Source organism: Frondihabitans cladoniiphilus (assembly GCF_039544345.1).
GTDB lineage: Bacteria > Actinomycetota > Actinomycetes > Actinomycetales > Microbacteriaceae > Frondihabitans > Frondihabitans cladoniiphilus.
Genome location: NZ_BAABLM010000003.1, coordinates 56,750 through 284,497 on the forward strand (window position 1 = coordinate 56,750; position 227,748 = coordinate 284,497).

General features: G+C 69.0%; 215 protein-coding genes, 1 tRNA gene and 1 riboswitch (1 of these 217 running past the window's edge). Of the genes, 56 read left to right on the forward strand and 160 right to left on the reverse strand.

Going from position 1 to position 227,748, the window contains the following annotated elements; translation table 11 throughout:
- Positions 1–456: 456 nt before the first annotated feature.
- From ABEA39_RS08430 to ABEA39_RS08440, 3 genes are all read right to left on the reverse strand, one after another.
- Positions 457–1,308: an anti-sigma factor gene (locus ABEA39_RS08430; protein WP_345375400.1), complete on the reverse strand. Its 852-nt coding sequence runs from the start codon at positions 1,306–1,308 to the stop codon at positions 457–459.
- Positions 1,305–1,904 (reverse strand): sigma-70 family RNA polymerase sigma factor, encoded by a 600-nt coding sequence (locus tag ABEA39_RS08435; protein WP_345375401.1) that lies wholly within the window; start codon positions 1,902–1,904, stop codon positions 1,305–1,307. Before ABEA39_RS08435 ends, ABEA39_RS08430 begins: the two co-directional genes overlap by 4 nt.
- Before the next feature lie 576 nt (positions 1,905–2,480).
- Positions 2,481–3,110 carry a DNA-directed RNA polymerase subunit beta gene (locus ABEA39_RS08440; RefSeq protein ID WP_345375402.1) on the reverse strand — a complete coding sequence of 210 codons (630 nt, stop codon included), beginning with the start codon at positions 3,108–3,110 and terminating at the stop codon, positions 2,481–2,483.
- Positions 3,111–3,225: 115 nt separating this feature from the next.
- Between ABEA39_RS08440 and ABEA39_RS08445 the strand changes: the two genes are divergently transcribed.
- Positions 3,226–3,298, forward strand: a tRNA-Lys gene (locus ABEA39_RS08445).
- A gap of 272 nt (positions 3,299–3,570) precedes the next feature.
- On the opposite strand, the gene ABEA39_RS08450 is transcribed toward ABEA39_RS08445, so the two are convergent.
- Together ABEA39_RS08450 and ABEA39_RS08455 are read right to left on the reverse strand one after the other, a co-directional pair.
- Positions 3,571–4,506 (reverse strand): aldose 1-epimerase family protein, encoded by a 936-nt coding sequence (locus ABEA39_RS08450; protein ID WP_345375403.1) that lies wholly within the window; start codon positions 4,504–4,506, stop codon positions 3,571–3,573.
- Positions 4,503–5,309 (reverse strand): DeoR/GlpR family DNA-binding transcription regulator, encoded by an 807-nt coding sequence (locus ABEA39_RS08455; protein ID WP_345375404.1) that lies wholly within the window; start codon positions 5,307–5,309, stop codon positions 4,503–4,505. The genes ABEA39_RS08450 and ABEA39_RS08455 overlap by 4 nt, the downstream gene beginning before the upstream one ends.
- 82 nt (positions 5,310–5,391) lie before the next feature.
- Here ABEA39_RS08455 and galT point away from each other — a divergent pair, with 82 nt between their 5' ends.
- The 3 genes from galT to ABEA39_RS08470 all read left to right on the forward strand — a co-directional run bounded on the left by galT (position 5,392) and on the right by ABEA39_RS08470 (position 8,944).
- Positions 5,392–6,504, forward strand: coding sequence for a galactose-1-phosphate uridylyltransferase (galT, locus tag ABEA39_RS08460; protein WP_345375405.1), 1,113 nt, complete (start codon positions 5,392–5,394; stop codon positions 6,502–6,504).
- The gene (gene galK / locus ABEA39_RS08465; protein ID WP_345375406.1) at positions 6,501–7,697 is read left to right on the forward strand and encodes a galactokinase; all 1,197 of its coding nucleotides are present in this window, start codon (positions 6,501–6,503) and stop codon (positions 7,695–7,697) included. The genes galT and galK overlap by 4 nt, the downstream gene beginning before the upstream one ends.
- A 308-nt stretch (positions 7,698–8,005) precedes the next feature.
- Entirely contained in the window at positions 8,006–8,944 is a 939-nt protein-coding gene (locus ABEA39_RS08470) for a type IV toxin-antitoxin system AbiEi family antitoxin domain-containing protein (RefSeq protein WP_345375407.1), read from the forward strand.
- 430 nt (positions 8,945–9,374) lie between these two features.
- Here the strand turns inward: ABEA39_RS08470 and ABEA39_RS08475 are convergent, their stop codons facing one another.
- A complete protein-coding gene (locus tag ABEA39_RS08475) occupies positions 9,375–10,238 on the reverse strand; it encodes a bifunctional methylenetetrahydrofolate dehydrogenase/methenyltetrahydrofolate cyclohydrolase (protein WP_345375903.1) in 864 nt (287 codons plus the stop codon).
- Between the two features lie 104 nt (positions 10,239–10,342).
- Complete coding sequence (glyA, locus tag ABEA39_RS08480; RefSeq protein WP_345375408.1) at positions 10,343–11,623, reverse strand: serine hydroxymethyltransferase; 1,281 nt, start codon at positions 11,621–11,623, stop codon at positions 10,343–10,345.
- 59 nt (positions 11,624–11,682) lie between these two features.
- Positions 11,683–11,766, reverse strand: a riboswitch (ZMP/ZTP riboswitch).
- A 57-nt stretch (positions 11,767–11,823) separates the two neighbouring features.
- On the opposite strand from glyA, the gene clpS reads away from it, so the two are divergent.
- Together clpS and ABEA39_RS08490 are read left to right on the forward strand one after the other, a co-directional pair.
- Positions 11,824–12,102: an ATP-dependent Clp protease adapter ClpS gene (gene clpS, locus ABEA39_RS08485; protein WP_345375904.1), complete on the forward strand. Its 279-nt coding sequence runs from the start codon at positions 11,824–11,826 to the stop codon at positions 12,100–12,102.
- Positions 12,099–12,575: a DUF2017 domain-containing protein gene (locus ABEA39_RS08490; protein ID WP_345375409.1), complete on the forward strand. Its 477-nt coding sequence runs from the start codon at positions 12,099–12,101 to the stop codon at positions 12,573–12,575. The genes clpS and ABEA39_RS08490 overlap by 4 nt, the downstream gene beginning before the upstream one ends.
- A gap of 33 nt (positions 12,576–12,608) precedes the next feature.
- On the opposite strand, the gene ABEA39_RS08495 is transcribed toward ABEA39_RS08490, so the two are convergent.
- On the reverse strand, positions 12,609–13,928 hold the full coding sequence (locus ABEA39_RS08495; RefSeq protein WP_345375410.1) for an MFS transporter: 1,320 nt from the start codon (positions 13,926–13,928) through the stop codon (positions 12,609–12,611).
- A 94-nt stretch (positions 13,929–14,022) separates the two neighbouring features.
- Here ABEA39_RS08495 and ABEA39_RS08500 point away from each other — a divergent pair, with 94 nt between their 5' ends.
- Positions 14,023–14,409, forward strand: coding sequence for a DUF2256 and DUF3253 domain-containing protein (locus ABEA39_RS08500; protein ID WP_345375411.1), 387 nt, complete (start codon positions 14,023–14,025; stop codon positions 14,407–14,409).
- Between the two features lie 67 nt (positions 14,410–14,476).
- Entirely contained in the window at positions 14,477–15,649 is a 1,173-nt protein-coding gene (locus ABEA39_RS08505; RefSeq protein WP_345375412.1) for a hypothetical protein, read from the forward strand.
- A gap of 207 nt (positions 15,650–15,856) precedes the next feature.
- On the opposite strand, the gene ABEA39_RS08510 is transcribed toward ABEA39_RS08505, so the two are convergent.
- Positions 15,857–17,344, reverse strand: coding sequence for an MFS transporter (locus ABEA39_RS08510; protein ID WP_345375413.1), 1,488 nt, complete (start codon positions 17,342–17,344; stop codon positions 15,857–15,859).
- A complete protein-coding gene (locus ABEA39_RS08515) occupies positions 17,341–17,796 on the reverse strand; it encodes a MarR family winged helix-turn-helix transcriptional regulator (protein WP_345375414.1) in 456 nt (151 codons plus the stop codon). Before ABEA39_RS08515 ends, ABEA39_RS08510 begins: the two co-directional genes overlap by 4 nt.
- Before the next feature lie 69 nt (positions 17,797–17,865).
- On the opposite strand from ABEA39_RS08515, the gene purU reads away from it, so the two are divergent.
- From purU to ABEA39_RS08540, 5 genes are all read left to right on the forward strand, one after another.
- Positions 17,866–18,747: a formyltetrahydrofolate deformylase gene (gene purU / locus ABEA39_RS08520; protein WP_345375415.1), complete on the forward strand. Its 882-nt coding sequence runs from the start codon at positions 17,866–17,868 to the stop codon at positions 18,745–18,747.
- A gap of 25 nt (positions 18,748–18,772) precedes the next feature.
- Positions 18,773–19,159, forward strand: coding sequence for a YrdB family protein (locus tag ABEA39_RS08525; RefSeq protein WP_345375416.1), 387 nt, complete (start codon positions 18,773–18,775; stop codon positions 19,157–19,159).
- Positions 19,156–20,316, forward strand: coding sequence for an N-acetylglucosamine-6-phosphate deacetylase (nagA, locus tag ABEA39_RS08530; protein WP_345375417.1), 1,161 nt, complete (start codon positions 19,156–19,158; stop codon positions 20,314–20,316). The genes ABEA39_RS08525 and nagA overlap by 4 nt, the downstream gene beginning before the upstream one ends.
- Before the next feature lie 108 nt (positions 20,317–20,424).
- On the forward strand, positions 20,425–20,745 hold the full coding sequence (locus ABEA39_RS08535; protein WP_345375418.1) for a hypothetical protein: 321 nt from the start codon (positions 20,425–20,427) through the stop codon (positions 20,743–20,745).
- Positions 20,746–20,829: 84 nt separating this feature from the next.
- Entirely contained in the window at positions 20,830–21,807 is a 978-nt protein-coding gene (locus tag ABEA39_RS08540) for an NAD-dependent epimerase/dehydratase family protein (RefSeq protein ID WP_345375419.1), read from the forward strand.
- On the opposite strand, the gene ABEA39_RS08545 is transcribed toward ABEA39_RS08540, so the two are convergent.
- Positions 21,786–22,541: a gamma-glutamyl-gamma-aminobutyrate hydrolase family protein gene (locus ABEA39_RS08545; RefSeq protein WP_345375420.1), complete on the reverse strand. Its 756-nt coding sequence runs from the start codon at positions 22,539–22,541 to the stop codon at positions 21,786–21,788. The genes ABEA39_RS08540 and ABEA39_RS08545 overlap by 22 nt on opposite strands.
- 76 nt (positions 22,542–22,617) lie before the next feature.
- Between ABEA39_RS08545 and ABEA39_RS08550 the strand changes: the two genes are divergently transcribed.
- Both ABEA39_RS08550 and ABEA39_RS08555 read left to right on the forward strand, forming a co-directional pair.
- Positions 22,618–22,857, forward strand: a complete 240-nt coding sequence (locus ABEA39_RS08550; RefSeq protein ID WP_345375421.1) for a hypothetical protein — start codon at positions 22,618–22,620, stop codon at positions 22,855–22,857.
- Between the two features lie 159 nt (positions 22,858–23,016).
- A complete protein-coding gene (locus ABEA39_RS08555) occupies positions 23,017–24,627 on the forward strand; it encodes an Ig-like domain-containing protein (RefSeq protein ID WP_345375422.1) in 1,611 nt (536 codons plus the stop codon).
- A gap of 322 nt (positions 24,628–24,949) precedes the next feature.
- Here ABEA39_RS08555 and ABEA39_RS08560 read toward each other — a convergent pair whose 3' ends face one another.
- From ABEA39_RS08560 to ABEA39_RS08590, 7 genes are all read right to left on the reverse strand, one after another.
- Entirely contained in the window at positions 24,950–26,224 is a 1,275-nt protein-coding gene (locus ABEA39_RS08560) for an alanine racemase (protein ID WP_345375423.1), read from the reverse strand.
- Between the two features lie 85 nt (positions 26,225–26,309).
- Positions 26,310–27,095 (reverse strand): glucosamine-6-phosphate deaminase, encoded by a 786-nt coding sequence (gene nagB, locus ABEA39_RS08565; RefSeq protein ID WP_345375424.1) that lies wholly within the window; start codon positions 27,093–27,095, stop codon positions 26,310–26,312.
- Positions 27,095–28,714 carry a beta-N-acetylhexosaminidase gene (locus ABEA39_RS08570; RefSeq protein WP_345375425.1) on the reverse strand — a complete coding sequence of 540 codons (1,620 nt, stop codon included), beginning with the start codon at positions 28,712–28,714 and terminating at the stop codon, positions 27,095–27,097. The genes nagB and ABEA39_RS08570 overlap by 1 nt, the downstream gene beginning before the upstream one ends.
- A gap of 4 nt (positions 28,715–28,718) precedes the next feature.
- Positions 28,719–29,654, reverse strand: coding sequence for a carbohydrate ABC transporter permease (locus tag ABEA39_RS08575; RefSeq protein WP_345375426.1), 936 nt, complete (start codon positions 29,652–29,654; stop codon positions 28,719–28,721).
- The gene (locus ABEA39_RS08580; RefSeq protein WP_345375427.1) at positions 29,651–30,652 is read right to left on the reverse strand and encodes a carbohydrate ABC transporter permease; all 1,002 of its coding nucleotides are present in this window, start codon (positions 30,650–30,652) and stop codon (positions 29,651–29,653) included. The genes ABEA39_RS08575 and ABEA39_RS08580 overlap by 4 nt, the downstream gene beginning before the upstream one ends.
- A 26-nt stretch (positions 30,653–30,678) precedes the next feature.
- Positions 30,679–32,007 (reverse strand): extracellular solute-binding protein, encoded by a 1,329-nt coding sequence (locus ABEA39_RS08585; protein ID WP_345375429.1) that lies wholly within the window; start codon positions 32,005–32,007, stop codon positions 30,679–30,681.
- A gap of 108 nt (positions 32,008–32,115) precedes the next feature.
- A complete protein-coding gene (locus ABEA39_RS08590) occupies positions 32,116–33,288 on the reverse strand; it encodes an ROK family transcriptional regulator (protein ID WP_345375430.1) in 1,173 nt (390 codons plus the stop codon).
- Between the two features lie 268 nt (positions 33,289–33,556).
- Here ABEA39_RS08590 and ABEA39_RS08595 point away from each other — a divergent pair, with 268 nt between their 5' ends.
- Complete coding sequence (locus ABEA39_RS08595) at positions 33,557–34,462, forward strand: ROK family protein (protein WP_345375431.1); 906 nt, start codon at positions 33,557–33,559, stop codon at positions 34,460–34,462.
- Between the two features lie 153 nt (positions 34,463–34,615).
- Here ABEA39_RS08595 and ABEA39_RS08600 read toward each other — a convergent pair whose 3' ends face one another.
- Complete coding sequence (locus ABEA39_RS08600) at positions 34,616–37,654, reverse strand: alpha-mannosidase (protein ID WP_345375432.1); 3,039 nt, start codon at positions 37,652–37,654, stop codon at positions 34,616–34,618.
- 110 nt (positions 37,655–37,764) lie between these two features.
- Here ABEA39_RS08600 and ABEA39_RS08605 point away from each other — a divergent pair, with 110 nt between their 5' ends.
- Together ABEA39_RS08605 and ABEA39_RS08610 are read left to right on the forward strand one after the other, a co-directional pair.
- Positions 37,765–38,262: a GNAT family N-acetyltransferase gene (locus ABEA39_RS08605; protein ID WP_345375433.1), complete on the forward strand. Its 498-nt coding sequence runs from the start codon at positions 37,765–37,767 to the stop codon at positions 38,260–38,262.
- A 22-nt stretch (positions 38,263–38,284) separates the two neighbouring features.
- Complete coding sequence (locus ABEA39_RS08610) at positions 38,285–38,653, forward strand: MGMT family protein (protein ID WP_345375434.1); 369 nt, start codon at positions 38,285–38,287, stop codon at positions 38,651–38,653.
- A gap of 287 nt (positions 38,654–38,940) precedes the next feature.
- Here the strand turns inward: ABEA39_RS08610 and ABEA39_RS08615 are convergent, their stop codons facing one another.
- The 7 genes from ABEA39_RS08615 to sucC form a co-directional block, all read right to left on the reverse strand.
- On the reverse strand, positions 38,941–40,764 hold the full coding sequence (locus ABEA39_RS08615; RefSeq protein WP_345375435.1) for an ABC transporter ATP-binding protein: 1,824 nt from the start codon (positions 40,762–40,764) through the stop codon (positions 38,941–38,943).
- The gene (locus tag ABEA39_RS08620; RefSeq protein WP_425556942.1) at positions 40,761–42,593 is read right to left on the reverse strand and encodes an ABC transporter ATP-binding protein; all 1,833 of its coding nucleotides are present in this window, start codon (positions 42,591–42,593) and stop codon (positions 40,761–40,763) included. Before ABEA39_RS08620 ends, ABEA39_RS08615 begins: the two co-directional genes overlap by 4 nt.
- Before the next feature lie 530 nt (positions 42,594–43,123).
- Positions 43,124–44,767: a bifunctional phosphoribosylaminoimidazolecarboxamide formyltransferase/IMP cyclohydrolase gene (purH, locus tag ABEA39_RS08625; RefSeq protein ID WP_345375436.1), complete on the reverse strand. Its 1,644-nt coding sequence runs from the start codon at positions 44,765–44,767 to the stop codon at positions 43,124–43,126.
- A complete protein-coding gene (purN, locus tag ABEA39_RS08630) occupies positions 44,764–45,357 on the reverse strand; it encodes a phosphoribosylglycinamide formyltransferase (protein ID WP_345375438.1) in 594 nt (197 codons plus the stop codon). The genes purH and purN overlap by 4 nt, the downstream gene beginning before the upstream one ends.
- Before the next feature lie 22 nt (positions 45,358–45,379).
- Entirely contained in the window at positions 45,380–46,801 is a 1,422-nt protein-coding gene (locus tag ABEA39_RS08635; RefSeq protein WP_345375439.1) for a cell division protein PerM, read from the reverse strand.
- Between the two features lie 81 nt (positions 46,802–46,882).
- Complete coding sequence (gene sucD / locus ABEA39_RS08640) at positions 46,883–47,770, reverse strand: succinate--CoA ligase subunit alpha (protein ID WP_345375440.1); 888 nt, start codon at positions 47,768–47,770, stop codon at positions 46,883–46,885.
- Between the two features lie 12 nt (positions 47,771–47,782).
- On the reverse strand, positions 47,783–48,946 hold the full coding sequence (gene sucC / locus ABEA39_RS08645) for an ADP-forming succinate--CoA ligase subunit beta (RefSeq protein WP_345375441.1): 1,164 nt from the start codon (positions 48,944–48,946) through the stop codon (positions 47,783–47,785).
- A gap of 180 nt (positions 48,947–49,126) precedes the next feature.
- Here sucC and ABEA39_RS08650 point away from each other — a divergent pair, with 180 nt between their 5' ends.
- The 4 genes from ABEA39_RS08650 to ABEA39_RS08665 all read left to right on the forward strand — a co-directional run bounded on the left by ABEA39_RS08650 (position 49,127) and on the right by ABEA39_RS08665 (position 53,729).
- On the forward strand, positions 49,127–50,794 hold the full coding sequence (locus ABEA39_RS08650) for a RecQ family ATP-dependent DNA helicase (RefSeq protein WP_345375442.1): 1,668 nt from the start codon (positions 49,127–49,129) through the stop codon (positions 50,792–50,794).
- A gap of 107 nt (positions 50,795–50,901) precedes the next feature.
- On the forward strand, positions 50,902–51,312 hold the full coding sequence (locus ABEA39_RS08655) for an ester cyclase (RefSeq protein ID WP_345375443.1): 411 nt from the start codon (positions 50,902–50,904) through the stop codon (positions 51,310–51,312).
- A 2-nt stretch (positions 51,313–51,314) separates the two neighbouring features.
- Positions 51,315–51,545 (forward strand): hypothetical protein, encoded by a 231-nt coding sequence (locus ABEA39_RS08660; protein ID WP_345375444.1) that lies wholly within the window; start codon positions 51,315–51,317, stop codon positions 51,543–51,545.
- 165 nt (positions 51,546–51,710) lie between these two features.
- Positions 51,711–53,729 carry a hypothetical protein gene (locus ABEA39_RS08665; protein ID WP_345375445.1) on the forward strand — a complete coding sequence of 673 codons (2,019 nt, stop codon included), beginning with the start codon at positions 51,711–51,713 and terminating at the stop codon, positions 53,727–53,729.
- Between the two features lie 405 nt (positions 53,730–54,134).
- Here the strand turns inward: ABEA39_RS08665 and ABEA39_RS08670 are convergent, their stop codons facing one another.
- Entirely contained in the window at positions 54,135–56,654 is a 2,520-nt protein-coding gene (locus ABEA39_RS08670) for an ATP-dependent helicase (RefSeq protein ID WP_345375446.1), read from the reverse strand.
- A 36-nt stretch (positions 56,655–56,690) separates the two neighbouring features.
- Entirely contained in the window at positions 56,691–57,716 is a 1,026-nt protein-coding gene (locus ABEA39_RS08675) for a glycerophosphodiester phosphodiesterase family protein (protein WP_345375447.1), read from the reverse strand.
- A gap of 205 nt (positions 57,717–57,921) precedes the next feature.
- Between ABEA39_RS08675 and ABEA39_RS08680 the strand changes: the two genes are divergently transcribed.
- On the forward strand, positions 57,922–58,773 hold the full coding sequence (locus ABEA39_RS08680) for a Bax inhibitor-1/YccA family protein (protein WP_345375448.1): 852 nt from the start codon (positions 57,922–57,924) through the stop codon (positions 58,771–58,773).
- 66 nt (positions 58,774–58,839) lie between these two features.
- Here ABEA39_RS08680 and guaA read toward each other — a convergent pair whose 3' ends face one another.
- The 11 genes from guaA to ABEA39_RS08735 form a co-directional block, all read right to left on the reverse strand.
- Positions 58,840–60,423, reverse strand: a complete 1,584-nt coding sequence (guaA, locus tag ABEA39_RS08685) for a glutamine-hydrolyzing GMP synthase (RefSeq protein WP_345375449.1) — start codon at positions 60,421–60,423, stop codon at positions 58,840–58,842.
- Complete coding sequence (locus ABEA39_RS08690; RefSeq protein WP_345375450.1) at positions 60,420–60,869, reverse strand: DUF3817 domain-containing protein; 450 nt, start codon at positions 60,867–60,869, stop codon at positions 60,420–60,422. The genes guaA and ABEA39_RS08690 overlap by 4 nt, the downstream gene beginning before the upstream one ends.
- Before the next feature lie 9 nt (positions 60,870–60,878).
- Positions 60,879–61,739 carry an SURF1 family cytochrome oxidase biogenesis protein gene (locus ABEA39_RS08695; RefSeq protein ID WP_345375451.1) on the reverse strand — a complete coding sequence of 287 codons (861 nt, stop codon included), beginning with the start codon at positions 61,737–61,739 and terminating at the stop codon, positions 60,879–60,881.
- Positions 61,739–63,205, reverse strand: a complete 1,467-nt coding sequence (locus ABEA39_RS08700) for a cation:proton antiporter (RefSeq protein WP_345375452.1) — start codon at positions 63,203–63,205, stop codon at positions 61,739–61,741. The genes ABEA39_RS08695 and ABEA39_RS08700 overlap by 1 nt, the downstream gene beginning before the upstream one ends.
- 6 nt (positions 63,206–63,211) lie before the next feature.
- Positions 63,212–63,751: a cation:proton antiporter regulatory subunit gene (locus tag ABEA39_RS08705; protein WP_345375453.1), complete on the reverse strand. Its 540-nt coding sequence runs from the start codon at positions 63,749–63,751 to the stop codon at positions 63,212–63,214.
- 162 nt (positions 63,752–63,913) lie between these two features.
- Entirely contained in the window at positions 63,914–65,035 is a 1,122-nt protein-coding gene (locus tag ABEA39_RS08710; RefSeq protein ID WP_345375454.1) for a GuaB3 family IMP dehydrogenase-related protein, read from the reverse strand.
- A 9-nt stretch (positions 65,036–65,044) separates the two neighbouring features.
- On the reverse strand, positions 65,045–66,037 hold the full coding sequence (locus ABEA39_RS08715) for a type IV toxin-antitoxin system AbiEi family antitoxin domain-containing protein (protein ID WP_345375455.1): 993 nt from the start codon (positions 66,035–66,037) through the stop codon (positions 65,045–65,047).
- A gap of 163 nt (positions 66,038–66,200) precedes the next feature.
- Positions 66,201–66,923: an ABC transporter ATP-binding protein gene (locus ABEA39_RS08720; RefSeq protein ID WP_345375906.1), complete on the reverse strand. Its 723-nt coding sequence runs from the start codon at positions 66,921–66,923 to the stop codon at positions 66,201–66,203.
- A gap of 62 nt (positions 66,924–66,985) precedes the next feature.
- Entirely contained in the window at positions 66,986–67,951 is a 966-nt protein-coding gene (locus ABEA39_RS08725; protein ID WP_345375907.1) for an ABC transporter ATP-binding protein, read from the reverse strand.
- Between the two features lie 85 nt (positions 67,952–68,036).
- Complete coding sequence (locus ABEA39_RS08730; RefSeq protein WP_345375456.1) at positions 68,037–69,023, reverse strand: branched-chain amino acid ABC transporter permease; 987 nt, start codon at positions 69,021–69,023, stop codon at positions 68,037–68,039.
- 15 nt (positions 69,024–69,038) lie between these two features.
- The gene (locus ABEA39_RS08735; protein ID WP_345375457.1) at positions 69,039–70,472 is read right to left on the reverse strand and encodes a branched-chain amino acid ABC transporter permease; all 1,434 of its coding nucleotides are present in this window, start codon (positions 70,470–70,472) and stop codon (positions 69,039–69,041) included.
- Between the two features lie 247 nt (positions 70,473–70,719).
- On the opposite strand from ABEA39_RS08735, the gene guaB reads away from it, so the two are divergent.
- A complete protein-coding gene (gene guaB / locus ABEA39_RS08740) occupies positions 70,720–72,222 on the forward strand; it encodes an IMP dehydrogenase (RefSeq protein ID WP_345375459.1) in 1,503 nt (500 codons plus the stop codon).
- Between the two features lie 24 nt (positions 72,223–72,246).
- On the opposite strand, the gene ABEA39_RS08745 is transcribed toward guaB, so the two are convergent.
- The 4 genes from ABEA39_RS08745 to groES form a co-directional block, all read right to left on the reverse strand.
- Positions 72,247–72,999, reverse strand: coding sequence for an SGNH/GDSL hydrolase family protein (locus ABEA39_RS08745; RefSeq protein ID WP_345375460.1), 753 nt, complete (start codon positions 72,997–72,999; stop codon positions 72,247–72,249).
- 170 nt (positions 73,000–73,169) lie between these two features.
- Positions 73,170–74,510, reverse strand: coding sequence for an ABC transporter substrate-binding protein (locus ABEA39_RS08750; protein WP_345375461.1), 1,341 nt, complete (start codon positions 74,508–74,510; stop codon positions 73,170–73,172).
- A 494-nt stretch (positions 74,511–75,004) separates the two neighbouring features.
- On the reverse strand, positions 75,005–75,973 hold the full coding sequence (gene rarD, locus ABEA39_RS08755) for an EamA family transporter RarD (RefSeq protein ID WP_345375462.1): 969 nt from the start codon (positions 75,971–75,973) through the stop codon (positions 75,005–75,007).
- A 110-nt stretch (positions 75,974–76,083) separates the two neighbouring features.
- On the reverse strand, positions 76,084–76,380 hold the full coding sequence (gene groES, locus ABEA39_RS08760) for a co-chaperone GroES (protein ID WP_345375463.1): 297 nt from the start codon (positions 76,378–76,380) through the stop codon (positions 76,084–76,086).
- A 200-nt stretch (positions 76,381–76,580) separates the two neighbouring features.
- On the opposite strand from groES, the gene ABEA39_RS08765 reads away from it, so the two are divergent.
- Positions 76,581–77,768 (forward strand): class I SAM-dependent methyltransferase, encoded by a 1,188-nt coding sequence (locus tag ABEA39_RS08765; RefSeq protein WP_345375464.1) that lies wholly within the window; start codon positions 76,581–76,583, stop codon positions 77,766–77,768.
- Positions 77,769–78,067: 299 nt separating this feature from the next.
- On the opposite strand, the gene ABEA39_RS08770 is transcribed toward ABEA39_RS08765, so the two are convergent.
- The 5 genes from ABEA39_RS08770 to tsaB all read right to left on the reverse strand — a co-directional run bounded on the left by ABEA39_RS08770 (position 78,068) and on the right by tsaB (position 81,725).
- The gene (locus ABEA39_RS08770) at positions 78,068–78,334 is read right to left on the reverse strand and encodes a hypothetical protein (protein ID WP_345375465.1); all 267 of its coding nucleotides are present in this window, start codon (positions 78,332–78,334) and stop codon (positions 78,068–78,070) included.
- Between the two features lie 4 nt (positions 78,335–78,338).
- Entirely contained in the window at positions 78,339–79,133 is a 795-nt protein-coding gene (locus ABEA39_RS08775) for a DUF4190 domain-containing protein (protein ID WP_345375466.1), read from the reverse strand.
- A gap of 183 nt (positions 79,134–79,316) precedes the next feature.
- Positions 79,317–80,372 carry a tRNA (adenosine(37)-N6)-threonylcarbamoyltransferase complex transferase subunit TsaD gene (gene tsaD, locus ABEA39_RS08780; RefSeq protein ID WP_345375467.1) on the reverse strand — a complete coding sequence of 352 codons (1,056 nt, stop codon included), beginning with the start codon at positions 80,370–80,372 and terminating at the stop codon, positions 79,317–79,319.
- Positions 80,369–80,968, reverse strand: coding sequence for a ribosomal protein S18-alanine N-acetyltransferase (rimI, locus tag ABEA39_RS08785; RefSeq protein ID WP_345375468.1), 600 nt, complete (start codon positions 80,966–80,968; stop codon positions 80,369–80,371). Before rimI ends, tsaD begins: the two co-directional genes overlap by 4 nt.
- Positions 80,969–80,978: 10 nt before the next feature.
- Positions 80,979–81,725: a tRNA (adenosine(37)-N6)-threonylcarbamoyltransferase complex dimerization subunit type 1 TsaB gene (gene tsaB / locus ABEA39_RS08790; protein ID WP_345375469.1), complete on the reverse strand. Its 747-nt coding sequence runs from the start codon at positions 81,723–81,725 to the stop codon at positions 80,979–80,981.
- Between the two features lie 182 nt (positions 81,726–81,907).
- On the opposite strand from tsaB, the gene ABEA39_RS08795 reads away from it, so the two are divergent.
- The 6 genes from ABEA39_RS08795 to ABEA39_RS08820 all read left to right on the forward strand — a co-directional run bounded on the left by ABEA39_RS08795 (position 81,908) and on the right by ABEA39_RS08820 (position 85,954).
- Positions 81,908–82,051 carry a hypothetical protein gene (locus tag ABEA39_RS08795; RefSeq protein WP_345375470.1) on the forward strand — a complete coding sequence of 48 codons (144 nt, stop codon included), beginning with the start codon at positions 81,908–81,910 and terminating at the stop codon, positions 82,049–82,051.
- A 117-nt stretch (positions 82,052–82,168) separates the two neighbouring features.
- Positions 82,169–82,846, forward strand: a complete 678-nt coding sequence (locus tag ABEA39_RS08800) for an SAM-dependent methyltransferase (RefSeq protein ID WP_425556945.1) — start codon at positions 82,169–82,171, stop codon at positions 82,844–82,846.
- Complete coding sequence (locus ABEA39_RS08805) at positions 82,800–83,636, forward strand: hypothetical protein (protein WP_345375472.1); 837 nt, start codon at positions 82,800–82,802, stop codon at positions 83,634–83,636. The genes ABEA39_RS08800 and ABEA39_RS08805 overlap by 47 nt, the downstream gene beginning before the upstream one ends.
- A complete protein-coding gene (locus tag ABEA39_RS08810) occupies positions 83,633–84,490 on the forward strand; it encodes a hypothetical protein (protein ID WP_345375473.1) in 858 nt (285 codons plus the stop codon). The genes ABEA39_RS08805 and ABEA39_RS08810 overlap by 4 nt, the downstream gene beginning before the upstream one ends.
- Before the next feature lies 1 nt (position 84,491).
- Positions 84,492–85,214, forward strand: coding sequence for an ABC transporter ATP-binding protein (locus tag ABEA39_RS08815; RefSeq protein WP_345375474.1), 723 nt, complete (start codon positions 84,492–84,494; stop codon positions 85,212–85,214).
- The gene (locus tag ABEA39_RS08820) at positions 85,211–85,954 is read left to right on the forward strand and encodes an ABC transporter permease (protein ID WP_345375475.1); all 744 of its coding nucleotides are present in this window, start codon (positions 85,211–85,213) and stop codon (positions 85,952–85,954) included. Before ABEA39_RS08815 ends, ABEA39_RS08820 begins: the two co-directional genes overlap by 4 nt.
- 284 nt (positions 85,955–86,238) lie before the next feature.
- Here ABEA39_RS08820 and tsaE read toward each other — a convergent pair whose 3' ends face one another.
- From tsaE to glmS, 5 genes are all read right to left on the reverse strand, one after another.
- The gene (gene tsaE / locus ABEA39_RS18835; protein ID WP_425556946.1) at positions 86,239–86,817 is read right to left on the reverse strand and encodes a tRNA (adenosine(37)-N6)-threonylcarbamoyltransferase complex ATPase subunit type 1 TsaE; all 579 of its coding nucleotides are present in this window, start codon (positions 86,815–86,817) and stop codon (positions 86,239–86,241) included.
- Between the two features lie 104 nt (positions 86,818–86,921).
- Positions 86,922–88,121, reverse strand: a complete 1,200-nt coding sequence (gene alr / locus ABEA39_RS08830) for an alanine racemase (protein ID WP_345375476.1) — start codon at positions 88,119–88,121, stop codon at positions 86,922–86,924.
- Positions 88,118–89,284, reverse strand: coding sequence for an alanine racemase (alr, locus tag ABEA39_RS08835; RefSeq protein WP_345375477.1), 1,167 nt, complete (start codon positions 89,282–89,284; stop codon positions 88,118–88,120). The genes alr (ABEA39_RS08830) and alr (ABEA39_RS08835) overlap by 4 nt, the downstream gene beginning before the upstream one ends.
- Positions 89,281–89,694 carry a holo-ACP synthase gene (locus ABEA39_RS08840; protein WP_345375478.1) on the reverse strand — a complete coding sequence of 138 codons (414 nt, stop codon included), beginning with the start codon at positions 89,692–89,694 and terminating at the stop codon, positions 89,281–89,283. The genes alr (ABEA39_RS08835) and ABEA39_RS08840 overlap by 4 nt, the downstream gene beginning before the upstream one ends.
- 25 nt (positions 89,695–89,719) lie before the next feature.
- Positions 89,720–91,567 (reverse strand): glutamine--fructose-6-phosphate transaminase (isomerizing), encoded by a 1,848-nt coding sequence (glmS, locus tag ABEA39_RS08845; protein ID WP_345375479.1) that lies wholly within the window; start codon positions 91,565–91,567, stop codon positions 89,720–89,722.
- A 114-nt stretch (positions 91,568–91,681) separates the two neighbouring features.
- Between glmS and coaA the strand changes: the two genes are divergently transcribed.
- The gene (gene coaA / locus ABEA39_RS08850; protein WP_345375480.1) at positions 91,682–92,629 is read left to right on the forward strand and encodes a type I pantothenate kinase; all 948 of its coding nucleotides are present in this window, start codon (positions 91,682–91,684) and stop codon (positions 92,627–92,629) included.
- A gap of 53 nt (positions 92,630–92,682) precedes the next feature.
- Here coaA and ABEA39_RS08855 read toward each other — a convergent pair whose 3' ends face one another.
- From ABEA39_RS08855 to infA, 11 genes are all read right to left on the reverse strand, one after another.
- Positions 92,683–93,870 carry an MFS transporter gene (locus ABEA39_RS08855; protein ID WP_345375481.1) on the reverse strand — a complete coding sequence of 396 codons (1,188 nt, stop codon included), beginning with the start codon at positions 93,868–93,870 and terminating at the stop codon, positions 92,683–92,685.
- Between the two features lie 65 nt (positions 93,871–93,935).
- Positions 93,936–95,306: a phosphoglucosamine mutase gene (glmM, locus tag ABEA39_RS08860; protein ID WP_345375482.1), complete on the reverse strand. Its 1,371-nt coding sequence runs from the start codon at positions 95,304–95,306 to the stop codon at positions 93,936–93,938.
- Positions 95,307–95,325: 19 nt separating this feature from the next.
- On the reverse strand, positions 95,326–95,811 hold the full coding sequence (gene rpsI, locus ABEA39_RS08865) for a 30S ribosomal protein S9 (RefSeq protein ID WP_345375483.1): 486 nt from the start codon (positions 95,809–95,811) through the stop codon (positions 95,326–95,328).
- A 29-nt stretch (positions 95,812–95,840) separates the two neighbouring features.
- Positions 95,841–96,287: a 50S ribosomal protein L13 gene (gene rplM, locus ABEA39_RS08870; RefSeq protein WP_345375484.1), complete on the reverse strand. Its 447-nt coding sequence runs from the start codon at positions 96,285–96,287 to the stop codon at positions 95,841–95,843.
- A gap of 188 nt (positions 96,288–96,475) precedes the next feature.
- Positions 96,476–97,372 (reverse strand): tRNA pseudouridine synthase A, encoded by an 897-nt coding sequence (locus ABEA39_RS08875; RefSeq protein WP_345375485.1) that lies wholly within the window; start codon positions 97,370–97,372, stop codon positions 96,476–96,478.
- Positions 97,373–97,442: 70 nt separating this feature from the next.
- Positions 97,443–98,063 carry a 50S ribosomal protein L17 gene (gene rplQ, locus ABEA39_RS08880; RefSeq protein WP_345375486.1) on the reverse strand — a complete coding sequence of 207 codons (621 nt, stop codon included), beginning with the start codon at positions 98,061–98,063 and terminating at the stop codon, positions 97,443–97,445.
- Between the two features lie 47 nt (positions 98,064–98,110).
- Positions 98,111–99,103: a DNA-directed RNA polymerase subunit alpha gene (locus ABEA39_RS08885; protein WP_286345962.1), complete on the reverse strand. Its 993-nt coding sequence runs from the start codon at positions 99,101–99,103 to the stop codon at positions 98,111–98,113.
- 198 nt (positions 99,104–99,301) lie between these two features.
- A complete protein-coding gene (rpsK, locus tag ABEA39_RS08890; protein ID WP_055799944.1) occupies positions 99,302–99,700 on the reverse strand; it encodes a 30S ribosomal protein S11 in 399 nt (132 codons plus the stop codon).
- Positions 99,701–99,744: 44 nt separating this feature from the next.
- Complete coding sequence (gene rpsM / locus ABEA39_RS08895) at positions 99,745–100,119, reverse strand: 30S ribosomal protein S13 (RefSeq protein WP_345375488.1); 375 nt, start codon at positions 100,117–100,119, stop codon at positions 99,745–99,747.
- 160 nt (positions 100,120–100,279) lie between these two features.
- Positions 100,280–100,396, reverse strand: coding sequence for a 50S ribosomal protein L36 (gene rpmJ, locus ABEA39_RS08900; RefSeq protein WP_345375489.1), 117 nt, complete (start codon positions 100,394–100,396; stop codon positions 100,280–100,282).
- 72 nt (positions 100,397–100,468) lie between these two features.
- Positions 100,469–100,690: a translation initiation factor IF-1 gene (infA, locus tag ABEA39_RS08905; protein ID WP_055965022.1), complete on the reverse strand. Its 222-nt coding sequence runs from the start codon at positions 100,688–100,690 to the stop codon at positions 100,469–100,471.
- A gap of 198 nt (positions 100,691–100,888) precedes the next feature.
- Between infA and ABEA39_RS08910 the strand changes: the two genes are divergently transcribed.
- Positions 100,889–102,154, forward strand: coding sequence for an LCP family protein (locus tag ABEA39_RS08910; protein ID WP_345375490.1), 1,266 nt, complete (start codon positions 100,889–100,891; stop codon positions 102,152–102,154).
- A gap of 89 nt (positions 102,155–102,243) precedes the next feature.
- Here the strand turns inward: ABEA39_RS08910 and map are convergent, their stop codons facing one another.
- From map to ABEA39_RS09165, 51 genes are all read right to left on the reverse strand, one after another.
- Entirely contained in the window at positions 102,244–103,077 is an 834-nt protein-coding gene (gene map, locus ABEA39_RS08915) for a type I methionyl aminopeptidase (protein ID WP_345375491.1), read from the reverse strand.
- Positions 103,078–103,087: 10 nt separating this feature from the next.
- Entirely contained in the window at positions 103,088–103,726 is a 639-nt protein-coding gene (locus tag ABEA39_RS08920; RefSeq protein ID WP_345375492.1) for an adenylate kinase, read from the reverse strand.
- Positions 103,723–105,045 (reverse strand): preprotein translocase subunit SecY, encoded by a 1,323-nt coding sequence (gene secY, locus ABEA39_RS08925; RefSeq protein WP_345375493.1) that lies wholly within the window; start codon positions 105,043–105,045, stop codon positions 103,723–103,725. The genes ABEA39_RS08920 and secY overlap by 4 nt, the downstream gene beginning before the upstream one ends.
- Before the next feature lie 67 nt (positions 105,046–105,112).
- On the reverse strand, positions 105,113–105,727 hold the full coding sequence (gene rplO / locus ABEA39_RS08930; protein WP_345375494.1) for a 50S ribosomal protein L15: 615 nt from the start codon (positions 105,725–105,727) through the stop codon (positions 105,113–105,115).
- Positions 105,727–105,909 carry a 50S ribosomal protein L30 gene (gene rpmD, locus ABEA39_RS08935; protein WP_345375495.1) on the reverse strand — a complete coding sequence of 61 codons (183 nt, stop codon included), beginning with the start codon at positions 105,907–105,909 and terminating at the stop codon, positions 105,727–105,729. Before rpmD ends, rplO begins: the two co-directional genes overlap by 1 nt.
- Positions 105,909–106,643 (reverse strand): 30S ribosomal protein S5, encoded by a 735-nt coding sequence (rpsE, locus tag ABEA39_RS08940; RefSeq protein WP_345375496.1) that lies wholly within the window; start codon positions 106,641–106,643, stop codon positions 105,909–105,911. Before rpsE ends, rpmD begins: the two co-directional genes overlap by 1 nt.
- Entirely contained in the window at positions 106,640–107,011 is a 372-nt protein-coding gene (gene rplR / locus ABEA39_RS08945; RefSeq protein WP_345375497.1) for a 50S ribosomal protein L18, read from the reverse strand. The genes rpsE and rplR overlap by 4 nt, the downstream gene beginning before the upstream one ends.
- A 2-nt stretch (positions 107,012–107,013) precedes the next feature.
- A complete protein-coding gene (rplF, locus tag ABEA39_RS08950; RefSeq protein WP_345375498.1) occupies positions 107,014–107,550 on the reverse strand; it encodes a 50S ribosomal protein L6 in 537 nt (178 codons plus the stop codon).
- 6 nt (positions 107,551–107,556) lie between these two features.
- The gene (rpsH, locus tag ABEA39_RS08955; RefSeq protein WP_345375499.1) at positions 107,557–107,955 is read right to left on the reverse strand and encodes a 30S ribosomal protein S8; all 399 of its coding nucleotides are present in this window, start codon (positions 107,953–107,955) and stop codon (positions 107,557–107,559) included.
- A gap of 145 nt (positions 107,956–108,100) precedes the next feature.
- The gene (gene rplE / locus ABEA39_RS08960; RefSeq protein ID WP_345375500.1) at positions 108,101–108,691 is read right to left on the reverse strand and encodes a 50S ribosomal protein L5; all 591 of its coding nucleotides are present in this window, start codon (positions 108,689–108,691) and stop codon (positions 108,101–108,103) included.
- The gene (rplX, locus tag ABEA39_RS08965) at positions 108,691–109,050 is read right to left on the reverse strand and encodes a 50S ribosomal protein L24 (RefSeq protein ID WP_345375501.1); all 360 of its coding nucleotides are present in this window, start codon (positions 109,048–109,050) and stop codon (positions 108,691–108,693) included. Before rplX ends, rplE begins: the two co-directional genes overlap by 1 nt.
- Before the next feature lie 3 nt (positions 109,051–109,053).
- The gene (rplN, locus tag ABEA39_RS08970; RefSeq protein ID WP_345375502.1) at positions 109,054–109,422 is read right to left on the reverse strand and encodes a 50S ribosomal protein L14; all 369 of its coding nucleotides are present in this window, start codon (positions 109,420–109,422) and stop codon (positions 109,054–109,056) included.
- A 29-nt stretch (positions 109,423–109,451) separates the two neighbouring features.
- Positions 109,452–109,748, reverse strand: coding sequence for a 30S ribosomal protein S17 (gene rpsQ / locus ABEA39_RS08975; RefSeq protein WP_345375503.1), 297 nt, complete (start codon positions 109,746–109,748; stop codon positions 109,452–109,454).
- Positions 109,748–110,086 carry a 50S ribosomal protein L29 gene (rpmC, locus tag ABEA39_RS08980; RefSeq protein WP_345375504.1) on the reverse strand — a complete coding sequence of 113 codons (339 nt, stop codon included), beginning with the start codon at positions 110,084–110,086 and terminating at the stop codon, positions 109,748–109,750. Before rpmC ends, rpsQ begins: the two co-directional genes overlap by 1 nt.
- Positions 110,086–110,505: a 50S ribosomal protein L16 gene (gene rplP, locus ABEA39_RS08985; RefSeq protein ID WP_345375505.1), complete on the reverse strand. Its 420-nt coding sequence runs from the start codon at positions 110,503–110,505 to the stop codon at positions 110,086–110,088. Before rplP ends, rpmC begins: the two co-directional genes overlap by 1 nt.
- A 2-nt stretch (positions 110,506–110,507) precedes the next feature.
- On the reverse strand, positions 110,508–111,302 hold the full coding sequence (gene rpsC, locus ABEA39_RS08990; protein WP_345375506.1) for a 30S ribosomal protein S3: 795 nt from the start codon (positions 111,300–111,302) through the stop codon (positions 110,508–110,510).
- Entirely contained in the window at positions 111,302–111,694 is a 393-nt protein-coding gene (gene rplV / locus ABEA39_RS08995) for a 50S ribosomal protein L22 (protein ID WP_345375507.1), read from the reverse strand. The genes rpsC and rplV overlap by 1 nt, the downstream gene beginning before the upstream one ends.
- Positions 111,695–111,719: 25 nt before the next feature.
- Entirely contained in the window at positions 111,720–112,001 is a 282-nt protein-coding gene (gene rpsS, locus ABEA39_RS09000) for a 30S ribosomal protein S19 (RefSeq protein WP_055964978.1), read from the reverse strand.
- Positions 112,002–112,013: 12 nt separating this feature from the next.
- Complete coding sequence (gene rplB / locus ABEA39_RS09005; protein ID WP_345375508.1) at positions 112,014–112,853, reverse strand: 50S ribosomal protein L2; 840 nt, start codon at positions 112,851–112,853, stop codon at positions 112,014–112,016.
- 19 nt (positions 112,854–112,872) lie between these two features.
- On the reverse strand, positions 112,873–113,172 hold the full coding sequence (gene rplW, locus ABEA39_RS09010; RefSeq protein WP_345375509.1) for a 50S ribosomal protein L23: 300 nt from the start codon (positions 113,170–113,172) through the stop codon (positions 112,873–112,875).
- Positions 113,169–113,834, reverse strand: coding sequence for a 50S ribosomal protein L4 (gene rplD / locus ABEA39_RS09015; protein ID WP_345375510.1), 666 nt, complete (start codon positions 113,832–113,834; stop codon positions 113,169–113,171). The genes rplW and rplD overlap by 4 nt, the downstream gene beginning before the upstream one ends.
- A gap of 3 nt (positions 113,835–113,837) precedes the next feature.
- Positions 113,838–114,491: a 50S ribosomal protein L3 gene (gene rplC / locus ABEA39_RS09020; RefSeq protein WP_345375511.1), complete on the reverse strand. Its 654-nt coding sequence runs from the start codon at positions 114,489–114,491 to the stop codon at positions 113,838–113,840.
- A gap of 10 nt (positions 114,492–114,501) precedes the next feature.
- On the reverse strand, positions 114,502–114,810 hold the full coding sequence (gene rpsJ / locus ABEA39_RS09025) for a 30S ribosomal protein S10 (protein ID WP_009773132.1): 309 nt from the start codon (positions 114,808–114,810) through the stop codon (positions 114,502–114,504).
- A 460-nt stretch (positions 114,811–115,270) separates the two neighbouring features.
- On the reverse strand, positions 115,271–116,056 hold the full coding sequence (locus ABEA39_RS09030) for a DarT ssDNA thymidine ADP-ribosyltransferase family protein (RefSeq protein ID WP_345375512.1): 786 nt from the start codon (positions 116,054–116,056) through the stop codon (positions 115,271–115,273).
- Positions 116,057–116,143: 87 nt separating this feature from the next.
- Positions 116,144–117,121, reverse strand: a complete 978-nt coding sequence (locus tag ABEA39_RS09035; RefSeq protein WP_345375513.1) for a DNA topoisomerase IB — start codon at positions 117,119–117,121, stop codon at positions 116,144–116,146.
- 41 nt (positions 117,122–117,162) lie between these two features.
- Positions 117,163–117,402: an Rv0909 family putative TA system antitoxin gene (locus ABEA39_RS09040; protein WP_345375514.1), complete on the reverse strand. Its 240-nt coding sequence runs from the start codon at positions 117,400–117,402 to the stop codon at positions 117,163–117,165.
- Positions 117,403–117,559: 157 nt separating this feature from the next.
- Entirely contained in the window at positions 117,560–118,753 is a 1,194-nt protein-coding gene (tuf, locus tag ABEA39_RS09045) for an elongation factor Tu (RefSeq protein ID WP_345375515.1), read from the reverse strand.
- Between the two features lie 125 nt (positions 118,754–118,878).
- Entirely contained in the window at positions 118,879–120,993 is a 2,115-nt protein-coding gene (fusA, locus tag ABEA39_RS09050; protein WP_345375516.1) for an elongation factor G, read from the reverse strand.
- Between the two features lie 72 nt (positions 120,994–121,065).
- A complete protein-coding gene (gene rpsG, locus ABEA39_RS09055) occupies positions 121,066–121,536 on the reverse strand; it encodes a 30S ribosomal protein S7 (RefSeq protein WP_055964944.1) in 471 nt (156 codons plus the stop codon).
- Positions 121,536–121,910 (reverse strand): 30S ribosomal protein S12, encoded by a 375-nt coding sequence (gene rpsL, locus ABEA39_RS09060; protein ID WP_055964941.1) that lies wholly within the window; start codon positions 121,908–121,910, stop codon positions 121,536–121,538. The genes rpsG and rpsL overlap by 1 nt, the downstream gene beginning before the upstream one ends.
- Positions 121,911–122,298: 388 nt before the next feature.
- Complete coding sequence (locus tag ABEA39_RS09065; RefSeq protein WP_345375517.1) at positions 122,299–122,766, reverse strand: DUF6121 family protein; 468 nt, start codon at positions 122,764–122,766, stop codon at positions 122,299–122,301.
- A 196-nt stretch (positions 122,767–122,962) separates the two neighbouring features.
- Complete coding sequence (locus tag ABEA39_RS09070) at positions 122,963–123,823, reverse strand: hypothetical protein (RefSeq protein ID WP_345375518.1); 861 nt, start codon at positions 123,821–123,823, stop codon at positions 122,963–122,965.
- 2 nt (positions 123,824–123,825) lie between these two features.
- Positions 123,826–124,899, reverse strand: a complete 1,074-nt coding sequence (locus tag ABEA39_RS09075; RefSeq protein ID WP_345375519.1) for a hypothetical protein — start codon at positions 124,897–124,899, stop codon at positions 123,826–123,828.
- Entirely contained in the window at positions 124,896–125,945 is a 1,050-nt protein-coding gene (gene pilM, locus ABEA39_RS09080) for a type IV pilus assembly protein PilM (RefSeq protein WP_345375520.1), read from the reverse strand. Before pilM ends, ABEA39_RS09075 begins: the two co-directional genes overlap by 4 nt.
- A 35-nt stretch (positions 125,946–125,980) precedes the next feature.
- Positions 125,981–126,820, reverse strand: coding sequence for a prepilin peptidase (locus ABEA39_RS09085; RefSeq protein ID WP_345375521.1), 840 nt, complete (start codon positions 126,818–126,820; stop codon positions 125,981–125,983).
- Positions 126,817–128,763 (reverse strand): hypothetical protein, encoded by a 1,947-nt coding sequence (locus ABEA39_RS09090; RefSeq protein WP_345375522.1) that lies wholly within the window; start codon positions 128,761–128,763, stop codon positions 126,817–126,819. The genes ABEA39_RS09085 and ABEA39_RS09090 overlap by 4 nt, the downstream gene beginning before the upstream one ends.
- A complete protein-coding gene (locus tag ABEA39_RS09095; protein WP_345375908.1) occupies positions 128,760–129,476 on the reverse strand; it encodes a PulJ/GspJ family protein in 717 nt (238 codons plus the stop codon). Before ABEA39_RS09095 ends, ABEA39_RS09090 begins: the two co-directional genes overlap by 4 nt.
- A complete protein-coding gene (locus ABEA39_RS09100; protein WP_345375523.1) occupies positions 129,476–130,837 on the reverse strand; it encodes a prepilin-type N-terminal cleavage/methylation domain-containing protein in 1,362 nt (453 codons plus the stop codon). The genes ABEA39_RS09095 and ABEA39_RS09100 overlap by 1 nt, the downstream gene beginning before the upstream one ends.
- Positions 130,838–130,951: 114 nt before the next feature.
- Entirely contained in the window at positions 130,952–131,449 is a 498-nt protein-coding gene (locus tag ABEA39_RS09105) for a type II secretion system protein (RefSeq protein WP_345375524.1), read from the reverse strand.
- Between the two features lie 277 nt (positions 131,450–131,726).
- The gene (locus tag ABEA39_RS09110; protein ID WP_345375525.1) at positions 131,727–132,182 is read right to left on the reverse strand and encodes a type II secretion system protein; all 456 of its coding nucleotides are present in this window, start codon (positions 132,180–132,182) and stop codon (positions 131,727–131,729) included.
- Between the two features lie 237 nt (positions 132,183–132,419).
- Positions 132,420–132,899 (reverse strand): type II secretion system protein, encoded by a 480-nt coding sequence (locus ABEA39_RS09115; protein WP_345375526.1) that lies wholly within the window; start codon positions 132,897–132,899, stop codon positions 132,420–132,422.
- 75 nt (positions 132,900–132,974) lie between these two features.
- Complete coding sequence (locus ABEA39_RS09120) at positions 132,975–134,201, reverse strand: type II secretion system F family protein (RefSeq protein WP_345375527.1); 1,227 nt, start codon at positions 134,199–134,201, stop codon at positions 132,975–132,977.
- Positions 134,201–135,820 (reverse strand): type IV pilus twitching motility protein PilT, encoded by a 1,620-nt coding sequence (locus tag ABEA39_RS09125; protein ID WP_345375528.1) that lies wholly within the window; start codon positions 135,818–135,820, stop codon positions 134,201–134,203. Before ABEA39_RS09125 ends, ABEA39_RS09120 begins: the two co-directional genes overlap by 1 nt.
- Positions 135,821–135,867: 47 nt before the next feature.
- Positions 135,868–137,532, reverse strand: a complete 1,665-nt coding sequence (locus ABEA39_RS09130; protein WP_345375529.1) for a GspE/PulE family protein — start codon at positions 137,530–137,532, stop codon at positions 135,868–135,870.
- 245 nt (positions 137,533–137,777) lie between these two features.
- The gene (locus ABEA39_RS09135) at positions 137,778–138,977 is read right to left on the reverse strand and encodes a hypothetical protein (RefSeq protein ID WP_345375530.1); all 1,200 of its coding nucleotides are present in this window, start codon (positions 138,975–138,977) and stop codon (positions 137,778–137,780) included.
- An 85-nt stretch (positions 138,978–139,062) separates the two neighbouring features.
- Positions 139,063–140,094 carry a GNAT family N-acetyltransferase gene (locus ABEA39_RS09140; RefSeq protein WP_345375531.1) on the reverse strand — a complete coding sequence of 344 codons (1,032 nt, stop codon included), beginning with the start codon at positions 140,092–140,094 and terminating at the stop codon, positions 139,063–139,065.
- Positions 140,095–140,178: 84 nt separating this feature from the next.
- Positions 140,179–141,423 carry an Ig-like domain-containing protein gene (locus ABEA39_RS09145; RefSeq protein WP_345375533.1) on the reverse strand — a complete coding sequence of 415 codons (1,245 nt, stop codon included), beginning with the start codon at positions 141,421–141,423 and terminating at the stop codon, positions 140,179–140,181.
- A 32-nt stretch (positions 141,424–141,455) separates the two neighbouring features.
- Positions 141,456–142,694, reverse strand: coding sequence for a hypothetical protein (locus ABEA39_RS09150; protein ID WP_345375534.1), 1,239 nt, complete (start codon positions 142,692–142,694; stop codon positions 141,456–141,458).
- 155 nt (positions 142,695–142,849) lie between these two features.
- Positions 142,850–146,731 (reverse strand): DNA-directed RNA polymerase subunit beta', encoded by a 3,882-nt coding sequence (locus ABEA39_RS09155; protein ID WP_345375535.1) that lies wholly within the window; start codon positions 146,729–146,731, stop codon positions 142,850–142,852.
- A 49-nt stretch (positions 146,732–146,780) separates the two neighbouring features.
- Entirely contained in the window at positions 146,781–150,272 is a 3,492-nt protein-coding gene (gene rpoB / locus ABEA39_RS09160; protein WP_345375536.1) for a DNA-directed RNA polymerase subunit beta, read from the reverse strand.
- A gap of 307 nt (positions 150,273–150,579) precedes the next feature.
- Positions 150,580–151,203 carry a LysE/ArgO family amino acid transporter gene (locus ABEA39_RS09165; protein WP_345375537.1) on the reverse strand — a complete coding sequence of 208 codons (624 nt, stop codon included), beginning with the start codon at positions 151,201–151,203 and terminating at the stop codon, positions 150,580–150,582.
- Between the two features lie 69 nt (positions 151,204–151,272).
- Between ABEA39_RS09165 and ABEA39_RS09170 the strand changes: the two genes are divergently transcribed.
- Complete coding sequence (locus tag ABEA39_RS09170) at positions 151,273–152,181, forward strand: LysR family transcriptional regulator ArgP (RefSeq protein WP_345375538.1); 909 nt, start codon at positions 151,273–151,275, stop codon at positions 152,179–152,181.
- 335 nt (positions 152,182–152,516) lie between these two features.
- Here ABEA39_RS09170 and ABEA39_RS09175 read toward each other — a convergent pair whose 3' ends face one another.
- The 5 genes from ABEA39_RS09175 to ABEA39_RS09195 all read right to left on the reverse strand — a co-directional run bounded on the left by ABEA39_RS09175 (position 152,517) and on the right by ABEA39_RS09195 (position 164,491).
- On the reverse strand, positions 152,517–153,284 hold the full coding sequence (locus ABEA39_RS09175; protein WP_345375539.1) for an SDR family NAD(P)-dependent oxidoreductase: 768 nt from the start codon (positions 153,282–153,284) through the stop codon (positions 152,517–152,519).
- A gap of 31 nt (positions 153,285–153,315) precedes the next feature.
- Complete coding sequence (locus ABEA39_RS09180) at positions 153,316–161,751, reverse strand: Ig-like domain-containing protein (protein WP_345375540.1); 8,436 nt, start codon at positions 161,749–161,751, stop codon at positions 153,316–153,318.
- A gap of 192 nt (positions 161,752–161,943) precedes the next feature.
- Positions 161,944–162,657, reverse strand: coding sequence for a response regulator transcription factor (locus tag ABEA39_RS09185; protein ID WP_345375541.1), 714 nt, complete (start codon positions 162,655–162,657; stop codon positions 161,944–161,946).
- Positions 162,654–163,994 (reverse strand): sensor histidine kinase, encoded by a 1,341-nt coding sequence (locus ABEA39_RS09190; RefSeq protein ID WP_345375542.1) that lies wholly within the window; start codon positions 163,992–163,994, stop codon positions 162,654–162,656. Before ABEA39_RS09190 ends, ABEA39_RS09185 begins: the two co-directional genes overlap by 4 nt.
- On the reverse strand, positions 163,991–164,491 hold the full coding sequence (locus ABEA39_RS09195) for a hypothetical protein (RefSeq protein ID WP_345375543.1): 501 nt from the start codon (positions 164,489–164,491) through the stop codon (positions 163,991–163,993). The genes ABEA39_RS09190 and ABEA39_RS09195 overlap by 4 nt, the downstream gene beginning before the upstream one ends.
- Positions 164,492–164,802: 311 nt before the next feature.
- Between ABEA39_RS09195 and ABEA39_RS09200 the strand changes: the two genes are divergently transcribed.
- A complete protein-coding gene (locus tag ABEA39_RS09200; RefSeq protein WP_345375544.1) occupies positions 164,803–165,657 on the forward strand; it encodes a spermidine synthase in 855 nt (284 codons plus the stop codon).
- A 389-nt stretch (positions 165,658–166,046) separates the two neighbouring features.
- Here the strand turns inward: ABEA39_RS09200 and ABEA39_RS09205 are convergent, their stop codons facing one another.
- The 13 genes from ABEA39_RS09205 to ABEA39_RS09265 all read right to left on the reverse strand — a co-directional run bounded on the left by ABEA39_RS09205 (position 166,047) and on the right by ABEA39_RS09265 (position 177,600).
- Positions 166,047–166,520, reverse strand: a complete 474-nt coding sequence (locus tag ABEA39_RS09205) for a carbon storage regulator (RefSeq protein ID WP_345375545.1) — start codon at positions 166,518–166,520, stop codon at positions 166,047–166,049.
- A 47-nt stretch (positions 166,521–166,567) separates the two neighbouring features.
- Entirely contained in the window at positions 166,568–167,752 is a 1,185-nt protein-coding gene (locus ABEA39_RS09210) for a hypothetical protein (protein ID WP_345375546.1), read from the reverse strand.
- Between the two features lie 108 nt (positions 167,753–167,860).
- On the reverse strand, positions 167,861–169,906 hold the full coding sequence (locus ABEA39_RS09215) for a flagellar biosynthesis protein FlhA (protein ID WP_345375547.1): 2,046 nt from the start codon (positions 169,904–169,906) through the stop codon (positions 167,861–167,863).
- On the reverse strand, positions 169,903–171,066 hold the full coding sequence (locus ABEA39_RS09220) for an EscU/YscU/HrcU family type III secretion system export apparatus switch protein (protein WP_345375548.1): 1,164 nt from the start codon (positions 171,064–171,066) through the stop codon (positions 169,903–169,905). The genes ABEA39_RS09215 and ABEA39_RS09220 overlap by 4 nt, the downstream gene beginning before the upstream one ends.
- Positions 171,067–171,807, reverse strand: coding sequence for a flagellar biosynthetic protein FliR (locus tag ABEA39_RS09225; protein ID WP_345375549.1), 741 nt, complete (start codon positions 171,805–171,807; stop codon positions 171,067–171,069).
- A 26-nt stretch (positions 171,808–171,833) separates the two neighbouring features.
- Positions 171,834–172,109 (reverse strand): flagellar biosynthesis protein FliQ, encoded by a 276-nt coding sequence (fliQ, locus tag ABEA39_RS09230; protein WP_345375550.1) that lies wholly within the window; start codon positions 172,107–172,109, stop codon positions 171,834–171,836.
- Positions 172,109–173,155, reverse strand: coding sequence for a flagellar type III secretion system pore protein FliP (gene fliP, locus ABEA39_RS09235; RefSeq protein ID WP_345375552.1), 1,047 nt, complete (start codon positions 173,153–173,155; stop codon positions 172,109–172,111). Before fliP ends, fliQ begins: the two co-directional genes overlap by 1 nt.
- Positions 173,152–173,793 (reverse strand): FliO/MopB family protein, encoded by a 642-nt coding sequence (locus tag ABEA39_RS09240; protein WP_345375553.1) that lies wholly within the window; start codon positions 173,791–173,793, stop codon positions 173,152–173,154. Before ABEA39_RS09240 ends, fliP begins: the two co-directional genes overlap by 4 nt.
- Positions 173,794–173,795: 2 nt before the next feature.
- A complete protein-coding gene (fliN, locus tag ABEA39_RS09245) occupies positions 173,796–174,500 on the reverse strand; it encodes a flagellar motor switch protein FliN (protein WP_345375554.1) in 705 nt (234 codons plus the stop codon).
- Positions 174,497–175,405, reverse strand: a complete 909-nt coding sequence (locus tag ABEA39_RS09250; protein WP_345375555.1) for a flagellar motor switch protein FliM — start codon at positions 175,403–175,405, stop codon at positions 174,497–174,499. The genes fliN and ABEA39_RS09250 overlap by 4 nt, the downstream gene beginning before the upstream one ends.
- Positions 175,406–175,515: 110 nt before the next feature.
- Positions 175,516–176,517, reverse strand: coding sequence for a flagellar motor protein MotB (locus tag ABEA39_RS09255; RefSeq protein ID WP_345375556.1), 1,002 nt, complete (start codon positions 176,515–176,517; stop codon positions 175,516–175,518).
- Positions 176,514–177,326: a motility protein A gene (locus tag ABEA39_RS09260; RefSeq protein WP_345375557.1), complete on the reverse strand. Its 813-nt coding sequence runs from the start codon at positions 177,324–177,326 to the stop codon at positions 176,514–176,516. Before ABEA39_RS09260 ends, ABEA39_RS09255 begins: the two co-directional genes overlap by 4 nt.
- Position 177,327: 1 nt before the next feature.
- Entirely contained in the window at positions 177,328–177,600 is a 273-nt protein-coding gene (locus tag ABEA39_RS09265) for a flagellar FlbD family protein (RefSeq protein WP_345375558.1), read from the reverse strand.
- Positions 177,601–177,755: 155 nt separating this feature from the next.
- On the opposite strand from ABEA39_RS09265, the gene ABEA39_RS09270 reads away from it, so the two are divergent.
- On the forward strand, positions 177,756–178,670 hold the full coding sequence (locus ABEA39_RS09270; protein WP_345375559.1) for a hypothetical protein: 915 nt from the start codon (positions 177,756–177,758) through the stop codon (positions 178,668–178,670).
- A 139-nt stretch (positions 178,671–178,809) separates the two neighbouring features.
- On the opposite strand, the gene ABEA39_RS09275 is transcribed toward ABEA39_RS09270, so the two are convergent.
- From ABEA39_RS09275 to ABEA39_RS09355, 17 genes are all read right to left on the reverse strand, one after another.
- Complete coding sequence (locus ABEA39_RS09275) at positions 178,810–179,982, reverse strand: flagellar hook protein FlgE (RefSeq protein ID WP_345375560.1); 1,173 nt, start codon at positions 179,980–179,982, stop codon at positions 178,810–178,812.
- 50 nt (positions 179,983–180,032) lie between these two features.
- A complete protein-coding gene (locus tag ABEA39_RS09280; RefSeq protein ID WP_345375561.1) occupies positions 180,033–180,506 on the reverse strand; it encodes a flagellar hook assembly protein FlgD in 474 nt (157 codons plus the stop codon).
- Between the two features lie 13 nt (positions 180,507–180,519).
- Positions 180,520–182,478, reverse strand: a complete 1,959-nt coding sequence (locus tag ABEA39_RS09285; RefSeq protein WP_345375562.1) for a flagellar hook-length control protein FliK — start codon at positions 182,476–182,478, stop codon at positions 180,520–180,522.
- Complete coding sequence (locus tag ABEA39_RS09290; protein ID WP_345375563.1) at positions 182,475–183,239, reverse strand: C40 family peptidase; 765 nt, start codon at positions 183,237–183,239, stop codon at positions 182,475–182,477. The genes ABEA39_RS09285 and ABEA39_RS09290 overlap by 4 nt, the downstream gene beginning before the upstream one ends.
- On the reverse strand, positions 183,236–183,763 hold the full coding sequence (locus ABEA39_RS09295) for a flagellar export protein FliJ (protein WP_345375564.1): 528 nt from the start codon (positions 183,761–183,763) through the stop codon (positions 183,236–183,238). The genes ABEA39_RS09290 and ABEA39_RS09295 overlap by 4 nt, the downstream gene beginning before the upstream one ends.
- Positions 183,763–185,088 carry a FliI/YscN family ATPase gene (locus tag ABEA39_RS09300; protein ID WP_345375565.1) on the reverse strand — a complete coding sequence of 442 codons (1,326 nt, stop codon included), beginning with the start codon at positions 185,086–185,088 and terminating at the stop codon, positions 183,763–183,765. Before ABEA39_RS09300 ends, ABEA39_RS09295 begins: the two co-directional genes overlap by 1 nt.
- Positions 185,085–185,720: a FliH/SctL family protein gene (locus ABEA39_RS09305; protein ID WP_345375566.1), complete on the reverse strand. Its 636-nt coding sequence runs from the start codon at positions 185,718–185,720 to the stop codon at positions 185,085–185,087. Before ABEA39_RS09305 ends, ABEA39_RS09300 begins: the two co-directional genes overlap by 4 nt.
- On the reverse strand, positions 185,713–186,738 hold the full coding sequence (fliG, locus tag ABEA39_RS09310; protein ID WP_345375567.1) for a flagellar motor switch protein FliG: 1,026 nt from the start codon (positions 186,736–186,738) through the stop codon (positions 185,713–185,715). The genes ABEA39_RS09305 and fliG overlap by 8 nt, the downstream gene beginning before the upstream one ends.
- A complete protein-coding gene (gene fliF, locus ABEA39_RS09315) occupies positions 186,735–188,399 on the reverse strand; it encodes a flagellar basal-body MS-ring/collar protein FliF (RefSeq protein WP_345375568.1) in 1,665 nt (554 codons plus the stop codon). Before fliF ends, fliG begins: the two co-directional genes overlap by 4 nt.
- Positions 188,399–188,740 carry a flagellar hook-basal body complex protein FliE gene (locus ABEA39_RS09320; protein ID WP_345375569.1) on the reverse strand — a complete coding sequence of 114 codons (342 nt, stop codon included), beginning with the start codon at positions 188,738–188,740 and terminating at the stop codon, positions 188,399–188,401. The genes fliF and ABEA39_RS09320 overlap by 1 nt, the downstream gene beginning before the upstream one ends.
- A complete protein-coding gene (locus ABEA39_RS09325) occupies positions 188,740–189,135 on the reverse strand; it encodes a flagellar basal body rod protein FlgC (protein ID WP_345375570.1) in 396 nt (131 codons plus the stop codon). Before ABEA39_RS09325 ends, ABEA39_RS09320 begins: the two co-directional genes overlap by 1 nt.
- A gap of 2 nt (positions 189,136–189,137) precedes the next feature.
- Positions 189,138–189,479: a flagellar basal body rod protein FlgB gene (locus tag ABEA39_RS09330; RefSeq protein ID WP_345375571.1), complete on the reverse strand. Its 342-nt coding sequence runs from the start codon at positions 189,477–189,479 to the stop codon at positions 189,138–189,140.
- Between the two features lie 149 nt (positions 189,480–189,628).
- Positions 189,629–189,925: a hypothetical protein gene (locus ABEA39_RS09335; RefSeq protein ID WP_345375572.1), complete on the reverse strand. Its 297-nt coding sequence runs from the start codon at positions 189,923–189,925 to the stop codon at positions 189,629–189,631.
- Entirely contained in the window at positions 189,918–190,382 is a 465-nt protein-coding gene (fliS, locus tag ABEA39_RS09340) for a flagellar export chaperone FliS (RefSeq protein ID WP_345375573.1), read from the reverse strand. Before fliS ends, ABEA39_RS09335 begins: the two co-directional genes overlap by 8 nt.
- Before the next feature lie 8 nt (positions 190,383–190,390).
- The gene (fliD, locus tag ABEA39_RS09345) at positions 190,391–191,800 is read right to left on the reverse strand and encodes a flagellar filament capping protein FliD (protein ID WP_345375575.1); all 1,410 of its coding nucleotides are present in this window, start codon (positions 191,798–191,800) and stop codon (positions 190,391–190,393) included.
- A gap of 187 nt (positions 191,801–191,987) precedes the next feature.
- The gene (locus ABEA39_RS09350) at positions 191,988–193,178 is read right to left on the reverse strand and encodes a flagellin N-terminal helical domain-containing protein (protein WP_345375577.1); all 1,191 of its coding nucleotides are present in this window, start codon (positions 193,176–193,178) and stop codon (positions 191,988–191,990) included.
- A gap of 130 nt (positions 193,179–193,308) precedes the next feature.
- A complete protein-coding gene (locus ABEA39_RS09355; RefSeq protein ID WP_345375578.1) occupies positions 193,309–194,133 on the reverse strand; it encodes a sigma-70 family RNA polymerase sigma factor in 825 nt (274 codons plus the stop codon).
- A gap of 480 nt (positions 194,134–194,613) precedes the next feature.
- Between ABEA39_RS09355 and ABEA39_RS09360 the strand changes: the two genes are divergently transcribed.
- The 7 genes from ABEA39_RS09360 (at position 194,614) to ABEA39_RS09390 (ending at position 201,057) form a co-directional block, all read left to right on the forward strand.
- Complete coding sequence (locus ABEA39_RS09360) at positions 194,614–195,102, forward strand: flagellar protein FlgN (RefSeq protein ID WP_345375579.1); 489 nt, start codon at positions 194,614–194,616, stop codon at positions 195,100–195,102.
- Positions 195,103–195,104: 2 nt separating this feature from the next.
- Complete coding sequence (flgK, locus tag ABEA39_RS09365) at positions 195,105–196,538, forward strand: flagellar hook-associated protein FlgK (protein ID WP_345375580.1); 1,434 nt, start codon at positions 195,105–195,107, stop codon at positions 196,536–196,538.
- Positions 196,538–197,467 carry a flagellar hook-associated protein FlgL gene (gene flgL, locus ABEA39_RS09370; protein ID WP_345375581.1) on the forward strand — a complete coding sequence of 310 codons (930 nt, stop codon included), beginning with the start codon at positions 196,538–196,540 and terminating at the stop codon, positions 197,465–197,467. Before flgK ends, flgL begins: the two co-directional genes overlap by 1 nt.
- Positions 197,464–197,922, forward strand: coding sequence for a flagellar assembly protein FliW (fliW, locus tag ABEA39_RS09375; protein ID WP_345375582.1), 459 nt, complete (start codon positions 197,464–197,466; stop codon positions 197,920–197,922). The genes flgL and fliW overlap by 4 nt, the downstream gene beginning before the upstream one ends.
- 56 nt (positions 197,923–197,978) lie before the next feature.
- Positions 197,979–199,202: a tetratricopeptide repeat protein gene (locus ABEA39_RS09380; RefSeq protein WP_345375584.1), complete on the forward strand. Its 1,224-nt coding sequence runs from the start codon at positions 197,979–197,981 to the stop codon at positions 199,200–199,202.
- 3 nt (positions 199,203–199,205) lie between these two features.
- The gene (locus ABEA39_RS09385) at positions 199,206–199,661 is read left to right on the forward strand and encodes a SprT-like domain-containing protein (RefSeq protein ID WP_345375585.1); all 456 of its coding nucleotides are present in this window, start codon (positions 199,206–199,208) and stop codon (positions 199,659–199,661) included.
- A 649-nt stretch (positions 199,662–200,310) separates the two neighbouring features.
- On the forward strand, positions 200,311–201,057 hold the full coding sequence (locus ABEA39_RS09390; protein ID WP_345375586.1) for a CGNR zinc finger domain-containing protein: 747 nt from the start codon (positions 200,311–200,313) through the stop codon (positions 201,055–201,057).
- 41 nt (positions 201,058–201,098) lie between these two features.
- On the opposite strand, the gene ABEA39_RS09395 is transcribed toward ABEA39_RS09390, so the two are convergent.
- Both ABEA39_RS09395 and ABEA39_RS09400 read right to left on the reverse strand, forming a co-directional pair.
- Positions 201,099–201,392 (reverse strand): DUF427 domain-containing protein, encoded by a 294-nt coding sequence (locus ABEA39_RS09395; protein ID WP_345375587.1) that lies wholly within the window; start codon positions 201,390–201,392, stop codon positions 201,099–201,101.
- Positions 201,393–201,619: 227 nt separating this feature from the next.
- Entirely contained in the window at positions 201,620–202,204 is a 585-nt protein-coding gene (locus ABEA39_RS09400) for a hypothetical protein (protein ID WP_345375588.1), read from the reverse strand.
- 32 nt (positions 202,205–202,236) lie between these two features.
- On the opposite strand from ABEA39_RS09400, the gene ABEA39_RS09405 reads away from it, so the two are divergent.
- The 4 genes from ABEA39_RS09405 (at position 202,237) to ABEA39_RS09420 (ending at position 207,466) form a co-directional block, all read left to right on the forward strand.
- Positions 202,237–202,737, forward strand: coding sequence for a hypothetical protein (locus ABEA39_RS09405; protein WP_345375589.1), 501 nt, complete (start codon positions 202,237–202,239; stop codon positions 202,735–202,737).
- A gap of 257 nt (positions 202,738–202,994) precedes the next feature.
- Positions 202,995–203,642, forward strand: coding sequence for a DUF1684 domain-containing protein (locus ABEA39_RS09410; protein WP_345375590.1), 648 nt, complete (start codon positions 202,995–202,997; stop codon positions 203,640–203,642).
- Between the two features lie 311 nt (positions 203,643–203,953).
- A complete protein-coding gene (locus ABEA39_RS09415) occupies positions 203,954–205,801 on the forward strand; it encodes a DEAD/DEAH box helicase (protein WP_345375591.1) in 1,848 nt (615 codons plus the stop codon).
- Positions 205,802–205,984: 183 nt separating this feature from the next.
- A complete protein-coding gene (locus ABEA39_RS09420) occupies positions 205,985–207,466 on the forward strand; it encodes a lipopolysaccharide biosynthesis protein (RefSeq protein WP_345375592.1) in 1,482 nt (493 codons plus the stop codon).
- 45 nt (positions 207,467–207,511) lie between these two features.
- Here the strand turns inward: ABEA39_RS09420 and ABEA39_RS09425 are convergent, their stop codons facing one another.
- Entirely contained in the window at positions 207,512–208,429 is a 918-nt protein-coding gene (locus ABEA39_RS09425; protein ID WP_345375593.1) for a glycosyltransferase family 2 protein, read from the reverse strand.
- A gap of 70 nt (positions 208,430–208,499) precedes the next feature.
- On the opposite strand from ABEA39_RS09425, the gene ABEA39_RS09430 reads away from it, so the two are divergent.
- A complete protein-coding gene (locus ABEA39_RS09430) occupies positions 208,500–210,104 on the forward strand; it encodes a glycosyltransferase family 39 protein (RefSeq protein WP_345375594.1) in 1,605 nt (534 codons plus the stop codon).
- Positions 210,105–210,111: 7 nt separating this feature from the next.
- On the opposite strand, the gene ABEA39_RS09435 is transcribed toward ABEA39_RS09430, so the two are convergent.
- Genes ABEA39_RS09435 through ABEA39_RS09445 form a run of 3 tightly spaced genes read right to left on the reverse strand, consistent with a single transcriptional unit; the run spans position 210,112 to position 213,859 of the window.
- Positions 210,112–211,083, reverse strand: a complete 972-nt coding sequence (locus tag ABEA39_RS09435; protein ID WP_345375595.1) for a glycosyltransferase family 2 protein — start codon at positions 211,081–211,083, stop codon at positions 210,112–210,114.
- Entirely contained in the window at positions 211,080–212,405 is a 1,326-nt protein-coding gene (locus ABEA39_RS09440; protein WP_345375596.1) for an MATE family efflux transporter, read from the reverse strand. Before ABEA39_RS09440 ends, ABEA39_RS09435 begins: the two co-directional genes overlap by 4 nt.
- A gap of 5 nt (positions 212,406–212,410) precedes the next feature.
- Entirely contained in the window at positions 212,411–213,859 is a 1,449-nt protein-coding gene (locus ABEA39_RS09445; protein WP_345375597.1) for a sugar transferase, read from the reverse strand.
- A 434-nt stretch (positions 213,860–214,293) separates the two neighbouring features.
- Between ABEA39_RS09445 and ABEA39_RS09450 the strand changes: the two genes are divergently transcribed.
- From ABEA39_RS09450 to ABEA39_RS09475, 6 genes are all read left to right on the forward strand, one after another.
- On the forward strand, positions 214,294–215,103 hold the full coding sequence (locus ABEA39_RS09450; protein ID WP_345375598.1) for a GumC domain-containing protein: 810 nt from the start codon (positions 214,294–214,296) through the stop codon (positions 215,101–215,103).
- Positions 215,104–215,177: 74 nt separating this feature from the next.
- Positions 215,178–216,341 (forward strand): glycosyltransferase family 4 protein, encoded by a 1,164-nt coding sequence (locus ABEA39_RS09455; protein ID WP_345375599.1) that lies wholly within the window; start codon positions 215,178–215,180, stop codon positions 216,339–216,341.
- Positions 216,338–217,453 (forward strand): glycosyltransferase, encoded by a 1,116-nt coding sequence (locus tag ABEA39_RS09460; RefSeq protein ID WP_345375600.1) that lies wholly within the window; start codon positions 216,338–216,340, stop codon positions 217,451–217,453. Before ABEA39_RS09455 ends, ABEA39_RS09460 begins: the two co-directional genes overlap by 4 nt.
- Entirely contained in the window at positions 217,432–218,784 is a 1,353-nt protein-coding gene (locus ABEA39_RS09465; RefSeq protein ID WP_345375601.1) for a hypothetical protein, read from the forward strand. Before ABEA39_RS09460 ends, ABEA39_RS09465 begins: the two co-directional genes overlap by 22 nt.
- Before the next feature lie 22 nt (positions 218,785–218,806).
- Positions 218,807–219,991 carry a glycosyltransferase family 4 protein gene (locus ABEA39_RS09470; protein ID WP_345375602.1) on the forward strand — a complete coding sequence of 395 codons (1,185 nt, stop codon included), beginning with the start codon at positions 218,807–218,809 and terminating at the stop codon, positions 219,989–219,991.
- Positions 219,991–220,797, forward strand: a complete 807-nt coding sequence (locus ABEA39_RS09475) for a YveK family protein (RefSeq protein WP_345375603.1) — start codon at positions 219,991–219,993, stop codon at positions 220,795–220,797. Before ABEA39_RS09470 ends, ABEA39_RS09475 begins: the two co-directional genes overlap by 1 nt.
- Before the next feature lie 40 nt (positions 220,798–220,837).
- Here the strand turns inward: ABEA39_RS09475 and ABEA39_RS09480 are convergent, their stop codons facing one another.
- On the reverse strand, positions 220,838–221,854 hold the full coding sequence (locus ABEA39_RS09480; RefSeq protein WP_345375604.1) for a glycoside hydrolase family 26 protein: 1,017 nt from the start codon (positions 221,852–221,854) through the stop codon (positions 220,838–220,840).
- 188 nt (positions 221,855–222,042) lie between these two features.
- Between ABEA39_RS09480 and ABEA39_RS09485 the strand changes: the two genes are divergently transcribed.
- Positions 222,043–223,362: a hypothetical protein gene (locus ABEA39_RS09485; RefSeq protein WP_345375605.1), complete on the forward strand. Its 1,320-nt coding sequence runs from the start codon at positions 222,043–222,045 to the stop codon at positions 223,360–223,362.
- Positions 223,359–224,372 carry a glycosyltransferase family protein gene (locus tag ABEA39_RS09490; RefSeq protein ID WP_345375606.1) on the forward strand — a complete coding sequence of 338 codons (1,014 nt, stop codon included), beginning with the start codon at positions 223,359–223,361 and terminating at the stop codon, positions 224,370–224,372. Before ABEA39_RS09485 ends, ABEA39_RS09490 begins: the two co-directional genes overlap by 4 nt.
- 48 nt (positions 224,373–224,420) lie before the next feature.
- Here ABEA39_RS09490 and ABEA39_RS09495 read toward each other — a convergent pair whose 3' ends face one another.
- The 3 genes from ABEA39_RS09495 to ABEA39_RS09505 form a co-directional block, all read right to left on the reverse strand.
- Positions 224,421–225,434, reverse strand: a complete 1,014-nt coding sequence (locus ABEA39_RS09495; RefSeq protein ID WP_345375607.1) for a glycosyltransferase family 2 protein — start codon at positions 225,432–225,434, stop codon at positions 224,421–224,423.
- An 87-nt stretch (positions 225,435–225,521) separates the two neighbouring features.
- Positions 225,522–226,565 (reverse strand): glycosyltransferase family 2 protein, encoded by a 1,044-nt coding sequence (locus ABEA39_RS09500; protein ID WP_345375609.1) that lies wholly within the window; start codon positions 226,563–226,565, stop codon positions 225,522–225,524.
- A gap of 164 nt (positions 226,566–226,729) precedes the next feature.
- Positions 226,730–227,748: the 3' portion of a glycosyl hydrolase gene (locus ABEA39_RS09505; RefSeq protein ID WP_345375611.1), read on the reverse strand. It continues 430 nt past the right edge of the window; 1,019 of the gene's 1,449 nt are visible here — the last part of the coding sequence; its start codon lies off the right edge, out of view; its stop codon occupies positions 226,730–226,732.

Sequence of the window (227,748 nt, forward strand, 5' to 3'; positions counted from 1 at the left end):
GAGGCTCTGCGGCGGCCCGCTCCCTTCGGGGGGCGGGCCGTTCGTTCGTCGTTCGTAGGCGCCGGTGGCGATGCGACGCGGTTCGGCCAGGGTGCCGGCGCCGCGGACCCGGCGGTACGGCCGAACCGCGGCGGTTCGTTCGGCGCGACCGGGCCGGGCTTCGCCGAGAGCGGGGGATGCGCATCCCACGTTGCCCGGAGGCTTCGCCCTGTCGCCCGGCAGCCCCGACGTCGCTCGGCGAGGAACTCGGCGAAGGAAGTCCTCAGCTGAGTGCCGCTGCCGACCGAACCCCCTCACTTGCCTGCGCAAGAGCACTCATGTTCCTCAGGTGTGGTCAGGATCTCCTCGCGAAGCGACACCGGGCCGGGCTTCGCCGAGAGCGGGGGATGCACGGGCCGGGCACGCAGAACGGCCCGCCTCCTCGGGGAGACGGGCCGTCGGCCTGCGGGACGGGCGCTAGGTGGTCTGGATCGCCGCGACCGGAGTCGTGGTCGGCGCCTTGGAGCCACCCGCGGGCTCGACCGTGATCCCGATGGTGTCGCCCGCCTTCAGGTCGCCCTGGAGTTCGGTCGTGACGCTGTTGGACGTGGCGTCGACGGTTCCGGCCGAAGCGGCCTTCCCGTCGCGGATGTACCAGAGCTGGTAGGTCTTGCTGCTCGGCAGAGCCGTGACGCCGTCGAGGATGACGGCGCTGCGCTGCAGCTTGTTCGAGTAGTAGACCGTCGCCTTGCCGCCGCTCGAGAGCGTCGCCGAGGCCGTGTGCACGTCGGAGGCCGAGAGGATCTGCGGCACTCCGTCGGCGAGCTGGCTCTGCGAGTGCGACGGGGCGACCGTGTTCGCGATACCGACGCCGCCGAAGATCAGGCCGACGGCTGCAGCAGCACCCACGAGCAGGACCGCGGGACGCATGAACCAGCGCTGGCGGGCGAGGGGGATGGGCTCGAGGAGCTCGCCGCCCTTCGAGTCGTCGGCGACCGGGGCCTGTGCCTCGGGAGCCGTGTCGGCACGCCGGGCATCCCCCGCTCGCTCTTCTTCGAGCGGTGCGAGCTGAGGAGTGCTGGCGATGAGGTCCATCAGGCTCGACCGGAGGCCGGCCGAAGGCGTGACGGGCTCCACCGCGTGGGCCAGCAGCAGGACTGTGTCGTTCAATTCGGTTACCTCCGTTCTGATCTCGTCGGACTCGCTCATGCGAGTCTCGAATGCTTCTCGTTCTTCGTCGCTCAAGGCGTCGAGGACGTACGCCCCGGACATCGTGTCGATGTCGGGCAGGCCGGCGCCACGGCCGGATGTTCCGCCGTTGTCGCTCATGACGCCACTCCTAGTTCGTCGCGCAGCCGGATCATTCCGTCGCGCAGTCGGGTTTTCACGGTGCCGATCGGCACGTGCAGCATGGTCGAGACCTCGCTGTGGCTGTAACCACCGTAATAAGCGAGGGTCACCGCCTGCCGCTGAAGCTCTGTCAGCCTGCCCAGAGCTCGCTGAACACGCTCGTGTTCGATGCGGATCTCCACCGACTCGGACACCTGGTCGTAGCCAGCCTCGAAGTCGCGGATGCCGATCTTGGTGTCGCGGTCGCGGCTGGACTGACTCGCCCGGACCCGGTCGACCGCTCGACGGTGGGCCATGGTCAGCATCCAACTGGCCGCGCCCCCCTTCTTCGTGTCGAAGCGGGTCGCCGTCTGCCAGATCTCGAGGAACACCTCCTGGGTGACCTCCTCCGACTGCGAGTGGTCTTTGAGCAGCCGCTTGATCAGCCCCAGCACGCGCGGCGCCGTCTGGTCGTAGAGCGCAGCGAAGGCCTCACGGTCACCGGTGGCGACTCGTTGGAGCAACTGCTCGGGGGTATCGGCGACTCCGTCGTCGTACCCGGGTATTTCTGAATCTCGAGTCACGAGCTTAAGCATCTCAGGTAACACCTCCATCCGCACGGTCGGGGTCGGACGGCGGTTACCGCGGCGGTTCTCTCGTGGAGGCACCGTCTGGGATGGCAATCAAGCCCGGGACTCCGCGAGAGAACCACCGCGGTGAACCGGGTCGGGTACACGGTTCGGCCTTCGATGGAGATTTTGCGGTTGTTCTCTTGGCACTGGTTCGGCACCGGACGCGCATCGGATTGGGCGAGTTTTCCTCGTGGCCGAGGTGCCGGGTTCCGGGCTGCCCACCTCCGGGCTCGGAGCGATGCTTATCCGGACGGAGCGATGCTCGACGATCGACGGAGGAGTGAGCGCCGGGCCGCAGAACGCCTCTCGGCGCGAGGCCGCTCGGAGCGGCGAATTTTGGAGCCCGGGGTTACTGCGGCCCGACCTGATCGAGTGTAGCCGCGCGGGGGATGCTCGTGCTCACGGTCCGCACAGGGCGAACGCTTGCACGCTCGGGCGTTTCGCCTCCGGCCCGGCTCTCGAGCGTCGAACGGTCGGTTTCGGGGCTCCGGTCTGTGACCCGGGCCCCGGAACGGACCACTCGGCAGAGGTGGAGGAGCCTCAGGTGAGGCTGCCGTCGCGCCAGAGGCCGGCGCAGGCCGACAGGTCGGCGGCCAGCTCGGAGAGGCGGAGGGCGCGGCGGGTGTACTCCTGCGCCCGGGACTCCTCGATCACGTCGAGGTCGTCGGCGACGCTCGTGGCCCCGGCCGCGGCCAGCCGGCAGAACGCCGCGCCACGGTCGAGCGCCAGCCCGAAGTCGCCGTCGAAGACGCCGCGGAGGATCCGGTCGGCCAGCTCGAGGATCTCCTCCGGACTGGCCGGTGCCGGAGCTCCCGCGACGACGGCGTCGATCGTGTGCGAGATCCGGGTGCCGCGCTCGAAGAGGTACGTGATGTCGTCGGGTGTCGCGCGGATCACGGCGCGCATCAGGTAGATGCGCCAGAGAGCGCCGGGCAGGCTGTGCGGCGTGGCGCTCGCCCACAGCTCGGCGAGCGCGTCGATGCCGTTGGCGTCGGTGAACGCGACGAGGCGATCGAGGATCTCCGGTCGTGGATCGTTCTGCACCCGGGCGAGGAGAGCGCTGGCGGACTCGTGGGCGACGCGGTGCATCACTGCGGGGTCGTCGCCGCCCTGGAACGCTTCGAACTCGTGTCCGGCGAACTGCGCAGGGCGGTGGAAGTCGCGGGCCATCCTGCAAGGCTACGCGTGTCGGCGGGGGCCGCTGCCGATGTCCAGGGCGCTCGCTCGCGCTGTCCGCCCGAGGGCTCGCGGCTTGGTAGTCTGGACGTCCGCGCCTTCGGCGCGCGGGCCCCTAGCTCAGTTGGTAGAGCATCGGACTTTTAATCCGCGGGTCGTGGGTTCGAGCCCCACGGGGCCCACACACGATGAAAGACGGCCCCGGGCCGTCTTTCGTCGTTTGCGGGTGTCGCTTCGCGAGGAGATCCTCACCACAACTGAGGAACCCGAGTGCTCTCGCGCACGCAAGTGAGGGGATTCGGCCGGTAGCGGTACTCAGTCGAGGAGTTCCTTCGCCAGGTTCCTTGCCGAACGGCGTCAGGGCGGCCGGGCGATCGAGCCGAGCCTCCGAGTGAGGTGGGATGCGCATCCCCCGCTCTCGGCGAGGCCCGGCCCGACTCAGCGCCAGCTCGCGTCAGACGGTCGGACCCTCGTAGACGACACCCCAGGAGCCGGTCCAGGTCTCGCCCTCGACGAGCCAGCGCAGGCCCTCGCCGGACGCCAGCGCGTTGGCGGGCGCGGTCATCGGCTCGGCCGCGAACGCGAGGCCCTTGACCCCGTCGCGCGGGAAGTTGCGCGGGGTGAAGATCTGCACGTACTCGAACGAGGAGTCCTGCCACATCGTGGTCGAGGAGCCGTCGGGCGCAGTGAGGCGCACGCGGCGCACACCCTGGTCGTCGGCGGCGATGTCGCGGTAACCGGCGTCGATGTCGAGGTCGCCGAGGGTCGGCGAGTGCCGCAGGTCGAACGGGGTGCCCTCGACCGGGGCCGTGCCGACGGGGATGCTCCGGACGTTGGTCTCGAACCGAGTGGCCGCATCGAGGGTGACGGTGAGCGTGGCGAGGTCGTGGTCGCCGACACGGAAGAACGGGTGCGATCCGACGGCGAACGGGGCCGTGCCGGGGCCGCGGTTCGTGATGGAGTGGGTCACGGTGAGGCCGGTCGGCGTCAGCTCGTGCCGGACGGTGGTGTCGAGACGGAACGGGTACCCGTGCTGCGGATAGACGCTGGCGCTCTGCGTGACCGCGTGGGGCTCGACGGAGACCGGACGGTACGGCGAGTAGCGCAGCAGGCCGTGGCTCGCGTTGCCCTTCGACGGCTCGGTGAGGTCGAGCTGCTGCGTTTTGCCCTCGAGGGTCCAGGTGCCGCCGTCGACGCGGTTCGGCCACGGCACGAGCGTGATGCCGCAGGCCGACGGCGGGGTCTCGGTCTCGGCGAAGGTCTCGGCGACGGCCACGTCACCGACCCAGAGCCCTCGGAGCCCGGCGGCGACCTCCGTCACGAACGCCGACACGGTGCGCCCGTCGGCGTCGAGGGTGAGGTGGTACTGGTCTCCGGTGGGCTGGGTCACTCGTGCTCCAAGGTCGATTCGTCGGTGGCGGCATCGGCCTCGATCACCACCAGCCCGGCGCCACGGAGCGCCGCGACGTCGCGTGGTGCGGCCCCGGCGGTGACCAGCCCGTCGAACGAGGCGAGCGGACCGATGACGCCGAGATGCGCCTCCCCCATCTTGCCCCCGTCGGCGACGATGAACGAACGCCGGGCGCTGCGAGCCATGACCCGCTTGAGGTCGGTCTCGGGCAGGTTGACGTTCGTCACGCCGTGCTCGACGTCCACACCGGTGCACCCGATGAACGCGAGGTCGGCGGTGACCGACTCGAGGACGGTCGCCGCGAGCGGGTTGACCAGGGAGTGCTGCAGCGGACGGAGCGTGCCCCCGGTGACGATCACCGTGAATCGCGGCACGGCTCGCTCGAGGGCGAGAGCGATCGTCAGCCCGTTGGTGACGACGGTGACGTCGACGAGGTCGGTCCGGGCGAGCAGGGCCTCGGCGATCTGGGCCGACGTGGTGCCCACGTCGAGGACCACGCACTGGCCCGACGAGACCAGGCCGGCCGCGCAGATCCCGATGGCCCTCTTGTCGTCGGCCCGGACGACCGTCTCCTCTTCGAACGGCCGCTCCACCGGCGAACCGGCCCCGCTCGTCGCGCCGCCGTGGACCCGGACGACCCGCCCTGTCGACTCCAGCGCGTCGAGGTCGGTGCGGATCGTGACCTCGGAGGTGCCGAGGTCGCGCGCCAGGTCGAGAGTGCGTGCGAAGCCTCGTTCGTCGACGGCGGCGACGATCCTCTCCCGTCGCAGAGAGGCGGGCAACGGGGGATGTTCGGCCGGGCTTGGATTCACGGCTCCAGTTTCGTATGCTTTCACTTGCTTTCGCAATCCCAAGGAGTGGTCAATGGCGAGCATCACCAAGCGGTCCACCGTCTTAGCCGACGGCCGCGAACTCATCTACTTCGACGACGCCGACACGACGTTGCCGCCCGAGCGGAAGGCCGACGAGCGCCCGCTCGACCCGCGACCCGAGACCGCGACCATGCGGCAGGACGTCCTGACCGGCGAATGGGTCTCCATCGCTGCTTCTCGTCAGAACCGTGCGTTCCTCCCGCCGGCCGAGCTGGATCCGCTGGCTCCGGCGAGCGCCACCAATCCGTCCGAGATCCCCGACGTGTACGACGTCGCGGTCTTCGAGAACCGCTCGCCCTCCTTCGGCCCGCTCCTGGCCGGCCCCGACGCGCCGAACGCGCCGCAGGGCATCGACGACCTCACGACACTCGGGCTCGGACGCACCCGCACCTCCGTCGGTCGCTGCGAAGTGGTCTGCTTCAGCCCCGAGACCCACGGCTCCTTCTCCGGGCTGAGCACGTCCCGGGCCCGCACCGTGATCGAGGCCTGGGCCGACCGTACCGCCGCGCTCAGCGCGCTGCCGGGCATCGAGCAGGTGTTCCCGTTCGAGAACCGCGGCGAGGCCATCGGCGTCACGCTGCATCACCCGCACGGGCAGATCTACGCCTACCCCTACGTCACCCCGCGCACCTCGACGCTGCTGCGGAGCATCGAGAGCTACGGCCCGACCCTGTTCGCCGACCTGCTCGACGCCGAACGACAAGGGCCTCGCGTCATCCTCTCCGGCGAGCACTTCACGGCGTTCGTGCCGTTCGCCGCGCGCTGGCCGGTCGAGGTGCACCTCCTGCCCCACCGCCACGTGCCGGACTTCGCCGGGCTGACCGACGACGAACGCGACGAGCTCGCGGTTCTGTACCCGCGCATCCTGCGGGGCCTCGACGCCCTCTACGACGATCCGACTCCCTACATCGCCGCGTGGCACCAGGCCCCGGTGAACGTCGGGCGCGACACGGTGCGGCTGATGCTGCAGATCACGTCGCCTCGGCGGGCGGCGTCGAAGCTCAAGTTCCTGGCCGGATCGGAGGCGGCGATGGGCGCCTGGATCGGCGACCTCGTGCCCGAAGACACGGCGGCGTTCATCCGAGAGGCGGTGGAGCGCGCATGAGCGACCACGTCACGTCCGCATCTGCTCCCTCGGAGTCGACGCGTGCATCCTTCGCCGACGTGTTCGACACCGACGTGGCGGGCCGCTGGACCGCCCCAGGCCGCGTCAACCTGATCGGCGAGCACACCGACTACAACGACGGCTTCGTGCTGCCGTTCGCCATCGACCGGTCCACCATCGTGACCGTCGGTCGCCGTTCGGACCGCCTGCTGCGCGTCGCATCCACCTTCTCCGACGTCGTCGAGGAGGTCTCGCTCGACGCTCTCGATCCCTCCGCGATGCAGGGCTGGTCGGCGTACGTCTTCGGGATCGCCTGGGCGCTCGGGCAGCGGGGCGTCTCCCTGTCCGGCGGTGCCGACTCGCCGGTCACCGGCCTCGACCTCTTCGTCGAGTCCGACGTGCCGATCGGCGCCGGCCTGTCGTCGTCCGCCGCCATCGAGTGTGCGGTCGCCGTCGCCCTGACCGACCTGTGGGAGCTCGACGTGACGCGTCCGTTCCTGGCCTCGGTCGGCCAGCTCGCGGAGAACGACGCGGTCGGAGCGCCCACCGGCATCATGGACCAGTCGGCCTCGCTGCTCGGCCGGGCCGATTCCGCGGTCTTCCTCGACTGCCGCAGCCTCGACGCCGAGGTGGTCGACTTGGGCTTCACCGCCGCCGGGCTCGAGCTGCTGGTCATCGACACGCACGTCGCGCACGAACACGCGACCGGCGGGTACGCGGCGCGGCGGGCTTCCTGCGAGGAGGGCGCGCGTCTGCTGGGCGTCTCGTCGCTGCGAGACGTGACCGTCTCCGACCTTCCGCGCGCCGAGGAGGTGCTCGACGACGAGACGTTCCGCCGGGTGCGCCACGTCGTCACCGAAGACCAGCGGGTGCTCGACACGGTGCGGACACTGCGGCTCGACGGGCCGGGTGCGATCGGACCGCTGCTCGATGCATCCCACCTGTCGATGCGCGACGACTTCGAGATCTCGGTGCCCGAGCTCGACCTGGCCGTCTCGGTCTCGCGCGACGCGGGAGCGATCGGGGCGCGGATGACCGGGGGCGGCTTCGGTGGGTCCGCGATCGCCTTGGTGCCGCGGGATGCCCGGGACGCCGTCTCCGCGGCGGTGACGGCAGCGTTCGCCGCCGCCGGGTTCGCCGAGCCGACGCTGTTCGTGGTGCATGCCGCCGACGGGGCGCGCCGGCTGGGCTGACGTTCGGCTCTGCATGGCGGGGGCCCGTCGAAACGGCGGGGCCCCGTCGAAACGGCGGGGCCCCGTCGAAACGGCGGGCCCCTGTCGAAACGGCAGGCTCCCGTCGAAACGGCGAAAGCGGCCCGCGGAACCGGCACAGACCCGCCTCCTTTTTGTGGGGCGTCTGCCGCTTCGAAGGGGTCTTCGGGTGCGCCGGGCGGACTCCTGAGCTCGCTCACCTCTGCTCCACAGAGCGCGGAGGACGTCGAGTTCTGCACAGATCGGCATCGGACGTTCGGCACAGCCACCGAGCCTGAAACCGTAGGGGGATGAACGAGCCCCCGCCTGTCGTCCTCCGAACCGCCGACCTCTCCGCCGCCGACCTGCCCGAGCGGCGTCTCCGTCACGAACATGAGCGCCACAGCCTGGAACGCATCGCTCCCGGCGCCTACGTCGATGCGGATGCCTGGCGGCGACTCGCCGAACTCGAGCAGGCACGGCTTCGCGTCCGCGCCCGCATGGCGAGGCTGTCCGAGCACCTGGTCGCCTCCCACGACTCGGCGGCCGCGCTCTGGGGCATGCCCTTCCTCGACGCGCGCCCCACGGCCGTCCACGTCATCGACCCCGCTCGGGTGACGCCCGACTCCCGCGGTGGACTCATCCGGCACGTCGGAGAACTCGCCGACGACGATGTCGTCGTCGGCACCCACTTCCTCGCGACATCCCCGGCGCGTACGGCCGTCGACATGGCTCTCCGAGACGGCTTCCTCACCGCCTTGATGTTCTTCGACCACGGACTGCGCGAGAAGTTGTTCACCATGGAGCAGGTCGAAGTCATCCTGAGTCGCTTCCCGAGGGCCCGTCGCCGGCGGGAGGCGCTGACCGCGATGCGAATGGCCTCGCCGCTGCCCGAGAACGGCGGCGAATCCCTGAGTCGCGGGCAGTTCGTGCTCATCGGGCTCGAAGCCCCCGAACTGCAGCGCGAGTTCCGCGAGAACGGCCGCGTTTTCGCCCGCGCAGACTTCTTCTGGGAAGAGCCCGGCATCGTCGGAGAGCTCGACGGCGACGTCAAATACCTCGAGTCGCGGATGCGCAACGGCAGATCCGCCGAGCAGGTCCTCGTCGACGAGAAGTGGCGGTCCGAGCAGTTGCTGGACCACCCCGAGGTCAATCGCGTCGTGCGCTGGAACTACGCGACTGCGCGCTCGGTGACGAAGCTGGCCGATCGGCTCATCCGGGCAGGCGTGCCGCGGAGGCCCCTCCGATGAGCGGCCCGGCCGCCGGCGGTGGCGAACCTCGCGGCGCCGTCTCCTCCGCTTCGGGACATCTCCTCCGCCAAGGCACTCCCCCGCAGATTCGGCAGGCCCCCGCGGATTCGGCAGGGCGGCCCCCTTAGTTCCGGCAGGCCCCCGCGGATTCGGTAGGCCAGCCCCCTTCGTTTCAGCAGGCCCCCGCAAGTTCGGCAGGCCCCCGCGGATTCGGCAGGCTGGCCCCTTCGTTCCGGCACACACCCGTCGGAGCGCGAGCGGGGCTGTGCCGAAAAGAAGGGGGATCCCCTGCCTCAGACGCAGCAAGACGTCGAGAGCGGGCGAGCCGGGTGGCCTGAGCAGGCCGGGCGAGCCGGGCGGCCAGAGCGGGCCGGGCGAGCCGGGCGGCCAGAGCGGGCGGGGCGAGCCGGGCGGGCTGAGCAGGCAGGGGCTAGCGCCGCTCGGCGGCCTCGACCACGTTTGCGAGGAGCATCGCCCGGGTCATCGGCCCGACGCCACCCGGCACCGGCGACAGGAACCGGGCCACCGACGCGGCCGCGGGGTCGACGTCGCCGCGCAGCTTGTACTTGCCCGTCTCCTCGTTCAGCACCCGCGTGATGCCAACGTCGATGACGGCGGCTCCGGGCTTCACCCAGTCGGCCTTGACGAGCCCGGGCACGCCCGCCGCCGCGACGATGATGTCCGCGCGGCGGCACTCGGCGGCCACGTCGACCGTTCGCGAGTGCGTGAGCGTGGCGGTCGCCTCGAGCCGCGTCAGCAGCAGCCCGAGCGGGCGCCCGACGGTGAGCCCCTGGCCGATGATCGTCACGTGCTGCCCGGCGATCGGGATGTCGTACTCGCGCAGCATCGCCACGATCCCGCGCGGCGTGCACGGCAGCGGGGTGTCGATCGAGCCCTTGCCCCCGGGAACAGCGAGCACGAGCTCACCCAGGTTCAGGGGGTGGAGGCCGTCGGCGTCCTTTCGGGGATCCATGAGCTCGAGCATCCCCGTCGGGTCGATGCCTTCGGGCAGGGGCAGCTGGATGATGAACGCCGTGACCGCCGGGTTGTCGTTCATGTAGTGGATCGCGGCGCGGACCTCGTCTTCGGTGGCCGACTCGGGCAGGTCGAGACGGATCGACTCGATGCCGACCTCGGCGCAGTCGCGGTGCTTTCCGGCGATGTACGACAGCGACGCGGGGTTCGAGCCGACGAGGATCGTGCCCAGGCCGGGATGCACGCCCTTCGCTTTCAGGGCGGTGACCCGCTCGCGCAGATCGGCCTTCACCTTCGCGGCCAGGGCGGTGCCGTCGATGGTGACGGCACCGCCCCCAGCAGCACCGCCCGCAGCAGTACCGCCCGCAGCGACAGGGGCTTCGACGCCCGGACGGACAACGGCGTCGGAGGGGGAGACCGAGCTCACGCGTACAGCGGGAACGCGTCGGTCAGCACCTTGACCCGGGCGGCCAGCGCCGCCAGGTCGGGGTTCGGCAGCAGCGCGCTCGCGATGATGTCGGCGACCTCGGTGAACTCCTCGTCGTCGAAGCCGCGAGTGGCGAGCGCCGGGGTGCCGATGCGGACGCCGGAGGTGGTCATCGGGGGGCGAGGGTCCCATGGCACGGAGTTGCGGTTGACGGTGATGCCGACCTCGTGGAGGAGGTTCTCTGCCTGCTTGCCGTCGACCTCGCTGGCGCGGAGGTCGACGAGCACGAGGTGCACGTCCGTGCCGCCGGTGAGCACGTCGATGCCCGCCGCCTTGGCGTCGGCCTGCATGAGACGGTCGGCGAGGAGCTTCGCGCCGCGGATGGTGCGCTCCTGGCGGTCCTTGAACTCGGGGGTCGCGGCGAGCTTGAACGCGGTCGCCTTGGCGGCGATCACGTGCATGAGCGGGCCGCCCTGCTGACCCGGGAAGACGGCGGAGTTGAGCTTCTTGAACAGCGACTCGTCGTTGGAGAGGATCACGCCGGAACGAGGGCCCGCGAGGGTCTTGTGCACGGTGGAGGAGACGACGTGCGCGTGCGGCACGGGCGACGGGTGCAGGCCCGCGGCGACGAGTCCGGCGAAGTGCGCCATGTCGACCCAGAGGTACGCGCCGACCTCGTCGGCGATGGCGCGGAAGGCCGCGAAGTCGAGCTGACGCGGGTAGGCGGACCAGCCGGCGATGATGACCTTGGGCTTGTGCTCGAGCGCCTGGGCCCGCACGGTGTCCATGTCGATCAGGTAGGTCTCGGGGTCGACCTCATAGGCGACGGCGTTGTAGAGCTTGCCGGAGAAGTTGAGCTTCATGCCGTGGGTGAGGTGGCCGCCGTGCGAGAGCTCGAGACCCAAGATCGTGTCGCCCGGCGTGGCGATCGCGGCCAGGACGGCGGCGTTGGCCTGCGCGCCCGAGTGCGGCTGGACGTTGGCGAAGTCGGCCTGGAAGAGCGACTTGGCACGCTCGATGGCGAGGTTCTCGGCGATGTCGACGAACTCGCAGCCACCGTAGTAGCGGCGGCCCGGGTAGCCCTCGGCGTACTTGTTGGTGAGCACCGAGCCCTGCGACTCGAGGACGGCGCGCGGAACGAAGTTCTCGCTGGCGATCATCTCGAGGTAGTCGCGCTGGCGGCCGAGCTCCTGCTCGAGGACCGCCGCGATCTCCGGGTCGACCTCGGAGAGCGGGGAGTTGAAGGTGGAGGGCTGGCGATCTGTGGACGTAGTCATGGCGACACTTTCTCTACACGGTCGGTCTTCGAGGGCGGAACGAGACGCGCTGTTCCGTTAGTCGTGGCCCAGGCGTACGGCCACCAACCGTGCAAGTCGCTCCCCGGTGGTTGACCACCCGAACGCCAGTCGCGACCCCTGGAGCATAACAAGAGGGGGCGGCGGCTCTCAAGGAACCGTGACACCCTGGACACGTGAGCATGACCCTCGACGAGACCGACACGAGGCTGTCGGTCGCACCCGACGTCCCGTGGGTGACCCTGGTCTGGGACGACCCGGTCAACCTGATGTCGTACGTCTCCTACGTCTTCAAGACCTACTTCAACTACCCGGCCGACGAGGCCGAACGCCTGATGCTGCAGGTGCACACCAAGGGCCGTGCGGTCGTGGCGACCGGAGGCCGCGAGCGCATGGAGATGCACGTCGAGGCGCTCCACGGCTACGGCCTCTGGGCGACGGTGCAGAAGGCCGACGAATGATCAACCCGTTCAGCCCCTTCCCGAAGCGGAAGGACGGCATCCACGTCTCCCTCGGCGCACCGGAGCGGAGCATCCTCACCGATCTCCTCCAGCAGTTGATCACGCTGATCCAGGGCGGCGACACGTCCGACGCGGCCATGACCCGGCTCTTCCCGGCGGCGTACGCCGACGACGAGGAGGCGAGCGCGGAGTTCCGGCGGCTCACCGGCGACGACCTCGCCCAGGGCAAGGTCGAGAACGCCAAGGCGGTGCTGCGCACGCTCGGCAAAGACCGGAAGGTGCCGCTCGACACCTCCGAGGAGCAGGCCTGGCTGCGCACGCTGACCGATCTGCGGTTGACGCTGGCCTCACGGCTCGGGGTCACGCCCGACGGCACGATCCCGGCGAAGGACGCCGCCACCCGCGTGAGCGAGAACGTCTACGACTGGCTGGGGTTCCTGCAGGAGTCGCTGGTGCGGACGCTGGTCCGCTAGACGCTAGACGCTGGTCCGCTAGACGCTGGTCCGCTAGACGCCCGACGTCCGCCGCCGCAGCTGCGTCGCCCGATGCCGCCGCAGCAGCACCCGGTCGAGCACCACCGTCACGACGAGCATCACGACGGCGATGACGATGTACAGCACCGGCAACCGGTCGATGCCGACGCCCGAAAGCACGAGCCCACCGATCAGCGCGCCGAGACCGATGCCGCCGTTGAACGACGCCGTGTAGAACGAGCTCGCCAGGTCGCGGATCCGGGCCGGGGCGACCTCGAGAAGCCGCGTCTGCAGCAGGGGCGGAAGGGCCCCGAAGCTCACGCCGAGCGCCACGAAGACCACGAACGACGCCACCGCATGCCCCTCGAAGGCGAGCAGCAGCACGACCACGACCACGACGAAGGCCATGGCCAGGGGGATGCTCACCGCCGTCCTCTTGCCGAGCACCGTGCCGACGAGCAGCAGCCCCGCGGCTCCCGCCACCCCGTAGGCGAGCAGTGCGATGCTGAGCTGCCCCGTCGCGATGCCGCTGACCTGTGTGAGGAAGGGGGCGACGTAGGTGTAGAGCGAGTAGTGCCCGACCATGAAGACGCCGGTCACGACGCAGGTGAGGATCACCCCGAGGAGGCTGGGGTCGGGCAGTTCGCGCGGGCGCTTGCCGTTGCGGATCACGGGGATGGACCCGGTGGCCAGCGCTCCGGGGCCGACCGGGGTCGAGCCGCCGGCCGCGTCGCGAGCCTCCTGCTTGAGCGTCGCCGCGTCGGCGGCACCCGAGCCGACGTCGGGCAGCAGACGCCAGACGAGGACGGCGCCGCCCACCATCAGGATCGCGAGGATGCCGAAGGCGAGCCGCCAGCCGACCGCCTGGCCGAGCGCGGTGCCGAGCGGCACACCGAGCACGAACGCCAGGGTGCCGCCGCTGGAGGAGACGGCGAGCGCCTTGCCCACCTGCGAGCGCGGCACGAGGTGGGCCGCGTAGGCCCCGGTGATCGCCCAGAAGACGCCGTGGGCGAGGCCGCCAAGGATCCGCGCGGCGATCATCCAGCCGTAGGTCGGGGCCAGGGCCGTGCCGACGGCGCCGAGGGCGATCACGAGGATCAGCCCGACCAGGAGCCGATGGCGCGGGATGCGCGCGGTCGCCTGGGTGAGGAGCGTCGAGGTGAAGACGACGGTGAACGCGAACACGGTGACGAGCAGCCCGACGGACGATTCGCTGACATGAAGGTCGCGGCCCATCTCGGGCAGGAGGCCTGTCGGCAGCATCTCGCCGGAGATGGAGAAAAAGGAGGCGACGGCGAGGGCGAGCAGACCTCCCCAGGGGAAACGGGCGGTCGTGGGGAGGGAGGAGGTCATTCTCGAATCCGTGCATCTGATGCGCGCCTCGTGCACGCCCGGGGCCGGACCGATCCATCCCGCCGACTCAAGGCTAGCGGCGTAGAACGGTCGAATGAAGACGACACCTGCCGAGAAGACGTGTCGATCCTGCGGACGACGGATCGAGTATCGGGCGAAGTGGGCGAAGAACTGGGACGAGGTCGCCTACTGCAGCGACGCATGCCGCCGCCAGAAGGTGTCGCGGTCCGACGAGGCGTTGGAAGCGAGCATCCTCGCGCTGCTGGCCTCTCGTGCGGCGACGTCGACGATCTGCCCCTCCGATGCCGCCCGGGACGTCTACCAGGGCGACGACGAGGGCTGGCGCGACCTGATGGAGCCTGCCCGGCGGGCGGCCCGACGCTTGGTGGCACGGGGCGAGGTGGACATCACGCAGGGCGGCTCGGTGGTGGACCCGTCGACGGCGAAGGGGCCGATCCGGATCCGACGGCACCGGGCGTAGCGGCCGCGGCGTCGGTCACGGCGAGCGCGGCAGCGGACGATCGAGTCGTCACGACTAGGTTGGTCGGGTGCGACGAGCCCTGACCTCCCGGCCGTGGGTCGCGGTGCTCGCGATCTACGTCGGGTCGCGCATCCTCTCGTCCGCTCTTCTCGAGGGCCTGTTCGCTCTCGCGACCGCACGCCACTGGCCCTTCGCCAGCCATCGCTCCCACCCGTCGTTCTTCACCTTTTCGGGCTCGTGGGACGCCTCGTTCTACAAGACCATCGCCGAGCACGGGTATCCGACGACGCTGCCGACCGATGCGGCGGGGCACGTGGTGCCGAATCCGTGGGCGTTCCTGCCGGTGTTCCCCGGGATCGTGCGGTTCGTCACCGCCGTGACCGGGCTCGGGTTCTACCCGGCCGGCGTACTCGTGGCGACGGTGTTCGGGGCGGGCGCCGCGCTGATGCTGCATCGCCTGCTCGTGCTGCGCGTGCCCGAGCGGCAGTCGCTGTTCGCCGTCGTGCTGTTCTGCGTCGGGCCGATGGGGTTCGTACTCCAGGTCGCCTACGCCGAGAGCGCCTTCGTGTTCTTCCTGTTCTCCGCGCTCTGGTGCCTGCTGTCCCGGCGGTACTGGCTGCTGATCCCGTTCGCGGTGGCGGCCGCTTTCACGCGGCCGGGCATCCTGGCGCTCGCGCTGGCCCTGGGGGTCCACTTCGTCCTGCGCTTCGCCGCGTGGCGTCGCACCGGGTCCGTCTTCCCCTGGCGGGAGCGGGTGGCGATCGTCGTCGCCGCTCTCGTGACGGCCGCCGCCGGCCTGGCCTGGCCGCTCGTCGCCGCCGCCTTCACCGGCGAGGCGAACGCCTACCTCGACACCGAGCTGTCGTGGTGGGTCGGCTTCGTCGGCCGGCGCCACTTCGCCCCGCTCACCCCGTGGTTCGCGATGGCCGGCACGTATCTCGGCTGGGCCGGGATCGTTCTGGTCGTCGTCGTGCTGGCCGCGGGTGCGTGGTGGCTGACGAGAAGGTCGACGAGGATGCTCGGACCCGACCTCACCGCGTTCGTCGCGTCGTACTGGCTCTACCTCGTCGCGGTGTTCCTGCCGCAGCAGAGCCTGGTGCGGCTGATGCTGCCCGTCGCGCCCCTCCTCGGCTCGCCGGTGTTCTCGCGCACGCGGCGCCGTCGGGGGCTCCTCGTGGCGGCGGCGGTCGTGCTGCAGGGCGTCGCCGTCGTGTTCCTCTGGTTCCTCGGGTACCCGTAGCCCCGGCCCCGACCCGCCGCGGGGCGCCGCACGGGGCGCCGGGGCGGAGCGCCGCACCGGCGCCGCCAGTCCGTCGCCGCGCCTCGGAAGCGGCGAGGGCTCTAGTCCGCGGCGCGGTTCTGTGCCGCACGCGAGGGTCTGTGCCGCACGGAAGGGTCCGTGCCGCACGCCCGCAGCCCGAGTCACCAACCTGATGGCTCACTACACCTACGGGGTGGTCACGGCCTCGGGCTCGTCCAGCTGCTCGGCCTCGGACTCGGCCGACGCCGCGCCCGACGCCCCCGCCGAACGGCTCGCGCGCTTCAGCTTCCGGTCGAAGATCGTGAGCACCGACAGGACCACCGCGATACCGAGGATCACGAAGGCCAGCAGGTGCAGATCCGCGGTCGTCGGCGCCTTGCCGTAGACGACGCCGATCAGGCTGGTGGACGCGATGGCGCCGATGTAGATGCTCGTCCGAGAGAGGCCGGCGGCCGACCCCATGCCCGACGGAGGCACCTGCCGATAGAGCGCCGCCTGGTTCGACACCGAGGCGAGCCCCTGCGGGACCGTGAAGAAGATCGCGACGATGACGAACATCCAGACCGGCGACCCCGAGGTGAGCGCCAGCAGGATGGCCCCGCCACCCAGGGGGATGACCGCCGCCGCGATGAGCGGCAGCCGCACGCCGGCCTTCCGGGCGAACCAGAACGAGGCCACTCCGGCGAGGATCGCGCCGGGCAACTGCACGAGTCCGGCGGTCTGGCTGGAGAGGTGCGCGACCTCCTGGGTCCACTGCGAGAAGCCGTAGGTCATCGTGTACGCGATGCCGTAGAGGAGGAACAGCCGGAGGTAGGTGCGGGTCAGCGGACCGTTGGTGGCGAGCATCCGCACGTCGATGAACGGCGCGACCGCGCGGCGTTCCCAGACGATCAGGCCGACGAGCGCCAGGACCGTGACGATGAGGAGCGGCCAGAGGCCCTGCGACAGGTCGAGCAGGAAGACCAGCAGGCTTCCGATCGTGATCGCGAACAGCCCCAGGCCGAGCGGGTCGATGGCCTGCGACACCGGCAGCTTGGCCTCACGGACGGGTCGGATGCGGTCGGACGGCATCCAGAGGGCGGCGAGGATCAGACCGGCCCCGGCGAGCGGCACGTTCACCAGGAAGATCGAGTGCCAGCCGAAGGCGCCGATCAGCACGCCGGCGAGCGGCGGCCCGGCAGCCGCGGACACGAGGGACGAGATCGAGAGGCCGCCGAGCACGAGCGGCGGCGTCGGGGTGTTCAGACGGTCGGACTGGTTGCGGATCGCACTCATCGCCGCCGGATAGGCCGACGACGTGCCGATGCCGATTAGTACGCGGGAGAGGATCGCCGCCCCGAACGACGGGAACAGATCGGGCAGCAGCCCCGCGATGATCACGATGACCATGCCCATCAGGAAGATCTTCTTCGGACCGAACCGGTCGGCCAGCTTGCCCATCGTCGGCTGGGCGATGGCGCTCGCGAGATAGAGCGACGACACGAGCCACATGGCCTGGTCGCTGCCGATGCCCAGGTCTTTCTGGATGGGCGCGAGGGCGACCGCGATCATCGTCGTGTTGATCGGGTTGAGCAGTGGCCCGAACAGGATCGGGATGACGAACTTGGGGCCGAAGCCGCGCTCTCCCGAGGTCGCGGTCGGACGCGTGGTCGATCCCGTGGTGGCGGCGCTCACGAGCCCACCACCGTGTCGATCAGACGCAGGGCACGGTCGACGCAGGCGAGCTCGTCGGCGTCGAGACGCTGGTCGAGACGGGAGGCGAGGATGCTCGTGCGCCGCTCGTGCGCAAGGGCCCGGGTTCGGCGACCCGCCGCCGTCAGCGCGATCAGGCTCTTGCGGGCGTCGTCGGGGTCCGGTGTCTTCTCCACCAGCCCGAGCTCTTCGAGCCCACCGACCGTGAGGCGCATCGACTGGGGTCGGACCCCTTCGACCCGCGCCAGCTCGGCGGTGCTCTGTGCGCCGCCGCGCGTGAGGTGGCCCATGACGGCCTCTTGCGAGAGCGTCAGGTTGTGCGGCTCGTCGAAGGCGTCGGCGGAGTCGTCGGCCCGGCGCAGGGTCCGTCGGACCCGCCCGGTGAGCAGGATGAGGTGGTCGGCGAGCTCGCTGCTCGTCACGGTGGTCGGCATGGTTCGACAGTATGCCTGGCAAGTCAAACTTGCAAGTTTACCTGTCTATCTACGTCGCGCCGCGTGCCCATGACTCGACCCACTAGATTGAGGCGGGTGACCGCCGAGACCCACTGGACCCTGACGCTCGTCTGCGAAGACCGCCCCGGAATCGTCCACGCCATCAGCGGCGCCGTGGTCGACGCCGGCGGCAACATCACCGAGTCGGCGCAGTTCTCGAGTCATGACACGGGCACCTTCTTCATGCGGCTCCAGGTCGTCTCCGAGGCCGACCGCGGCGCGTTCGAAGCGGCGCTGGCCCCGGTCGTGGCCCGCTACGGCATGACCTGGAAGCTCGACGTGGTCGGTCGGCCGCTGCGCACGCTCGTCCTCGCCAGCAAGGCCGCGCACTGCGTGAACGACCTCCTGTTCCGACAGCGCGCCGGTCAGCTCCCGGTCGAGATCCCCCTGATCCTGGCGAATCACCCGGACCTCGAGGGGCTGGCCGAGTTCTACGGGGTCCCGTTCGAGCACCGGGCCGTCGTCGGCGCCGATCTGAAGGCCGCCTTCGAGCGGCGGATCCTGGAAGTGGTCGAGCAGGAGGACATCGAGCTGGTCGTCCTCGCCCGCTACATGCAGATCCTCTCCCCCGAACTCTGCGCGGCCCTCGGCGGGCGCGCCATCAACATCCACCACTCGTTCCTGCCCGGGTTCAAGGGGGCGAACCCCTACCGCCAGGCGCACGCTCGCGGGGTCAAGCTCATCGGCGCGACGGCGCACTTCGTCACGAGCGACCTCGACGAGGGGCCGATCATCGAGCAGAACGTCGTCCGGGTCGACCACACCCGCAGCGCGAACGACCTCGTGGCCATCGGCCAGGACGAGGAGTCGCGCACCCTCACGCAGGCGGTCCGCTGGTTCGCCGAAGACCGGGTGCTGCTCGACGGCGCCCGCACGATCGTGTTCCGTTGAGGCCCCGGGCGTAAGAGAGCGGACCATGTACGACACCCCGAAACGCCGCCCGGGTCGCCCCGGCCGCGGCGGCCGAGGCCCGCTCGGGGTGAACGCGGTGCTGCGGTTCGTGCTCGAGCTCTTCGCGTTCTTCAGCCTCGGCTGGTGGGGGTATTTCGCCTGGCCCTTCCCGTTCCCCGGCCTCTTCTTCTGCATCGGGCTGCCGGTCTTCGCCATCGTCGTCTGGGGCCTGTTCCGGGCACCGAAGGCCGTGATCCAGAACGACCCCGTGGGCAAGGCCATCGTCGAGATCGCGGTGATGGGGGCGGCGGTCTACACCTGGTTCAGCCTGGGCTACCCCCTCGTCAGCGCCGTCTTCGGCCTCCTCGCCCTGGGCAGCGGCATCCTCAACTTCCGGCGGGAGAACGCATGACCACGCTCATCACGGGTGCGACCAAGGTCGACGCCCGAGGCGTGACGAGCGACTTCTGGATGCTCGTCGACGGCCCCGTGATCACGGCCACCGGCACCGGGTCGGCCGGGGCGCCCACTTCCGCCGACGTCTCCGAGACGGTCGACGCCCAGGGCGCCTTCCTCACGCCGGGTCTGATCGACCTGCACGCGCACGGCGGCGGCGGCCATGCCTTCGACGACGGCACGGCCGAGATCGAAGCCGCTCTCCGCACCCACCGGGCGCACGGCACCACGCGCAGCCTGATCAGCCTCGTCGCCAACCCCCTCGCCCTCCTGCACCGCTCCCTCGACGGCATCGCCGACCTCGCCGAGTCCGACCCGCTCGTGCTCGGGGCGCACCTCGAGGGCCCGTTCCTCTCCCCCGACAACCGAGGCGCCCACCACCCCGACCACCTCGCCGTCCCGGACGCAGCCACGGTCGCAGGGCTGCTGACGGCGGCCCGCGGTCACCTGCGCGTCGTCACGATGGCCCCCGAGCTCCCCCACGCCCTCGACGCCGTCGGCACGTTCCGCGAGGCCGGGGTCGTGGTCGGGGTGGGACACACGCAGGCGGATCACGACCTCGCCCGAGCGGCCTTCGAGCGGGGGGCGACGCTGCTGACGCACGCGTTCAACGCGATGCCGGGCATCCACCATCGCGCCCCGGGGCCGGTCGTGGCTGCGATCGAGGACGAGCGCGTGGTGCTCGAGCTGATCCTCGACGGCGTGCACGTGCATCCCGCCGTCGTGGCGCTGGCCTTCTCGGGTGCGCCCGATCGCATCGCCCTGGTGACCGATGCCATGGCCGCTGCGGGGGCGCCGGACGGCGACTATCAACTCGGTGCGCTGGACGTCACCGTCGTCGGGGGTCGGGCGGTCCTGACCGGCACGGAGACGATCGCGGGCTCGACGCTGACGCAGGACGTCGCCCTTCGGCTCGCAGTGTCGGAGGCCCGACTGTCGCCGCGGGACGCCGTCACAGCGCTGACGCGGACTCCCGCCCGGGTGCTCGGTCTCGACGACCGGATGGGGACGGTCGCCCCGGGGCACGTCGCCGACCTGGTGCTCTGGGATTCCGACTGGCGGGTGCAGCGGGTGTGGGCGGACGGCGCCGTGCTGAGCACGCTGACCCCTTAATCGGCCGACTCGCGCATTCCGTTAGGGACCCTTCTTCGAGGGTTCCCCCTTGGGGGGCGACCCGGACTGGGTGTGGCACGGGTCCGCACCCCGGGCGAGCATTGACCCATGCCTCACGACCCCGCACTCCACCTCCCCCTGGGGCCGACGACGACCATCGCCCGATTCCTCGGCGAGGCACACGACGACGAACCCGGCTGGAACACCAAGACGGGTCGCGTCCGTGGCACCGTCATCTCTCTGGAACCCGCCGACGGCGCGATCCTGTTCGGCGTCGACGACGGCACCGGTCTGCTCACCGTGACCTCCCGGCACGCCCACGAGATCGTCGCCCCGAAGATCGACGCCCTCATCGAGGCCGACGTCGTCCTGACCCCGGACGGCCACATCGACGCCACCGTGCTCCGCCGCTCGCCCGACTGGGACTGACGCCACCCGGTCCGACGAGCCCGACCCCACTGGCTCCGTTCGTGAAGGTGCCCCGAGCGGCATGCGTCGTGCCATGATCGGGGGATGACAGCGAAGTCACTCCTGGTGGTCGGCGGCACCGGCCAGATCAGTGCGGCCTGCGTGCGCGAGGCGGTCCGCCAGGGCATCGCCGTCACGGTCGTCAACCGCGGCAGCACCCACCTCCGCAGTCTCCCCGACGGGGTCGAGCAGCTCCGCGCGGACGTCCTCGACGAGACGGCCATGACGAGCCTCCTCGACGGCCGTCGCTTCGACAGCGTGGCCGACTTCCTGACCTTCACCCCCGACCAGGCCGCGGTCGCCATCCGCCTCTATGGGCGCCGCACCGACCAGTACGTCTTCATCAGTTCGGCGTCGGCCTACCAGAAGCCGCCGTCGCGACTCCCGATCTCGGAGGCGTCGGCCCTCTTCAACCCGTTCTCGCAGTACGCGCGCGACAAGATCGCCTGCGAGCGACTCCTGCGCGACGAGCACGCGCGCGGGCGGATCCGGGTGAGCGTCGTCCGCCCGTCGCACACCTACGACCGCACCCACGTGCCGTTGCTCGGCGGCTGGACGGTCATCGACCGGATCCGGCGCGGCCGGCCGATCGTGCTCCACGGCGACGGCACCTCCCCCTGGGCCATGACGCACTCCGACGACTTCGCCCGCGCCTTCGTGCCCCTCCTCGGCTGCGAGGCGGCGATCGGCGAGGCGTTCAACATCATGTCTCCCGAGCTCCTGACCTGGAACACGATCGCCATCGACCTCGCCGACGCGGCCGGGGTCGAGCCGCACATCGTGCACCGCACCACGCACGAGATCGTCGAGCTCGTCCCCGAGTGGGACGCCGACCTCCGCGGCGACCGGAGCAACGCGGCCGTGTTCGACACGACGAAGATCCGCACGCTCGTGCCGAGCTGGGAACCGTGCATCCCCTTCGCCGAGGGGGCCCGACAGATCGTCCACTGGTTCGACGCCGACGCGTCGAGACGAGTCGTGGACCACCAGGTGGATGCACGTTACGAGTTGCTGACCGCCTGATCGACTCGGGACGCCCGGCGTCCGACCTCGCCGGCGAGCGCCCGGAACGGCCCGTTCGCCACGGCGTCGCTGCTGCCGGGGGCCTCGGGATGCCACTGCACGGCGACGACCCACCGCTCGGGGTCCTCGAAGGCCTCGACCAGTCCGTCGTCGGCGATCGCCGTGGCGACGAGGCCGGCACCGAGCGTTCTCACGGCCTGGTGGTGGGCCGACGCGACCCGGAGCGCCGGGGTCGGGACTGCGCCCGTTTCGTCGTGGCAGGCGGCCACCCGCGACCCGGGGGTCACCGCGACCTCGTGCCAGACGAAGTCCTCCGTGGCCGACGTGTGCGGGACGTGCGACGCCGCGAGATCCTCGTGCAGAGTGCCGCCGTAGACCACGTTGAGCACCTGTGCGCCGCGGCAGATCGCGAGGACCGGCACACCGGCGTCGACCGCTCGCCGCCCCAGAGAGAGGTCGAGGGCGTCCTGCTCGGCGTTCACGTCGTAGACCGGGGCGCTCGGGTCACCGCCGTAGAGGGTCGGGTCGACGTCGCCGCCGCCCGGGAGCACGACTGCGGAGAAGCGAGACAGGTCGAGGTCTGCGTCGGTGACGATCTCGGGTGTGAGCCCGGCGGACCGCACGAGGGCCACGACGTCGTCGAAGATCCGGTTCGCGACGCCGATGCGAGGGTCGGTTCCGTCGTCGAGGGAGAGTCGCGCCGGAACGGCGACCGGAAGGATGCTCGGGGTCACGCGAGGATCGTAGCAAGAGGGGTGTCCCCCCAAGGTCCGACTGTGCATCCCCCGCTCAGCACGTAGCGTCGGTCGTATGAACGATTCCAGGCGCCGTATCGGCGAACGCGTGGCCATCACCTCCGGCCTCGTCGGCGGCGCTCTGCTCGTGATCGCCTTCACCCTGATGCTGACCCCGGCACCCATCCTGCTGTCGGCGGTGGCCTTGCCGATCGGATTCGTCGGTCTGGTCTTCGGGATCGTGTTGGCCCTGTACCTGCGCCGCGGCGTGGCGGCCGACTCCTGGCCCCGGTCGGGGCGGAAGGCACAGCGCTAGCGGGGTACGCGCACGGGGTACGTACCCGGGGGACGCCTCGGGGGACGACAGGTTCGTCGCAGGCCGGAGACGGATGTGCCCCGGAGGGGGGACAAATCGATCTCCTTTTGGATAACCTGTGTCGACCCTTCCCCCGCTCGACACCCGAAAGTCGTCTCCTTGCGCCTGATCACACGCTCCAAGAAGTCCCTCGCCCTCCTCGCTCTAACCCCGCTCGTCGCAGCCGCAGCTCTGACGCTCGGCGTCGCTCTGCCGTCTCAGGCGGCTCCGGCCGACCTGACGATCACTGGCGTCTCCGTCAATCCGGGCGATCCGGTGCAGGGGTCGCAGGTGACCACCGACGTCACCCTCCAGGTGCCGTCGACGGCGAAGTCGGGCGACACCGCCACGCTCACGTTGAGCAGCCACCTGCGGAACATCCCGGGCGACTTCACGGTCTACGACAACGCCACCCCGACGCCCAACGCGATCGCGACCGTCCACATCGACAAGAGCCAGACGCCCGCGCTCGTCACATTCACGCTGCTGCCCTACGTCGACACCCACACCGATGTGCACGGCGACGCCTTCATCAAGTCCGACTTCGACTACACGACGACCCCGACCGGCGTCGGGACCCCGTTCACCTCCGTCACCGGCGACGGTCGCTCGTTCACGACGATCGTGACCCCGACCGGCGGCCCGCTCGCCCCGGGCGACTCCGACGCCTACGGCACGTTCGCCGACGCCGACAACGGCCGGACGAACCCGGCCGGGTTCCTCGTCTACACCGCCGACACCGCGCTGAACCCCGCCGACGGCTCGACGACGCAGGTGACCCTGAACCAGAACACGACCGGGGCCCTCAGCCCGACCGACGTCGGGACCAGCGCGTGCCCCGCCTCGACCGCCGGCTTCACCTTCGAGAGCGGCTCGCTCGACTCGAACGACAACCTCGCCTCGTTCCAGCCGGTCACCCCCCTGTCGGCCAGCTGCCTCAACGGCGTGCTGACAGTCGCCTGGCCGAACGTGCCCGCCGGGACCACGCCGCCGATCAAGTACCGCGTCGTCGCACCCGTCGACCGCGTGGTCGTGCCCGGCGACACGGCCACCCCGCTCTCGTTCTTCGCGACCAGCGTCTTCACGAACGGCACCGGCGGCCCCACCGCCTCGAGCCCCATCGTCAACACCCAGTCGAGCGCCGGCGGCCAGCTGCTGGGCACCATCCCGACCTCGCTGTCCATCGCCAAGGGCGACACCGCGGGCAACGCGGCCGACACCGACGCCACCGCGGCCGCCATCCCGAGCAGCGGTTCGATCGGCCTCGTCTACACGGTGACCAACACGGGCCTGCAGCCCGTCACCGGTGTCTCGGTCTCCGACCAGGTCGTGGCCAACGGAACCGTCTCGGGCCTCGCCTGCGACTTCTCCGCCTTCACCGGCACCGCGACGGCCACGACCTTCGCGGGATCGATCCCGGTCGGTGCCTCCTTCACCTGCACGGCGCAGCTCACCGGCGTCTCCGCGACCGGTGCCCACCACCACGACGTCGCCACCGTCACGGCTACCGGTGTGACCGAGGCGGACGCTGCCACGGCCAGCAACGACTACTACGCTGTCGCCGCCGTTGCGGCCCCGGTCCCGGCCGCCGCGGCCCCGGCCGCTCCGGCTGCCGCCGAGCTGGCTTTCACTGGCTCGAACCCGACGGTGCCGCTCGGCATCGCAGCACTCCTGCTGGCGTTCGGGGCGGGCATCCTCGTCATCGGTCGCCGTCGGCACGTCGAGCGCTGATCCGGGCGCGGCCGGCGGGCCGGCCGCGCCCGGGCACGGCTGATGGCACGGCGCCGCGGGGTCGGGCTCCGGGCTTCGTCTCGGCGGGGCCGTACCCGCCCGTGAGGTGGATGCTTCGGGGCACCTGCTGCGGGCGAGGGTTTGTGCCGCACGCTCCGCATCAGCGCCACTCATTCGCCGCCAGACCCTCCCAAGCGGCGAAAACTCTAGTCCGCGGCGCGGATCCTGCGCCGCACGCGAGGGTCTGCGCCGCCGCACGCCAGCGTCCGTACCGCCCCGCGCCGCCCGAATCTCACCAACCCGACGTCACGGCCGAGTACAGCTAGAACCTCGTGGCCACCACGCCGTCCACGACGGGAAGTCCCGACACCAGGTCGGACTCGCTGAAGGCTGCGATCTCCGACCAGCGGTCGAGGGTCGTGCAGGGGTGCGAGATGCCGAGCCGGACGAGATCGCCGACCTCGAGCGGGCTCGGCTCCGGGACACGGACGAACGCGTGCTGGTCGTTGAGCCCCGTGAACACGGCGCCCTCCGTCGCTCCGTCGACGCGGTGGAAGCCGCCGTCGATCCGCCGGTGGACCTCGAGCAGCACCGGGAAGCCCTCGTCGTCGGAGGTGTCGCGTCGACCGATGTTGAGGAGTGCGAGCCCCGGCTCGGGGCGGGACAGGACGCTCGCCCAGAGAGTCAGGGCGGGCTCGAACCGCACCCCCTCGGGCACCCGGGCCGACTCGGCGCCGAACGGCGTCACCCGGTCGTAGTGACCGTGGTCATGTGTCACGTACGAGCCGGAGCGGAGGACGACACGCGTGCGGACTCCGCGGACCCCCTCGGGATCGTGACGGAACGAAAGGGCCTCGACGACCCGGTCGAAGTAGGTGCTGCCGCCCGCGGTGATGACGACGTCGCCGCCGAGGGCCAGCCACTCGGCGAACGAGTCGCCGTCGAGCAGGTCGCGGAACTCGATCAGCGTGGCGAGGTAGTCGTCGACCCTCTGCAGACTCGCGCCGTCGATGTCGTGGCTGAGAGCGGCCTCGTAGCCGGCGACCCCCGCGAGGACGAGATGATCCGCGTCGCGCACCGCCCGGGCGACGTCGAGTCCGGCCTCGATGGTGCGGACACCCGTCCGCGCTCCGGTCGCACCGACCTCGACCAGGACCGGCAGCTTGCGGCTCGCGCCGGCGACCCCGAGCGCCCCGTCCACGATCCGGACCGCCTCGACCGAGTCGACCCACATCACCACGTCGCAGCCCGGCTCGACGAGACCGCGCAGCGCGTCGGGGGCGAACGTCGTCCCGGCGAGGATGACCCGCTCGATGCCGGCCTCGCGCGCGATGGCCGCTTGGTAGGGAGTGGCCACCGTGATGCCCCAGGCTCCTGCGGCGATCTGCTGTCTCCAGATCTCGGGCGCCATCGTCGTCTTCCCGTGCGGAGCCAGGTCGACGCCCGCCCGCCGACACCAGGCGGCCATCGCCTCGACGTTGTGGTCGAGCGCCCGGCGATCGACGGCGAGAAGCGGCGTCGGCAGATCGCCGAGGGGCACGGGCCAGGGACGGCCGATGAAGGCGACCTTGGAGAACACGGTGGTCGTGGGACTCATGACGGGGCACTCCTGCCTTCGGGGGCCGGCGGTGGTCCTTCACAGGATGGACCCCGACGGCCCCGGCGGCAAGAGCCTGCTCCCGTCAGTCGAAGCGCTGCCACTCGGGCTTGTGGGCGTAGGTGTAGCGGTAGTACTCGGCCAGCGCGAGCTCGGCCGCGGCCTCCTCGTCGACGACGATCGTGGCGTGCTCGTGCAGTTGCAGAGCCGACCCGGGGCACATCGCCGAGAGGGGGCCCTCGACCGCCGCCGCGATCGCGTGCGCCTTCGCGGCACCCTGGGCGACGAGGACGACTCGTTTCGCCTCGAGGATCGTGCCGAGGCCTTGCGTGAGACAGTGCGTCGGCACCTGCGCCGGGTCGTCGAAGAATCGAGCGTTCGCCTCGCGGGTCGACGGTGCCAGGGTCTTGATCCGGGTGCGCGAGGCGAACGAGGAGGTGGGCTCGTTGAAGCCGATGTGCCCGTTTGCACCGATGCCCAGGATCTGGATGTCGACGCCTCCCGCCGTCCGGATCGCCCCGTCGTACTCGACGGCCGCCGCCTCGAGGTCGTCCGCGCGACCGTCCGGCACCCGGACCCGCGCCGGGTCGAGCCCGAGGGGCTCGATCACGTCGCGTGCGATGACGGCCGCATAGCTCTCGGGGTGGGTCAGGGGGATGCCGACGTACTCGTCGAGCGCGAATCCGCTCGCTCTCGAGAAGTCGAGTTCCCCCTCGGCCACCCGGGCGGCCAGCGAGCGGTAGATGCCGAGCGGCGAGGAGCCGGTGGCCAGCCCCAGCACCGCATCGGGGCGGTCGGTCACGACCTTGCCGACGAGCGCTGCCGCGACCCGTCCGACCTCGGCGGGCGACTCCAGGATGACGATCTCCATCAGACGGTGATTCCTTCCACGAGGGAGTCGATGTAGGCGGCACGCTCTTCGCGGGTCGCCGGGCGGCCGGGCACCCCCGGCCGTTCCTGCCAGGGCCTCGGACCGGAGGCGTGCCGGTACTCGACGCCGAGGGCGTCCAACCTCTCGAGGTGCCCCGCGAGGCGGGCCTCGAAGTCGTCGAACGAGCGCTCCTTGCCGCTCCACAGGGCTTCCGCTACCGCAGCAAGGCGGGGGAAGACGAGGTAGTCGAGCGTGCGCGGGGAGTCGATGTGCTCGCTCCACACGTTCGCCTGACCGCCGAGCACATGGGCGGCCTCGGCGTCGGTCAAGGATGCGGGCACAGGTTCGAAGGCGTAGACGTCGGCCAGCGTGAGGGGGATCGAGACGGGGATGGGCTCGCGCGGATCCTCCGACTGCCGGTAGTCGAGGTAGACCTGGTCGTCGGGGCAGGCGACGACGTCATGGCCCCGTTTCGCGGCCGTGACGGCACCGGTCATGCCCCGCCAGGAGGCCACGGTCGCGCCCGGAGCGAGCTCGCCCTCGAGGATCTCGTCCCACCCGAAGAGCCGACGGCCCCTGGCCGTGATGTGGTCGTCGAGCCCGCGGATGAACCAGGTCTGCAACTCGGCCTCGTCGGTCATCCCCCGCTCGCGCATCAGCTCCTGCGTGCGCGCGTCGTCCCGCCACTGGTCGCGGGGGCACTCGTCGCCGCCGACGCCGATCCAGGTGCCCGGGAAGAGGTCCATGACCTCGTCGAAAACGTTCCGGTAGAAGTCGAGGGTCGATTCCTCCATGTTCAGGACGTCGTCGATGATCCCCCAGACCGTGCCGACCTCGAGCGGCCGCCCCGTCACGCCCAGCTCGGGGTAGGCGGCGATGGCCGCCTGGGAGTGCCCGGGGACGTCGATCTCAGGCACGACGGCGATGTGGCGCGCGGCCGCGTACGCGACGACCTCGCGGATGTCGTCCTGGCTGAAGAAGCCCCCGTGCGGCCGGCCGTCCCACGTGGCGTCCGGGCCGGATCCGACCTGCGACTCTCGGCGCCAGGACCCGACCTCGGTCAGACGCGGGTACCGCTGGATCTGGATCCGCCAGCCCTGGTCGTCGGCCAGGTGCCAGTGCAACACGTTCAGCTTGTGCAGCGCCATCAGGTCGAGGAACCGCAGCACCTCGCGCTTCGGCAGGAAGTGTCGCGAGACGTCGAGCATGGCTCCGCGCCAGCCGAAGCGCGGCCTGTCGACGATCGTGATCGCCGGCACGCTCCACTCGATCCCGTCGACCCGGGCCTCGCGGAAGATCGCCGGTGGGAGGAGCTGGAGCAGCGTCTGCACGCCGTGGAAGACCCCTGCCGCGTCGCCGCCCTGGAGCACGATCGCGTCGCCGGTCACCTCCAGCCGGTAGGCCTCGGCCGCGAGCGCGGGGTCGAGGCCCAGCACGATCGCCCGGTCCGCTCCGTCGCTCTCGCGGAAGGGGAGGCCGGTGGCCGGGCGCAGGGCGTTCTGCAGCTGCACGGCGACGCCGCCGAGCGACTCGGGAGCGACGATGCGCGTCTCGCCGTCGAGCGCGAAGGCTCCACGGGTCTGGGCCGCCGAGGTGGGACGAGGAACCAGAGAGGTCATGCGGTCAGCCTTTCACGGCGCCGGCGGACATGCCGGTCACCAGGTTGCGTTGGATGATCATGAAGAACACGACCACGGGAAGCGAGAACAGCACCGAGGCCGCCATCTGCCCGCCGAAGTCGGTTCCGGTGGTCGGAGTCGAGAACGAGGCCAGCCAGAGCGGCAGCGTGTAATGCGACTGGTCTTTCATGAACACGTAGGCGACGAGGTAGTCGTTCCAGGCGGCGATGAACGCGAACACGCTCGTCGCGATGATCCCTGGCATCACGAGCGGGAAGAGCACCTTCGTCAGCACCTGCCACGTACTAGCCCCGTCGAGTTTGGCGGCCTCCTCGACCTCCAGCGGGATCGCGATGAAGAAGCCCCGCATCACCCAGATCGAGAACGGCAGAACCGACCCGACGTAAGCCAGGATCAGCCCGCCGTAGCTGTCCAGGAGACCTGCCGTGTTGAAGAGCAGGAAGAGCGGGATGAGCAGCGCCGTCGACGGCAGCATCTGCACCACCAGCACGAAGACGAGGATCAGCCGCCGCCCCCGGAACTGGAACCGCGACAGCGCCGCCGACGCGAACAGCCCGAGCGCGATCGACAGGACCACCGCCCCCACGACCACGACGGCGCTGTTGACCAGGTTCGTCAGGAAGGACGACTGCGTGATCGCCACCACGAAGTTCTGGATCGTGGGATGCGCGGGCACGAACATCGGCGTGGTCGTCATGACTTCCGGCCGAGGCTTGAAGGCCGTGTTGACCATCCAGTAGACCGGGAAGATCCAGATCACGCTGAAGACGACGGCGAGGGTGTTGGGGATCCAGCGAGAGCGGCGCCTGCGCTTCGGGCGAGCCAGGGCATCCCGCGTCTCCGCTTCGACGACGGCCCGCTTCTCGGCCGGCCCCTCGGGAGCTGTGGGGCCGAGGCCGGTGGGGGCGGTGGTGGTCACAGGTCTTCTCCTGACCGGACGAGGTTGCGGATGTAGAACGCGGTGATCACGAGCAGGAGGAGCGTGGTGACCACCGAGATGGCCGCGCCCTTGCCGATCTCGAAGCCCACGAAGGCGGTCGTGAACGAGTAGACGCCGAGCGTCGAGGTGGCATCGTCGGGGCCGCCCTGGGAGATGAGCCAGATCTGGTTGAAGACGTTGAAGTCCCAGATGACGGAGAGGATCGTGACGAGCAGCAGGGTCGGCTTGAGGAACGTCAGCGTGATGACGCGATAGACGTACCACTCGCCGGCGCCGTCGAGCCGCGCCGCCTCTTTCAGCTCGGTCGGCACCTGCGTCTCGGCCGCGTACAGCGTGAGGGCGATGAACGGCACCGCCTGCCACACGATCAGCAGCCAGATCTCGAGGTAGGCGAGGAACGGGCTGTTGGCCCACGACGTGTTGGTCATGTCGCCGAACAGGTGGGTCTGCGTGAGCAGCCAGTTCACGACGCCGTAGCCGGGCTGGAACAGCCACTTCCAGACCTCGGAGGAGGCCACGTTCGGCATCGCCCAGGCGAAGACCAGGACGACCGTGACCACCGTGCGGAGCGGGCCGCCCAGTCTCGTCAGCAGGTGCGAGACCCCGGTGCCGACGAGGATGCTCCCGCCGACCATCGCCGCGGTGAAGAGCACCGTGCGGATCAGCGACCACCAGAACGCGGGATCAGTGACCAGGGCGATGTACTGCGCCAGTCCGACCGAGTCGTACGCACCGGTGTAGAGCGACCGCTGCCCGTAGTCGGTGAACGACGTGAAGACCAGGTAGACGATCGGGGCGACGGTGACCGCGAGGATGACGATGCCCGCCGGGCTGAGCATCCACAGCGGAGCCAGGCTGCGCCGTCCGCGCCCCTTCGGGCCGCGCCCCCTCGGGCCGCTCCCGCCCGGGCCGCGCCCGCCCGTGGTGGACGGACGCGGACCTTTCCGGGTGAGCGGAGGGGTTGTCGAGAGGGCCATGGCTCCTGCTTCGGGGTCGGGTGCTGCTAGTTGGCGGCGTTGAGGGCCGTGTTGGCGGCCGAGTCGAAGGTGGCTGCGGCTTCTTTCGGCGTCTTCGATCCGGAGGCGACGGCCGAGAAGAGCTGGTTGATGCTCTTGTCGCCCTCGAGCGAGGCCCAGTCACCGGTGGCCGGGGTGGCCTTGGAGTTCAGGGCCGCCTGGAAGAAGCCCTTCTGGAAGGAGTCGACCGTGGCGTCGGCCGCCTTGATGCCCTCGGTGCTGTTCGGGATCCAGCCGTCGGTGCCGTAGACCCATTTGGCCTGGATGGACGGGCTGCCGGCGATCTTCGCCCACTCGAGGGCGAGGTCGGTGTTCTTCGACTTGGCGGCGATGCCCCAGTCCGAGCCCCCGAGCATGGTCGGCTGGGTCGACCCGGACTTGCCCGGCATCGGGAAGCTGCCGATGTCGTCGGTGGCCAGGTTCGGGTTGGCCTTCTGGATCAGACCGAGGCCCCAGTTGTTGTCGAGGATCGCGCTCGTCTTGCCGTCGGCGAAGATCTGCTCCTGCTGCGGGGCGTCGGTGTCGAGCGTCTGCGAGGCGGCCGTCGAGTACGTGTTCTGGAAGTCCTTGAAGTCGGCGAGGCCCTGCTGCGCCTTCGCCGAGCCGAAGCCGGCCGACCACTTGGTGCCGTCGGCGGTGGCGATCTGCCCACCGGCGTCCCACACGAACTGCATGCCCGCGTACCAGAACTGGCCCGGCATGTAGAAGGGCGAGAAGTCGGAGGCGGTGTTCGCCGCCTTGACCTTGTCGAGATCGGCGGTGAGCTCGTCGAAGGTGGTCGGAGCGGCGGTGATGCCGGCCTTGGCCCACATGGCCTTGTTGTAGATGACGGCACGAGCGCCCGCGAAGCCGGGGAGTGCGTAGAGCTTCTTGTCGATCGTCGCAGGCTGCTCGAGCCCGCCCAGCCAGGTCTGCCCCTGGGCCAGGTCCTTCTTGTAGGGCGTCAGGTCGAGGAGGGCGCCGTTGGCCGCATAGCTGGCGACCTGCGTGTTGCCCAGGTCGAGTACGTCGGGCGGGGTGCTGGTGGCGAGGGCGGTGGAGATCTTCGTGGTGATGTTCGCCCACTGCTGGGTCTGGACGTTCACCTTCGCACCGGTCTTCGCCGTGAACTCCTTGTTGATGGCCGCGATGGTCTTGTCGGTGTAGTCCCCCGTCATGACCCACACGGTCAGGGTCTTGCCGTCGCCCTTGGTGGTGGGGACCGTCTGCACTCCACCGGAGGCAGCCGCGGTGGTGCCGCCGGACGAACAGGCGCTGAGAGCGATGACGGCGGCGAGGCCGAGAGCCCCGACGCTTGCGATCTTCGTGTAACGCAATTGGATCTCCTCGAGTGGTGGTGGGTTGAGTGATGAGGGAGGGTTCGGTGGAAGGCGATGGTCGGGTGGGATGCACGGGCCGGGCTGCACTAGGCGGCCGGCCCTCGGCTACGAGACGCCCAACTCGGCCTGGAGGACGAGCGAGGCGCCGCCCAGCAGCACCAGGTCGGTGTCGCCCTGCGTGGTGCGCATGGAGAGGCCGTTGCTCACCGCCGACAGGGTGCGCGCGCGGACGGTGGCGAGCGCCGCCTCGACGAACGGGCCGTCGAGCAGGGACGCGGGGCCGGACAGGACGACCTCGTTGAGGTTGAGCGCACTGATCACCGGTGCCGTGACCACGCCGAGGGCTCGTCCGGCGGCCGACAGCACGGCCTCGCGAGCGTCGGGGGCCGTGGCCGCGAGTCGGTCGCTGAGGTAGCGGGCACCGATGACGACCTCGAGACAGCCGCGGCGTCCACAGGTGCAGAGGTCGCCGTCGTCGTCGACCGTGACGTGCCCGATCTCGCCGGCGGAGAACTGCTCCCCCTCGACGAGCTCGCCGCCGATGATGAGACCGACGCCGACGCCGTGCTCGATCGTGATCACCATGAGGCTGAGCCCGGGCACGTCGCGGAAGGTGTGCACACCGAGAGCGGCCGTGTTGGCGTCGTTGCCGACCTGGACCGGAACCTGGAAGTGGGCGGTCAGCCGTTCGGCCAGAGGGAGGTCGAACCACTCGAGATGAAGTGCCTCACGGACGACGCCGTGGTCGTCGACGATGCCCGGCGAGCCCACCCCGATGCCGAGGATGCGGCGGGTGGTCAGTGCGGAGAGCCTCTCTCCGAGACGGATGGCCCGCACGATCGCGTCCTCGCCGACCGCGCCGTCGATCTCGAGCTCGGCCCGCTCCACGATCCGACCGCGGAGGTCGACCACCGCCCCGACGAATCGATCGGCGCTCGAGAGGTCGAGAACTATCAGGTGGAAGGCGTCGGCGTTGATCTCGACGAGCGTCGCCGGCTTGCCGACCCGGGCGTCCTCCCGCTGGCCGATCTCCGCGACGATCCCGTCGGCCTCGAGCTCGGCGACGAGGACGGAGACGGTCGGGCGGGTCAAGCCGGATTCGCGGGCGAGGTCGGCACGGCTCATCGCGCCCTGGTGGAACAGCGCCTGCAGCACGACCGAGCGGTTGTGCACCCGATTGTGCTGCGGGAGCGACTTCGTCGACACGCGGCGACGGCGGGGGCGCGTGGCCTCTCCCGCAGGGATCCCCTGCCGGGTGGGAATCACGTCTTCGGACATCGCGTCTCGCTCTCGTCGGTGGGTCGGTGGTGCGGTGGTGCGGTGATGCAGCGGTGCTGGTGTTCGGTGGTGTTAGTAAATTGCCCTTACAAACAAATGTCAAGCGTCTCCTTTCGGCCTTAACGCCTCGGAAACATCATCGAAATTTGAAGGCAGGGCTTGTCTTATTTCGTCAAGGATGCTTGCTCCACCCCGATTCGTAAGCTTTACTAACAAACATGTCGCCCAGGCCCGCGTTGTCACCAGCCCCCTCGCCAGAGGTCGGCGCATGAGGGTGGGTCTCGACATCGGCGGCACGAAGATCGATGCCGTCGCACTCGACGACGCCGGCACGCCCGTGCAGCACGCGCGGCTGGCGACCGGCTTCGGCAGCGAGGCCGTCCTGTCGAACGCCGCTCGCGCCGTCGACATCCTGCGCGACCTGACAGGGGCTGCGTTCACGTCCATCGGGGTGGGGATCCCCGGGCTCGTCGACCCGCGTCTCGGGCGGGTCCGCCACGCCGTCAACCTCGGCCTCGACGACGTCGACTTCGGCACGGCCCTGTCCGTCCGCACCCAAGCGCCGGTCGCCGTCGAGAACGATGTCAACGCGGCCGCCCTCGGCGCCTACCATCTGCTCGACCTCTCCGGGCCGGTGGCCTACCTGAACCTCGGTACGGGTCTCGCTGCCGGCCTCGTCGTCGACGGCGAGCTGTGGCGCGGCGCCCGGGGGGTGTCCGGCGAGATCGGCCACATCCCCGTCGATCCGCGCGGAGCCCTCTGCCCCTGTGGCCAGACCGGCTGTCTCGAGACCATCGCGTCGGGTTCCGCCATCGCCCGGCAGTGGCCGAGCGAGCACGCCTATCCCGCCCAGGCCCTGTTCGCGGCAGCCGATGCCGGAGACCTCGAGGCCACGCGGATCCGTGCGGCTCTGGCCGAGGGCGTGGCTGCCGCCGTCCGGATCCTGGTCCTCACCGTCGACGTCGAGTCCGTGGTCATCGGCGGCGGTCTCAGCCACGTCGGCCGGCCTCTTCTCGAGGGGGTCCGTCAGGTGCTGCGCGACTGGGCGGCTTCGTCGACCTTCCTCGCCTCCCTTGACCTCGCCGAGCGCATCCGCCTCCTCCCGGAGGGGCTCTCCGTCGCCGCGGTCGGGGCGGGCATGCTCGTCCGACCGGCTCGCGAGACCGTGGCCTGAAGCCCTGACCGGCTCCGCCGAGCCTTACGGACGGCCGGGCTCGCCGGACGGCCGGGCTAGCCGGACGGCCGGGCGAGCCGGACGGCCGGGCGAGCCGGACGGCCGGGCGAGCCGGACGGCCGGGCTAGCCGGACGCTCTGCCGAGCCCGACGATCAGCCGAGCCGGACGCGCAGGGTCACGATCTCGAAGGGTCGCAGGGTCGTCTCGATCGGCCCGGCCTCCCAGCTCGCGATCTCGAGATCACGCTCGAGGAGGTCGGTCCGCCAGGCCTGCGACCACGGTGCTCCGACATCGATCGTCGTCGTGGCGCGACCGCCCTGCGCCTCGTAGAGCCGCACCACGAGATCGCCGGAACGGTCATCGGCGAGCTTGACGGCCTCGACGAAGACCGCGGGCGACGAGACGCGCACGAGCGGCTCCACGTCATGGCCCGCCGCGTCGTCGATCGTGCGCACCGGCACGTTCAGCCGGTAACCCGCTCCCGCCGCGTCGAGCACCCCTGCCGCCGGACCGATCGACGTGCGCAGCACGTGTCGACCCTGATCGGCATGGGGATCGGGGAAGAGCGGAGCCCGCAGGAGCGACTCGCGCACCAGAGTCGTCGTCCCGCCGTCCTCCCGGGTGGTGCGAGTCACGTCGTGCCCGTAGGTCGAGCCGTTCGCGACGACGACACCGAACCCCGGCTCGCCGACGTGCAGCCATCGGTGGGCGACCGTCTCGAACCGGGCGGAGTCCCACGAGGTGTTGACGGCGATGGGGCGGTCGAGATGCCCGAACTGGATCTCGGAACTGGCTACGTCGGCGCGGACGTCGAGCGGGAACGCCAGTTTGAGCAGCTTCTGCTGCTCGTGCCAGTCCACGACCGTCTCGATCTGGAGGTCGGCTCCGTCTCGGGCCAGCCAGTACCGCTGCACGAAGAGGGACCCTCCGTTCTCGTGGTGCACCTCCAACACGTCGTCTCGCACGACGACGGAGACGGGCGAGCGGAGCTCGCTGCGGTTGTGCGTGTAGTGCTCGTCGATGTCCCACGCGTCCCACGACGTGGGCGTATCGCGGAAGATCTGCAGCACCGACGCCGCCTCGCCGGGCGCCACGACCTCTCGGCCGGAAGCGACGTCGACGAGCGAGACCAGAAGACCCGACTCGTCGAACCGGGCTCGGACGAGCGCGTTTTCGATCCCCCAGCCTTCATCGTCATGCAGCGGCTGGACGAAAGGCGCCGCGGCGCCACGGGCGTCGGCCGCGGCCTGCGAACTGGCCCCCAGCGCAGGCACGCCCTCGGCCTCGACGGGTGCCGCATTGAAGACGACGCGGGTCTCGCCCCGCCCGGCGAGCGCCCTCTGAGCCGCGTCGATCAGCCCGCCGAGCTCGCCCGCGATCCGTTCGTAGTTCCGCTCCGCCTCCTGGTGCACCCAAGCGATCGACGACCCGGGAAGGATGTCGTGGAACTGCTGCAGCAGAACCGTGCGCCAGATCGTGTCCAACGCGTCGTACGGATAGTCGAGCATCCCCCGCGCCGCGGCCGTCGCGCTCCACAGCTCTGCCTCGCGGAGCAGGTGCTCGCTGCGGCGGTTGCCCTGCTTGGTCTTCGCCTGGGTCGTGTAGGTGCCGCGGTGCAACTCGAGGTACATCTCACCGGACCAGATCGCGGGATGCTCGAGCTCGGCCTTGGCCCGCTCGAAGAACTGCGCGGGCGACCCCAGCTCGACCTTCGGCGACCCCTCCAGATCGTGGGTGCGCGCCGCCGCCGCGAGCATCTCGCGCGTGGGACCACCACCGCCGTCGCCCCAGCCGAAGGGCGTCATCGAGACGTTCGAGAATCCCTTCTCGGCGTACTGCCGCTCGGCCCGCGCGAGGTCGGCGGCGGAGAGGTCGGAGTTGTACGTGTCGGTCGGCGGGAAGTGGGTAAAGACGCGGGTGCCGTCGATGCCCTCCCAGAGGAACGAGTGGTGCGGGAACCGGTTCGTCTCGTTCCAGGAGATCTTCTGGGTGAGGAACGAGTCGGAGCCGACGGCCCGGGTGATCTGCGGCAGAGCCGCGCTGTAACCGAAGGAGTCGGGCAGCCACACCTCGGTCGGCTCGAGACCGAACTCGCGGAGGAAGAATCCTTTGCCCTGCACGAACTGCCGGACCAGGGCCTCGCCGCCCGGCATGTTCGTGTCGCTCTCGACCCACATGCCGCCGACCGGGACGAAGCGCCCCTCGGCCACGCGAGCCCGGATGCGCTCGAAGAGCTCGGGATAGGACTCGGCGATCCAGGCGAACTGCTGCGCACTCGAACAGGCGAAGACGAAGTCGGGATGCTCGTCCATCAGCTGGAGGACGTTCGAGAAGGTGCGGGCGCACTTGCGGACGGTCTCGCGTGTCGGCCAGAGCCAGGCCGAGTCGATGTGGGCGTGACCCACGGCGGTGATGCGATGGGCGCTGGCGTAGGCGGGTGAGGCGAGGACCCCGGCGAGCGCCTGCCTGCCTCGCCCGGCCGTTCCGGCCACGTCGTCCACATCGACGACGTCGCACATGCGCTCGAGGGCGCGGAGGATCTCTGCGCGACGCGGAAGGCTCGCGGGCAACTCGCGCATCAGCCCGACGAGGCTCCAGGTGTCGCGTTCGAGCTCCCACACGGCGACGTCGCGTTCGACGACGTCGATGCGCCCCAGGACGTAGAGCGGCGCCTCGCCCGCGGTCGCCGGGTCGCCCACGGCCGTGGGCGCGAAGTGCCAGTCGCTGCCCACGTCGGGGTTCGAGGCCGCCTCGACATAGAGGTCGAGGAAGTCGCCCGGACCGATGTCGAGCAGCCCGACGTCGAGGGGGACCGCGTCGTTCCTGGGCTCGATCGCCTTGACGACGACGCCGTCCGGTCTCCAGACCAGCCCCTCGGCCTGGAACCCGGGCTGCCCCGAGGAGAAACCCAGATCGACGAGGAGCTCGAGACGCGTGCCGGCAGTGCCGAAGTCCGGGGGAACGGTGCCGGTCACGTGGAACCAGGTGGTGCCCCAGGGTTTGCTCCAAGCCGTACCGGGAGCGACGGGGACGAACTCGTGCGTGACGGCCTCGGCGAAGGCCACGGGCTCGCCGGGAGCCTCCCACGCCTCGACGACGAGGGGGTGGGACCGACGGTGCAGGGCAGGGACGAGTCGATCGCGGACGAAGCGGTCGATGCGGCCCTCGACCAGGGAGCTGTTGTCGTGCATGGTCCCCGACCGTACGCCAGAGGGGTGCCGCCGCGCGGCATCCGTCCACAGGCCCAGGCGGTTCTCCACAGCCCTATTGCGACTCGGAGGCCCGCTGTACCCTGAACGACATGAGTGAACTCCGCCTCGAAGAACTGTCGGCGACCACCATCGTCGCGGCCAACAGCCTGACCCTCAAGCCGGGGCAGGAGCAGTACGTGGCGCCGGTATCGCATTCCATCGCGGGCGCCTACGTCAACCCGGCGACCGCCTGGCCGCGAGTCGTGCTCGACGGCGACGAGGTCGTCGGCTTCATCATGGGCAACTTCGATCCCGGCAACGAGCAGGAGGAGTTCCGCAGCTGCATCTGGCGCATCAACGTCTCCGCCGATGCGCAGGGCCGAGGCATCGGCCGGTTCGCCGTCCACGCCCTCGCCTCCGAGGCGCGCAACCGCGGATTCCACACGCTGACCGTCATGTACGAGCCCGGCGAGGACGGCCCCGAGGCGTTCTTCCAGCACATCGGCTTCGAGGTGCTCCGAGAGACCGCGTACGGCGAGCACCTCGCCGCCCTGACGATCACCCCGTCGCCCCACAGCGAGGCCGAGCTGGCCGGTGCCGGCGCCTGAGTCCGAGTCGGCACCTGAGTTCGTGCCGGCGCCTGAGTTCGAGTCGGCACCTGAGTTCGAGTCGGCGCCTCTGCTCGATCCGGCGCCGGACCCCGACGACTTCACCTCCGCAGTCATCGGCGTCGTCGAGTCGATCCCGAGCGGCCGCGTCATGACCTACGGATCGGTGGCGGCGGTGCTCGGCTCACGGTCGTCCCGAGGCGTCGGCAAGATCATGGCCCATGGGGGGCACGATCTTCCGTGGTGGCGCGTGATCCGTGCGTCCGGGCATCCCCCTGTCGGTCACGAGCAGCATGCCCTCGAGATGTATCGCGTCGAGAACACGCCGCTCGCGTGGAGCCGGACGGGCACGTGGCGGGTCGACCTCACCCGTGCCGCCTGGACCGGCTGACGACGCATCCGGCTGACGCTGCACGCACCTGATGACGCACCCGGCTGACGCTGCACCCACCTGACGCTGCACCCACCTGACGACGCGACTAGGTGCCGCCACGATTCAGGCGATGAGCGGGCCCCGTCCTGCAGAGTCACCAGCGCAGGCGCGGTTTCCTGCAGACCGGAACCGCCGGCCACGAACTCCTGAGAAGTGTCGAGGGCCGACGGCTCCGTCCTGAGAACCGGCTCCGTCCTGAAAACCGGCTCCGTCCGGGAAACCGGCCCCGCCGGAAAGCAGGGCGGCTAGACCAACGAGTCCTTCCACGCCGCGTGGAGCTGCGCGAAGCGGCCCGTCCCGGCGATGAGGTCGTCGGGCGTGCCGTCTTCGACGATCCGGCCGTACTCCATCACCAGCACGCGGTCGGCGATGGCCACGGTCGACAGCCGGTGCGCGATGATGAGCGCGGTCCGGTCGGCGAGCAGGGTCTGCAGCGCCTCCTGCACGAGCCGCTCCGACGGGATGTCGAGCGATGCGGTGGCCTCGTCGAGGATCAGCACGGCGGGGTCGGCGATGAACGCCCGCGCGAACGAGAGCAGCTGCCTCTGGCCGGCCGAGACCCGCCCGCCGCGCTTGTTCACGTCGGTGTCGTAGCCGTCCGGCAGCGCCATGATGAAGTCGTGCGCGCCGACGGCTCGGGCGGCTCTCTCGATCTCCTCGGACGTGGCGTCCGGCTTGCCGAGCGCGATGTTGTCGGCGACCGAGCCCGAGAAGAGGTACGCCTCCTGCGTGACCATGACGATCGCTCGCCGCAGGTCTTTCGGATGGAGGTCGCGCAGGTCGATGCCGTCGAGCTTCACGGAGCCCCGCGTCGGGTCGTAGAACCGGGCGATCAGCTTCGCGAGAGTGGACTTGCCGGCACCCGTCGAGCCGACCAGGGCGATGGTCTGCCCGGCCGGAACGTGCAGGTCGAAGCCGGGAAGCACGATCGTGTCGGCGTTGTAGGCGAACTCGACGCCGTCGAAGTCGATGGCCCCGCGCGCGTGACGCAGTTCGGTCGCATGGACCGGATCGGGCACGCTCGGCTCCTCTTCGAGGACTCCGGAGATCTTCTCCAGTGCCGCCGACGCCGATTGGTAGCCGTTGTAGAACATGGCCAGTTCTTCGGCGGGGTCGAAGAAGCGCTTGGCGTAGAGGGCCACGGCCAGCAGGGCGCCGATCTCGAGCGAACCGTCGATGACCCGGAATCCGCCCCAGAGCACCACGACGGCCAGCGTCGCGTTCCCGATCATGACCAGACCGGGGTCGAACGTTCCGAAGAGCTGGAAGACCTTCGAGTTGGCCTGCCGGTACTCCTCGACGTAGCCCGCGTACTCCTTCTCGTTCCGCTTCTCTTTGCGGAACGCCTGCACCGCCCGGATGCCCGTCATCGTCTCGACGAACTGGACGATCACTCGGGCGCTCGTGACCCGGGTCGCCCGGAAGAGCTTCTGCGAACGGAGCTGGAACCAGCGGGTGAGCATGACCAGGGGGATCAGCGCGACGCCGAGCACCAGACCGCTGGGGGCGTCCAGGCTCACGAGCGCGATCGCCGTGAAGACCATGTAGAGGATGCCCTGCACCAGTTGGTTGATGCCCGAGTCGAACAGCTCGCGGATCGAGTCGAGGTCGCTCGTCTGGCGCGAGATGATGCGCCCCGACGTGTAGCTCTCGTGGAATTCGAGGCTCAGTCGTTGCGTGTGCAGGAAGAGCCGCTTGCGCAGGTCGAACAGCAGGGTCTGACTGACGCGGGCGAAGAGCACCGTGTACTGGGCCATCAGGACGGCGCCGACGATCCCCGCGAGGAGATAGGTGCCGACCACGACGAACGCGGGCATCCAGTCCTGACGCTTCATCAGGGCCGGCAGGGCGTTGTCGATGCCGTACGCGATGAGGGTCGGTCCGGCGACCTGGGCGGCCGTCGAGACGACCACGATCAGGCCCGTGACGATCAGCCGGACGCGCAGCGGTCGGAGCAGCGAGCCGAGCAGCGTCAACGAGCGGTCACGGAGACGGCGGCTCTCCTCGCGCGTGAAGTTCTCGCGCTCCTCGCCGCGGACGCCCTGGGTGGTGGCGGTGGTGTCGCTCATGCGTGGACCTCCTCTCGGCTGTGCAGATCGTTGTCGTCGTCGTCGAGCGACGAGATGACGTAGCGGTAGTGCTCGTTGGTGGCGATGAGATCGGAATGGGTTCCGACCGCGGTCACGCGACCGTCTTCGAGCAGGGCGACCCGGTCGGCCAGGTTCACCGTCGACGGTCGGTGCGCCACGATCAGCGACGTGGTGGACGCGAGCACGCGGCGGAGGCCCGCCTCGACTCGCGCCTCGGTGTCGACGTCGAGCGCCGACAGCGGGTCGTCGAGCACGAGGATCGACGGGCGAGCGGCGATCGCCCGCGCGAGCGCGAGACGCTGCCGCTGACCGCCGGAGAGGCTGAGCCCTTCCTCGCCGACCTTCGTGTCGACCCCCTCGGGCAGGTCGTCGACGAACGACGCCTGCGCGATGTCGAGCGCCTCGCGGAGCACGGCCTCGGCCTCGTCGCCCTCGAGACCGGGGCGGCCGAGCAGGACGTTCTCCCGCACCGACGAGCTGAACAGGGTGGCGTCCTCGAAGGCCATGCCGACGTGTCGACGCAGCTCCTCTCGCGAGAGGTCGCGGACGTCGACGCCGTCGAGCAGGACCTCGCCACCCGTCACGTCGTACAGGCGCGGGACGAGCGCCAGGAGTGTCGTCTTGCCCGAACCCGTGAGCCCGACGAGGGCCATGGTCTCGCCCGGTTCGAGGACGAGATCGACTCCGTCGACCAGGTCGCGGACCCGGTCGGGAGAGTCCTGGTACCGGAAATGGGTGGCACGGAACTCGAGCCGGCCCCGGGCATCCTCGATCGTCTTGGGGTTCTCGGGCTCGGTGATCGTGTTGACGCTGTCGAGCACCTCGAAGTAGCGGTCGACTGCGGTGCGCGTGTCGAAGGTCATCGAGAGCAGGAAGCCGATCGACTCGACCGGGAAGCGCAGCACGGTCGCCGTCGCGAAGAAGGCGAAGAGCTGGCCGACGGAGAGCTGGTGATTCGCCGCCAGCCCGATGCCTGCGAGGAGGCAGAGCGCGAAGGCCACGTCGGGGACGAGGAGCAACCACAGCCAGAGCTGCGCGATCGCCTTCGACTTCTCGATCTCGGTGCCGCGCAGGTCTTCGGCTCGCTTGGCGAAGTCGCGCAGCGAGTGCTTGCCCCGACCGAAGGCCTTGAGCACGCGGATGCCGTGCACCGACTCTTCGACGCTGGTCGCGAGGTCGCCCACTTGGTCTTGGCTGCGGCGGGCGATCGTCGAGTAGCGCTTCTCGAAGCGCAGGCTCACGATCCAGATCGGCACCGACGCGCAGAGGAAGATCAGGCCGAGCACCCAGCTGTAGAAGAACAGCACGACGAACCCGACGGCGATGGTCAGGAAGTTGACGACGAGCAGGACGATGCCGAATGCGAGCCAGCGACGGATCAGGCTGAGGTCGCTGACGGATCGGCTGAGCAACTGCCCGCTCTGCCAGCGGTCGTGGAACGCCACCGGCAGGTCTTGCAGCTTCTTGTACAGGGTGTTGCGGAGGTCGGCCTCGACGAACGTGCTGGGCTTCAACACGAGCCAGCGCCGCGCCATGATCATGACGGCCTCGGCCACGCCGAGTCCGATCACGACGAAGAACGCGGGCCAGATCTGACGCGAGTCGCCGCTCGAGAGCGGACCGTCGACCAGGCGCTGAAGGACCAGGGGGATGATCAGGGCGACCACCGAGGCGAGCAGGGCCGCGACCATGCCGAACACGATGCGCGAAAGCGCAGGGCGGACGAACGGGAGCAGGCGGAGCAGCGTGCGGAAGGTCGAGGCGCGAGGCGCCTGTGGGGTGGCGGATGACGGGGGATGCGAAGACAAAGCGGTATCCAATTCGTGGAGCAGGGTCGATCGACGACCAATTCTTTTGTGCGGGGCAGAGGTCTCATCGCGATGAGACGTGCGGCGACCGGGCCCTCAGGGGCACGGACGCGGGGAGTTCTGCGAGGCGGGGGCCCGACGGATCCACCTCAGGAGGCGAACCGCGGCGTACCGCGGCGACCTCGAGCTGCGACCCTCGAGCGGCAGACCTCAGGCGGCGAAGAGGGCCGTCCGGCCGGACCGGGAGAACTCGCGAAGGCGCGGGGCGATGTCAAAGACGCCGCCGGCTGTGATCGATTCGTCGATCGTGATCAGGGCTGTCGTGGACATGGGTTCCTCCCGGGGTTCGCCTCGTGGGCATTCAGTTGCAGTGGGCCGGATCTGTGATCGATCCGAGGGCACCCGCGGGCGGGTGGCTGCGCTGAGCCTTTCAGAATAGGGGCGGCGGGGCCTCGTCCGCAAGACGACCGGGAGAACTCGTTCGGTCGCGCCGACGGTGTGTCGTCGACGGGTCGCCGGTCACCGGTCCATCAGTGGAAGAAGTGACGCTCGCCCGTGAAGTACATCGTGACGCCGGCCGCCTGAGCCGCCGCGACGACCTCGTCGTCGCGGATGGACCCGCCGGGCTGGACGACGGCGCGGACTCCGGCGTCGAGCAGCACCTGGAGGCCGTCGGCGAACGGGAAGAACGCATCCGACGCGGCCACGGAGCCGGCGGCGCGGGCACCGGCCCGCTGCACCGCGAGGTGGCAGGAGTCGACCCGGTTGACCTGCCCCATGCCGACGCCGACCGAGGCCCCCTGGTGCGCGAGGAGGATGCCGTTGGACTTCACGGCGCGCGAGGCGACCCAGGCGAATTCGAGGTCGGCGCGCGTCTCGGCATCCGCCTCGTCGCCCGACACCAGTCTCCAGCCCCCGGACGAGAAGCCGGTGAAGCGGTCGCTGTCTTGAAGGAGCAGCCCGCCGGAGATCTGTTTGATCTCCTGGTCGGCGAGCGAGAAGCCCTCGGGCAGCGTCAGCAGACGGATGTTCTTCTTGGCAGTGAGGATCTCGAGCGCTTCGGGCTCGAAGGCCGGGGCGACGACGACCTCGGTGAAGATGTCCTTCACCGTCTCGGCCATGGCCTTCGTCACCGTGCGGTTGGCGGCGATGACGCCGCCGAAGGCGGAGACCGGGTCGCAGGCGTGGGCCCGGGCGTGGGCGTCGGCGATCGGGTCGGCTTCGAGCAGCCCGCCCACGGCGATGCCGCAGGGGTTGGCGTGCTTGATGATCGCGACCGCGGGGTCGCTGAAGTCGAACGCGGCACGCACGGCGGCGTCGGCGTCGACGTAGTTGTTGTACGACATCTCCTTGCCGTGGAGCTGCGTCGCCTGCGCGATGCCCGCAGCGCCGGGGGTGGCGTAGATGGCGGCCCGCTGGTGCGAGTTCTCGCCGTAGCGCAGGGTGTGCTGGAGGTCGGCCGAGACGGTGAGGGTGGCGTCGAAGTCGGGCTGGGCATCCCCCGTCTCGGAGCTCTCGGCGGTGTCGGCGGCGGGGGCCTTGATGCCGACGTTCGCGGCGAAGTACGCGGCGACGGCGGTGTCGTAGGCGGCCGTGTGGGCGAAGGCCTCGCCGGCGAGACGCTGCCGTTGGGCCAGGGTGGTGCCTCCGAGCGTGATCGCCTTGAGGATCTGCGGGTACGACGCCGGCGAGACGGCGATGGCGACGTTCGCGTGGTTCTTCGCGGCGGCGCGGACCAGGGCCGGACCCCCGATGTCGATGTTCTCGATGACGGTCGGCGTGGCCGCGCCCGAGGCCACGGTCTCGACGAAGGGGTAGAGGTTGACGACCACGAGCTGGAACGGCTCGATGCCGAGGTCGCGGAGCTGGTCTTCGTGCGACTCGAGGCGCAGGTCGGCCAGGATGCCCGCGTGCACGGCCGGGTGCAGCGTCTTGACCCTGCCGTCGAGCGACTCGGGGAACTGGGTGACGGCGCTCACGTCGGTCACGGCGAAGCCGGCCTCGCGGATGGTCGAGGCGGTGGAGCCGGTGGAGACCATCTCGACCCCGGCGCCGGCGAGGGCCTCGGCGAGGACGAGCAGGTCGGTCTTGTCGCTGACCGACAGGAGGGCGCGGCGGATCTCGACGGCGTCGCGATCGCGGTACAAACTGGGGTCGATGTCGTGGCCGCTCATGCGAGTGTCTTCTCCGTCAGGTCGAGTGTTCCGTTGGCGATGTCGAGGACGGTCTGCACCAGCAGACGCCGTTCGACGAGTTTGACGCGATCGTGCAGCACCGACTCGGTGTCGGTGGGATGCACGGGGATCCGCTCTCGGGCGAGGATCGGCCCCGAGTCGACCCCGTTGTCGACGACGATGACGCTGGCCCCGGTCTGCGTCACGCCGGCTGCGAGGGCGTCGCGCACCCCGTGGGCTCCGGGGAACTCGGGGAGGTAGGCGGGGTGCGTGTTGATCATGTTCGGGCTGAGAGCTGCCACCACGCGCGGCGGGAACAGGCGCATGAACCCGCTGAGGACGACGAGGTCGGCACCCCACCGGGTGATCTGGCGCAGCATCTCGTCGCCCCACGACTCGCGGTCGGGGAAGCTCGAGAAGGGCACGGTGAAGGTGGGGATGCCGAAGGCTTCGGCGTGCTCGAACCCCTCGGCGTCGCGGTCGGCGCCGATCGCGACGACCCGGGCGGGGTACTCGGCGTCGCTGGCGGCCTCGAGGAGGGCGCGGAGATTCGACCCTCCGCCGGAGATGAGCACGACGAGCTTCAGCACCCGGCAAGCCTACCGGGAGGCCTCAGCGCGTGATGTCGTCGAGGCGCTCGGTGACGATGGCGTCCTGACTCGTCGTCGTCTTGCCGGGAGAGCTCGCCGGCTCGCGGGCAGGGGCGGACCGGTGTGCCGCGAGCGGTTCGATGACGTCCGTCTCTTGATCGTCGGGGCTGATGTGCCCGCGGCCCCTCACGCCGCGCCCCACCAGGTCGCCGAGGCTCCGGTCGCGCAGGGCCCAGGCCGGCTGCCGCAGCACCAGCGCCAGGACGGCGGGCAACGCCACCTCGAGAGCGGCGAGCGCACCCGTTTCGAGAGGCCGGGGACCCACGTCGACGAGGCGGCCGGGGCCTGCGGCACCCCCCGAGACGGCGGCGAGGAAGCCGATCACGATGCCCGCCACGACACCCGACCCGACACCGGCGAGCACCCGGACGAGCAGGGTGTCGTCGGGGCCGAGCAGGCGCTCGAGGCGAGGACGGAGCAGCGTCGCGATGACGAAGGCGGCACCCACGGGGGCGAGGATGCCGATGAAACCGAAGGCCATCTGACCGGTCGGCAGCGCACCGAGGAACGGGATCGCCGGCATCGGCCCGACAGAGGTGCCGAGCGGGGAGACGGACGACCCCGTGCCGAGGGCGAAGCCGGAGCCGACGAGCCAGGACGCGGCCCAGACCACGAGGTTCGGGATGAGCGAGATCTGGCCGATCGTGAGCGCGAGGCCGCCGAGAAGACCCGCGTGGGCGCCCTCGTAGAGGGAGATGATCTGCGCGTAGTGCGTGAGCAGGAGGAGCGCGATGACGACGCCCGCGAAGGCCAGGACCGCCGCCACGGCGCTCGTACCGACGCGGATCGCACTGCCCGCGACGGTGAGGACGGTGGGCGGCACTCGGTCGAGGAGACCGCCGACGACCGCCACGACGGGGTCGGGAGGGAGGCCGCGCCGGCGACGGGCCACCTCGGCGGCGGCCACCAACGGGACGGCGAAGACGAGCGTGGGGAAGAGGATGCCCTGCCACAGCGAGGGCTGGGCCAGCGGGTTGCGAGCGGTCAGGGTGACGAAAGCCGACAGGACCGCGAACACGCCGATCGCGACACCGGTCCCGATCGCCCGATGCTGCGTCTCGGCGACCCGCCGACCTGCTCGGGCCCCGAGCAGGGCCGTGAGGACGGCGAACCCGAGGGCCGCGATCGAGACGAGGATAGGAGCGTTCGCACCCGCGATGCCGGTGGCCTTGGCCGTCGCCGCGGAGAGGGTGAGCGTGACGTCGGCCCCGTGGCCGATGAGCCAGACGTCGACACCGGCGCGCCAGAAGACCGACCAGTCGACCTGCAGCCCGTACTGGAACGCCCACAGGAAGGTGAGGGCGACGACGGGGATGCCCACGCCGATGCCCACGACGAGCACGGACTCGAGCGCGGCGAAGACGGCGACGGCGGGGCGATTCATACGGCCACGACTGTACCCGGGGCCACCGACGACGAAGGGCCGCCCCGCCGAGACGGGACAGCCCTTCAGGATCGCGTGGCGTCAGAGCGCCGCGTACACCTCGCGCAGCAGAGCGGCGGTCTCGGAAGGCGTCTTGCCGACCTTGACCCCGGCGGCCTCGAGGGCCTCCTTCTTGGCCTGAGCCGTGCCCGCGGAGCCGGACACGATCGCGCCCGCGTGGCCCATCGTCTTGCCCTCGGGAGCCGTGAAGCCGGCGACGTAGCCGACGACCGGCTTCGTGACGTTGGCCTTGATGAAGTCGGCCGCGCGCTCTTCGGCGTCGCCGCCGATCTCGCCGATCATGACGATGGCCTTCGTCTCCGGGTCGGCCTCGAACGCGGCGAGCGCGTCGATGTGAGTCGTGCCGATGACCGGGTCGCCGCCGATTCCGATGGCGGTGGAGAAGCCGAGGTCGCGGAGCTCGAACATCATCTGATAGGTCAGCGTGCCCGACTTCGAGACGAGGCCGATCGGCCCCTTGCCCGAGATGTTGTTGGGGGTGATGCCGACGAGCGACTCGCCCGGCGTGATGATGCCGGGGCAGTTCGGGCCGATGATGCGGGTGGCGCCGCCCTTCGACTTGGCCAGGGCCCAGAATTCCGCGGCGTCCTGAGCCGGGATGCCCTCGGTGATGACGACGACCAGGGGGATGCCCGCCTCGATCGCTTCGACGACGGCGTCTTTCGCGAACGCCGGCGGCACGAAGACGATCGACACGTCGGCGCCGGTCTCGGCGATCGCCTCGGTCACCGTGCCGAACACCGGCAGGGTCACGTCGCCGTGCGTCACGGTCGTCCCGGCCTTGCGGGCGTTGACGCCGCCGACGACCTGCGTGCCGGCCTTCAGCATGAGCGCGGTGTGCTTGGAGCCCTCGCCACCCGTGATGCCCTGGACGATGACCTTGTTGTCTTTGTTCAGAAAAATCGACATTGCGCAGTCTCTCTACTTCGAAGCCAGCTCGGCGGCCTTGTCGGCCGCTTCGTCCATGGTCGCGACGACGGTCACGAGGGGGTGGTTCGCCTCGGCGAGGATCCGTCGACCCTCGTCGACGTTGTTGCCGTCCAGGCGGACGACGAGCGGCTTGGTGGCCGCGTCGCCCAGGATTCCGAGGGCCGCCACGATGCCGTTCGCCACGGCGTCGCACGCGGTGATCCCGCCGAAGACGTTGACGAAGACGCTCTTGACCTGCTCGTCGCCGAGGATGACGTCGAGGCCGTTGGCCATGACCTCGGCCGAGGCTCCGCCGCCGATGTCGAGGAAGTTGGCGGGCTTGACGCCGTGGTACTTCTCGCCGGCATACGCGACGACGTCGAGGGTCGACATGACGAGCCCGGCGCCGTTGCCGATGATCCCGACCTCGCCGTCGAGCTTCACGTAGTTGAGCCCTGCCGCTTTGGCCTTCGCCTCGAGGGGATCGGCCGCGGCGGCGTCCTCCAGCTCGGCGTGGTTCGGGTGGCGGAAGTCGGCGTTCTCGTCGATCGTGACCTTTCCGTCGAGGGCGACGATGTCGCCCTGTTCGGTCAGCACGAGCGGGTTGACCTCGACGAGCGAGGCGTCCTCGCCCTTGTAGACGTCGTAGAGCTTCACGAGCACGGGCGCGACCTTCTCGACGAGGTCGTCGGGGAAGCCGCCGGCCTTCGCGATCTCGGTGGCCTTCGCCAGATCGATGCCGGCGAGGGGGTCGACCTCGACGCGTGCCAGGGCGTCGGGACGCTCGACGGCGAGCTCCTCGATCTCCATGCCTCCCTCGACGCTGCACAGCGAGAGGTAGGAGCGGTTCGCCCGGTCGAGCAGCACCGAGAAGTAGAACTCCTGCTTGATCTGGGCGCCACCGGCGACCATGACCCGCTTGACCGTGTGCCCCTTGATGTCGAGGCCCAGGATCGACTGCGCGGCGGTGAACGCGTCATCCGGGGTCTTCGCGACCTTCACGCCGCCGGCCTTGCCGCGGCCTCCCACCTTCACCTGGGCCTTGACCACGGTCACGCCGCCCAGCTTCTCGGCGGCCGCCCTCACGTCCTCGGGGGTGTCGGCGATGATGCCGGGTAGGACCGGTACGCCGTAGGCCTCGAAGAGGTCTCTGGCCTGGTACTCGAAAAGATCCACGCTGTTCTTCCAATCCGCATCGCTGCGTCTCACGGGTCTCGACTCGAGCACCATCCGCACTCCGCGAATGAGTTCTCTCGACATCGAGACATCGGGCCTCGATCAGCCTAGCGCTGTCGCCCTGGCCGCTGCCGTGTCAAGCCCGTGCCCGAGGGGGATGCACGTGGTTCAGTCGATCGAGTGACCACCCGCACTGCCATCGACACCACCGCCGCCGACGTCTACGGCTGGCGGGAACTCCGCCCCGGCCAGCCCGAGGCGATCTCCGCCCTCCTCGACGGGAGGGACGTGCTCGCCCTGATGCCCACCGGCTTCGGCAAGTCCGCGATCTACCAGGTGGCCGGCGCCCTCCTCGACGGGCCGACCCTCGTCGTCTCGCCCCTCATCGCCCTCCAGACCGACCAGGTCGACGGCCTCGAGCGTCACGCTCGCGCGCCCCGGGCCGCCGCGATCAACTCCGCCCGGGGCGCCTCGGCCAACGAGGAGACCTGGCGCGCCTTCGGGGCCGGCGAGATCGAGTTCCTCTTCCTCTCGCCGGAGCAGCTCGCCTCCGACGAGGTCGTCGATCGGCTGCGAACGTCCGGGGTATCGCTCGTCGTGGTCGACGAAGCGCACTGCGTCTCGGCGTGGGGACACGACTTCCGGCCCGATTATCTGCATCTCGGGTCCGTGATCGAGAGGCTCGGGCATCCCCCGGTGCTGGCCTTGACCGCGACGGGAGCCGGTCCGGTCCGCGACGAGATCGTCGAACGCCTCGGGATGCGCGATCCGCTCGTGGTGGGGCACGGGTTCGATCGGCCGAACATCGACCTGCAGGTCGTGCGACACGAAGAAGAGAAGGAGAAGGAGGGCGCGGTCGTCGCCGAGATCGTGGGCCAGGCTCGTCCGGGCCTGCTCTACGTCGCCACTCGGGCGGCGACCACGCGGTACGCCGACGCGCTGCGAGCGGAGGGCGTACAGGCGGCGGCCTATCACGCCGGTCTGCCGGCCGCCGAGCGGGATCGCGTGCACGAGCGGTTCCTCTCGGGTGAGATCGCGGTCGTCGTCGCGACAAGCGCCTTCGGGATGGGGATCGACAAGTCCGACGTCCGGTTCGTCGTGCACGCGGACGTCCCCGACTCCCTCGACGCCTACTACCAGGAGATCGGACGTGCCGGCCGTGACGGAGAGCCGGCCGTCGCAACGCTGCACTACCGGACGGAGGACCTCGGCCTGCGGACGTTCTTCGCCTCGGGGCTGCCTTCGAAGACCGAGCTGGGGCGCGTCTTCACCGTGGTCGCGTCCGCCGAGACGCCGATCAGGCGCTCCGTCCTCGCGAAACACGTGGACCTCAAGCCGCGCCACCTCGGTCGCCTCGTCGATCTGCTGATCGAGGCGTCGGCGCTCACCGAGGGTCGAAGCGGAGTGCATGCCGCCGATGGCATGAAAGCGCGGGATGCAGCGGCTCGCGCCCTCGAGGTGGCCGCGAGTCGCGAGCGGGTCGAGAAGTCCCGACTGGCGATGATGCAGGCCTACGCGGAGACGTCGGGCTGCCGTCGGCAGCACCTGCTGGCCTACTTCGGCGAGGAGCTGGCGGAACCGTGCGGGCACTGCGACACCTGCCTGTCCGGATCGGCGTTCGCCGTCGACGACGACGCCGGGTCGGCGGATGCCGGGGCGACGGACGCCGACTCGACGGCAGACTCGGCTTTCCGCGCCGATGAGAGCGTCCGGCATCGAGAGTGGGGCCACGGCACGGTGATGAGCGTCGAGTCCGACCGGGTGACCGTGTTCTTCGAGAGCGAGGGATACAAGGTCCTCTCGCTCGAGGCGGTTCGCGACGGGAAGCTGCTCCTCGCGTCATCCTGAGTGTCCGGGGGACGTCACATGGAGGGGCCGAGCGTAGACACGGAGACGTGCCGCTCGCGGTACACCTCGCGTCGAGACCGGCGCGACCTACGACAATTGGAGACCACATGTCCAAGGACAAGAACGTAGCCACCCAGGAACGAATCGGCGAGATCCTCACGGCGAAGGACGTCTCGCGCCTCGGCGAAGGCTTCCACCAGAACGTCGTCGACCACGATCCCGTCCCCGGTGCGCCCGCGGGCCTGGCCGGCATCCAGGAGTTCTGGACGTCGTTCTTCACCGGCTTCCCCGACGGAGCCCTCCAGGTCGAGACGATCGTCGCCGACGACGACCAGGTCGCCGCGGTCTTCACGATCACCGGCACGAACACGGGCCCCTTCCAGGGCAACGACCCCACGGGCAAGTCGTTCTCGGTGCGCGGGATCCAGATCGGCAAGTTCGACGAGGACGGCCTCATCGTCGAACGCTGGGGATCGACCGACCAGGCGACCATGCTCGAGCAGCTCGGGCTGGCCTGATCATGAGCGACACCTCGTCCACCACTCCGCCCTACGACGACTCCCGCGAGGCCGCGCGTTTCGAAGAGTCCGAAGAGATCGTCACGAACGACGCCGTCGCCGGCGAGACCGTCGAGCCCGGCATCGGTGAGGGCAACGACGGGCCCACCGGTGGATCGCCCCGCGAGGGCGCTCCGTACGAGGCCGCCAACGACCTCGACGGGGCCGACGTCGACCTCGACGAAGAGCCCTGATCACCTGTTCTCCCCCGTTCGTCCACGAAGCGGGCCGTCCCCTCGGGGCGGCCCGCTTCGGCGTGTGATCGACCTGTTCTCCCCAGGCCGACCCGCAGTCGCACCTGTCCCCGGATCGCCGGCAGGCGAGCCCGTGGGATGCACGTCCCCGCCAGCCTCGAGGGCATGAACGAATCCCCCTTCCGATTGCCCTCACCCCGTTCCCCGCTCTCCTCACCGATCCGGTCCTCTCGCTCCCGCGTGGTCCTCGCGGCCCTCCTGATCCTCGGCGTCCTCGCCTCACTCGTGCCCGCCACCCCGGCGGCCGCGCTCCGTGGCGCGGCCCACGGCGTCGGCTACCTCCACACCGACGGCGTCTCCTGGATCGGCACTTACCGGCTCGACGACGGCGGGCTCGCCTTCTGCCTCGAGGCGGGAAGGGCGTCGCCGATCGGCAGCTCCTACGAGTCGCAGCTCACCGACGCCGCTCTGGGGCACTCCCGAGAGGAGACGGCCCAGGTCGCCTACATCCTGCGCAAGTGGGTCGCGACGCCCGACCCCGACGCGGCCGCCGCCGCCGCTCTCGCCGTGTGGACGATCATGGGCCTCAACGGTCACAGTCAGGCCTGGTATGCCTCGCGAGCCGGTGACCGCGCCCGCCAGGTCTTGACCCTGACGGGCGAGGTGCTGCGCGAGGCGGCCTCGAACGCCAACGTCGATCAGAAGGTCGACGTCCGGTTCGACATCGACGCCGACGGCCGGCTCGGCGTGACGACCGACCTCGTCCTCACGCACATCGGCGGCCGGACCTCGACGGCGCCGGACAGCGCCGCAGTCGGTCGGATCACCGCGACGGGTGCCACGATCCCCGACGGCAGCTCCTCGGGCCTGGTCGTCAACGGCGAGCGACGCGTCCTCACGCCGACGGGCGAGGGCGCGGTCACGGCGATCTCGGTCTCCGCCGACTATGCCGACCTGCCGTTCGGGGCCGCCGTCGCCGTCGGTACCAGTGTCGGAGGCGCCCAGGCCCTGCTCCTCCCCGTCACCACCACCGGCCTGGCCAGAGGAGCCAGCGCGTACGACCTGATCTCACCGCTGCCCTTCCAGCCTCGAGTGCTCACGAAGACGAGCGCCGCCACGGCGGAGAGCGGCACCCTCCTCCGCGACGAACTCAGCCTCGACGTCGAGCCGGGAGACGGCCTCCTCCGAGAGTGGGGCGTGTTCCGCTCCGGCGACGGCTTCGCTCCGATTCCCGTCACCATTCGCAGCCGGCTCCTCGGCCCGTTCGCAAGCGCTCCCACGGTCGAGCCGGACTGGCCGAGCGACGCACCCGAGGTCTGCACCGTCGAGACCGTCATGGCCTCGGGGCCCGGAACGACGACGACCGCAGGATGCACGATCCCCACGGCCGGGTACTACGTCTGGGTCGAGTCCATCGATCCCGCCGACACCCCCGTCGATCAAGGGCGCGACCGTCTCCGCCCCTGGCGCTCCCCGTTCGGTGTCGCCACCGAGGTCACCCTGACTCCCGCCCTGCCGTCGATCGTCACGCGCGCCGACGCCTCGACCGCGGCACCCGGCAGCTGTGTCAGCGATCATCTCGAGGCGACGGGCATCCCGTCCGGGGTCTCCCTCGAGGTCGAGAGTCTGCTCGTGGGCCCCCTCGCCGAGCGCATCGAGGACGGCCACGACTTCACCGACGACCTCGGGCCCGGCCTCGACGGGCTACCCGTCGCGGGACGGACGACCACGACCGTCGTGGGCGGTTTCGGTTCTGACGCCGACGCCGAGGCCGAGGCCGGTGCCGGTGCCGGTGCCGACCTCGTCTCCGCGACGACCGATTGCGTCGACGTGCCGGCACCCGGCCACTACGCCTTCGTCCTCCGGTCGCCCGGCACGGAGGCGGACGCCGACGGGCGCCAACTCGTCCCCGCGTTCGCCGACCTCGTGGCCCACCGAGCCGAGATGATCGACGTGCCCGAGCCCGAGGTGCCCACCGTGCCGCCGACTCCCCCGGCCCCGCCGTCGCCTCCAGCCGCTCCGGCGAAGCCGGCCGCGCTCGCCTTCACGGGCGACGAGGTCCTCCCCAAGCTGCTCGCCGGCGCGGGAGCGCTCTCGGTCGGCGTGTTCGCGGTGCTGGGCACCCTGGTGGCGCGCCGCCTCCGAGCCCGGAGCACGGTCGCCGCCTCCGACGCCGAGGCCTGAGCGGCGCCGGCCGAGCAGTGCTGTCCGAGCAGTGCCGCGGCAGCGCACCCCGCCGCAGCTCCCCCGCCGCAGTTGCCCCTCCGAATCGGCAGGATCCCCCCGTCTCGACTGCGGGCTCCCGCCGATTCGGCGGGTGTCGGCCGCCGCTCGCGCGGGGCCTCGCCGGTTCGGGGTGGGGGTGCCGATTCGACGGGGCGACGCAGGCAGGGGCGGCAGCGGCCGAGCCCCGCCAGCCGCATTCACGCGTCCACGGCCCCTGCCGCGAGGTGTTCGGCCACTCGGCGATGGGCGCCGCAGCAAGACGCGACCTGCAGCAACCGCACCCGCCGCCGCCGCAAGACGCCCCAGCCGCACCAGCACCCGCCACCGCAGGCGCCGCACCCGCAGCCGCAGCAGCCGCAGCCGCTAGATCTTCTCGATCGGCGCGACCTTGATCAGCAGCTTCTTGCGCCCGGCCGTGTCGAACTGGACCTCGGCGATGCGGCGGGCACCGAGACCGGTCACGGCCACCACCCGCCCCTCGCCGAAGTCGACGTGGGAGATGCGATCGCCGGCGTCGAGCTCGAGATCGCCGTTGTCGCGGACGGTACCCGTGACGCGGTTCGCCCACTCGGTCTTCGGGCGAGTCTTGGCAGCGGCGGTCGCTCGGTCGTAGCTGCCGCTGCCGTAGCCGCCGGCTGCCCGGGCGCGGCCTCCGAAACCGCCGTCACCAGAACCAGAACCGATGCCGCGCCGACCACCTTCGTCGAACCCGTCGCGACGTGCGTTCAGCGCACGGGGCTGCGTGCCTCCCCGGCTGTTCGCCATGCCGGGCGACTGCTTCCAGTCGATCAACTCGACGGGGATCTCCTGCAGGAACCGCGAGGGCATGGCCACGTTCACTTCGCCGAACTGCGCCCGGGTCATGGCGAGGGACAGGAACAGCTTCTGGCGCGCGCGCGTGATGCCGACGTAGAACAGACGGCGCTCTTCGGCCGGGCCGCCGGGTTCGGAGGCCGACATGCGATGCGGCAGCAGGTCTTCTTCGACGCCCGTGAGGAAGACGGCCTCGTACTCCAGCCCCTTCGCCGTGTGCAGGGTCATCAGCGACACCGTCCCGCTGGTGTCGTCGAGGTCGTCGGCAGCCGCGACCAGCGTGACCTCGGTGAGGAAGTCGAGGAGGGTGCCTTCGGGGTTGTTCTTCTGGAACTCCTTCGTCACGGCCAGGAGTTCGTCGATGTTCTCGGCACGAGCTTCGTCTTGCGGGTCGCGGGAGGCACGCAGGGCGTCCACCAGTCCGCTGCCCTGGATCAGCGCCAGCAGGATGTCGCTCACCGGTGCGGTCGCCGCCGTCTTCGAGACGTCGTCGAGGAGCGTCGCGAGACCCGTGATGGCTCCGGTCACCTTCGGACCGAGGCCCAGTTCGGAGGCGTTGCGGAGCGCGTCGCGAAGCCCGACCTCGTGCTGGTCGGCGTAGCGCTGCAGGGCGGTCTCGGTGGCGGGACCGATGCCGCGTTTCGGCACGTTCATGATCCGGCGGAGAGCCATCGGATCGGCCGGGTTGGCGACCGAGATGAGGTACGCCATGGCGTCTTTGATCTCGGCCCGCTCGTAGAACTTGGTGCCGCCGAGAACGCGATAGGGAATGGCCGAGCGGATGAAGATCTCTTCGAGGGCACGCGTCTGCGAGTTCGTGCGGTAGAAGACGGCGATGTCTTTGTAGGCCGTGCCGCCGTCGTGGAGCGTCGCGATCTCGTCGGCGACGAACTGCGCCTCGTCGTGCCCGGTGTAGCCCGTGAAACCGATGATCTTGTCGCCGGCGCCGACCGTGGTGAACAGGCTCTTCGCCTGACGATCGAAGTTGTTCGCGATCACCGCGTTGGCGGCGTCGAGGATGTTCTGCGTCGACCGGTAGTTCTGCTCGAGCAGGATCACCTTCGAGTTCGGGAAGTCGTGCTCGAACTCGGTGATGTTGCGGATGTCCGCCCCGCGGAAGGCGTAGATCGACTGGTCGGAGTCGCCGACCACGGTCAGGGAGGCACCGGGGATGCGCCCGCTCCCGTCTCGGAGCGTCGCCACGTACTGGCCGCCCTGCTCGAGCAGCTCCACCTCGTCGGGGTCGACCGGTCGGGTGAGCTCGCGGATCAGGGCGTACTGGGCGTGGTTGGTGTCCTGGTACTCGTCGACCAGGATGTGGCGGAACCGCCGCTGGTAGAGCGCCGCCACGTGCGGAAACGCCCGGAACAGGTAGACCGTCTGCGCGATGAGGTCGTCGAAGTCGAAGGCGTTGGCGCGCTGCAGTTCGCGGGTGTACTGGCGGAAGATCTCGAGGAACAGCACCTCCTGCGGGTCGCCGGTGTTGATCTGCCGGGAGTAGGTCTCGGCATCGCTCAGTTCGTTCTTGAGCTTGGAGATCTTGCCGCTGGCCTGGCTCACCGTGAAGCCCATGGTGTCGGCGTCGAGCTCTTTCAGGATCCGCTTGAGCAGCGCCCGCGAGTCGGCCGAGTCGTAGATGGTGAAGCTCTTCGTGAATCCGAACTGCTCGGCCTCGCGTCGGAGGATGCGCACGCAGGCGGAGTGGAACGTCGAGATCCACATGCCGTCGGCCGATTGCCCGATGAGCTGATGGACGCGCTCGCGCATCTCGGCCGCGGCCTTGTTGGTGAACGTGATGGCGAGGATCTGACTCGGCCAGGCTTCGCGCGAATCGATCAGCCCGGCGATGCGGCGCGTGAGCACGCTGGTCTTGCCCGAGCCCGCGCCCGCGACGATGAGCAGCGACTGGCCGCGGTACTCCACCGCCTCTTTCTGCTGCGGGTTGAGCCCTTCGGTCAAGCGCGCACCGGCACCCCCGAAGGCACCCGGACCGGCGGATGCACCGGGCGCACCGGAACGACCGGAGGCGCCGTTGTAGGCAGGATCGGAGGGCTCGAGGACGATCGTCATGGTGGGTTCAAGTGTAGGCACCGCCCCCGACATCGGTCAGTCGACGGCGACCCTGTCCCGGAGCAGCTCCCCGAGCATCCCCGGGAAGTCGGTGAACACCCCGTCGACGCCGGTGTCGACGATGCGGGAGAACTCCTGTCTCCAGTCGCCGAGCGCCGCCGGGTCCGACCCCGAACGCCAGGCTTTGGCGAGGAACAGGTTCTCGGGCCGAAGGGTCCAGGTGAGGATCTCGAGACCGGCGGCGTGCGCTCGATCGACGAGCCGGGCATCCCCGGATCCGTCCTTGTTCAAGAGGAGCTTCTTCGGGACGCTGATCCCGGACAGACCCGATGCCGCCAGTCCGTCGAGCGACTCCGGTTCGAGTTGCGCGGCATACGTCTCGGCGCTCGACCCGTCCCGAGCGACGAGGTCGAACGGCGCGCCTTTCTTCTCGAGCAGGTACACGTGCCGACCGCCCACGCCCCGCTCGCGCAGGCGGCCGAGCACCGTCGCCTCGAAGCTCTCCACGGTCAGCCGCGGATCGTCGGCCCAGCCCCGCGAGGCCAGCTCGGCCGCGACGAGTTCGTCGAGGGGAAGACCGATCGAGGCGAAGTAGGTCGCGTGCTTGATCTCGGCGACGAGCCCGACCGGGGCCGTCCCCTCGGCGGCGGCCGTCCGGGCGGCGTCTCCGTCGAGCAGGTCGAGCAGATCGCCGAGCCTCTGGATCCGCCCTTCCCCGTCGTGGGCTGCGCTCTCGGGCCGGAGCTCGGGCAGCCGCTCACGGATCCGCACCTGCGACAGTTCCGCCCAGGTGAAGTCCTCGGTGAACCAGCCGGTCACGGACTCGCCGTCGATCTCCTTCGTCGTCCGACGGTCGGCGAACGCGGGATGCTCGGCCACGTCGGTCGTCCCCGAGATCTCGTTCTCGTGGCGCAGCACCAGCACGCCGTCCTTCGTGGCGACGATGTCGGGCTCGATCGCGTCGGCCCCGGCCTCGACGGCGAGCCGATAGGCGTCGGCTCCGTGCTCGGGGCGGAGCCCGCTGGCGCCGCGGTGGGCGATGACTCGGGTTCTGCGTTCCACCCTGGAACGCTAATCGAGGGATGCCCGTCCCGACGCATCCGCCAGGTGAACGTTTGCCGTGCACACCCTGCAAGCCTGCACGGTCCGCAGTTAAGCCCCGGGCGAATGCCCCTCTGACCAGGCAAATCCCCAGGTGGATCCCCAGCGGCGTCCAGTATTCTCGACGGAACGTTCCACCCGATCAGTCCCCCTCTGGAGGCACCCCTTGGCTCACTCGAATCCCGGCTTCAACCAGTCGCCGGCCTTCTCGAACGACGGCCGCGCCCTCGACAAGTGGCGCGCCGACCAGGCCGCAGCCGCCGGCAAGCCCGTCGTCAACGGCGGTATGACGGCCGAACAGCTCCAGGCGCTCTACGAGAAGCCGAGCGCCTCCCCCGTCGACACCGACCGCATGACCTACGAAGACACCATCGCCAAGACGGTCGGTGCGTTCGCGGTCCTCCTCGTCGGTGCCGTCGCCGGCTGGTTCATCCCCGGCATCTGGATCGTCGGCGGCATCGTCGGATTCGTCCTCGCGCTGGTCAACATCTTCAAGAAGCGCCCGTCCGGCGCGCTCGTCCTGGCCTACGCCGGGTTCGAGGGCCTTTTCGTCGGCGGCATCTCGGCCTTCTTCGACGCTCGCTGGCCCGGCATCGTGCCACAGGCGGTCTTCGGCACGCTCGGTGTCTTCGCCGTCACATTGGCCCTGTTCGCCTCGGGCAAGGTCCGCGCCTCGAAGCGCGCCACGCAGATCTTCCTCGTCGCCATGGTCGGCTACGCGGCCTACGCACTGGTCAACTTCCTGCTGCAGGTCTTCCACGTCGGCGCCGCCTCGAACGACTTCGGGCTCAGCAGCATCCGCGTCTTCGGAATCCCGATCGGCGCCGTCATCGGCATCGTCGTCGTTCTGCTCGCGGCCTACTCGCTGGTGCTCGACTTCACGCAGATCAAGGTCGGCGTCGAGCGAGGCGCCCCGCGCGTCTTCGGCTGGCAGGCCGCTTTCGGCCTCGTCGTCACCATCGTCTGGCTGTACACCGAGATCCTCCGGTTCCTGGCCATCCTCCGCGGCAACAACTAGCCCGGGGAGCCAGCACGACGAAGCCCCCGACCTGATGGTCGGGGGCTTCTTCGTGCTTCGGGAGGGCTATTCCCATTCGATGGTGCCCGGTGGCTTGCTCGTGACGTCGAGGACGACGCGGTTCACGCCCTCCACCTCGTTCGTGATGCGGTTCGAGATGCGCGCCAGCACGTCGTACGGCAGGCGGGTCCAGTCGGCGGTCATGGCGTCTTCGCTCGACACGGGGCGCAGCACGATCGGGTGACCGTAAGTGCGCCCGTCGCCCTGCACACCGACCGACCGCACGTCGGCCAGCAGCACGACCGGGCACTGCCAGATCTCGCCGTCGAGCCCGGCCGCAGTGAGCTCGGTGCGCGCTATCTTGTCGGCCTTGCGGAGGAGCTCGAGACGCTCGTAGGTCACCTCGCCGACGATGCGGATCCCGAGGCCGGGGCCGGGGAACGGCTGTCGGCCCACGATGACCTCGGGAAGCCCCAGCTCGCGGCCGATGGCCCGCACCTCGTCTTTGAACAGGGTGCGGAGGGGCTCGACGAGGGCGAACTGCAGGTCTTCGGGGAGGCCGCCGACGTTGTGGTGGCTCTTGATGTTGGCCGTGCCGGTACCGCCGCCGGACTCGACGACGTCGGGGTAGAGCGTGCCCTGCACGAGGAACTCGACCGGCTCGCCGTCGTTCGACTCGGAGGCCTCCAGCACCAGGTCGGCGGCGGCGGCCTCGAAGCTGCGGATGAACTCGCGCCCGATGATCTTGCGCTTCTGCTCGGGGTCGGTCACACCGGCCAGGGCGTCGAGGAACTGCTTCTCGGCGTCGATGGTGACGAGGCGGATGCCCGTTGCGGCCACGTAGTCCTTCTCGACCTGGGCTCGCTCGTCGGCGCGGAGGAGACCGTGGTCGACGAAGATGCAGGTGAGCTGGTCTCCGACGGCCTTGTGCACGATCGCCGCGGCGACCGCGGAGTCGACACCACCGGACAGACCGCAGATGACGCGGCCGGAGCCGACCTGCTCCTGAATGCGGGCGACCTGCTCGGCGATGACACTGCCGCTGTTCCAGTCGGCCGGGATGCCGGCGGCCCGGTGCAGGAAGTTCTCGAGCACGGCCTGGCCGAACGACGAGTGCTTGACCTCGGGGTGCCACTGCACCCCGTAGAGACGGCGAGCGTCGGAGGCGAACGCGGCGACGGGAGTGGAGGCGCTCGACGCGAGCACTTCGAAGCCTTCAGGAGCCTTCGAGACGCTGTCGCCGTGGCTCATCCAGGTCGTCTGGTCGGCGGGCTGGCCGTCGAGCAACGTGGACGTCGTCCCCGTGATGTGGACGTCGGTGGCGCCGTACTCGCGCTGACCCGTCTGGGCGACCTCGCCGCCGAGCGCCACCGCCATGGCCTGGAAGCCGTAGCAGATGCCGAGGACGGGTACGTCGAGCTCGAGGATCGCCGGGTCGAGCGCCGGGGCGCCCGTCTCGTAGACACTCGACGGGCCACCGCTCAGGACGATGCCGACGGGGTTCTTCGCGGCGATCTCGGCAGCGGTGATCGTGTGAGGGACGATCTCGGAGTAGACGTTGGCCTCGCGGACGCGACGGGCGATCAGCTGGGCGTACTGCGCCCCGAAGTCGACGACGAGGACGGGCTGCTGAGAGGTCTCTTCACTCACGCGGTCGCCACTCCCGCCCGGCTCACGGCACGCTCGGCCTGGAGGGTCTCGTACTGCTCGAGGGCGAGCTTGGCCATGTGGCGCTCCATGAAGAAGGAAAGGAAGGGGATGACCCCGCCGAGGGCGATGAGGACGAAGCGGGTGAAGGGCCAGCGCATGATGCTCCAGAGCCGGAAGTCGGCGATCAGGTAGAGCACGTAGAGCCAGCCGTGAGCGATGAGGATGAACAGCGACAGGTCGAGGGCCGGGCTGCGGATCGTGTCGGCTCGGACGAAGAAGCCACGCGGATCGTTCAACGCCAGCTCGGTGTGGAGCGGCGTGTACTTGAGGATCATCTCCATGCACAGGAGGAGGAGCATCACACCGGTGACGTAGGCGCAGACCTTGTAGAACCGCACGGCCCCGGGGATCTTGGGGATGTCGCGCGGGCGGGGCTTCAGAGGCATGGAGCAATTCTAGTCGTGACGGTTCGAGGGGCCGACGGTCGTGGACGACGCCAAGAGGGCGTCGTCGAAGTCGTCCTCGTCGAGTTCGGTCTCGCGTTCGAACGCATCGCGCACGAGGCGGTACCAGAGGAAGATCGCGAAGCCCGCGAAGACGACCCACTCGACGGCGTAGAACACGTTCAGCCAGTTGAGGGTGGCCTTGTCGATGGGAGCGGGCGAGTAGATCGGGCTGAGGGGGCCGTAGGCACGGGAGTCCACCACGTAACCGTCGTAGACGGAACCGCTGAAGTTCGCGTACTCGTTGATCAGCTGCGGGACGGCGACGACCGTCAGCTCGCCCTGCTGGAACTTGCCGTCGTCGGCGGACTCGGTCGGGAGGTAGCGGCCGTCGAGCGTGGTGACCGTCGGAGCCAGCGGGACGTCGACGATGGCCTGACGTGCATCCGCCTCGGTCCGCCCCCAGCCCACGGCGACGACGACGGACGCACCGTTGGCTTGGTCGACGAAGCGCCCCGTCAGCCAGTAGCCGGTGCCGTGCTGCCCCTGCTGCAGGCGCTCGGACACGACCCGGAAGTCGTCGGGCGCGAAGGAGCCCTTGACGGACACCTTCTGACCGGTGAGCCGGTCGAGGAACTCGGCAGTCGGGCGGGTCACGTCGGAGAGGACCTTGCGGGTCTCCGAACCGGTGTTGACGGGCTTCAGGCTCTCGACGCTCCGATCGAGCTGCCAGTGGCCGAGGAATGCGAAGAGCGCCGCGACGGCGAGGGCGAACACGAGCGCACCGATCCACCGGGGGCGCCGCGCCACGACCCAGAGGGTCTCGGGGAGGTCGTCGCGCTCGGGGTGCCTGGGGGTGGGTGCCTGGCTCATCAGTATTCGGGGTCTCTCTGCCTGGTCGCACGCTGGTCGGACTGCTGCCCGGCCTGCTCTGCCGCTCGGTCGACCAGTGCGTCTCCGTCGGGGCCGACGGGGTCGAGGTCGTCGACGTCGTCGGTGTTCGCCTCGGTGAAGTCGCTGTCCGCTTCTTCGTCGAGGTCGTCGGCGAACTCGTCGGTGACGACGCTCCGCCTTTCGGGGGTGTCGCCGGCCAGAGCCGCCTCCATCAGGGCGATCTCCTCGCTTCCGCGGGGAGGACCGTCACGGTGCCCGTCGGCGGTGTCGCCGGTTTTCTTCCGCGCACGCAAGAGTACGCCTCCGATCTTCTCGGAATTGGACGCGAGCAGGGGGCCTACGATCGCCATGATCAAGACGTAGAGACCGGCGAACGGCTGGATGCGGTCGTCGAGGCCCGCGCCGAGCGAGAGGGTGGCCAGGATCAGCGCGAATTCTCCTCGGTTGTGGAGGATGAACGCCGTGTTGAGACCCGCCTGCGGCCCGAGCTTGTTGATCCAGGCGACGAGCTGGCCTGCCCCCAGGTTGAGCAGGATCGTCATGGCGCAGGCGGCCAGAACGGTCCAGAAGACGGTCGGGAAGAGAGCCGGGTCGAGCCCGATGCCGAAGTTGAGGAAGAAGAAGGCCGCGAAGATGTCGCGCATCGGGAGCGCGAAGGTCTCGATGCGATTGCGGAATCGGGTCGCACCGCAGACGAGGCCGATGAGGAAAGCCCCGATGGCGTCGGTCACGCCGAGGATCTCGCCGATGCCGGCGAACATCACGGCGAGGCCGAAGAACAGCACGGTGAACAGTTCGTCGTCGCGGGTGCGCATGAGTCTCGACACGAGCGCCCCGCCCTTTCGGGCGAGCGTGAACATGACGATCAGGAACAGGAAGGCGACGACGAGTTTGCCGATCACCGGGATCGGGTCGGTCTCGCCGCTGAGGACGACGGACACGATCGCGAGATAGATCGCGATGAAGATGTCCTCGACGACGGTGACGCCGAGGATCATCGGGGTCTCGCGATTCGCCAATCGCCCCAGTTCGATCAACAGCTTGGTGACGATCGCGCTCGACGAGGTCGCGGTGATGCCCGCGATCACGAGCGCTTCTCGGGTGCCCCAGCCGACCCAGAACCCGAAGGCCAGCCCGGCCACCATGTTGACCGCGATGTAGCTGCCGCCCGAGAGCACGAGCCGTCGGATGTTGCCGAAGAACTCGTCCTGGTCGAACTCGAGGCCCAGGTTGAACAGCAGCAGGATCAGGCCGAAGATCGCGATGAGCTCGATCTTGTCGGACCCGAAACTCAGGGGGAACCAGCCCACGTGCGGGCTCGCGAGAAGCCCGACGACCATGTAGACGGGAATGGTCGGGAGACCGATGAGCTTGGCCAGACGCCCGAGGACGTAGGCGATCAGCAGCAGGACGCCGAGGACGAGGAGTTCTTGGCCCAGGTGCATCGGCGGCTAGCTTCCGGGCGGGGCTTCGACCGACACGGAGCCCGCGGGCGCCTTGACCTTGCCGTTGCGGTAGAACGAAAACGCCTTGGCGACTTTTTCAGGAGAGCCGGCGACGACGAGCGTGTCGCCCGGGAAGACGCGGAAGTCGCCCGACGGGGCCGGATTCGCCGACTCGCCGCGCACCACGGCCACGACCGTGAGACCGACGACGCCCATGGCCGCGAGGTCGCCGAGGGGCTGACCGGCGATGTGGTCGTCGTAGTCGACGGGGAACCAATCGATGCTGAGGCCTGGCATCGCCTCGAGAGCCGAGAGCGACTCGGTGATGCGGGTGCCGCCGAGCAGCTCGGCGAGCGTGTGCGCCTCGTCCTCGCTCAGACGCAGCGACACCTTGGTGGCGTCTTTGCCGTCGCTTTCGTCGCTGAACGCGATCAGGTCGGAATGGCCCGAACGGTGCGTGATGACACCGCACTTGCCACCGTCGTCGGTGATGAAGGTGTGCAGGACTCCCACGCCGGGGAGTTTCACACGACGCACGTCAACCATGGGCTGATCTCCAGAAGCTTGTGGGGTCGGTCGTCTCAGCCTAGCGGTGCCGGGATGCACGGGAGCCGGGCCGATCCTCACCTGTGGACAACGTGCATCCCCGTCGCGCTCTTCCCTCAGGGGGCAGGAGGATGCACGCCTCCAGCGAACAGGCCGACGCGCCTAGTGCGGGTGGTACGGCGCGACGACGACCTCGACGCGCTGGAACTCTTTCAGGTCGCTGTAGCCGGTCGTCGCCATCGATCGACGGAGCGCGCCGATCAGGTTCGCGGTGCCGTCGGCCGTCTCGGCAGGCCCGTAGAAGATCTTCTCGAGGGTGCCGACCGACCCGACGTGGACGCGACGACCGCGGGGCAGCTCGAGGTGGTGCGCCTCGGGGCCCCAGTGGTAGCCGCCGCCGGGCACGTCGGTCGCGCGAGCGAGGGCCGCGCCGAGCATGACCGCGTCGGCGCCGGTCGCGATGGCCTTGACGATGTCGCCCGAGGTGCCGAGACCGCCGTCGGCGATGACGTGCACGTAGCGTCCGCCCGACTCGTCGAGGTAGTCGCGGCGGGCGCCGGCGACGTCGGCCACGGCCGTGGCCATGGGGGCGTGGATTCCGAGGGATGCACGGGTCGTCGAGGCAGCGCCGCCCCCGAACCCGACGAGCACGCCTGCCGCACCCGTCCGCATCAGGTGGAGAGCCGCGGTGTAGGTGGATGCCCCGCCCACGATCACCGGGACGTCGAGCTCGTAGATGAACTTCTTCAGGTTGAGCGGCTCGGTGCTCTTGGAGACGTGTTCGGCCGACACGGTGGTGCCCCGGATGACGAACACGTCGACACCGGCGTCGACCACCGTCTGGTATAGGTCTTGGGTGCGCTGCGGGCTGAGGGCGCCGGCGACGACGACCCCTGCGGCCCGGATCTCGGCAAGGCGCGCGGTGACGAGCTCCGGGCGGATCGGAGCCGAGTAGATCTCCTGCATGCGGCGGGTGGCGACCTCGTCGGGCAGCTCGCGGATCTCGGCGAGCACGGTCTCGGGGTCGTCGTAGCGGGTCCACACGCCCTCGAGGTCGAGGACGCCGAGGCCCCCGAGCTGCCCGATGCGGATCGCGGTGGCCGGGCTCACGACGGAGTCCATCGGCGCGGCGATGATCGGCGACTCGAACTGGAACGCGTCGATCGACCAGCCGACGTGGACGTCTTTCGGATCGCGAGTACGGCGGGACGGGACGATGGCGATGTCGTCGAACGCGTAAGCCCTGCTGGCGCGCTTGGCAACGCCGATCTCTACCTCAGTCACCCGCCTACCCTACCGGTTGGCCTCCCCCGCGGTTCGGGCCGCGGCCGTGCGACGTTCCTCAGACTGCCCCGCCCGCCGCGGCACCCTCGCTTCGGAGAGCAGGGCGAACAAGCGGGGCGGGTTCATGAGGTCGCTCCACACCCATCGCGCCACTCGAGAGACTTCGGGGTGAGCCTCGAGTCGACGCTCTCGGGCCTTTTCCCGCACGACCACTTGAGAGGGGCTGAGCGCGCCGAGGTACTCGGGTTTCGAATACTTCGCGAACCCGTCGAACTCGCCGACGATGCCGGCCTCCTCCCACCAGAAATCCGTGAAGCCTATTCGCCCACGACGGTCGCGGAACTCCTTCTGGAGGATCGTCGGCGCTTGGAACCCCAGTTCGTGGATGACGACTCGGGAGAGGCTCTCTCCAGGATTCGCCGCCCTCTCGTCGGCGAAGGCGAGAGCTCGGAGGACCGCGCCCTCCCCGTAGCGCATCCCGCTGCTCTCGACCTCGTGCCGGACGGAGTCTCGCTCGAGGAGGCCCGTGCGGAGGGCGGAGTCGAGAGCCGCCACACCGTCGCGGAAGGGGAGCGAACGAGCGACATCGACGAGCGTCCTCCTCGGGGTCGTCACGAGGAACGGTGGCCGCGCGAGACGATCGGACTCCGTCAGCGACCCCGCATGCAGGACGAGTCCGTTCCTCCGGCGAGTGGATCGCGCGCTCGGGTCGAGCACGTGCACCTCCTCCGGTTCGCGCAGGAGGGAGACACCGTGGAGGACGGCTGCCGAATCGTGCGAGACGATGTCGGCGAAACCGCGGCTTCCGATCACGGCATGAATACGGAGGATGCTCCTCTCGCGCCTCGAGGCCGCGTTCCACATCGCGGCGTCGACGTAGGCGCCACGACGGAGTCGTCGGATTCGACCGGATTCGTGAAGGGTTCGCAAGGCGCGTTCGTCGGTGGCGCCTCGGGACACGAAGACGCCCTCGATCGGACTCGCGGGAGGATCGGTGTGCATCGACCGAGGATGCCCGAACCCGTGCATCCCCCGCTGGAGTTGTCCACAGCCCTACGTCGCGACACCGGAAACGGCTCGAAACACCAGTCGTTACAGGTGTTTCGGGCCGTTTGTGGTGTCGGGAGCGATGCGGGCGCGGCGCGGGCGCCGCGCCGGCGCGCAGCTACGCGCCGTCGACGTCCTTCGCCAGCGTGCCGAGGTACAGCTCGATCACCTTGGGGTCGTCGGCGAGCTCGCGCCCGGTGCCCGAGTAGGCGTTCCGCCCCTGGTCGAGCACGTAGCCGCGGTCGCAGATCTGGAGGCAGCGGCGCGCGTTCTGCTCGACCATGATCACCGAGACGCCGGCCTTGTTGATGCGTCGGGTGCGGATGAACGTCTCGTCCTGGCGCACCGGCGACAGACCCGCGGAGGGCTCGTCGAGCAGCAGCACCTTCGGGTCCATCATCAGCGCCCGCGCCATGGCGACGGACTGCCGCTCGCCGCCGGAGAGCGAGCCCGCGCGCTGAGCACGGCGGTCGGAGAGCACCGGGAACAGGTCGAAGATGAAGTCGAGGCGCTCGGCGAACTGCTTGGGGCGGAGGAACATGCCCATCTGCAGGTTCTCCTCGATCGACAGCGACGGGAACACGTTGTTCGTCTGCGGCACGAACCCGATGCCGGCCTGGACCAGCTTGTTGGCCTTGAGGTTCGTGATGTCGCGTCCGGCCAGCGTCACGCTGCCCGAGTGGATCTTGACGAGACCGAACAGGGCCTTGAGAAGCGTCGACTTGCCGGCGCCGTTCGGGCCGATGATGCCGATCAGCTCGCCCGAGTAGCAGACCAGGTCGCAGTTGTTGAGGATGTTCACCCCGGGCAGGTAGCCGGCGACGAGGTCGTTCGCCCGCATGATCGGCTCCTGGCCGGCGAACTTGTCGGTGCCCTTGTGGACGTCCGTGTCGATGACGTTGCTCATGCTGTGCCTTCTTCTTTGCGTGCGTCGGCCTCTTTGCGTGCGTCGGCCTCGTGCGCGACCTCGGCCTCGATCTCGTCGAACGACTCGTCGGTCAGCAGCGAGTCGTCGCCCAGGTCGGTGTCGTGGTGGGCGCCGAGATAGGCGTCGACCACGGCGGGATTGTCCATCACGGTGTCGGCCGGGCCCTCGGCGACGATCCGGCCCTCGGCCATGACGATGACCCAGTCGGAGATGTGCCGCACCATGTGCATGTCGTGCTCGACGAACAGCACGGTGGTGCCCTCGTCGCGCAACGACTGGATGTGCCCGAGGAGCGACTGCGTCAGCGCCGGGTTCACCCCGGCCATCGGCTCGTCGAGCATGATCATCGACGGGTCGCTCATCAGGGCGCGCGCCATCTCGAGGAGCTTCCGCTGGCCGCCGGAGAGGCTGCCCGCGTAGTCGTCCTTCTTCTCGTAGAGCTTGAAGCGCTCGAGCAAATCGGCGGCCTTCGCCTCGATTTCCGCCTCCCGCTTCCGCCAGAGCGGCTTCACGATGGCGACGAAGAAGTTCTCGCCCGGCTGGTCGCGCGCCCCGAGGAGCATGTTCTCCATCACGGTCAGACGCGAGAGCGCCTTCGTGAGCTGGAAGGTGCGGACCATGCCCTGACGCGACACCTTGGCGGCGCCGACGGCCCCCATGTCGCGGCCGTTGAAGATCCACTTCGCCGTGTCGGCGCCGCGCTTCAGCATCGACGGCGCCGAGTTCGGCTTGTCGAATCCGGTGAGCAGGTTGAAGAACGTCGTCTTGCCGGCACCGTTCGGTCCGATCAGCGCCGTGATGGCGCCGCGCTGGACCTCGACGTGGCCGACGTCGACCGCGGTCATGCCGCCGAATCGACGCACCACGTTGTCGACGACGAGGATCGGGTCGGGCTTCGACGAGCCCGGCTCCTCCGGCACGAGGGCGAGCTTCCGCCGCAGTTCGACGCGGTCGTAGTCGTAGCCCGGCTGGTCGCGCCGAGAGGGGGATGCACTGGCCGATGCCAGGGGCGTGGGTGCGTTGGTCTCAGACACTGAACGACAGCTCCCTCTTGTTTCCCAGGATCCCCTGGGGTCTGAAGATGATCAGGCACATGAGCGCGACTCCGACCAGGACGTACGAGAACTGGGTGGCCTGCTGTCCGTTCATGATGCTCGTCGGGATGAAGTCCTGTGCCAGGGTCTGGACGAGGAGGCGCATCACGAAGAACAGGACGGCGCCGAGCACGGGCCCGAAGACCGAGGCCGCGCCGCCCAGGAGGAGGGCGGTGTAGATGAAGAAGGTCGTCGAGCGGCCGAGGCCGTCCGGCTGCACCGACGAGGGCAGGACGTAGATGATGCCCGCGATCGCGCCGATCAGACCGCCGAGGATGAGAGCCTGCAACTTGTAGGAGTATACGTTCTTGCCCAGGCTGCGCACCGCATCCTCGTCCTCGCGGATGCCCTTGAGCACGCGGCCCCAGGGGCTGCGGCTGAGAGCGAAGACCAGCAGCGTGAACACGCCCACCAGAGCCCAGCCGACGATGCGGATCCACCAGCCGTTGACGCCGTTGTTGTCGTACGTGAACCAGAGGATCGTGGTCGCGTGGTCCGGCAGCGGCGAGAGGGCGAAGAACGGGCCGTTGAACGACTGGCCCGTGATTCCGTTGGAACCGCCGGTGAGGGAGGTGAGGATGCTCGACCTGCCCACCATGCGGATGATCTCCGCCGCCGAGATGGTCACGATCGCCAGGTAGTCGCCCCTCAACTTCAAGGTGGGCAATCCGAGCACGAACGCGAAGATCAGGGCGCACAGCAGGGCGACCAGGACGGCGATGCCCAGGGGCAGGCCGCGCTCGATGGAGATGGCGAAGCCGTAGCCGCCGAGGAGGAGGAACGCCGCCTGGCCGATGTTGAGCAGACCGGCGAAGCCGAAGTGGATATTCAGGCCGATCGCGGCGATGGCGAACGCCGCCGTGGTCGGCGCTATGGCCTGCACGGTGAGCGACTGGAAGAGGGTGACGATGTAGTCCATGGTGTGTTTTCTCCCTTAACCGATGCGCTCGCGGCGGCCGAAGATGCCCTGCGGTCGGAACATCAGGATGACGATGAGGATGAAGAGGGCCGTGGCGTACTTGAAGTCGCCCGGCAGCACGAGGTTCGTCAGCTCGACGATGACGCCGACGATGAGCGAGCCGATCAACGCACCGAACGCGGTGCCGATGCCTCCGAGGGTCACTGCCGCGAAGATCAGCAGCAGGATCTGGAGTCCCGTCTGCCAGTTGACCCCGTTGAGCACCAGGCCGAGCATGACGCCGGAGAGGCCGGCGAGACCGGCCGCGATGGTCCAGACGAGGCGGATGATGCGGTCCACGTCGATGCCCGACGCCGCGGCCAGAGCCGGGTTGTCGGAGACCGCGCGCGTGGCACGACCGGTGCGGGTCTTCAGCAGGAACAGCCCGGCGAGGATGAGCACAACGACCGAGATGCCCATGGCCACGTACGACTGCACGGTGAGGACCACGCCGCCGAGGTCGATGGTCTTCGGGTTGTTCGTGTCGATGCGCACCGTCGCCGCGCCGTAGAAGTACTGGAACGCGTACTGCAGCGCGATCGAGAGGCCGATCGTGACGATCATCAGCTGGGTCAGGCTGAGGCCCCTCTTCCGCAGCGGCTTCCAGATCAGCATGTCCTGGAAGTAGCCGGTCGCCGCCGAGATCACCACCGAGATCGTCGCCGCGAGGATGAGGTTGAACCCGAACGTGTTGGCGAACGTGTAGGCGAGGAGTCCGCCGAGGGTCACCTGCTCGCCGTGCGCGAAGCTCTGGAGGCCGGTCGTGCCGGTCACGAGCGAGAGGCCGATGGCGGCGAGGGCCAGCAGCAGGCCGAGTCGGATGCCCGAGGCGCTCTGTTGAGCGAGCCGCTGCCAGGAGAAGTCGCTGCCCGTGTTGTTGTTGTCGATGACCGCACCCTTGGTGGTCGACAGCTGGAAGATCGTTCCCGCGACGGCACCGAGCGTGATGGACACCTGACGGTCGTTCGTCTTCGCGTTCGCGAGGTACTGGCCCGAGGGCAGGGTCTTCTCGTTCAGGGTGACCGTGTAAGTGCCGGCCGCCTTGACGGGGATGGCCCAGCGCCCGGTGTCGTCGGTCTTCGACGGGAGGGAGGTGCCGCCCAGCTTGGCCGTGATGGTGACTCCGGCGGCGGGCTTCCCGTCACTGCGGAGCAGGGTGCCCTGGATGCAGCCGGTCGTGGTGTCGACGACGCAGGGCGTGGTCGTGGCGGCGTGAGCCGCGCTCGGGCCGAAGGCGAGCGACGTCGCACTGGCGAGGAGTGCCAGCAGCATCATCGCTGCCACGAGGACGAGGGAGTGGCGCCGTCTCGAGGGGCTTCCTTGCCGCAACGAGTGGCTCCGCCATGACGGCTGGCTCCGTCGTGACGAGTGGCTCCGGGCCGGTCGGGCGATGGTCGGGTTGAGAGTCACAGAACCTCCTGGACGGCCCAGTCAGGACATTTCCCCGAGGGTCTGGCTCGCCGTCGTCGTTGACAGTACTTTCCCTATGTGTCTGCTGTGTTTCACGCAGAACACAGTCGGGACACAGGTCAGTATGGCTTTCCGATGGACTCCCGGGGAATGGAAACGCGGCACTCGGGTTAATATGTATCACCGGTCCTCGAAGGCGACGCCGGGCATCCCCCCTTCCCCGTTCTCCTCACTCAAAAGGTGGCTCATGGACCAGCCGGATCCCTTCGGTTTCATCGGACTCACGTACGACGACGTCATGCTCCTGCCCGGGCAGACCGACGTCATCCCCTCCGAGGCCGACACCTCGTCGCGGCTGACCAAGCGCATCCGGGTCGCGGTCCCGCTCCTCTCCGCCGCGATGGACACCGTCACCGAGTCCCGCATGGCGATCGCCATGGCACGCCAGGGCGGCCTCGGCATCATCCACCGCAACCTCTCGATCGAAGACCAGGCCGCGCACGTCGACAAGGTCAAGCGCAGCGAGTCCGGCATGATCACCAACCCGGTCACCACGACCCCCGACGCGACCGTCGCCGACGTCGACGCGCTCTGCGGCCAGTTCCGCGTCTCCGGCCTCCCGGTCGTCGAGCGCGACGGCACGCTGGTCGGCATCATCACCAACCGCGACATGCGCTTCGTCTCGAAGTTCGAGATGGCCACGACCCTCGTCCGAGACGTCATGACCACCTCGCCGCTCATCACGGCCGCCGAGGGCATCGACCCCGACTCGGCCGTCGCGATCTTCGCGCAGCACAAGATCGAGAAGCTGCCCCTCGTCGACGAGGCGGGCAAGCTGCGCGGCCTCATCACGGTGAAGGACTTCGACAAGAGCGAGAAGTACCCCGACGCCACCAAGGACGACGAGGGTCGGCTCCGCGTCGGCGCCGCCATCGGCTTCTTCGGCGACGCCTGGCAGCGCGCACAGGCTCTCCGCGACGCGGGCGTCGACGTGCTCGTGGTCGACACGGCCAACGGCGAGAGCACCGGCGAGCTCGACATGATCAAGCGCATCAAGGCCGACCCGAGCTTCGATCACATCGACGTGATCGGCGGCAACGTCGCCACGCGCAGCGGCGCCCAGGCGCTCATCGACGCCGGTGCCGACGCGATCAAGGTCGGCGTGGGCCCGGGCTCGATCTGCACGACCCGCGTCGTCTCCGGCGTCGGCGTGCCCCAGGTCACGGCCGTGTACGAGGCCTGGCTGGCCGCTCGTGAGGCCGGCGTCCCGGTCATCGCCGACGGAGGCCTGCAGTACTCCGGCGACATCGCCAAGGCCCTCGTCGCGGGTGCCGACACCGTCATGCTCGGCTCGCTCCTCGCCGGCTGCGACGAGAGCCCCGGCGACATGGTCTTCTTGAACGGCAAGCAGTTCAAGGCGTACCGCGGCATGGGCTCGCTCGGGGCCATGCAGACCCGCGGCAAGAACACTTCGTACTCCAAAGACCGCTACTTCCAGGCCGACGTCCCCTCCGACGACAAGCTCATCCCCGAGGGCGTCGAGGGCCAGGTGCCCTACCGCGGCGCTCTGGGCAACGTCGTCTACCAGCTCGTCGGCGGCCTGCGTCAGTCGATGTTCTACGTCGGCGGGCGCACGATCCCCGAGCTCAAGGCGCGTGGCAAGTTCGTCCGCATCACGGCGGCGGGCCTGAAAGAGAGCCACCCGCACGACCTGCAGATGGTCGTCGAGGCGCCCAACTACCGGCGCTAGCCTCCGCGGCGCGGCGGGGTGCGGCTACGGAAGCCGCGCCACCACCGCGTCGGCGAGCGACCGCGCCCAGAGCGCGTGCATCGTCCGCCACGAGAACTGCTGCTGGATGTACATCTCGCTGACCCGCTCGATCGGGAACGGCAGGTACACGACGCTGTCGTCGCTCTCCGCGACGGCTCGGCTCGCCTCGTTCAAGCGGTGCACCTGCTTGTCGATGAGGCCGCGCAGGGGCGAGGGGATGGGGCGGAAGTCGGACATGGGCGGGATCCCTGCGACGACGACCCGTGCATCCTCGCCCGCCTCTCGTTTGACGGCGGCCACGACGCAGCGCAGGTCGCGCGCCCACTGCTCGGACCGGGTGATGAGGAGGACGTCGGGGATGCCCATCAGCAGCAGCACGACGTCGACGCCCTGGGCGTCCAACGTGCTGCGCCCGGCCACCTGAGCCATCGTGAGGTCGGCGGCCGACACGACGTCCCAGTGCACTCCTCGGTCGGTGGCCGCGGCGACGAAATCGCTCGTTCGCGCCTCGACGGTGAGGCCGTAGCTGAGCACGCCGTGGCCGGAGACGGTGATGTCGCCGAAGAAGAGGAGCGTGAGCGTCCTGCTGCCGGCGAGGGTGCGGACCGGGAGGTCGCGCGGGTAGACGCCGTCCCGGACCTCGCGCAGATAGAGGAACAGGCTGATGCGGAGCAGAGGTCGCCCGAGCGTCAGGAGGAGGTCGGAGAACGAGCGCTTCGGGGCGGGCGCGCGGGTCTTCTCGGGCAACGTGGTCATCATGACAATCGTCACACGCGCACCACGCGAATGGTCGGATCGCGTGTCCCCAAAAGGGAGGACAAACGGGTGAAAAGGGGGGATGCCCGAACCCGCCGACACAAAAGGGCCCGACGGAATCGCTCCCGTCGGGCCCTTCGGCTGCCGTGACGTGCACGGCGTGGATGTCGTTACTTCACGGCACCCTGGATGCTGCTCTGGTACACGTCGACGTTGTTGGCGTCGTACTTGTAGATGCCGATGTACGCGCTCGACGGGTCGTTGTTCTTGTTGAACGGTCCGATTCCCGAGGGGCCCTGGTACTGGATGCTCGTACCGGCGTCGATCAGCTTCTTGCAGTCGGCGAAGGTGGTGCACTTCGTGCCGCCGCTCGCGCCGCTCACCTTGGCCATGTTGGCCTGGATGGTCGGTGCGTCGGTGCCCTTGCCGGCCTCGGCGGCCAGAGCGGTCAGCGTGATCGCGTCGTACGACTCAGCGGCGTACGAGTAGTCGGTCAGCGCCTTGCCCTGGTTCGTCTGGTACCAGTCGTTGAGACGGGTCTTCAGGTCGGTCGAGGCCTGAGCGCCGGGGATCGTTCCCTGGCCGCCGGCGAGGGTGCCCGGCTTGAAGGTCGTCGAGTAGTCGGCCGTGTTACCGTCCGACATGTACGTCTTCGACATGTCCCAGCCCTGCGAGACGAGCTCGGGGACGATGGACTTCGTCTCGTCGAACGCCAGGATGACGATCGCGTCGGGCTTGGAGGCCAGAGCCGCCGTCACCTCGGACGAGAAGGTCGTCTGGCCGGGAGGGAACTCCTGGCCCTTGCCCGAGCCGCCGTAGACGACGGAGCCGCCTGCGGCCTCGATCGCCTTCTCGGTCGAGTCGCGGAGGCCGGTGCCGTAGGCGTCGTTGAAGACGAGGAAGGCGACCTTCGCGTTGCCGTCGCCGACGATCTTCTGACCGAGGGCGGAACCCTGGACCGAGTCCGGCGGAGCGGTGCGGTAGTAGTACGACGAGTAGCCGGAGAGCGAGGACGCCGTGTTGGCGGGCGAGATCTCGATCGTGCAGCTCGAGGTGATCTGGTCGATGACGTTCAGCGTGACGCTGGAGGACTCGGCGCCGAGGACGACCGAGACCTTGGCGGCCTTGAGCTTCGCCGCGGACGAGGACGAGACCGTCAGGTCGGTCGAGTCGCCGGAGTCGGTGGCGGACGCGATGGTGGCGTCCTTGCCCAGGACGCCGCCGGCGGCGTTGATGTCGGAGAGGGCGAGGCCCGCTCCGGCGACGGCCGGAGGGCCGAGGTAGGCGAGCGAGCCCGTGAGCGGCAGGAGGGTGCCGATCTTCAGAGCATCGGTGCTCGGTGTCGACGGCGCCTTGCAGCTGGCTGCAGGATCGGTCTTCTTCGACGCGGACGGAGTCGACGAGCTCGAGGACTTGCTCGTGCTGGAACCCCCAGAGGAACACCCGGCGAGGAGCACAGTGGCTGCGCCCGCGACCGCGAGGACCTTGAGGGCGGTGATGGATCTGATCATCCGTGAACCCTTTCATGACGGTGGTGATTCGGCTGCGCGATGGCGCGCGGCCCTACCGTTGATTGGGTCGAACCTAGGGCGCGATTGTTTCGACCGTGTGTTCCGATCGAGAAGGCGGCGTTTCGTTAGCGATTCGTGACCTAGGTGTACTGGGCCATCAGGATGGTGACTCTCGGGCTGCGGGCGTGCGGCACAGACCCTTCCGTGCCGCACAGACCCCCGCGTGCGGCACAGAACCGCGCCGCGGACTAGAGCCCTCGCCGCTTCCGAGGCGCGGCAGTGGATTGGCGGCGCCGATGCGGCACGGGGCTTCCGGGACGGCGGTCGAAGACGACGCGGCGGACGATCAGCAGCCGTCCCTGCAGATGGGTTCGGGACTCAGCGTGGGACACGAGACCTCCTGGCTGACGGCAGAACTCGACAGCTCCAACAAGCCAGGGGGTCCTCCTGTGTCACAGGCCCAGAAGTGCCACCACCATCACGGCCGAGTACGCCTAGCCGCCCAGTCTCGGAGACTCCTCTGACGGACGCACGAGCGTGCTGAGAGTCGCGTCGCTACGAGACCCCCGCGCGGTGCGGATCGCGTCGACGCTCAGGACGACGAGAGCCACCCAGATCAGGGCGAATCCGACCCAGCGGGCACTCGTCATCGGCTCGTGCAGGATCGCGACGCCGACGATCAGCTGCAGGATCGGGGTCAGGTACTGCGTCAGGCCCAGGGTCGAGAGCGGAAGCCGCCGGGCCGCCGCGGCGAACAGGAGGAGCGGGACGGCGGTGATGACCCCGGAGGCGACCGTGGCGCCGGCCTGGAGCCCGCCGGCCGTGCCGAACACCACGCCCGACCCCACGCCCTGAGAGCCCAGCACCGCCAGGATGATGACGGTGACGGCAGCGAGCGGCGCGAGGGCGAGGGTCTCGATCGTGAGGCCGGAGAGGGCGTCGATGCGGCCGCCCACCTGCTTCTTGATCAGCCCGTACGACCCGAACGAGAAGGCGAGGAGCAGAGAGATCCAGGGGAGCTGCCCGTAGCCCACCGCGATGATGACCACGGCCACGATGCTGATGCCGACCGCCGCCCACTGCGCAGAGCGGAGTCGTTCGCGCAGGACCACCACGCCCAGCAGCACGGTCACGATGGGGTTCATGAAGTAGCCGAGAGCCGCCTCGACGACGTGCCCGGTGACGGTGGCGAAGATGAAGGTCGTCCAGTTGACGACGATCACGACGCCGGCGAGGGCGAGGGTCGACACGAGACGGCGGTCGCGCAGGATCTCACGGAAGCGCGGGAAGCCGCGGGTGGCTGCGAGGAGAACGAGGCAGAAGACGAGGGAGAAGAGGATGCGCCAGGCGACGATCTCGGGAGCACCGGCCGGGTGCAGCAGCAGGAAGAAGACGGGCAGCACGCCCCAGAGCCCGTAGGCGGCGACTGCCGTAAGGAGGCCTGTACGCGTCTCGTTCTTCACAGGCAGACCATAGCAACAGCCGCCGACGCCGCCGGCTCCGAGACGGCGAAAGACCCCGCCTCTTGGGAGACGGGGTCTTTCGGGTGACCGCTGAGCGGTCGAGTCCGTACTTAGCGGACGACGACTGCGAGCACGTCGCGAGCCGAGAGCACGAGCAGGTCTTCTCCGCCGTACTTCACCTCGGTTCCGCCGTACTTCGAGTAGATGACCTTGTCGCCCACGGCGACATCGAGAGGAACGCGGTTGCCGTTGTCGTCGATACGACCCGGTCCGACTGCCACGACCTCGCCCTCCTGGGGCTTCTCCTTGGCGGTGTCGGGGATCACGAGACCGGAAGCAGTGGTCTGCTCGGCCTCGACCTGACGGATGACGATGCGATCTTCGAGCGGCTTGATGCTGACCGACACGGTTGACCTCTTCTTTCTCACTGCGGGCGAAAACTTGAGTTGGCACTTCACACGTGCGAGTGCCAGCACAACTCTAGGGCTCGGTTGGCACTCGGTCAATCCGAGTGCCAACACTGCGACGCGGTGTGACCGACGCCAAGGCGTCGTGCGAGCGGCGGTGCGCCGTCGTGCGCCCTGCGCCGGTGCGCGAGGATGGTCGGATGGACACCGCCGAGCTCCGCCAGCTCCTCACCGCCGAGGGGCTTCGACTGCTCGACTCCCTGCCGCCGTTCGACTCGAAGGCGGACATGGTCTCGCAGGTCTCGGCCCTTCGCAAGCAGGGCCACTCCCCCGAACTCGTCTCGGCCGTGCTGACCCAGGCACGCCTTCGAGCCAAGGGGGTCTCGAAATTCGGCGACTTCGCATCCCGCATGCTCTTCACCGAGGCCGGGCTGGAGCAGGCGACGCGCCTCCCGGTCGCTTCGTCCCACGCCGGGCGCTTCCGGCGGGCCGGGGTGTCGCGGGTGGCCGACCTCGGCTGCGGGATCGGCGGCGACGCCCTGGCCTTCGCCGCACTCGAACTCGATGTCGTCGCCGTCGACCGCGACGAGGTCACGGCAGCAATCGCGTCGTACAACCTGGCACCGTGGGAGGGCGCGGAGGTCCGTCTGGGTACCGCCGAAGAAGCCGACCTGGACGGGATCGACGCGGTCTTCCTCGATCCCGCACGCCGCACATCCGGCCATTCCTCGACCTCTCGCCTGTCCGACCCCGCCGACTGGTCTCCCTCGCTCGACACCGCCTTCGGCTTCGCCGCGAAGCTTCCGACGGGCGTCAAGCTCGGCCCCGGCATCGACCGCGACCTGCTGCCGGACGACGCCGAGTGCCAGTGGATCTCCGTCGACCGCTCCGTCGTCGAGGTCGGGGTGTGGTTCGGGGCGCTGGCCCGTCCGGGCATCCGACGGGCCGCCCTCGTGCTCGGTGCCGACGGGCCCGCCGAATTGACCGCGGCCGGCGACTCGGACGACGTCGACGTGAACGACCTCGACGAGTACGTCTACGAACCCGACGGCGGAGTGATTCGCGCGCGTCTCATCGGCGACCTGGCCCGCCTCCTCGACGCCTCGATGATCAGCCGGGACATCGCCTACCTCACCTCCGCGACCGCGGTCGAGACGCCGTTCGCCCAGTGCTTCCGGGTGCTCGAGACCTTCCCCCTCGACGAGAAACGCCTCCGGCAGGAGCTCAAGAAGCGCGGCATCGGACGCGTGGAGATCAAGAAGCGCGGCGTCGACGTCGACCCCGCGGCCTTCCGCAAGAAGCTGCAGCTCTCCGGCGCGAACGAGGCCACGCTCATCCTGACGCGGGTCGCGGGCCGGCACACGGCGCTGCTCTGCGAGCGCGTCTAGCGTCGGCGCTCGGCCTGCGCGACCTCGCTTCGCCGCGGGCCCGACTCTCACTCGCGGTGCGGCTCCCCATGCCCGACTCTCACGCGCGGAGCGACCCCACAACACGCCGCTCACCTTCGCCCCAGCCCGCACCTTCTAGAGTCACCGCCGGCGACCCCACCGCCCCTCGGGCGCACGACTCCAGAACACGCCGCTCACCTTCGCCCCAGCCCGCACCTTCTGGAGTCACCCCACCGACGCCCGACGCCGATGCAGAGAGCGGGGCCTCCGCAGCCCGACTCCCGCGGGCGACACGCCGGCTAGTGCCCGAGCGGCAACACCACGACCACCAGCAGCAGCGCGACGCAGAGTCCGACGACGAGCACCGCCAGCGCCACCGCCGCCACCCACACGGCCGCCACCACGATCGCGGCCCGCTTGAGCTGCTGCCCTCGAACGCTGTCCGCGCCCACGGAGGCCCGCCCGGTCAGGAGCGCCACGACCACCAGGGGCAACGACCGTCGCCTTACGGCGTAGGCGAGCACGAGAGCGTGGGATGCACGGGCCACCGTCGCGGGAGCTGCCACCTGCTCAGTTCCCGTCGAACGCGTGCGGGTCGGCAGTGATCCCGATGATGAAGAACACCAGGAACACAGCGATGAAGAAGATCGCCACGAAGCCGAGGATGATCCCGGCGAGGGCCATCCCCGCGCCGGCCTGACGCGTGCGCTTGATCTGCGATCGTGACACGAACCCGAGGATGACGGCGGCGATGCCCGGCAGCCCCGCGAAGAAGACGAGCACGATGCCCGCGATGCCGAGGACCAGCGACGCGATCGCCAAGCCGTTGGTGCGCGACGAGGGGCCGCCGTAGTGCGGCGGGGCATAGGGCGACTGGCCGTAGGGCTGACCCGGATAGCCCGGCTGCTGGCCGTACGCGGGCTGACCCTGCTGTCCGTAGGAAGGCTGGCCGTACGCCTGCTGCCCGGAGGCGGGCTGGCCCTGCTGGCCGTAGGTCGGCTGGCCCTGCTGTCCGTAACCCGGCTGGCCCGACTGCTGGCCGTAGGCCGGCTGGCCCTGCTGTCCGTAGGCAGGCTGTCCCGGCTGGCCGTAGGCAGGCTGCTGCCCGTACTGCTGCTCACCGGGCGCCGGCTGGCCGTACTGGTGGGGCGTGTAGCCGGATTGGCCGAAGGGGGCCTGGTGGGACGGGGGATCCGAGGCGGGCCGCGAGTCGGCGGGAGGTGCATCCCCCGCTGTGCCGCCCTCGGCGGGGTGATCGAGTTCGACCGGCGCCCAGGCCTCCGCGGGCGAGGCCGAGTCGGTGGGAGCGTCCGAGCCGTGGTCTGATCCGGGCTCGGGAGTGGACGAAGGGGTGTGATCGGTCATGCTCGATGATCTCCGCTCGCACCCCGGCGGGGCAAGGCCCCACGCAGGGGACGCCGCGACCGGCGCGACGCAGCAACAGCAACGGCCCCGCGCGGCGACAACTCAGGACGGATGGCGCACTCGCCCCTCCAGGGCGGCCGAGCGCGCCATCCGTCCTGAATAGCCAGTGCAGAGCCGCCGCCGCTAGACCGCCTGCGCGCTCGTCACCGGCAGCGTCGAGTCCGCTCCGAACCCGAGCGGCGAGGCCTCGCGCCCCCGAGCGACGAGCTCCGCCCCGAGTGCCGCGATCATCGCGCCGTTGTCGGTGCAGAGGGAGAGCGGCGGGATCCGAAGCTCGATGCCCGCCGCAGCACAGCGGGCCGCCGCGACCTCGCGCACCCGCGCGTTCGCCACGACACCGCCGCCGAGCAGCAGGCGCGGCACGCCCAGGTCGGCGCACGCGGCCAACGCCTTGGTGAGCAGCACGTCGACGACGGCCTCGCGGAAGCTGGCGGCGACGTCGGCGACCGGCACCGTGCCTCCCCCGGCCTCGGTCTTCTCGACCCAGCGCGCGACCGCGGTCTTCAGCCCGGAGAACGAGAAGTCGTAGCGGTGTGCCGCCAGGTCTTTCGGCAGGGTGAGCCCCCGCGGGAACCGGATGGCCTTCGGGTCGCCGGCGACCGCGACCCGGTCGATCTGAGGCCCGCCCGGGTAGGGCAGGCCGAGCAGGCGCGCGACCTTGTCGAACGCCTCGCCCGCGGCGTCGTCGATGGTCTCGCCGAGCAGTTCGACGTCGTCGAGGAGGTCTCGCACGTGCAGCAGCGACGTGTGGCCGCCGGAGACGAGCAGGGCGATGGTCGGCAGCGCGATCTCGGTGCCGTCGTCTCGCAGGACATCGGCGCCGACGTGTCCTACGAGGTGGTTGACCGCGTAGAGCGGCTTGCCGGCCCCGAGTGCCAGGGCCTTCGCCGCGCCGACGCCGACCATCAGCGCCCCCGCCAGGCCCGGCCCGCTCGTGACGGCGATGGCGTCGAGCTCGTCGAGCGTCACCCCGGCCTCGGCGAGCGCGGCCTCGAGGGTGGGCTGCAGGGCCTCGAGGTGGGCGCGAGCGGCGATCTCGGGCACGACGCCGCCGTAGCGCGCGTGCTCGTCCATCGAGGAGGCGATGACGTTGGCGAGCAGGGTGCGTCCGCGGACGATCCCGATGCCGGTCTCGTCGCAGCTGGTCTCGATGCCGAGGACGAGGGGTTCGCGGGTCATGGGGTCACTCCGGTCTCGGTGGCGGTCGGGGGCTGCGGGTCGGCCGGCGACGACGCCGGGTCGGGCGGCGCGGGCGACAGCACGGACGGTGCCGGGTCGTCCGGCGCGGAGGGTGCAGCCGAAGGCGACGGCGCGGGCAACCTGGCCCGCATCACGAGCGCGTCCACCCCGTCGGGCATGTAGTAGCGCGGCCGCACGGCGATGCCCTCGAACCCGAACGACTCGTACAGCGCCTGGGCGCCGGGGTTGTCGACCCGCACCTCGAGGAACGTCTCGCGGGCCCCACGGGAATATGCCTCGTCGAGCATGCGTCGCATGAGATCGCGGGCGACGCCCTGCCGACGGGCGACGGGGGCGACGGCGATGGTCTGGATGTCGGAATCGGGCGAACCGACCGGCGCGCGGAGCCCCGAGTAGGCGACCACGGCATCCCCCGCCTCGCCGCCGGCGGTCACCACCAGGTAGAAGTTGGAGCTGTCGCGGAGCTCGTGCCGCATGCTCTTCGGCGACCAGGCGTCGGTCACGAAGACGCTCGTCTCGATGGCCATGATCGCGTCGAGGTCGTCCGGTGTTGCGCGGCGCGTGACGAAGGTCATGCGGGCCCTGTCACGAGACCCGCTTGGGCGCGCCCGGAACGGTGACGTCAGGCGACCGCAGGTAGAGCGGCTCGTCGCGCGCGAACGAGCGCTTGTGCGAGAAGAGCGTCTCGGCGAGCATTCCGAGCGCGGCGGCGGACACGACCGTGTCGGTCGGATCGGTGCGCTCGGCGGCGTCGAGGTCGAGCGGGGCGGCGGCGTTCGCGTCTGTATTCGTGTTCGTGTTCGCGTTCGGAGCGAGGGCGAGAGCGTGGGATGCACGGAGCCGCTCCTCGAGGTCGCCCGGCTTGCACAGCCCGGGCTCTCCGACTCGCACGGGCAGCCCCTCGGCGTCGATGCCCGAGTAGACACTGAAGTAGACCTCGCGGCGGCGTGCGTCGGTCACCACGACGAGCGGTGCCTCCTGCCGGCTCTCGGGTTCTTGCCCCAGGGCGCGCTCGAGTCCGCCGAGCCTCTCGAACGCGATGGCGTCGTGGCTGACCAGCGGAAGGCACGGCTTGCCCGCACCGAACGCGAAGGCGCGAGCGGCGGCGATGCCCACGCGGAGTCCCGTGAACGGCCCCGGCCCCATGCCCGCGACGACGGCGCTCAGCCGGGCCGGCTCAATGCCGGCGTCGGTGAGGCACTCCTGGATCAGCAGGCCGATGACCTCGGCGTGCCGGCGGGTGTCGAGCTCGGTGCGTTCGGCGAGCACGCCCCCTTCGCGGTCGACCACCGCGACGGACGTGCCCGAGGAGGTGTCGATCGCCAGGAGCATGCCTCAATCGTAGGCTGCTGGCGCTGCGCTCTCCGCTCGTGCTGCCGTCCCCCTGATCCCAGCGTCCAAAGCCGGTCTAGTGAAATACATTTGATGTTGCATATTCATATGTGCGAAGCCAGAAGCGGGCATCGCCCGACCGAGGATCGATGGTTCTCGGCTCTCGCTGAAAGGAAATAGCAATGACGAAGGTTCACGACCAGCAGACGACCTCGGCGCACGAAGTCATCGCCGCACCGGACGACGTGCTGTTCATTCCCACGTACATCCCGACCATCGAGGAGACGGTCAAGGCAAGCGGGGCTCACCGCCAGGTGATGTGCTGACTTAGAAACGTTCTCGGAGTGCGAACCTCACGCGAAGATCTCCGGGTCCCCGACGCCCAGGCCGATCTATATTTGGTCGGCCTGGGCATCGGCGGGTTCGATTCCCGCACGATCGAAGTGGACGACATCCTGCGATCGACCTCGGCGATCTTCCATCTCACGGCATTCGATGACGAGCTCCGGAATCGGTACTCCGGGTTGGTCATTGACCTCAAGCCCCTCTATGAATCGGGGGACGATCCACAAGTGATCTACGCCGCGATGGCGGAAGCCGTCTTGGACACCCTGGCTCATCTGCCGGAAGGACATACGGCCGCGTTCCTCACGTATGGGCATACGCTTTTTCTCGTGGACTCGAACTGGGAACTCCTCAGGCGCGTCGGAGAGATCGGTCGGCGAGCAAAAGCGATTGCCGCGACGTCGTTCCTCGACCAAGTCCTGGTCGACTTGCGGAGCCGGTTCGACGGTGGGTTCCAGAGTTACGAGTCCAATTTGTTCTACCGGGAGAGGATCCGGCTCGACGAACGGATGCCTCTCCTGCTGAGCCAGGTCGGTGACTTCGGGAGCTCCTCACTTCGCCCCACGAGCAAGCTTCTCGAACGAGTGCATCCTCTCTTCGATCGCCTCTCGCAGGTATATCCAGCAGAGAGAGAATGCGCGCTCATTTTTTCAGCTTGGCGATCCGACGTGGCTCCTCAATGCACCTGGACATCGATAGGAGAGCTCTCGACCTTGGTCTCGTCAGTGCATGTCGGGTGTTCTCTCTTCGTGGCGGGAGAGCGCCTTGGGGGTTGAAACAACGGCTTCTTTTCACCGCCTCTCGTTCACCTTCTGGGGAGAACGGGTCGATGTCCTTCTTCGCGACGGCGACGACGCCAGGCACATCACCTATTTTTTCCAGGACTACCTCGTGATGGCCGATGACCAGGCTTCTGTGACCCTTCGACTCGAATCCACAAGTGGCTCGTTCGTAAGATCCGAGTCGGTTCTGGGCACTGTCTCCGTGCGACGAGGCGTGAAGGACGGGTGGCATTCGCTTCCTCTCGAGGGCCCGACACCGCTGCCTCCGTTCGCCGCGCCGGAGTTCTCACGCCGATTTCGGACGTTCCACGGAAGTAGCGCGAGTCGTCCCGGGAGGCCCGGGCAGGCAGTGGTTCTTCACGGCCCCTCGACCTCGGGAAAATCTGTCCTGCTCCTGTCGCTGCTCGAACGTGGTTGGAATTTCGTCACCGATGACACGTGCGTCCTCGAGGGAGACCTGTTGCAGCCCTACACCCGGCCCATCGGAATCCGCAGCCAGACACTCACGCAGCTTCCGGGCCTGTCTTCACGAGTTCACGATGGCGTGCAATTCGAAACGGCCACGGGGACGACGTTTTCCGTGCACGCGAAGGACCTCGGATTCGCCCTCCTGTCCGAGGCGGCCCGTTGGAGCTGGACAGTGGATCTGATCCCTTCTTCACGCTTCCGTGTCGAAAGACTGTCGCCTCACACCCTCAGACTCCACCTCGACATCGCAAACCATCGAAAGCAGGCCCTCGACGCAATAGAGCAGCTCTGCCACACCGAGGAGGCGCATAGATGAGCCACCGTTCAACCATCGGACTCGAGTTCTTCGGAGTACGTCTGAAGGTCTCTTGTGCCCCAACAGACGTTCTGGACATTCGGTACTTGTACTCCGAGTTCGTGGCAGACGTGCTTGAAGCCGACTTGCTTGTGGACTTGACTTGCGTCGACTGGCCGAGCCGCGGATTTTTCTCCAGTCTTTTGGCCAAGGATGGCCTGGCCAAACGTCTCGTGATCAAGCCCACTCGAGCTGGCTCGGGCATGGCGGGGGACTCCACATTTAGCGACTGGTCCGACATTCCGTCGCCGTTTCCGCCTCTCTTCCATTCGAATCTGTGGCTTCGATTCGCAACCACGCCAGGTGCAGTGGTCCGGCTCGCAAGCGGTGCCCTCTTGCTTCTCGTCGGAGCGAATTACGTGGGTAAAACCTCCACGGCCATCGCGCTCTGCGGCCTTGGGGCCGAACTCGTAACCGACAACCTGGCCATTTTCGATATCGAGACGACGAACGTGCAGACATACGAGACGCCGCTTGGGTTCCGACGCGACTCACTTCGTGATCGCATCCCGTTATTCGACTCGCGCGAGCACCGCACCACCGTCTCGCCTGACACCGGACTCGTGGGTCTCCTCGCACCCATCGACGTATTAGGTGGCCACAACGCGGCCGGGGGGCCTGTCGACCACGTCGTCGTCCTGCGACGCGGAGATGGGATGGGATCGTCGAGACGGCCCTCACCTGACCTCCCCTGGTTCACAGGTAAGAACGGCTTCTCGCAGTCGCAGGTCCTTCCGAAAACCTCACTAATCATTACGACGACGAATGGAACGAGCCCCGATGCCACAGCGAAGTTCATCCTCGACCACCTCTGAAGTGCCCCGCCTGCTCCGCGCCGTCGACATCACCAAGATCTATCCCAAGAAGGTCGATCCCGCGCTGACTCGAAGCTGCCTGTCCATCGGCCCAGGAGAGATCGTCGCGCTCGTCGGTCACAACGGCGCAGGTAAATCCACTCTCCTCGACATCTTGGGAGGCCTGTCCAGGCCGAGCTCCGGGCGAGTGGACATCTCGGTGCCGAGCCGCGAAATCGGCTGGTGCCCTCAACGTGAAATCGTCGACTGGTCGCTGACCGTCGAACAGAACATCGCACTGGGATTGGAGTTGCGACAGAAGACCCGCAGGGCGGAACGATCTCAGCTTCTGGCCTCGATCGCCGAGACGATGGGCCTCATACCGTTCCTTCGACGAACGGCCGAGACCCTGTCCGGAGGTGAACTGCGACGGACACAGATCGCGCGGGCCATTGCGGGTGAGCCGACTCTCCTCCTGCTCGACGAGCCGACGACGGGTCTCGACCCCGCCGGAATCGATGTCGTCTTCGACCATCTCGAGCGCAGGCGGCAGGGCGGGGCATCCGCGGTCATCAGCACTCACGAGACGTCCCGTTTTGCGGCGTACTGCACACGCGTCATCGCCATGGACACCGGTGTCATCGTGGCCGACGAACCCGCAGGCGCGTTTGCGAAGCGGGGCGACGATCCCGACGATCTGTGGAGCGCCTACGACGCGATTCGGCGAGGGGGAGCCGCCGCGTGAAGGCCCTGACGCTGCTCAAGTACCACGGTCACTCGCTGTGGAATTGGCGTTCTTCCTATCTCGGCCGATTCCTCGAGCCGGTCGCCTACCTGGTCTTCCTCACCGCGGGTCTCAGCGGGACGGTCGGTGGGTCGCCCGGGGCGTGCCTCGCCTACGCGATGACAGGACTCGTCTGTTTCGTCGCTTTCCGTTCTGCCACGAGCACGGTGGGCGACGTGGCCAATGACCGCAAGTGGGGGATCCTCGCCATCTACACGATGCAGGGTGGATCGATCGCGGGGTACCTCCTGAGCATCGTCCTGTTCGCGACCGCCGTCTTCGTCGGTCAGCTCGCGGTGCTGGTCGGTATCGGATCTGCGCTCTTCGGGTTCCCTGCTCTCGGGGGAACACCCCTGCTGCTCGCCTGCCTGACAGGACTCCTGGTCCTCATCGGCTGGGTGGGCATCGGCGCCGCGGTCGGTGCGCAGGTGCAGTCGTATTCGGTGCGCGATCTTGTCGTCACCGTGACGGCTCTGCCGATCGTGCTCTCCGCACCGCTGTTCTATTCGCTCGAGGCGGCTCCCCGCTACCTGCAGACGATCGCGCATTTCAACCCTCTGACCTATCAGGCGGCCTGGCTGAGAACACCCTCCGGTGAACTCGGCCTCGTACTTCTGGCGGCCGGCGTGTGGGCTCTGGCAGGCCTCGCCGTTGCCTACATTTTGCTCCGCCGAGCCGATCGCGTGTCGCGGGAGCGCTGACGATTCCGGCACGCCGGACCCGCACACACCGCTGGCGCCTCGTGCGGCGACCCGCGAGCCGGTCTCCCATCCCGGGGGCGACCTCGGCGAGCAGGTCCCACCAGTGCCGCCGAGCAGCCGCACCCCGCTTTCCGCGGGAGACCCCCGGTCGACCAGGGGTCAGTGCGGCGCGTGGGGTGCGGGTCCGCGGGAGCCGGGTGCGGGTCCGCGGGCGCAGGGTGCGCGTCCGCGGGACGAGGGTGCGGGGCCGGGTCCGCGTGGCGGCTCAGACGGGGCGAACCCGCTCAGGCAGGCAGCACCACGCCCGACCACCGCGGGCCGTGCGCCATGATCGTGACCACGCGGGGCTCCTCGACGGACTCGTCCGCCGCCTCGTCGACCGTGGCCGCTCCGAGGGAGAGCTCCGGCGCCAGATCGGCCGCGAGCGCAGAGACGCCCGCGGCAACAGCAGCAGCGCCAGCAACACCAGCATCAGCAGCACCAGCACCAGCACCAGCCGCATCAGCACCCTCACCCGCGCCAGCCCCCACCGGCCGCTCGATCCCGACCTCGAGCCACGACTCCGCGACCCCGTCCAGAAGCCCGGCGCCCCACTCCACGACCACGACCGAGCCGGCGAAGTCGAGGTCGAGGTCGTCCAGTTCGGCGGCCGAACCGAGGCGGTACGCGTCGACGTGCACCAGCGGCACCCCCTCGGCCGAGAGGGCCGGGTGCGTGCGCGCGAGGACGAACGTGGGTGACGCCACCTGGCCGCGCACGTGCATCCCACGCCCGATGCCTCGCGTCAGCGTGGTCTTGCCGGCGCCGAGCGGACCGGTCATCACGAGAAGGTCGCCCGCCGCGAGCACCGAGGCAAGTCGCACCCCGAGCGCCTCCATGTCGGCGGACGAAGCAAGGCTGCCCTCGAAGAACGCAGAAGACCGAGACGCACCAGAAGACCGAGACGCACCAGAAGACGATGACTCGCTCACACGTACACCCGCTTCACGCGCGCCCCGATGCCGCAGGTGACCTCTTCGCCGATCGTCTCGATCAGGTCGGCCCATTCGCCGACCGTCAGTTCGCCCCGCGATCCCGTGCCGAACAGAGTGACCTCGTCGCCCACCGCGACCGGGTCGTCGCCCACGTCGATCAGGAACTGGTCCATGGCCACGCGGCCGACGATCGGATACCGCTTGCCATGCAGCGCGATGGTCACGCCGTGCTGGGCCCGGCGCGAGACCCCGTCGGCGTAGCCCACCGGCACGAGCGCCACGGTCGTGTCGCGCGGGGCCCGGAACGTGTAGTCATACGAGACACCGGTGCCGGCCGCGATGCGCTTGACCCGCGCGACCGAGGCGCTGAGGGTCATGACGGGGAGCAGCCCGCGATCGGCCGCCGACACCCCGTCGGTCACGGGGATCCCGTACGTGTTCGACCCCATCCGCACCATGTCGAGCCGCAGCTCGGGCCGCTCCATGCCGGCACTCGACGCCGTCAGGTGCCGCCGCTCGAACGTCGCCCCGAGCCTCGCCGCCCGCTCGATGCACGACGCCAGCAGTTCGGCCGACCCGGTGTCCTCCTCGTCGGAGGCCTCGGCCAAGTGCGAATAGACCCCGCGCAGACGGAGGATGCCCGCCTCGCGCAACCGGACGGCCCGCGTCACGAGCGCGTCCCACTCGTCGGCGAGCGCTCCGTCTCGATGCAGGCCGGTGTCGACGTTGAGGTGGACCAGAGCGGGCACCGGTGCGGCCGCCGCAGCGTCGGGAGCCAGGGCCCGCGAGACCGCCTCGACCGCGGAGGCGACGGCCTCGAGCTGACGGAGCGACGAGATGCCGAGGTCGATGCGCTCGGAGATCGCCCGCTCGAAGGTCTCGCGGGGCCCGAACTGCCAGGCGAACAGCGCGACGCCGTCGCCGACCCCCGCCGCCCGGAGTTCGTGGGCGTTGGCGAGGTCGAGGGTGCCGAACCAGCGCACCCCGGCCTCGAGAGCCGCCGCGACGAGCGTGGTGGCTCCGTGCCCGTAGGCGTCCGCCTTGACGACGGCCATGAGCTCGGCCGGCGCCACCAGCTCTTGCAGGTGCCGGAGGTTGGCGCGGTAGGCGGCGAGATCGACCGTCGCCCAGCGCAAGGCGGGATGCACGGCCCGACCTCCCGGCTCGGCGAGAGGATCGGCTGCGGCGCTCATCGGTAGCTCCTCGGGATGCGGGGCGAGAGGCGTGTCACGACCTCGTAGTTGATCGTTCCGGTCGCAGCCGCCCAGTCGTCGACGCTGGGGTGGCCTGCGGCCGCGTCGCCGAACAGGACGACCGGATCGCCGAGGGCCACTGTCGCCGCGAAGCCGCCCGGGGCCGACTCGCCCACCTCGAACGCGGACACCGTGGTCGTCGAGGGCCGGGCGCCGACGGCTGCCCCGAGATCGACCGTGAGCGAGTTCATCGCGATGCGCCCCACCACCGGACAGAGTCGGCCGCCCACCAGCACCCGCGCCCGGTTGCCGGCGTGGCGCTCGATGCCGTCGGCGTAGCCGAGGCCCACGAGGGCGATCGTGGTGTCGTGGGTCGCTCGCCAGGTGAAGCCGTAGGAGGTGCCCTCGCCCGCCTTCACCCGCTTGATGCCGATGACGGGGGCGGACAGGGTGAGCGCGGGGCGCAGCCCGAGGTCGGCGCTCGTGCGGTCGGGGAACGGGCTGAGACCGTAGGCCGCGAGACCGAACCGGACCATCGAGATCCGGGCACCGTCGTACACCAGCGCCCCGGCCGACGCCGCGAGATGCTGCAGCGGCGGTGTGATGCCGCGTTCGATGAGCATCCCCACCGCTTTCACGAACTCCGCCATCTGGCGGCCGTCCTCTTGGGGCGACGTGTTCGAGAGGTGGCTCATGACGCCCTCGATCACGAGCCCGTCGGCCGCGAGCTCGGTGGCCCGATCGAAGAGCGCCTCCCACTCGGACTCGACGGCGCCGTTGCGGCTCAGCCCGGTGTCGAGGCAGAGGTGCACGGCCGGCGCACCGGCGGCGGCGACGGCCTCGAGCTGCGCGAGATCGGAGACCGCCGGCGTGATGCCGAACTCCACCGCCCGCTCGAAGGTCTCGCCGGGGGCGTGGAGCCAGCTCAGCACGGGCAGGCGCACGCCCGCTTCGCGAAGCGCGATCGCCTCGTCGAGGTCGACGACGCCCAGCCAGTCGACTCCGGCCTCTTCGAACGCCTTGGCGCACTCCACGCTGCCGTGGCCGTAGGCGTTCGCCTTGACGACCGCCATCAGCTTGACGCGACCGACGGCCTGACGCAGCACCCGCACGTTGTGTCGCAGCGCCTCCGTGTCGACGCGGATCACGGCCTCCTGCGTCATGACGCTCCTCCCCCGGCGCTGATCGCCGCACCGGCGCTGCCGTCGGTCTCGGCGATGACGAACGCCGTCGCGATGCCCGCGTCGTGACTGAGGGACAGGTGGATGCGCGTGGCCCCGCGCGAGGAGGCGAGCGCCGCCGCACCCCCGCTCAGCACGAGGGACGGCGCGCGTTGATCGTCGGCTCGGACCACCATGTCGTGCCAGAAGACGCCGGTCGAACCTCCCACCGCCTTGATGAACGCCTCTTTCGCCGCGAAGCGGGCGGCCAGCGACTCGAGGGCGCGCTCCTCGCCGTCGCGGAGGAGCTCGGCGTCGGTGAACAGGCGCCAGCGCAGTTTGGGGGTGCGGACCAGCGCCTTGCCGAACCGTGCGACGTCGACCACGTCGACGCCGATTCCGACGATGCTCATGCGACCCTCCTGTGGTGCCTGCCGGCTACTCGACCGTGACCGACTTGGCGAGGTTGCGCGGCTGGTCGACGTCGAGGCCCTTCGCGGCCGCGAGCTCCATGCCGAAGATGTGCAGCGGCACGACGGCGAGCAGCGGCTCGAAGAGCGGAGCGGCCAGGGGGATGTGCAGCACCTCGTCGGCGTAGGGGAGCACGGCGGCGTCCCCTTCTTCGGCGATCGCGATGACCCGGGCCCCGCGGGCGCGGATCTCCTGGATGTTCGACACGACCTTGGGGTGCAGCGACCGCGGGTCGCGCGGCGACGGCACGATCACGAAGACGATCTGGCCGGGTTCGATGAGCGCGATCGGACCGTGCTTGAGCTCGCCCGCCGCGAAGCCCTCGGCGTGGATGTAGGCGAGCTCCTTGAGCTTGAGCGCCCCCTCGAGGGCGATCGGGTAGCCGACGTGACGGCCGAGGAACAGGACCGAGCGGGTGTCGGCCATCCAGCCGGCGAGCGTCTTGATCCGGTCGCCGGTCTCGAGCACGCGGCGGATCTTGTCGGGGATCGCCTTGAGGTCGTCGACCTGCTCGGCGATCTCGGCCGCCGTCAGCGTGCCGCGGATCGTGGCGAGGTGGAGGCCGAGCAGGAACAGCGCGGTGCCCTGCGCCACGAAGGCCTTGGTGGACGCGACGGCGACCTCGGGGCCGGCGTGCGTGTAGATCACGGCGTCGCTCTCGCGGGGGATGGTGGCCCCCTGGGTGTTGCAGATGGAGAGCACCTGGGCGCCCTCGCCTCGCGCGTACTTGACGGCCATCAGGGTGTCCATCGTCTCGCCCGACTGGCTGATCGACACCACGAGGGTGCGCTCGTTCAGCACCGGGTCGCGATAGCGGAACTCGTGGGCCAGCTCGACCTCGACGGGGAGGCGCGACCACTGCTCGATGGCGTACTTGCCGAGGATGCCGGCGTAGGCGGCGGTGCCGCAGGCGATGATGATGATGCGGTCGACCGTGAGGAGGCGCTCACGGATCGGCTCGAGGTCGTCGAGGTGGACGGCACCGTCGACGGCGCGACCCAGCAGGGTGTTCATGACGGCGTCGGGCTCTTCGCTGATCTCCTTCGCCATGAAGCTGGACCAGCCGCCCTTCTCGGCCGCGGAGGCATCCCACGTGACCTCGAATTCGGTCGCCTCGACCGGCGTGCCGTGGAAGTCGATCACCGTGACGGCGTCGGCCGTGATGGTGACGATCTCGTCCTGGCCGATGGCCATGGCGCGCTGGGTGAAGGCGACGAACGCCGCGACGTCGCTGCCGAGGAAGTTCTCGCCGTCGCCCAGGCCGATCACGAGCGGGGAGTTGCGGCGGGCTCCGACGACGACGCCCGGCTGGTCGGCGTGGACGACGAGCAGCGTGAACGCGCCCTCGAGACGGTTGACGACGAGGCGCAGCGCCTCGGTCAGGTCGCCGACGGCCCGGTATTCGCGAGCGACGAGATGAGCCGCGACTTCGGAGTCGGTCTCACTCGAGAACTCGACGCCCTCGGCCACGAGTTCGGCCTTGAGCTCGGAGAAGTTCTCGATGATGCCGTTGTGGATCAGCGCGAGCTTGCCCCCGTCGGAGAGGTGGGGATGCGCGTTCTCATCGGTCGGACCGCCGTGCGTGGCCCAACGGGTGTGCCCGATCCCGGTGCTTCCGTCGACCAGCGGCCGCGCCTCGAGGTCGTCCACGAGCATCTGCAGCTTGCCGGCCTTCTTGCGCATCTCGAGCGCCCCGTCGGGGCCGATGACGGCGATGCCTGCGGAGTCGTAGCCGCGGTACTCCAGTCGTTTCAGCCCGCCCAGGAGCACCTCGACGCTCTTGTCGGACCCGACGTAACCCACGATTCCACACATGCTCGACAGCCTATGCGAGACGGCTGACGACCTTCGTCAGCCGCCCGGGCCACGCGGGATCCTCCTCCCGGAGGATCACCCCGATCCTTCCTGCGACGTATAACGTTGGGCCTCATGGCCGAGTCGACCACCACCTCCCCCACGCACCTCACCCCGTTCGTCGAGGTCGACCGCGACGCATGGGCGGCCCTGGCGCCCGCCACGAAGAACCCGCTGACCGAGGTCGAGCTCGTGCAGCTGCGCGGGCTCGGCGACCGGCTCGATCTGCAGGAGGTCAGCGACGTCTACCTGCCGCTCAGCCGCCTCATCAACCTCTATGCGGCCGGAGCGCGCAACCTGCATCGGGCCACCAGCGACTTCCTCGGCGAGCGCGCCCAGCGCACGCCGTTCGTCATCGGCGTCGCCGGCTCCGTCGCGGTCGGCAAGTCGACCGTCGCCCGCCTCCTCCGCGAGCTCCTCTCCCGCTGGAGCGACACCCCTCGCGTCGAGCTGATCACCACCGACGGCTTCCTCTACCCGAACGCCGAGCTCGAGCGGCGCGGCATCATGGACCGCAAGGGCTTCCCCGAGTCGTACGACCGTCGCCACCTGCTCAAGTTCGTCTCGCAGGTCAAGAGCGGGGCCGAAGAGGTGCGGGCCCCGTTCTACTCGCACGTCGAGTACGACATCGTGGCCGACGCCGAGGTGGTCATCCGCCGCCCGGACATCTTGATCGTCGAGGGCCTCAACGTGCTCCAGCCCCCGCTCGGCGGCCGGCTCGCCCTGAGCGACCTCTTCGACTTCACGATCTACGTGGATGCCCGGACCCACGACATCGAGAACTGGTTCGTCGAGCGCTTCCGCAAGCTCCGCGCCTCCGCCTTCACCGAGGACGACTCGTTCTTCCACCAGTTCGCGTCGATGGACGAAGACGCCGCGCTCGCCTTCGCCCGCGAGGTGTGGCGCACGATCAACGAGCCCAACCTGAAGCAGAACGTGCAGCCCACCCGCTCACGCGCCACGCTGGTCCTCCGCAAGGGCGCCGACCACAAGGTGTCGTCGGTGCTCCTCCGCAAGATCTAGCTGCCGCCGCGCCACTGCCGGCGCCGCACCACTCCCGCCGTGATCCGCGACCGCTACCCCCGAACCGCGAAGCGCCCCCGCGTCGCGAACGCGACCACGCACAGCACCGCCATCACACCGGCGAACACGATTCCGGTCGGCGTCAGCCCCACCGTCGTCGTGAAGACGCCCGCCACGATCGACGGGATCGAGATCGCGAGGTACGCGACGATGAAGTACGCCGTCGTCGCCTGCGCCCGCTGATCCTCCGGCGTCGCGCCCGTGATCGCCCGTAGCCCGTAGGTAAACAGCAGCCCCTGCCCGGCGCCCGATACGACGGCCGAGACGATGAGGAGCGCGAGCGAGGCCAGCGGCAGGGCGAGGGCCAGCACGGCCATGCCCACGAACAGCGCGACGCTGCCGATCAGCACACCCCGCACGGCCGACACGCTCCCGAGCGCGATCTGCGCGACCGCACTCGCGACGAACAGCACCCCGGTGGCCAGCCCGACGACCACCGCGGAGTGGATCTGGAGGATGCTCCCGACGAAGTTGGGCGCCACCGACGAGAACAGCCCGCAGACGGCGAACCCGGCGATCGCCCCGATCGACGCCACCCCGAACACGCCTCTCGCCGCCGCCGGCACGGTCGGCACGTGCAGCCGGAACGGCACCCGGTCGGCCTTCGCGACCGTCTCCGGAACGACCAGCAGGGCCAGCCCCGCGATCACGACCAGGGCGCCCTGAACGACGAACGGACCCCTCAGGTGGAACGGCGTCAGACCGGCGACGAGACCCGACACGATCATCCCGAATCCGAGCCCGCCGATGTTCGCGGCCGTGGCGAGCGATCCCGCGATCTTCTTCCGCGCGTCCGGCGCCGCGTCGAGCACGGCCACCGTGCCGGTGCTCGTCAGCACTCCCGCCGAGAGCCCGGAGAACACGCGCCCGACGAAGAGCAGCCCCTCGCTCGTGCCGATCGTGAAGAGGATCGCGCTGACGAGCGACAGCGCCGCTCCGATCAGTAACACGGGCCGCCGGCCGAGCGACTGCGACAGCCTCCCGGCGACGAGCAGCGAGACGATCACGCCCGCCGCGTAGATGGCGAAGAGCACGGTCGTCGTCTGACTGCCGAAGCCGAAGACGCTCTCATAGGTCGGGTAGAGCGGCGTCGGCAGCGTCGTGCCGATCATGACGGCGGCGAAGACGTAGATGGTGGCCGTGAGGCCGAGTCCGGTACGGGAATCCGTCGATGTGCTCACTCGTCGACGGTACTAGGACACCGACTGTGTTTGTTACAAAATCGAGAGCGTGGGATACACGGGCCTCAGCCCACGGAGACCGCGAGCTGCTCCCGCACCACCTCGGCCAGAGTGTGGGCGATCCGATCCGCCACGGGCTGCGACGCCGCCTCCACCATGACCCGCACGAGCTGCTCGGTGCCGGAGGGGCGCAGCAGCACCCGACCGGAGTCGCCCAGCTCGTCCTCGGCGGCGCGCACGGCGGTGGCGACCACCTCGTCGCCCTTCAGGGCTTCGCGGTCGACGTCGCGCACGTTGATGAGCACCTGCGGGAACACCGTCATGACCGACGCGAGCTCGGCGAGGGACTTGCCCGTCCGGGCCATCTCGGCCACGAGGGTCAATCCGGTCAGGATTCCGTCGCCCGTCGTGGCGTACTTCTGGAAGATGATGTGACCCGACTGCTCGCCGCCCAGGCTGTAGCCGTGGGCGTTCATCTCTTCGAGCACGTACCGGTCACCGACACCCGTCTCGAGCATCGTGATGCCGTGGTCGCGCATGGCGCGCTTCAGTCCGAGGTTGCTCATCACCGTCGCGACGAGGGTGTCGTCCTTCAGGTCGCCGCGCTCGTGGAGCGACAGGGCGAGGATCGCCATGATCATGTCGCCGTCGACGACGTTGCCCTCGGCGTCGACCGCGAGGCACCGGTCGGCGTCGCCGTCGTGCGCGATGCCCACGTCGGCTCCGTGCTCGAGGACGGCCGCGGCGAGCTGGTCGAGGTGGGTCGAGCCGACGCCGTCGTTGATGTTGACGCCGTCGGGGTCGGCCCCGATCAGCGTGACGCGCGCGCCGGCGAGGGCGAACGCCTCGGGCGAGACCGCGGCGGCCGCGCCGTGAGCGCAGTCGAGCACCACGTGGAGGCCGTCGAGGCGGTGCGGCAGCGCACCCATCAGGTGGACGACGTACCGGTCCTCGGCATCGGCGAAGCGGCGGATGCGACCGACGTCGCCGCCCACGGGCATGAGGCGCGGGGCGTCCATGGTCGCCTCGATGCGGTCTTCCACCTCGTCGGGCAGCTTGGTGCCGCCGAACGCGAAGAACTTGATCCCGTTGTCGGGAGCGGGGTTGTGCGAGGCGCTGATCATGACGCCGAAGTCGGCGCCGGAGTTCTGCACCAGGAACGCCGCAGCAGGCGTGGGGATGACCCCGGCATCGAGGACGTCGACGCCCGAGGAGGCCAGACCGGCGGCCACCGCGGCGGAGAGGAACTCACCCGAGATACGGGGATCGCGCGCGAGGACGGCGACCGGGCGCCGGCCCTCCGCTTTGCGGGCATCGGCATGATGCCCCTTCGTGAGGACGACCGCACTCGCCTGGGCAAGACCCAGGGCGAGAGCGGCCGTCAACTCACGGTTGGCAAGGCCCCGAACTCCGTCGGTTCCGAAAAGGCGCGTCATCGCGAAGCCTCGCCAGGTGTTAGCGCTTGGAGAACTGAGGAGCCTTACGGGCCTTCTTGAGACCGGCCTTCTTGCGCTCCTTGACGCGAGCGTCGCGGCTGAGGAAGCCCGCCTTCTTCAGCTCGGCGCGGTTGTTCTCTTCGTCGATCTCGTTCAGCGTGCGGCTGATGCCGAGGCGGAGCGCGCCGGCCTGACCCGAGGGGCCACCGCCGGAGATCTTCGCGACGACGTCGTACGAGCCGAGCAGGTCGAGGACCTTGAACGGGTCGTTGATGAGCTGCTGGTGCAGCTTGTTGGGGAAGTACTCGTCCAGCGCACGGCCGTTGACGGTGATGACACCGGTGCCGGGCGTGAGGCGCACGCGGGCGATGGCCTGCTTGCGACGACCGACGGCGCCGCCGCCGACGGTGAGGACGGGACGGGGCGTGGAGGCCGCGACCGGAGCGGCGCTCTCGGTCGTGAAGCTCTCGGGGGTGGATTCGATGGAATCGGCGATGCTTGCCACTGTAGGGATCCTTAAGTCTTCAGCGGTCGCTACTGGGCGACCTGGTCGAGGGTGTACACCGTGGGCTTCTGCGCGGCGTGAGGGTGCTCAGGACCCGCGTACACCTTCAGCTTCTGGATCTGGGCCCGGCCCAGCGAGTTCTTCGGGAGCATGCCACGGATGGCCTTCTCGACGGCGCGCGTCGGGTGCTTCTCGAGCATCTCGGAGTAGGTCTGGACCGACAGCCCGCCCGGGTAACCCGAGTGGCGGTAGGCCAGCTTGTTGGCGAGCTTGGAGCCGGTGAGGGCGACCTTCTCGGCGTTGATGACGATGACGAAGTCACCCATGTCCATGTGAGGAGCGAAGGTGGCCTTGTGCTTGCCGCGGAGGAGCGCGGCGACGTGGCTGGCGAGACGGCCGAGGACGATGTCGTTGGCGTCGATGATCAGCCACTCCGGCTGGACATCAGCCGGCTTGGGAGAGAAAGTGCGCGTCACAGTAGTGCTGCTTTCTGGTCGAGGTGAGAGGTTCGTGAATCCCGCTCCGTTGCCGTTCTGCGCGGATCGCGCCGAACGAGTCAGGTGGAGGGCTCAACTTCGGGTGCAGCGCGCAGTTGCGCAAACACCAAGGAGCAATGTTACAGGATGCTCGTCCCGACGGCAAACGGTCGTGTGCATCCCCCGCTCTACAGCGCCGCTCGCCTCGCCCGGGTCAGCTCCGCCCGCGACTCGAAGTGCTCTTCGCCCGGGTACGCGACCTCGCGCAGGGTGAGCCCGTGCGCGTTCGCGACCTTGAACTCGCCGCTGCGGACGCCGGCCTCGCGGATCCGCACGACGTCGTCGATCGAGAGCCGCCCCTCCCCCACGGCCAGGGTCGCGCCGACGAGCCCCCGGACCATGCTGTGGCAGAACGCGTCGGCCTTCACCCGGGCGACGAGGATGCCGTCGCTCTCGCGGCGCCAGTGGAACTCCTGCAGCGTGCGGATCGTGGTGGCTCCTTCGCGCGGGCGGCAGTAGGCGGCCCAGTCGTGGAGGCCGAGGAGCGCGATCGCGGCGGCGTTCATCAGGTCGAGGTCGACCGTGGCCGGGAACCAGAGGGTGTCGTAACGGCGGATCGGATGGCGCGGGCCGGTGAGGTCGGAGACGCGGTACTCGTACTCGCGCCAGAGCGCCGAATAGCGCGCGTCGAACGAGTCGGGCACGACCGTTGCGTTCGTCACGAACAGGTCGTCCTCAGCGCCGGCCAGGCCGTTGAGCCGCCTGGCGAGGCGCATGGCGGGCGGGAACGGCGGGTACTTCGTCTTGTTGCGATGTGGGGTCGCGAGGAACTCGAACTGGGCGGCCGTCAGGTCGAGGTGGACCACCTGGCCCGTCGCGTGGACGCCGGTGTCGGTGCGGCCGGCGACGACCAGTCGCGGGGCCGGCAGATAGCGCTGGAGCGACATGGCGAGGGCCTTGTCGAGTTCGCCCTCGATGGTGCGGAGGCCCGGCTGCGTGCTCCAGCCGTTGAACCGGGTGCCGTCGTACGAGATGTCGAGACGGATGCGCGTGGTGGGGCTGGCGTCGCCGGTCTCGCTACTCACGAGACGAGTCTACAAAAGACGGACGGCCCGCCTCCCCGGAGGGAGACGGGCCGTCGCGGCGCAGCGAGTGCTACTTGGACTCCTCGTCGGCCGGAGCCTCGGTGGTCGCCTCGATGATCGTCTCGTCGGAGGCCGTGAGGTCGTCGGACGACTCGGACTCGAGCTCGGCGGTCGTCTCGGGGGTCTCGTCGGAGTCGACGGGAGCCTCGGTCGTGGCCTCGATGATCGTCTCGTCGGAGGCGGTCAGCTCGTCGCTGTCCTCCTCGAGCAGGGCGGTCGTCGTCGCGGGGACGGCGGCCTTGCTGCTCTTCGAACCCTTGACCTTGGGGCTCACGGGCTCGAGGACGAGCTCGATCTGCACCATGGAGGCGTTGTCGCCCTTGCGGAAGCCGAGCTTCGTGATGCGGGTGTAGCCGCCCTCACGGAGTTCGAGCAGCGGCGCGACCTCGGAGAACAGGATGTGCGTCGCCTCCTTGTTGCGGAGGACGGCGAGGGCACGACGGCGGGCGTGCAGGTCGCCGCGCTTGCCGAAGGTGACGAGCCGCTCGGCGACGGGACGGAGGCGCTTGGCCTTCGTCTCGGTCGTCTTGATGCTCTTGTGCGTGAACAGCTGGCCGGCCAGGTTGGCCAGCATGAGGCGCTCGTGCGCCGGGCCGCCTCCGAGGCGGGGACCCTTGGTGGGCTTGGGCATTGTCGTTTCCTAAATGATTGAGGTGAAGGGCGTCGGGGCGGGGAGACCTAGTTGGTCTCCTCCTCGTCGTAGCCGCTGTAGAAGTGGGCTCCGTCGAACCCGGGGACGGTGTCCTTCAGCGAGAGGCCGAGCTCGACGAGCTTGTCCTTCACCTCGTCGACGGACTTCTGACCGAAGTTGCGGATGTTCATGAGCTGCGTCTCCGAGAGGGCGACGAGCTCGGACACCGTGTTGATGCCCTCGCGCTTGAGGCAGTTGTAGCTGCGCACGGAGAGATCGAGGTCTTCGATCGGGGTCTGGAGCTCGCTCGAGAGGACGGCGTCGACCGGCGCGGGGCCGATCTCGATGCCCTCGGCGGCGTTGTTCAGCTCGCGGGCGAGACCGAACAGCTCCGTCAGCGTGCGACCCGCCGAAGCGATGGCGTCGCGGGGGCTGATCGCCGGCTTGGTCTCGACGTCGACCACGAGGCGGTCGAAGTCGGTGCGCTCACCGGCACGAGTCGCCTCGACGCGGTAGGTGACCTTGAGGACGGGCGAGTAGATCGAGTCGATCGGGATCTGGCCGGCCTCGGAGAACTCCGAGCGGTTCTGGACCGCGGAGACGTAGCCACGGCCACGCTCGATGGTCAGTTCGAGCTCGAACTTCGCCTTGTCGTTGAGCGTCGCGATGACGAGCTCCGGGTTGTGGACCTCGACACCGGCCGGGACGGAGATGTCGGCGGCCGTGACCTGGCCCGCACCCTGCTTGCGCAGGTAAGCGGTGATGGGCTCGTCGTGCTCGCTCGAGACCACGAGGCTCTTGATGTTCAGGATGACCTCGGTGACGTCTTCCTTGACACCGGGAACGGTGGTGAACTCGTGGAGGACGCCGTCGATGCGGATGCTGGTGACAGCTGCTCCGGGAATCGAGGAGAGCAGGGTGCGACGCATCGAGTTGCCGAGCGTGTAGCCGAAGCCAGGCTCGAGGGGCTCGATCACGAAGCGGGAGCGGAACTCCGAGATGTTCTCCTCGGTGAGAGTGGGGCGCTGTGCAATGAGCACTGTGGATTCCTTTCGGCGAAGAGTCCGCTATATGACTCTTGGCGGTACGACTGCTGGCTGTCAGTCGGTCTGTTGAGTTGTGAGTACTGAAGGATCCTGCGGCGACTGGCGCCGACGGGGGACGTTCGAAAACGTGGTGAACGCCACGGCCCCCAAGCCTCGAAGAACGAGCTCGGGGGTCGCGGCGATCAGGTCAACTCAGACGCGACGACGCTTGGGCGGACGGCATCCGTTGTGCGCCTGCGGGGTGACGTCGTTGATCGAACCGACCTCGAGGCCGGCGGCCTGGAGCGAACGGATCGCGGTCTCGCGGCCGGAGCCCGGTCCCTTGACGAAGACGTCGACCTTCTTGACGCCGTGCTCCTGCGCCTGACGAGCAGCCGACTCGGCCGCGAGCTGCGCGGCGAACGGCGTCGACTTGCGCGAGCCCTTGAAGCCGACGGCGCCGGACGAAGCCCAGCTCAGAACGGCCCCGGACGGGTCGGTGATCGAAACGATGGTGTTGTTGAACGTCGACTTGATGTGGGCCTGGCCCACGGCGACGTTCTTCTTCTCTTTACGGCGGGGCTTACGCGCGGCCGACTTCGGTGCTGCCAATTTTTTCTCCTACAACCTAAGAATGGCTACGGCGGGCGCCGGGCCTATCGTGCCTTCTTCTTGCCGGCGACCGTGCGCTTCGGGCCCTTGCGGGTACGAGCGTTGGTCTTCGTGCGCTGTCCGCGCACGGGCAGGCCGCGGCGGTGGCGGATGCCCTCGTAGCTGCCGATCTCGACCTTGCGGCGGATGTCGGCGGCGACCTCACGGCGGAGGTCGCCCTCGACCTTGTAGTTGCCCTCGACGTAGTCGCGGAGCAGGACGAGCTGGTCGTCGGTCAGATCCTTGACGCGGATGTTGCCGTCGATCTGGGTGTCCGCGAGAGTCTTGAGGGCGCGCGTGCGGCCGACTCCGAAGATGTAGGTCAGTGCGACTTCGACGCGCTTGTCGCGCGGGATGTCAACGCCTGCTAGACGTGCCATTGTGGCTTCTCCTTGAGAGATGGTGGAGGTGTGTCACAGCACCGGTGCCCGGGCCTCCGCCCGGGGTGTCCCCGCTCTCCGACAGACGTCGCGAAGCGGTTCTGGTGCTGCTTGGGGTGGTGCTGGCCCCGCTCTCGCGGGGCCGTTCGGATCGCGTCGATTAACCCTGGCGCTGCTTGTGGCGCGGGTTGCTCTTGCAGATCACCATGACGTTGCCGTTGCGGCGAATCACCTTGCAGTGCTCGCAGATGGGCTTGACGCTGGGCTTGACCTTCATTGCTTCATTCCTCTTTGATCGCTGGCCTCGTACCCGACGGATGCGCCGGGCCGTTCCTTGTCCAGCAGCCGCTTATTTGTAGCGGTAGACGATCCGGCCACGGGTCAGGTCGTAGGGCGAGAGTTCTACGATCACACGGTCTTCGGGGAGGATGCGGATGTAGTGCTGACGCATCTTGCCGGAGATGTGGGCGAGTACTTTGTGTCCGTTGCTCAGCTCAACGCGAAACATCGCATTGGGCAGCGCTTCGACCACTGCGCCTTCGATTTCGATGACACCGTCTTTTTTGGCCATAGCCTCACTGTCGCTAAAAATAGGTACTGCTGGTCTTGCGGGGATTTGTGGAGCCGATCGCAGGCAAAAAGGCAGGCGTCGGACACCAAAGATCAAGCTTATGCGATTCGGCTATAGTTTGCCAACCCGGCCCGTCAACTCGACACGCCGTAGCCGTCGCGGTGTCGCCCAACCCGCCCTGTCATCCCGAGGAGCCCCGTGCCCGGAGAACGCTCGAGCCATCGCCGTGAGGCCACGTCCGGGATCGCCCGGCACGGCCGCCTCCCCCGGAAAGGCCCGGTCCGCTTCGTGGCGGTCCTCGTCGCGATCGTCTTGGCGGTCTCCGGGGCGAGCGTCACGAGCGTGGCCGCGATCGCCGCGATCAGCTTGAAATCGCAGATCAAGACGGTGGCGCTCGGCACGAAGGAGCAGAAGGCCGCGGCGAAGACCTCCATCGACGCCATCTCCGGCGGGGCCAACATCCTGCTCGTCGGCAGCGACACCCGGGTGGGTCAGACGGAGGTCCAGGCGGGCGTCGCCGACGGCAGCCGGAACGACGTCACGATCCTCATCCACCTGTCGGCCGACCACACCCAGATGACGGCCGTCAGCTTCCCGCGCGACATGATGGTCGACGTCCCGTCGTGCACCGGAACCGGCGGTGCGACATTCCCTGCAGCGGATTACCAGCAGTTCAATACGACTCTCGGAGAAGGGCTCGGCTGCACGGTCGCCACCGTCGAGTCGATAACCGGCCTGACCATCCCCTACGCGGCCGAGATCACGTTCGACGGGGTCATCTCCATGTCCAACGCGATCGGCGGCGTCGACGTCTGCGTCGCCAAACCGATCGACGACGCCTACTCCGGCCTCCAGCTCTCGGCGGGCACGCACACCCTCCTCGGCCTGCAGGCCCTCGAGTTCCTCCGCACCCGGCACGGGGTCGGCGACGGCAGCGACCTCGCCCGGATCAGCTCGCAGCAGGTGTTCCTCTCGGCGATGATGCGCAAGATCGTCAGCGCCGGCACCCTGTCGAGCCCGCTCAAGCTCTACGGCATCGCCTCCGCCGCGGTGAAGAGCATGACCCTGTCGACCAGCCTCTCCTCCACCACGACGCTGGTGCAGCTCGGTCTCGCCCTCAAGGACGTCGGACTGTCGAACGCCCTCTTCGTCCAGTACCCGACCGCGGTCGATCCGCGGAACTCGAACCGCGTCGTCGCGGCGTCGGCCGACGCGAGCGTCTTGAACCAGGACCTCCAGACCGACACCAAGTTCACCCTCAACGCGGACAGCACGGGGCGTGCTTCCGTCACCGAGGGGTCGACCGCGACGGGCACCGCGAGCGGCACCTCGTCGGCTTCGGCCTCGGCTGGGTCCGGGGCGAGCTCGAGCGCGACGACGCCGACCAGCACGGCGACGGCCCTGCCGACGGGCATCACAGGGCAGTCCGCCTCCGAGGAGACCTGCTCGGTGGGCAACGGCTGACTCGGGCCGTCGCCGGGCGATGAGTGAGGGCATCCCCCGCTCTCGCCTGGCCTTGGCCCTGCTCCTTGGGGCTGGGGCCGGGTCTGGGGCTACGGGATCGGAACGGGGCGCACCCCGAACGGTGCCAGACCCTCGGCCCCGCCGTCGGAAGCCGTGAGAACCCAGATGCCCGCGGGATGCACGGCCACCGAGTGCTCCCAGTGCGCGGCGTCCGAGCCGTCCGCCGTCGTGACCGTCCAGTCGTCGTCTTGAGTGATCGTGTCGATGGTGCCGAGCGTGACCATCGGCTCGATCGCGACCACGAGACCCGGCTTCACGGCAGGACCGTTGCCGCGCACGCGGTAGTTGAAGACCGGAGGCTCTTCGTGCATCGAACGGCCGATGCCGTGACCGACGTAGTCCTCGAGGATCCCGAACTCGCCGTGCTTTTCGATGTAGCCCTCGACCGCCTCGCCCACCTCGTTGAGATGGCGCGCCGAGGCCAGCGCCGCGATCCCGGCCCAGAGGGAGCCCCGAGTCACGTCGTTGAGACGCGTGCGCGAGGCGAAGCGGGCGGGATGCTCGGGGTCGGCCAGCACGAAGGTGCGGGCGCTGTCGCCGTTCCACCCCTCGAACTCGGCGCCGGAGTCGATCGACACGATGTCGCCGGCCTCGAGCACGCGTCCTCCCGGGATGCCGTGGACGACGTCGGAGTTCACCGACGCGCAGACCGTGTGCCGATAGCCCGGGACGAGCTGGAAGTTGGGGATGCCGCCGCCGTCACGGATCGTCTTCTCGGCGATCGCGTCGAGCTCGCCCGTCGTCACGCCGGGACGCAGGGCTGCCTCGACGGCATCGAGCGACGCCTCCGTCAGGCGCCCGGGACGGAGCATGCGCCGCAGTTCGTCCGGCGTCTTGTAGATGCCCGGCTTGCGGAAAGCCACCGGATCGGGCCTAGGCCGAGGCGGTCGGACGGATGCCGCGGGACGCGAGCGCCTCGTCGATCCGTGCGGCGACCTCGTCGATGGAGCCGAGCCCGTCGACCGGGAGCACCAGGCCCCGTTCGGCGTAGGTGTCGATGAGGGGGCCGGTCTCGCGCAGGTAGACGTCCTGGCGGTGACGGATGGCCTCCTCGGTGTCGTCGCTGCGACCCTGGTCGACGGCGCGCTTGCGAAGGCGCTCCACGATCTCGTCACGATCGGCGACCAGCTGCACGACTGCGGTCAAAGCCTCACCCCGAGCCGCGAGCAGCTCGTCGAGAAAGACCACCTGGTCGGCGGTGCGCGGGTAGCCGTCGAGCAGGAACCCGCCCGCCGCGTCGGGCTGCGCGAGCCGGTCGGAGACCAGTTCGTTGGTCAGGGAGTCGGGCACGTAGTCGCCGGCGTCCATGATCGCCTTGACCTTGAGACCCAGAGGCGTCTCGTTCTTCACGTTCGCCCGGAAGATGTCGCCCGTGGAGATAGCCGGGATTCCATAGGACTCGGCGATCTGCACCGCCTGAGTGCCCTTGCCCGCACCGGGCGGACCGACGATGAGCAGGCGCGTACCGGCGCTGTTCGAGGCTGCCGCGGTGGCCGTGTCGCCGTCGGTCATTTGAGGAGCCCCTCGTAGTGACGCTGCTGGAGCTGGGAATCGACCTGCTTCACGGTCTCGAGACCGACGCCCACGATGATCAGGATGCTCGCACCGCCGAAGGGGAAGTTCTGGTTCGCCCCCACCGTCGCCAACGCGATCAGCGGGATCAGAGCGACCAGGCCCAGATACAGCGACCCGGGCAGGGTGACTCGAGTCAGGACGTAGTCGAGGTAGTCGGCGGTGGGTCGGCCGGCACGGATGCCGGGGATGAACCCGCCGTACTTCTTCATGTTGTCTGCGACCTCTTCGGGGTTGAAGGTGATCGCGACGTAGAAGTAGGTGAAGCCGATGATGAGCAGGAAGTACAGGACCATGTAGAACGGCTTGTCGCCCGAGGTCAGATTGGTCTGGACCCACGAGACCCACGCGGCGGGAGCGGTGCCGTTCGACGGGGTGTTGAACTGCGCGACCAGAGCGGGCAGGTACAGCAGCGACGACGCGAAGATGACGGGCACGACGCCGGCCATGTTCACCTTGATCGGGATGTACGTGTTGTTGCCGCCGTACGTTCGCCTGCCGACCATTCGTTTGGCGTACTGGACGGGGATTCGTCTCTGCGATTGCTCGACGAAGACCACGAGCCCCATGATCACGATTCCCACGATGATGACCATGAGGAAGATCTCGAAGTTCTTCGCCTGCTCGATGGCCCAGAGGGCGGTCGGGAACTTGGCGGCGATCGACGTGAAGATGAGGAGCGACATGCCGTTGCCGATGCCGCGCTCGGTGATGAGCTCGCCCATCCACATGATGAGGCCGGTACCGGCGGTCATGGTGATGACCATGAGGAGGATCGCGTACCAGGCGTTGTTCGTGATGAGCTGGCTGCACTCGGAGACGCTCGACGAGCCGAAGAGAGCACCGGAACGGGCCACGGTGATCAGGGTCGTCGACTGGAGGATGCCCAGCGCGATGGTGAGGTAACGCGTGTACTGCGTCAGCTTGGCCTGGCCCTGCTGGCCCTCTTTGTAGAGAGCGTCGAAGTGCGGGATGACCACGCGAAGCAGCTGCACGATGATCGACGACGTGATGTAGGGCATGATGCCCAGCGCGAAGATCGAGAGTTGGAGGAGGGCGCCACCCGAGAACAGGTTGACGAGCTCGTACAGGCCGGAAGTGGACTGCTGACCGGCCAGACAGGTCTGCACGTTCGAGTAGTCGACGAACGGCGAGGGAATGAACGACCCGAGACGGAAGAGCGCGATGATTCCGAGCGTGAACCCGATCTTTCGGCGAAGGTCGGGTGTGCGGAAAATCCGCGATACGGCTCTGAACAAGGTGGCCTCCCGGTAATGAGGATAGACGACTGAGAGGGACGGCTCTTCCGAGCCGCCCCTCCAGGTACTACTTGGTGACGGTACCGCCGGCGGCGACGATCTTCTCTTCGGCGGAGCCGGAGACCTTGTCGACGACGACGTTCAACTTGACGGCGAGGTCGCCGTTGCCGAGGACCTTCACCTTCTCGTTCTTGCGGACGGCACCCTTGGCGACGAGGTCGCCCACGGTGACGTCGCCACCGGCGGGGTAGAGGTCCGCCAGCTTCTCGAGGTTGACGACCTGGTACTCGACGCGGAACGGGTTCTTGAACCCGCGCAGCTTCGGGGTGCGCATGTGCAGAGGCATCTGCCCACCCTCGAAGCCGACCTTGACCGAGTAACGGGCCTTCGTGCCCTTGGTTCCACGACCTGCGGTCTTACCCTTCGAACCCTCACCGCGGCCCACACGAATCCTCGACTTCTTGGCACCGGGAGCCGGTCGAAGGTGGTGGACCTTGAGGACCTGGGGGCGAGCGACGTCGGCCGAAGCCGACTCCGACTTCGCAGCCTTGGTCGTCGTGCTGGACGAAGCGGCAGCCTTGCTGGCGGCCGGCTTCTTGGCGGCTGCGGCCTTGGGGGCAGCAGCCTTGGCGGGAGCGGCCTTGGCGGTCGTCTCCTCCTTGGGGGCTTTCTCGTCAGCCATTAGTCAATCTCCTCGACTTTGACGAGGTGAGCGACCGTCGAGACGTAACCACGGTTCTGCTTGTCGTCGGGGCGAACGACCGTCTGGCCGATGCGCTTGAGACCCAAGCTCCGCAGCGTGTCGCGCTGGTTCTGCTTCTCGCTGATTTTGGACTTGATCTGAGTCACCTTGAGCTGGGCCATCAGGCACCTGCCTTCTCGGTAGCTGCAGCGCGGGCGTCGGCCTCCATGCGGAGCAGACGGGCGGGCACGACCTGGTCGATGTCCAGCCCACGACGAGCTGCGACGGCGCGCGGCTCCTCGAGCTGCTTCAGTGCGGCGACGGTGGCGTGCACGATGTTGATGGTGTTCGACGAACCGAGCGACTTGCTCAGCACGTCGTGGATACCGGCGCACTCGAGGACGGCGCGGACGGGACCACCGGCGATGACACCGGTACCGGCAGCAGCGGGGCGGAGCAGGACGACGCCTGCAGCAGCCTCACCCTGGACAGGGTGCGGGATCGTCTTGGCGATACGGGGGACGCGGAAGAAGTTCTTCTTCGCCTCCTCGACACCCTTCGAGATCGCGGTGGGCACCTCGCGGGCCTTGCCGTAGCCGACGCCGACCAGACCGTTGCCGTCACCGACGACGACGAGAGCGGTGAAGCTGAAGCGACGACCACCCTTGACGACCTTGGAGACGCGGTTGATGGTGACGACGCGCTCGAGGAACTGGCTCTTGTCACGGTCGTCACGACCGCCACGACCCTGGTTGCGGTCGCCGCGTCCGTTGCCGCCGCGACGGTCGGTACGACCAGCGGTCGCGCCTTCGCGGTTGTTCGACTCCGAGCCGGCAGCCGTCTCGACGGGGCGCTCGACGACGGCCTCGACCGGGGTCTCCGGCGTCGTAGGCGTCTTGTTCGTTTCGTCGCTCACAGGTCCAACCCACCTTCCCGGGCGCCCTCGGCGATAGCCGCGACGCGTCCGGCGTACTTGTTTCCACCACGGTCGAAGACGACCGCTTCGACTCCGGCGGCCTTGGCGCGCTCGGCGACGAGTTCGCCGACCTTCTTCGCCTTGGCCGTCTTGTCACCGTCGAACGTGCGCAGGTCGGCCTCGAGGGTCGATGCACTGGCGACGGTGTGGCCCTTGCTGTCGTCGACGACCTGCACGAACACGTGACGGGCCGAACGGTTGACGACGAGACGGGGGCGCAGTTCGGTGCCCACGATCTTCTTGCGCAGGCGAGTGTGACGGCGCGCAGTGGCGGCCGACTTGCTCTTTCCTCGGGTTCCGAGTCCCATGATTACTTACCTGACTTTCCGGCCTTGCGGCGAACGACCTCGCCGGCGTAGCGGACACCCTTGCCCTTGTAGGGCTCGGGCTTGCGCAGCTTGCGGATGTTGGCAGCGACCTCGCCGACCGCCTGCTTGTCGATACCGACGACGGTGAGCTTGTTGTTGCCTTCGACCGTGAAGCTGATGCCCGCGGGCGGCTCGACGGTGATGGGGTGGGAGTAGCCGAGGGCGAACTCGATGTTCGAGCCCTTGGCCTGCACGCGGTAACCGGTACCGACGATCTCGAGCCCCTTGGTGTAACCCTGGGTGACTCCGATGATCTGGTTCGCGATGAGCGTGCGAGTGAGGCCGTGGAGCGAACGCGAGGAGCGCTCGTCGTCGGGACGGGTCACCAGGACGGTGCCCTCCTCGAGCTTGGCTTCGATGGGGCTGGCGACGACGAGCGAGAGCTCACCCTTCGGGCCCTTGACGGAGACGGCCTGGCCGTCGATCTTCACATCGACCCCGGCAGGGATCGGAATGGGGAGGCGTCCGATTCGTGACATGGCGGGTTACCACACGTAGGCGAGGACTTCCCCACCCACGCCCTTCTGCTCGGCCTCGCGGTCGGTCAGCAGACCGGAGGAAGTCGAAAGGATGGCCACACCGAGTCCGCCGAGGACCTGAGGGATCTCGGTCGACTTCGCGTAGACGCGGAGGCCAGGCTTGGAGACGCGCTTGATGCCCACGATGGAGCGTTCGCGGTTGGGGCCGTACTTCAGGTCGATGGTGAGGGTCTGACCGACGCGTGCGTCGGCGACCTTCCAGCCGTCGATGAAGCCCTCTTTTTTGAGGATGTCGGCGATGTGGGACTTGAGCTTGCTGCTCGGCAGGGACACGGTGTCGTGGAATGCCGAGTTCGCGTTGCGCAGTCTGGTCAGCAGGTCTGCGACCGGATCTGTCATCGTCATGCGATTGGATCACTTTCTCGCTCGGTTTCGACTTCCGGTACACCGGGAGCCGACCTGAACGATCGGGGTGGCTCGGAGCGGTTCTCCGGGCACGGGAGTGCGGCCGGGCATCCCGCCTTTCGGCAGAATGCCCGACCGAACGATCTTAGACGGCTGCGTCGGCCGAACGGAACGGGAAACCGAGCGCCTTGAGCAGCGCACGACCCTCGTCGTCGTTCTTGGCCGTGGTCACGACGGTGATGTCGAAGCCACGGACGCGGTCGATGCGGTCCTGGTCGATCTCGTGGAACATGCTCTGCTCGTTGAGACCGAAGGTGTAGTTGCCGTTTCCGTCGAACTGGCGGTCGCTGAGACCACGGAAGTCGCGGATACGGGGAAGAGCGAGCGACAGCAGCCGGTCGAGGAACTCCCAGGCGCGGTCGCCACGGAGCGTGACGTGAGCGCCGATGGGCTGTCCTTCGCGGAGCTTGAACTGCGCGATCGACTTGCGGGCCTTGGTGACCTGCGGCTTCTGACCGGTGATGGCGGTGAGGTCCTTGACCGCACCATCCATGACCTTGCTGTCTCGAGCCGCTTCACCCACACCCGTGTTGACCACGATCTTCACGAGACCGGGCACCTGGTGCACGTTCGTGAAGCCGAAGTCGCTCTTCAGCTGCGGAAGGATCTCCGCCTGGTACTTGGCCTTGAGGCGCGGCTGGATTGGGCCAGCCGGCGCAACGGTGGTGTCAGTCATTACAGGTCCTCACCCGACTTCTTGGCGAAACGGACACGGACGGTCTTGGTGACGCCGTCCTTCGTGACCGTCTCTTCGCGGAAACCGACGCGCGTCGGCTTCTTGCTCTTGGGGTCGACCAGGGCGACGTTCGACACGTGGATGGGTGCCTCGTGCGTCTCGATGCCGCCGGTCTTGGTGCCACGCTGGGTCTGACCCACACGGACGTGCTTGGTGACGAAGTTGACACCCTCCACGACCACGCGGTTCTTCTCCACGAGGACCTCGATGACCTTGCCCTGCTTGCCGCGGTCTCCGCCGCGGGCCTGCGAGGCTCCGGAGATGACCTGAACCAGGTCACCCTTCTTGATGTTCGCCATGATTTAGATGACCTCCGGTGCCAGCGAGATGATCTTCATGAACTTCTTGTCGCGGAGTTCGCGACCGACCGGTCCGAAGATGCGGGTGCCACGAGGGTCCCCGTCAGCCTTCAGGATCACTGCGGCGTTCTCGTCGAACTTGATGTAGGAGCCGTCGTTGCGACGGACTTCTTTTTTGGTGCGAACGATGACGGCCTTGACGACGTCACCCTTCTTCACGTTGCCGCCGGGGATGGCGTCCTTCACCGTGGCGACGATGACGTCGCCCAGGCCGGCGTAACGACGGCCGGAGCCACCGAGAACGCGGATGGTGAGGATCTCCTTCGCACCGGTGTTGTCGGCGACCTTGAGGCGGGATTCCTGCTGAATCACTTCTGTCTCCTTCTAAAGCAGGCCGAGGCCTACTTCGCCTTCTCGAGGATCTCGACCAGGCGCCAGCGCTTGGAGGCGCTGAGCGGTCGGGTCTCGCTGATGACGACGAGGTCGCCGATTCCGGCCGAGTTGGCCTCGTCGTGGACCTTGACCTTGGAGGTACGGCGGATGACCTTGCCGTACAGGGGGTGCTTCACGCGGTCCTCGACCTCGACGACGATGGTCTTCTCCATCTTGTCGCTCGTGACGTAGCCACGACGGGTCTTGCGGTAACCGCGGACGAGAACCTCGGTGGAGGCGTCCGCAGTCTTCTTCTCGGTAGCCATTACTTGGTCTCCTCGACAGTCTCGGCGGCGTCGGAGGCAGGAGCCTCCTCGGCCGGCGTGGCCTTCTTGGTCGACTTCTTGGTGGCTGCCTTGGGGGCGGCCGCGACCGGGGCGGGGGTGGCACGGATGCCGAGCTCGCGCTCGCGCAGGACCGTGTAGATACGCGCGATGTCGCGCTTGACGGCACGCACGCGGCCGTGGTTCTCGAGCTGGCCCGTGGCCGACTGGAAGCGCAGGTTGAACAGCTCTTCCTTCGACTTCTTCAGTTCGTCGACGAGCTTCTCGTCTTCGAACGTGTCGAGCTCGGTGGGGCGGAGCTCCTTGGATCCGATCGCCATTATGCGTCGCCCTCCTCGCGCTTGATGATGCGTGCCTTCAGGGGCAGCTTGTGGATTGCGCGAGTCAGTGCCTCTTTGGCGACTTCCTCGCTGACGCCGCTGAGCTCGAAGAGCACGCGACCCGGCTTGACGTTGGCGACCCACCACTCGGGCGAACCCTTACCGGAACCCATGCGGGTTTCGGCCGGCTTCTTGGTCAGCGGGCGGTCGGGGTAGATGTTGATCCACACCTTTCCACCACGCTTGATGTGACGGGTCATGGCGATACGAGCGGACTCGATCTGACGGTTGGTGACGTAGGCAGGCGTGAGCGCCTGGATGCCGTACTCACCGAAGCTCACGCGAGTTCCACCAGTAGCCTGGCCGGTACGGCCGGGGTGGTGCTGCTTGCGGTGCTTGACGCGACGGGGAATCAACATGGTTATGCCTCAGCTCCTGCGGTAGCGGGCGCTTCGGTGGCCTGCGGGGCGCGGGTGTTGCCACCACGCGGTCCGCGGTCACGGTCGCCGCCACGGTCGTTACGACGCTCGGGGCGAGACGACTTCTGGTTCGCCTGCTCGCGCGCGAGCTCCTTGTTGGTGATGTCGCCCTTGTAGATCCAGACCTTCACACCGATGCGGCCGAACGTCGTCTTGGCCTCGTAGAAGCCGTAGTCGATGTTGGCGCGGAGGGTGTGCAGCGGAACGCGACCCTCGCGGTAGAACTCCGACCGGCTCATCTCGGCGCCGCCGAGGCGGCCCGAGACCTGGATGCGGACACCCTTGACGGTCGGGGTGCGCTGAGCGCCCTGCAGGCCCTTGCGCATCGCGCGGCGGAACGCCACACGAGCGGTGAGCTGCTCGGCGATACCCTGCGCGACCAGCTGAGCCTCGGCCTCGGGGTTCTTCACCTCGAGGATGTTGAGCTGGATCTGCTTGCCCGTGAGCTTCTCGAGGTCGGAGCGGATGCGCTCGGCCTCGGCGCCACGACGACCGATCACGATGCCCGGACGGGCGGTGTGGATGTCGACGCGGACGCGGTCACGGGTGCGCTCGATCTCGATCTTGGCCACGCCGGCGCGGTCGAGCGAGGTCTTGAGCAGGTTGCGGATCTTGACGTCTTCAGCGACGTAGTCGCTGTAACGCTGTCCCGGCTTCGTGCTGTCGGAGAACCAACGCGACACGTGGTCGGTGGTGATCCCGAGACGGAAGCCGTACGGGTTTACTTTCTGGCCCATTACTTGCTCGCCTTCTTCGACGTTGCGGCCGATTCGGCCTCTTCGGGCGTCGCGAGGACGACCGTGATGTGGCTCGTGCGCTTCAGGATCTGGAACGCACGGCCCTGGGCGCGCGGCTGGAACCGCTTCAGGGTGGCACCCTCGTCGACGTAGACGCTCGAGATGTAGAGGTCGTCGTCGTTGAGGTAGCTGTTCTGGGCGTCCGCCTTGACTCGTGCGTTGGCCATGGCCGACGCGACGAGCTTGTAGACGGGCTCGCTCGCACCCTGAGGGGCGAACTTCAGAATGGCCAGGGCCTCGAGGGCCTGCTTGCCGCGGATCAGGTTGACGACGCGACGGGCCTTCTGAGGCGTAACGCGGATGTGTCGCACGCGTGCGATCGACTCCACCATTTCTTCTCCTCCTTGCGTCACCGCGTTAGCGGCGACGCCCCTTCTTGTCGTCCTTCACGTGGCCGCGGAAGGTGCGGGTGGGCGCGAATTCGCCGAGCTTGTGGCCGATCATGCTCTCGGTCACGAACACGGGGATGTGCTTACGACCGTCGTGGACGGCGATCGTGTGACCGAGCATGTTCGGGATGATCATCGAGCGACGCGACCAGGTGCGGATCACGTTCTTCGTGTTGGCTTCGTTCTGTACAACGACCTTGCGAAGCAGGTGGTCGTCGACGAAGGGGCCCTTCTTCAGACTGCGTGGCATCTTCTACAACTCCTACTTACGCTTGTTTCCAGCGTTGCGACGGCGGACGATGAGCTTGTCGCTCTCCTTGTTGGGGTGGCGGGTGCGGCCCTCTTTCTGACCCCAGGGGCTGACCGGGTGGCGTCCACCGGAGGTCTTGCCCTCACCACCACCGTGCGGGTGGTCGACCGGGTTCATGGCGACACCACGAACCGTGGGACGAACGCCTTTCCAGCGCATGCGTCCGGCCTTGCCCCAGTTGATGTTCGACTGCTCGGCGTTGCCGACCTCGCCGATGGTGGCGCGGCAGCGTGCGTCGACGTTGCGGACCTCACCGGAGGGGAGACGGAGCTGGGCGTAGGGGCCGTCCTTCGCCACGAGGCGGACCGACGAGCCGGCGGAGCGGGCCATCTTGGCACCGCCGCCGGGACGCAGCTCGATCGCGTGGATGACGGTACCGACGGGGATGTTCTTCAGCGGGAGGTTGTTGCCCGGCTTGATGTCGGCGCCGGGACCGGACTCGACGATGTCGCCCTGGTTCAGCTTGTTCGGCGCGATGATGTAGCGCTTCGTGCCGTCGAGGAAGTGGAGCAGAGCGATACGGGCGGTGCGGTTGGGGTCGTACTCGATGTGAGCGACCTTGGCGTTGACGCCGTCCTTGTCGTTGCGCTTGAAGTCGATCACGCGGTACTGGCGCTTGTGGCCACCACCGATGTGACGCGTCGTGATGCGGCCGGCGTTGTTACGGCCACCGGTCTTGGACAGCGGACGGAGCAGCGACTTCTCGGGCGTCGAACGCGTGATCTCCGCGAAGTCGGCGACCGACGAACCGCGGCGACCGGGCGTCGTGGGCTTGTATTTACGAATAGCCATTTTGTTTTCCCTCCGCGCCCTAGCCGACAGCCGTGAAGATGTCGATGGAGCCGGACTTGAGTGTCACGATGGCGCGCTTGGTGTCTTTGCGCTTTCCGAGACCGAACTTGGTGCGACGGGTCTTGCCCGTACGGTTCAGCGTGTTGATGCTGGCGACCTTGACGTCGAAGATCTTCTCGATGGCGAGCTTGATCTCGGTCTTGTTCGAGCGGGGGTCGACCAGGAAGGTGTACTTGCCCTGGTCGATCAGGGAGTAGCTCTTCTCGGAGACGACCGGCGAGATGACGACGTCGCGGGGGTCCTTGTAGATGCCGCTCATGCGGTGGCCTCCTTCTTGGTCTTGTGGGCGATGAAGGCCTCGAGAGCGCTCTTCGTGAAGACGATGTCGTCGGAGATGAGGACGTCGTACGCGTTGAGCTGGTCCCACGTGATGACGTGGACCTCTTCGACGTTGCGGACGCTCTTCTGCGTCAGCTCGTCGCCGCGCTCGATGACGACCAGGACGTGCTTCGACGTCGAGATCGACGCGAGCAGGTCGAGGGCGACCTTCGTCGAGACGACGTCGGCGACGAAGCTCTCGACGACGTGGACGCGAGCACCGCGGGCGCGGTCCGAGAGAGAGCCGAGCAGAGCCGCGGCGATCATCTTCTTGGGGGTGCGCTGCGAGTAGTTGCGAGGCGTGGGGCCGTGGACGATGCCACCGCCGGTCATCTGAGGAGCGCGGATCGAACCCTGACGGGCGCGGCCGGTGCCCTTCTGCTTGAACGGCTTGCGGCCGGCGCCGGAGACCTCGCCGCGGCCCTTGACCTTGTGCGTGCCCTGACGAGCGGCGGCCAGCTGGGCGACGACGACCTGGTGGATGAGCGGGACGTTGGTGACGACGTCGAAGATCTGCGAAGGCAGTTCGACGGAACCGGCCTTGGCGCCCTTGGCGTCGAGCACGTCGACGGCCAGGTTGGCGGATGCAGTGGTGGTGGCCATGCGCTAGTTCCCCTTCACGGCGGTGCGGACGAAGACGATGCGGCCGCGAGCACCGGGGACGGCGCCCTTGACGAGCAGCAGACCCTTCTCGGCGTCGACGGCGTGCACCGTGAGGTTGAGGACGGTCACGCGGTCGCCACCCATACGACCGGCCATGCGCATGCCCTTGAAGACACGGCTGGGGGTCGAGGAAGCGCCGATCGAACCGGGCTTGCGGTGGTTACGGTGCGAACCGTGCGAGGAGGAGACACCGGCGAAGTTGTGACGCTTCATGACACCGGCGAAGCCCTTACCCTTGGAGGTGCCGACGACGTCGACCTTCTGGCCGGCCTCGAAGGTGTCGACCGTGAGCTCCTGGCCGAGCGAGTACGAGCTCGCGTCGGCGGTGCGGACCTCGGTGAGGTGGCGGCGAGGCGTGACGCCGGCCTTGTCGAAGTGACCCGTGGCGGGCTTGTTCGACTTGCGCGGGTCGATGGCGCCGGCAGCGATCTGAACGGCGACGTAGCCGTCGTTCTCCTCGGTGCGGAGCTGGGTCACGACGTTGGGAGCGATCTCCACGACGGTGACGGGGATCAGCTTGTTGTCGGCGTCCCAGACCTGGGTCATGCCGAGCTTCTTGCCAAGGAGGCCCTTGACGTTTTTCGTTGAATTGGCCATGGTCGCCCCCTTACAGCTTGATCTCGATGTTGACGTCGGCGGGGAGGTCGAGACGCATGAGCGAGTCGACGGCCTTCGGCGTCGGGTCGATGATGTCGATGAGGCGCTTGTGCGTGCGCTTCTCGAAGTGCTCGCGGCTGTCCTTGTACTTGTGCGGCGAACGGATGACTGCGATCACGTTCTTCTCCGTGGGGAGCGGCACGGGGCCGACCACGGTCGCACCGGCACGGGTCACCGTGTCGACGATCTTGCGAGCTGACGAGTCGATGACCTCGTGGTCGTACGACTTCAGTCGGATGCGGATCTTTTGTCCCGCCATGTGTGACTCTCTCTCGATGTGTACGTCGCGCACCTTCACGGGGCCGCCTGACGCGCCCGCCCGAGCTGGTGTGCTCAGGAGGACTGTGTCGATGGGCTGGGCGAGAATGCCGCCTGCCGCACCACTGTTTTGGTATCAATGCCACCCAGGACAGCGATCTTCTGCTGGTGCCCGGTGACTCGATCGAACCCGCGCAGACGGACACTCGCGAGGAGGTCCATCTCTCGGCCCGAGACCGTCACCGTGAGGGCGACGCTCCTGGATCCGGCCCTGACGGAAGTCACGGCCTTCGGATTCGATATAAGAGGTGTCCTGCTACCCGCGGCCCTGACGCTTGCGCAAATCAGTGCACTGCCTGGCAGTGATCCGTACCACTGGGGCCGGAATGTTGAACCAGATAATCTTGCCACAGGTCGGCATTTGCTGCAACCCGGGCGTGTCGCGGTCGGACGGGACCGATTCAGTCCTCGGCAGGGCGGAACCAGGGCGGGTAGATCGCCACCCGAGGCGAAGCCCCCTTGGCCGCTTTGATCAGCTCTTTCACTCGATCGCGGGCCTTGTCGTTGGCCACGCCGATGAGGGTCGCGGAGGCCAGGTCGACGGAGTCGGGCACCAGCAGCTCGACCTCGACGAGATCGGGGTCGGTGAGGGATGCACGGCGCACGAGAGAGCCGCCCGCCTCGATTCCGGCGCCCGAGCGCGTCGTCGCGCCGGTGGCATCCCCGTCGGTGACCACGAACTCGGTTCCGAGAGCCGCGACCGGGAACACCAGGACGACGTAGTCGGTGGCGCGGGTCTCGCGCGCGGCGTCGGACCAGCGGTCTTCCTCGGCGCCGGCGCGGACCTCTGCCCACGCGGCGGAGGAGGGGGTCAGCGCCAGCGGCACGAAGGAGGCGACGCTGGTCGGTTCGCCGCCGAAGTCACCGTGTTCGGCGCCGGCGACGGTGGCCTGCGCCCGGCTCTCGCGCAGCGCCGGCGTGCTCACGTCGAGCTCGGGGGTGGCCCCGGCCTGCAGAGCCCCCGAGGCGAGGATGCTCGGGAGGTTCGACACGTGGGTCCAGTGATGAGCCCGCAGACTGATGAGATCGGGGCCGGACGCGGCGGACGTCGCCGGCCCGGAGTCACGCAGCCGCGGCGCCTGCGCCTTGCGCGGAGACGTGCGGGGGATGCGCGGGGCTCGGGAGACGGCGGCGGGCTGCGGTTCGCGGACGCGCGGGTTGCAGATGTCGCAATGCTCGATGTCCAAGCCGTGAATGCATTCGGTCACTGGGAGGGGTCCTCTCGTGTGCCGGATCAGACGGGCACGACTCCCCAGGTTACGCGACCCGGCGGGTCAGGCGAACAACAGGGCTCGAAGCTCGCTCTCGGCCGAGGCCGGGCGACCGGGGTCGATGGTCCGGCCCTCGAGATAGGCGTCCACCAGTCGCGGGTCGACATAGCTCTTGCGCGCGATCGCGGGCGTGTTCCCGAGGACTTCCGCGGCGTCGCGCATGGCCTGCGCCAGGGCGCGCTGGCGCTTGCCGATGCCGGTCTGAGGACCGCTTCGCGCCAGGCTGGACGCCGCGGCCAGAGTGCCGTGCAGGGTCCGGAAGTCCTTGGCGGTGAACTCGTCGCCGGCTCGCTCCTTGACGTAGGCGTTGATGTCGGCGGCGTGGAGGGGATGCCACGGGGCGCCGGGCTCCGTCCGGTAGGCGAGGAGGCGCGAACGACCGCCGCGGTGCTTCAGGGAGCGGATGACCGAGGCGAGCTGTGCATCCCGGATCTCGGAGCCCCACTCCTGCCCGCTCTTGCCCGGGAAGTCGAGATGCACGGTGTCGCCTGTCACCGTCGCATGGGAACAGAGGAGGGTGGCGAGACCGTGGCTGCCGTGCTCCTCGGCGTAGCGCTCCGACCCGATACGGAGCGACCCGGTGTCGAGCATGCGGAAGGCCGTGGCCAGGGCGCGCTCGCGGTCGGGCTCCTCGCGACGGAGGTCCTGCGTCACGAAGCGACGCGCCACCGGCAGGGACTCGGCCAATGCAAGGGCCCGGTCGAACTTGATGCGGTCCTTCTGCTCACGCCAAGTCGGGTGGTAGATGTACTGCCGCCGCCCGGCGCCGTCGACGCCGGTGGCCTGGATGTGACCGTTCGGGTAGGGAGCGATCCAGACGTCGGACCAGGCGGGTGGAATGGCGAGGTGCTCGATCCTCCCCCGAAGTTCGGGGTCGGTGACGGCGTGGCCCGTCTTCTGGTCGCGGTACGAGAAACCACGGCCCGACCTCACACGGGTGAGGCCGGGCCGGGTGGCGTCGGTGTGACGGAGGCGGGGCATGCGAACCATGCAACTCCGCCCCGGAGAGCTGTGCTCAGGGGCTACTCGTTGCCGATCTTCTTGTCGGCCTGCGCCTTGGCCTCTTCGATCTTGTCGTGGAACTTGCCACCGGTGAGCTTGTCGGCAGCCCCTGCGACGGAGTCGAGGATGCTGTCGCTGATCTCCTCCGCCTTGTCGCTCTTGACCGCGTCTTTCACCTGGTCGCTCTTGAGGGCGGCCTGGACCTTGCCGTCTTTCAGGAACTCCTGGGCCTTCTTGGTGATGTCGTCGAAACCAGCCATGATCGATCCTCCCCAGCGAACCGGCGTCTCCGGCGTCGCGTGTCGCCCATCCTTCTCCGGCCGCCCTGAGATCTCAAGGGGAGCCCCGACATCGGAAGCGGATACGCGAAACGGGCCGGACCCGAAGGCCCGACCCGTTTCTCGTTGTGGAGCGGTGTTACTTGACGATCTTCACGACCGTGCCGGCGCCGACGGTGCGGCCACCCTCGCGGATTGCGAAGCGGAGGCCCTCCTCCATGGCGATCGGCTGGATCAGCTGAACGGTGATCTCCGTCGTGTCGCCGGGCATGACCATCTCGGTGCCCTCGGGCAGCGTGATGACGCCGGTGACGTCAGTCGTACGGAAGTAGAACTGAGGACGGTAGTTCGCGTAGAACGGGTTGTGACGGCCGCCCTCATCCTTCGAGAGGATGTAGACGTTCGCCTCGAACTCGGTGTGCGGGGTGATCGAACCGGGCTTGACGACGACCTGGCCGCGCTCGACCTCTTCGCGCTTGGTACCGCGGAGGAGGAGGCCGACGTTCTCGCCGGCGCGAGCGTCTTCGAGGGTCTTGCGGAACATCTCGATGGCCGTGACGGTCGTCTTGATGCTCTTCTCCTTGATACCGACGATCTCGACCTCGTCGTTCGGCTTCAGGATGCCGCGCTCGACACGACCGGTGATGACGGTTCCACGACCGGTGATCGTGAAGACGTCCTCGACGGGCATGAGGAAGGGCTGGTCGGTGGCACGCACGGGCTCGGGGACGTTCTCGTCGACCGCGTCCATGAGAGCGGCGACCGTCTCGGCCCACTTCTCGTCGCCCTCGAGGGCCTTGAGAGCGGAGACCTGGATGACCGGGGCGTTGTCGCCGTCGAACTCCTGGCTGGAGAGCAGCTCGCGAACCTCGATCTCGACGAGCTCGAGGATCTCCTCGTCGTCGACCATGTCGGCCTTGTTCAGCGCGACGACGATGTAAGGAACGCCCACCTGGCGAGCCAGGAGGACGTGCTCACGCGTCTGGGGCATGGGGCCGTCGGTGGCGGCCACGACCAGGATCGCGCCGTCCATCTGAGCGGCACCGGTGATCATGTTCTTGATGTAGTCGGCGTGGCCCGGAGCGTCGACGTGAGCGTAGTGACGCTTCTCCGTCTGGTACTCGACGTGCGAGATGTTGATCGTGATACCACGAGCCTTCTCTTCGGGCGCGTTGTCGATCTGGTCGAACGCGGACGCCTCGTTGAGGGTCGGGTACTTGTCGTGCAGAACCTTGGTGATCGCCGCGGTGAGCGTCGTCTTGCCGTGGTCGACGTGACCGATGGTTCCGATGTTTACGTGCGGCTTAGTCCGCTCGAACTTGGCCTTCGCCACTGTGGGTCCTCCTCAGGACTCGAGTGCAGTTCTCCCGGCCGGCCGGATTCCTCCGGCCGACCAGGGCCCTGCGCATTGGTGTGTTCATATGCTACGCGACCGAGGCTCGGTCGCGCAGTTCGGGACTATTCGCCCTTGTTCTTCGCGACGATCTCCTCGGCGACTGCCTTCGGGACCTCCGCGTACGACTCGAACGTCATCGAGTAGACGGCACGACCCGAGGTCTTCGACCGCAGGTCACCGACGTACCCGAACATCTCCGACAGCGGGACGCTGGCCTTGACGACCTTGACACCGCTGGCGTCGTCCATCGACGCGATCATGCCACGGCGAGAGTTGAGGTCGCCGATGACGTCGCCCATGTACTCCTCGGGCGTGCGAACCTCGACGGCCATGATCGGCTCGAGCAGCACGGGGCTGGCCTTGCGAGCAGCCTCCTTGTACGCGATCGATCCGGCGATCTTGAACGCCATCTCGGACGAGTCGACGTCGTGCGCCGCTCCGTCGAGAAGAAGGGCGCGGACACCCACGGTCGGGTAACCGGCGAGGACACCGACCTGCATGGCGTCCTGGATTCCGGCGTCGACCGACGGGATGTACTCGCGGGGGATGCGCCCACCCGTGACCTTGTTGACGAATTCGTACGTCGACTCGGCGGTCACCTCGAAGGGCTCGAGAGCGATCTGGACCTTCGCGAACTGGCCCGAACCACCCGTCTGCTTCTTGTGGGTGTAGTCGTAACGCTCGATGCCCTTCTTGAGCGTCTCGCGGTAGGCCACCTGGGGCTTGCCCACGTTGGCCTCGACGTTGAATTCGCGCTTCATGCGGTCGACGAGGATGTCGAGGTGGAGCTCACCCATGCCCTTGATGACCGTCTGGCCCGTCTCGACGTTGAGCTCGACGCGGAACGTCGGGTCTTCTTCGGCGAGCTTCTGGATGGCGAGGGAGAGCTTCTCCTGGTCCTGCTTCGTCTTCGGCTCGATCGCGACCTCGATGACGGGCTCCGGGAAGGTCATCGACTCGAGGACGATCTGGTCCGTCGGGTCGCACAGCGTGTCACCCGTGGTCGTGAACTTCAGACCGATGACCGCGTAGATGTGACCGGCGGTGACGCCGTCGACCGGGTTCTCCTTGTTGGAGTGCATCTGGAAGATCTTGCCGATGCGCTCCTTCTTGTCCTTGGTCGAGTTGATGACCTGGGCGCCGGACTCGATGGAACCCGAGTAGACGCGGACGTAGGTGAGACGACCGAAGAAGGGGTGCACCGCGACCTTGAAGGCGAGAGCCGAGAACGGCTCGTCGGAAGCAGGCTTGCGGATGATGATCTTCTCGGCGTCGCGGACGTCGTGGCCCTCCATGGGAGGCACGTCGAGCGGCGAGGGCAGGTAGTCGATGACCGCGTCGAGCATCGGCTGGACGCCGCGGTTCTTGAACGCGGAACCGCAGAACACCGGGTAGAGCTCGGAGTTGACGGTCATCTTGCGGACCGCGCCCTTGATCTCGGCGACGGTCAGCTCTTCACCGGAGAAGTACTTCTCGAGGAGGGCGTCGTCGGACTCGGCGACGGTCTCGAGCAGCTTCGCGCGGTACTCCTCGGCCTGGGCCTGGAGCTCTTCGGGGATGGGCTCGATCTCGTACTTGGCACCGAGCTCGACGTCACCCTTCGAGTCGCCGCGCCACGTGAGCGCGCGCATCTCGACCAGGTCGACGACACCCTCGAAGTTCGACTCGGAGCCGATCGGGAGCTGCATGACGAGGGGCTTCGCGCCGAGGCGCTTGATGATCGTGTCGACCGTGTAGTAGAAGTCGGCGCCGAGCTTGTCCATCTTGTTGACGAAGCAGATGCGCGGGACGTCGTACTTGTCGGCCTGACGCCAGACGGTCTCGGACTGGGGCTCGACGCCCTCTTTTCCGTCGAAGACGGCGACGGCACCGTCGAGGACGCGGAGCGAACGCTCCACCTCGACCGTGAAGTCGACGTGACCGGGCGTGTCGATGATGTTGATCTGGTTCTTGTTCCAGAAGCACGTCGTGGCAGCGGACGTGATCGTGATGCCACGCTCCTGCTCCTGCGCCATCCAGTCCATCGTCGCGGCGCCGTCGTGCACCTCGCCGATCTTGTGGGTGATTCCCGTGTAGTACAGGATGCGCTCGGTGGTCGTCGTCTTGCCGGCATCGATGTGAGCCATGATGCCGATGTTGCGGACCTTGTTCAGGTCGGTGAGCACGTCCTGTGCCACGGGTTCCTCCGAAGGGGTAGGTAGAGAGAGTGGTGCCGAGGCCGGCACGGTGGTGCCGGCCTCGAGCAGGTGTTACCAGCGGTAGTGCGCGAAGGCCTTGTTCGACTCGGCCATCTTGTGAGTGTCTTCACGACGCTTCACAGCGGCACCGAGACCGTTCGACGCGTCGAGGATCTCGTTCATGAGACGCTCGGTCATCGTCTTCTCGCGACGGGCCTTGGCGTAGCTGGTGAGCCAGCGGAGAGCCAGGGTGTTCGCACGGTGGGGCTTGACCTCGACGGGCACCTGGTAGGTGGAACCGCCGACGCGACGCGAACGGACCTCGAGGGTCGGACGGACGTTGTCGAGAGCCTTCTTCAGCGTGGCGACGGCGTCCTGGCCGTTCTTCGCGCTGACGCCGGCGAGGGCGCCGTAGACGATGCGCTCGGCGAGACCCTTCTTGCCGTCGAGGAGGATCTTGTTGACGAGCTGGCTGACGATCGGTGCGCCGTAGACGGGGTCTGCGACGACAGGGCGCTTGGGAGCGGGACCTTTACGAGGCATTACTTCTTCTCCATCTTCGCGCCGTAGCGGCTGCGAGCCTGCTTGCGGTTCTTGACGGCCTGGGTGTCGAGGGCGCCGCGAACGATCTTGTACCGAACGCCGGGGAGGTCCTTCACACGACCGCCGCGGACGAGCACCATCGAGTGCTCCTGGAGGTTGTGGCCTTCACCGGGGATGTACGCGGTGACCTCGGTGCCGTTGCTCAGCTTGACGCGAGCGACTTTGCGAAGGGCCGAGTTCGGCTTCTTGGGGGTGGTGGTGTACACACGGGTGCACACGCCACGCTGCTGAGGGTTGGCCTTGAGGGCGGGAGCCTTGGTCTTGACGACCTTCGGCGTGCGGCCCTTTCGGACCAGCTGCTGAATAGTTGGCACTGGTTCTCCTGGTTACGTACTTCTCGGTGCACGACTCGCTGCGTTCGCAGCACTCGTGCGGCTCTGGCCGGCCCGTTCGGACGGCTTCCTCATCTCCGGGCACGACGGCACCATTTCGACTTGTCGAGTGGTTGGCATCGTGCGTCTCCCCCGCGGAAGGCCGACTGCTGTGAAGCAGGGGGCCACCACCGCGGGCCTGATCGATCAGCGAGAAGTTCGCTTCACCGAAGAGACGGTTTCGCTCCAGCTGTGATGCACTGGAATCCGGGCGCGCGATAAAGCGCACACCCGAGCAAGAGTAGCCTGCGGTCAGGGGTTGGTCAAACGAGGCCGGTGCGCTCCGAGCGAACGTCGAGGGGTGCATCCCACGCTCTCGACCCTTCGGGGTTCAGAGGTCGTCGTGTCGCGGCGGACGGTGCTGCCGGGCGGACTCGACGCGGGCCAGGACGAGGAACGCGGCCACGACCACGCCGGCCCAGACGGCCGTCGTCACGACGAAGACGGACAGGGCGTAGCGGGCGGCGAAGAGCACGAGCCACACGGGCTCGTCGCGGATCAGCGCGTAGCCGAGGCTGCCGATCACGAGCATCGCGAGGTACGTGAACACTGCGGCGGCGAAGGCGGGGCCGGGGATGCGCGGGGCCCGTCGATCTCGGGCGGCGACTCCGAACGCTCGCGCCAGCGTGAAGAACACCGCCGCCATCGAGCCGAGCACCATGCCGGGGCCGAGGAGGGTGCCGGCGTCCGGCTCGACGATGACGTCGTGATCGGTGATGTAGAAGACGAGGCCGGCCGTCAGGACGACGAGGCCGAGGTGCGTGATCGTGGCCATGATGACGTACAGGCCGCGGGACATGGGGTCAACGGTACGCGTCGGGGATGCGGGCTCCGCGCCGGAGACGGAAGAGGCCCGCCGAGGGATGCGGTGTGCATCCCCCGACGGGTTCCCCGTTCCCGCCATCCCGGCGGGTCCGTCCCGCCCGAGGGCGGGAGTCGGCGCTACGGGTCGGTCGATCGGGACCGCCGACCGGCCCGCAGCGGCTCGGTACCTCTTATTTGCCGGCGGCGGTGTCGGTGGAGGTGGTCGTGGTGCCGGTCGACGCGCCGCTGGTGGCGGTGGGCGTCGTCGTGGTGGTGGAGGCGTTGCCGGAGAGGGCGTAGATGAGGCCGGTGATGGTCCAGACCGGACGGGTGTCGGTCGCTGCGGTGGCGGTGGCACTGGCGTCGGTGGAGGCATCCGTCGTCGGGGTGCTGCTGGCCGCCGCTCCCCCTGACGAGGAGGCGCTGCCGGCGGTGCTGGTGATACCGGTGACCAGGTAGAGGCGCTGGCCGGTGCGGAGCTCCTTGAGGAAGGTGAGCGCCTGCTCGTTGGTCGCCGAGATCGTGATCGAGACCGGGATGGTGGAGAAGTTGGCGGCGGTGATCGTCGGGTCCGTCGTGACGACGGGGGCGACCGGGGTCGCGGCCGAAGCAGCGGGAGCCGGAGCCGCGGTCGCCGAGGCGGACGGGCTGGCCGAGCTCGTCGCCGTGCTGGTCGCCGCCGGGGCCGTCGACGTCACCACGGGCGCCAGGTAGGCGAGGGGGGTTCCCGTCGTGATGGTGGTGACGGATGCGGCGGTGGACTGGGCGATGCCGTTGATCTCGGTGATGAACGAGCCCGCGTCGACGTCCGCCGGTACCGACGCCGTGAGGAGCCCGAGCTGCGTGTTCAGCGAGTCCATGGCGGCGTAACGGCTCTTGAGCGTGACGATCTCGCCGGCCAGGGTGGCGTTCTGCGTGCTCACGGTGACGGCCGCGTCCTTGGCCTGTGAGGCCGTCTGGAGCTGCGGCTGGACGCCGAGGAGAAAGCCGACGACCACGACGACGACCGTCGCGAGACCGGCCCCGAACATCATCAATCTGTTGCGGTCCATGGTCACTTGGCTTTCTTCGCGTAGGCGTGGGAGAACGCCTTCTTGTTGATGTGGAGGGTCACGGACGAGGTGTACGTGGTTCCCGAGAGGGTGACCGTGCCGGGCGCGGCGTCGGCGAAGCCGGGCAGCGTCGACAGGTTGGTGAGCCAGGTCGGGACCGAGGGGAGCGTCGAGCTCGTGGCGGTGAACTGGAGAGTGGCGACGCGCTGACCCTGCAGCGGCCCGGTCGCCTGGGCGTACGAGGCGATCGGCGAGGCGGAGTCGATGGTGACGGCGCTCAGGGCCATCCCCGCGGGGAGGGTGGCCTCGACCTTGGCCAGGTAGGTCGGCCAGTCGATGTCGGTCGAGCCGCCGACGGTGCGAGCCGCCGTGGCCAGGTCGACCTTGCTCTGCAACGTCTTGACGGGCGTGTACTTTGCGGCCTCGGTGGAGAGCGTCGAGGTCTGCCCCTGGACGGCGGTGAGCGCGTCGGTCGCCTTCTGCGAGTAGAGCGTGGCGGCACCGGTCGCGATGCCGGCCAGGACGACGACCGCGACGACACCGAGCCAGGCGCGACGGACCTTGACCCCGGCATGACGCTCGGCGCGGACCTCGGCGGGAAGGAGGTCGACCCGGGCCTCTCCGCCGATGGCCAGGACCTTGGAGTGGGGCTTCGGCGGGGCCTTGACCTTGGGGGCACGGTCGGCCTTGGGCTCGCGGGCGACGCGGGCGACCTTGACGGTGCCGAACTTCTCCTCGGCAGGAGCCGAGGCCGATTTCGCGACCTTTGCTGCGCGGGGGGCCTTCTCCGCTCGCGGGGCCTTTGGCGCTTTCTCCACGCGAGGTGCTGCTGCGACGGCGGCGGCCTGCGGTGCCTGCGGACGGTCGAAGAGCACCGGGGTGCCGGGGCGGGGGGCGGTGTCGGCCTTGACCGGCTTGTCGAGCTTCGCCGGCTTGGCGGGTCTGCTCGGCTTGGCCTCCCGCGCGATCGAGGGCATCGCCGCGGCCTTGGGCGCCTTGGCGACTCGCTCCTTCTTCTCGACCGGCTGGCCGCTCTCGGCGGCGCGCTGCGCGGCCTTGGTCAGATAGAACTTCATGCGGCACTTCCGAGGGCGAGTCCGAGCGCCACCGTGAGGGAGGACGCGTTCTGACGGAGGAGGGGCTCGGGCGCGGTGCGCGCGAGGGCCAGACCCTTGAGGGGGTCGGCCGCGACGACGGGGAGCCCGGTGACTTCAGCGAGGGCCTCCGGGAGGCCGGGCAGGTGCGCGCCGCCACCGGTGAGGATGATCTTGTCGACCGTCTCGGTGGGGCGGGTGTTGACGTAGTAGCTGACCGTGTTGCGGAGGCTGCCGAGGAGTTCGTTCACGGTCTCGAAGATGACGCGCGAGGCGCTCTGGTCTTCGGGGCTGGTGGGGGCGGAGCTGAGGCCGAGGGAGCGCTTGGCGCCTTCGGCGAGCTCGAGCGGGATCTCGAGGCGTGCGGCGAGCGCTTGGGTGACGTCGTCGCCGCCGGTCGGGATGATGCGGACGAACTGCGGCACTCCCCCGGCCAGCAGGACGACCGAGGTGGTCGAGGCACCGATGTCGACGAGGGCGATCGTGCCCTGCTCGCGGTCGCGCTTGACGAGCAGGCGGGAGACGGCGAAGGGGATGAGGTCGACGCCGACGGTGGTGAGGCCCGCGAGTTTCGAGGCGCGCACGTTGCCGAGCACCGCATCCTTCACTGCGGCGATCAGCAGGCCGTGGATGACGGGACCGTGCTCGCCGATGCCCTCGGAGACCGGATAGAAGTCGAGCAGCGCGTCGGCGACGGGAACGGGGAGCATGTCCTGGACCTGGAAGGGCAGCGACTCCTTGATGCGCGCCTTGGAGGCCTTCGCGACGGTGAGGTCACGGGCGAGGACGCGCTGGTTGCCCATGCCGAGGACGACCTGCTTGCTCTTGAAGCCGCCTTCGGCCCAGAGGGTCTTGAGGGCGGTGGCGACGGTCTGCGGCTCGAGCACCTCGCCGCGGCTGACGGCACCGGCCGGCAGGGGGATCTCGGTGAAGCGCACGATGGTGGGGCGGCTGGTCGCTGCTCCGGACACCTCGACCGCGCGCAGGGAGGTCGAGCCGATGTCGACGCCCACGATGTTCTTCGTCATTTCGTTCTCGCTTTCAGTGCTGTCGGGTGCCGGGCTCAGGCCAGGCCGAAGAGGGTGAGGTAGCCGGTCCAGAGGGACGGGCCGAAGAAGATTCCGATCCAGGCGCCGGCGAGCATCCACGGACCGAAGGGGATTCCGCCCTTGCGGCCGATGCGCTTCGTTGCCAGGAGGGCGACGGAGTAGAGGCCGCCGACGAGGAAGGCGGCGAACGCCCCGACGAGGAGCGGGCCCCAGCCGAGGGATCCGAGGTAGAGACCCAGGACGCCGGCGAGCTTGATGTCGCCGAAGGCCATGCCCGCGGGGTGGACGAAGGCCACCGCGAAGTAGAAGACGAAGAGCGCGGCTCCGCCGATGAGGGAGTGCACGACGCTCGTCCAGTCGCCGACGAGCAGCGACGAGGTGGTGAGCAGAGCGAAGCCGACGGCGTAGGAGGGCAGGACGATCCGGTCGGGGAGGCGCTGGTGCTCGGCGTCGATGATCGCGAGGGCGACCGAGACCGCGGCCAGGTACAGGAAGGCGACGAGTCCGATCGCGTCCGACACCAGTCGGGTCGCCTCGATCGGCACCGTGAGACGCGGCCAGAACTGCAGGGCGACCACGAGGAAGAATACTCCTGTGAGCAGCTCGACGATAGGGTAGCGGGCCGAGATGGGCGTGCGGCAGTCGCGGCACTTGCCCCGGAGCACGAGCCAGCTGAGCACCGGGACGTTGTCGTAGGAGCGGATCTCGGAGTGGCAGGTGGGACAGGCGCTCGGCGGCGTCGCGACCGACATGCCGTTCGGCACGCGGTAGACGACCACGTTGAGGAACGAGCCGATCAGCAGGCCGAAGCCGGCCGCCAGGACCGTGGCGAACAGGAGGGACGTCTCGATCATGGGAGGGGATCTCCTGTCGCGCTCATCGCCGTCTTGGATTCGGTCATGGAGGTGATGCCGTAGGTGGTCGACACCGGGGAGAGGAACTTCGGCGGGGCCTCGAACGCGAGGCGCTGGTCGTAGGAGTAGTTCTTCGTGTAGCCGGAGACGATGGTGTAGTTGCTGCCCGACGAAGTCGCGACGGTTCCGCGGTACTTCTGGACGATCGAGCCGACGACGTTGAGCGTGCCCTTCGGGTAGCCGGAGTCGGCGCTGTAGTTCTGGACCGTGAAGGAGTGCAGCACCGACATCACGGCGGCATCGATGGTGCGGTTCGACTTGGTCTCGTCGAGGAGAGCCGTCCGGGTCGTCGTGCAGGTGTTGGACGGAGGGTTGTAGCAGGTGTAGGTGGACGCCCGAGGCCCGACGGGGTTGTAGACCACGACGTTGTTCTCGCCGATCAGGCCGAGGAGGTCGGTCGTGGGCGTGTCGTAGGTGACGTCGCCCGTGACGTAGAGGTAGTTGTTGGCCGCGATGGTCATGTTGCCTCCGAAGCCTCCGCTGTCGATACCGTTGCTGTCGTAGCTATCGGTCACGAAGGCGTCGCCGTTAGTGCAGCTGTACGACGACGTCGAGGGCGCGGTCTCGCCGACGCCGGGGAAACCGACCCCGTTGCCGGCGGTCGTACCGTCGGCGCCCTTGCAGGAGTAGTTCTTCGGGATCCCCGCGGAGAGGAAACTCGAGGCCGTGCCGGCCGAGACCGAGTTGGGGCCGGACGACGGGACGTTCTGGACGTAGACCAGGTTGTTGGGGATGGTGGGGATCGTCTGACCCGCGGGCTTGTTTCCCTTCGCCGGACTCCCGAGCGTGTTGCCGTTCGCGGACGAGCCTGCGGTCCCGCACATGGCGGCCTGCGAGTTGTCGCCCGTCGTGGCCGGGTCGCCGGTGTAGTTGGTGAACTGGGTCCAGGGCGAGTACACGGTCATGGTGCCGTCGCCGTTGAAGGTGAACGTCGTCGGACCGGTGTAGAGGCAACCCGGGCGAGGCACGGTCGACCCGGTGAGGTCGGTCCGCGTCTCCTGGACCAGCTTGCCGATGGTGGTCGGCATCTGGATGACGGGCACCTTGACGGGATTCTTGAGCGAACTGCTCGGCTGGGCCGTGAAATTCGGCGCAGAGCATCCGGACGGCAGGATGTACTGACCCGAGTGCGTGCTGGCCGTCGACACGACGCCGTTGAAGGTCGCACCGCAGATCTGCATTGTGTCGTTGCTGAAGGCCGGCCCCTTGATCGTGTCGACCGGAGCGAAGTTGATGGTGGTGCAGTTCGAGCTGCGGCCGCCCTGCCATTCATAGGGGACGGCGGTTCCGTTGGACGGGGCGCAGCCTGTGGTCAGTGCGGGGTCGGCGATCTCGTAGTCGGTGAAATAGAGGTAGTCGAGGAAGCCGGACTGCTTGAGGTTGGCCACCACGGTGCGGGTGGTGTTTCCCGCACGACCGGTCGACTGGAGCTGCAGGATGCCGTGCGACGAGTACTGCGAGTTGTTGACGGCGTAGCGGTACGTGGCGCCGCCGGTGATCGTGGGGTCGACCTGCGCCCAGGTGTTGGTCGCACCCTTCGAGCCGTATCCGAAGGCCGGGTTGTTGTTCGACGAGATGAAGCTGCTGCCCGCGCTGAACGCCGGTCCGGTGGAGCCGTACTGGCTGTAGGCGTTGTCATTGGCGAGCTTGGACTGGTAGTCCTCGACCCCCGCGTAGGCGGCCTGACCGGCGGCTACCCAGTTGGCGTCGGACGACGTCTTGGTGCTGCCGGAGGCGGACACGCTGACGACGGTGGCGCTCATCAGGAGGAGGACCGCCCCGAAGATGATGACGGTGGCCAGGGCAACGCCGCGGTCGTCGTCGCGCGCCCCGACGACGCGAGCGAGCCGGCGCGCGAAGCGGGCGTGCAGGAGCTTCATCATGACGGATTCCTCGCGACGTTGATGTTGGGGAGGCCGACGGAGTTGGTCAGGAGCGTCGACTGGCTGGTGCCGCTTGACGCGCCGATCTGCAGGGAGATCTGGACCGCCGCGATCGTGCCGATGTTCGCTGCGGGAACACTGCCGGAGGTCAGGGCGATGGTCGCCCCCGTCCCGTCCAGATAGGTGAAGAGCTGGGGGCCGCCCGCGGCGGGCAGCACGACGGGAGAGGCCAGAATCCGTGTGGAGGTCGCGGCCGTGGCGTAGGTGAAGTAGCCGTCGGAGGAGACGATGGGCTGCCAGGTGCTCTCGACGAGGTTGGTGCCGACGAAGGAGAACTGCACCTTGACGAACTGAGCCGCGGTGGAGCTGAGGTTGATCGCCGAATAGAGGGTCATGCCGTTGGCGCCGGCCGTGCTGGCCGTCCCCGAGGCGATGAACTCCGGGTCGTTGACCAGCTGGCCCTTCACGGGGTTCGTCGTGGCCGAGCGGATCACGCGCGTCAGTTCGTCCATCCCGTTGGTCGCGATGCGGTTCGTGCTGTCGACCGTCCGGTTGGTCGACGACGCCCGGCTGGCACTCACGAAGAATCCGACCGTCATGGCGAGGAGGAAGCCGAAGATCGTCATGGCGATGAGGAGTTCGACGAGGCTGACGCCCCGATCGCGGGGACCCGAGAGGGTGATCCGGTCAATCCGGGACCGAAGGGCGCGCATCACTGCGTCACCCCGCGGGGGTCGAGGGTCACGGTGCCGTCGGAGTTGATGGTGCCGCCGGTGGGGATGGAGGTCGCATTGAGCGTCAAGATGCTGGCCACTGCCGCCAGGCGCCAGGTGCCGAAGGGCAGTGCGAGGGTGGGGCTGCCGGAGACGGCGTTGAACGTGTACGTGGTCGTGGCCGCGCATCCCGGGTCGCCAGCGGGTTTGGTGTTCACGCTCGTGGCGGTGATTCCGAGTGTCCCGGTGAGCGCCGAGAGGTTGACGACGCCCATCGGGACGTTGACGGTCTTGGCCGTCCCCGGCGTGCTTCCGGCCGTGAAACTCGTCCCCACGGCTTTCGCCGCGTTGGCGGTCGTCCACTGACCGGGGTCCACGTTGAGACAGGACGCGTCGGCGCCCGTGCTGGTCGTGGTGCCGGCGGGGACGTACGCACCCGTCTCGATCACGTATGGCGATGTGAACGGGAAGAGGGAGACCGGGTTGGTCGTGCCGGGCTTGAACGAGTACTGGCCGGCGGTCGTGCTCGTCACGGTGACGTCGAGGTTGTTGGGCAACTGAGCCGTCGGGCCCGACGTGTAGTTCGAGGCGTACTTCAGCGTGAAGGGGGCAGCGGCGTCGTAGGTGAAACTGACCGACGTGGCGGTACCCGCCGTCACGGCGCGCGATGTCGAGACGGTCGCGTTCTGCTTGATGTCCAGGCTGCCGGCGCGGCTGATCGCGATGGTGTAGGTCCCGGGGGTCACCTTGAGGGCGTACGTGCAGCCGTTCGCGTCGGTGAGGGCCGGGGTCGTGACGGCGGCGCCGCCCGAGGTGGGCGTGATCGTGGCGGTCACTCCCGAGACACCCGCACCCGATGCGCCGGTGACCGCGACGACGATGGTGCCGAGCGTCGGGTCGTTGATCCGACCGTTGGGGGCGAGGACGGTCGAGGTCGCCACGCCGGTCGCGTTACCCGGCCAGGTGACAGTGTCGCGGACCGTCTTGAACTGGAGTGTTCCGGTGCCGGTTCCGCAGGCGCTGGTGGCCGTGCTGGACGAGACCCAGTTGACCTGGCGGTTGATCGTGTAGTTGGTGCCCTGCACAGGAGTGACCCAGGTCTTCGTCTGGACGGCGAAGACGTCGGCGACGGCGCGCTGGAGGTCGAGATCCTGGGACGCGAGGTTGACCGCGACGGTGCGGGCCCGCGAGTTCTTGGAGATGACGAGGGAGTTGCCGAGCGACATGGCGACGGCGACGGAGATGATCGTGAAGACGAGCATCGCGACCATGACCTCGACGAGAGTCAGGCCCTGGTCGGAGGTGCGACGGCGGCCGGAGGTGCTCGTGTCGAGACCGAGGACGAGTCGGATGCGGTTCATGGAGGCACCTCCTTCTGCTGCGGTGGGATGGATTTGCGGGGTGATGCGGTGGTGCAGGTGGCTCAGACCTCCGGGCCGGGACGGGGATCCCGGCCCGGAGGCGTGCAGAGCGTGTTAGTTCGTGGTTCCGACGGTCGCGGAGGGAACGGTGCAACCGCTGGGGTTGGTGCTCGGGACAGCCGTCACGCCGAGGGTGTCGGTCGTGTAGAACTTGTTGCCCGTCGAGCTGGTCGCCTCGAGGCAGAAGGTCGTGACGTTGTTGGCCGTCGTCTGCGTGTACGTGATGGCGTACTTGAGGTTGCCCGACTGGGTGTAGCCCGCGCTGGTGATTCCGGTGAAGGAGCCCGCGTCGGTGACGGAGCCGGTGATGGCGGTCGGGTTGCTGGTCTGCAGCGAGACGATGGCGGTCTTGGCGTTGCCGAGGTCCGACTTCACCGACGAGTCCTTGGCGTTGTTCTGCACGCCCAGGTACACCGGGATGGCGATCGCGGCCAGGATGCCGATGATGATGACGACGACCAGGAGCTCGATCAGGGTGAAGCCCTTCTCGGCGTCCTGCGTGGTGATCTGCTTGCGGCGAGCGTTGAGCTTGCCCATGAGTGCGAAGTACATGAGTCGGTCCGTTCTGGGATGAGGAGGGGAGGTGTTCCGGCGGCAAGCTCTGCCTGCCGAGATAGACGTTATGGCGGGGCGGGTGGGGTACAGAATCCCTTGTCCGGGGGGTTTTCCGAGAAACTCTGACCCCAGTACGGGGAGCCCCGATCGCCGTTAGTCCGGGCGAAACCCCAGTTAGGGGGTCAAGACACTCGATGATCGAGACACCCGGACGGGGGACGAAAAACGGACCAGGCGCCGAGGCGCCTGGTCCGCTGAGTGGAGCGAGTGTCGACTAGCTGATGGTGCAGGCGGTCGTGGAAACGCCCGAAGTCGATGTCGCGTAGAAGATCGCATTCGTGGAGCTGACGGCGATGATGCAGAAGTCACCGTTCGAACCCGTCGGGCCGTAGTTTATCGATTTGGTGTTGGCTCCCATCGTCGCGCCGGCGCCTGCCCAATCGACCGTCGTCGGCAACGAGGTGGCGGCGGCGGCGAACTTCGTAGGAAGCGACCCTCCGCTGGTCTGGAGACTGACGACGGCCGTCTTGAAGTTCGTCACGTCCGACTGGACGGCCGAGTTCTTGGCGTTGTTCTGCACGCCCAGGTACACCGGGATGGCGATCGCGGCCAGGATGCCGATGATGATGACGACGACCAGGAGCTCGATCAGGGTGAAGCCCTTCTCGGCGTCCTGCGTGGTGATCTGCTTGCGGCGAGCGTTGAGCTTGCCCATGAGTGCGAAGTACATGTGGGTGTCCGATCAGGAGGGATGGCGAAGGAGGTGGGGGGGGGAGGCAAGCCCTGCCTGCCACGACTGACGTTAGGGGGCGGGCACGGGGGTACAGAATCCCTTGTCCGGGGGGTTTCGGTGCTTTTCGTGGCCCCAGTCCGGGGATCCCCCGAACCGGGAGAACCCCAGATCAGGGGTGGGATGCAGACGGCCCGCCCCCGATCGGAGACGGGCCGTGTCGCACGACTGGTCGGGTTACGGCGCAGCCGTCACGACCGTCGTCGAGAAAGCGCCGGCCGTCGTGCACGACCCCTTGGCGACACCGAGGGAGTCGGTGGCCGCGAAGCTGTTGCCCCCCTTGGAGATGCCGAGGATGCAGAAGCCGGTGGCGGTCGGGTAGTACGTCAAGCTGGTCGTCGTGGCGCCGAACGTGGCGCCGGCCTGCGTCACGGCGGATGGCAGGTCCGCCACGGAGGCGGCCGTCGTCTTGGTGGTGGCCAGCGGCGCGTTGGTCGAGGCCTGAATGCTGATCGCCGCGGTCTTGAGGTTTCCGAGGTCGGACCGCACCCCCGCGTCCTTCGCGTTGTTCTGCACCCCGAGGTACACCGGAATGGCGATCGCCGCGAGGATGCCGATGATGATCACGACGACGAGAAGCTCGATCAGGGTGAAGCCGGAGTCGCCGTCGGCGAGGTGTTTTCGGCGTCGGTCGAGCGCGAGCAGGAGGGAGCGCATGGGAAGTCCGTTCGGGTGTGGGCGGAGGGGGCGACGAGCGTGGGTGACGGTCGGCGTCCCGCGGGGCGTCAGGAGTCAGTGGATCAGCGACGTGATCTTGAAGATCGGCAGGTAGAGGGCGACGATCATGCCACCGACGACCACGCCGAGGAACGCGATCAGCAGCGGCTCGATGAGCGACGTCAGGGCCTCGGTCGTGGCCTGCACCTCGGCGTCGTAGAACATGGCGATCTTCTCGAGCATGGTCTCGAGCGAACCGGAGTCCTCGCCGACGGAGATCATCTGCGTGACCATCGCGGGGAACACGGCGGCCTCGGAGAGGGGGGCGGCGATCGACTCGCCCTGACGCACCGACTCGGCGACCTTGACGAGCGCCCTCTCGAGCACGTAGTTGCCCGACACCTCGCCCACGATGCGGAGCGCGGTGAGGATGGGAACGCCGGCGCCGATCATGTTGGAGAAGTTGCGGCTGAACCGGGCGATGGCGATCTTGGTCATGAGCGGGCCGAAGACCGGCAGCTTGAGCTTCAGCGGGTCGACGAAGCTGCGCACCTTGACGGTGTTCTTGTTGGTCCGCCACCAGGCGCTGAAGACGATGATCGCCACGAAGAGCGCCGGCCCGACGAAGACCATCGCGTGGGATGCGTAGACGAGCAGCATCGTCGGCAACGGCAACTGTCCGCCGAGGCTGGAGAACATCTTCTGGAAGATCGGCACGATGAAGACGAGCATCACGACGACCGCGACGAGCGACATCACGAGCACGACGACGGGGTAGGTCATGGCCGACTTGATGGTGCCGGTCAGCTTGACCTCCTTCTCGAAGTTCGTCGCCAGCGAGTCGAGGGCGCCCTCCAAGAAGCCCCCGGTCTCACCGGCCCGCACCATGTTGATCATGATGGGCGGGAGGTCCTGCGAGTGCTTGCCTACGGCGTCGGAGAAGCTGACGCCGGTCTCGACGTCCTCGCGCACCTCGTTGAGGATCTTCGCGAGCTTGGGGTTCTCGGTCTGGTCGGCGAGGATGCTCAGCGCGCGCAGCAGGGAGAGCCCGGACCCGATCATGGTCGCCAGCTGCCGGCTCGCGATCGCGAGGTCCTTCAGCTTGACCGCCTTGTTGAAGCCGGGGATGGAGATCTCGCGCTGCAGACCCGTCGACGACGACTCGGAGATGGCGATCGGCGAGACCCCCATCGTGCGGAGGCGGGTGACGACGGCGCCCTCGCTGGAGGCCTCGACCTTTCCTTTGACGAGCTTGCCGGCGGAGTCGCGACCCCGGTAGGCGAAGGTCAGTGCAGCGGCCATCAGTACTCACTCCTCGAGAACGCGTCTCCGAAATCGATGCCGCCGGCCGCGAGGCCGTTGGCGGCCAGGCCGTTGGACGCCCCGGTGTCGGTGCGGGTGACGAGGCGGTGGAAGCCCTCCTCGTCGTGGACCTTCTCCATCGCGGCCTTCGACGTGATCGTGCCGGTGTTGACGAGGTCGGCCAGGCTCTGGTCCATGGTGTGCATGCCCAGATCGCGGCCCGCCTGCATGGAGGAGGCGATCTGGTACGTCTTGCCCTCGCGGATCAGGTTGCCGACCGCGGGGGTCATCATCATGATCTCGGTGGCGACGACGCGCCCCTTGCCGGAGGCCCGGGGCACGAGGGTCTGGCAGACGACGCCCTGCAGGGTCGAGGCGAGCTGCGTGCGCACCTGGTCCTGCTGGTGCGGCGGGAAGACGTCGATCACGCGGTCGATGGTCTGGGCGGCGTCCTGCGTGTGCAGCGTCGCGAAGACGAGGTGGCCGGTCTCGGCGGCGGTCAGCGCGACCGAGATCGTCTCGAGGTCGCGGAGCTCGCCGATGAGGATCACGTCGGGGTCCTGCCGCAGCACGTGCTTGAGGGCGTTCGCGAAGCTGTGCGTGTCCGCACCGACCTCACGCTGGTTGACCAGCGCCTTCTTGTGCTGGTGCATGAACTCGATCGGGTCCTCGACCGTGACGATGTGGTCGGCCCGGGTGGAGTTGACGAGGTCGATGAGGGCGGCGAGGGTCGTCGACTTCCCCGAACCGGTGGGCCCGGTGACGAGGACCAGGCCGCGGGGAAGGCCGGCGAACTTCGAGATCGCCCCGTCCATCCCCAGCTCTTCGAGGGTCTTGATCTCGGTGGGGATGAGACGGAAGACGGCGCCGAGGACACCGCGCTGCTGGTAGAAGTTCACGCGGAAACGAGACTCGGCCGAGAGGGAGTAGGCGAAGTCGAGCTCGAGGTGCTCGTCGAACTCGGCGTTGCGGTCGCGGGTGAGGAGGCTGCGGAGGGCCGTCGAGACGCGCTCGCGGTCCCACGGCTCGGGCGAGAGCACCGGCTGCAGGTGACCGTCGATGCGGATCGTCGGGGCGGCGTCCACGGTGACGTGGAGGTCGGAGCCGCCCTGGAGCACGACCTGGCAGAGCGCCTCGATGAGGTGCGGCTCGGCCTCGGTCGCCGCGTGGACGCTGAGCTCGATGGTCGACGCGGCGCTTCCGGCGGGGAAGCGCGAGGAGAGCGCGAACTCCGAACGGGCGTGGCCGGCGGGGGCCGGAGCCGCGAGAGGGGCCTGGCCGGACGGGGCAGGTGCTGCGGCGAGAGGCGAGGCCGAGGGAGCGGGGGGCTGTGCATCCCACGCTGTCGGGGTCTGAAGGTCGAAGACGGCGGATGCGGCCGGGCGGACCGGGTCGCCGAACGGGGCGGCGAATCCGGAGCCGGTCGGCGGGACGGCCGAGGCGAGGATCTCGTCGATGCCCGGAGTACGAGGCGACGTGGGGAGCTCGGAATAGCGGTGCGAGGCGGGAGCGGGCGTCCAGCCGCCGGCCGCCTCTCCCCCACTGGTGTCGTCCAGCGAGTACACCGGTCGCGGGCGGGCCGACGGGTCGCCGGGCAGGTCGTAGATCGGATCACTCATGAGTGGTCCCTTTCAGGAGGAGGCGGAGCGGGAGAGGGGAGAAGGAATCAGGCGACGACACGGAAGATCTCCTCGAGGCTGGTGAGGCCCAACTTGGCCTTCTCCCAGCCGTCGTCGCGGAGGGTGAGCATGCCCTCGGCCTGGGCGAGGCGGCCGATCTCGGCACTGGAGGCCCGCTTGACGGCGAGACGCTCGATGTCCTCCGAGACGCTCATGACCTCGTGCAGCGCGAGGCGTCCGCGGTAGCCGGTGTTCGAGCAGGACTGGCAGCCGACGGGCTCGTAGATCGTCGGCGGGGCCTGGTCGGGGTCGACCTTGAACTTCATCGCGGCGAGCGCCATCGGGTGCAGGTCGGCGGGGCGCTTGCAGCGGTCGCAGAGGCGGCGGGCGAGACGCTGGGCGACCACGCAGTCGAGGGCGCTCCCGACGAGGAACGGCTCGATGTCCATCTCGGTGAGACGCACGATCGCGCTCGGGGCGTCGTTGGTGTGCAGGGTCGACAGCACGAGGTGGCCGGTGAGCGACGCCTCGATGGCGATCTGGGCCGTCTCGTGGTCGCGGATCTCACCGAGGAGGACCACGTCGGGGTCGGATCGGAGGATGCTCCGCAGCGCACTCGCGAAGGTGAGGCCCGCTTTCGGATTCACCTGCACCTGGTTGATGCCGGCCATCCGGTACTCGACCGGGTCCTCGACCGTGATCACGTTGATCTCCGGGCGGGCCACGGCGTTGAGCGTCGTGTACAGCGTGGTCGACTTGCCGGAACCGGTCGGGCCGGTGACGAGGATCATGCCGTAGGGCTTCGAATACGACTCGGCGTAGACGTCGAAGTTGCGCTCGAGGAGGTTGAGGTCGCGCAGGCTCATGGCCGTGTTCGAGTTGTCGAGGATTCGCATGACGACCTTCTCTCCCCACACCGTGGGGAGGGTCGCGACGCGCAGGTCGATCTGCCGGTTGCCGTGGCGGACCGACATCCGGCCGTCCTGCGGCTTGCGGCGCTCGGCGATGTCGATCTCGCTCATGATCTTGAGGCGGGAGATCACGCCGTTCTGGATGCTCTTCGGAGCCGGCTGCATCTCGTGCAGCACGCCGTCGATGCGGTAGCGGACCCGTACCTCGTGCTCGGCCGGCTCGATGTGGATGTCGGAGGCGTGATCGGTGATGGCCTGGCTGACGAGGAGGTTGACGAAGCGGACGATGGGGACCTCGTCGTCGGCCGAGCCGATGTCCTTCGCGGACTGGTCGCTGCCGGTGCTCTCCTCCTCGAGGGCGCTGGTGAGGTCGTTGAGCTCGTCGTCGGCGCGGAGGTACCGGTCGATGGCGATCTTGAGGTCGCCCTTCTCGGCGAGCACCCACTCGATCGGCATCCGGGAGGCGGCGCGGACGTCGTCCATGGCGAACACGTTGCCGGCGTCGCCGATGGCGACGAAGAGGAGACCGTCCTTGATGGCGATGGGCAGAGCGGAGTGGCGACGACAGACGGCGGCCGACACCATCGTGACGGCGTTGCGATCGACCGGGTAGTCGACCAGTTCGACGAAGTCCATGTTGGCGGCGGTGGCGCGAGCCTTGGCGATCTGCAGTTCGGAGACGACACCGCGGTCGAGGAGATCGCGCACGCTGGCTTCTTCGTCCGACGGATTCGCCATCAGGTCGAGCTGCTCGATCGGCAGGAGACCGTGCAAGATCAGGATCTCGGTCATCGACGCCATGCGTACCTCCTAGGACAGGGCCAGGCGAGGCGAGTGACGCTCGTCGGGCGCCGGGGCAGTGTTCTCCGGCTCCGCAAGTCAAACGCGGTACACGTCGGGGTACACGTCCCAATGGGAGTGCCACCCTTTGGGGGCGCATGCGCGCTGCGAGAGCGGGGGATGCACGATCCGGGGGTACACGGACGGCGAGAGCCCCGCCACACACCCGTGCGGCGGAGCCCTCGTCCCGATCGGTCTCGGCGGCCTCAGGCCGTCGGCACCGCGACGGGGTCCGACTCGATGACGCCTGTCGCCTGCGTGACGAAGTACTCGCCTGCGGCTCGGCCTGTCACCGGAACCGCGAGCTGAACCCGGCCGGTCGCGCCGGCCAGCCGCAGAGCGACGACCTTGTCATCGGCATCGCGGACGATGACCTTGGCCCCCGGAGTGGCCGTGACGTCGGCGACGAGACGTCCGGAGGTCTCCGTGGCAGCGTTCAGCGTCGGCGCGGCCGGCACGAGGGTTCCGAGGCCGGCGTTGGTGACGACGGGGACCTCGGGTGACAGGACCCGATCCTCACCCGTTCCGGCGACGAGGCGGACACGATAGCTGGCTTCGGTCGGAGGGACGGTGAAGTTCAGATTGCCGTAGCCGTTCGTGAAGCCGTTGGAGGCGACGACCCTGCCGTAGAAGTCGACCGCCTCGATGGCCGTCGCCTTCGACGTGACGTCACTGGTCACGATGACCTGCGCCCAATCGCCGAGCACTCCGACTTCACTGATGGTGGGCGCTTCGAGCTCCGTCGGCAGGGGTTCCGGCACGCCGATGCGGAACGGGACGGAGGGAGACTCGAGGCCGTCGTACTTCTGCAGGATGGTGAACCGGCGGTCGGCCGGATCCACCCGGGGATCCCACGTCGCGACGAGAGAGCTCGTGCCCGTGGCGCCGGGCCCCGTGCCGACCACCTCGCCGCGGGCGTTCTTGACGATGAGAAGAGCACCCGGCTGGGCGCCCTCGGCGAGCACGACGGCCTTCCCTCGGTCGGCGCTCGGCGCCGTCGAGACGGAAGTCGGCGCTGCGAGCGAGGTGAGCGTGCGGTCGACGACGATCGTCGCGGGCTCACCCGCCTCTCCTCCCAGGGTCAGGACCCCGGTGAGTGTCGGCGCGGTGCCCTTGGCCACGGGCACGTCGACCTCGAGGATGTTGCCCGTGGGAATCGTGCCGGTGACCGGATCACCGCCCAGGGACGACGTCACGGTCAGCTCGGCGCCGACGGCGCCGCGAACACGAATACGGGCCGAGTCGCCCGTGAGACCGGTGAACGAGAAGAGGCTCAGGTTCGGACCGGCGGCCGTCTCCGCTGCGGCGACACCGGCCGGACTCGCGAGAGCCTGTCCGTCGGAGAGCGCAAGAGGAGCGAGCAGGCTGAGGCCAACGCAGGCCACGATCAGGGGAAGGGGTTTCATTTCGGCCTTCGGACGGCCGACTCGGGGAAGGTCGCTCGACCCGTCAGCACAAGCTGAAATACTACATGATGGTCACCTTCGAGCTTCAGAACTCCTTGACGATGGAGACCGAGCGGTTCACCGGAACGAACCCGAGACCCGCGTAGAGCCCGGTCGCTCCTGTCGGGCTCTCGGAGTCGACGTCGAGCACCGCCCGCTCGAACCCCTGCTCGCGGTACGCCTGCAGCGTGTGCGACAGCAGCGCCTGCGCGATCTTCCGGCCGCGGTACTCGCGCAGCACCCCGACGTAGGCGACGTAGCCGAACGAGTGGCCGAGCTGCGCCCACTCCTCCTCGTTGACGTCGGTCAGCACGAACCCGACGACCTGCTCGGTGGCTGGGTCGACCGCCACGACGGACAGGTCGGGGCGGGCGATGGGGAGGCGGCCGTGGGCATCCCACGTCGCCTGCGGCATCGGCTGCGACCCCCAGTGGTCGCGGAACGACTCGTTGCGCGCCTCCCGCGTGCGCTCGGACCACTCCGGCCCGTAGACCTCGAGGCGGAGGGCCGGGTCGAGGGGGAGGCTGGGGATCGGCTCCGACAGGTCGCGCGACAGCTCCAGCCACCAGCGCACCAGGCCGTAGCCGTGGCGCTGGAACAGCTCGATCGCCGGTGTCGCCCCCTCGTCGGCGAACGAGGTCAGCCAGCCGGGCAGCCGTTTGTCGGACGAGGCGAGCTGCTGGCGACCCCGCGCCTCCTGCCACTCGACGATCTGCGTGCCGATGCCGAGCCCCCGGAGCGCGGGATGCACGGCCCCGTCGAGCAGGGACTTCACGAGCGTCGCCTGGCCGGCTTGGAGCGTCGCCGTGCCGTACGCGACCACGTCACCCCGCGCATCCTCGCCCAGGATCGTGTCGCGCTCGAGGTCGATCTCGGCGCTCGTGAGCTCGTGCTCGATCTCGCCCAGCGTGACCACGTAGTGCGGGTGGTCGATCAAGCCGGTGACGCGGCGAAGCGCATGGACGGCTGCGGCGTCGTCGGTCGTGATCGGCCGCCACGTGACGCCCTGTCGGCTCTCGGGCAGCTCGACGGCCGCGGGGGCGGTCACTCGGTCGTGGAGGGGCGGCAGCGTCGACATGGCAACCATCCTGCCGTGACGCACGGAGGCCCCGCCACCCGGGTCGGATGGCAGGGCCTCGGTCGGGCACGGAGGTGGCGAGGTCTACCTCGCCGGAATGTCTTCCGTCGGGATCTCGAAGTCGTCGTGCTCCGAGACCTGGCCGCCCTTCGACTGCTCGATGAAGAACTGCGAACCGGCCTTCGTTCCGGCCGGAGCCGGAAGGGCCAGTTGCAGAGCGCCGGATGCACCAGCCACCCGAGTGCCGATCACGGCACCCTTGTCGTCCCTCACCGTCACCACCGCACCCGGCTCGGCCTGAGCCGTGGCGACGACGCGGCTCCCCGCCAGCACCACGTCGCTCACCTCGGGCGCGGCCTCCAGCTTTGTTCCCACGCCCGCTTTCACCGTGAAGACGTCCTCGGCGGAGCGGTACTCGGCCCCCTGTGCCCCCAGGGTGATCGCGCCCACGAAGAGCTCGGTCTCGACCGTCGGCGCTCGGAACGAAACCCGCGTGACGGAACCCGTCCGGGCCGCGGACGCCACGACCTTGCCGGACAAATCACGGACCGAGACTCTGTCGCCCTCGTCGGAGGCGATGTCGACGATCACTTGCGAGCCCTCGATCGTGTGAGTCGCTGAGGGCTTCAGCGGGGCGTTCTTGGAGAAGTACGACCCGCCACCCCACTCGGTGCGGCCGGAGAGGTAGATGGAGTTGAAGCCCATGTCGGCGACGTCCTCCAGGCTCACGGTGAACGTGCCGTCGTCCTCGACCGGGACCGTCTCGTGCACGCCGGCGAAACCGGCGTCGCGGTAGTCCTGACCGACGGCGATCGTCGTGCCGGGCACGCCCGTGCCGCGCAGCGTGGCCGAGTTCGTGTCACGGTCGTACCCGACGACGTCGAGTTCGAAACGTTGCGGCACGACGTGGATGCTCACGGGTTTGGAGGAGAACGTCGTCTGGAGACCGTCTCGCGAGACGAACACCGCCTCGACGTGGGTCGTGCCGACCTCGAGCCGGTCGACCGAGCAGCCGGCGCCGAAGAACGGCTCCTTGTCGGTGACGGGCTTCTCCCCGGTGCACAGGATCTCTTTCGAGGCCGCGTCGCGGACGATCAGCTCGGCCCCGGCGTGGCCGGCTTCTTCCGAGTCGACGAAGACGCGAGGTGTGCGGTCATCGGTGGCGATGTCGCCGCCGATCGCGTTCTGGCCGTCGACGAGATAGATCTCGGGAGGGAGGTTCGACCACTCGGCGGTGGGGGTGGCGGCCATCGCCGGGGCGAGGGGGACGAGCGTGGCGGCTACGACGAGAGCTGCTGCTCCGACGGTCAGGGCGGGCGTGCGCGACATGATGTGAACTCTTTCGTTGGGGTGCGAGGGCGTCAGACCGTGGGGATCTCGAACGCTTCGCGGTCGGAAGTCTGGCCGTTCTTCGACTGCTCCACGAAGAGTTCCGATCCGGCCCGGACGGTGGCGGGCACGGTCACACTCAGCTGCACGACCCCCGTGGCGCCGGCGATGCGTGAACCGAGGATGGCACCGGTGTCGTCCTTGGCGGTCACCAGAGCGCCCGGCGTGGCCGTGACCGCAGCGGTGACTCGGCTCGCCGCGCGGGTGACGTTGCCGACGACCGGGGCCGTCTCGAGGCGGGGACCGACGCCCTGCTTGACTGTGATCTTCTCGGCCGGGGAGAGGATGTCACCTGTCTCCAAGGTCGTGGTGACGGCGTGCACGAAGAAGTCCGCCTCGGCCGTGGGAGCACGGAACGACAGGATCGTCGACGGACCCGTGCGCGGAGCTGAAGCGATGTCTCGACCCGAGCGGTCTCGGATCACGATGCGGTCGCCTTGGGTGGCGATCGCCTCGACGAGGATCTGGTCGCCGTGGTCCGTGGCGACGACCTTGGGCGTCGTCGGAGCGCCCTTTGCGAATTCGGCGTGGGCCTGGAGAGTCGCCCCCTTCACGAGGAGGCTGTCGAAGGCCGCGTCGGCCGGGCTCGCGAAGGTCGTCTGCCAGGTGCCGTCATCGGCCACGTCGACGGTCTTATGGATACCGGAGAAAGTCTCGCCCTCGAGGCCCTGCCCCACCTCGATCGCCTCGTCGGGCATGCCGGTGCCCTGCAAGCGGACGGTGTCGGTATCGGCGTCGTAACCGACGACGTCGAGCTCGATGCGCTGGGGCAGCTCCTGGATGTGGAGAACATCGGACACGTCGGTCTCCTCGTCGCCATCGGCCGAGACGTAGAACGCCTCCACGTCTGTGGTGCCGATGGGAAGAGCGGAGAGCGAACAGTACGTCCCGTAATAGGCGGCGGAGATCAGGCGAACCGGCAAGTCGCCGGTGCAGAGTTCGGCTTTAGTGACGGCGTCCCGAACGACGAGTGATGCGCCGACGTGACTCGCCTCGTAGGTGGAGACCCTGACGCGGGGAGTGCGGTCTTGTGACGCAGGTGAGTCTCCGAGGAACTGGTGGCCGTCGATCAGGTCGAAGACCGGAGCACTGGCAGACCAGGCCTGGGGACTCGAGCCGCCAGGCGCGGCAGCATTGGCCGCGGAGGGGACGAGGGCGGCGGCGGCCACGAGGGCGGCCGCGCCGAGAGACAGAGCAGGAGTGCGCGACATGGTGACTTTCGAGTCGCCGACTCGGGGGAGGCCGTTCGGCCCGTCGACTCGTGAAATGTTACATCTCTTTTATGGATGCGCGCTGACACGGGAAAAGCCCCGCCACTCCGGGGAGTGACGGGGCCTTCTCGTGGTGCTGGGTGCAGGGCTGCTGCTTAGTTGTACGTGCCCGGGGTGAAGTCGTCGCTCGAGAACGAATCGAAGTCGACGAAGCTGAGGTCAGCCTCGTTGAACGACGCGTCGTCGGTGAAGACACGGTTCGGGTAACGCTCGGCCTTCGCCTCTTCGGTCGCCTCCACGGCGACGTCACGGTAGCGGCTGAGACCGGTACCGGCCGGGATCAGCTTTCCGATGATGACGTTCTCCTTGAGGCCCATCAGCGGGTCGCTCTTGCCTTCCATGGCGGCCTGCGTGAGAACACGCGTGGTCTCCTGGAACGAAGCGGCCGACAGCCACGACTCGGTCGCGAGCGACGCCTTGGTGATTCCGAGGACTTCCTGACGAGCCGAAGCCGTCTTCTTGCCCTCGGTCAGGGCGGCGCGGTTGATCTCGTTGTAGCGCATCCGGTCGACGAGCTCACCGGGGAGCAGATCGGTGTCGGCGTGGTCGACGACGGTGACCTTGCGGAGCATCTGACGGACGATGACCTCGATGTGCTTGTCGTGGATCGGCACGCCCTGCGAGCGATACACGTCCTGCACGCCACCGACGAGGTGCTGCTGGACCGCACGGACGCCCTTGACTCGCAGGACCTCCTTGGGGTCGACGGCACCAGCGATGATCTGCTGCCCGAGCTCGACGTGCTGGCCGTCCTCGATGAGGAGGGTCGAACGCTTGAGCACCGGGTAGATGACCGGCTCGTCGCCGTTGTCGGGCGTGAGGATGACGCGACGGGCACGATCGGTGTCCTCGATCACGACACGGCCGGCGGCATCGGCGATCGGGGACGCACCCTTGGGGGTACGAGCCTCGAACAGCTCGGTGACGCGAGGCAGGCCCTGCGTGATGTCGTCGGCCGAGGCCGAACCACCGGTGTGGAAGGTACGCATGGTCAGCTGCGTGCCGGGCTCGCCGATCGACTGGGCCGCGATGATGCCGACGGCCTCTCCGATGTCGACGAGGTTTCCGGTCGCCAGCGAACGGCCGTAGCACTTCGCGCACACACCGACAGCGGACTCGCAGGTGAGGACCGAGCGCACCTTGATGCTCTCGACACCCGCGGCGACCAGCTGGTCGATGAGCACGTCGCCCACGTCGGCACCGGCCTCGGCGACGACGACACCCTTGGGGTCGACGGCCTCCGAGGAGAGCGTGCGGGCGTAGACCGTGTTCTCGACGGTGGCATCGCGAACCAGCTTGCCGGTCGAGTCGGGAGCGGCGATGGGCAGCTCGAGACCGCGCGAGGTACCGCAGTCGTCTTCACGGATGATGACGTCCTGCGACACGTCGACGAGTCGACGGGTGAGGTACCCCGAGTCGGCCGTACGGAGAGCCGTGTCGGCCAGACCCTTACGGGCACCGTGCGTCGCGATGAAGTACTCGGCGACCGACAGACCCTCGCGGTACGAGGAGATGATCGGACGAGGGATGATGTCACCCTTCGGGTTGTTCACCAGACCACGCATACCCGCGATGTTGCGGACCTGCAGCCAGTTACCACGAGCACCGGACGTGACCATGCGGTTGATCGTGTTGCTCTTCGGGAAGTTCTCCCGCATCGCGACGGCGACCTCGTTGGTGGCTTCGGTCCAGATCTTGATCAGGTCGGCGCGGCGCTCCGCGTCGGAGATAAGACCCTTGTCGAACTCGCCCTGGACGGCCGCGGCCTGCTTCTCGTAGCCCGCCACGATCTCCGGCTTGCGCGGAGGCGTGAGGATGTCGGAGAGAGCGACGGTGACGCCCGAACGCGAGGCCCAGTAGAAGCCGGCGTCCTTGATGTTGTCGAGAGCGGCGGCGACGGCGACCTTGGGGTAGCGCTCGGCCAGGTCGTTGACGATCTGCGAGAGCACACCCTTGTCGGTCACCTCTTCGACGAAGGGGTAGTCGTCCGGAAGCGCCTCGTTGAACAGCGCGCGGCCCAGCGTGGTCTCGACCAGAGTGGTCTCGCCCTCGTTGTAACCGGCGGGAGCCTTGCCCTCGGCGAAGGTCAGACCCGGGATGCGGATCTTCACGACGGCGTTGAGGTCGAGGCTGCCCTGGTCTTTGGCGAGGATCGCCTCGGAGACCGACGAGAACGCACGACCCTCACCGGTGGCGCCCTCGTTGACCGTGGTCAGGTAGTGCAGACCGATGATCATGTCCTGGGCGGGCAGGGTGACGGGGCGTCCGTCGGACGGCTTGAGGATGTTGTTCGAGGCGAGCATCAGGATGCGCGCCTCGGCCTGGGCCTCGACCGACAGGGGCAGGTGGACGGCCATCTGGTCACCGTCGAAGTCGGCGTTGAACGCAGCGCAGACGAGGGGGTGCAGCTGGATGGCCTTGCCCTCGACGAGAAGCGGCTCGAACGCCTGGATGCCCAGACGGTGCAGGGTGGGTGCGCGGTTCAGCAGAACCGGGCGCTCACGGATGATCTCTTCGAGGACGTCCCAGACCTGCGGACGCGAACGCTCGACCATGCGCTTGGCGCTCTTGATGTTCTGAGCGTGGCTCAGATCGATCAGACGCTTGATCACGAACGGCTTGAAGAGCTCGAGAGCCATCTGCTTGGGCAGACCGCACTGGTGCAGCTTCAGCGTCGGTCCGACGATGATGACGGAACGACCCGAGTAGTCGACGCGCTTGCCGAGCAGGTTCTGGCGGAAACGACCCTGCTTGCCCTTGAGCATGTCGCTCAGGGACTTCAGGGCGCGGTTGCCGGTACCCGTGACGGGGCGACCACGACGACCGTTGTCGAACAGGGCGTCGACGGCCTCCTGCAGCATGCGCTTCTCGTTGTTCACGATGATCTCGGGAGCACCGAGGTCGAGCAGGCGACGGAGACGGTTGTTGCGGTTGATCACACGACGGTAGAGGTCGTTGAGGTCGGAGGTCGCGAAGCGGCCACCGTCGAGCTGCACCATCGGGCGGAGCTCCGGCGGGATGACCGGGACGACCTCGAGCACCATGGCGGCCGGCGAGTTGCCGGTCGACAGGAAGGAGCTCACGACGCGGAGACGCTTGATGGCGCGGATCTTCTTCTGACCCTTGCCGTTGGCGATCTGGTCGTGGAGGATCTCGGCCTCGGCCTCGAGGTCGAACGCCTGGAGACGCTTCTGGATCGCCTCGGCACCCATGTGGGCCTCGAAGTAGATGCCGAAGCGGTCCTGGAGCTCGTGGAAGACGGCGTCCTCCGGCTTGAGGTCGCCGACCTTGAGCGAACGGAAGTCCTCCCAGACGCGCTCGAGGCGGTTGATGTCCTCGTCGAACGCCTTGCGGGTCTGCGACATCTCCTTCTCGGCGCCGTCCTTCGCACGACGCTTCTGGTCGCTCTTGGCGCCTTCCGCCTCGAGGGCGGCGAGGTCGTCTTCGAGCTTCTTCAGACGGTCGGCGATACGAGTGTCGCGCTGCGACTCGAGCTGCTTGATCTCGAGGCGGAGCTCGTTCTCGAGTCCGGGCATGTCGGCGTGACGGCCCTCCTCGTCGATCGAGATGACCATGTAGGCCGCGAAGTAGATGACCTTCTCAAGGTCTTTCGGAGCCATGTCGAGCAGGTAGCCGAGGCGCGACGGAACACCCTTGAAGTACCAGATGTGCGTGACGGGCGCGGCGAGCTCGATGTGTCCCATGCGCTCACGGCGGACCGAGGACTTGGTGACCTCGACGCCGCAGCGCTCGCAGACGATGCCTTTGAAGCGGACTCGCTTGTACTTGCCGCAAGCGCACTCCCAGTCGCGGCTGGGTCCGAAGATCTGCTCTCCGAAGAGGCCGTCCTTCTCGGGCTTCAGCGTGCGGTAGTTGATGGTCTCGGGCTTCTTGACCTCGCCGTGCGACCAGGCGCGGATGTTCTCGGAGGTCGCCAGGCCGATCTTCAGCTCATCGAAAGTTGTTGCTTCGATCAATGTTTATCCCTTTGTGGAAAGTGACGAAAGTAGTCGGAGGGTGAGTGCTTTAGATCTCGTCGACCGACGAGGACTCGAAGCGGGAGGAGATGTTGATGCCGAGCTCTTCCGCGGCGCGGAACACCTCGTCGTCGTTGTCTCGCAGGCTGACGGTCTGACCGTCGGCGGAGAGGACTTCGACGTTGAGGCAGAGCGACTGCATCTCCTTGATGAGGACCTTGAAGCTCTCGGGGATACCGGGCTCCTGGATGTTCTCACCCTTGACGATCGCCTCGTACACCTTGACGCGGCCGAGGATGTCGTCGGACTTGATGGTCAGGAGCTCCTGGAGCGCGTACGCGGCTCCATAGGCCTCGAGGGCCCAGACCTCCATCTCACCGAAGCGCTGGCCACCGAACTGCGCCTTACCACCCAGCGGCTGCTGCGTGATCATCGAGTACGGACCGGTCGAACGGGCGTGGATCTTGTCGTCGACCAGGTGGTGCAGCTTCAGGATGTACATGTAACCGACCGAGACCGGGTCCGGGAACGGCTCGCCCGAGCGGCCGTCGAACAGCTGGGCCTTACCGGACGAACCGATGAGACGCTCGCCGTCGCGGGTCACGAGGGTGGAGTCGAGGAGGCCGGCGATCTCGTCTTCCGACGCACCGTCGAACACCGGGGTGGCGACCTTCGTGCCGGGGGCGGCCGAGAAGGCCTCCTTCGGCAGGTTCTCGGCCCACTCCTGGATGCCCTCGACGTTCCAGCCCTGCTTGGCGATCCACCCGAGGTGGATCTCGAGCACCTGGCCGAAGTTCATTCGACCGGGCACGCCCAGCGGGTTCAGGATGATGTCGACGGGGGTTCCGTCGGCGAGGAACGGCATGTCCTCGACCGGGAGGATGGTCGAGATGACGCCCTTGTTGCCGTGACGACCGGCGAGCTTGTCGCCTGCGGTGATCTTGCGCTTCTGGGCGATGAACACGACCACGCGCTGGTTGACGCCCGAGCCGAGCTCGTCGTCGCCGTCCTGCGAGTCGAACACCTTGACGCCGATGATCGTGCCCTGCTCGCCGTGAGGCACCTTCAGGGACGTGTCGCGGACCTCGCGGCTCTTCTCGTTGAAGATCGCGCGGAGCAGGCGCTCCTCGGCGCTGAGCTCGGTCTCGCCCTTCGGCGTGACCTTGCCGACGAGGATGTCGCCGGGGCGGACCTCGGCTCCGATGCGGATGATGCCGCGCTCGTCGAGGTCGGCCAGCAGGTCGGGGCTGACGTTGGGGAGGTCACGGGTGATCTCCTCCTTGCCGAGCTTCGTGTCGCGGGCGTCGACCTCGTACTCCTCGATGTGGATCGAGGAGAGCGTGTCGTCCTTCACCAGGTTCTGGCTCAGGATCATGGCGTCTTCGTAGTTGTAGCCCTCCCACGGCATGAACGCCACGAGGAGGTTCTTGCCGAGCGCGAGCTCGCCGTTCTCGGTCGCGGGACCGTCGGCCAGCACCTCGCCGACCTCGACGCGCTGTCCGGCGTCGACGATCACACGGTGGTTGTAGCTGGCGCCCTGGTTCGAGCGGTCGAACTTGCGGAGGTAGTACTCCTGCGTGCCGCCCTCGTCGAGCTGCACGGTGACGACGTCGGCGGAGACCTCGAGGACCACGCCGGCCTTCTCGGCGGTGACGACGTCACCCGCGTCGATGGCGGTGTAGCCCTCCATGCCGGTGCCGACGAGAGGCGACTCGCTGCGGACCAGCGGGACGGCCTGACGCTGCATGTTCGCACCCATGAGGGCGCGGTTCGCGTCGTCGTGCTCGAGGAACGGGATGAGCGAGGTCGCGACCGACACCATCTGGCGCGGCGAGACGTCCATGTAGTCGACCTCGTCCTTGCCGACGAGCTCGACCTCTCCGCCCTTCTTGCGGACCAGGACCTTGTCGTCGGCGAAGTCGAACTTGTCAGTCAGCGGGGCGTTGGCCTGCGCGACGACGAAGTCGTCCTCTTCGGAGGCGGTCAGGTAGTCGATGTCGGTGGACACGTGGCCCTTGACGACGCGACGGTACGGGGTCTCGATGAAGCCGAACGAGTTGATGCGCGCGAAGGACGCGAGCGACCCGATCAGACCGATGTTCGGGCCTTCCGGGGTCTCGATCGGGCACATGCGGCCGTAGTGCGACGGGTGGACGTCGCGGACCTCGACGCCGGCGCGCTCACGCGACAGACCGCCGGGCCCGAGGGCCGACAGACGACGCTTGTGGGTCAGACCCGAGAGCGGGTTGTTCTGGTCCATGAACTGCGACAGCTGCGAGGTGCCGAAGAACTCCTTGATCGCGGCGACGACGGGGCGCACGTTGATCAGGGTCTGCGGGGTGATCGCCTCGATGTCCTGCGTGGTCATGCGCTCGCGGACGACGCGCTCCATGCGCGAGAGACCGGTGCGGACCTGGTTCTGGATCAGCTCGCCGACCGCGCGGATGCGACGGTTGCCGAAGTGGTCGATGTCGTCCACGTCGAGGCGGAGCTCGACGGGGGCGCCGTCGCGGACACCGGAGATGGTCTTCTGCTCGGCGTGCAGCGACACCAGGTACTTGATCGTCGCGACGATGTCTTCGACGGTCAGGACCGAGTCGGTCAGCGGAGCATCCATGCCCAGCTTGCGGTTGATCTTGTAACGACCCACCTTCGCCAGGTCGTAGCGCTTCGGGTTGAAGTAGAAGTTGTCGAGGAGCGCACGCGCGGCCTCGGCGGCGACCTGCTCGCCCGGACGGAGCTTGCGGTAGATGTCTTTCAGCGCCTCCTCCTTGGTGAGGATGGCGTCCTTCTCGAGGGTGGCCTCGATCGAGGCGAAGCCCTTGAACTGCTCGAGGATCTCTTCGCTGGTGAGGCCGAGGGCCTTCAGGAAGACGGTGACGCTCTGCTTGCGCTTGCGGTCGATGCGGACGCCGACCTGGTCGCGCTTGTCGATCTCGAACTCGAGCCAGGCACCGCGGCTCGGGATCACGCGAGCCGAATAGACGTCCTTGTCGGAGGTCTTCTCGGGGGTGCGGTCGAAGTAGACGCCGGGAGAACGGACGAGCTGCGACACGACGACGCGCTCGGTGCCGTTGATGATGAACGTGCCCCGCTCGGTCATCAGCGGGAAGTCGCCCATGAAGACGGTCTGGGTCTTGATCTCACCGGTGAGGTGGTTCATGAACTCGGCGTTGACGTAGAGAGGAGCGGCGTAGGTCTTGCCGCGCTCCTTGCACTCGTCGATCGAGTACTTGGGGTCTTCGAGCTCGGGCGCGGTGAACGACAGCTGCATCGTCTCGCCGAGGTCTTCGATCGGGGAGATCTCCTCGAAGATCTCCTCGAGCCCGGAGTGGACGGCGAGGTCGGTACGACCCTGAGCCTGTCCTTCGGCGAGACGTGCCTTCCACACGTCGTTGCCGACCAGCCAGTCGAAGCTCTCCGTCTGAAGCGCCAGCAGGTCGGGGACCGTCAGCGTGTCGGTGATCTTCGCGAACGAGAGCCGCGAGGCGGCGCGGCCGTTCTTGGGTGAGTTGGTTTGTGCGTTGGGCGCAGCAGCCAAGGAAACTACCTCCGTGGGTCAGAAGACCCTGTGTCGTCTGTCGAACAGTACGTTGTGGTTGTGTGGAGACGAGCCACCCTGGGTGCCGGGGAACCGAGGTTCCAGACGAGACACCCTCCCCCGCCGCTATACTCGGGGGGCTTCAGTTGACCGCAATATGACGACCGATTGCATGGGTAGCGCAAAGGTCAACTATATGTCTCCCGACATGCCCTGTCTAGTGGGTCGTTGACCTGCGTCAGAATCTTCGGTATAAGCGCCGTCGCACACCGAGGCGCTCCACGCAGAGCCGCTACGCGCAGAGCCGCTACGCACCGAGCGCGAGACGCACGCCGAGGGCGATCATGACCACGGCGATGACCGCGTCGAGCACCCGCCAGGCCGCGGGTCGGGCGAAGACCGGCCGGAGGAGACGCGCTCCGAAGCCGAGGCCGGCGAACCAGAGGCAGCTCGCGAGGACCGCTCCTCCGGCCCACCACCAGCGCTCGGTCGGTCCGTGCTGGTTGGCGACGGACCCCAGGAACAGGACCGTGTCGAGGTACACGTGCGGGTTGAGCCAGGTCAGGGCGACGGCGGTGGCGACGGCGGAGCGCAGGGCGGTGGCGGTTGCCGGATCGGCGGGGACGAGGATCCCGGGCTTGACGGCTCTGCGGGCCGCGAAGAGCCCGTAGACGATCAGGAAGGCTGCTCCGATCACCCGGATCACGATCAACGCGACGGGGGCGGCCTGCACGATCGCGCCGATGCCGAGGACGCCCGCGACGATGAGGACGGCGTCGGATGCCGCGCAGATCACGACGACGGCGGCCACTACCCGGTTGCGCCCCTCGATGCCGATGCGGAGGACGAACGCGTTCTGCGCGCCGATGGCCACGATGAGCGAGAGTCCGGTCGCGAGGCCGAGGAGGGCGGGGAGGAGGGTCGTGGTCACGGCTCAACGGTAGGGTCGGGCATCCCCCGTAGTACAGCTAATGATTCTTACGATGCCTAAGCTCGGCTTATGCAGAATTTCGGCGCGGACCAGCTCGGCACGCTCCTGGCGCTGGTCGAGGAGGGCACCTTCGAGCGGGCCGCCGCCCGACTCCATGTCACCGGGTCGGCGGTGTCGCAACGCGTGAAGGCGATGGAGCACGCCGCGGGCCGGGTGCTGGTGGTGCGGACCACGCCGGTGGGCCTGACCGAGGCGGGGGATGTGCTGCTCCGGCATGCGAGGCAGGTGGCGCTCCTGGAGGCGGACACGGCCCGGGCCCTCGGCGGTGCCGACGGGGCGGGCGCCGTCCCGATGGCCCTGGCGGTGAACGCGGACAGCCTCGCCACCTGGTTCCTGCCGGCTCTGGCGCCGGTCGCCGCCGACCACGACGTCGTGTTCGAGCTGCACCGGGAGGATCAGGAGAACACGACGTCGCTGCTGCGCTCCGGGACGGTGCTGGCTGCGGTGACCTCGACGCGGGAGGCCGTGCAGGGGTGTCTGACGACGCCGCTGGGAGCGATGCGGTACCGGGCGGTGTGCTCGCCGGCTTTCGCGGCTCGATGGCGGGGCGTGCATCCCACGGGCTCGGGGGTGTCGTGGCTCCAGGCGGCTCCGGTGGTCGCGTTCGATCGGACGGACGACCTGCAGGACGCGTTCCTGAGGCGGCACGTGGCCGGGTCGGCGGGTGGGCCCCGCCACCACATCCCGACGTCGGACGACTTCGCGCGGGCGATCGCGCTGGGCTTCGGCTGGGGGATGCTGCCGGAGTTGCAGTGCACGGACGCGATCGCCTCGGGCGCCCTCGTAGACGTCGCGCCGCGGTCGCCGGTGGACGTGGAGCTGCACTGGCAGCGGTGGAACCTGGCGTCGCCGCTGCTCGACGCGGTGACGGCGGCGGTGCGCGCCGCCGCGCGGACGGGGCTGCGGCGGCCACGGTAGGCGGACGAGGTCGGGTGGCGCGGCTGGTCGCGGGCGGCGACTCCAGAAACTGCGGACTCGGCGGAAAGTGAGCGGCGTGTTCTGGAGTCGGCGGATAGGGCCCGGAGAGGCGGGGAGGCGGCGACTCCAGGAACTGCGGGATCCGCGGAAGATGAGCGGCGTGTTCTGGAGTCGGCGGATGGGACAGGAGAGGCGGGGTGGGGCCACTCCAGGAACTGCAGGATCCGCGGAAAGTGAGCGGCGTGTTCTGGAGTTGACGGATGGGCCGGGAGAGGCGGCGAGAGAATAGCGGGACGCCGAAGCAGGGCAGGGCAGGGCAGGGCAGGCCAGCAGGACTAGCGCGGGGTGACGACCTTCTCGGCAGCGAGCAGGAGGAGGCGCTTCGGCAGCAGACGGGTGCCGAGCCGGGCCAGCGCCGCGTTGCCGAGGCCGTCGACGACGCTCGGCTGGTTGCGAGCGAGAGCGCGCTTGGCGGTGGCGATGAGCTGGTCGGTGGTGCGCTTGTTGGCACCCGCGAAGTCCTCGCCCGCGATCTCGAAGAACGGGGTGTCGGTGGGGCCGGGGCAGAGTGCCAGCACCCGGACGCCGGTGCCCTTCGCCTCGTGCCAGAGCGCCTCGGTGAACGACAGGACGAAGGCCTTCGTCGCCCCGTAGACCGCCATCTGCGGCAAGGGCTGGAAGGCGGCGTTGCTCGCGACGTTGACGATCGTGCCGCGGCCCCGTGCGGTCATGGCCGGGAGGAAGCGGGCCGTCAGCTCGGTCAGCGTGGCGCAGTTGAGGCGCACCTCGTCGGCGAGGTGCGCCGGGTCGGCGTCGGCCACGAGACCGTGCGTGCCGAAGCCGGCGTTGTTGAGGAGGAAGTCGACGTCGAGGCCGAGACGCTCGCACTCGGCTGCGAGCTCGGCCGGGGCATCCCGCGCGCCCAGGTCCTTCGGGAGGACCGTGACCGAGACCCCGGTGGATGCCCGGACCTCACTGGCGAGGAGTTCGAGCTTGTCGGCACTGCGGGCCACGAGGACCAGGTCGAGACCGTCTTCGGCCAGGCGGCGGGCGAACGCGGCTCCGATTCCCGTGGAGGCACCGGTGATGAGGGCTGTGGTCATCCCTCGATCCTGCCCGATGCCTCCTGGGATGTCAGGAGTGGCGTCCCCGGCGGCTGCGGAGACGGAGCCCGACGCCGAGTCCGATGGCGAGCAGTGCCAGCAGAGCCGCTGCTCCGAACGGCGCGCTGCCGGTGAAGGCCAGGACGCCTGCGACCGGGGTTCCGGAGGTGCCCGCGGGCCCGGCCGGGATCGTCGGCGCCGGGGTCGGGTAGGCGACCGCGATGGTCGCCGTCACCGTGACGCCGTCGGAGTCGGTCACCTGGTACTGCACCGTGGCGTTGCCGGTGAACCCGGCCACCGGGGTGAAGACGACGCGGCCTCCGACGATCGCGAACGTGCCCTTGCCGGCCAGCGTGACCGTGCGGACGTGGGCGCCCGTGACCGGGTCGATGAGCGTCAGCGAGGCCGGGTCGAGAGTGGCTCCCGAGGTCGGGCTGTCGTTCGACAGGGGGTCGATCGTGACCGGCTGGCCCGGGGTGCCGGACGCCGTGTCGTTGACCGCGTCGGCCAGCGGCGGAACGGTGAGGGTCACCGTGGCCGTCGTCGCCTGCCCGCTCGAGTCGGTGGCCGTGTAGGTGAACGTGTCCGTGCCCGAGAATCCGGCGGCCGGCGTGTAGACGTACGACCCGTCGGGAGCGATCGTCACGGTGCCGTGGGAGGGCCCCGTGGCGAGCGTGGCGGTGAGTCCGGTGCCGGTGTCGTTCGAGAGGAGGCCGGTCGCCACGGGGACGGTCAGGGCGGCTCCGCCGGGCGGCGTGGTCGCGCTGTCGTCGACCGCGACGGGCGTCACGTGCACTGTGATGGTGCCCGTGCCGGTCCGGCCGTCCTGGTCCGTCACCGTGTAGCCGAAGGTGTCGGTTCCGGAGTAGCCCGAGGTCGGCTTGAACGTGATCGCGCCGTCACCGCTCACCGTGGCGGTGCCGTGCTGCGGCGTACCGACCGCCGTCACGTGGAGTCCCGTGCCGGAGTCGTTGCCGAGCACGCCCGGGGTGGGGATGTCGATCGGCGTGCCGGCCGGAGCCGTCAGCGTGTCGTCGTTCGCGACCGGGGTCACGGTGACGGTCGCGGTGCCGGTGCTGACCTGACCCGAGCCGTCGGTGATGCGGTAGGTGAACGAGTCGGTACCCGAGAAGCCGGTCGCGGGCGTGTAGACGAACGCCCCGGTGGGATCCACCGTCACCGTGCCGTGGGTGGGAGCGGAGTCGAGGGCTGCCGTGAGCCCCGTGCCTGTGGCTCCCGCCAGGAGACCGGGTGCGGTGACCGTCAGCTTCTGCGACGAGGGCGTCGTGTAGGCGTGGTCGGCCGCAAGGTCGCCGACGAGGATGCGAGCCGTCGCGGTGGCAGTCTGGCCGGAGGCGTCGCGCACCGTGTAGGTGAACGAGTCGGTGCCCGAGAACCCGGCTTCCGGCGTGTAGGTGTAGGTCGCGCCGTTCGCGACCAGGGTGCCGTGCGCCGGAGTCGTCGTGGAGACGACACCGAGGCTCGATCCGAGGTCATTGCCGGTCAGCTGCGTGCTGGTGATGGCGAGGGCAGTGGCCGAGGGCGTCGTGAACGAGTCGTCGACGGCCCGCGGGGCGACCGCGAAGGTGATCGTCGCCGTGCCGGTGTTGCCCGAGGTGTCCGTCACCGTGTACGTCACGGTGTCGTTGCCCGAGAAGCCCGCCTTCGGCGTGTAGTCGAGCGTGCCGTCGGCCTTGATGACGACCGTGCCTCCGGCCGTCGTGGTGACGGTCGCGCCGGGTGCTCCGGTGCCGACCGCGGTCACGGCCAGGCCGGAACCGTCGTCGTTGGCCAGGACGCCGCGGGTGTCCTCGTGCGCCGGGGTGCCGGCGAGGACGGACACCGTGTCAGGCGTGACGAGCGGGTCGACGACCAGGGTGGCCGTCGCCGTCGCCGTGTTCCCGGAGGCGTCGGTCGCCGTGTAGACGAAGGAGTCGTTGCCCGAGAAGCCGGTGTTCGGGGTGTACGTGTACGAACCGTCGGCGTTCAGCGTGAGCGTGCCGTGCGTCGGTCCGCTGACGAGGGAGGCCTTGAGCGCCGAGCCCGAGTCGTTGGCCAGCACGCCGGTGGCCGCGGTCGTGGTCAGGGTCCGATCGGCCGTGGTCGTGCCCGAGTCCGGTCGCGCCACGTCGCCGACGCCGATGGTGACGGTCGCCGTGCTGGTCCCGCCCGCCGTGTCGGTGATCGTGTAGGTGTACGAGTCGGGCCCGGAGGTGCCGTCGGCCGGCGTGTAGGTGACCGAGCCGTCGGCGTTCAGGACGGTGGTGCCATGGGTCGGCTGCGTGACCGAGGTGACGCGGATGCCCGTGCCGTGGTCGTTGGCGAGCAGCGACGATCCCGGCGTCACGATCGGCGTGCCGGTCGGACCGGAGATCGAGTCGGCGTTCGCCTTCGGAAGGACCGTCACCGTGACGGTGCCGTTCGCGGTGCCGCCGGACGGGTCCGTGACGGAGTACCCGAAGGTGTCCGTGCCCGAGAAGTCCGTGGCCGGGGTGTAGTCGAAGGCTCCTGCGGTGCCCACGAGCGCGGCCGTGCCGTGCTGCGGCTGGGTCGTGATCGCCGGGACGAGGCCGGTGCCCGTCGAGGCGGACAGCAGACCGTTCGCGGCCGGGACGTGGTCGACGACTCCGGCCACCGTGCTCGTGCTCAGGCCGGCGGCGGTCGGGGTGACGCTCACCGAGGCGGTGGCCGTGGCGGTCTGACCGGACGCGTCGGTCACGGTGTAGGTGAAGGAGTCCGTGCCGGAGAAGGCGGCGGTCGGCTTGTAGGTCACGGTGCCGTTCGCGTTCAGGGTCGCGGTGCCATGAGCCGGGGTGCCGACTGCCGTGACGGTCAGCTCGGTGCCGCTGTCGTTGCCGAGGAACGTCGAGGCGGGGACCGTCTCGGTGCCGCCCGCGACGATCGACGGAAGGGTGTCGTCCACCGCGACGGGCTTCACCGTGAAGGTGATCGTGCCGGGGGCGGCCGAGACCACTCCGGACGCGTCGGTGATCGTGTAGGTCACGGTGTCGGTGCCGGAGAAGCCCGCCTTCGGCGTGTAGGAGACGGCTCCGTTCGCCGAGATCGTGACCGATCCGCCGGCCGTCGTCGCGACGGCCGTGCCCGGAGCTCCGGCGGTGCCGACCCGGGTGACGGTCGGTGCCCCGCCGAGGTCGTTGGCGAGCACGCCGGGTGCCGCGACGGTCGTCGTCGTGCCGGCCAGGGCGGTGATCGAGTCCGGCGTGGCGACCGGAGTGACGGTGATCGTCACGACGCCGGGTGCCGCGCTGCCGTTGGTGTCGGTGGCCGCGTAGGTGAACGTGTCCGTCCCCGAGAAGCCTGAAGTCGGCGTGTACACGTACGAGCCGTTCGACGCCAACTGGACGGTGCCGTGGGCGGGCGCCTGGGTGAGCGTCGCCGTCAGGCCCGTGCCGGTGTCGTTGCCCAGCACGCCGGGTGCGGCGACGGTGAGGGGCGTCCCCGCCGGCGTGGTGCCCGTGTCCGGCTTCGCAGCGACGCCGATCGTGAGGGAGGCCTTGGCCGTCGACGTGCGACCGGCCGAATCGGTGATCGTGTAGGTGAAGGAGGCGTCACCGCTGGCCGTCGCGTTCGCCGTGACCGTGACGGTGCCGTCGGCGTTCAGGACGGCCGAGCCGGTGGCCGGCTGGGTGATGGCCGTGATCGTCAGACCCGCTCCGGCGTCGTTCGTGAGGAAGGAGGAAGCCGGGAAGGTCGTCGTGGTGCCCGGCGCGACGGTGCCGAGGGCGTCGTCGTTCGCCTTGGGGAGCACCGTGGCGCTCACCGTGCCGGTGCTGGTCTGTCCGGTCGAGTCGGTCACCGTGAAGGTGAAGGTGTCCGTGCCGGAGAAGTCGGACGAGGGGGTGTATGTGTAGGCGCCGCCGGTGCCGAGGGTGACGGTGCCGTGCTGCGGGTTCGTGGCGATCGCGACCGTCAGGTCGGAGCCGGTGGCCTGCGAGAGCAGACCCTGGGCCGCGGGGACGGCGTCCGGGGCACCCGACGTCGCCGTGGTCGTCAGGTTGCCGGCGGTCGGCGTGACCTTGATGGTCGCCGTCGCAGTCGACTTCTGGCCGGAGGCGTCGGTGATCGTGTAGGTGAACGAGTCGGCGCCCGAGTAGTTCGAGGCGGGCTTGTAGGTGACGGTGCTGCCGTTCGCCGCGAGGGTCGCGGTACCGTGCGCCGGCACTCCGACCGCCGTGATGGTCGGCGTCGTCGCCTGGTCGTTGCCGGTCAGGGTCGCGGCCGGGATCGTCACCGTGGTGTTCACCGGAGTCGGCGCGAGCGTGTCGTCGACCGCCGTCGGAGTGACCGTGATGGTCAGAGTCCCCGGGGTGGCCGAGGCGATGCCGTTCCCGTCGGTGATCGTGTAGGTCACGGTGTCCGTGCCGGAGAAGCCCGCGGGCGGTGTGTAGCTCACGGCCCCGTTCGTCGAGATCGTCACCGAGCCTCCGGCCGTCGTGGCGACCGCCGTGCCCGGGTTGCCGGCCGTGCCGACCTTCGTGACGGTGACCGCGGTGCCCAGATCGTTGGAGAGGACCCCGGAAGCGGCGAGGGCGGTGGTCGTTCCGGCCGGAGCGGTGAGTGCGTCGGCGACGGCGGTCGGCGTGATCGTGATCGTCACGAGACCGGTGGCGGTGTCGCCGTTCGTGTCGGTCGCCGTGTACGTGAAGCGGTCGATGCCCGAGAAGCCCGCGGTGGGCTTGTAGACGTAGGAACCGTCGGTGGCGAGCTGCACGGTGCCGTGCAGGGGTGCATCCCCGAGCGTGGCCTTGAGGTTCGTGCCGGTGTCGTTGCCGAGGACGCCCGGGGCGGCGACGGTCAGGGTCGAGCCTGCCGGCGTGGTGGCCGAGTCGGGGGTCGCGACGTCGCTGATCGTCACGTCGGCGGGCGCGGCGCTCGTGCGGCCGGCGGCGTCGGTGATCGTGTAGGTGAAGGTCGCGTCGCCGCTGGCCGTCGGCCCTGCCGTGAAGGTGACGGTGCCGTCGGCGTTCAGGACGACGGTGCCGATGGCCGGCTGGGTCACGGCCGTGATGCGGAGGCCGGCGCCGCCGTCGTTCGCGGTGAACGCCGTGGCCGGGAAGATCGTCGAGGTGCCGGGGGCGATGGCGCCGAGCATGTCCTCGTTGGCCTTCGGCAGGACCGTGACGGTCACGGTGCCGGTGGCGGTCTGGCCGTTCGCGTCGGTGACCGTGTAGCCGAAGGTGTCGGTGCCGGAGAAGTTCGCGGCGGGCGTGTAGGTGTAGGCACCCGCGGTGCCGAGGGTCACGGATCCGTGCTGCGGGTTCGTCGTCACGGCGACCGTGAGGTTGGAGCCGGTCGACTGCGAGAGGAGACCCTGAGCGGCGGGCACCGGGTCGGCGATGCCGGCCGTGGCGGTGGTCGTCAGAGTGCCCGCGGTCGGCGTGACGTTGATCGTCGCGGTGGCGGTGGACGTCTGCCCGGTGGCGTCGGCGATCGTGTACGTGAACGAGTCGGTGCCGGAGAAGTTCGCAGCCGGCGTGTACGTCACCGAGCTCTTGTCGCCGGCGAGGGTGGCCGTGCCGTGGGAGGGGGTGCCGACCGAGGCGATCGTCGGAGTCGTCGCGCGGTCGTTGCCGGTGAAGGCGGCGGCCGGGATCGTCTTGGCCGTGTTCACGGGCGTCGACGGGAGGGTGTCGTTGACAGCGACGGGCGTGGTCGTGATGGTGTCGGTCGCCGTGCTGGAGTTCGTGCCGTCGCTGATCGTGTAGCTGAAGGAGTCGGGGCCGGACCAGTTGGTCGCCGGCGTGTAGGTCACGCTGCCGTTGGCGTTCAGGACCGCAGTGCCGTGGGCAGGAGTGCCGACGGACGTGATGGTGAGGGTCGAGCCGTTGTCGTTCGCGAGGAGCGTCGAGCCGGCGAGGGTCCGGGCGGTGCCGGCGGACGTGTTGGGCAGCGCGTCGCTGACCGCCAGGGGAAGGACGGTGATGGTGTCGGTCGCGGTGGTGCTGCGACCGGCCGAGTCGGTCGCCTTGTACGTGAAGGTGTCGGTGCCGGAGAAGGTCGAGGCCGGCGTGTACACGTACGAGCCGTTGGTGTTGAGCGTCAGGGTGCCGTGGGTCGGGCCGGTGACGACCGTCGCCGAGAGGCCGGTTCCGTTGTCGTTGGCGAGGACTCCGGGGGTGGCGACGGTGAGCGCCTGGCCGGAGGTGGCGGTCGCGGTGTCGTTCACGGCGCCGGGGTTGACGGGGACGGTGGCCGTGGCCGACGCGGGCTGTCCCGAGGAGTCGGTGACCGTGTAGACGAACGTGGCGTTGCCGGAGAAGCCCGCCGCGGGGGTGAACGTGATGGTCGTGCCCGACAGGGTCACGGTGCCGGTCGAGGCGGAGCTCACGCCCGTGACGGTGAGACCCGTCCCCTTGTCGTTGGAGAGGAGGGTGGCCGACGAGATCGTGTCGGGCGTGGCCGCCGGTGTGGCCACCAGGGTGTCGTCGACGGCGACCGGCTTCACGCCGATCGTCTCGGTGGCGGTGCTCGTCTTGCCGCTCGAGTCGGTCACCGTGTAGGTGAAGGTGTCGGGGCCGGAGTAGGTGCCGTTCGCGACGTAGACGAAGGAGGTCTTGGCCGCGTTCAGGGTCACCGAGCCGTGCGCCGCGGTGCCGACGGCGGTGACGGACAGACCCGTCCCCAGGTCGTTGGTGAGCGACGGGGCGACCGGGATCGTGACCGTCGTGCCGAGCGTCGTCGAGGTGAGGGTGTCGTCGACCGCCTTCGGCAGCACGGTGAGGTTCACGGTGCCGGTGTCGGTGTGCCCGGCGGAGTCGGTCACCCGGTAGGTGAACGAGTCGGCGCCCGAGTACGGCGTGGTCGGCGTGTACGTGTAGTTGCCGTTGGCGCTCAGCGTGACGGTGCCGTGGGCGGGAACGCTGGCGTTCGAGGCGGTGAGGCCGACGCCCTGGTCGTTGTCGAGCACGTTGCCGTTGCCGGGGGTGGTCGTGAGCGTGGCGCCGTCGACGACCGTGCCGGTGTCGGTGGCCGCGATCGGGCCGACGACGATGCTGACCGTGGCCGTCGACGTCGCACCGGCCGAGTCGGTGATCGTGTACGTGTAGGTGTCGGTGCCGGCGAAGCCCGTGGTCGGCGTGTAGGTGAAGCCTCCGTTCGCGTTCACGACGACGGTGCCGTGTGCGGGCTGCGTGTTGCTGGTGAAGGTGGCACCCGTGCCGGTGTCGTTGGCGAGGATGCCCGGGGCCGCGATCGTCAGCGCCGTGTTCTTGGGCGTCGAGTACGCGTCGTTCACCGCCGTCGCGTGGACGGCGATCAGCTTGTTCGTGAAGACGCAGTTGATGTCGATGCCGTCGACGGTGGGAGTCGGGAGGGTGACGCTCGCCACGTTCCCGGTGCCGCTCGCGCCGGGGATGGCCGTGCCGGTGTTGGTGTTCGTGCAGACGTACGTCGTGGTGTAGTTCGCGAGCGAAGTCGTTCCCGCCGCCGTCTGCGTGACGGTGTAGGTGCTGCCGGGGACGGTGAGGTTGGCGCCCGACTTCGCGGTCTGAAGGCCGGTGGCGGTGCCGGTGCTCGTGGCCGTGTTCGCGAGGGCGATGCCGTTGCCGGTCACGGTGGTGGTGAACTGGTCGCCCGCCTGCCAGCGGGTGTCGACGCTGGACTGGCCGGAGAGGGAGTTGGGGTAGTTGCAGGAGGCGAGGTCGACGGGGGTGAAGCCGTTCGCCATGGTCGTGGTCGCCACGAGGGCGCCGGACGACGGGTTGATCTTGTAGAGGCTCGGGCTGGCCGTCACGTAGAGGTACCCGTCGGCCGAGAACGCGACGCCCGGGGTGTTGGTACCGGCCGGCAGGTTGGCGATCACGGTGGACGACAGGGCGGCGGTGCCGCCGACGGTCGGGACCGTCTGGTCGAGGCGGAGCAGCTCGGCGCCCGAGGCGATGTAGAGCTGCCCGCTGGTGGAGAAGGCCATGTCGCCGTTGGAGGCGGTCAGGCCGCTGATCGTGCCGACCAGGCCGAGCCTCGCCCCGGTGACGGTGTTGTAGCCGTAGATCTGGGCGTCGGTGGTGTTGCCCTGGGCGTAGTAGTAGATCTTCGTCAGCGGGTTGATCGCGCCGCGATAGGTGTTGGCCGGGATCGTGACGCCGGTGATCTGTGTCGGCTGGGGCGTGGACGCCGTCATGTCGTACTCGTAGATCGTGCCGGTCGTGGTCGCCGTGCCGGAGTTGATCAGGGCGTACGCCTGCAGGCCGTTCGGGGTGATGCCGAGCGCGTTGGTCGCGGCGCCGAAGCTCGGCAGGGCCGCGGTGGCCCCGGTCGTGACGTCGATCGAGTCGACGACGCCGGCATTGGCGCCCGACTCGATGCCGTAGATCGTGTTCTGGTCGCAGAGCAGGGCGGTCGCGGCGCGAGCCGGTGAGAGGCCGAGGCCCTGCGTGACCGCGAGGGAGAGCAGAAGGATCGCGGCCCCCAGAGCGCCCGCTCGGAAGAAGCGACGGTTCGGCGACACGGCTTTGTGGTTCGGCAAAAGGGATCCCCTGATCGGATGCGTGATCGCTCCGGCTGGTGAGTCCGGAGTGCCCTCGACTGGCGAAGCCGAGAGACCCGTCGCTGGTGAGACGGACGGGTGTAAGTCGATTCTGCGGAACCGCCAGGACTTCCGCACCCCGTATTCCGGAGGACACGATCCGTACCCCGGACCTCAGCGCAGCGCGAGAGCCATCGCCTGCGAGCGCGTGCTCACTCCGAGTTTCGCGAAGATCGTGTTCACGTAGGTCTTGACGGTGGCCACGCTGACGAAGAGCCGGAGAGCGATCTCCGGATTGGCCAGACCGTCGGCGATGAGGGAGAGGACCTCCGCCTCGCGCGGGGTGAGGTCGGGGTGCCGGAGACGGAGGGCCTCGGGGGCGTGGCCGGGCGCGGGCGGGGCGGGGCGTGCATCCCCCGTTTCTGCCCTCGGGGTGTCGACGCCTGCCGGAGCGGAGACGCCTGCCCCTCCGGTCAGGCTCGAGACCAGCAGGGCACCGACCGAGGCGTCGAACGTCGACTGCCCGGCGGCCACGGCCCTGATGGCGCTGGTGAGTTCGACGCGGCCGGCGTCCTTCGTGAGGTAGCCGCGAGCCCCCGCACGGAGGGCGCCGACGATCGACTCGTCGTCGGCGTAGGTCGTGAGCACCAACACAGCCACGGCGGGATGCGCCGCCAGCACGCGGGCGGCCGCCTCGGCCCCGTTCAGCTCGGGCATCCGGAGGTCCATGAGCACCACGTCGGGCACCGTCTCGTCGGCCAGGCGCACGGCCTCGGCCCCGTCGGAAGCCTCGCCCACGACCTCGAAGTCGTCGACCAGCGAGAGAAGCGTGACCAGGCCGTCGCGCACGATGGCCTGGTCGTCGGCGACGAGGATCCGGATGGTCATGCGGCGTCCTCGGTCGTCTGCATCGCTCCTGGCGGGATCGGCACCGTCGCGGTCACGACCCAGCGCCCGCCCCGTTCGCCCGCGTCGAGGGTCGACTCGTCGTGCAGCTCGGCGAATCGCTCGCGCATGCCGAGGAGGCCGTGTCCGGCGACCTCCGGCGAGGGGGATGCACCGCCCGCCGGGGATTCGGCCAGGGCATTCGAGACGGTGAGACGGAGGATGCCCGGCGAGACCTCCGAGACGGCGAGCGCCACCGTCTCCCCCGGCGCGTGGCGACGGGCATTGCTCAACGCCTCGCGGAGCACGGCCGCGACGGCACGCCGGTGGGCCGCGTCCGGGCGGGCGAGGGCGCCCGTGCCCTCGGCCACCACCGCGCCGCCCAGGGATTCATGCGCTGACAGCAGGCGGTCGATCGCGTCCGCACCCGAGAGCACGTCGTTCCGCTCCTCGACTCCGGGCTCGTGCCGCCCGGGGTCGCGGAGGGTCGCCACCGCCCGCCGCGCCTCGCCGAGCCCCTCCGCCGCCAGGGTGCGCGCCGCCGCCACTCGGGAGGCGGCGTCGTCGATCCGCCCCGCCTCGAGCAGCGCCTCGACCGCGTCGAGCTGGATCACGAGCCCGCCGAGGCTGTGCGCGAGGACGTCGTGGATGTCGCGGGCGACGGACGCCCGGTCGGCGAGGAGCGCGCTGCGCTGCTGCTCGCGCTCGATCTCCAGGGTGCGGGTGAGGAGCTCGCGCTCGCGGACCTCGGCCGCGGCGACCTGCCGCCGGGTGATGCCCACCACCACACCGAGGGCGAGGCCGGCCATGGTGCCGAGGAGGAGGGACGAGTCGTGGCCTTGGAGCAGAGCCGTGACCACCACGATCGCGGCCGCGACCAGTGCGGCGACGATGCCCACGCCGATCCGATGGCGGAGCTCGGCGGTCAGGCCGGCGACGGCGATGATGACGGGGGTGATCATCAGGGCGATGGTCGGGACGACCAGGAACGCGCCGCCGAGGATCATGACGGCGGCGGCGACGTCGCGGACGATCCCGTTCCGGAGGTAGGCCCGGACCACCCAGCCGGCGAGAGCGAGGCCCGCGACCGTCGCCAGCAGGACGGGGCTGCTCGTGGCCCCGATCACGTACTCGGTGGCGACCCAGTAGCCGACGACGACGGCCCCGGCCAGGTTCAGCACGGGGCTGAGACCGGGGCGGGGCGAAGCGGGAGGCGTGGTCGTCACATCCGCCATCATGCCGTGCGTCGTGTCGTACGCGTCGTGCGGGCGGGCGGCGCCGTCGTGCGGGCGGGCGGCGCCGTCGTGCGGGCGGGCGGCGCCGTCGTGCGGGCGGCTCACGCCATCGAGTGGATGGTCTTGGGCAGGCGGCCGTCGATCATCAGCGCGGAGGCGGCGCGGTTGATGCCGATCGACAGGATGATGAGGCCGGTGGCGGTGATGAGCTGCGAGCCGAGCATCGAGCCGGCGACGTCCGTGCCGACGCGGAGGGCGATCATGACGATCCAGAGCGCCGCGCCCTGACCGCCGGTACGGGACTCGATGGTGCGGCCCTTCTCGTCCGGGGCGGACGCGACGCGGAAGTGCGTGATGCGCCCCATGATCAGGCCGATGACGATCGAGCTCACGAGGCTGAAGGCGACGAGCGCGATGTCGACGGCGGTGATGCTGAGCTTGGACGCCTCCGAGCCCAGCATCGCGATGCCGACGATGCCGAGGATCGCGGGGGTCTTCCAGACGGAGGTGCGGTCGGTGCGGGTCCAGCGCATCTGCCGGTACGCGAGGTAGCCGACGACGACGAGACCGAGGACGACGTTGGTGAAGAGCTGGGCGGACATGGGGTGCCTTTCGTCGAAGTGGAGGGGCCTCGGGCCCCGGCGGCGGTGGGCGCCGGACGGGTTTCGAGGTGCTTCCAGCCTCGCCGCGGGGCAGCGGGCGGCCCACCACCCCAGGGTGGAGACCGAGGGGGATCCGGGTGGAGATCGGGGCGGGCATCCCCCGCTCTCGGTTTCGGGGTTCGGGCTCGGTCGGGGCGCTCGGCTCGGGGCGCTCGGTCGGAGCGCCCGGTCGGAGCGCCCGGCTCGGTCGGGGCACTCGGCTCGGTCGGGGCGCCCGGCTCGGTCGGGGCGGGGCGTGGGAGGCTTGTCGCATGGCAGACAACGGTTCGGGCGACTCGTCGATCACGATCGGGGCGGGGCAGGCTCGGATCGAGCCCGACCGCTACAACCCCGGCTCGTTCGCGCTGATCGTCGACGGCACGCCCCAGTCGCACGTCGACCTCGACGACCCGACGCACCTCGCGTTCGAGTACGTGCGCCGGATCGGGCACGCGATCGACCTGCTGCCCGACGGTCCCGTGACCGCTCTGCACCTCGGGGCCGGTGCGCTGACGCTCCCCCGCTACGTCGAGGCGACCCGCCCCGGATCTCGCCAGCAGGTCATCGAGCTGGAGAAGGACCTCGTCGACCTGGTGCGCTCCGAGCTGCCGCTGCCTCGCGGAGCGTCGCTGCGCATCCGCTACGGCGACGCCCGCGAGGTGATGAACAAGCTGCCGGCCGGGCTGCACGCGACCGTCGACCTGCTGGTGGTGGACGTGTTCGGCGGGTCGCGGATCCCCGCTCACGTGACCTCGCTGGAGTTCTACACGGAGGCGTCGCGCTTCCTGGCGCCGGGCGGGTTCCTGATCGTCAACTCGGCCGATGGCGCAGGGCTCGCGTTCGCGCGGGGGCAGGCGTCGACCCTCTCGACGGTGTTCGACCACGTCGCCGCGGTGGCCGACCCCGCAACGATGAAGGGCCGGCGATTCGGCAACGTGGTGCTGATCGCGTCATCGTCGCCGCTGCCGACGGACGTCATGCCGCGGATCTACTCGTCCGACCCGCTGCCGGCGAAGGTCGTCGCCGGGCGCGAGCTGCGCGACTTCATCGCCGGGGCGCCCGTCGTCACCGATGCCACCGCCGTGCCGTCGCCGGAGCCGTCGCGGAGCGTGTTCGGGGCGCGGTAGTGCGTCTGCTGCCGCGCCGGTTCGGTGGGTGCGGTGCCGGCTGTTCCCGCGTCGGTGCGTGCGCAAATGTCGAGCGATCCGCGCCCCGACGCCCGAGAACTCGGGGCCGTCCGGCGGACGCGCGGCGAATCGCTCGCGATTTGCGACGGAGCAGCGGGTTCCAGCCCTGCGACGCCGAAAAAGGCGGATTCGGTGCGAGCGGAGTGTCCACGCCGGGCGCGGGCGGCCGCCGCTGGACGGATCTCCGTCGAACTCGTCGGCGGGCGGCAGGCGGGACGCAAATGTCGAGCGATCCGCGGCGGCGGGCCGGAAAGTCGGGGCCGCGGCGCCGAGATGCGGCGGATCGCTCGCGATTTGCGACACGAAGGGCTGCGGGGAGGCGGGGAGGCCTAGGCCTGGGAGGGAGGGGACTTCGGCCTGGGGGCAGGAGCAGGGGCAGGAGCGGGGGATGCGGGCTCCTCGGCGGAAGCGTCAGCGGCAGGAGCCGCCGCATCGGCATCGGCACCAGCAACAGCGTCGGCACCGGCAAGGGCACCAGAGGCAGCATCGGCAGGGGCAGCAGCCGCGCCAGCAGCAGCAGCAGCAGCAGCAGCAGCACCAGAAACCACAGCACCAGCACCACCAGAAGCCGCACCACCACCGGCCAGCAGATCGCGGATGCGCGCCTCGGCACCGGGGTCGGCGGCAGCGGCCTCCACGTTGGCCTCGGTCACGGCACGCACGACCTCTTCGCGCTGCACCTTGATGCCGCGCGGAGCGTCGATGCCGACCCGGATGCCATCGCCCCGGGAATCGAGGATGGTGAGGACGATGTCGTCACCGATGAGGATCCTCTCCCCGACCTTGCGTGTCAGCACCAGCATCCCTGAAGACTACCGGGAACGGCGGCGGAGATTCGCGAAGACGGGCGTCAGGCTCCCGACCAGCCGATGGGCAGTCCGAGCTGCTCGACGGTCTCGGGGGTGGACGTGTCGTCGAGGCCGATCACGGCGAGGCCGTCCGCCGCGACGAGGGCGGTGACCCGGGCGACCCAGCGTTCGGAGTCGGCGTGCTTGCGGCCGGCGTCGACGGCGATCCAGATCTGGTCGGGCGCGATGGCGGCAGCGAGGGATGCACCGCTCGCGTCCCAGCCGACGGCGACGATGGTCGCGCGGTCCAGTTCGACTCCCGATGCCCGCGCTTCGAGGGCGCTGCGGCGATCCCCCACCGCCACGAACCGACCGGTCGCGGCGGTGCCGGCCACTCGGACCGCGGCCCGCGGACCGGTACCGCTGTCGGCCATGGCCTGCGCGATGGCGACGACGTCCTCGCGGCGGCCGAGCACGCAGATCAGGTCGCCGGGGCCGTCGAGGAGGGCCGGGGCGAGCGAGGAGGGCGACACGGACGACGGGGTGGCGGTGGCCACGGCGGGAGACCCCGGGCGGCGCACCAGCGGGGCGGCACGCGACGGCGCGTCCGGCTCGGTGGCGGCGGCGCGGCGGCCCGTGGGCACGGCGGCGGCGGCGGCACCCGGGACGCCGAGGACGGCAGCGTCGACGGGCAAGGCATCGGAGGCCGCAGCATCGGCGGCCACGGCGTCGGCGGGAGCAGCGTCGGCCGTGTACGGCGCGGCAGCGAACTCGACCGGGGCGGCGGAGGGGGTGGCGGGTGCATCCCCCGGGGCCACGCCGTTGAAGGCCAGGTCGTCCATGAGTTCGGCGAACGCGGGGGAACGGGTCGACACCGCCGGTTCGGGCGGGGTCTCGTCGATCTCGGCGAAGGCGTCCTCGGCCTCTTCGGCATCGGCGAGCAGCGCCGCCAGACCGACGCGCTGGGCGGGCGACGGCGCGAAGACCTGCTGAGCGGCGGCCGAGTCGGGGTCGAGGGATGCACCCGAGACGTCACCGCGGGAGGAGCGGCGCCCCCGCGGCGGCAGCTCGACGGTGGCCTCGACGTACTTCTTGGCGAACAGGCCGCCGATGCCGCCGGACGTGACGCGGGAGGCCTCGACGATGCGGGCCCTCGGGCCGTGCTCGAGGCGCACCTGCTCGGCGACGTCGTCGAGCGTCTTGCCGGTGACGACGACGCGCTCGGGGAGGGCGCGCTCGGGACTCATGCTCGCCTCCTCTGCGCTGGCTGGCCGCTGCCGTGATACGTGTGGTGGACACTACTACGCGCCGCGGCACGTCTCGTTGTCCGTGATACGTCGCGCGGCAGCCGGGTGTCAGGCAGCGAGCGCGCTCTCACCGCGCACCACCCCGACGGTCTCGATGGTGGAGCCGGCCGCGGTGGCCTCCTGGTAGCTGAGCACGGGCAGGCCGTTGTTCTGGGTGGAGACGAGGCGGTGGATCGCGGGACGCAGCTGCGGGGCGCAGACCAGGACGGCCGACTTGCCGGCCTCTTCGACCATGGCCACCGAGGACTTGAGCGACGACAGGATCGCCTCGAGCCGGGCGCCGTCGAGCATGATCTGCGTGCCCTGCTCGGACGGGCGGAGCCCCTCGAGCATCGACTGCTCGAGCAGGGGGTCGATCATGATGACGCGGAGGACGGTGCCGTCGAGGTACTGGGCGGCGAGCGCGGGGCCGAGGGCGGCACGGGCGGCTTCGATGAGTCCCTCGGGGTCGGTGGAGACCTTGGCCCGGAGGGTGAGGCCCTCGCAGATGCGCCCGAGGTCGTTGATCGGGATCTGCTCCTGCAGCAGACCCTGGAGCACCCGCTGCAGTTCGGCGAGGCTGAGCATCCCCGGCACCAGGTCGTCGACGGCGGACGGGTTGATCGTCTTGACCCCGTCGACGAGGACGCGGACGTCCTCCCGGCTGAGCAGTCGGTCGGCGTTGTTGGAGATGATCGACGACAGGTGCGTGACGAGCACGGAGACGCGGTCGATCACGGTGGCGCCGGTCATCTCGGCGGAGTGGCGCATCTCGGCGGGCACCCACTTGCCGGAGAGGCCGAAGACGGGCTCGACGGTGGAGGTGCCGGGGAGCGCGTCGAGCAGGTCGCCGAGCGCGAGCACCTTGCCCGCGGGGGCGATGCCCCGTCCGGCCTCGACGCCGGCGATGCGGATCGAGTAGGTCGACGGCGGGAGTTCGACGTTGTCGCGGGTGCGGACCGGCGGCACGACGACGCCGAGTTCCATGGCGACCTTGCGGCGCAGGGCGCGGACGCGGCCGAGCAGGTCGTCGGAGGCGCCGGAGACCATGTCGACGAGGTCGGGGGCGAGCAGGATCTCGAGGGCGTGGACGCGCATCTGCTCGAGCAGGTCGTCGGTGGTCTCGGTCGGGGCGACGACGGCGTTCACCGCGGCGAGCTCGGCGGCCACGGCCTCGGCCTTCTTCTTCGTCTTGATGCGCTGGCCGATGAAGAGCAGGAGGCCGCCGATGACGATGAACGGGACGATGGGCATGCCGGGGATGAACGCCATGCCGATGGCCGCGACTCCCGCGATCGTGATGGCGGTGCGCGACTGCGTGAGCTGGTTGGACGCGGTGGATCCGAGGTCGGACTCGGCGTTCGAGCGGGTCACGATCATGCCGGTGGAGACGGCCATGAGCAGGGCGGGGATCTGGGTGACGAGACCATCGCCGATGGTGAGGATGCCGTACTTGCTGAGGGCGTCGGTGATGGACAGACCGCCCGACATCATGCCCGTGGCGATCCCGCCGATCAGGTTGATGATGATGATCAGGATTCCCGCGATCGCGTCGCCCTTGACGAACTTCGACGCACCGTCCATGGCGCCGTAGAAGTCGGCCTCGCCGGCGACCTCGGCCCGGCGCTGCTTGGCGATGACGTCGGTGATGAGGCCGGCGTTGAGGTCGGCGTCGATGGCCATCTGCTTGCCGGGCATGGCGTCGAGGGTGAAGCGGGCGCCCACCTCGGCCACGCGCTCGGCACCCTTCGTGACGACGACGAACTGGATGACCACGAGGATCAGGAAGATCACGGCGCCGATGATGACGCTGCCTGCGACGGCCACGTGCCCGAAGGCCTGGATCACGTCGCCGGCGAAGCCCTGGCTGAGCACGAGACGCGTCGAGGCGACGTTGAGGCCGAGGCGGAAGAGCGTCGCGACGAGCAGCAGCGACGGGAAGACCGAGAAGTCCATCGGCTTCCGCACGAACATCGTCGTCAGCAGGATCACCAGCGCCAGCATGATGTTGCAGATGATGAGGCTGTCGAGGAGGAACGACGGCACGGGCACGACCAGCAGCAGCACGATGCCGACGACACCGATCGGGACTACCAGCTTGGGCAGATTCTTCATGCGAGGCCTCCGGCGACGACGGGGTGGGACGAGACGGGCGATGAGTCGGGGGATGCGGGTTCCGGCTGGGCGGGGATGGTGCCGCCGGGCATCGTATGCACGCCCTGGGCGCTGCGACTGCCGCGCGCCTTCAGGGCCATGACGAAGGTGAGCACTCGCGCCACGGGCGAGTAGTACTCGACGGGGATCTCGTCGCCGAGTTCGCAGGCGGCGTGGAGGGCGCGGGTCAGGGGGATGTCCTTGACCATCGGGACGCCGAGCTCCTCGGCCTTCTCGCGGATGCCGCGAGCGACCTCGCCGGCGCCCTTGGCGACGACGCGGGGGGCGGAGCGGCCGGGCTCGTACTTGAGGGCGACGGCGACGTGGGTGGGGTTGACCATGACGACGTCCGCATCGGCGATGTTCGACATCATCCGGTTGCGGCTCATGGCCAGGGCGCGCTGGCGGCGCTGGTGGCGGATCAGGGGGTCGCCGTCGGACGACTTGTGCTCGTCCTTGACCTCCTTCTTCGTCATGCGGGTCTTCTTGCGGTTGCGGCGCATGACGACCATGACGTCGAGGCCGGCGAGCACGAGGCCCGCGGCGACCGCGGCGGCGACGAGCGACGAGACGCCGCCCTTCGCGGCCTGCAGCAGCACGTCGAGGGGAAGGGACGTGCCGCTCTCGAAGACCGGCAGCACGTTGCGGATCGCGACCCAGAGCACGAGTCCGACGACGGCGGTCTTGAGCAGCGTCTTCACGCCGTTCCAGAGGGCCTGCGTGCCGAAGGTGTGCTTGATGCCGTTCAGCAGGTTGAACTGGTCGAACTTGCCGCTGAACTTCTTGATGTGCACGCCGCCCTGCACGATCGCGGTCACGAGCACCGCGACGCCGACGACGATCAGCATGGGCAGGACGATGCCGCCGATCGCGCCGAGGTCGGAGTACAGCGCCTGCTTGGCGCGGTCGACGGTGGGGTCGGCGATGACGTCCTTGACGGTGGCCATCTGGGCCAAGCCGGCGGCGGCACCGCGGGAGATGGCGGCGGGCATCGCGACGATGGCCGCGCCGACGCCGATCCACGCGCTGAGGTCCTGGGATTTGGAGAGCTGGCCCTTGGAGTGGACCTCCTTCATCCGCTTCTCGGTGGCCTGTTCGGTCTTCTCGCCGCTGTCGGACATCTAGCTCACCCCCACGAGGGCCTGGAACGCCTGGCCGGAGAGGTTGGAGACGAGCGACGGCAGGCCGATGAAGACCATTCCGCCGAGGCCGAGCGAGATCATGACCTTGAGCGGGAAGCCCATCTGGAAGGCGTTGAGCGCGGGGGCGACCCGTGTGAGCAGGCCGAGGCCGACGTCGGCGAGGAACAGCACGACGATGAGGGGTCCGGCGATCTGGAGGGTCGCGAGGAACATCTGCACGGTGACGTTCGTGAGCATCTCGATCGGGTGGGCGAGCGAGATGGCGCCGCCGATCGGGATCGCATCGAAGGTGCGGAGGAGACCGCCGATGACCAGGAGGTATCCCCCGGTGGTGAACATCAGAACGAGCGACGTCATCTGGAACAGGCGGGTGAACTGGGCGCCGTTGACGTTCTGCTGCGGATCGTAGGCCTGAGCGAGCTGGAAGCCTCCGAAGAGGTCGATGGCACTGCCGGCGGACTGGATCGCGGCGAAGATCACCCAGACGAGGAAACCGAGGATCCCCCCGGTCACCAGCTCCAGGACCAGCGCGACGAGGAAGTGTCCGGTGTCGAGCGAGTGGTAACCGGGCACCACGTGCGCGGAGACGGCGAGCGCGAGACCGAGACCGATCAGCGCCTTCACCTGCGCGGGGATGCCCTTGAAGTTGAACGGCGGCGCGATGACCATGAAGACCACGATGCGGACCCCGGCGAGCATGACGGCCTCGATGGAGTCCATCGAGAAGCTCGCACCGAGACCTCCCATCACGAACCGCCGAGGAGCGAGGGGATGCGGTCGAAGAGCGTGGTCGTGAACTGCACCATCGTCGAGATCATCCAGCTGCCGCACACCACGAGGGCGATGGCGACCGCGATGGCCTTGGGCACGAACGCGAGCGTCGGCTCCTGGATCTGCGTGATCGACTGCAGCAGCGAGATCGCGAACCCGACCACGAGGGACGTGATCAGGACGGGCGCTGCCAGCTTGCCGGCGACCAGGAGGGCCTGGATACCGATGTCGAGGACTCCAGCACTGTTCATCAGTTGTAACTCTCGATCAGGCTCTTGATGATGAGACCCCAGCCGTCCACGAGCACGAACAGCAGGATCTTGAAGGGGAGGGAGATCATGACCGGCGGCAGCATCATCATGCCCATCGACATCAGCGCGGCCGAGACGACCAGGTCGATGACGAGGAACGGCACGAAGATGACGAAGCCGATGATGAAGGCGCTGCGGAGTTCGGAGATCATGAACGCCGGGATCAGCGTGAGCATCGGGGTCTTGTCGATGCTGGCGGGGTTGGCTTTGTGCGCCGCGCGGGTCATCAGGGCGATGTCCTGCTCGCGGGTGTGCGGGGCCATGAAGCCCCGGATCGGCCCTTCGGCGAGCGAGATGGCGTGCTGGAAGTCGATCTTCCCGGCGAGGTAGGGCTGGAGCGAGAGGTCGTTCACGTGCATCAGGACGGGACCCATGATGAACAGCGACAGGAACAGCGCGAGTCCGGCGAGCACCTGGTTCGGCGGGATCGACTGGAGGCTGAGGGCGTTCCGGGTCATGGCCAGCACGACGAAGATCTTCGTGAAGCTGGTCATCATCAGGAGCAGGGCCGGCGCGACGCTGAGCAGCGTGATGCCGAGCAGCGTGACGATCGCGGTCGACGGGGTGCCGTCGGGTCCGTTGATGTTCACCGAGACGCCGTTGCTGCCCGCGGTCGGGACCGGGGTCGGAGTCGCGGGAGCCGTGGGGTCGACGGGTGCGACCGGTGCGGCGTGAGCCCCGGTGGAGGCGAGCAGCACGAAGCCGGCGACGAGGGCCAGCACGGCCACCACGATCAGGGTGAGGCGGAGGATGCGCGCCGTGCGCTCCTGGCGGGACACCGGCAGCTTCACCGAGGTCGTCAGCTTCGCGGGCCGAGGGGCGCCGTAGCCGAGGAGGCGGAACGCGAACGAGTACTGCGCGGCCGAGCGGAACAGGTGGGATGCACGGCCGACGAGGCTGGGCGACTGCGACCCGAAGAGGACCACCGTGGGCGCGGCGAACGGTGCCGCCGACCAGGTGGTGCGACGGGTGGGCGTGCGGGTCATGCGCGCTTCTGCGATCTCATGGCGGCGGCGGCCTGCTTCCAGGTGCTCGCCGAGAGGATGGAGCCGGCGAGGGGAGCGGCCGGAGTCGCACGCGGCGCGGCGGTGGAGGCCGCGGCGACGCCCCGGCGGTAGGGCGGCGTCGGGACGCGGGTGGCTCGGGCCGCCCGGCGGGAGCCGAGGGCCGGGACAGCGACGTGGGAGGCGGGGCCGACGTGGGCGCGGCCGGCGAGCGGGAGGTCGAAGGCGGGGGCGTCCGCGACGACGACGGCGGGGGCATCCTGCCGTCTCTGCTCGAGGTCGAGCGCCTCTTCGAAGGAGGGGGCCGCCGGAGCGACGACGGTCTCGAGGGGTGCGGCGACCGGGGCCAGGGCGGTGACCCGGGCGTCGGCAGGAGCCTGACCGGTGCTCAGGACGTTGACGGCGTGCTCGGTGACTCCGAGCACGTAGCGGACACCCTCGACGTCGACGACCGCGACGCTCGCCTTGCCCGAGATGCCCTGACGGGCCACCACGGTGACGTGCTTCGCGGACTTCGAGACGCGCCCCGACTTCGACACCTTGCGGTGGATCACCCAGAGGAGACCCAGCACGGCGCCGAGGGAGACGACGACCCGGAGGCCGGTGAAGAGGGTGTCCATCGTCAGTTCTGTCCCTCGGCGAGGTCGAGGATCTGCGTGATGCGGACGGCGTAGTCCTGGTCGACGACGACGACCTCGCCGTGGGCGATGAGTCGGCCGTTGAGGAGCACGTCGGCGGGGGCGCCGGCCGAGCGATCGAGCTCGATGACGGCGCCCGGCTCGAGGCCGAGGACGTCGCGGACCGACATGCGGGTGCGACCGATCTCGACGGTCAGGGCCATCTCGACGTTGTTGATGCGGCCGAGGCGGCCGCCGACCGAGGCGGTGGGGGCGATGGTCGACGCGGGGGCCATGACGGTGCCGTTCTCGCGGACGCGGATGACGAACCAGCCGACCGGGCGACCGGCGTCGACGAGCTCGAAGGTGATGCTGTCGACGTCGCCGGCGAGCTCGGTGGCACTCGCGGTGCGCACCTCGCCGAGCACGCCCACGCCGAGCGCGGCGGCCGCGGCGTCGAGGGCCGGACGGAGGAGGTCGGTCTGCTCGATGCGGGGGGCGTCGGGCGTCGCGTCGACGGAGCCGAGGTCGGTGACCACGAGGGCGAAGTCGGCCGAGACGGTGCCGACGAAGGACGCGGTGACCGCGCTGCCGAGGCGCTCGAACGGCACGGAGGCGGCGAGCTGGGTGACCAGCGGGACGCTCGAGGGGAGCAGCCCGGCCAGGGCCTTGGCGGCCGCCGTGTGCTGGGCGGTGACGGTCGTGGTCATGCGAGTCTCTCTTCGGTGGTGACGATGATGCCGGCGAGGCGCGAGCCGTTGGCGCCGACCGCGGCACGGCCGATGGCGATGCCGTCGATCGTGACGTCGAGGGGGCGGTGAGCCGGGTGCGGAAGGGGGAGGACGTCGCCGACGGCGAGGTCCAGGATCTCGTTCGGGAGGATCGGGGCCGAGACGAAGCGGAGGGAGACGTCGACCGGGACGGCGGCGAGCTGCGCGTCGACGAGCTCGCGGGCGTTGGCGGTGGTCGAGGTGGGGTTGGCGTCGCCGAGCTGCGGGAGGAGCACCTCGGCGGGGATCGCCAGCGTGGCCGGGGCCGCGGCGTCGCCGACGCGGATCTCGAACGAGGCGACGATCATCAGGTCGCTCTTGGCCGCGGCCTGGGCGAACTGCGAGTTGTACTGGAAGCCGCCGACGGAGATCGGGGCGACGAGCAGCGAGCCGAGCGAGTAGCGGAGATCCTCGAGGGCGTCGTCCATCAGGCGGCGCACGAGGGCCTGCTCGATGGGCGTGAACTTGCGCTCGGGGAGGTTCTGCGCGTGGTTGCCGCCCAGCATGTGGGTGACCCAGCCGAGCGCGGCGGCCGACGGGAACTGGATGACGGCCTTGGCGCTCGAGCCTTCGAGGGGGCAGAGGACCATGGCGGTCGTGGCGGGCAGGCCGGCGGCGAACTCGTCGTAGGTGGTCATGACGACCTGCTCGCAGGTGACCTGCGAGAGCACGCGCACCTTGGCGGTGAGCTGCGTTCCCCACTGGCGGGCGAACGTCTCGAAGCCGAGCTCGAGGACACGCGAGTGCTCTCGGGCCAGCGTCGTCGGACGCAGGAAGTCGTACACCTCGACCGAGCGCGCGGGCTTGCCCGGGATGCTCGTGGTGGTGTTGTCGAGGAGGGTCACGTGAAGAGTTATCGGCCGGACCCCGGACCCCGTTAGGAAAATGCCTCGATGAGTTGACTACTCGGTGGACGAGGGCTCTCTCCCGCGTGTGTTCTCCTGCTTCCTCGCTGCTACTTCGTGGCGCTGGCCTCCGCTGCGGCGAGTTGGGGGATGAGCGCGTTGACGTCGTCCTTCTGGTTGGAGAGGACCACGATGTCGACGCGGCGGTTCTTCGCCAGGTCGGCGTCGGACGTCCCCGTCGTCAGGGGGCGACTCGAGCCGTAGCCCACCGACTGGATCTGGTCGGCCGGCATCCCCCCGCGTTCGACGAGGTCGCGGAGCACGCCGGTCGCCCGCGCCGCGCTGAGCTCCCAGTTGGTGGCGTAGGGGGCGGTCGACTGCCGGGAATCGGCGTGGCCTTCGACCGAGACGCTGTGGCCGGAGGTCTTGAGGACCGGGGCGATGGCGTTCATCACCGACTTCGCGATCGTCGACAGGGTGGCCGAGTTCGAATCGAAGAAGGTCTCGGATCCCACGAGTCGAACGGTCAGCCCGCGCGAGTCGATCGTGAACTGGACGTCCTGGGTCATGCCCTCGGCGGCCAGGTTCTGGCTGATCTGCTTCTCGATCGCCGTGAGGTTGTCAACCTCGGATTGCGCGAGCTTCATGTTGGCCGCGGTCTGCTTGGCGGTCGGAGCCGAGGCGGCCTGCGCGGCGGCGACCGCGGAAGCGGCGACCTGAGCGGCGCTCGGTGCGGCCGTGGAAGCGGCCGTCGCCGAGCTGCCGTCCTGGGCGGCGGTCTTGTTCGTCTTGGAGTCGCCGTCCGTCGCGGAGGTCGTCGTCGCGTCCGTCTTGCTGACCGAGTAGCCCTTGCCGTCCTTCGTGGCGTCGGCGGCCTTCACGACCGTGCCGGACGCGGTGTCGATCTTGTTCGTCTTCGTCTCGCCGAAGCCGGTGGCCAGCGACTCCTTGAGCGCCATGAACTTGTGCTGGTCGACGCTCGACATGGCGAACAGGACGATGAAGAGGCACATGAGGACCGTGATCATGTCCATGTAGGACGCCATCCAGCGCTCGTCGGGATGCTCGTCCCCGTGCTCCTCGGCGTGACCCTTCTTGCGGCGGCTGCTCACGCCGCCACGTCCTCGTTCTCGGTGACCTTCTTCGACTTGACGACCTTGCCCTCGGCGGGCATGTCCACCTTCGGCACCATGGCGCGCAGACGCGAGCCGAGGAGGCGAGGCTGCGTGCCCTCCTGGATGGCGAGCACGCCCTCCATGAGCAGCGTCATGCGGGTGACCTCGAGCTCCATGACGCGCTTGACGCGGCCGGCCAGCGGCAGCCACATGAGGTTGGCGCTGATGAGACCCCAGAGCGTGGCGATGAAGGCGCTGGCGATCAGCGGGCCGAGCTTGTCGGGCGAAGAGAGGTTCTCGAGCACGTGGGTCAGCGACACGACGGTGCCGATGATGCCGACGGTGGGGGCGTAGCCGCCCATGCTCATGAAGAACTTCGCGCCCTGACGGGCCTGGGCCGTCCGGCCCTGGATCTCGTCCTCGAGCAGCTCGCGGAGCTCGTCGCCGTCGGTCCCGTCGGCCACGCTCTGCAGCGCGCCCTTGAGGAACGGGTCGTCAACGCCTTCGGCCTCCTGCTCGAGGGCGAGGAGTCCGTTGGCGCGCGCCTTCTCGGCGATCGAGACGAGGTCGTCGATGGCCTTCGAGGCATCGTGCTTCTTCGCCAGGATCGACGGGAGGATCACCTTGAACGAGTTGATCGTGTCCTTGAGCGCACCGGAGGCGATGCCGACGCCGAGAGTCGTGCCGAACACGAGGATCAGCGGACCGGGTAGGAAGATCGACATGATCGAGACGTGCTCGATCGTCATCATGCCGATGAGGGCGCCGAAGGCGAGGACGGCGCCGATGAGGGTGGCCGGATCCATGTCAGATCCCCTTCCGGGTGAAGGGGGCGGGATCGTTCGGCACGAGGGCGAGCGCCGGCTGCGGCTGCTCGTGGTCCTCCCGCACGTAGGCGAGCGACACGATGCGGGAGCGGTATCGGGCCACGAGGTCGATGACCTGGGCCATCGACTCCCGGACGATGTACTTCGCTCCGTCCACCATCACGAGGGTGGTGTCGGGGTTCTCTGTGATTCGCTCGATCAAGTCGGGGTTGATCGCGAACTGACTGTCATTGAGTCGTGTGACAACGATCATCGGCCCGTCCTAGGTCTGTGTTCTCGCGGTCCATCCGTGTCCCGCGAAGAGCGCTTCCTGCGCTGCTACATCTCTCTATCGGCCGGGGGTGCGGGGGCGTTAGGCGCGGGGGCCTGCATCCTTCGTCCGGACTTTCGTATGTAGTATTTCGAGTCGTGAAAAAAACTCTCTCCCTCTCCCTCGTCGCCGGGCTCTGCCTGGCGCCGCTCGCTGCGACCCCGGCGCTCGCGGCCACGACTCCCCCGACCTCGACGACCACGACCGCCGCAGTCGCAGTCCCTGTCCCTGTCCTCGAGGAGGTCCGCATCGCCGACGATGGGATCAAGACGGTCAAGGCCTTCGTCACGTTCTCCGGTTCGACCGAGGACGGCTTCTACGTCCTGTTCAACCCGGACAACGGCGACAACGACAACGCGACCGTCGGCGCCGACGGGAAGATCCGCGGCAGCGTCCAGCTGAGTCCGGGGGCTTTGAACGCCCTCGAGTTGCACGTGTACCACGGGTCCGACGAACCCGTGATCGTGCCGTTCGAGGCCGACGACCGCCGGAGCTTCGGCGCCCCGGAGGTCGACATCGTCGAGCACGCGGATACCGGTCGTGCCGATGTAACCGTCACCGGCGAGGTCGGTGCCCGAGTGCGGCTGTACGACGCCCGAGGGAACGGCGTCGCGACGGCCGATCTCGAGGCCTCGTCGCATACCTTCGACATCCCGTTGCCGAGGGTCGCCGCTACCTACACGGCCACGCAGAAGAAGGACGCCTACGAGACACCGGGCACCCCGTTCGACCTCGGCGCGATCGATCCTGCTCTCCTCCCCGACGCGCCGAAGGCCGAGGCCGTCTACCGCGACGCATCACGCGTACTTCTCGACGTCAAGGCCGAGGCGAGGACGGTCATCAAGGTGCGAGACGAGGACGGGCGGATCATCGGCTGCCGCATGGTCCCGGCGGGCGGCACGTCGCAAGTCTTCGTGCCGCTCGGGTCCGACGAGGTCGACGTCACCGTGACGCGCGGCACGACGGAGTCCGAAGCGACGCCGGTGGATCTGACGGCGGCACCCACGCGATGACGCCGGCCCCGCGCATCCCACGCTCTCGGCGCTTCGGGTTGCGGGCGCAAAACACGTATCCCGGACAACAGGACCTGCCGCGGCGGGTCTGGTTGTCCGGGATACGTCGTGCGGCGCGAGCCGCGATGGAACGCAGGAGCTAGCGCTTGAGGTTGACGAGCTCCTCGAGCACCGAGTCGCTGGTGGTGATGATGCGGGCGTTCGCCTGGAAGCCGCGCTGGGCGACGATCAGGTTGGTGAACTCCTGCGAGAGGTCGACGTTCGACATCTCGAGCACGCCGCCGGAGAGGGCGCCGCGGCCGGCGCTGCCCGGGTCGCCGAGGGTGGCCTGGCCGGAGTTGGCGGTGACGGTGTAGCCCGAGTCGCCGACCTTCTCGAGGCCCGCGGGGTTGGTGAAGGTGGCGAGCGCGATGCGGCCGAGGCTCGCCGACTGGCCGTTCGAGAAGGAGCCGACGAGCGTGCCGTCCTTCGAGATCGTGTAGCCGTCGAGCGTGCCGGCCTGGCGGCCGTCGACGTCGGAGATGGCGACGGTCGAGAGGGTCGCGTAGCCGGTGACGCCGGAGAGGTCCGCGGTCACGCCCGCGACGCTGACCGAGCTGGCGCCGGTCTGGGTGCCGTTCGTGAAGGCGAGCGAGGTGGTGCCGGTGGCTCCGGTGCCGTCGCTGCCGGCGACGTCCCAGCCGGCCGCGGTCTTCGTGAAGTTCAGCGCGAGGGTGCGCTTGTTGCCGGCGGTGTCGTAGGCGTCGACGTCGCGGGTCAGCACGGTGCCGGTGGCGGCGTCGGAGGGCAGGTTGCCCGCGACGGTCGCCTTGGTGGTGGCCTGGGCCGGGTTGGTCAGGCCGACCGGCAGGGTCAGGTCGGTGAGCGCGCCGCCCTCGTTGACGACGCCGTCGGTGGCCGGGTAGCCCTGGACGATCTTGCCGTCGGGGGTGGTCAGGCGACCCTGGTCGTCGAAGTCGAACGACCCGGCGCGGGTGTAGACGTTCTGGTTGCCGTTGCGGGTGACGAAGAAGCCCTCGCCCGAGATCATCAGGTCGGTGGCCTTGCCTGTCGACTGCGCCGAGCCCTGCGAGAAGTTCGTCGAGATGCCGGCGACCTGCACGCCGAGGCCGATCTGGGCGGGGTTCGTGCCGCCGAGGCCCTCCTGCGGTCCGCCGGCGCCCTGCGTCATCTGCGAGAGGGTGTCCTGGAACACGGCGGAGGACGACTTGAAGCCGACGGTGTTGACGTTGGCGATGTTGTTGCCGGTCACGTCGAGCATGGACTGGTGGGCGCGGAGGCCGGCGATGCCGGAGTAGAGCGAACGGAGCATGGTCAGTGCCTTTCGAAAGGTGTGGTGTGGGGAGAAGAGCGGGGAGGGTTCTACACGGCCGACGCGGCGGCTGCCGCGGCGATCGCTGCCGCCGAAGTGGCGGAAGTCTGGTCGATGACGCCGGAAATCGAGTCGAGGGCGATCGACTTGCCTCCGACGGTGACGGTCGGCACCGAGTTCGCGAACGACACGGCGGTGGCCGTCCCGGTCACGGAGTTGCCCGAGGCGTCGTCGTACGACACCTGCTTGCCGACGAGGTTCGCCGCCGAGATGCGCATCTGCAACGAGAAGTTCTCGTTGCCGGTGGTCGTGTTCGCGGTGATCTGCTGCATCTGAGCGAGCTGCGTCGTCTGCGTGATCATCGCGTTGGTGTCCATCGGCGACGACGGGTCCTGGTTCTGGAGCTGCTTGATCAAGAGGTCCATGAACATGTCGCTGTCCATCGTCTGCTTGGGAGCAGCCGTGGTGGCCGTGGTGGCGGGGACGGAGGTCGAGACCGTTCCGGTGATTCCGGTGAGTGCCATGGTCGTGTTCCTTTCAGGCCATCACGTCGATGGAGGGGGCGGAGAGGCCGAGAGCGCGGGATGCACTGCTCGCCGTGGTGAGGTCGGTGTCGGTGGCTGCGGGGCCGGTGCGGTCGGTGCCGTCGACTCGGTCGCCTCTCGAGAGGCGGGGGTCGTGCATCCCGCCGGCTTGGGGGTTCTGGCCCGGCTGGCCTTGCTGGCCCGTCTGCCCTGCGCCCGCTCGCGCGTCCATCAGGGCCTGCGCGTTCTGGCCGGCGTTGCTGCCGCCGTTGCCGCCGTTGCTTCCGTTGCCGGAGGGCTGGTTCTGGCTTGAGAGGTCGAGGCGGGTCGTGACGCCCTGCTGGGCGAGGTCCTTGCGGAGGTCGCCGAGGATCCCGCGCACCGCGTCGCGGCCGGCGTCCGACTGCGCGAAGAGCTCGACGTGCATGCTCGTCGCGCTGACGTGGGCCCGGACGGTGACGGGCCCGAGGGCGTCGGGCGACACCTGCACGGTCACGACGTGCTCGCCGGGGCCGGCGTGCGCGAGGGTGAAGATCGGGCGGGCGAGCTGCTGCGGGAGGGACTGCTGCGGCGCGGCGGGGGTCGGCTGGGCCGCTGCTGCTGCGGTGGTCGGGGTGGCGAGGGCGACCGGGGCCGCTGCTCCGGCCACGCCCGCGGCGTCGGCGAGCGCCGAGGAGAACGACGAAACGGGGGATGCACTGCTCGCGTCGGCACCGCGGGTCGCGTCGCTCGCGGTGCGGGCGGTGGGCCCGGCGGCGCTTGTCGCGGAGGTGCCCTGCCGGCCCGCGCTCTGCCGGCCGTCGCTCTGGCCGGTGCTCTGCTGGCCGGCGCTCTGGCCGGTGGTCTGGCCCGTGCTCTGGCCGGTGGTCTGGCCCGTGCTCTGCTGGCCTGCTCCGGTCACGACCGGAGTGGTCGGGGTGGATCCCGCCGGTGCGGATGTCGCCACCGGGGCGGCAGCGGGCGCTGCCGAGGGAGCTGCGGTCGCCGTCACGATCGGGGAGGAGTCCGCGTGCGTGGAGGTCGGGACAGGAGCGGCCGGGTCGGCGGTCGCGGCGACGGGCGACGCTGGGGCGACGGGTGCAGCTCCGAAGACGGAGGCGGCTGCGGCGGGCCCGAATGCGGCGGCGGCCACCGCGGCGGCTCCGGCTGTGACACCGGCAGCACCCGTGGCACCCGGAGCGGTGTTCGCGACGAGGGGGGACGTCCCAGCGGCCGTCGCAGCAGCCTGGGCTGCAGCACCCTCGGCGGGCGATTCTCCGGTGCCCGCCAGGCCCAGCGCCTGAGCTGCCGCGCCGCCGGTCTGCGCGGCTGCAGCCAGTGCCGTCTGCGCAAATGGCGAGCGATTCGCGGCTGCCGGCGCGGTCGAGGCCTGAATCTGTGCATCCCCCGCTCCGAATTGCTCGACATGTGCGACAAGAAGGGCAGCCGGCACCGAGCCACCGAGGATCGAGGAGATCTGCGCCGCGCCAAGCGAAGAGGCCGGAGTTTCCGGTGCCGTCGCCGCGTCGTCCGCCGAATCTCCTCGCAATTGTGCGGGGGTGGCGGGGGCGGGGGCGGCGGCAGCAGGGACAGCAGCAGTCACGAGGGATGCGGCCACGGCGGCATCCGGGGTGGAACCGCCGTCGTTCTTCCCGGCGGAGTCGGCAGAGTCGGCGGAGGACGAGACCGCGGCGCGGTGCCGGAAAGCCGGGTGAGCGGCTCGGGCGTCGTCGTCGCGGCGGACGGCGGGACGGGCATCCCGCGGGCCGACCTCGGTCGAACGGTCGGCGGCCGACGAAGCCGCACGGGAACGGTCGTCGGCATCCCGAGGCGTGGTTCCCCGAGTGTCGGAGCGCACGGCCGCGAGGGTGTCGGCGAAGGCGTCGGCACCGTCCGCAGAGGCGGAGGCGGACGACGAGCCGGAAGCGGACCGCGACGAGACGGACGAGGAGCGGGCCGGCGCGGCCGAGGGGACGAGGTTCAAGGCGCTCATGCGGAGGCTCCCGAGTTCAGCAGCTGCTGCATCATGGCCGTCAGCATGTCGGTCTGGGTGGAGGAAGAGGACGAGAGGGACGACAGCGACGAGAGGGACGACAGCGACGAGGAGGAAGAAAGGGAGGAGAGCGACGCCGACGCAGAGGCGGCCGCGGCGGCCTGCACGTCCGAGGTCGCCGGCACGATGCGGCGGATGCTGCCGATCTGGTCGGAGGTCAGCCACTCCTTCCGCTCGACGACGTTCTCGCCGGGCTTCGGAGCCTCGATGATCATGCCGTTGCCGGCGTAGATCTGGATGTGGCCGCTGCCCTTCTCGACGATCAGGTCGCCGGGCTTCGCCTGAGCGAGCGACGGCACGGCGACGCCGACCTTGGCCTGGTCGGGGACGACGCGGGGCATCGTGACGCCCTTGTCCTTGAAGACGGTCTGCACGAGGCCCGAGCAGTCCATGCCCGAGGTGGTCGTGCCGCCGAAGACGTACGGGACGCCGAGGTACTTGCGGGCATCGGCCACGATGTCGTCGCCGGTGGTGCCGTTCTGCACGAGGCCGGCGGAGGTCGAGGTGATCGGCGTGGCGGTCGAGGCGGCGGACGTCGCATCCGTGGAGGTTCCCGCCGCGGCGAGCGCGGCGGCGAACGACGTGGACGAGTCGGCGGAGTCCGTCGAGTCGGTCGACGAGGTCGACAGCGAGCCGGTCTGGATCTGCTGGATGTGGGACTGGATCTCGCTGATGCGCGAGAGGGCGTCGGTGACGCTCATGCGGGGCTCCCTGAGGGCGAGACGGCGGGCGAGCCGGAGGGCGGGACGGCGGGCGAACCCGAAGACGACGCAGCGGGCGCGACCGCGGGCGGGGAGGCGGAACCCCGCGTGTGCGCAATCGAGGCGATCTCGTCGAGGGCGATCTGCTCGACCCGGAGGTCTTCGGCGGCGGCGGCCTCGGCGTGCCGGGTCTCGAGCTTCTCGAGGGCGATCGACCGGGCGCGGGCCGCGTTGAACTCGGCCTGGGCGAGATCGGCGGATGCACGGTGCTGGGCCGCGATGGCGTCCAGTTCGGTGAGCATCCCCCGCGTCGAGGCCCGGGCGGCGGCGATCGCGTTCAGAGTCGCGGCGTCGGTGACGACCGACTTGTTGCCGACCGCCCCTTCGAGCGTGTGCTCGACCGAGGCGCGGCGCTCGGCGATCTCGCCGACGCGGTTGTTCGCGGCGGCGAGCTCGGCCATGGCCTGCTTCTGCTGGGCGTGGCGGACACGAAGGAGTCCGGAGAGCGAGAACGGGGAGGCCATCAGTGGGTCCCTCCGAGCATGCGCACCAGGGCGGCGAGCTGGGCCCAGGCCGCATCGGTCGGGGTCTGGTCGTCCATCCGCTGCTGCAGGAAGGCGTCGATGTCGCGCTGGTGGTCGACGGCAGCGTCCACGAGCGGGTTGGTGCCGCGCACGTACGCGCCGACGTCGATCAGGTCCTGGGCCTGCTTGCGGGCGGCCATGACGGTCCGCAGCATCCGTGCATCCCCCGACTGGCCCGGGGTGATGACCTTGGAGGCGACGCGCGAGATCGAGCCGAGCACGTCGATCGACGGGAAGTGGCCCGTGACGGCCAGCTTGCGGTCGAGCACGATGTGGCCGTCGAGGATGCTGCGGGCGGCGTCGGCGATGGGCTCGTTGTGGTCGTCGCCGTCGACGAGGACCGTGTAGAGACCGGTGACGGAGCCGACCGTGTCGGTGCCGGCGCGCTCGAGCAGCGTCGCGAGGGTGGAGAACGTCGACGGCGGGTAGCCGCGGGTCGCCGGGGGCTCGCCGACCGAGAGGCCGATCTCGCGCTGGGCCATTGCGACGCGGGTGAGCGAGTCCATCATCAGCACGACGTCGGCGCCCTGGTCGCGGAACGACTCGGCGATGCGGGTGGCGACGAAGGCGGCGCGGAGGCGCATGAGCGCGGGCTCGTCCGACGTGGAGACCACGACGATCGAGCGGGCGAGACCCTCGGGGCCCAAGTCGTCCTCGAGGAACTCGCGCACCTCGCGGCCGCGCTCGCCGACCAGCGCGACGACGGAGACCTGCGCGTCGGTGCCGCGGGCGATCATCGACAGGAGCGACGACTTGCCGACGCCGGAACCGGCGAAGAGGCCGAGTCGCTGGCCGCGACCGACGGCGGTCATCGTGTCGAGGGCGCGGACGCCGAGCTGCAGCGGGGACGCGATGCGGGCGCGCTGCATCGAGTTGGGGGCGGCGTGGTCGAGAGGCACCATCGCGTCGAAGCGCAGCGGCCCTTTGCCGTCGATCGGACGGCCGAGGCCGTCGAGCACGCGGCCGAAGAGACCGCGACCGGTGGGGACGAGGAGCGGGCGACCGGTGGGACGCACGGGCATGCCGGCGTGGATGCCAGTCATCGGCGCGAGGGGCATGCAGCGGATTCCCTCGGTCGTGGCGGCGACGACCTCGGCGAGGCGCGGCTCGTCGTGGGGGCCGCCGATCGAGACGATCTCGCCGATCGCCGAGTCGAGGCCGGAGACGGTCAGGCCGAGGCCGACGACGCTCGACACGATGCCGACGCGCTGGGGGCGGGCGGCGTGCGCGGCGTCCGCGATGCGGTCTTCGAGGAGGAGGCTCATGCGACACCGCCCGGGGCGGAAGCCGGGGCGCCGGCGCCGAGCAGTGCCGTGCGGGCGCGGTCGAGGGCCGTGCCGAGGGCGGCGTCGATGAACCCGTCGCGGAGGTCGGCCACGGCGTCGCCGCGCTGCAGGGAGGCGTCGGCGACGAGGGTCACGCCGAGCTGGTCGGACGTGTCGGCGTCGAGCACCGAGAGGTCGGTGGGGTTGAGGCGCACGGCGACGACGTCGGCCGGGTCGACCACGGTCAGGGCGCGAGTGAGCGCCGCGACCACGGACGAGCCGGGGTTCTCCCGCACCTCGTAGCCGAGGATCGCCTCGGCCAGGGTCAGGGCGGTGGCGACGAGGGTCTCCTGGGTCTCGGTCCGCAGGGCGATCTGACGGGCGTCGAGGGATGCGGCTGCCGCACTGAGCACGGAGACCGCGAGCTGGGTCCGGGCGGCGGCGTGCGAGACGGCGGCGTCGCGTTCCGCCTGCAGGGAGGCGCGCAGGGCGGCGGTCTCGGCGGCGGCGGCACGGAGGCCCGCAGCGTATCCGGCGGCATAGCCGCGGGCGTTCGCGTCGGACTCGAGCTGCACGGTGCCGGGATCGCGGAAGACCGGGTAGGCGACCGGCGAGAAGGCGAGGTCACTCAACGAGGGCCTCCTCGTCGCCGCGCTGCAGCGTGATGACGCCGTCGGCCTCGAGCTCGCGGATGGCGCGGACGACCGAGGCGCGGGCCTCTTCGACCTGCGACAGGCGCACGGCGCCGGCGGCGCGGATCTCGTCGTCCAGGAGCTCGCGGTTCCGCTCGGAGACGTTGGTCCGGATGATCTCGGTGATCGCCTCGGCGGCGCCCTTCATGGCGAGCGCGAGCACGGCCGCGTCGATGCCGCGCAGCACCTGCTGGATGTCGCGGGCCTCGAGCTTGACGATGTCGTCGAAGGTGAGCATGCGCGAGCGGACCTCGTCGGCGAGCGCGGGGTCGCGCTCCTGGAGGGCCTCGAGCAGCAGCTTCTCGGTAGCGGCGTCGGACCGGTTGATGATGTCGACCAGCGGCTGGATCCCGCCGACGACCGTGGTCTGCTCGCGCGGGGCCACGACGGCGCCGGCGCGGACCTTGAGGGTCTGCGCGACGATGCCGACGGCCTCGGGCGTGGCGGAGCCCATCGTGGCGATGGCCTGCGCGACGTCGGTGCGGACCGAGGAGTCGAGCCCGGTGAGCACGGCGGAGGCCTGGTCGGCCTTGAGGTGGGCGAGGACGAGCGCGATCGTCTGCGGCAGTTCGCCGTCGAGGAGGGTGAGCAGCTGGCCGGAGTCGGCGCCGTCGAGGAACTCGAACGACTTCCCCGCCATCGACGAGGCGAGGCGCTCCATGACGCCGGCGGCCTTCTCGGTGCCGAACGAGGCCTCGAGGAGTCCGACCGCGAAGTCGCGACCGCCGCGGGCCGAGACCCGGCCGCGGGTGGTGAGGGTGTGGAACTCGGCCACGGTGTCGTCGGCGACCGCGCCGTCGACCCGGCGCATGCGCACCAGCTCGGCGGTGATCTCCTCGGCCTCGGCCTCGCTGAACTTCTGCATGACCGTGGCGGCCTGCGTCTGATCCATCTGCATCAGGATGACGGCGACCTTCTGGACACCGGTCAGCTGGGCCTGGGCGGCGACGGGGCTCATACGCTCTGCCGGTCGTCGAGGAGACCGCGGAGGAGCTCGGCCGTCTTGTCGGGGTCGGCGGCGGCGAGCGCGTCGATCTCGGCGCGCTGGCGCTCGGCGGAAGCGTTCTCGGGGGCGACGGGAGGCAGGGCTGCCGGCGCGGCCGAGGCGGCGGCGGAGGACTCGAGGAGTCGGCGGGCCGCCTGGTCGTCGAGGGCCAGGGGCTGGGTGGGGGCATCCCCCGGCCAGGTCGTCGCGACCGACGAGATCTCGCCGAGGTCGATGTCCTCGCGGCTCTGCTTGCGACCGCGGCGGGCCAGCAGGACCATCGCGACGATGATCGGCAGTGCGATGCCGCCGACGACGAGGCCGGTGTGGATCATCGACGCGGTGGCGGCGCTGGCGGCTGCGGCGTCGGCCGACTTGAGGGCGGCGGCGGCCTGCTTGGCTCCGGCGTTGTTGAAGTCGACGGCCTGCACGGTGAGCGAGTCGCCGCGGCTGAGGTCGATGCCGGCGGCCTTCGACACGAGGTCGTTGATGTTCGACATGCTCAGGTTGCCCGCGACCGACTTGTTGATCGCGACCGAGACGGTCTGCTTCTTCAGTACGCCGGAGGGGATCGTGGTGGTCTCGGTGGTCTTGTCGATGGAGTTGTTGACCGTCGAGGACTCGTTGACGTAGCCGTTGCCGGTGCCGCCCGCCGCCGAGGTGGAGGAGTCGGACGGGACCGCGATGTTGTCGGGGCCGAGCACGCCGGTGGCGCCCGTGCCGCTCGAGCCGCCGGAGCCGGCGTAGGACTCCTTGGTGCTGGACTCGCTCAGCGGGGCCGGCGTGCCGGTCGGCGTCGAGTAGGACTCGGAGACCTTGGTGCCCGAGGACTGGTCCATGTCGGCCGCGACGACGACGGTGGAGTTGCCGGCGCCCACGACCTTGTCGAGCATCGCCTGGATGCTGGTCTGCACCTGCGTGTCGTAGTCGCCCGCCTGCTGCGACGACGACCCGGTGGTGCCGCCGCCGACGGTCGACAGCACGTCGCCCTTCGAGTCGACGACGTTGACGTCGGTGGCCTTCATGCCCTCGACGGAGGCCGAGGTGAGGTGCACGATCGCCTGGACCTGGGTGTCGGTGAGGGTGACGCCCGGCATGGTCTCGACGAACACGGAGGCCGTGGGGTCGGTGGTCTTGTCGGCGAAGACGGTCTGCTGCGGGATCGCGAGCTGGACGCTGGCGGCCTTGACGCCGTCGAGCGACTCGATCGTCTTGGCGAGCTCGCCCTCGATCGCGCGCTTGTAGGTCGTGTTCTGCGTGAACTCGGAGGCCGTCACGCCCATCTTGTCGAGGAGCGAGTAGCCGCCGGTGTTGTCGGCGGGGAGCCCGGCCGAGGCGGCCTTGAGGCGCTCGGCGTAGACGTCGGACTGCGGCACGAGGATCGTGTTGCCGCCGTCGGTGAGCTGGTACGGCACGTTGTCGGTCTGCAGCTGCGTGACGACGCTCGACGCGTCGGCGGCGGCGAGGCCCGTGAACAGCGGCGTGTACGACGGCTTCGACAGGAACGACGAGAGGGCGACGGAGCCGAGGATGAGCACGGCGATGCCGATGACGGCGAGCGTGCGCTGGGCGATGGTGAAGGCCTGGATGCGGGCGCCGAGCCCTTGGAGCATCTGGCGGAGTGCGGGGGGCATCAGGCCTGCATGTTCATGATCGAGTTGAACGCGTCGACGCCCTTGTTACGGACGGCGGAGACGAGCTCGAGGGTGACCTGCGCGCGGGTCGCGGCGATCGTGGCGGTGTGGATGTCGTCGGCCGTGCCGGTGACGGCCTTGACCGCGAGGTCGGCCGACTGGCCCTGCAGCGACTGCAGGCCGTCGATGACGCTGCCGAAGCCCGAGGCGCCGGCGGTGGGGGTGGCGTCGAGACCGTTGACGGAGGACGCGTCCTGGACCTCGCCGACCGTCGTCGTCGTGCTCGAGGGAGCGACGGTCGAGGAGACCGGGAAGGCTCCGTTGATGGGCGAAAGAGGCATCAGTTGCGTCCGATCTCGAGGGCGGCCTCGTAGGCGGTCTTGGCGCGGTCGACGACGGCGGCGTTGGCCTGGTAGCCGCGCTGGGCCATGATCAGGTCCGACATCTGCGTGCCGAGGTCGATGTCGGGGAGACGGACGTAGCCGTCCTTGTCCGCGATGGGGTTGCTGGGGTCGTAAGTCAGACGGCCGGCGGCCGAGCCGAGGGTCGTGCTCTTGACGTAGGCGCCGGAGACGCCCGCACCCTCCTGCACCTCGACGTAGCGCGCCTGGAAGGCGGCGCCGGAGGTGGGCTTGGCGGTGTTGACGTTGGCGATGTTGTCGGAGATGGCGTCGAGCCAGTGGCGGTGGACCGTGAGACCGGTGCTCGCGATCCCGATCGCGTCGAACATCCCCATGACTAGCCGTCCTTCAGGACAGCGCGGACGGCCGTGAGCTGCTGGCTCTCGGCCTGCGTGGCGAACTGGTACTGCAGCACGGTGGTCGTGTTCGACAGCGTCTCGGTGTCGAGATTGACGTTGTTGCCGTTGGTGTTCGTCGGCTCGAGCGAGCGCGAGATGGTGGCCTCGACGGAGCCGTTGCCGTTCTTGACCGAGGCGGCCAGGGCGTCTTCGAACGACACCCGCTCGGCCGTGTAGCCGGGGGTGTTGATGTTCGCGATGTTGTTGGCGATGGCCTTCTGGCGCATCGACAGCCCGTCGAGGGCGCTCTCCAGGGCTTTGGAGGTCACGGATTCCAGCACGATTGCTCGCTTCGCGTTCACTGCGGAGGGGCGGCCGATCCGTGGCCTGAGGAGTGAGCGATCCGTGCTCACAACCCTCTATCGGCCGGTGAGGCTTCGACGTTAGAGAAGAGCTGAGAGAAAGTGCGGGGGATGTTCGGGGCTGGCGTTCAGCCGGTGACGTCGAGGTACACCGAGCGCTCCGCGGCACGGGGCGACGGGACCGTCTTCAGGGCGGCGAGGTGCGCGAGGACGCCGCGCTGCGCATCCTTGATCCGCTGGAAGGCGCCCTTCTGGGCGGCCTCGACGGCGCGGGCCCGCGGCACCAGATCGTCCGGCAGCGGGCCGAGATCGCGGGGGGTCGACGCGGTGGGGACGAACGACGCGTCGCCGGCTCCGTCGACCAGGGCCTCCATCTCGGCGAGCGCGTCGAGCCAGGCGGCTCGCGTCTCGTCCGACCTAGCCAATTCCGAGGCTCCCGCCGAGTGAACCGCTGCCCAGGAAGGTCGGGCTGTCCATCGTCGCGGCGCCCGAGGCCGGCGTGAGGTTCGCCGCTTCGTGCCAGGCCTCGCGGAGCGGCTCGAGCAGGGTGATGCACTCGCGCGTGAGGCTCGAGTCGCGGTGGATGTTCGCGTTGATCAGCGCCGTGCGCACGTAGGAGTAGAGCGCCTGGAGGCCTTCGGCACCGTCCCAGAGGTCGACGCGGAGCGAGGAGGTGAGCTCGGCGACGATCGCCTGCGCGTGCAGGAGGTTGTCGGAGGCGATCTGCCAGCTCGAGCCGAGCTGGGCGGCTTCGGCGCGGCCCAGGTCGAGGAGGAGGCGGTCGTACAGCATCGTGAGGAGGCGGACGGGCGTGGCCGAGAGGACTGCTTCGCGTCCGTAGGCGTCGCGCTGGGCGGTGGTGCCGCCGTAGGTGAGGGTCATGACGGCTCCTAACCGGTGTAGGTGGTGGGCAGGCCCGCGAGCGAGCTGGTGAGCGAGGAGGACTGCGACTGCAACGAGGCGAGCTGCGTCTCGAGCGTGGAGTACTGGCTCTCGAGGGCGGCCCGGCGGGCGGTGAGACGGAGGTCCCACTGGCTGACTTGGCTGTTGAGGTCGGTGACGATCGACTGCTGGCCGGTGATCTCGCCCGTGAGCGTGCCCTGGTACTTGTCCGAGGAGCTGTTGGCGGCGTCGGCGACGCGCGAGGCGATCGTCGAGAGCATCTTCTGGGTGCCGGCCGGGTCGTTGGCGAGGGCGGTGGCGAACTTCGTCTGGTCGAAGTCGAACGAACCGTCCTTGTTGATGCTGATGCCGTACTCGGACGGCGAGTGGCCGTCGACGGGCATCGACGCCGCCGAGACGATGGCGTCGTTGGCGTCGCGCACGGTGCTGTCGCCGGTGAACGGGCCGCCCGAGACGACCTTGTTGCCGGCGGAGTCGGTGCTGTTGACTACGGCGCTCTTCGTGGCGATGGACGCGAGGACGCCGTTGATCCCGGTCACGAGCGCCGATGCCGTGGCGCCGGCGGTCGTGGTGTCCTGCGCGACGGTGACGGTCACGGGGTCCGACGAGGCCTTGCTGACGGTGACGCTGACGCCCGGCAGCAGGTCGGAGAACGTGTTGGTCGCCGAGGTGATCGTCTGCTCGGCCGCGGTTCCGGCGAACAGGGTGACCTGCGCATCCTGCGCCGTCTTGATCACGGCGGAGCCGCTCTGGGCGAGGATGTTCGTGGCGGTTCCCGCGGTGACGTCGCTCGAGGTCCCGGAATAGACCTGGAAGTCGCTCGCCGCGCCGGTGGCCGAGGCCGAGAACTGGATGCGGTACTGAGCGACGCCGTTCGCGTCGGTTCCGGACGCGACCTTGAGGGCCTTGACGCCGGCCGTCGACGAGTTGACCGCCGACACGATGTCGTCGATGGACGACGAGGCCGGGGTGATGTCGGTCGCCTTGCCCGTCGAGTCGACGAGGGTGAGCGCCGGGGTGGAGCCCGATCCGCCGGCGGGCCAGGAGGTCATGGCGGCGCTGACGCCGACCTTGGCCTGGGCGACGGCGCCCACGACGAGGTCGAACGAACCGGCCGACGCCGAGGTGCCGGTAGTGGCCGTGACGTTGGTCGACGAGCTGCTCGCGGTGAAGGCCGCCAACGACGTCGGGGCCTTGGTCGTGGTGGCCAGGGTCGCGAGCGAGGCGATCTGGGTGTTCAAGGTCTGCAGAGCCGTGATGGTCGTCTGCGTCGAGGTGACCTTGGCCTTCAGGTCGGTCTGGGGCTGCGACTCCGCAGTCATCAGGGAGTTGATCAGCGAGGTCGTGTCGAGGCCGGAGACGAGGCCGTCGATGCCGAGGCCGGAGACGGAGGACATGCGCTGCTCCCTTCGAGAAGAGCGTCGGGAGAGGCGGGGCCGTGGGATGCACGGCGGGGGTTGGTCCGTGGAGGGGACGAAAGGGGACCCGAACTTCCTCTTTCGTCCCGCATCCACGGAAGGGTGACGCTGGTGGTGCTGGTGTTACCGAGTTACTGCGGTGATGCCCTGTCGTCTACCCGGACGACTAGCCGCGGAGCAGCGAGAGAACGCCCGAGGTGGACTGGTTCGCCTGCGCGAGCATGGCGGTACCGGCCTGCGACAGGATGTTCGCACGGGTGTACTTGACCATTTCCGACGCCATGTCGGTGTCGGTGATGCGCGACTCGGCGGCGGTCAGGTTCTCCGAAGCGACGTTGGTCACGTTGATGGCGTGGTCGAAACGGTTCTGGACCGCACCGATGCCGGCACGAGCGGTCGAGACTGCGGTGATCTGCAGGTCGATGGCCGTGATGGCGGCCTGCGCGTGAGCAGCCGTGTCGAACTTGATGCCCGTGGTGGCCGCAGCCGTCGAGCCGGTGCCGAGGCCGGCGGCCGCAGGCGCCGTCGTGTCGACCACGCCGCCGTCCTTCGCCGTGACCGTGATGCCGGTCGAAGCGCCGTTGGCGTCCTTGTCGACGCTCACGGTGTACTTCGAGTTGAACGACGAGTCGCTCGTCAGCTTGGCGGCGTACTCGTCGACGCTGGCGAACTTGCCGCCGGCCGCCGAACCCGTGAGGGTGCCGGTGGTGACGCTGGTGGTGACGCCGCCGGAGACCGACGAGAAGGTCGACTTGCCGGCGGCGAGCGTGGCGGTGTCGACGGTGAAGGTGGTTCCACCGGTGGCCGTGGTGCCGGAGGCCAGGGTGTTCGCGATGTTCTTGACGTTGGCGCCGGAGAGGTCGACCGTGATCTGGCTCGCGGCGTCGCCGTTCGCACCGACCTGGAAGTTGAGCTTGCCGGAGCCGCCGCCGGCGGAGCCGTCGAGCAGGTTGATGCCGTTGAAGTTGGTGGAGCTGGAGATGCGGGTGAGTTCGTCCGAGAGGGACGAGACCTCGGTGGTGATCGCTGCGCGCGAGGCGTCGTTGTTCGAGTCGTTACCGGCCTGAACGGCGAGGTCACGCATGCGCTGGAGGATGGACTGCGTTTCGGTCAGGCCACCTTCCGCGGTCTGGACGACGGAGACGCCGTCCTGGGCGTTGCGAGCGGCGACCGTGAGGCCACCGACCTGCGACTTGAGTCCCTCGGAGATGGCGAGGCCTGCAGCGTCGTCAGCAGCGCGGTTGATGCGGAGACCCGAGGACAGCTTCTCGAGCGAGGAGCCGAGGGCGTTCTGCGTGCTGTTGAGGTTGCGGTAGGTGTTGTTCGCCGCGAGGTTGGTGTTGATCTGGAAACCCATGGTGATGCTCTCTTCCGTGAATGGTGTGGGGTGTTCTGCCGCCCATCCGTGGGCTGACACTTGTGACTATCGGCGGCTGCTCTGCCGGCGTTAGTGGATCTTCGAAAAACTTTTCCGGGGGATGCCCGGGCTACGACGCGACGGCCTGGCGCTGCACGCCGGCCTCGTCGTGGAGGGCCATCCCGATCCCGACGACCGCATTGCTGGCGACACGGGCCAGGTAGGCGGCGCGACGGGCGGGGGCCGTCTTCGCCTCGAGGACGACGGGCGCCTCGGGGTTCTCGGCGTAGTGCGTGTTCATCGCGTCGCGGAGGAGGCGGACGGCCTCGGTGCGCTGCTGCGAGACGGCCGAGTGCGTGATGCCGAGCTCGTCGGCGATCTCGGTGACGGTGCGGTCGCCGAAGTAGACGTTCTCGACGATGAAGCGCATCTTCTCCGGCAGGGCCTCGACGGCGGCGCGGAGGAAGCGGGTGCGCTCCTGCTCGAGGAGGGTCTCCTCGGGAAGGATGATGTCGGCGGAGAGCTGGTCGGCGACGGTCTCGTCGATGGTGGTCACGGTCCGTGCGGCGTCGGTCAGGGCATCCGTGGCCGTCTGCCGGTCGACACCGAGGGAGGAGGCGATCTCGTCGACCGAAGGCGTGCGACCCAGGGCCGCGGTGAGCGTCTCCTGCGTGGCGAGGGTCTCCTTGATGCGCTTGCGGGTGCCGCGGCTGGCCCAGTCGCTCGAACGCATGTCGTCCGCGAACGAACCCTGGATGCGGGTGCGGGCGTAGGCGCCGAAGGGGACGCCCTGCGTGGGGTCGAATGCGTCGGCCGCCTGGACGAGGGCGAGCGCGCCGACACTGGAGAGGTCGTCGCGGCTGAGGTGAGTGGCCCGGGCGCACAGCTCGGAGACGAGGTAGCCGACCAGGGGCAGGTGGGTGACCACGAGCTCGTTGCGTTCGGTGCGGTTCATCGTTCCCCCAAGGGCGTGAGTGGGCAGGACGAATCGACTCGGCGTCAAGGCGCGCCGAAGAGATTCGGGAAGTGGTGTGTTCCGAGCGATGGCCCGCCAGATGGTGGTCCGCGTCGCTGCCGGGGTGATCTCCCGGTACCTCAACGCTAGGAGACGGAGGGGGACGAAAACTAGGGAGAAATGGCCCCACTCCGGGGGTTCGGGGTGTCGTCATTTTGGAGGACACGGGCCGGAAATCAGGCTTAATCACCCCCGGAAGGGGTGTTGTTTCGGGGTACACGGATCCGAACTTTCCCGAAGTCGCACCAATCCGTTCCGAGGACCGCTCCGGGGGATGCCGCCTCCCCTTCTCAGGAGGACTTGTGGCGACCGCCTTACGGTGTGCGGGCCCCGGCCGATAGTTCCCCCTGAGAGCGGTACTGCTCTCTGCGGGAGCGAAGCTGGGAAAGCGACCGACCGCAGCCGAACCTTGGAGGGATCGTGGGCGTGAACGAATTGTCCGCCGTGCTCTGGCGTGAAAGGGAGCTCCTGGAGCTCCTCACGTTCAAGCTCGAGGAGGAGCAGTTGCTCCTGACCGCCGGCAAGTCACGCTGGATCGAACACGCGACCCGAGAGGTCGAGCAGGTTCTCGACCGGCTCCGCTCGGCGGGCCTCGAGCGCACCGTCGAGGTGGCCGTCGTCGCCGAAGAGTGGGGCACCGACTCCGAGACCCCTCTTCGCGAACTCGTCACGCACGCTCCCGACGGCCCCTGGGCCGACATCTTCACGTCGCACCTGCGCGCCATGACCGAGCTCACCAGCCAGATCAAGCAGCTCCGCGACGAGAACGAGCAGTTCCTCCGCGCCGCCGCCCGCTCGACGCAGGAGACGCTCGCCAGCGTCCACAACGACGCCGCGACCTACGACTCCACCGGCTCGGGTCGCTCCTCGTTCGGCGGCGACAGCCACTTCTTCGACGGGCGCCTCTAGACATGACGAGCACTTTCGGCACTCTCAACACCGCCTACCGCGGACTCTCCGCCGCGAGCACCGGGCTCGGCGTCGTCGGCGAGAACATCAGCAACGCCTCGGTCGACGGCTACACCCGCCAGCGCGTCACCACCTCGTCCATCGAGGCCGTGCAGAACGGCCTCTTCACGAAGGGCACCACGATCGGCCAGGGCGTCTCGGTCGACGGCGTCGCCCGCCTCGCCGACGCGACCGCCGACGCCCAGGTGCGCAGCACCGCGTCCGCCGCCGGCTACTCGTCCGTCCGTTCCGACGCCCTGTCCACTCTCGAGACCGGACTGAACGAGCCCGGCACCAGCGGCCTCTCCACCCAGCTGTCGAACTTCTGGTCGGCCTGGAGCGACGTCTCGAACGCCCCCGGCAAGACGGCCCCGGCGACGGCGCTCCTCGGCCAGGCGAACTCGATCGTGCAGACCATCGCCGCCGGCTACCAGTCGGTGAGCGACCAGTGGTCGAGCGCCCGCTCGTCGGTGGACACCCTCGCCACGCAGCTCAACCAGGACGGCGCCCAGATCGCCGACCTCAACACGCAGATCCGCACCGGCCTCCAGACCGGCAGCAACGTCAACGAGCTGCTCGACAAGCGCTCCCTGCTCACCGAGGACGTCGCCAAGCTCGCGGGAGGCACGGTGCACCAGAACACGGACGGCACCGTCGACGTGCTCGTCGGCGGTAACGCGCTGGTGAGCGGCGACACCGCCCGCACCGTGCAGGTCACCGGAGCGAAGACCCTGGACGGCTCCGCCGCCTCCCCCGTGCAGCTCGAGTGGACCCACCGCCCCGGCGCCTCCGTCGGCCTCGACGGCGGCTCCATTGCCGGGACTCTCTCCGTGCTCGCACCGGCCAGCACCGACGGCTCGGGCACCGGAGGGGTCCTCGCCGAGGCCGCGTCGAGCTACAACGCCCTCGCCACTCAGCTCGCGACGACCGTCAACGCGGTCCACGAGACCGGCGCCACCGCCTCGGGCGCGACCGGCACCGACTTCTTCACCCTCTCGACCTCCGCTCCGGCCGCCCTCGGCCTCTCCGTCCTGCCGACGGACGCGTCGCAGATCGCCTCCGCGGCGCCTGGCAGCGGCGCGCTCGACGGGAGCGTGGCCGACAAGATCCACCAGATCGGCATCTCGGCCACGGCGCCGGACAAGACCTGGGCGTCGTTCGTCACCTCGACGGGCTCGCTGGCCAAGGCCGCTATCACCGGGTCCGACCGCGCCACCACGGCCGCCACCAACGCCAAGACGCAGCAGGCGTCGGGCGCCAGCGTCGACCTCGACGAGGAGAACGTCAACCTCCTCACGTTCCAGCACGCCTACCAGGGCGCAGCCCGCATGATGACGGCCGTCGACTCCATGCTCGACACGCTGATCAACCACATGGGTCTCGTGGGGATGAGCTGATGCTCGGACGTGTCACGAACCAGACCGCCGCCATGGCCGCCTCGCGCGGCCTGCAGGCCAATGCCGCGCGCCTCGCCCAGCTCCAGTCCCAGGCGTCGTCGCAGAAGGCGATCACCGTGCCGTCGGACGACCCGACGGCGACCGGCCAGTCCCTCCAGGTCCGCGCCGAGCAGACGCAGAACGCGCAGTACACGCGCAACGCGACCGACGCCGAGGGCTGGCTCTCGACGACCGACTCCGCCCTGTCGAACACGACCAACATCCTCAACCGGATCCGCGACCTCACCGTCCAGGGGGCGAACGACGGCACGATGTCGGCGACCTCCCGCGAGGCGATCGCCACCGAGCTCACCGGCTTGAAGAGCGATCTCTTGGCCGCGGCCAACACGCAGTTCCAGGGCCGCTCGATCTTCGCCGGCACCTCGGACGCCGGGGTCGCGTTCAGCCCCGAGACGACCACGACCGACCCGTCGACCGGCGTCGTCACCACGGTGCCGCCGGCCTTCACCGGCACGACCGGCTCGACCGTCCAGCGCCGGGTCGGCGACAGCACCACCGTCGCCGTCGACACCGACGGCTCGAAGGTCTTCGGCACGGGCAGCGACTCGGTGTTCTCGATGATCGACGGCATCGTTTCGGATCTGCGCTCCGGCGTCAACGTCAACCCGCAGATCGCGAAGATCGACAGCCGTCTCGACACCGTCCGCGGCGCCTGGGCCGGCGTCGGAACCCGCCAGGCGCAGGTCGAGCGCACTCAAGACACACTCGCCTCCGCCTCGACCTCTCTCGAGAACCAGCGCTCCAGCGTCGAGGACATCGACCTCGGCCAGGTCATCCTCAAGCTGCAGACCCAGAACGTCTCCTACCAAGCCGCCCTCGCTGTGACCGCCAAGGTGATCCAGCCGACCCTGATGGACTTCCTCAAATGACTGCTCAGCTCTCGTTCGTCACCCCTCCTCCCGGCCTCGACCCGGTCGTCGACTTCACCCTCGACGCGATCGACGGCGCGCCCGGCCTCTACTCGCTGCACGCGTCCGAGGCCCCGACCACGCGCCTGTTCGTGGTCGACGCCGCCGTGCACCTCCCCCACTACTCCCCCTTCGTGACCGATGAGCAAGCGGGGATGCTCGGGCTCACGTCCGCCGAACAGGCCCTCCTGCTCGTCATCGCGAACCCTGCCGAGACCGGCACGACGGTGAACCTGATGGCCCCCATCGTCGTGAACCTCGCCACGGGAATCAGCGCGCAGCTGATCCTCGAGGACCAGGAGTGGCCGCTCCGGGCCGCGCTGGTGCCGGGCGGAGCCGTCGCCTCGGGCGCGTCCGCCGCCGCCGCCGTCTCCGCTTCCGCCTCCGTCAGGACCCGCGAAGCCGTAGCGGTCTAGCGCCTAATGCGCGCCGGACGGGTCTTTTCCGCCGGGCGCGACTAGCCTGAGACACGATGACCGAGCACGACCGTACCGATACCGACGCAGGGGCGACGGAACACCGCGTTCCCGCGAGCCTGGGCGCGCCCGTCGTGCCCACCGGCGCCCAAGCCCCGGCCCACTTCGACCCCGTGAGCCTCCGACCCGCCGTCGACGCCGACGCGATCGAGGCCCGCCTCGCCGAACTGGGTGCCAGCCGCAGCACCTCGGCCCTGGGCGAGCGCGCCGATCTCCTCCGAATGCTGGGGCGCCTCGACGAGGCTCTCGCGATCTCCGAAGAGGCGTTCCGACTCGCCCACTTCACGGGCGACCGGGCCGACTCCACGGCCGCGCGCATCCGCCGGGCCTATGTCTTCAAGGAGCAGGGCCGCCTCGAGCGGGCGCTCAACGACCTGCACACCAGCCGCATCAGCGCCGCCACCGAAGAGTGGCACGAGCTCGAGGCGGCAGCCGCCGAGCTCGAGGGCTACACGCTGTTCGACCTGCACCGCTACGAAGAGGCGCAGGCGGCCCTCACCGTCGCACTGAACGCGTACGAGAAGGCCGGCGCACCCGCCGAGCGGACCAATGGCCTGCGCGTCGCGATCGAGGGCGTCGCCCGGGCGGTCCTCGTCGGCCACAACCCGGCTGCGGCCGCTTCGGCCGCCTCCGATTCGGGCGTCTCCGCGTCGGGCGTCTCCGCGTCGGGCGTCTCCGCGTCGGGTACCGGGACCGCCGCCGTCGAGACCTCGCCGCTGCCGCCCGAACCTGTCTCCGAGCCGATGGTCTCGCCGGTCGTCGTCGACGCGCCGATCACGCTGGCCGACGTGCCGCGCGGGGTGCTCTCCTCCGATGGCGCCGCGTCGTCCGATGACTCGTCGACCGACGACTCCGACGACCAGGCCGCTCCGCAGTTCCGTACCGCCGGCCCCGTCGCCTTCCTCGGTTCGCCCGATCAGACCGAGGCCCCCGCCCGACTCTCCCCCGACGCCGCCGCCCGCCTCGACCCCGACTCGGTCACCGACGGCGCCGTGCCCGACGCCGCGTCGATCGGCGTCGAGACGCAGGCGATCGCGGTCCCGCACGCCACCGCTCCCGGTACCGCTCGGCGCATCATCGACGACGAAGACCGCAACGAAGACGACGAGCCCGGCGCGACCGGTTTCGACGCCGAGGTGGCCCGGGCCCGCAAGGCCGCCCGAGGCATCTGGGGTGCGTTCGACGCGTCCAACGCGAAGACGCCGCCCTCCCGCTCGTAAGCGGTGGCCGATCTCGCCCGAGTGCGGCACTGGGCCGATGCCCTGATCGCGCTGCACCTGCCCGACAGCGCCTGGACGTTCGGCTTCGACAACGCCAAGACCCGCGCCGGCCTCTGCAACTACACGAAGCACCGCATCACCGTGTCGAAGTACCTGGCCGGCCGCTACGACGACGACGAGATCCACCAGGTGCTGCTCCACGAGGTGGCGCACGCCATCGCCGGCTCGAGGGCCGGCCACGGCCCGACCTGGAAGTCGACGGCCCGCGACCTCGGCTACGTCGGCGATCGGCTGCACGACGGGGCGATCGCGTCCGAGCTGGCTCCCTGGGTCGGCGTCTGCCCCGCCGGACACACGCACTACCGCTACCGGAAGCCGGCCAAGCCGCTCGCCTGCGGCAAGTGCGCCAGGCGGTACGACCCGGCCCACCTGATCACCTGGACCAAGCGCGCCGTCTGACCCCGTGCATCCCGCGCTCTTGCTCTTGCTCTTGCTCTTGCTCTCGCTCTCGCTCTCGCAGGAACCGACCCGCACCCCCGAAACCGCACCGAACCCAGGTCGACCAGGGTGCAGCGCGTGCCGGCGGGGTGCGGCCCCGCGGGAGCAAGGTGCGACTGCGCGGGAGCGGGGTGCGGCCCCGCGGGATTGGGGTGCAGCAGCACGGGAGCAGGGAACAGGGAGGCGGATCCGCGGTGCCGCTGCCCGCAGGAACCGACCCGCACCCCCGAAACCGCACCGAACCCACGTCGACCAGGGTGCAGCGCGTGCCGGCCGGGTGCGGCCCCGCGGGAGCAGGGTGCGGCCCCTCGGGATTGGGGTGCGACCCCGCGGGATTGGGGTGCGGCCCCGCGGGATTGGGGTGCGGCTACACGCCACTCGCTACGACTCCAGAACACGCTGCTCACTTTCGAAGGTGAGCGGCGTGTTCTGGAGTCCGCACGAATTGGCGGAGCAGGCGACTCCAGAAGCTGCGGTCAGCCGAAGAACTGAGCGGCGTGTCCTGGAGTCGACGCCACCACGACGGCCCGCACAGACGCCCCACGAGCGAAGGCGCCCCACGAGCAAAGACTCCCCACGAGCCAAGAAGCAGCCCGGCTAGGGTGGTTACATGCCCGCAGAGACGAAGACCGGCCAGTGGTTCACCTCCGACGCGGGGGTCCGCTGGTTCTTCGACGCCGGATCCGTGGGCCTCGACTTCGCCTACCTCGGCGGCTTCACGGCAGCGCCTACCAGTACGCCTTCGACCGACGTGCCCGGGCCCGGGCCCGGCCCGGCATCGACCGCCGCACCGTTCGGCCCCGCCTCCGGGCTCCCCGCCTCCGGGCTCCCCGGCTCCGGCTGGGACGGCCTGCTGCTCCCGGCCGACCTCGACGGCTGGCTTCGCGAGCGCTTCGACGGACTCGCCGCCGAGACGAGCGAGCGAGAGCTGGTGGATGCGCGGTCCCTCCGCGATGCGATCGCCCGCCTCGCTCTGGCCGCCGCCGACGGCCACGTCCCCGCGACCGAGGGCGTGGGGGCCGACGACATCGACACGCTCAACCTGTTCGCGGCGCTCCCGGACGTCCCGCCGAGTCTCGCCGGCGGACGCCGCCAGGCCGGAGCCGGGCGGCTGCGCATTACGCAGGCCCTCTCCTCGATCGCCCGCGACGCCGTGGCGCTGTTCGCCGAGACGGGATTCGCGGGAGCCGCCGATTCGCGCCTGCGCCGCTGCGCCGCCGACGACTGCCGTCTCGTCTTCGTCGACGAGTCGAGGGCCGGCACGCGGCGGTGGTGCTCGATGCAGAAGTGCGGCAACCGGGCGAAGGTGCGGGCGCATCGGGCACGCGCGGCCGCGGCTGCGTCAGCGAGTGCCTAGCGAGCCGCACCCGGCAGCGTCGGACGGAGGCGGTTCGAGCCCTACTCGACGACGCTGACCTCTTTCCAGAAGGCGACGTAGTTCGAGAAGTCCTTGCCCACGCGGTCGAACGCGGTCGGGTAGGGGGTGGGGTAGCTCCACGCGCGGTCCTGGAGGCCGTCGACGCTGAAGTACTGGCACTCGCCCTTCCAGGGGCAGGTGTACGGAGTGGGCGTCTTCTCGAGGTGCCCCTCCTTGACGCTCGCCGGCGGGAAGTACCAGTTGCCCTCGATCTTGATGAGCTCGCTCTCGGGAGCTTCGGCGATGACGGTGCCGTCGGCCAGTTGTGCCTTCATGTTTCCTCCTGCGGAATCCCGGGCCACGCGTCGGGCCCGTGAGGGAAACGCTACGCGCGGGGAATGAATTCCGGCTGCTCGTGGCAGCGCGGCCACCCGCAGCCCACCAGTCAGCGCACGCAGTCAGCGCAACGCGAATTTCGAGGAGATCCACCGCCTGCCGACCATGTCCCGCCGCCTCGCACGGCTTCCGCGCCGAATCTCCTCACAATTCCGCGGACGACCGCTCAGCCGAGCAGACCGCCCGCGTACTCGCGCAGGACCGAGACGACCGCCGGATGCGCGTCCCGCTGGGCCCGTGCATCCCCGTTTCCGCCCGCCGGCCAGGCGTGGGCAGCCGACACGGTCGATGTCGAGAGGTGCGCGGTCGCCCGACGGAGGCCGACGAAGGCCGCGCAGGCCGCTGCCGCCTCGGGAGACGCGAAGTCGATCCCCTGCGTCGCGAGCGCGTCGACCACGGCGCCGGCGGCGAGCAGGTCTTCGACGGGGGCGCGGAATCCGTCGTCGTCCAGCGACCCGGCCGCGACGATCGCCACCACGGCCCGATCACCGAGAGAAGCTTGGAGGGCGAGGATGCGCGCGGCCGCGTCGTCCGCACACGCTTCCGTCACCGAGAACACGGCTGCGGCGGGGCCCGACGCCTCGGCGACGGCGGCGGCCAGTTGCGCGGCGCTCGCCTGCCCGTGCCCGTCGAGTTCGTCGGCGACCACGACGACGTGCGCTCCCGACGCGATGCGGCGAGCGCCGGTCTCGCCCCAGTCGAAGCGGACCTGGTAGCGGCGCTGCTGCGCCTCGCCGTCGGGAGAACTCACTTCTCCAGGGTAGGTGAGCGCACACTGGAGCAATGCATGTGCAGCTGAAGCTCACTCTCGAGTGTTCCCCCGAGGTGGCGGTGGATGCCCTCGCCAACCCCCAGGTGATGGTCGCTGTCACCCGCCCCCTCCTGGTGTACCGCTCGGAGGAGCCGGAGGGGTTCCCCCGCCGCTGGGACACCACTCCTCGCGAGGTGAGCGCGCGCATCCTCGGGCTGTTCTCGCTTGGCCGCACGCACGTGCACCTGCGCTTCTACGAGGTGGCCGCCGCCCGCATCCAGGAAGACACCGGCGAGGGCATCGACGGCGCCTTCGCGAAGATGACGATCCGGCACCGCATGGCGATCTCCGTGGCTCCCACCGCCCCCGGCGCCCTCGGCGAGGAGTCGCTTCTGCGCGACCGCATCGAGTTCCACGCCGGCGCCCTCACCCCGCTGCTCTGGCCGGGGCTGTGGCTGGTATGGCAGTGGCGTGGTCGGCGGATGCGGCAGCTCGCCCCGTCGTGGCAGCGCGATTCGGCGCGCGCTCGCTAGAACTCGCGGCTCGCTGGGACCCGTGGCCCGCTGTCCGGTTAGGGCCTGCTGTCGTCGGCCCCACCCCCGCCGAACCGGCGCGCGCCCCTCGAACCGGCACGCCACCCCCGCCGAATCGGCACGCACCCCCCGTTCCGCAGACGGGGTTGCGCCGATTCGACGGGGCAACCACTGCCGCACCCTCACCCGCACCCGCCCGAACGCGCAGGCTCGCGAGAACCCCCGAGAGCGTGGGATGCCCGGAGTAGCGTGAGCGCGTGACCGACACCCCGAGCATCCCACCCGCCGCCCGCAGCGCCCTCGACGTCGCGTCGTGGCGGCGCACCATCCACGACACGTACCGCGCGGTGCGCGAGGCGTCCGACGTCGTGGCCGCTCACGACCTCTGGCGCCGCCGCCGCGACGACCTGTTCGCGCACCACCCGTCGACGCCGCTGTTGCCGGAGGACCGCCCCGGCTTCACCGGTCTTCCGACGACCCCGTACGACCCGGCCTGGCGGTTCGAGCTCGAGGTGGAAGAGGCCGAGGCCTACCGGATGACGGTGCCCACCGGCACGGACGGCGACGTCCCGTTCGACCGCATCGGCCTCGTCGACGTGCCGGGTGTCGGCAAGCTCGACGTGTGGCGGCTGGCTTCGTACGGGGGCGGCCTGTTCGTCCCCGTGAAGGATGCCCTCGCCGGGCGTCCCGGCGGCACCTACGGCGGCGGGCGCTACCTGCTCGACACGGTGAAGGGAGCCGACCTCGGGCAGGGCGACAAGCCCGGTTCCCTCCTCCTCGACTTCAACTTCGCGTACAACCCGAGCTGTGCGTACGACCCCGCCTGGGCCTGCCCCCTGGCTCAGCCCGGCAACACGGTCGCGGTCGAGATCCCCGTCGGCGAGCGCTACTCCGGCCAGCACTGAGCGCTGCTGGCCCCGTCTCCGACCCCCACTGGCGCGAAACGCCCCGTGCTGTAGGCTGGGGGTACTTGCGAGTCGACCCGATCGGCTCCCTGCGTCGTAGTACGCCCCTCACCTCCCCTCGGTGCCACCGTCAAAAAGTGTGTGACAGACCGAGGGAACGCGAAGCACACTCTGCGGCGAAACGATCGAGCACCACTGCTCCGTCGCCACATCTCGAGTCCAGCTGCGTCGCTGATCGTCCTGCACACAGGGCGGCCACCCAGGCGTAGACCCATGGGGCTCGAAACCCGATGCCGGAAAGGCACCACCCCATGACAGACACCCTCACCCCCACCGTTTCGGACGACACGGTCGACGCCACCGAGACCGACGCCCCCACCTTCGCGTCGCTCGGCGTCCCGGCCCCCATCGTCAAGGCGCTCGCCGCCGACGGCAAGACCACTGCGTTCCCGATCCAGATCGACACGCTCCCCGACACCCTCGGCGGGCGCGACGTCCTCGGCCGCGGCAAGACCGGCTCGGGCAAGACCCTGGCCTTCTCCATCCCGATGGCCGCCCGCCTCGGTGGCAAGCTCGCCGGCGGCAAGCGTCGCCCGGGCCGTCCCCTCGGCCTGGTGCTCGCCCCGACCCGTGAGCTCGCCACGCAGATCGACGCCGTCCTCGCGCCGATGGCCGCGGCCTACGGCATGAACACCACCACCATCTTCGGCGGCGTCTCGCAGAACCGTCAGGTCCAGGCCCTCAAGTCCGGCGTCGACATCGTCATCGCCTGCCCCGGCCGCCTCGAGGACCTCATGAAGCAGGGCTTCATCAAGCTCGACGCGATCGAGATCACCGTGCTCGACGAGGCCGACCACATGGCCGACCTGGGCTTCCTGCCCGGTGTGACGCGCATCCTCACCGCCACCCCCGAGAACGGGCAGCGTCTGCTCTTCAGCGCCACGCTCGACAACGGTGTGGACAAGCTGGTCAAGCGCTTCCTCCACAACGAGGTGCTGCACTCGGTCGACGAGGCCAACTCGCCCGTCGCCAAGATGACCCACCACGTGTTCGAGACCGAGTCGGTCGAGACCAAGAAGGCCCTGATCGAGAAGCTCGCTTCGGGCAAGGGCCGCCGCATCCTCTTCATGCGCACCAAGCACCACGCCAAGAAGCTCGCGAAGCAGCTCACCGAGAACGGCATCCCCGCCGTCGACCTGCACGGCAACCTGTCGCAGCCGCAGCGCGACCGCAACCTCGCCGCGTTCCAGGACGGAACCGCTCGCGTCCTCGTCGCCACCGACGTCGCCGCCCGTGGTGTGCACGTCGACGACATCGAGCTCGTCATCCACGTCGACCCGCCGACCGAGCACAAGGCGTACCTGCACCGCTCCGGACGTACGGCTCGCGCCGGGGCCGAGGGCGACGTGGTCACCCTCGTGATCCCGAGCCAGCGTCGCGACGTCGCCGCAATGATGAAGAAGGCCGCGATCACCGCGACCGTCACCGCCGTCAAGCCCGACTCCCCCGAGGTCAACAAGCTCGTCGGCGAGGTCGCCGCGTACGTGAAGCCCGCCCCGAAGTCGGAGCGCGCCGAGCAGCACCAGGGCGGCAACGGCCGTTCGCAGGGAGCCAACGCCCAGCGCAAGCGCGCCGCCCGTCAGACCTCCGACGGCACCCCGATCGCTCGCGGCGACCGTCGTCGTCCGGCAGCGGCCGGCGCTTCGGCCGAGGGCCGTGGCCAGAACGGGGGATCCACGTCCCGCCCCTCGCGTGACGGCGCCGGCAACGGCCGCGGTCGTGGCGGCAACGGCGGCGGTTCGCGCGACGGAGCCCGTGCTCCTCGTGCCGGCGGCAGCGCTCCCTTCTACTCGACCGAGTCCGGCCGCGGCGCTGCTGCGCCTGCTCGTGACGACCGTGGTGCGCGCGACGACTCCCCTCGTGGCGGCGAGCGCACCCCCAACCGCCGCGCCCAGAGCGACGGTGGCTCGAGCCGTACCAACGCCACCCGCAACGACCAGGCCGACTTCGCCGCGTCGCAGGGCCAGGGCGACGACCGTCGCTCCGGCGGCCCCCGTCGTGCCTCCTCCGGTGGCGGCCGTCCCGGTTCGCTGAAGGTCGGTTCGCTCGTCGGTGGCGCTCCCAAGCGCGGCGGCGGTGCCGGCGGGCGCGGCCGCTAGGTCTCGCGCTTCGCCTCTCTACGACGGAACCCCCTGCCTTGCGGCAGGGGGTTCTTCGGTTTGTGTTGGGATGGACGGACTCGTCGATTTCTGACGGAGTCTCGCGTGTGACAAAATTCGAGCAGCCCGATGTCACATCACACGTTTTGACGTGCCGAACCCGCCCTGGAAGGACTGCCGCCCATGGCGACATCGTCTGGAACCCCGGCTCCTCCCACTCTGGCCTCCTCTGCCGCTCGGGGCGCCGGCGTCACACTTGCCGGCCAGCTGGCCAAGATCCTCGTGCAGTTCGGTGGGCTGCTGGTGCTGTCACGGCTGTTGACACCACTCCAATTCGGCCTCCTGGCATCGATCCTGGCCGTCGTGGGTGTGGGCGACGTGATCCGCGACTTCGGCCTGTCGTCGGCCGCGATCCAAGCCAAGAACCTGAGCCGCGGGCAGACCAACAACCTCTTCTGGATCAACACGGGCTTCGGCACACTCATCGGTGCCGTCGTCTTCTTCCTCGCCGGCCCGATCTCGGACCTGTTTCACAGCGACCAGTTGACTCCCCTGACTCAGGTTCTGTCGCTCCTGTTCGTCATCAACGGCGTGAGCACGCAATACCGGGCGCAGTTCAACCGAGATCTCAAGTTCACCCTTCTGGCCGGCGGAGACGTCGCCGGCCAACTCGTGGGGCTCATCGCTGCGATCGTCCTGGCGTTGCTTTCGTTCGGCGTCTGGGCGCTGGTAGCACAGCAGCTGATCATGGCTCTGACGACACTGGGGATCTACATCGTTCGGTCTTCTTGGCAGCCTGGGCTGCCTGACCGTCGTGCGTCCGTCCGATCGTTCCTCCACTTCGGATTCAGCCTCATGGGGTCGCAGATCCTCAACTACTTCAGCCAGAACGTCGATTCCATAGTCATCGGAAGCCGGATGGGACCGACCGACGTGGGGCTCTACAACAGAGCGTTCCAACTCCTGACCTTGCCGCTCAATCAGATCAACGCTCCAGCGACTCGGGTGGCCCTCCCTGTTCTGTCCCGCCTGAACGACGAACCGAAGAAGTATCAGAATTATCTTCTGGCCGGCCAGTCCGTCCTGGTGCACGTCGTCATAGCGGCCTTCGCATTCGGCGGCGCACAGGCGTACCCGTTGATCGCTCTGGCTCTCGGCCCCCAGTGGTCGGGCGTGAGCCCAATCTTCCAGATCCTCGCTCTGGCCGGCGTCTTCCATGTCAGTGGGTACGCGACGTACTGGGTATTCCTCAGCAAGGGGCTCACCGCCTCCAACCTCAGGTTTTCCCTCATCAACCGCCCGATCGCCATCGTCATGATCATCATCGGCGGACTCGTCGACGGCGTTTTCGGGGTCGCTTGGGCTTACACGATCGCCCAGCTCTTCTCCTGGCTCTTCGGCCTGTGGTGGTTCCGCGACGTGCCCGAAGCCGCCCCTCGAAAGATGCTGGCCAATCCTCTCCGGGCCATTCTCGGATATGCGGTCGCGGCCGGTCTCTCCGTGGTGGCGACGATGTGGCTGCCGGAGCAGGCGCACTTGCTCCGGATCGTCATCGGCTTCCTGGCCATGGCCATCGCCGTCGGTCTGATCGCGATCGTGTGGCGTCGGTTCCGACAGGACCTGCAGCAGGTCCTGCGCGTCGCCGTGCTTCTCCGACGACGCTGAGGCTCGCCGGGCAAGTCCTTTTGAGGTGCGGACTCGTCCCGTCGCTCAGACGTACCACACACGGTGGGCCCAAGAGCCGGCGATCCTGCCGGTCATCTGCCCGAGCTGACGCAGACCGTGCTGCCGCAACTCGTGCCCGCGACCAGCCGCGACCGTCCCCAGTACGATACGGGCCGTTCCGCTGGCTACTCCCCGCACGGACGACATCCGTCGGGGACGTGGCATGCCTGCGTCTCGGAACAGGGAATAGAGCTTGGCGTGGGAGCGGCCGTACAGGTGCTGTTGGCGGAACAGGGATTTGGTCTCGGCTCGCTGCACGTAGTCGACTTCAGCGTCTGACACGTAGGTCAGGGGGAAACCCGCCAATTGAGCTCGCCAGAAGAACTCGGTCTCGTCCCCTCCTCCCCGGAAGCTCTCGTCGAACGGACCACACTCGGCTACGACCTCGCGTGCCACGCCGCAGTTGGCACCGGTGGCCCAGGGCAGGAACAGAAGGTCGTTGTTGAGGCCGGTCTCGAGAGCCAACGCGGGCGAGCCGTCGGCAAATACGCGGCTTACGGATCCGCCGACCAGTCGGGCTCCTGCCTTGTAGGCGAGCCAGAACCCTTGGATCCACCCCGGGTGGACTCGGTCGTCGACATCGCAGAACAGAAGCAGTTCGGATTCGCTCCCTGCGATGCCGACGTTCCTCGAATGGTTGATGCCTTTGACGGACGACGCGTCGACCACCCGAACGATGAAGGTCCCGTCCGCCCACTTCCGAGCCAGGTCAGCCGAGCCGTCGGTGGACCCGTTGTCGGACACCACGACCTCGAACGTGGCGTCGGTCGTCTGCGCCCGAAGGGCAGCCAGCTGACGGTCCAATGTGGCGGCACCGTTGAGGCACGGAATGATGACTGAGACGTCCATAGAGGAATCTTCTCCTACTCGGAGTCCCCCGGCCATTCCGATGAGCGTCTGCACCCCAAATCGAATGGTCCGCTGAAATCGAACCATCCCTGTGGCCAGCTCCGAACGTGTGTAAAGATCAGCTATGACGCTTCCACAGGCCGCTGCCAGCGTGAAGATGCCGCAGCCGACCGCGGTCCCCACCGACCTTCCTCGTCGCCGGACCGGAGCGGTTGCGGTCGCTATCGGGATCGTTGCTGCTGTGGTGACCTTCTTTTTCTCGTGGGTGCCGTCGCTCTGGTTCGACGAAGCGGCGACCATCGTTTCCGCCACTCGGTCCTGGGGCAGTTTCTTCCACGAGATCCGCAGCGTCGACGCTGTGAGTGCCGTCTACTACGCCATCATGCACCTTTGGTTCCTCGTCGTCCCGGTCTCGCCGCTCAGCTTGAGACTCCCGAGCTCGATCGCGACCGGGGTGGCCACGATGCTCGTCGTCCTCTTGGCCGATCGCCTGCTCGGTCGCACCCACGGCGCAGACCGTCCGCTGGCTCGCTTCGCCGGACCGATCGCCGGAATCGTCTTCCTCGCGCTGCCCCGAGTCACGTGGATGGGCACTGAGGGCCGCTCCTATGCGTTCACGGCAGCGCTCGCCGCCGGGTCGACACTTGTTCTCGTCGTCGCTCTGGATCGCGCGCGGCGAGGAGTACGGACTATGCCCGTATGGGCGCTCTTCGCGATCGTCACGGTCGTCTCGGGTTACGTCTTCGTCTACTCGATCCTCCTCCTGGCCTCCCAGGTCGTGACCGTTCTTTTGATCCTCTGGATGGACCGCCGCGCAGCCGCCCCGTCATTGCCCGCGCGAGATCTTCGCCGGTTCGCGGGAGCCTCCCTCCTGTCGATCCTTCTCGTCGCGCCGCTCGTGCTGCTGGCCTCCAAGCAGACGGGCCAGATCTCATGGATCGCGCGACCCGGGGCTTCGACCGTCTACAACTTCTTCGAGGGGCAGTGGTTCACCGAGAACGGCGAGGCGGCTGTCGTCGGCTGGCTTCTCCTGCTGGCAGGAGCCGTCGTTCTCGTCCGCAGGCGCAGGGGAGAGGGAGGGACGATCTTGGCACTCCTCATCCCCGCCATCTTCTTGCCGGCCATCGCTCTTCTGGTCGTCTCCTTGGTTCACACCCCGCTTTACGTGTCGCGATACGTCACCTTCTCGGCCCCCGCAGTGGCGATCCTCACCTCGGCCGCCTTAGCGGCCGTCCCCATCCGATTCCGATTCCTCACGCCCATCGCCCTGGTCGTGGTGCTGGGCCTGTCGGTCCCGACCTATCTCGCGCAGCGCACGGAGGGCGCCAAGGACGCTTCGAATTGGCAGGCCGTCGCCGCAACTCTCTCTCGGCAGCGACAGTCCGAATCCTCGACGGCTGCAGAAGTCATCCTCTACGGCCCATCGATCGAGGGGGAGACTGCGTCACTCCGGATGATCGCCGACGGCTACCCCAGCGCATTCGCAGGCATGGACGACATCACCGCCATTCCTGGCAGCGGCGCCCTCTGGACCGAGCAGGCGTCCCTCACCGCGTCGCTTCCAAAGGTCTCCGGGGCGGGAAGCGTCTGGTTGGTGACTCTGACCAACCCGAAATTCGATGTGGAGGCGAGCACGACACGACTCGTCGCGACGAAGGGATTCATCGAGAGCGGTGTCTGGCACTTCACCGGAATGGACCTCGTCCGATACGAGCCGACCCCCTCCTGAGTGAGGTCTAGTCGTCCGTCGGCTCCGACGAGTGGAACGCCGGCACGCCCCGCAGCGGCCGCCGCAAGACGAGACTGAGGCCCGCCAGCCCGAAGAGCACCGTGCGTCGGCGGTTCGGGGCCTGCACGAGCGCCGTGAGCATGTGCTTCCGCGCGTCGCCGAAGTGCCGCTGGGCGAAGTGCTGACGGCCGGTCTCGAAGCGATGGATCGCCAGCACCTCGTTCTTCATCCGCTTCCACTCGCGCGGGGTGAACCGGTCGCGGAGCTCGGGGTTGGAGAAGACGACGTCGATGGCCGGCACGTGGTTGGCGAAATCGAGGCTGAGGCGAGGAGCCGTACTGCCCGGACGGACCCGATGGCGGAGGATCTCCTCCTGCGGGCCGATGAAGACACAGGGCCCGAGCGCCGACAGCCGGCAGAAGAACTCCCAGTCCTCACTGAGAGTCATCCCCTCCCGGTAACCGCCCGAACGACGGAGCACCGCCCTGCGAGCAAGGATCTGCCCGCCGTTCCAGAACACCCGGTCGTGCGTGAGCATCTGCGGAAGCACATCGCCCGAGACGAAGGAGTGCTGTGACGGAGGGCTCTGCCCGGGCTGGACCGCGCCGTCGGGGTCCACTCGCATGGTCGTCCCGAACACGAGTACGGCCTCGGGGGCGGCGATCAGTGCCGCGTGCAGGCGCCCGAGCGCGGTCGGGTGCAGCATGTCGTCTCCGTCGAGGAGAAGCAGTGCATCCGCCCGGCTCTCGTCGATGCCCGTGTTCCGGGCCGCGGACACGCCGGCGTTGTCCTGGCGGATCAGGCGGATACGGGGGTCGGTGAACGCCGCGACGATGTTCGCGGTGGCGTCGGTGGAGCCGTCGTCGACGACGATGCACTCCCAGTCCTGGAAGTCCTGAGCGAGGACGCTCTCCAACGCGTCCCCGATGTAGGACTCGACGTTGTAGGCCGGAATGACGACTCCGGCTGCGGGGTTCATGCCGTTCTTCTCAGCAGTCGGCTGAACGCGTTGCGGTAGAGCCAGGCATAGGCGGCGTAGCCGACCAGATACATGACGAGAAGGGTGCCCGGTCCGAGGTGGAGCAGGAAGCCGGCCAGGGCGATGATGACGGCGAGTGCCAGGGCCGCGAAACCGACCCGGACGAGAGTGGAGTACTGGCCGACTCCGACGAGGAATCCGCCCGTCGTGGCCTGGACCAGAATCAGGCCCATCATGGCGACCATGCCCCACACCAGCCCGCTGCCCGCGATGGGGAAGTCGTGCAGGAGGAGATGGAAGAACGGCTTGCCGAAGAAGAGGAGCAGCACGGCCGCGAACAGGAAGATCGGGAGGCAGAGGAGCATCATTTGCCGCCGGATCTTCTTCACCTGGCCCTTGTCGCCTTCGTGCCAGGCCCGGGTCATTCCGGGGAGGAGGGTCTCGATGGGCACGTTGAAGGCGACCCCGGCGAAGCGCGTGACCTTGTAGAAGAGGTCGTAGAAGACGAGCGTGTGCCCGCCCAGCGCAAGCGCCGGGATCAGCAGGTACGGGAAGTTGTAGAGCACGAACTCCATGCCCGCGAAGGAGGCGGTCCGCGCCACCTTGCCGCGGTTGTCGCGAGCGAAGCGGCCGACGACGGGGAGCGCGACCGGGTGGAGGTCGATCCCCCGACGGCGCAGGGCGATGAACGCAGCCGTGAACGCCACGACCCAGACGGCGACGCAGGCGATGGCGAAGCCGACGAAGGGCAGGCCGACCAGCATCGCGAAGACCAGGAGGACGAGGACGAGGCGTCGGAAGAACTCGAGGGTCTCCATCAGCATGAACCCGTCGATCGCCATCATGATCGAGCGCACCATCTGCCACGGCAGCGAGAAGATGATCGACGCGAAGTAGATCACCAGGCCCGCCAGGAGCACCGTCGAGAACTGCAGGGTCAGGGGGATGACGAACGCGGCGACGAGCAGGGCGGCCGCGGGGATGAGGAGGTACAGGTTGATCGACGAGTTGACGAAGCCGTCGGTGTCCGCGACGCCCTTGCGGATGAAGCGTTCGCGGACGTGCGCGTAGACGAAGCCGGAGAACCCGAGGTCCGTGCCGATGATGTAGTTGCCGATCGACGACAGGAGCACGACGACCGGGTAGATGTCGGCACCGACCGTGCGAGTCAGCACGAAGATCAGCAGAAACTGGTAGAGGGTGATCAGGCCGAGGTTGGACGACTTGATGCCGAACAGGACCTTCTTCTGGTGCGTGGCCAGGAACGACTCACGCTCGGCCACGAGCGCGGCCGCCGGCACCTCCGACTCGACGAACGACACAGGCCTCAGTACGCCCCGTCGGAACCGACCACGGCCCGGAACGTGCGCCACATGATGATGACGTCGACCAGAAGGGTCCAGTTCTCGATGTAGTACAGGTCGAGGCGGAGCGCCTCTTCCCAGGTGAGTCGCGAGCGGCCGCTGACCTGCCAGAGACCGGTCATGCCAGGGCGCACCTTGAGGCGGCGCTGAGCGGCGCTGTCGTACAGAGCGACCTCGGCGGGTCGTTGGGGACGCGGGCCGACCAGGCTCATGTCGCCCTTGAGGACGTTGATGAGCTGCGGCAGCTCGTCAAGGGAGAAACGACGGAGGACGGCGCCGACGGGCGTGAGACGCGGGTCCGACTGGATCTTGAAGAGGGGCTTGCCGTCGGTGCCCTGCTTGCTCAGCAGTTCGGCCAGACGGGAGTCGGCGTCCACCTGCATCGAACGGAACTTCAGGATGTGGAACGGACGGTCGTCCTGACCGATGCGCTCCTGCAGGTAGAAGATCGGGCCGACGCTCGTGACCCGGACCAGAAGGGCGACGACCAGCAGGATCGGCGACGTGAGCAGCAGGATGACGCCCGAGCCGACGATGTCGGAGAAGCGCTTCACGACCCGCTGCGGGCCCGAGTAGTTCGGCGACAGGATGTGGATCAGGGGCAGGCCGGCGACGGGCTGCGTCTGGATGCGCGACTCGGCGACGTCGGTGAGGCTCGGCGTGATGACGAGCCGGTAGTCGTGGCGTTCGAGATCCCAGGCCAGACCGCGGATCCGCTCCGGCGTGAGAGCGTCGGAGCTCGTCAGCATGACGGTGTCGCCGTCGTTGACGACGAGTGACTTAACCAGCCGTTCGAAGAACTCGGGGTGCTCGTCACCGTCGTGCGTCGGGATCAGGGCGTCCACGACCTTGTAGCCCGAGTCGGGGTGGCGGTCGAGCTGCGACCGCGTGTGGGCGACAGTGGTCGCGGATCCCACCAGGACGGCCTTGTTCAGGTAGTGACCGGAAGCGCGCTTCTTGCGCAGCCACTGGCGCCAGCCCCACCGGCCGAGGAGCAGGAGGACGAGCCCGAGGGGCACGGAGGGGAGGATGTCGACGCGGCGGATGGTCGTGCCGAAGAGGAAGGCGACGACGGCCGCGGCGCCCAGACCGACGAGCGTCGCGTCGATGACCATCTTGTACTCGGTGGTGCCGGTTCCGAGGGCACGGCTGCTGCGGCTGTCGAAGACGGCCAGCGCGATCACCCAGAGGAGGGACGCCACGGCGAGGAACGGGACGCGGGCGTGCTGGGCGTCCCAGAGCTTGAGGAGGATCAGGGGGGCGCCGACCGCGACACCGATCAGGACCACGTCGGTGATGATGACCCGCAGTCGGTAGCTGGCGACCCAGCTTCGGGGGTTGTGCGCGACCGGCAGTTCGATCGGCGCGTTGACGCTTGATCCGGGGCTCTCCGAAACGGAATTCGAAGACACTTTGTACAGGGCATTTGACATGGGTCCGCCATTGCTCGGGAAACGATGGACACACACGTATGGAAGGCGACGGACGGCCGGCACGTCGGGAGAACTGCCCAGCGATCGGTTTCGGGTCGATCGGGACGCAAGACGAACAGACAGTGAGCATCGTCGCTCGCCTCGTGCAACGCGACGGTTATCGCGTCCTCGAAAATTATCTGGCGAGGGATGCTGGGTCAAGCCGATTCTGAGAGAATCCCAGAAAAGGCGGGAAACCACCCGTTCGGGGGCCATCAGTAGCCCGTTTCGAAAAAGATCACCCTGTCCGATTTCGACGGACGACGCGGCGATCGTAACCTCCGATCGCGAACTGTGCCTTCGGCGAATCGTCCCAGACATGGGAATGTGTCACACTTCGACCTTCCCGAAACTGTAATAAGGAGTCCCCGCACGTGCGAGAAGGTAACCGCTTTCGTGTCCTGCTCATCGTCCTGGTGGTCGTTCTGACCGGCCTCGGCACGACCATCGGCTTCCTCGGCGCCCGATCCGCCACGACGAAGTACACGAGCACCTCGGTCCTGCTGTGGGACCCGTCGAGCCTCCGCTACGGCGACGCCTCTGCGTACGTCCCCGACTCCGCCTCGCTTGTGATCCAGGTCGCCGCTCAGATGACGCTGGTCCAGTCCGACTCCGTCATCGACCCCGCCGCGAAGAAGGTGGGCCTCACGGCCACACGCCTTCGGAGCGACATCGAGGTACTGCCCGGTTCCAGCGCCAGCGAGTTCCTTGTCTCGTCGACGGCGAAGACGGCGCGGGATGCACAGGACCTCACCAAGGCCGTCGTCGACTCCTATGCGGCCCAGACCCGAGCCACCATCTCCGGACAGCTCACCGCTCAGGCCTCGGCCCTCCAGGGCCCGATCAACACGTTGACGGCCCAGTTGGCGAACCTCCCGTCGACGAGCCCCCTCGCCGACGCCGTCGCCACCCAGCTCAGCCAGGACATCGCCCAGCAACAGTCGCTTCAGTCCGGATCCTCCGGTGTCACGACGCCGCTGTCCGTGACCCAGGCCGCCTCGCTGCCGACGAGCCCGTCGTCGAAGTCCCCGAAGACCATGGCGGTCATCGGCGGCGCAGTCGGCTTCGTGATCGGCATCGGCATCGCCGTCCTCGTCTCGCTCCGTCGCGACTCGCGACGTGATCTCCGCCGGGTCCAGTCGAGCTCTCCCGCGGCGACCCGGAGGACCCCCGAGACCGTCTGATCCGCGGTTCTCGAGAGCCCGACCCTCTTACTCCACTCGTCCCTCACTCACTTCCCGTCTCCCGAAGGATGGAAATGCGCAGCGTACTGATGTCGAAATTCGTTCCCTGGCCGGCCAACAGCGGGGAGAAGCGGCGGACCCTCGCGATCGCACGAGCGCTGAAGACGCTCGGCGACGTCACGATCTGCGGTTTCCTCGGCACGAACGAGGAAGTCGAAGGCCTCGTGCAGGAGGGCTTCGACGTCCGTGCCGTGCCCCTGGCACGCAGCTGGGGCAAGACGATCCCGGGCCTGGCGAAGGGGAAGTCGCTGTCGGCGGCCCGATTCTGGGACCCCGCGTTCGCCCAGCAGGTGACCGAGGCCACGGCAGAGCCCTACGACGTGCTGGTGGTCGAGCACGTGCAGTTCCAGATGTACGCCCCGGCCGATTCGAAGGCCTACACCGTCGTCGACATGCACAACATCGAGTCCTCCCTCGCCGAACGGGTCAGCTCGACGAAGACGGGACCCCTGAAGGCCGTTTACGCCGTCGACGCGGCAGCCCTGACCCGTCTCGAGAAGCAGGCCCTCACGGCCGACACGGTCCTCGTCGTCAGCGACGCCGACAAGGCGGTCCTCGAGACCGAGAGCCGTCGGCCCAACGTCCGCGTCGTGCCGAACGGCTGGGATCCCACCGAGGCCCTCCCGACCACCGACACGCCCGTCGTCAGCTTCGTCGCCCTGCTGTCCTGGGGGCCCAACGTCGACGCCGCCGTCTGGTTCACCACGAAGGTCTGGCCGCTCGTCACGGCGGCCCTGCCCGAGGCGCACCTGCAACTCGTCGGCCGCGAGCCGGCGCCGGAGGTCCGAGCCCTGGCCTCGGCCAGCGTCGAGGTGACCGGAACCGTCGCCGAACTGGACCCCTGGTACGAGAAGACCCTCGTCGCGGTCGCTCCGCTGCTCGCCGGCGGCGGTTCGCGCCTCAAGATCCTCGAAGGCCTCGCCGCCGGGCGACCCATCGTCGCCACCACGATCGGGGCCGAGGGCCTGGAGGATCTCGTGGGCGACGGTGTCGTCGTCGCGGACGAGCCCGCCCGGATGGCGGACGAGATCGTCGCCCTCCTCCGCGATCCGGCCACGACCCACGCTCTCGGCGCCCAGGGCGCCCGGGCCGTCGCCGAGAGGCACTCCTGGGAGGCGGCCGTCGAGCCGCTCCTCTCGGCGATCACCAAGAGCGGGATCGCGGTGACGAGCGCATGAGGACTCGATCCGCACTCGGCCTCGCTGCGCTCGGAGTCTCGGTCGCGGCCGGACACGTCGTCTACCCGATGGCCCTCGCCGCCCTGACAAAGTTCAAGTCGGCTCAGCCCGTCCGCCCGGCCCCCGCCGTATGGCCGCCGGTGACCGTCATCGTGCCCGCGTACCTCGAGCGGAACGTCATCGCCGACAAGGTGCGCGACGTGAAGGCCAACGGCTACCCCGGAGAGGTGACCGTCCTGGTCGTCGCCGACGGCGACGAGGCCACCGCCTCCATCGCCGCAGCCGCAGGAGCCGAAGTCCTCCTCCTGACCGAACGGGGAGGGAAGTCGCAGGCGCTCAACGCCGGCGTCGCCGTCGCAGAGACCGAGTGGATCGTTCTGACCGACGCGAACGCCGTCCTCACTCCCGGCTCCCTGCAGAGACTCGTGGCCTGGCTGGACGACGAGACCGTCGGCGCCGTCGCCGGCGAGAAGCTCGAAGGGGACGGGGGCGAACTCGCCTACTGGAAGTTCACCTCCTGGATCAAGCGCGCCGAGTGGAAGCTCGGAAGCACCCTGGCCATGGACGGCGGCCTCTGCGCCGTACGGAAGTCGGCCTGGGACCCGATCCCGAAGGACATCTCCTGCGACGACTTCTGGATCTCGTTGGACATGAACGACCGCGGTTACCGCGTGGCCTACGAGCCGGAGGCCCGCGTCATCGAGGACACGATCGGCAGCTTCGGCCAGTCGTGGGAACGCCGGACGCGCGTCCTCGGCAGCAGTCTCTTCGTCCTGTGGAAGAAGCGGCACATGCTCTCGCCGACGCGACCCGTCGTGAGTTCGAAGATCTGGGGGCACAAGCTGTGGCGCTCGACGGCCGGGCCGCTCAGCCACGTCGCCCTCCTCGGGATCGCCACCGGCACCGTCCGCACCAGCCGCCTGTCGCAGGTGTTCCTGGTGGGCAACGCCGCCGCAGCCCTGTTCGTCGTCGCCCAGAGCCGTGAGGTCGACCTGCCGAAGCCGGCGAGCCTGGTCGCGCAGGTGGCCTACCTCCAGGCCGTCGCGCTCGGCGGCATGGTCCGCTTCGTGCAGGGCGACCGTGCTCTCAAATGGAAGAAGCCGGAACGGTGACGACGGTCGAGGCCGTTCTCGGGGCGCCCTCTTCCACCCTCCGGGTGCGCCGTCGCCGCGCCCCCGAGGGGCGGTTCCTGGCTGTCGCGCTCGTCCTCGTCGTCCTGCTCCAGCGATTCGCGATCTCGCCGGGTGGCAACGAGGTCCCCGTGATCGTCCCGATCCTGCTCGTCCTGGTCGCCGTCGGCCTCTACCGCGGACGGCTCCGGGTCCATCGGCTCAACGCGAGCCTGATCGTCCTCCTCGTCCTGACCGCCCTGATCGCGACGCTGGCCCAGATGTCGCAGGGCGACCTGCCGTCGGTCCTGTCCGTCGCCTCGATGACCCTGATCTACATCCCGGCCATGGTGCGGTCCACCGGCGGTGCCGCCACCCTGCGTGTGGTGGCCGACGTCTTCGTCGTGCTGATGACGATCGCCGCCCTGGTGAGCCTCGTCCAGTTCGTCGGCCAGTACGCCGGCATCGCCAACGTCGACTGGTTCACCAGGCTCGTCCCGGCGCAGTTCCTCGTCCAGGGCTACTCGCCGAACGCCCCCGTCCACTACGGCCAGTCGTTGCTGCGCTCGAACGCGTTCGTCTTCCTGGAGCCCTCGTTCCTGTCCCTCTCCCTCGGGATGGCGGTCCTCGTCGCCGTGAGAACGGGTCGCGGCTGGTTCCAGTTGACGATCCTCCTGGCCGGCATGGTCCCGACCCTGGCGGGCAACGGCATCGCCGTCCTGATCCCGGGCCTCGTCATCACCCTGTTCTCCCCCGTGCGTCGCAACCTCCTGGCGCTCCTCCCCGGGTTGATCGCCGCGATCGTGGTGGCGACGGTCAGTCCCCTGGGGCGCCTGTACCTCGGCCGGTCGACCGAGGCGAACTCCTCGGGAAGCAGCTCGAGCCTCCGCTTCGTCCAGCCCTACACGACGCTGCTGCCGGCGTCTCTCGACAGCCCGTTCCACACGCTCTTCGGTCATGGGGCGAGCACCTCGGATCCGTTCCTCGACAACCAGGGGCTCATCGCGGTCACCCGGCCGATCGTGCCCAAGGTGCTCTTCGAGTACGGCATGCTCGGCGCCGTGGGAATCGTGCTGGTGCTGCTCGTGCTCTTCGTCGGCGGTCTCCGGCACAACGTCTGGATGCTGGGTCTGCTCCCCACGTACTTCGTCATCAACGCCTCGTTCCTGCAGGCCGAGATAGCCGCCTTCACCATCTTCTGGCTCTGCCTGATCCCGCGTGGCGCCGACCTCGACACCTTCTCGACGCCCCGATGGCGTCGGAAGCAGCTCGTCTCCGAGAAGAGACGGCTCTCCACCGAGCGACGGATCCTCGGCCGAGAAGCATCCGTATGACCCGCGACGCGAAGGACCCTCGATGACCACTGGCAGCCGGATCCTCCTCCTGTCCCACGCGGCGGACAACCCCAACGGCGGAGCGTCGCGAGTGTTCCATCTGCTCGCGCAGGGCCTCGAAGACCTCGGACACGAGGTCACGCTCCTCCACCTCGAAGACATGGAGCTGCCGAGCAATCGGGTCGCACGCCTGGTCGCCGCACGGACGCTGATGCCCGTTCTCCTGGACCGCGCCGGCCGCAAGCAGGACCCGTCCGCGTTCGACGTCGTCCTCTCGCCGTCCGGCCTCGGCTACCGGCTGTACGACGCCTTGAAGACGAGCGATCACCGACCCCTGCTCGTCAATCTGATCCACGGCCTGGCCAAATACGACCACGCTGCGTACATGACGGAGTCGCAGCTCGGACACTGGCTGGTCACCGTGCCCTACCGGCTGGTCACCGGCCCCGCCCAGGTCCGCTGGGACGACCTCGGCATCAAGGCTTCGGACGTGACGGTGGTGCAGAACCTCCGCGACCTCAGCGACGTGCGGGACACGCTGGGAGGCGAGGACCGCGTGCGTCTCATCCCTCCCGCCGTGCATCCCGAACTGTTGGATTCGAGCTCGGACATCGTGCCTCCGGAGGACCGCGCGGCAGCCGGGATCCTCTGGTTCGGCACCTGGGAGGCCCGCAAGGGCGCGCACCACGTGCCGGGCGCCTTCCGCGAGATCCGGCGGTCGCACCCCGAGGCGACCCTGACCCTGGGCGGCACGGGGAAGCCCGAGCACGAGATGCGGGAGTTCTTCTCGCCGGAGGACCGCTCGTCGGTCCGCGTGCTGCCTCGCATCAGCAACGCCGAGCAGGCCGCGATCTTCAACGAGTCCTCGATCTTCCTGTTCCCGTCGCTCTCGGAAGGCTTCGGCCTGGCCCTGGCCGAGGCCATGTGCTTCGGGCTGGCGGCCGTGACCACGTCGACGGCCTTCGGCGGCGACTACCTGACGGACCAGGTGGATGCACGGGTCGTCCCCCCGACGTCGGCCCACCTCTCGCGAGCCGTCGTCGACCTCGTCGAGGACCCCGCCAAGCGCTCGGCACTCGCGGCGCGCGGCCGGGCCATCGCCCGAACGTTCACGCTCGAGCGGAGTGCTGCTGCATACTCGAAGATGTTCGAAGACGAACGAGCCCTATCCAGCCGGGCCACGACCCCTTCGAGAAAGACCTTCTGATGCCTACCGAGACCCGTCGTAGCCATGGTCGAGTGCTCGTGCTCCTCGCCGTCCTCGGAATCGTCGTGGGTGCAGCGGCCGGCTACGGCGGCTCCAAGGTGACGACCCCCGAGTACTCCAGTACGGCACAGCTGTCGTGGGATCCCGCGTCGCTCCGGTACAGCGACTCGTCGGCCTACGTGCCCGACTCGGTCTCGCTCGGGATCCAGACGAAGACCCAGTCCCTCAAGGTGCTCTCCGACGCGGTCGTCGACCCCGCGAGCGATGCGCTGGGCATCTCGCCCGCCGCCCTGCGACGCGCGGTGACGACCACCACGTCGACGACGAGCAACCAGCTCACCGTGAGCGCGACGGCGGGTACGGCTCAGGCCGCGCACGACATCGTCGATCGCGTCGTCACGACGTATCAGACGTCCGTCGTGTCGACGCTGCAGGCACAGTACACGCAGCAGGCGGATGCCCTGTCCGCCCCGATCGCCGGCCTCCAGCAGCAGATCGCCTCCGTTCCGGACTCCGCGTATACCGATAACCTCGCCAGCCAGTTGGCGACACTCACCACGCAGCAGCTCGTTCTGCGGTCCGAGGCGACGGCTCCGGCCACTCCGCTCAGCGTCCTCAGCGCCGCCAGCGTGGCCAAGGCTCCGACGGGCGCCTCGGCGAAGACCCTCTCCGTCGTGGGCGGGGGCCTGGGACTCCTGGTCGGCATCGTCGTCTTCGCACTCCTCCGCACGACTCGCTGGAGTCGGGCCGAGCGCGAGGAGCCCACCGTCTCACGCCGTCGCCGCCTGGAAGCCGACACGATCTGAACCGAGCTGCGGCCCTGCGGCCTCTCGACCGGGCTCTGGGCTAGTCGAAGAACTTCTTGTACGCCGCGCTCGACTTGGGCATCTTCACGGTGCCGGTCGAGTACAGGACGAAGCGCCCGTCGTTCTGCGGGACGTCGAACAGGATCTCGTAGAGGATCTGGCCGGGCGCCGTTCCGGAGTGGGCCTTCACGTAGTCGAGCAGGCCGGTGACGAACGCCGGCGAGTCTCCTGCGCTGGAATCTCCCGACCACTCGGAGATCGCCAGCGGCAGGCCCTCCCTCTGAGCGAACGCCGCGTGCTGAGCGAGCCCTTTCGGGCCTCCCCACTGGTCGACGCCCTGGAGGGAGCGGTTCCAGTCGTTGGCCGTGAACACCCCGGGAGGGCCGTTGTAGTAGTCGACGCTCAAGACGTCCACGTACTCCTTGCCCGGAAAGTACTTGGTCCAATCCATCCCCGTGCCGACGGACTCGCGGTTCACGCTGAAGACGAGCTTCGACTCGGGGAAGACGGCCTGCTGGATCGCCCGGTAGCGCTTCCACGCGGTCATGAAGTCGCGGTAGTTGCCCGCGTTCACCTGCCACGGGTACCAGTTGCCGTTCATCTCGTGGGCGAAGCGGATGTAGGTCGTCGCCGTGGTCCCCGAGCGAAGGGACTTGAGGGTCGTCAGCGACTGGGTCCAGCGGGCGTCGTAATCGCCCTCGGCCGCGTCCGCCCACGACTCGCCCTTGTCGATGGCGCCCACGGCGATGTCCAGCGGTTTGTCCCACGAGGCGTAGTCGCCGCCCTTCTGGAGCTGCCAGAAGTGCAGGGAGTTGGTGTCGTCGTCCGACCAGGTGCCCGCGATGTCCACAGGGCGTCCGCGCCACTCGGCGAACTGACCGCCCGTGACGCCGTTGCCTGAGGCTCCGGAGAGCCATTTGCCCGTCGGGGCGGGCTCGGCCGGGGCGGACGTCTTCGGGGTGATCTGCACCGGGGGCTCGGAGCTGGTGCACGCCGCGGTCGAGAAGACGGCAGCGGCGACCAGGGCTGCGAGGGCGCAGCGAAAGAGGGTCCTCATGGGAGCGGGTCGACTTCCTCATCGGGTGGGCAGTGCGAGTCGAACGAGGCGCGGGAGGGGACTTCATCGCCCAGTCAACGACGTCGTGCCCCGAACTCTTTCGAGTCGTGTCATGCTACTTGAAAGATTCTCGGGCCGAGAAATCCGGCCGAAGTCACGACCTCGCTCCCATCACCCGAAGGATGGCAATGCGTAGTACCCCGCTGTCGTTCGCGCCGGCAGCCCTCCCGCCAGGGGCGGGCCCCCTCCCGGGTTCCCTGCGTCGCCTCCGACCGGCCGAGCGCAAGAGCTCCTATCTCGCGGTGCTGCTGCTCCTCATCGTCCTCCTCGAACGTTTCGCGATCTCGTTCGGTAGTCAGCAGATCCCGGTCGTCGTCCCGGTCGTGCTCGTCGCCCTCGGCATCGGGGTCGTTCGCGGACACATCGTCCTCGACCGGCGCCGAGCCCCACTGGTCCTCGCCCTCTGGCTCGTGAGCCTGGTCTGCACGCTCGCTCAGCTGATGACGGGCCAACTGCCCTCGGTACTGTCGCTGGCGCTTCTCGTCCTGCTGTACCTGCCCCTGCTCGGGACGTCGACGCAGTCGGCGAATTCCACCGGAGTCGCTGCCCGGGCCTTCCTGACCATGATGACCATCGCCGCCGGCGTGTCCCTCGTGCAGTTCCTGATCCAGTACGCCGGGATCGAGAACATCGACTGGCTGGCCGCGATCGTCCCGAACCAGTTCCTGCTCCAGGGCTACTTCCCCAACGCCGTCGTCCGGTACGGCGAAACGCTGCGACGATCGAACGGCGTCCTCTTCCTGGAGCCGTCGTTCCTCTCGTTCTTCCTCGGCCTGGCGGCCTTGATCGGCGTCCGGGTCCGGGTCCCGTGGTGGCAGTTGTTGCTCCTTCTCGCTGGAATGGTGCCGACGCTTGCAGGTAATGGCCTCGTTGTCCTGATCCCCGGTCTCGTCGTGACGTTCTTCTCCCCCCTCCGGCGGAACCTGCTGCGACTCCTCCCCGGACTCGTCGTCACAGTGGGCGTGGCCGCCGCCACTCCTTTGGGTGCGTTGTATCTCGGGCGCTCCCAGGAGACATCCAGCACCAAGAGCAGTTCGAGCCTCCGGTTCGTCCTGCCCTATTCCGATCTCCTGCCGGCTTCGCTGGACTCGCCTTTTCACGCGCTGCTCGGGCACGGTGCGGGAACGTCGGATGATTTCTTGAACAGCATCGGCGCGGGCGACGTCACCCGGGCCGTCTTCCCGAAGATCCTCTTCGAATACGGAATGCTCGGGTTCCTGGGCATCGGCATCGTCCTCCTGGTCGTGATGATCGCGGCCCTCCGGTCTCGCCCCTGGCTCGTCGGCCTCGTCCTCGCCTTCTTCTTCTTGAACGCGTCGCTCCTGCAGGCCGAGCTCGTCTTCGTCACCCTGTTCTGGCTGACGATCATCCCGGGCCGGAAGCCGACCACGTCGGATCCCCCGGCTCGATCCTCGCCTCTCCTCGTGAAAGAGCCCGTTTCTCCATGACCAGTCGTCGCCCGCGTCCGCGCGTCCTCTACTCCTTCGGCCCACCCGAGCCCGCGGCGAACCCGTACACGACACTCCTGGCCGAGAGAGTGGCTGCCGACGCCGACGTGACCTTCTTCTCCTGGCCGGCGGCTCTCCGGGGCCGCTACGACACCTTCCACGTGCAGTGGCCCGAGTCGCTCGTGCGCCTCTACTCCACCGCCACCCCGTCGCGGGCGAGCCGGCTCGTCAAGTTCGTGCTCGCCTCGACGGTCCTCCTCCTGAATCGAGTGCGGGGGAAGAAGCTCGTCTGGACCGTCCACAACCGGACCCCGCATGAGCAGGGGCCTCTCCTGGAACGCTCCTTCATCCGACTCTTCCTGCGGCTCGTCGACCACACGGTCTTCCTCAATGCCGGCGAGACCGACGAGTCGGGGCGCCCGTCGACGGTCATCCTGCATCCCGACTACAAGCCGGTGGCCTCTCCAGCGGCTTCACCGGGCAACCCGACGGAACTCCTCCTCTTCGGCCACCTCCGCCCCTACAAGGGCATCGAGCAGCTCATGCAGCTCGTCGAGGACGACCCCGACCTCGGCGAGCTCCGCGTGGCCGGTCACTCCGCCGATCCCGCCTACGGCCGCGCCCTCACGGCGCGAGCCGACGCGAGCGACCGCATCACGGTGCAGACAGGCCATCTCGGGCAGGATGCACTGAACCGGCTGATCTCGGACGCGGGGCTGGTCGTGCTCCCCTACAAGTACGTCTACAACAGCGGCGCGCTCCTCCTGGCGCTCACGGTGAACACCCCGGTCCTGATCCGCTCCTCGCCGACCACCCGCGCCGTCAGGGACGAAGTCGGGAACGGCTGGGTCTCGCTCTTCGACGACACCCTCGAGCCCGACGACGTCGCGTCGGCCCTGGAGGCGGCTCGCGAGGTGGATCGCGCCGTCGGGCCGGATCTGTCGCACCGCAGCTGGGACGAGTGCGCCTCGCGGCATCTCGAGCTGTATCGCGGCCTTCACGAGGCCTAGGAACGCGCCGCCGCTGCGGGCACCATCGCAGTCGACGCGGGAGGCCGGTCAGACCTTGACGGCGGGCTTCCGGGCCCGGGCCACCTTGGCCACCGTCGACAGGAGTCGACCTCGCTGCCGCGCCGATCTCTTGGCGAGGACCAGCTCGGTCGCCTTCTTCTTCGGAACGACGACCAAGGCGAGCCCCCAGCCCGAGAAGGCGATCTTCTGAGGCAGGCTCCGGCCCGATCGGAGGATGCTCGAGGCGTGCCGGAGGGCGGGTGCGAGCCCGGGGCGCCGGCCGGTGAGGACTGCGGCCATCAGGGTGCGTTCGCTGACGAAGGCGGACCGGGAGGGGTCGGGAGCGGGGATCCCCTCGGTCTCGAGGATCCGGAGCACCTGTGACCAGCGGTTTCGGTACCGCGTCAACTCGCGGTCGACGAGCTCGGGTGTCGGACGGCTCCACGACGACAGGCTCGTCTCGTGGACGCGGTAGTGGGCCAACGCGCGATTCACGGAGAGGATGTCACCGAAGTACGGAGCCAGTTGGGCCGGAACGCCGTCGTAGGCCTCCCGCTCGTCGAGGCCTTTGCCCCGGAGAGCCTCGAGATAGCTCGTGCGGAACAGGTTGCCCGAGGTGGGGGCGCAGACGTAGAAGCCGAGGATCTCGTTGTCTCGGATCATCTGAACGCTCGAATAGCCCTCGGCATAGGTGGGAAACGTGCTGTCGATGCTCCGACCGTCGACGTCCATCGAGGTCAATTGGAATTGGATCTTGACCGGGTCGGTCGCGAGCAGAGGGGTGACGGCCGAGACCAGGTCCTGAGCGGCGCGATCGTCCGCGTCGAGGAGGTAGAAGTAGTCGCAGTCCGTCGCGTCGACGGCTGCCCAGGCTGCGCTGAGAGGCCCGCCGTTGGCCTTGGCGATCACTCGGATCCGGTCTCCGAACGCCTCCAGCACACGGAGCGAATCATCGGTGGATCCGTCGTCGACGACGATGATCTCGTCGAACGGCACCGTCTGATCGAGAACGCTCCGAACCGCGTCGGCCAGGAACCGTTCGTAGTTGTAGTTGACGACCACTGCGACGATTCGCGTGGTCCGGACAGTCGGTTCAGATGAGATGGGGGGACCCTTGCTGATCGTCGGTAAACCGAGGGTAAGACAAGATCACGACACCGTCCGGGTGGAGCGCGCCAGGCGCACTATCCGTTGGACGAATCGACTTCGGCCGGCTGAGGACCGCCGTGAGAGTACGAGGCTCGCGGCACGCCGTCGAGGTGGAACGAGGAGCAGTGCAGCCCAACCCGAGAACGCCAGCCGCTGAGAGCGGCTGAGCCCGGAACGGGCGACGAGTCGAATATACTGCAGCACCGTCGACACCGGGACTCGCCGCCCCTCCAACGCGTCGATCATCAACTGGTGCTCGAGCTGGAAGACCGACCGACCGGACGGCACCCGCGGGTACCCGCGGGAGGCGAGGACGGCGTTGGACTCCTCCCATCGGCTCGTGAAGCGGGCCATCTCGCTCCTGAGGAGAGCAGGCGTCGGGCGCCCCCATTGGGAGTCGCTCTGGGAGTGCACGCGATAGCGGACGAGCGGCGTATTGAGCGACACGATGGGCCCGAAGTACGGAGCCACCTGGGCCGGGACGCCGTCGTAGGCCTCGCGTTCGTTCAGCGACTCCGAGGCCAGCCCTCGCAGGTAGTCGGTCCGGAACACGTTGCCCGAGGTCGGCGGGCAGACATAGAAGCCGAGCACGGTGTTGTCCTCGATCATCTCGGCCTGGCTATAGCCGGGAGCGAAGGTCGGGAAGATGCTGTCGATGGCGGTGCCGTGCTCGTCCATGGAATGGAGCTGGAACTGCACCTTGACCGGCCGGGTCGCGAGGTGCGGGGCCACCGTCTCGAGCAGACGGGGGGATGCCACGTCGTCCGAGTCGAGGACGTAGAGGTAGTCGCAGTCGGTGCTGGCCAGAGCGGTCCAGGCGGCGCTGAGCTGGCCGCCGTTCTCCTTCTCGATCAGCTGGATCCGAGACCCGAACGAGCGGAGGACCTCGACGGATCCGTCGGTCGAGCCGTCGTCGACGACGAGGATCTCGTCGAACGACGTGGACTGCGCGAGAAGACTGTCGACCGCCTCGGCCACGTACTTCTCGTAGTTGTAGTTCACGACGACCGCGGCGATCCGCGGCCGGATTTCGGGCTGGGGCATATGCGGGCTGCTGTCCTGGAAGAGTGCGCGATTCGGGTGGGCATTTCAGGTGGCATGAGCGGCTCGGGTAGGCCGCCTCTGCATCCTAGCGATGCGTGCCCCGCGACAGCGAGACGCCGTCTCCGAGCACGGCTGTGGCAGCGCTCGGAGACGGCGGGGTCGGATCAGCGCGCCGAACTCCAGAGGGCCGTTCCTGCGGCGTTGGAGACGACGAGGTCGCCGTCGTTCTCCACGGTCACGGACGCTCCGGCACCCTTGCCCCACGTCACCGTGTTCCAGAGGGCCTTGCCGGTTCGGGGGTAGAGGACGAAGTTGGCGTCGTCCTGCATCCGGAGTACCGTGGCCGGCTTCTTGAAAGTCTTCGAGCTCCAGATCGCCTTGCCGGCCGCCGTGTAGACAACGAGATTGCCGTCGGCCTGGAATTCGAAGTGGTACTTGCCGTTCTGCGACGTCAGCGAGTCGCCAGGCAGCATCGTGTCGCCCGCGTGAAGGGTGTCGGCGACAGCCGACGGAGGCGTGGGCGTGGGCGTCGAGACGGGGGGCGGCGCTGCCGCCGGCTTCGCAGCGGCCGCGAAGAAGGCCTTGTAGGCCGCCGCGGACAAAGGCAGCTTCGTGGACGATCCGAAGAGCTGGTAGTCGCCGTTGTAGCCCCCCACGTTGAAGAGGTTGTCGTAGGCGATGTGGCCGACCGAGTTGCCGGCGTGGGATTTGAAGTACGCGAGCATGTTCGAGACGAAGAGCGGCGAGTCGCCGAAGCTGGCCTTGCCCGACCACTCCGACACCGCCAGGGGCAGGCCCTGGGTCTGCGCATAGGCCAGGTACGTGTCGAGGCCCTTGGGCGCGCCGAAGGCGTCCGTCTGGCTCAACGACGACTGCCATGCCGCTTGGGTCGCCACGTACGGGTACTGGTTGTAGTAGTCGACACTGAGGACGTCGACGTACTGGCTGCCGGGGAAGTACTTCGTCCAGGCGATGCCGCTGCTCGCGGCCGATTCGCGGTTGAGGTTGAAGACCAGCTTCGAGGCGGGGAAGATCTGCTTCTGGAGGGCGCGGTAGCGCTTCCACGCCGCGTCGAAGTACGTGTAGTTCGAGGCCGTGACGCTCCAGGGGTACCAGTTGCCGTTCATCTCGTGCGCGAACCGGATGTACGTGGTGGCGGTCGTGTTCGACCTCAACGACTTGA

Bases quoted from the DNA above. Each gene is read 5' to 3' on its own strand.
- ABEA39_RS09405 (WP_345375589.1), top strand. From the start codon at position 202,237: ATGCATGTGCAGCTGAAGCTCACTCTCGAGTGTTCCCCCGAGGTGGCG.
- nagA (WP_345375417.1), top strand. From the start codon at position 19,156: ATGACCACGCTCATCACGGGTGCGACCAAGGTCGACGCCCGAGGCGTG.
- ABEA39_RS08550 (WP_345375421.1), top strand. From the start codon at position 22,618: ATGAACGATTCCAGGCGCCGTATCGGCGAACGCGTGGCCATCACCTCC.
- glmM (WP_345375482.1), bottom strand. From the start codon at position 95,306: ATGACGCGCCTTTTCGGAACCGACGGAGTTCGGGGCCTTGCCAACCGT.
- rpmC (WP_345375504.1), bottom strand. From the start codon at position 110,086: ATGGCGATCGGATCCAAGGAGCTCCGCCCCACCGAGCTCGACACGTTC.
- ABEA39_RS08535 (WP_345375418.1), top strand. From the start codon at position 20,425: ATGCCTCACGACCCCGCACTCCACCTCCCCCTGGGGCCGACGACGACC.
- infA (WP_055965022.1), bottom strand. From the start codon at position 100,690: ATGGCCAAAAAAGACGGTGTCATCGAAATCGAAGGCGCAGTGGTCGAA.
- ABEA39_RS08440 (WP_345375402.1), bottom strand. From the start codon at position 3,110: ATGGCCCGCGACTTCCACCGCCCTGCGCAGTTCGCCGGACACGAGTTC.
- rplE (WP_345375500.1), bottom strand. From the start codon at position 108,691: ATGACTGACACCACCGTTGCGCCGGCTGGCCCAATCCAGCCGCGCCTC.
- ABEA39_RS08705 (WP_345375453.1), bottom strand. From the start codon at position 63,751: ATGGTTGACGTGCGTCGTGTGAAACTCCCCGGCGTGGGAGTCCTGCAC.
- ABEA39_RS08795 (WP_345375470.1), top strand. From the start codon at position 81,908: ATGACGAAGGTTCACGACCAGCAGACGACCTCGGCGCACGAAGTCATC.
- ABEA39_RS08435 (WP_345375401.1), bottom strand. From the start codon at position 1,904: ATGCTTAAGCTCGTGACTCGAGATTCAGAAATACCCGGGTACGACGAC.
- ABEA39_RS09465 (WP_345375601.1), top strand. From the start codon at position 217,432: ATGGAAGAAGCCGGAACGGTGACGACGGTCGAGGCCGTTCTCGGGGCG.
- ABEA39_RS08745 (WP_345375460.1), bottom strand. From the start codon at position 72,999: ATGACCACGTTGCCCGAGAAGACCCGCGCGCCCGCCCCGAAGCGCTCG.
- fliN (WP_345375554.1), bottom strand. From the start codon at position 174,500: ATGACCACGACCGTCACCGCCCAGCACACGGCGGCCGCCAAGGCCCTG.
- rplB (WP_345375508.1), bottom strand. From the start codon at position 112,853: ATGGCTATTCGTAAATACAAGCCCACGACGCCCGGTCGCCGCGGTTCG.
- ABEA39_RS09110 (WP_345375525.1), bottom strand. From the start codon at position 132,182: ATGTACTTCGCACTCATGGGCAAGCTCAACGCTCGCCGCAAGCAGATC.
- rpsJ (WP_009773132.1), bottom strand. From the start codon at position 114,810: ATGGCGGGACAAAAGATCCGCATCCGACTGAAGTCGTACGACCACGAG.
- ABEA39_RS09285 (WP_345375562.1), bottom strand. From the start codon at position 182,478: ATGAGCGCCTTGAACCTCGTCCCCTCGGCCGCGCCGGCCCGCTCCTCG.
- fliF (WP_345375568.1), bottom strand. From the start codon at position 188,399: ATGCCCCCCGCACTCCGCCAGATGCTCCAAGGGCTCGGCGCCCGCATC.
- ABEA39_RS09220 (WP_345375548.1), bottom strand. From the start codon at position 171,066: ATGTCCGACAGCGGCGAGAAGACCGAACAGGCCACCGAGAAGCGGATG.
- ABEA39_RS09320 (WP_345375569.1), bottom strand. From the start codon at position 188,740: ATGCCTCTTTCGCCCATCAACGGAGCCTTCCCGGTCTCCTCGACCGTC.
- ABEA39_RS09130 (WP_345375529.1), bottom strand. From the start codon at position 137,532: ATGGCGTCGATGACCGAGATCCTGATCTTGCACGGTCTCCTGCCGATC.
- ABEA39_RS09065 (WP_345375517.1), bottom strand. From the start codon at position 122,766: ATGTCCCGCGGCCTGTACGTCATCATGGCCACGATCACGCACCTCGGC.
- fliG (WP_345375567.1), bottom strand. From the start codon at position 186,738: ATGAGCCCCGTCGCCGCCCAGGCCCAGCTGACCGGTGTCCAGAAGGTC.
- ABEA39_RS08600 (WP_345375432.1), bottom strand. From the start codon at position 37,654: ATGCACGACAACAGCTCCCTGGTCGAGGGCCGCATCGACCGCTTCGTC.
- ABEA39_RS08580 (WP_345375427.1), bottom strand. From the start codon at position 30,652: ATGGCCCTCTCGACAACCCCTCCGCTCACCCGGAAAGGTCCGCGTCCG.
- fliS (WP_345375573.1), bottom strand. From the start codon at position 190,382: ATGACCCTCACCTACGGCGGCACCACCGCCCAGCGCGACGCCTACGGA.
- fliD (WP_345375575.1), bottom strand. From the start codon at position 191,800: ATGTCCTCCGTCTCCGGCCTCGGCATCGACGGCCTCGTCTCCGGCCTC.
- rpsS (WP_055964978.1), bottom strand. From the start codon at position 112,001: ATGCCACGCAGTCTGAAGAAGGGCCCCTTCGTCGACGACCACCTGCTT.
- ABEA39_RS09100 (WP_345375523.1), bottom strand. From the start codon at position 130,837: ATGAACCGCATCCGACTCGTCCTCGGTCTCGACACGAGCACCTCCGGC.
- rplX (WP_345375501.1), bottom strand. From the start codon at position 109,050: ATGGCGAACATCAAGAAGGGTGACCTGGTTCAGGTCATCTCCGGAGCC.
- ABEA39_RS09115 (WP_345375526.1), bottom strand. From the start codon at position 132,899: ATGCGCTCCCTCCTGCTCGCGCTCGACCGACGCCGAAAACACCTCGCC.
- ABEA39_RS08655 (WP_345375443.1), top strand. From the start codon at position 50,902: ATGTCCAAGGACAAGAACGTAGCCACCCAGGAACGAATCGGCGAGATC.
- ABEA39_RS08775 (WP_345375466.1), bottom strand. From the start codon at position 79,133: ATGACCGATCACACCCCTTCGTCCACTCCCGAGCCCGGATCAGACCAC.
- ABEA39_RS08495 (WP_345375410.1), bottom strand. From the start codon at position 13,928: ATGACCTCCTCCCTCCCCACGACCGCCCGTTTCCCCTGGGGAGGTCTG.
- purU (WP_345375415.1), top strand. From the start codon at position 17,866: ATGACTCGACCCACTAGATTGAGGCGGGTGACCGCCGAGACCCACTGG.
- rplV (WP_345375507.1), bottom strand. From the start codon at position 111,694: ATGGTGGAGTCGATCGCACGCGTGCGACACATCCGCGTTACGCCTCAG.
- ABEA39_RS08490 (WP_345375409.1), top strand. From the start codon at position 12,099: ATGATCAACCCGTTCAGCCCCTTCCCGAAGCGGAAGGACGGCATCCAC.
- rplP (WP_345375505.1), bottom strand. From the start codon at position 110,505: ATGTTGATTCCCCGTCGCGTCAAGCACCGCAAGCAGCACCACCCCGGC.
- ABEA39_RS08470 (WP_345375407.1), top strand. From the start codon at position 8,006: ATGAACGAGCCCCCGCCTGTCGTCCTCCGAACCGCCGACCTCTCCGCC.
- ABEA39_RS08695 (WP_345375451.1), bottom strand. From the start codon at position 61,739: ATGAGCCAGGCACCCACCCCCAGGCACCCCGAGCGCGACGACCTCCCC.
- ABEA39_RS08670 (WP_345375446.1), bottom strand. From the start codon at position 56,654: ATGACGATCGTCCTCGAGCCCTCCGATCCTGCCTACAACGGCGCCTCC.
- ABEA39_RS08920 (WP_345375492.1), bottom strand. From the start codon at position 103,726: ATGACCGACGGCGACACGGCCACCGCGGCAGCCTCGAACAGCGCCGGT.
- rpsH (WP_345375499.1), bottom strand. From the start codon at position 107,955: ATGACGATGACAGATCCGGTCGCAGACCTGCTGACCAGACTGCGCAAC.
- ABEA39_RS09120 (WP_345375527.1), bottom strand. From the start codon at position 134,201: ATGGCCGCTGCACTGACCTTCGCCTACCGGGGTCGCGACTCCGCCGGC.
- ABEA39_RS09295 (WP_345375564.1), bottom strand. From the start codon at position 183,763: ATGGCCTCCCCGTTCTCGCTCTCCGGACTCCTTCGTGTCCGCCACGCC.
- ABEA39_RS09140 (WP_345375531.1), bottom strand. From the start codon at position 140,094: ATGTCGACGCTGCCGCCCCTCCACGACCGAGTGACCGCCCCCGCGGCC.
- ABEA39_RS09215 (WP_345375547.1), bottom strand. From the start codon at position 169,906: ATGAAGAATCTGCCCAAGCTGGTAGTCCCGATCGGTGTCGTCGGCATC.
- ABEA39_RS09185 (WP_345375541.1), bottom strand. From the start codon at position 162,657: ATGACCATCCGGATCCTCGTCGCCGACGACCAGGCCATCGTGCGCGAC.
- ABEA39_RS08840 (WP_345375478.1), bottom strand. From the start codon at position 89,694: ATGAGCATCGTCGGAATCGGCGTCGACGTGGTCGACGTCGCACGGTTC.
- ABEA39_RS09265 (WP_345375558.1), bottom strand. From the start codon at position 177,600: ATGATCGTTGTCACACGACTCAATGACAGTCAGTTCGCGATCAACCCC.
- ABEA39_RS08590 (WP_345375430.1), bottom strand. From the start codon at position 33,288: ATGTCCGAAGACGTGATTCCCACCCGGCAGGGGATCCCTGCGGGAGAG.
- ABEA39_RS09430 (WP_345375594.1), top strand. From the start codon at position 208,500: ATGACGCTTCCACAGGCCGCTGCCAGCGTGAAGATGCCGCAGCCGACC.
- ABEA39_RS09260 (WP_345375557.1), bottom strand. From the start codon at position 177,326: ATGGATCCGGCCACCCTCATCGGCGCCGTCCTCGCCTTCGGCGCCCTC.
- ABEA39_RS09350 (WP_345375577.1), bottom strand. From the start codon at position 193,178: ATGGGTTTCCAGATCAACACCAACCTCGCGGCGAACAACACCTACCGC.
- pilM (WP_345375520.1), bottom strand. From the start codon at position 125,945: ATGACGAAGAACATCGTGGGCGTCGACATCGGCTCGACCTCCCTGCGC.
- ABEA39_RS09210 (WP_345375546.1), bottom strand. From the start codon at position 167,752: ATGAGTCCCGAGCGCGCCCTCCCCGAGCGCGTCGTCGTCACCGGCAAG.
- ABEA39_RS08430 (WP_345375400.1), bottom strand. From the start codon at position 1,308: ATGAGCGACAACGGCGGAACATCCGGCCGTGGCGCCGGCCTGCCCGAC.
- ABEA39_RS08720 (WP_345375906.1), bottom strand. From the start codon at position 66,923: ATGCGGGCGAACGACCTCGTCGCCGGCTACCTGCCCGGGGTGAACATC.
- rpsQ (WP_345375503.1), bottom strand. From the start codon at position 109,748: ATGGCTACCGAGAAGAAGACTGCGGACGCCTCCACCGAGGTTCTCGTC.
- glyA (WP_345375408.1), bottom strand. From the start codon at position 11,623: ATGACTACGTCCACAGATCGCCAGCCCTCCACCTTCAACTCCCCGCTC.
- rplF (WP_345375498.1), bottom strand. From the start codon at position 107,550: ATGTCACGAATCGGACGCCTCCCCATTCCGATCCCTGCCGGGGTCGAT.
- ABEA39_RS08715 (WP_345375455.1), bottom strand. From the start codon at position 66,037: ATGCACACCGATCCTCCCGCGAGTCCGATCGAGGGCGTCTTCGTGTCC.
- ABEA39_RS09390 (WP_345375586.1), top strand. From the start codon at position 200,311: ATGCCCGCAGAGACGAAGACCGGCCAGTGGTTCACCTCCGACGCGGGG.
- ABEA39_RS09095 (WP_345375908.1), bottom strand. From the start codon at position 129,476: ATGCGCGCCCTTCGGTCCCGGATTGACCGGATCACCCTCTCGGGTCCC.
- ABEA39_RS09240 (WP_345375553.1), bottom strand. From the start codon at position 173,793: ATGGACACCCTCTTCACCGGCCTCCGGGTCGTCGTCTCCCTCGGCGCC.
- ABEA39_RS09420 (WP_345375592.1), top strand. From the start codon at position 205,985: ATGGCGACATCGTCTGGAACCCCGGCTCCTCCCACTCTGGCCTCCTCT.
- ABEA39_RS09105 (WP_345375524.1), bottom strand. From the start codon at position 131,449: ATGTACTTCGCACTCATGGGCAAGCTCAACGCTCGCCGCAAGCAGATC.
- rpmD (WP_345375495.1), bottom strand. From the start codon at position 105,909: ATGGCCCAGCTCAAGGTGACTCAGATCAAGTCCAAAATCAGCGAGAAG.
- ABEA39_RS09070 (WP_345375518.1), bottom strand. From the start codon at position 123,823: ATGGACCGCAACAGATTGATGATGTTCGGGGCCGGTCTCGCGACGGTC.
- ABEA39_RS09380 (WP_345375584.1), top strand. From the start codon at position 197,979: ATGACCGAGCACGACCGTACCGATACCGACGCAGGGGCGACGGAACAC.
- flgL (WP_345375581.1), top strand. From the start codon at position 196,538: ATGCTCGGACGTGTCACGAACCAGACCGCCGCCATGGCCGCCTCGCGC.
- flgK (WP_345375580.1), top strand. From the start codon at position 195,105: ATGACGAGCACTTTCGGCACTCTCAACACCGCCTACCGCGGACTCTCC.
- rpsM (WP_345375488.1), bottom strand. From the start codon at position 100,119: ATGGCACGTCTAGCAGGCGTTGACATCCCGCGCGACAAGCGCGTCGAA.
- guaB (WP_345375459.1), top strand. From the start codon at position 70,720: ATGGACCAGCCGGATCCCTTCGGTTTCATCGGACTCACGTACGACGAC.
- ABEA39_RS08810 (WP_345375473.1), top strand. From the start codon at position 83,633: ATGAGCCACCGTTCAACCATCGGACTCGAGTTCTTCGGAGTACGTCTG.
- ABEA39_RS09480 (WP_345375604.1), bottom strand. From the start codon at position 221,854: ATGAGGACCCTCTTTCGCTGCGCCCTCGCAGCCCTGGTCGCCGCTGCC.
- ABEA39_RS08765 (WP_345375464.1), top strand. From the start codon at position 76,581: ATGGACACCGCCGAGCTCCGCCAGCTCCTCACCGCCGAGGGGCTTCGA.
- ABEA39_RS09150 (WP_345375534.1), bottom strand. From the start codon at position 142,694: ATGTCGCGCACTCCTGCTCTGTCTCTCGGCGCGGCCGCCCTCGTGGCC.
- ABEA39_RS09195 (WP_345375543.1), bottom strand. From the start codon at position 164,491: ATGTCCGCCCAGCTCTTCACCAACGTCGTCCTCGGTCTCGTCGTCGTC.
- ABEA39_RS09280 (WP_345375561.1), bottom strand. From the start codon at position 180,506: ATGGCACTCACCGGAATCACCGGAACGGTCTCGACCTCCGTCCCCGCC.
- ABEA39_RS09500 (WP_345375609.1), bottom strand. From the start codon at position 226,565: ATGCCCCAGCCCGAAATCCGGCCGCGGATCGCCGCGGTCGTCGTGAAC.
- ABEA39_RS09225 (WP_345375549.1), bottom strand. From the start codon at position 171,807: ATGGACTCCATCGAGGCCGTCATGCTCGCCGGGGTCCGCATCGTGGTC.
- ABEA39_RS09415 (WP_345375591.1), top strand. From the start codon at position 203,954: ATGACAGACACCCTCACCCCCACCGTTTCGGACGACACGGTCGACGCC.
- ABEA39_RS09435 (WP_345375595.1), bottom strand. From the start codon at position 211,083: ATGAACCCCGCAGCCGGAGTCGTCATTCCGGCCTACAACGTCGAGTCC.
- nagB (WP_345375424.1), bottom strand. From the start codon at position 27,095: ATGGAGATCGTCATCCTGGAGTCGCCCGCCGAGGTCGGACGGGTCGCG.
- clpS (WP_345375904.1), top strand. From the start codon at position 11,824: ATGACCCTCGACGAGACCGACACGAGGCTGTCGGTCGCACCCGACGTC.
- ABEA39_RS09145 (WP_345375533.1), bottom strand. From the start codon at position 141,423: ATGTCGCGCACGCCCGCCCTGACCGTCGGAGCAGCAGCTCTCGTCGTA.
- ABEA39_RS08605 (WP_345375433.1), top strand. From the start codon at position 37,765: ATGAGTGAACTCCGCCTCGAAGAACTGTCGGCGACCACCATCGTCGCG.
- rpmJ (WP_345375489.1), bottom strand. From the start codon at position 100,396: ATGAAGGTCAAGCCCAGCGTCAAGCCCATCTGCGAGCACTGCAAGGTG.
- ABEA39_RS09475 (WP_345375603.1), top strand. From the start codon at position 219,991: ATGCCTACCGAGACCCGTCGTAGCCATGGTCGAGTGCTCGTGCTCCTC.
- ABEA39_RS08730 (WP_345375456.1), bottom strand. From the start codon at position 69,023: ATGGACTACATCGTCACCCTCTTCCAGTCGCTCACCGTGCAGGCCATA.
- ABEA39_RS08560 (WP_345375423.1), bottom strand. From the start codon at position 26,224: ATGAGTCCCACGACCACCGTGTTCTCCAAGGTCGCCTTCATCGGCCGT.
- ABEA39_RS09085 (WP_345375521.1), bottom strand. From the start codon at position 126,820: ATGATCGAGACGTCCCTCCTGTTCGCCACGGTCCTGGCGGCCGGCTTC.
- fliP (WP_345375552.1), bottom strand. From the start codon at position 173,155: ATGACCCGCACGCCCACCCGTCGCACCACCTGGTCGGCGGCACCGTTC.
- sucD (WP_345375440.1), bottom strand. From the start codon at position 47,770: ATGTCGATTTTTCTGAACAAAGACAACAAGGTCATCGTCCAGGGCATC.
- rplD (WP_345375510.1), bottom strand. From the start codon at position 113,834: ATGGCCACCACCACTGCATCCGCCAACCTGGCCGTCGACGTGCTCGAC.
- rimI (WP_345375468.1), bottom strand. From the start codon at position 80,968: ATGACCTTCGTCACGCGCCGCGCAACACCGGACGACCTCGACGCGATC.
- ABEA39_RS08805 (WP_345375472.1), top strand. From the start codon at position 82,800: ATGTCGGGTGTTCTCTCTTCGTGGCGGGAGAGCGCCTTGGGGGTTGAA.
- galT (WP_345375405.1), top strand. From the start codon at position 5,392: ATGGCGAGCATCACCAAGCGGTCCACCGTCTTAGCCGACGGCCGCGAA.
- ABEA39_RS09290 (WP_345375563.1), bottom strand. From the start codon at position 183,239: ATGAGCGTCACCGACGCCCTCTCGCGCATCAGCGAGATCCAGTCCCAC.
- ABEA39_RS08595 (WP_345375431.1), top strand. From the start codon at position 33,557: ATGAGGGTGGGTCTCGACATCGGCGGCACGAAGATCGATGCCGTCGCA.
- ABEA39_RS08540 (WP_345375419.1), top strand. From the start codon at position 20,830: ATGACAGCGAAGTCACTCCTGGTGGTCGGCGGCACCGGCCAGATCAGT.
- ABEA39_RS09395 (WP_345375587.1), bottom strand. From the start codon at position 201,392: ATGAAGGCACAACTGGCCGACGGCACCGTCATCGCCGAAGCTCCCGAG.
- ABEA39_RS09300 (WP_345375565.1), bottom strand. From the start codon at position 185,088: ATGAGCCTCCTCCTCGAAGACCGCATCGCGGACGCCGCGCACGCCGCC.
- ABEA39_RS08750 (WP_345375461.1), bottom strand. From the start codon at position 74,510: ATGATCAGATCCATCACCGCCCTCAAGGTCCTCGCGGTCGCGGGCGCA.
- ABEA39_RS09035 (WP_345375513.1), bottom strand. From the start codon at position 117,121: ATGCCCCGCCTCCGTCACACCGACGCCACCCGGCCCGGCCTCACCCGT.
- ABEA39_RS08660 (WP_345375444.1), top strand. From the start codon at position 51,315: ATGAGCGACACCTCGTCCACCACTCCGCCCTACGACGACTCCCGCGAG.
- ABEA39_RS08635 (WP_345375439.1), bottom strand. From the start codon at position 46,801: ATGAATCGCCCCGCCGTCGCCGTCTTCGCCGCGCTCGAGTCCGTGCTC.
- glmS (WP_345375479.1), bottom strand. From the start codon at position 91,567: ATGTGTGGAATCGTGGGTTACGTCGGGTCCGACAAGAGCGTCGAGGTG.
- ABEA39_RS09125 (WP_345375528.1), bottom strand. From the start codon at position 135,820: ATGAGTGATCCGATCTACGACCTGCCCGGCGACCCGTCGGCCCGCCCG.
- rpsG (WP_055964944.1), bottom strand. From the start codon at position 121,536: ATGCCTCGTAAAGGTCCCGCTCCCAAGCGCCCTGTCGTCGCAGACCCC.
- ABEA39_RS09135 (WP_345375530.1), bottom strand. From the start codon at position 138,977: ATGAAACCCCTTCCCCTGATCGTGGCCTGCGTTGGCCTCAGCCTGCTC.
- galK (WP_345375406.1), top strand. From the start codon at position 6,501: ATGAGCGACCACGTCACGTCCGCATCTGCTCCCTCGGAGTCGACGCGT.
- alr (WP_345375477.1), bottom strand. From the start codon at position 89,284: ATGACGCAGGAGGCCGTGATCCGCGTCGACACGGAGGCGCTGCGACAC.
- tsaB (WP_345375469.1), bottom strand. From the start codon at position 81,725: ATGCTCCTGGCGATCGACACCTCCTCGGGCACGTCCGTCGCGGTGGTC.
- ABEA39_RS08700 (WP_345375452.1), bottom strand. From the start codon at position 63,205: ATGCACCTGGGCCAAGAACTCCTCGTCCTCGGCGTCCTGCTGCTGATC.
- ABEA39_RS09485 (WP_345375605.1), top strand. From the start codon at position 222,043: ATGCGTAGTACCCCGCTGTCGTTCGCGCCGGCAGCCCTCCCGCCAGGG.
- ABEA39_RS09460 (WP_345375600.1), top strand. From the start codon at position 216,338: ATGAGGACTCGATCCGCACTCGGCCTCGCTGCGCTCGGAGTCTCGGTC.
- ABEA39_RS08665 (WP_345375445.1), top strand. From the start codon at position 51,711: ATGAACGAATCCCCCTTCCGATTGCCCTCACCCCGTTCCCCGCTCTCC.
- ABEA39_RS09090 (WP_345375522.1), bottom strand. From the start codon at position 128,763: ATGATGAAGCTCCTGCACGCCCGCTTCGCGCGCCGGCTCGCTCGCGTC.
- ABEA39_RS09175 (WP_345375539.1), bottom strand. From the start codon at position 153,284: ATGACCACAGCCCTCATCACCGGTGCCTCCACGGGAATCGGAGCCGCG.
- rpsC (WP_345375506.1), bottom strand. From the start codon at position 111,302: ATGGGCCAGAAAGTAAACCCGTACGGCTTCCGTCTCGGGATCACCACC.
- ABEA39_RS08525 (WP_345375416.1), top strand. From the start codon at position 18,773: ATGTACGACACCCCGAAACGCCGCCCGGGTCGCCCCGGCCGCGGCGGC.
- ABEA39_RS09275 (WP_345375560.1), bottom strand. From the start codon at position 179,982: ATGCTCCGTTCGCTCTACTCCGGCATCGCCGGCCTCCGCGCCCACCAG.
- ABEA39_RS09355 (WP_345375578.1), bottom strand. From the start codon at position 194,133: ATGAACCGCACCGAACGCAACGAGCTCGTGGTCACCCACCTGCCCCTG.
- ABEA39_RS09170 (WP_345375538.1), top strand. From the start codon at position 151,273: ATGCAGAATTTCGGCGCGGACCAGCTCGGCACGCTCCTGGCGCTGGTC.
- fliW (WP_345375582.1), top strand. From the start codon at position 197,464: ATGACTGCTCAGCTCTCGTTCGTCACCCCTCCTCCCGGCCTCGACCCG.
- ABEA39_RS09470 (WP_345375602.1), top strand. From the start codon at position 218,807: ATGACCACTGGCAGCCGGATCCTCCTCCTGTCCCACGCGGCGGACAAC.
- fliQ (WP_345375550.1), bottom strand. From the start codon at position 172,109: ATGAACAGTGCTGGAGTCCTCGACATCGGTATCCAGGCCCTCCTGGTC.
- ABEA39_RS08500 (WP_345375411.1), top strand. From the start codon at position 14,023: ATGAAGACGACACCTGCCGAGAAGACGTGTCGATCCTGCGGACGACGG.
- ABEA39_RS09075 (WP_345375519.1), bottom strand. From the start codon at position 124,899: ATGAAGTTCTATCTGACCAAGGCCGCGCAGCGCGCCGCCGAGAGCGGC.
- ABEA39_RS09040 (WP_345375514.1), bottom strand. From the start codon at position 117,402: ATGGCTGGTTTCGACGACATCACCAAGAAGGCCCAGGAGTTCCTGAAA.
- ABEA39_RS09325 (WP_345375570.1), bottom strand. From the start codon at position 189,135: ATGGGGATGTTCGACGCGATCGGGATCGCGAGCACCGGTCTCACGGTC.
- ABEA39_RS08515 (WP_345375414.1), bottom strand. From the start codon at position 17,796: ATGCCGACCACCGTGACGAGCAGCGAGCTCGCCGACCACCTCATCCTG.
- rplR (WP_345375497.1), bottom strand. From the start codon at position 107,011: ATGGGACTCGGAACCCGAGGAAAGAGCAAGTCGGCCGCCACTGCGCGC.
- ABEA39_RS09205 (WP_345375545.1), bottom strand. From the start codon at position 166,520: ATGCTGGTGCTGACACGCAAGGTCGGGGAGAGGATCCTCATCGGTGAC.
- ABEA39_RS09455 (WP_345375599.1), top strand. From the start codon at position 215,178: ATGCGCAGCGTACTGATGTCGAAATTCGTTCCCTGGCCGGCCAACAGC.
- ABEA39_RS09200 (WP_345375544.1), top strand. From the start codon at position 164,803: ATGGCAGACAACGGTTCGGGCGACTCGTCGATCACGATCGGGGCGGGG.
- ABEA39_RS08615 (WP_345375435.1), bottom strand. From the start codon at position 40,764: ATGAGCGACACCACCGCCACCACCCAGGGCGTCCGCGGCGAGGAGCGC.
- tsaD (WP_345375467.1), bottom strand. From the start codon at position 80,372: ATGACCCGCGAACCCCTCGTCCTCGGCATCGAGACCAGCTGCGACGAG.
- ABEA39_RS08570 (WP_345375425.1), bottom strand. From the start codon at position 28,714: ATGACCTCTCTGGTTCCTCGTCCCACCTCGGCGGCCCAGACCCGTGGA.
- purH (WP_345375436.1), bottom strand. From the start codon at position 44,767: ATGAGCGGCCACGACATCGACCCCAGTTTGTACCGCGATCGCGACGCC.
- alr (WP_345375476.1), bottom strand. From the start codon at position 88,121: ATGAGCGCCGCAGCCGATCCTCTCGCCGAGCCGGGAGGTCGGGCCGTG.
- rplQ (WP_345375486.1), bottom strand. From the start codon at position 98,063: ATGCCCAAGCCCACCAAGGGTCCCCGCCTCGGAGGCGGCCCGGCGCAC.
- rplO (WP_345375494.1), bottom strand. From the start codon at position 105,727: ATGGCTGACGAGAAAGCCCCCAAGGAGGAGACGACCGCCAAGGCCGCT.
- ABEA39_RS09490 (WP_345375606.1), top strand. From the start codon at position 223,359: ATGACCAGTCGTCGCCCGCGTCCGCGCGTCCTCTACTCCTTCGGCCCA.
- rplC (WP_345375511.1), bottom strand. From the start codon at position 114,491: ATGGCCAATTCAACGAAAAACGTCAAGGGCCTCCTTGGCAAGAAGCTC.
- rplW (WP_345375509.1), bottom strand. From the start codon at position 113,172: ATGAGCGGCATCTACAAGGACCCCCGCGACGTCGTCATCTCGCCGGTC.
- coaA (WP_345375480.1), top strand. From the start codon at position 91,682: ATGGCCGAGTCGACCACCACCTCCCCCACGCACCTCACCCCGTTCGTC.
- ABEA39_RS08690 (WP_345375450.1), bottom strand. From the start codon at position 60,869: ATGCCTCTGAAGCCCCGCCCGCGCGACATCCCCAAGATCCCCGGGGCC.